This is a genomic window from Nocardioides sp. Z24_21 (assembly GCF_058134345.1).
Map to the genome: position 1 here is coordinate 559,050 of NZ_JBYTTH010000002.1, position 225,417 is coordinate 784,466.

Sequence of the window (225,417 nt, forward strand, 5' to 3'; positions counted from 1 at the left end):
GCGTCCGCTCGGCTTCCGCACGGTGGGCGAGGTGCGCGAGGAGATGCAGTCCCTCGGTCCGTGGGACGGCGCCCGCCCGGCGCTGGAGGCCGGCAAGGCCCCGCGTCCGGCCAAGCCGGTCCGCAAGGGCGAGACCTCGTTCGCGCTCGCGACCTGGAAGCAGCTCATCGACCTCGGCTCGCTGCAGGACGGCGAGGAGCACCTGCGCGCCACCGCCCGCAGGCCCGTGGCCCGCGTGAGCCGTGCGTCCTACGAGTCGGTGCTCGGCATGCTCGAGGCCCAGCCCGGCGGCGAGCAGCTCGTCACCGTCACCGGCGACCGGGGCAGCGTGACGCTGCCCGTCGAGGTCGCCGACCTGCCCGACGGCGTGGTCTGGGTCCCGGCCCGGTCCTTCGGCCGCGGCGTCCTCGCCGAGCTCGCCTCGCCCGGCAGCCCGGTCACCCTGAAGGGAGCCTCACGATGACGATGCTCGCTCCGCTGGCGGCGGACCTCCCGGACCCCGGCCTGGCCGCCTTCGGCCAGGACCCGTGGTGGGTGATCGCGCTCAAGGCCGTGCTCATCTTCCTGGTCCTGGTGCTGCTGACCCTGTTCAACATCTGGTTCGAGCGCCGGGTCGTGGCCCGGATGCAGCACCGCCCCGGGCCCAACGTCAACGGTCCCTTCGGCCTCCTGCAGTCGCTGGCCGACGGCGTCAAGCTCGCGCTCAAGGAGGACATCGTCCCCAAGGCGGCCGACAAGGTCGTCTTCCTGGTGGCGCCGATCATCGCGGTCGTGCCCGCCTTCGTGACCTGGGCGGTGATCCCGCTCGGGCCCGAGGTCAACTTCTTCGGCCACCGGACCCCGCTGCAGCTCACCGACATGCCCGTGGCGGTGCTCTTCATGCTCGCCATCGCCTCGATCGGCATCTACGGCATCGTCCTCGGCGGCTGGTCGTCCGGCTCGACCTACTCCCTGCTCGGCGGTCTGCGCTCGAGCGCGCAGATGATCTCCTACGAGGTCGCGATGGGCCTCGCGCTCGTGGCGGTGTTCCTCTACGCCGGGTCGATGTCGACCTCGGAGATCGTCGCCGCACAGGACCGGCTCTGGTTCGGCCTGATCCTGCTGCCGTCCTTCGTCATCTACGTCATCTCGATGGTCGGCGAGACCAACCGCGCGCCCTTCGACCTCCCTGAGGCCGAGGGCGAGCTGGTCGGCGGCTTCCACACCGAGTACTCCAGCCTCAAGTTCGCGCTGTTCTTCCTGGCCGAGTACATCAACCTCGCGACCGTGTCGGCCATCGCCACCACGCTCTTCCTCGGCGGCTGGGCCGCGCCGTGGGGCATCGAGCACGTGTGGGAGGGCGCCAACAGCGGCTACTGGCCCCTGCTGTGGTTCTTCGGCAAGGTCTTCTGCTTCATCTTCCTGTTCGTGTGGCTGCGCGGCTCGCTGCCCCGCATGCGCTACGACCAGTTCATGGCGCTGGGCTGGAAGGTGCTCATCCCGGTCTCGCTGGCCTGGATCGTTGCCGTCGCGACCATCCGCGTCATCTCGCTCGAGGGCAACATCAACCGCACCTACCTCGTGGCCGCGATCGCCGTGCTGCTGGTCCTCACCGTCGGGCTGATGTTCGTCGGGGACAAGACGCCCGAGGACGAGCCCGTCGAGGCGCGCGAGGAGCCGCACGACGCGTTCGCCGGCGGGTTCCCCGTGCCGCCGATGCCGACCGGCGGTGCCGTCCGCGGCGGCGCCCAGCCCCTCACGTTCGCCCAGAGCCGCACCACCGTCACCGCCGCAGCGGAGGAGAACCATGAGTGAGTCGTCTCAGTCCGGGCAGGGCTCCAAGGGGATCAAGGAGAGCCTCTGGGACCCGATCGCCGGGTTCGGCGTCACCTTCCGAACGATGTTCAAGAAGGTCGTCACCGAGCAGTACCCGTTCGAGAAGGTGCCGACCGCTCCGCGCTTCCACGGCCGGCACCAGCTCAACCGCTGGCCCGACGGGCTGGAGAAGTGCATCGGGTGCGAGCTGTGCGCCTGGGCCTGCCCGGCCGACGCGATCTACGTCGAGGGCGCGTCCAACGTCGACCTGCCCGACGGCTCCGGTCGCTTCAGCCCCGGCGAGCGCTACGGCCGCGTCTACCAGATCAACTACCTGCGCTGCATCCTGTGCGGGCTCTGCATCGAGGCGTGCCCGACCCGCGCGCTGACCATGACCAACGAGTATGAGCTCGCCGACGACAACCGGGCCGACCTCATCTACGAGAAGTCCGACCTGCTGGCCCCGCTCCTGCCGGGCATGGAGGAGCCGCCGCACGCGATGCGCCTCGGCGACGACGAGGGCGACTACTACCGGGGGGCGACCCGATGAACCACCCCACGCAGTTCTCGTCCTCCTCCGCTTCGCTCCTCCGTCCGACAACTCCGAGGGGACCCCGATGAACCACCCCACGGAGTTCTCGTCCTCCTCCGCTCCGCTCCTCCGTCCGACAACTCCGAGGGGACCCCGATGACCTTCTGGATCCTCGCCCCGATCATGGTCGCGGCCGCGCTGGGCATCCTGTTCGTCCGCAAGGCCGTGCACGCCGCGCTGCTGCTCGCCGTGGTGATGATCAGCCTGGCGTTCCTCTACGCCGTGCTCGACGCGCCGTTCCTCTTCGCGGTGCAGATCATCGTCTACACCGGCGCGATCTTGATGCTCTTCCTGTTCGTGATGATGCTCATCGGCGTCGACGCCACGGACTCCGTCGTGGAGACCATCCGCGGCCAGCGCGCGATGGCGATCGTGCTGGGCCTGATGTTCGGGATCGTGCTGGTCCTGGGCCTCAGCCAGGTCACCCTCGGCACGGTCGTCGGCCTCGACGAGGCCAACGCCGGGGGCAACGTGCCCGCGATCGCCAACATCCTGTTCTCCCGCTACGTCTTCGCCTTCGAGGCGACCAGCGCGCTGCTGATCACCGCAGCCCTCGGCGCGATGGTGCTCGCCCACCGCGAGCGCCTCACGCCCAGGGCGACGCAGGCCGACCTCGCCGCCCAGCGGCTGCGTGACTACGCCGAGCACGGCAAGCACCCCGGTCCGCTCCCCGCGCCCGGCGTCTACGCCCGCCACAACGCGGTCGACACCCCCGCGCTGCTGCCCGACGGCACGCCGGCCGAGTCGTCGGTCTCGCGCGTGCTCGTCGCCCGCGGCACGGTCCGCTCGGCCCCGGCGTTCGCCGACGACATCGTCGACGTGCGCCGCCAGATCGGCGACCCGAGCGCGATGCCGGAGACCTCGGGCAAGGCCGGCTCGCCCGCCACCACCGAGGAGGACGTCGTCAAGCACGCCGACAGCCACGCCGCCGGTGACCCCGTCGTCGGCACGGACAAGGACACGGACCAGTGACCCAGTACATCGTCCTCTCGGCGATCCTGTTCACCATCGGCTGCGTGGGCGTCCTGACGCGCCGCAACGCCATCGTGGTGTTCATGTGCGTCGAGCTGATGCTCAACGCCTGCAACCTGGCGTTCGTGGCCTTCGCCCGCCAGCACGGCAACCTCGACGGGCAGATCACCGCCTTCTTCGTGATGGTCGTGGCCGCTGCCGAGGTCGTGATCGGGCTCGCGATCATCATGACCATCTTCCGCACCCGACGCTCGGCCTCGGTCGACGACGCCAGCCTGCTGAAGTACTGAGGGAGCACTCGTGAACCTGTTGTCCCACTCGGTCCTCGCCGCAGGGCTGCCGATGGCCGAGGGCGCCAGCGCGCCGATCGTCGCGCCCGACACCGGTGCCGGTGGCGTCTTCGACCTGCTGTGGCTGGTCATCGCGCTGCCGCTGCTCGGCGCGGTCCTGCTGCTCGGCGTCGCGCCGTTCCTGCCCGCCTCGCTCAAGGCGGCCGTCGACAAGCACGGCCACCTCCTCGGCACCGCGACGACCGCGCTGTCGTTCGTGGTCAGCCTCGTGCTCTTCGTCGCGCTGCTCGGGCGCGAGGACGACGCCCGCCAGATGGGCCAGCACCTCTGGACGTGGTTCGAGACCGGCTCGCTGACGGTCGACATGGACCTGCTCTACGACCCGCTGTCCGCGCTGTTCCTGCTGCTCATCACCGGCGTCGGCTCGCTGATCCACGTCTACGCCATCGGCTACATGGAGCACGACCCGCGCCGCCGCCGCTTCTTCGGCTACCTCAACCTGTTCGTCGCCGCGATGCTCACGCTGATCCTCTCGGCCAACTTCGTGGGCCTGTTCCTGGGCTGGGAGGGAGTCGGCCTGGCGTCCTACCTGCTCATCGGCTTCTGGCAGCACAAGCCGTCGGCCGCGGCCGCGGCCAAGAAGGCCTTCGTCATCAACCGCGTGGGCGACATCGGGCTGTCGCTGGCGATCGCGCTGATGTTCGCCACCTTCGGCACCACCGACTTCGGCGCCGTCAGCGAGCTGGCCGGCGAGGCCGGACAGGGCACGCTCAACGCCCTGGGCCTGCTGCTCCTGCTCGCCGCGTGCGGCAAGTCCGCCCAGGTGCCGCTGCAGGCGTGGCTGCTCGACGCGATGGAGGGCCCGACCCCGGTCTCGGCCCTGATCCACGCCGCGACCATGGTCACCGCCGGCGTCTACCTCGTGGTGCGGTCCAACTTCATCTACGACCTCACGCCCGTCGCCCAGACCGCTGTGGTCATCGTCGCCACCGTCACGCTCCTGTGGGGCGCGATCCTCGGCTGCGCCAAGGACGACATCAAGAAGGCGCTCGCCGGCTCCACGATGAGCCAGATCGGCTACATGATGCTCGCCGCCGGCCTCGGCCCGGTGGGCTACCCGTTCGCGATCTTCCACCTGCTCACGCACGGGTTCTTCAAGGCCAACATGTTCCTCGGCGCGGGCTCGGTCATGCACGGCATGAACGACGACGTCGACATGCGCCACTACGGCGCGCTCAACAAGGCGATGCCGATCACCTTCGTGACCTTTGCGATGGGCTACCTCGCGATCATCGGGTTCCCCGGCTTCTCCGGCTTCTGGTCCAAGGACAAGATCATCGAGTCGGCCCTGGCCGACAACCTGCTGATCGGTCTCCTGGCGCTGCTCGGCGCCGGCATCACCGCCTTCTACATGACGCGCCTGATGCTGATGACCTTCTTCACCAGCAAGCGCTGGGCGCCCGACGTGCACCCGCACGAGTCGCCCAAGGTGATGACGGTGCCGCTCGTCGTGCTGGCCGCGCTCTCGGTCCTCGGCGGCGTCCTGCTGCTCGGCGACTGGATCGTCACGTGGCTCGAGCCCGTCACCGGGCACGCCGAGCACCACGAGCCCCCGCTGCCGGCCATCGTGATCACGCTGATCATCACCGCCGTCGTCGCGCTGGGCGTGGCCGCGGCATGGTTCCTGGTGGGCAAGCGGGAGGTCCCGCGCGAGGCGCCGCGGGACGTGTCGTTCGCGACGCGGGCGGCCCGGGCCGACCTCTACGGCGACGCCATCAACGACGCCGTCGTCGTGCGTCCCGCTGCCGAGCTCGTCGGCGGCCTGACGACGTTCGACCGGGTCGGCGTCGACGGGGTCATCGAGGGCGGCTCGGCGGCCGTCGGCGGCCTGTCCAGGACGCTGCGCCGCGTCCAGAACGGGTTCGTCCGCTCCTACGCCCTGTCGGTCCTCGGCGGTGCGCTCCTCCTCGTCCTCGCCCTCCTGGTGGTGAACCTCGGATGAGCACCCTCCAGAGCCCTCCGCCCTCCCCGCTCAGCTCCTCCGTCGAACACCCCTGCGAGGACCCCGCATGACTCTCACGATCCTGATCCTGCTGCCGCTGGTCGGCGCGCTCGTCACGGCCCTGGTGCCGCACGCGGTCGCCCGGCTGGTCGGCCTCGGCTTCGCCGCCGCGACCCTGGTCGCCGCGGTCGTCGCCGCGACGCAGTACGACGTGGACGGCGGCATGCAGCTCACCGAGACCCACACGTGGATCGAGTCGCTGGGCGTCCACTACGCGCTCGGCCTCGACGGCCTCGGCCTGCTGATGGTCCTGCTCACGGTCGCGCTCGTGCCGATCGTGATGCTGGCCGGCTGGAACGAGTCGGACGCGGCGGGCAACAGCGGGGCGAGGGCCTTCTTCGCCTGGACCCTCGGCCTCGAGGCCATGTCGCTGGCCGTCTTCACCGCCACCGACGTGCTGCTGTTCTACGTCGTGTTCGAGGCGACGCTGATCCCGGCCTACTTCCTGATCGGCGGCTTCGGCCGGGCCGGCCGCGGACGCGCCGCGACCAAGTTCCTGATCTACCAGCTCGCCGGCGGGCTCATCATGCTCGCCTCGGTGATCGGGCTCTACGTCGTCTCGGCCGACGCCGGCAACCCGAGCTTCCTGATCAGCGACCTGGCCGCCCTCGACATCGACGAGACCACGCAGCGCTGGCTGTTCGTCGGCTTCTTCATCGCCTTCGCGATCAAGGCGCCGATGTTCCCGGTGCACACCTGGCTCGCCGACACCACCGAGAGGGCCACCACCGGCACCTCCGTGCTGCTGGTCTGCATCCTCGACAAGATCGGCACCTTCGGGATGCTGCGGTTCTGCCTGGGGCTGCTGCCCGAGGCCTCGCAGTGGGCCACCCCGGCGGTCGTCGTGCTGGCGCTGATCTCGATCATCTACGGCGCCCTCGTCGCCATCGGCCAGGACGACGTCCTGCGCCTGATCGGCCTCACGTCGCTGTCGCACTTCGGCTTCATCGTGCTGGGCATCTTCGTCTTCAGCCCGACCGGCGGGTCCGGCGCGATCCTCTACATGGTCAACCACGGCATCGCGACGGCGCTGATGTTCCTCGCTGCCGGGTTCCTCATCCGGCGCACGGGCACCGCGTCGATCCGCGAGATGGGCGGGGTCGAGAAGGCCGCGCCGGTGCTGGCCGGCTTCTTCCTCGTCGGCGGCCTCGCCGCGGCGGGCCTCCCCGGCCTGTCGCCGTTCGTCTCCGAGATGCTCGTCATCATCGCCGCGTTCGACTACCACTGGGTGGTCGGTGCGGTCGCGGTGCTCGCGATCGTCCTGGCCGCGTTCTACGCGCTCTGGATGTACCAGCGCACGATGACCGGCCCCGGTCGCGTCGACACGGCCCCCGTGGCCGACCTCGACCGGCGTGAGACCGGCATCCTCGCCCCGCTGCTGCTCGCACTCGTGCTGTTCGGCTTCTACCCGATGCCGCTGCTCGACGTCATCAACCCGTTCGTCAACGACTCGCTCGCGAGCGTGGGCATCGGCCAGGAGGGTGGTCCCCAGTGACCGAGTTCGTGAAGCCCATCGTCGACTACTTCGAGCTCTGGCCGCTGCTGGTCGTCTTCGGTGTGGCCTGCCTCGGCGTGGTCGTCGAGGCGTTCCTGCCGCGCGGGATCCGCTATCCCGCGCAGGTCGTGCTGGCCCTCGGTGGTCTCGTGCTCGCCCTGGTGGGCGTCGTGCTCGTCGCCCAGGACGTCCCGACCTACGACGGCGACGCGGCGCGCGGCGTGCTCGCCATGGGCGGCACCATCGCGGTCGACGGGCCGAGCCTCTTCATCTGGGGCCTGGTCCTCGCGCTGGCGATCGCGGGCGTGCTGCTCTTCGCCGAGCGGCACCTCGACGGCGGGGTGTCGGCGTTCGCCGGCCAGGCCGCCGCGGTGCCGGGCACCGACGCCGAGACGGCCTCGATCGCGGCCAACCGCGAGCACACCGAGGTCTACCCGCTGATGATGTTCGCGGTCTTCGGCATGATGCTGTTCCCCGCGGCCAACGACCTGCTGACGATGTTCGTCGGCCTCGAGGTCCTCTCGCTGCCGCTCTACCTGCTGAGCGGACTGGCGCGCAGGCGTCGCCTGCTCAGCCAGGAGGCCGCGCTCAAGTACTTCCTGCTCGGCGCCTTCTCCTCCGGCTTCTTCCTCTACGGCGCCGCGCTGCTCTACGGCTTCGCCGGCTCGCTCGACTTCGCCGCCATCAACGAGGCCGTCCGCAACGACGTGGGCAACCAGAGCCTGCTGCTGATCGGCACCGGCCTGCTCGCCGTGGGTCTGCTGTTCAAGGTCGGCGCCGTGCCCTTCCAGGCATGGACGCCCGACGTCTACCAGGGCGCGCCCACCCCGGTCACCGCGTTCATGGCGGCCGGCACCAAGGTCGCGGCGTTCGGCGCGCTCATGCGGCTCTTCTACGTCGCCCTCGGCGCCGACCGCTGGTCGTGGCAGCCGATGCTGTGGGTCATCGCCATCCTCTCGATGTTCGTCGGCGCGGCGCTGGCCATCACGCAGAGCGACATCAAGCGCCTGCTGGCCTACTCCTCGATCGCGCACACCGGCTTCATCCTCACCGGCGTGGTGGGCCTGCAGGCCGCCGACCAGCTGGCCCCGGGCGAGATCACCTCGCTCCAGGCCGTGCTGTTCTACCTCGCGACCTACGGCTTCGCCACGATCGGTGCGTTCGCGGTCGTGAGTCTGGTCCGCGACGGTGGCGGCGAGACCACCGCGATCGACCGCTGGGCGGGCCTGGGCAAGGAGTCCCCGGTCGTCGCCGCGGTGTTCGCCCTCTTCCTGCTGGCGATGGCGGGCATCCCGCTCACCTCCGGCTTCGTGGGCAAGCTGGCGGTCTTCTCCGCGGCGCTCGCCGCGGGCGCGTGGCCGGTGGTCATCGCGGCCGTGATCGCGAGCATCATCGCCGCGTTCCTCTACGTCCGGGTCATCAAGGTCATGTACTTCGACGAGCCCGTCGGCGACGGTCCGAGCGTGGCCTACCCGTCGGTGCTCACCGCGGCGACCATCGCCGTCGGAGCCGCGGTGACCCTCGTCCTCGGCGTGGTGCCGGGGCCGGTGCTCGACCTGGCGGCGGTTGCGGGAGAATTCATCAGGTGACCGACTCGCCCCTCGCCATGCCCGTCGTCGACGCCGCCCTCGAACAGCGGCTGGTCGAGCGGATGACGCGCATCGAGGGCATGCTCGCCGACCACTGCCGCGGGCGTGCCCGGTTCGTCTCCGAGGCGGCGGCGCACCTGATGATGGCCGGCGGCAAGCGCTTCCGTCCGCTCCTGGTGCTGCTGGCCGCCGAGGCCGGCCCCGACCCGGATGCCGAGGCCGTCTACACCGCCGCGTGCGTGGTCGAGCTGACCCACGTCGCCTCGCTCTACCACGACGACGTGATGGACGAGGCGGCGCTGCGCCGCGGGGCGCACACCGCCAACGCGCGCTGGGACAACAACGTCGCGATCCTCACCGGCGACTTCCTCTTCGGCCGCTCCTCCGAGCTCACCGCGGCGCTCGGGCCGGAGGCCGTGCTGATCCAGGCGCGCACGTTCACGCGCCTCGTCGAGGGCCAGATCATGGAGACCGTGCCGCCGGGTCCGGGGGAGGACCCGCTCGCGCACTACCTCGACGTCGTGGCCGGCAAGACCGGCTCCCTCATCGCCACGTCGGCGCGCTACGGCGCGATGTTCAGCGGTGCGCGTCCCGAGGTCGTGGAGGCGCTCAGCTCCTACGGTGAGATCGTCGGCTCGGCGTTCCAGCTCACCGACGACATCCTCGACATCGCCTCGGAGTCCGACACGTCGGGCAAGACGCCGGGCACCGACCTGCGCGAGGGCGTGCCGACCCTGCCGGTGCTGATGGCGCAGGCCTCGACCGACCCGGCCGACGCCCGCCTGCTCAGCCTGCTCGGCCGCCCGCTCACCGACGACGCCGAGCACGCCGAGGCCCTCGAGCTGATGCGCCGCCACCCGGCCATGCAGCAGGCGCGCGACCACGTCCTCAGCGAGGCCGCCCGCGCGAAGAAGCTCCTCGAGGCCCTCGACCCCGGCCCGGTCCGCACCGCCCTGGAGTCCTTCGCCGACATCGTCGCCACGCGGACGTCCTGACCCACGCTCCTCCGACGTCACGTCCGCGCGAGGGCGGCGCGGATCAGCGAGGCGTTGTCGGGCGCTCGCGCGCCGTCGGGGAGCGTCAGGGTGTCCTCGAGCCCGATCCGGGTGTCGAGCCCGAGGCGGCGTGCGTGCACCAGCACCGGCCACGCGCTGCGGTCCTCACCGTGCAGCAGGACGGGGACGGCGTTCGCGGCGTCGTCGAGGATGGCGAGCATGCGGTCGGCCAGGTCGAGGCACCGTGCCGCGTCGGGCTCGTCGGGGAGCTCGAGCAGCACGCGCACGCACCGGTCCCGCGATGGCCACGCCAGCCAGGCCTGCAGGGCGGCCTCGGTCCACAGCCCCGCCTCGACGCCGACGCCTCGCCCCAGGAGGGCGTCGGCGACCTGCTCGGCGCCGTCCTCGTGCCAGTTGACGGAGGCGAAGTCGGGGAGCACCGTCCACGAGCCGATCGCGGCGAGGCGGTCCTCGACCCCCGGTGCGGCCCAGGCCCCGGTGGTGATGCCGACCGGCGTGCCGGGTGACGCTGCGCGGATCGCCTCGAGCGTCTGGGCGACCGCGTCGGCGCGGAACGTGTCGCGACCGGACGCGTCCTTCTGGTGCACGTGCACCATCTCGGCACCGGCTCCGGTCACGGCGACCGCGTCGTCCGCGAGCTGGGCGGGAGTCACCGGGAGGGCGGGGTGCTCGGTGGGCATCCGGGGACCGTTGAGGCAGGCCTTCAGCATGTCGGCAGGCTAGCGAGGTCAGCCGACGTCGAGCCACGCCCTGCGACGGTCCTGATCGCTGGTGCGGCGGCGTCCAGGGTCAGCCGCCGCCGGCTCCTCCGTCTCCTCCGCCCGCGACCTGGCTGCCGGTCCTGGTGGCCTTCACGGGACCGCGGCGGGCGTTCTCGACCACCAGAGCGATGAGTACGACGAGGAGGACCACGACGAGGTAGGTCATCTCGCGCGCCGCCTCGGCCGCGAGGAGTCGCACGGTGTCAGGCGCACAGGCATGGGGCCCCCAGGTGTCGGTGGGCCGGAGTCTGCCACCGCACCGGCTTCAGCGCGAGGGGCAGGCACGCCGCAGCGGATCGTTGCCTCGGGCGCCCGCCCGCGCTGGCTGTCGGCGCCGTCGCTGGTTCATCAAGGTATGCAGACGAACCGGCACTCCCCATGGCGAGCTGACCATGGGAAGTGCGGGTTCGACGACATACCTTGATGAAGCAGCGTCGTGGTCGGCCGGGGGCCTGGGGTGCCGGGTGGGGGGTGCACCACGGGAACACACTCCCCGCGGTCACCCGAGCAGCCCCACTAGGACCGCTTGAGCACGCCCGGGTCGGCCCGACCCCCGTGATGGGGGCGTCAAGGGGAACTCGGCTCGGGCCCGGCGTGGGGTTTGACCTGACAGCCACTCCCGGCCCGGGGAGCGCAGGCCTTCGTGGGCGGGTCCCTGCGGGCCACCCCGGTTTGCCGGATCCCCGCCGCTCGCCGGTTGCACGTGTCTCGGGCCATGGGCGTCCGACCCGGTCGAGGAGCAGTGGGAGTCCGAGGGTCGACGGAGGTGTACGCCGACCCGGCCCCGGATGCCTTCAGCGACCCCAACGTGGAGCTGCGCCGCCTCGCTCACACGGCGCTGGCCTCCGCCGCCAGGCGCAGCTGCCGGCGATGGTGCTTGATCGCCTCGACGGTGAAGATCGCGAGCGCGACCCAGACCATGCCGAAGCCGATCCAGCGGCTGGCGGGCATGTCCTCGCGGAACACGAGGATGCCGAGGGCGAACTGGAGGGTGGGTGCGAGGTACTGGAGCAGCCCGAGCGACACCATCGAGACCCGGTTGGCAGCTGCCCCGAAGAGCATGAGCGGGATGGCGGTGATCACGCCGGTGGTGGTGAAGAGGAGTGCGTGCCCGACGCCGTGGCCGCCGAAGGTGGACTGACCGGCCGCGACGAGCCAGGCGACGTACGCCGCCGCGAAGGGCGCGATGACCAGGGTCTCCAGCGTGATGCTCTCCACCGCGCCGGCGCCCGCCTGCTTCTTGAGCAGGCCGTAGGTGCCGAAGGAGAACGCGAGCAGCAGCGCCACCCACGGCGGCTCGCCGTAGTCGACGGTGAGCACGACGACGGCGAGGAGGGCGATCGCCATGGCGATCCACTGCAGGCGCCGCAGGCGCTCGCCGAGGAGCAGCACGCCCATCAGCACGGTGACGAGCGGGTTGATGAAGTAGCCGAGGGAGGTCTCGACCACGCGGTCGTTGTTGACGCCCCAGATGTAGGCGCCCCAGTTGACGGAGATGACGAGCGCCGCGCAGACGAGGAGGAGCAGCCGCCGCCGGTCGCGCAGCAGCGCCCGGAAGTGCCCGACGCGTCGCGCCAGCACCAGGATGACGAGCATCGTCAGCACCGACCAGACGATGCGGTGGGCCAGGATCTCGATGGCACCGGCCGGCTCCAGCAGGGTCCAGTAGAGCGGGAAGGTGCCCCAGAGCGTGTAGGCGAGCGCGCCGAAGACCACTCCGCGACGGCTATCTGGCACTCACGGAGTCTAGGGCGGCCCCGTCACCTACGATGGGCGCGGTCGGGGTCCGGGGACTCCGACCGCACCAGACAGTCACACCATCGAGGGGGAACTCACCATGCGGATCTTCCGCACCGTCCTGGCGGCGCTGGTCGCCGCCCTGCTCGTCGCCGGCGTGCTCAGCACGGGCGCAAGCGCCGGGTCGGCGCCCAAGCGGATCATCGAGGAGGTCCCGCCGCGCACCAAGCAGGTCTCCTACAACGCCTTCAAGCTCAAGGGCACGGTCATGGAGCCGCAGGCTGACGGCACCCTGCTGCCCTACGCCAACCAGAAGGTGAAGATCCTCAAGAAGAAGTGCGGCTCCTGCAAGTGGAAGACCGCCAAGAAGGTCAAGACCAACGACAAGGGCGTCTTCAAGACCCGCATCTACGCCCCGGAGCGCGGCCGCTGGAAGTGGCGCTCCAAGGTCGACCGCTCCAACGGCTTCGGCAACACCAAGGGCAACGTCTGGACGCTCTACTTCGACTGAGCGCCGCTCGCCCTCACCGGCCGACCACCACCTGGACGATCAGAGGATCGTCCAGGTGTCGCCACCGCCGATCAGCCCCGCCAGACGAGCGGTGCGGTCGGCGGTGTCGCCGTTGGTGGCCTCCTCGACGGCGGCGGTGACCTGCGCGCGGGCCTGGTCGTCGTAGGTCGGGCGCTCCACCTGGCGGAAGATCCCGATGGGCGCCTGGTGGAGGTAGTCGGCGGCGGTCAGCCGGCTGATGGCGAACGCCGTCGACGGGTCGGGGCTGTGGGCGTCGTGCACGAGCAGGGCGTCCTCGCCGACGTCGGCGACCAGGGCGACCTTGACGCCACCGGTCTCGGGGTCGCGGACGACGCCCTTGGCGCCGCGGCCGTCCTCGAGCGGGGCGCCGAAGCGGATCGGCTCGCCGTGGACGAGCGGGATGATCGCGTCGGCCTTGGTGTCGGGCGACTTGATGGCGTCGAACGCGCCGTCGTTGAAGATCGGGCAGTTCTGGTAGATCTCGACCAGCGACGTGCCGCGGTGGGCCGCGGCCGCGGCCAGCACCGAGGTGAGGTGCTTGCGGTCGGAGTCGATGGTGCGAGCCACGAACGTCGCCTCGGCGCCGAGTGCCAGCGACACCGGGTTGAACGGGTGGTCGACCGACCCCATCGGCGTCGACTTGGTGACCTTGCCGGCCTCCGAGGTGGGGGAGTACTGGCCCTTGGTGAGGCCGTAGATCCGGTTGTTGAACAGCAGGATCGTCATGTTGACGTTGCGGCGCAGGGCGTGGATCAGGTGGTTGCCGCCGATCGACAGCGCGTCGCCGTCACCGGTGACGACCCACACCGACAGGTCCTCACGTGCGGTGGCGATGCCGGTCGCGATCGACGGCGCCCGGCCGTGGATCGAGTGCATGCCGTAGGTGTCGAGGTAGTAGGGGAAGCGCGACGAGCAACCGATGCCGGAGACGAAGACGATGTTCTCGCGGCGCAGGCCGAGGTCGGGCAGGAACGACTGGACGGCCTTGAGCACGGCGTAGTCGCCGCAGCCGGGGCACCAGCGCACCTCCTGGTCGGAGGTGAAGTCCTTGCCGGTCTGCGGGCCCTCGCTCGCCGGCACCGACTCGGTGCCGGAGCGGAAGGCGGGCAGGCCGAGGTCGGTCTGGCTGGTCACTGGATGTGCTCCTTCTGGGTCGGCTCGCCCCACACGCCGAGGTCGATCTCGATGCCCTCGGCCTGGCCGACGAGCTCGCCGATCGCGTGGGCGAGCTCGGTGGCCTTGAGCGGCAGGCCGCGGACGTGGTTGTAGCCGACCGCGTCGACGAGGTACTTCGCACGCAGCAGCAACGAGAGCTGGCCGAGGTTCATCTCGGGGACCAGCACCTTGTCGTAGCCCCGGAGGACCTCGCCGAGGTTGCTGGGGAACGGGTTGAGGTGGCGCAGGTGTGCCTGCGCGACGTGGTAGCCGGCCTTGCGGACGCGGCGTACGCCGGCGCCGATCGGGCCGTAGGTCGAGCCCCACCCGAGGACGAGCACCTTCGCCTCGCCTGACGGGTCGTCGACCTCGACGAGCGGGATCGAGTCGGCGATCCGGTCGACCTTGGCCTGGCGGGTGCGGACCATGAAGTCGTGGTTGGCCGGGTCGTAGGAGATGTTGCCGTGGCCGTCGCCCTTCTCGAGGCCGCCGATGCGGTGCTCGAGACCTGGGGTGCCGGGGATCGCCCACGGGCGGGCGAGGGTGGCCTCGTCGCGCAGGTAGGGCCAGAACTCGGAGGTGACGGTGTCGTCGTCGTTGGTGACCGTGTAGTTCTTCTCGGTGGCGAAGTCCGGATCGATCACGGGCAGCTCGTCGACGGCCGGGACCCGCCACGGCTCGGAGCCGTTGGCGAGGTAGCCGTCGGAGAGCAGGAGCACCGGGGTGCGGTAGGTGACGGCGATCCGGGTGGCCTCGACCGCAGCGGCGAAGCAGTCGCCGGGGGACTGGGGTGCCACGATCGGCACGGGGGCCTCGCCGTTGCGCCCGAACATCGCCTGCAGCAGGTCGGCCTGCTCGGTCTTGGTCGGCAGGCCGGTCGAGGGGCCGCCGCGCTGCACGTCGACGACGACGAGCGGCAGCTCGGTCATCACCGCGAGGCCGATCGCCTCCGACTTCAGCGCCACACCGGGACCGGAGGTGGAGGTCACGCCGAGGTGGCCGGCATAGGACGCGCCGATGGCTGCGCCGACGCCGGCGATCTCGTCCTCGGCCTGGAACGTCGTCACGCCGAACGACTTGTGCTTCGACAGCTCGTGGAGGATGTCGGAGGCCGGCGTGATCGGGTAGGTGCCGAGGAACAGCGGGAGCCCGGACTGCACACCACCCGCGACCAGGCCGTAGGCCAGCGCGAGGTTGCCCGTGATGTTGCGGTAGGTGCCGGGCGGCATGGTGGCCGGCTTGATCTCGTACTGCACGGCGAACGTCTCGGTGGTCTCGCCGAAGTTCCACCCGGCCTTGAACGCCGCGAGGTTGGCGTCGCGGATGGCGGGCACCTTGGCGAAGCGCTTGGTCAGGAACGCCGTCGTCGGCTCGGTGGGGCGTCCGTACATCCACGACAGCAGGCCGAGGGCGAACATGTTCTTGGCGCGCGAGGCGTCCTTGCGCGAGAGGCCGAAGTCCTTGACCGCCTCGACCGTCATCCCGGTGAGGTCGACGGGGTGCACCGCGTAGGCGTCGAGGCTGTCGCCGTCGAGCGGGTTGGCGGTGTAGCCGGCCTTGGTGAGGTTGCGCGCGGTGAAGTCGTGCGTGTCGACGATGATCGTCGCGCCCTTGTGGAGGTCGCCGAGGTTGGCGCGCAGCGCCGCCGGGTTCATCGCGACCAGCACGTCGGGTGCGTCGCCCGCGGTGAGGATGTCGTGGTCGGCGAAGTGCACCTGGAACGACGAGACCCCCGGCAGGGTGCCCTGGGGCGCCCGGATCTCGGCCGGGAAGTTGGGCAGCGTGACCAGGTCGTTGCCGAATGCGGCGGTCTCCTGGGTGAACCGGTCACCGGTCAGCTGCATGCCGTCACCGGAGTCGCCCGCGAACCGGATGATGACGCGATCCAGCTGCTTGACCTGCTTGTCGGTGTGGGTCACCTCTTGCCCTGCTTCCTACGTGTCGGGGAGTCCTCGCCCAACTGCCCACAGTAGTCGCGGATCGGGCGTTTTCCCGCCGCTCCCCACGTGATGGACGCCTCGTCGCCCTCCCCTCCGACGGGGGTGGACGAGCGCGGCGACTCGCCCGATCCGTGGGCAATGTGAGGCAGGTCAATAAAGTCATGTATGTTTCTCGACATTGCACACCGATCGAGAAAGTCGAGCATCCCCCATGCAGATCCGTTCACGTACCGCTCTCGCGGCCGCAGTCGGGGCCACGTTGTCCGCACTGGCCCTGTCCGCCTGCGCCCCCGGTGGCGCCAGCAGCTCCGACGAGGATGCCGCTGAGACCATCCACATCGTCGGGTTCGCGGTCCCCGAGGCCGCCAACAAGGCCATCGCCGAGGAGTTCGCCAAGACGCCCGACGGCGAGGGCGTGGAGTTCCAGACCTCCTACGGTCCTTCGGGGGACCAGAGCCGCGCGGTCGCCGCCGGTCTCAAGGCCGACTACGTCCACATGTCGGTGCCCACCGACGTCACCCGCCTGGTCGACGAGGGCCTCGTGGCCGACGACTGGGACGCGGGCGACAACAAGGGCGTCGTGTCCACCTCGGTCGTCGCGTTCGGCGTGCGCGACGGCAACCCCAAGAACATCAAGACGTGGGCCGACCTGGTCAAGCCCGGCGTCGAGATCGTGACCGCCAACCCCGCCTCGTCGGGCGCCGCGCGCTGGAACGCCCTCGCCGCCTACGGCCAGGTCATCAGCGACGGCGGCACCGACGAGGAGGCCACCGCCTACGTCGACAAGTTCTTCAAGAACGTCGTCTCGCTCCCGGGCAGCGGCCGCGACGCCACCACGGCGTTCCTCGGCGGCACCGGTGACGTGCTCATGGCCTACGAGAACGAGGCCATCCTCGCCGCGCAGAACGACGAGGCCTTCGAGTACATCATCCCGGAGACCACGCTGAAGATCGAGAACGCCGGCGCGATCCTGAAGGACGCCTCCGAGCCGTCGCAGGCGTGGCTGGACTTCGTCCTCTCCGACGAGGGACAGAGGCAGTTCGCCCTGACCGGGTTCCGCCCGCTCCGCGACGACGTCGACTACGGCGGCACCGTCGAGGGTGCGACGGACCCGTCCAACCCGTTCCCCGAGGTGCCCACCCTGCTGACGGTCGACGAGGACTTCGGTGGCTGGGACGAGGTGTCGACGAAGTTCTTCGACGAGGAGAACGGCATCATCTTCGAGGCCATCCTCAACGCCGGTCTCTCCCTCGAGTGACACCCCGGTCACCCCATCACCTCCACCATGACCTCTCCTGAGATCGCAGCGGTCCGACCGGCGAGGGCTCCTCGCCGGTCGGGTCCGCGCTCCACGCTCACGCGGTCGTCGGGTCTCGGGCTCGGCATCGCCATGATCTGGTTCAGCGCGCTGGTCCTGATCCCCCTGGCGGCGGTCGTCGTCACCGCCGTCGACGGCGGCTGGGACGTCTTCTGGGCGACCATCACCAACGGCCAGACCGCCGCCGCCATCAAGCTCACCGTCTTCACCGCCCTCGGCGTCACGGCCGTCAACGTCGTGATGGGCCCGCTCATCGCCTGGGTGCTCGTGCGCGACCGGTTCTGGGGCAAGTCGGTGCTCGAGGTGATGATCGACATCCCCTTCGCGCTGCCGACCATCGTCGCCGGCCTGGTGCTGCTCTCGCTCTACGGCACCGACAGCCCGCTCGGCATCGACATCGCCAACCAGCGCCCGGCCGTCTTCCTCGCGTTCTTGTTCGTCACGCTGCCGTTCGTCGTGCGGATGGTGCAGCCGGTGCTCGAGGAGCTCGACCTCGACGTCGAGGAGGCCGCGGCGTCCCTCGGCGCGAGCCGGTTCACCACGTTCCGCCGCATCATCCTGCCCAGCCTGACGCCGGCCATCACCGCCGGCGCCGCCCTGTCCTTCGCCCGCGGCGTCAGCGAGTACGGCTCGCTGGTGCTGCTGTCGGGCAACCTCCCGTTCAAGACCGAGGTCACCTCCGTGCGCATCCTCAGCAGCATCGAGAACGACAACGTCCCGGCGGCCGCGGCCGTCGCCACGGTGCTGCTGGCGATCTCGCTCGCGGTGATCGTGCTCCTGGACCTGATCCAGAGGCGGGTGGCCGCACGTGGCTGACACCCTCGTCCACGACGTCGAGGCGGTCGTGCCGCCCGTCGAGGAGCGCCGCCGCCCCCCGCGCGTGCGCAAGACCCCGACGACCTACGTGCTGCGGCTCATCGTCACCGCCTACCTGTTCCTCCTGGTCGCCTGGCCGGTGTCGCTGGTCGTGACCCACACCTTCGCGAACGGGTGGGAGTCGATCGCCTCGCTGCTGTCCGACCCCGACATGGTGGTGGCGCTCCAGCTGAGCGCCTACGTCGCCGTGTGGTCGGTCGTGATCAACACGCTCTTCGGCGTGGGGATCTCGCTGCTGCTCGTGCGCCAGGAGTTCCCCGGCAAGCGACTGCTCAACTCGCTGCTCGACATCCCGCTCTCGGTGTCCCCGATCGTCGTCGGCCTCGCCCTCGTGCTGGTCTACGGCGGCCGCAACGGGTGGCTCGGGCCGACCCTCGCCGACTGGGGGTTCCAGGTCATCTTCTCGACGCCCGGCATCATCATGGCGACGACCTTCGTGGCGCTGCCGCTGATGATCCGCGAGCTCGTCCCGGTGCTCGAGGAGATCGGCACCGACCAGGAGCAGGCCGCCGAGAGCCTGGGGGCCAACGCCCTCCAGCGGTTCTGGCGGATCACCCTGCCGTCCATCAAGTGGGGCATCGTCTACGGCGTCGTGCTGACCCTGGCCCGCTCGCTCGGCGAGTTCGGTGCGGTCAAGGTCGTCTCGGGCAACGTCCTCGGGCAGACCCGCACGGCCACCCTCGCGGTGGAGGAGAAGTACCTCAACTTCGACCAGCAGGGCGCCTACGCGACCGCCTTCCTGCTCGCGATGGTGTCGGTGGCCTGCATCGTCGTCGTCGCGATCATCCGTCCCAAGAACCGCCACTGAGCCGACCCGGCGACCACGTCCCGGCCACCCCCGAGCCACCAGAAAGGCATCACCCCATGAGCATCGAAGTGTCAGGGCTGAACAAGAAGTTCGGCGACTTCGTCGCGCTCGACGACGTCAGCGTCACCATCCCGACCGGCCAGCTCACGGCGCTCCTCGGCCCCAGCGGCGGTGGCAAGTCGACCCTGCTGCGCATCATCGCCGGCCTGGAGAAGGCCGACACCGGCACGGTGAGCATCGCGGGCGTCGAGGCGACCCACCTGCCCGCCCAGAAGCGCAACGTGGGCTTCGTCTTCCAGCACTACGCGGTCTTCAAGCACATGACCGTGGCCAAGAACGTCGCCTTCGGTCTCGAGATCCGCAAGCGCCCGAAGGACGAGGTCGAGCACCGGGTGCGCGAGCTCCTCGAGCTGGTGCACCTCTCGCAGTTCTCGCACCGCCTCCCCTCGCAGCTCTCCGGCGGCCAGCGCCAGCGCATGGCCCTGGCCCGCGCCCTCGCGGTGGAGCCGTCGGTGCTGCTGCTCGACGAGCCGTTCGGCGCGCTCGACGCCAAGGTCCGCAAGGAGCTGCGCGACTGGCTGCGCCGTCTCCACGACGACGTGCACGTCACGACCGTCTTCGTCACCCACGACCAGGAGGAGGCGCTCGAGGTCGCCGACGAGATCGTGGTGATCAACGAGGGACGCGTCGAGCAGGTCGGCACCCCCGACCAGCTCTACGACGAGCCGGCCAACGACTTCGTGATGTCGTTCCTCGGCGAGGTCACCCACCTCGGCGGACTCTCGCTCCGGCCCCACGACATCGAGCTGGAGCGCACCCCGTCACTGGCCGGCAGCGTGGAGGGGACGATCCACCGCCTGGTGCGCATCGGCTTCGAGGTCCGGCTGACCGTGCTCACCGTCGACGGCGACGAGGTGTCGGTCGTCGTGACCCGCGCCCACGCCCGCGCCCACGGCCTCGAGGAGGGGAGCACCGTCTGGCTCACCCCTGCGGCGGGCGCGACCGTGGTGCCGCGGATGGCGGCGGCCGTCTGAGCGTGCGGCGGCGCGGCGGTGCCGGCGAAGCCGCGCGCGCCCGCTCGGCGGGTTAGCGTGCCCGGGTGGACCCCACGACGACCTCGGACGAGCTGTGGTCCGCCGTCGAGACCTTCGACGCCGAGGCCGCGGAGCTCGCGATCGCCCGGCTGCTCTGGGACGTGCCGCTCTCGGCCGCGGTGACCGGTGTCGTCCTCCCGTTCCTCGAGGAGGTCGGCGACCGGTGGGAGGCGGGCACCCTCTCGGTCGCCCACGAGCACTTCGTCAGCGACATGCTGCGACGCAAGCTCACCGCGCTCACCGCGGTGCCCCCGACGCCGGTGCTCCAGGACGCCTCCGCGGCCGCGCCGGTCGTCCTGCTCGCCTGCCCGCCGGGCGAGCGGCACGACATGGTGCTGCTGTGCGTCGCGCTGATGCTGCGCGAGCGGGGCGTACGCGCCAGGTTCCTCGGGGCGGACACGCCCGTGCCTGCCATCCGCACGGCGGCGCGTGCCGCGGGCGCCGACGCGGTCGTCCTCGCGGCGCGGCGCCCGACGACGTTCACCGCCCACGCGTCCGCGCTGCGCAGGCTCGCCGCCGACCACCCGGTCTACGCCGCCGGGCGCGGGGCCGACGCGCAGACCCTCGAGGAGATCGGCGCGCGACCCCTGCCCGCCGACCCGGTGCGCGCGGTCGTGGTGCTCGTCGGCGAGCTGTCCGAGCTCAGCGGTAGTTGGTGAACTGCACCGCGAAGTCGTAGTCCTGCGCCTTCACCAGCTGCTGCACGGCCTGGAGGTCGTCGCGCTTCTTCGACGACACGCGCAGCTCCTCGCCCTGCACCTGCGCCTTGACGCCCTTGGGGCCCTCGTCGCGGATCAGCTTGGAGATCTTCTTCGCGTCCTCGGAGGTGATGCCCTCCTTGAGCGCGATGTCGATCTTGGAGACCTGGCCCGACTGGCGCGGCTCGGAGGCGTCGAGGATCTTCAGGCTCTGGTTGCGCTTGATCAGCTTGTCCTGGAAGACGCTGAGCACCGCACTGGCCCGGTCGTCGGCGGAGGCGGTGATCTCGATGGCCTTCTCGCCCTTCCACTCGATGGAGGCGCCGGTGCCCTTGAAGTCGAACCGGGTGGCGATCTCGCGGGCCGCCTGGCTGAGCGCGTTGTCGACCTCCTGGCGGTCCAGCTTGCTCACGATGTCGAAGCTCGAGTCGGCCATTGAGTGCCTCCTTGGGGGGCTCGCGCCGGGTGCCCCGGCGATTCGTTGTCATGTCCGTGCCTTGCTATTGTTCCGCACGCCCCGGCAGGTTGCCCGAGCGGCCAAAGGGAGCTGACTGTAAATCAGCCGGCATTGCCTACAGAGGTTCGAATCCTCTACCTGCCACCGGACGGACTCCGTTCCGGTCGCGAGACCCCCGCACCGCGTGCGGGGGTCTCGTGCGTTCGTGGGCGGGCGCTGCTTGACTGCCCGGGTGAGCACCCCTCCCGACGACGCCTGGCTCGACGCGGAGTGCCGCCGCCTGATCGAGTTCGGCCGCCGCGCCGTGCACCCTGCCGGCGGCGCCGCGTGGCTCGACGACGAAGGGGCGCCCGACCTCGAGCGGCCCGTGCACACCTGGATCACCGCCCGCACCGTCCACGTCCAGTGCCTCGGCACGCTGCTCGGCGTCGAGGGCGCGGACGCCGTGGCGGCCGGTGCGCTCGCCGGGCTGCACGGGGTGCTGCGCGACGCCGACCACGGTGGCTGGCACGCCGCCGTCGGTCCCGACGGCAGGCCCGACGGCACCGGCAAGTCCTGCTATGCGCACGCCTTCGTGATGCTCGCCGCGTCGACCGCCGTCGTCGCTGGGCTGCCCGGGGCGGATCGGTTGCTCGACGAGGCGACCGGCGTCTTCGAGGAGCGCTTCTTCGACGACGACCTGGGCCGCGTGGTCGACGAGTGGGACCGCGCCTGGACCACCGTCGCGCCCTACCGCGGGCTCAACTCCACGATGCACGCGGTGGAGGCGATGCTCGCGGTCGGCGACGTCACCGGCGACGACGTGTGGCACCGGCGCGCGGCCCGGCTGGCCGGCCTGGTGCTCGACCTGGCGCCGGCGTACGACGGCCGGCTCCCGGAGCACTTCGGTGCCGACTGGTCGGTGGACCTCGAGCTCAACCGCGACCGGCCCGGCGACCCGTTCAAGCCCTACGGCGCGACCGTCGGCCACGGACTCGAGTGGTCGCGGCTGCTCCTCCACCTCGAGGCGACCCTGGGAGACGTCGCGCCGGCCGGTCTCCTCGACACCTCGCGGCTGCTCTTCGACCGGGCCGTCGCCGACGGCTGGCACGCCGACGGCGAGCCCGGCTTCGTCTACACCACCGACTGGGACGGGCGGCCGGTCGTGCGCGAGCGGATGCACTGGGTCGCGGCCGAGGCGATCGCGGCCGCCGCGGCGCTGCACCGGCGCACGGGGGAGGACGCCTACGCCCAGCGGTACGCCGAGTGGTGGGACTTCGTCGTCGCGCACGTGCGCGACGCCGGTCGGGGCTCGTGGCACCACGAGCTCGACGCCGCCAACCGTCCGCAGGCCAGCGTCTGGCCGGGCAAGCCCGACCTCTACCACGCCGTCCAGGCGACGCTCCTGCCCCGGCTGCCGCTCGCGCCCAGCCTCGCCAGCGCCCTCGCGACCGTGGGTCCGCACCGGGGATGAGCGACCGGCCAGCCCGCGGGCATGATGGGTGCATGAGCGACGTCCAGCCCCGCATCCTGGTCGTCGGCGAGGCGCTCGTCGACGTGGTGCCCGGGCCCGACGGGGCGCCCCGCGACCATCCCGGCGGCAGCCCCGCCAACGTGGCGCTCGCCCTCGGCCGGCTCGGGCGCGACGTACGGCTGGTGACCCTGCTGGGCGACGACGCGCGCGGCGCGGCCGTGCGGGCCTGGCTGGAGGCCGGCGGCGTCGAGGTCCTCGCCTCGCCCACCGGCTCGGGCCGCACGTCGAGCGCGGCGGTCACCCTGGACGACTCCGGCGCCGCCACCTACGACTTCGACCTCGACTGGGACCTTCGCGCGGTGCCCGACGTGCCGTGCGACGTGCTGCACGTCGGGTCGATCGCGACCGTCCTCGAGCCGGGTGCCGACACCGTGCTCGCGACGTTCCGCGCGCACCGCGGCCGGGCCCTGCTCTCCCTCGACCCCAACGCCCGCCCCGCGATCACCCCCGACCGCGCCGGGCCCGCGGCCCGGGTCGAGGAGCTCGTCGCCCTCGCCGACGTGGTCAAGGTGAGCGACGAGGACCTCGCGTGGCTCCAGCCCGGCGACGGTCCGGTCGCGACCGCCGCGCGCTGGGCGGCGGCCGGACCGGGCCTCGTCGTGGTCACCCGCGGCGGTGCCGGCGCGATCGCCGTACGCCCCGACGGGACGACGCTCGAGGTGCCCGGCGTGCCCGTCGCCGTGGCCGACACCGTCGGAGCCGGCGACACCTTCAGCGGCGTGCTTCTCGACGCGCTGGTCGCCCTCGGGGCGCACGGGCCCGGAGCCGGCGACGCGCTGCGCGCCCTCACCGACCGCGACCTCCTCGACGTCGTCACGACAGCGGCCGTCGGTGCGGCCATCAACGTCTCCCGGCCCGGTGCCGACCCGCCGACGCGGGCGGAGCTCTCCGCCGCGTTGGGCACCGACTGCGAAGCCGGGCGGGAGTGAGCGCGGAGCAGATCCACGAGATCGGGAGACGACGGGCCTGGGTGATCTGGCTGGTGGCGCTCGCCGTCTACGTGCTGGCGGTGTTCCACCGCAGCTCGCTCGGGGTCGCGGGGATCATCGCGTCCGACCGGTTCGACATCACCGCCACCGGCCTGGCCGCGTTCACCGTGCTGCAGCTCGTGGTCTACGCCGGGATGCAGGTGCCGGTGGGGGTCTTCCTCGACCGCTACGGCTCACGCACGATGCTGCTGGTCGGGCTCGCGCTGATGACGGCCGGCCAGCTCGCCTTCGCGTTCTCCACCTCGTTCGCCGGGGCGGTGGCGGCGCGCGCGGTGGTGGGGGCGGGCGACGCGATGGTCTTCGTGAGCGTGATCCGCCTCGTCACGATCTGGTTCCTGGTGCGGCAGGCGCCGATGGTCACCCAGGTCACCGGCCTGGCCGGGCAGCTGGGCGCGATCGCCGCGGCCGGCCCGCTGTCCTTCCTGCTCGACGAGCTCGGCTGGACCCGCACGTTCGCGATCACCTCCAGCGTCGGCCTCGTGCTGCTCGTCGCGGTGCTCGCGCTCGTCAAGGACTCGCCCTACCGCCGCAGCGAGGTCGTCGTGATCAAGCTGCGGGCTCTGGCGCAGTCGGTCCGCACGGTGTGGGGCAACCCCGGCACGCGGCTGGGGATGTGGTCGCACTTCGCCTCGCAGTTCTCCGCCACGGTCTTCACGCTGCTGTGGGGCTTCCCGTTCCTGGTGCAGGGACTCGGCTGGACCTCGCGCGCGGCCAGCACGCTGCTGATGGCGATGACGGCCTGGACGGTCGTCAGCGGCCTGGTGCTCGCCCGGCTGGTGGGCCGGCTGCCCTACTACCGCTCGTGGATCGTGGTCTCCGTCGTCCTGGCGATGGTGGTCCCGTGGACCGCCGTCCTGCTGTGGCCGGGAGTGGCGCCGACGTGGCTCGTGGTCGTGATGGCCTTCGCCACCGCGAGCGGTGGTCCGGCCGCGATGGTGGCCTTCGACCTCGCCCGCTCGTTCAGCCCGGCGCATGAGACCGGGCGCGCCAACGGGCTGGTCAACATCGGCGGCTTCACCGCCTCGCTGCTGACGATGGCCCTCATCGGCCTGGTGCTCGACCTGTCGGCGTCCGGCGGCATGGGGTCCTACACGCTCGGCGACTTCAAGCTGGCGATGGCCGTGCAGTACGCGTTCTGGACCCTCGGCATCGTGCAGACGCTGCGCTACCGCCGCCGCGGGCTCGACCACCTCGCGCGGGTGCACCCCGGCTCGGTCGAGCAGCTGCGGGCCGGCAAGCCCTTCGTGCATCCCGGCATCGGCACCGAGGGCGTCTAGCGAGCCCGACGTGCGCTCAGCCGATCTCGCCGTCCCCGTCGGAGTCGAGGTCGCCGGTCGGGTCCTCGGCCGTCGGGTCCTCGAGGAAGTCGCCGCCCACGGGGTGGCCCTGCCACGACACCAGCTCCCAGCCGGTGCGGGGGTCGCCGTCGAGCACGATCAGCGCGGTGTTGTGCAGCGGCTGGTGGGCCGGCGGGGCCTGCGGGCTGGGCGCCGTCCGGGTCGAGGCCCAGGTGCGCAGCGCGGCCCCGTGGCTGACGACGAGCACGGCCTCGTGGCCCGCCTCGGCGATGGTGCGTACGGCCGCGTCGTAGCGGGCGAGGAATTCCTCGCCCGTCTCGCCGCCGGGCATCCGGTGGTCGAGGTCGCCGTCGAGCCACGCCGCGACGGCTCCGATGTAGCCGGCGACGGCGTCGTGGTCGTTGCGCATCTCGAAGTCGCCCGCGGCGATCTCCTGCAGGCCGTCGAGCTGCACCGGCTCGAGGCCGCGCGCCTGCGCGGTGGGGGCGGCGGTCTGGTGGGTGCGCACCCGGCTGGAGACGTAGATCGCGTCGATCCGTTCGTCGGCGAGGGCCTTCGCGGCCGCCACGGCCTGGGCGCGGCCGAGGTCGGTGAGGTCGAGCCCGGGGTGGGCGGTGTCGAGCTCGCCGGAGACGTTGGCGTGCGTCTGGCCGTGGCGCATGAGCAGGAGTCGCAAGGGGGGGATCCTCGGGAGGCTAGGAGTTGAACGGGGACGTCTTGCTGGAGGCGAGCTCGCGCGCCTGCTCCAGGGGCACGTCCTCGAGCGCGGCCTCGATGTCGGAGCCGATGTGGCTCACCTCGGCGCCCCGCTCGATCAGCACCTGGGTGTGCACGAGGCGGTCGTCGTAGGCGTGGACCATCGTGAAGCCCTGGCCGGCGTCGACACCCGAGACGAAGCGGTCGACCGGTGCGGGGTCGAGGGTGTAGCAGCTGGCCGCCGTCACCGAGACCGGCACGCCGCCGAACGTCGACCACGTCGGCAGGTGCAGGTGACCGGCGAGGATGCCGCGCACGTCGGTGCCGGCGATCACGTCGGCCAGCGCCTGCTGGTCGTGCAGCTCGATCAGCTCGGCGGCGCGCACCATCGGCAGGGGCAGCGGCGGGTGGTGCATCGCCAGCAGCGTCCCGTGCTCGGCGGGGGTGGCGAGCACGTCGGCGAGCCACGCCAGCTGCTCGGGCAGCAGCTCGCCGTGGTGGTGGCCGGGCACGCTCGTGTCGAGGGCGACGATGCGCAGCCCGTCGACGTCGTGCACCCGGTCCTGGCACCCGGCGTCGTCGGAGTCGAACATGCCCCTGGCGAACGGCGCCCGCTCGTCGTGGTTGCCCATCGTCCACACCACCGTCGCGCCGATCCCGGCAGCGAACGGCTCCACGATCGAGCGGAGGGTGGCGTAGGCGTCGGGCTCGGCGCGGTCGGCCAGGTCGCCGGTGAAGACCAGCGCCCGGGGCGCGGGGCGCACCGCCGCGAGCCGCTCGAGCGCGCGGCGCAGGTTGGCGACGTTGTCGATGACGCCGTAGTGCAGCGCTCCGCCGCCGATCAGGTGCGGGTCGCTCAGGTGCGCGACGACGTGCCGCGGGGCGGCGTACTGACCGAGCTGCTTCACACCGAGCAGCCTAGGGCCGGGCCGGGAGGATGCGCCCGGTCACCTCGCCGAGGGTGATCCGGCCGCCCGCGGTGCCCGGCGCGGTGTAGCGCAGGGTCACCTCGTCGCCGTCCTCGAGGAACGTACGCTCGCGCCCGCCGGCGGTGAACGGCTCGGTGCCGCCCCAGCTCAGCTCGAGCAGGGAGCCGCGCTGGCCGGGCTCGGCGCCCGACACGGTGCCCGACCCCCACAGGTCGCCGGTGCGCACAGAGGCGCCGTTGACGGTGGTGTGGGCGAGCATCTGGGCCGGCGACCAGTACATGGTGCGGTAGGGCGGACGCGAGACCACCTCGCCGTCGAGCACCACCTCCACCTCGATGTCGAGCCCGGCAGGGCCCTCGACGCGGAGGTGGTCGAGCACCTCCGGGTCCTGTCCGGGCAGGTCGGTCCAGGCGGCGTCGAGCGCCGCGAGCGGGGTCACCCACGCGCTGATCGAGGTCGCGAACGACTTGCCGAGGAACGGGCCGAGGGGCACGTACTCCCACGCCTGGATGTCGCGCGCGGACCAGTCGTTGAGGCCGACGACGCCGAAGGTGTGCCGCGCGAAGTCGGCGGTGGCGACCCGCCCGCCCAGCGCGGACGGCACCCCGACCACGAAGCCCAGCTCGGCCTCGATGTCGAGACGCCGGGACGGGCCGAACGTCGGGCGCTCCTCCGTCGGCGCCTTGCGCTGCCCGCAGGGTCGTACGACGTCGGTGCCGGAGACCACGACCGTGCCCGAGCGGCCGTGGTAGCCGACGGGGAGGTGCTTCCAGTTGGGCAGCAGCGGCTCCTGGTCGGGGCGGAAGATCCGGCCGACGTTGGAGGCGTGGTGCTCGGAGGCGTAGAAGTCGACGTAGTCGCCGATCGTGAACGGCAGGAGCATCGTCACCGAGTCGACCGGCGCCAGGGCCGGCTCGACGAGGTCGCGCTCGGTCTGGTCGGTCAGCAGCCCCGTCACCCACGCGCGGGTCGACTCCCAGACGGCGGGCCCGGCCGCCATGAACGGGTTGAGCGTCGGCTGGTCGAACAGCTCGTGGGTGTCGACCATGTCGGCGGCCGCGACGACGCTGAGGTCGAGCACCTGGTCGCCGATGCGCACCGCGACCCGCGGGCGCTCGCCGGAGCGGGCGAAGACGCCGTAGGGGAGGTGGTCGACGTCGAACCCGGAGCCCGCGGCTCCCTCGACCCAGCTGCTGCGGCTCATGCGTTGTCCTCCACCAGTCCGAGGGCGATCAGGTCGTCGAGCGGCTCGGGGACCGAGCAGGAGCCGAAGGAGGTGAACCAGCGGCGGGCCGACGCCACGCCGCCACCGGCCAGCGCCGCCGTGAGCGCGGCGCCGTCGCGCACCTCCAGGGCGGCCGTCGCGTCGTCCACGGTGCCGCCGTCCCACAGCGCCCTCGTGGCCGCCAGCAGGTTGAGGAAGCCGTGCGCGCCGCCGCCCTGCGGCTCGTGGCGCACCGCCCGGTGCAGCCCGGCGGTGGCCTTGAACGGCGTCTCGCGGTCGAGCGCCGCGTCGACCCACCCGGCGACGGTCGCGGAGCCGGGGACGAGGTCGTGGTCGACGTGGCCGAGTCGGAGCTTGAGGCGGTGCCCGCACGCGGCGACCTCGTCGGCGGCGGCCAGCCAGGTCGGGGTCACCGGCCCGGGCAGCTCGACGTAGAGGGGGACGTCGTCGGCCCCGGCGGCGCGCAGTGCGGCGTCGATGCGGCGCACGTTGCCCACCGGGTCGTCGACGTCGCGGACGGCGATCTCCACGGCAGCGACGTGCAGCCCGAGGCGGCCGGCCGCGCCCAGCGGACCGGCGAGCTGGCCGGCGCCGCCGGTCACCACGACCGACAGCGGGCCGCCGAAGCCCCGGACGAGCGGCAGGTCGATGTCGCGGAGCACGAAGCTGCCGACCAGGTCGGCCCACCACTCCTCGCGGCGCGCGGTGTGGGCCGCGGTCGCCTCGTGGAGGGGCGCGTCGCCGGGAGGGAAGATCGCGGCGTCGTCGACGAGGCCGCGCCACTCCTCGGGCCAGACGGACGCTCGCCGGGTGGGTTCGGAGGGTGCAGGGCTGGGGGACACGGGGCTACTCTAGCCACCAGATAACGGACGCTGACGTCCGGTAATCGGATGAACGGAGCGCACTGATGGCCCACTACCGAGCACTCGGACGGCTGCCCCGCCAGCGGCACACCCAGCTGCGCGACGACGACGGCCACCTCTTCCGCGAGGAGCTGATGGGCGAGGAGGGATTCTCCTCCGACTCCTCGCTGCTCTACCGCCGGGGCGTGCCGAGCGCGATCACCGACAGTCGGGTGTGGGACCTCCCCGACCAGTCGCGGATCCCCAACCACCCGCTCAAGCCGCGGCACCTCCGGCTGCACGACCTGCAGACCGGCACCTGCCCGGTCGAGGGCCGGCGCCTGGTGCTGGGCAACAACGACGTGCGGATCGCCTACGTGCTCACGGGCACCGACCCGTCCCCGCTCTACCGCAACGCCATCGGCGACGAGTGCGTCTACGTCGAGTCCGGCAGCGGCACGGTCGAGACCCTCTTCGGGGTCGTGCCCTACCGCACCGGCGACTACGTCGTCATCCCGCGCGCGACCGACCACCGGTGGGTGCCCGCCGAGCCGTCGCGGCTCTACGCCGTCGAGGCCAACAGCCACATCCACCCGCCCAAGCGCTACCTGTCGCGGTTCGGCCAGCTGCTCGAGCACGCCCCCTACTGCGAGCGCGACCTCCACGGCCCGGCGGAGACCTTCGAGGTCGAGGGCACCGACGTCGAGGTGCTGGTCAAGCACCGCACCAGCGCCGGGATCGTCGGCACCCGCCTGACCTACGCCACGCACCCCTTCGACGTGGTGGGCTGGGACGGGTGCCTCTACCCCTACACGTTCAACGTCGAGGACTACATGCCGATCACCGGCAAGGTCCACCAGCCGCCGCCGGTGCACCAGGTCTTCGAGGGCTGGAACTTCGTGATCTGCAACTTCCTGCCCCGCAAGGTCGACTACCACGAGCTCGCGATCCCGGTGCCCTACTACCACTCCAACGTCGACTCCGACGAGGTGATGTTCTACGTCGGCGGCGACTACGAGGCCCGCAAGGGCTCGGGCATCGGCATCGGCTCGATCAGCCTGCACCCCGGCGGCCACGCACACGGCCCGCAGCCCAGCGCGATCGAGGCCTCGCTGGGCGTGCAGTACTTCGAGGAGTCGGCCGTCATGGTCGACACCTTCGCCCCCCTCGAGCTCGGCGAGGGCGGCGTCGCGGTGGAGGACCCGGCCTATGCCTGGACCTGGGCGGGCCGCGGCCCCGATGCTTCCGGCGAGGACGGCGGACCGGCGGTCTACAGCAACACGTGACGCTCCGGGCGGGCGCCCACTCCTTCGGGTGATCGTTAGCGTGGCGAGCATGACGACCGCCGACCTGCCGCCCTGCGTCCTCGTCCTCTTCGGCGCCAGCGGCGACCTCGCGTCGCGCAAGCTGTTCCCGGGTCTCTACCGCCTCGCCGCGGCGGGCCGGCTGCCCCGGGACTTCGCCGTCATCGGCAGCGGGCGCCACGCGCCCGACTCGGACGACGACTTCCGCGACGAGGTGCTCGACGGGCTCCGCGACTCGGTCGACGACCTCGACGACGACCTCGCGCGCGACCTCCTCGACCGCTTCTCGTTCCGGGCCTCCGACGCCGACGACGGCGCCGACCTCGCCGCGCGGGTGCGCGAGGTGGAGGAGGGCCTCGGCGACGACGTGCTGCGCCTGGTGTACCTCTCGGTCCCGCCCGCGGCGATGCCCGGCATGGTCGCGATGCTGGGACGCGAGGGCCTGGCCGACGGCGCCCGGCTGGTGATCGAGAAGCCCTTCGGCCTGGACCTGGCGTCGTTCGAGGAGCTCGACCGCGACGTCCACGAGGTCTTCGAGGAGGACCAGGTCTTCCGCATCGACCACTTCCTCGGCAAGGAGGCCGTGCAGAACCTGCTCGCGCTGCGCTTCGCCAACGCCCTCTTCGAGCCGGCGTGGAGCCGCGAGAGCATCGCCTCGGTGCAGGTCGACGTGCCCGAGACGCTGGCGATGGAGGGTCGCGGGTCGTTCTACGAGTCCACCGGCGCGCTGCGCGACATGGTCTCCACGCACCTGTTCCAGATCCTCGGCGCGGTCGCCCTGGAGGACCCGGGGGAGTGGTCGGCCGCGGCCGTACGACGTGCGCGCGCCGCGGTGCTCGCCGACGTACGCCCGCTCGACCCGGCCCGGGTCGTGCTCGGGCAGTACGACGGCTACCGCGACGAGGACGACGTCGACGACGACTCCGACGTCGAGACCTTCGTCGCGCTGGAGGCGTGGGTCGACAACGACCGCTGGCGCGGCGTCCCGTTCCTCCTGCGCACCGGCAAGGCGATGGCCGAGACGCGCCGCACGGTGACGCTCCGCTTCCGGGAGCCGGACTCGACGGTGTTCGGCGACGGCCTGGCCCCCGACGAGCTCGTCCTCGAGCTCACCGACGAGGCGCAGATCCACGTCGACCTGCTCGGCAAGCGCCCCGGCCCGGAGATGGAGCTCGCCCCGGCGGCCATGCGCCTCGACCTGGGGGAGGAGCTCCCGCACGACGAGCCGCTCGAGGCCTACGAGCGGCTGCTCCTCGACGTGCTCCACGGCGACCACACCCTCTTCGCGCACGCCGACGAGACGCGGCGGCTGTGGCAGGTGTGCCAGCCCGTGCTCGACGACCGGCCGGCGCCGCTGCCCTACGAGCAGGGCTCCTGGGGGCCGGACGCGGCGCTCGCCCTCCCCGAGCACGGCTGGCGCCTGGGCCGCGACGCCGATGGCGAGTGACGCCCGGGCCCCCGGCGGACCCGCCGCGCCCATCGCGGACCACGGTCTGATCGGCGACCTCCGCACCGCAGCCCTCGTCGCGACCGACGGCACGATCGACTGGTTCTGCCCTGGCCGGTTCGACGCGCCGAGCGTCTTCGCCTCGCTGCTCGACCCCGACGGCGGGTCGTGGCGGCTGGCACCCGACGACCCCGACGCGCGCAGCCAGCAGTACTACCACCCCGAGACCAACATCCTCGTCACCCGCTTCCTCACCGAGCGCGGGGTCGTGGAGGTCCAGGACTTCATGCCGGTGCTGCGCGCCCACGACCCCGACCACCGGCAGCGCCTGGTGCGCCGCGTGGTCGGGCTGCGGGGCTCGGTCGAGCTCACCATGGAGATGACGCCCCGTCCCGACTACGCGCGCACGGAGCCCGACCTGGATGTCGAGGACGGCGTCGTGCGCTTCGCCGACGGCGAGGTCGACCTGGCGCTGTCGAGCACCCTCGACCTCGACGTCGGAGCGAGCACCGCGTCGGCCCGGGTGGCGCTCGCGACCGGCGAGTCCGCCCTGTTCGTGCTCGAGGTGCTGACGCCCGGCGAGCCCGCCCGCGGCTGTGCCCCGTCGGACGTGTCCGAGCTCTTCGACGCCACGGCGGCCTACTGGCGCGGCTGGCTCTCGCAGTCGACCTACACCGGGCGGTGGCGCGAGTGGGTGGACCGCTCGGCGCTCACCCTCAAGCTGCTGTGCCACGAGCCCACGGGCGGGATCATCGCCGCGCCGACGACCAGCCTCCCCGAGAGCATCGGCGGGTCGCGCAACTGGGACTACCGCTACGTGTGGGTGCGCGACGCCGCGTTCAGCGTCTACGCCCTGCTGCGCCTGGGCTTCACCGAGGAGGCGGGCGCGTTCGTGCGCTTCCTCTCCGAGCGGCTCGGCGAGGCCGCCGGCGACGGCGCCGACGAGGACCTGGGCCCGCTCCGGGTGGTGTACGACCTCGACGGCGCCCTGCCCCACGAGAGCGAGCTCGACCACCTCGCCGGCTACCGCGACTCCCGCCCGGTGCGCATCGGCAACGCTGCGGTCGACCAGCTCCAGCTCGACGTCTACGGCGAGCTGATCGACTCGGTCTACCTCTTCGACAAGCACGGCCGCGGGATCAGCCACGACGCCTGGAGCGACCTGCGCCGGATCGTCTCGTGGCTGATGGACAACTGGGAGCGTCCCGACGCGGGGATGTGGGAGATCCGCTCGGAGCCGCGCACCCACACGACCTCGCTCGTGATGAGCTGGGTGGCCGTCGAGCGGATGATGCGCGTGGCCCGGCGCCGCGGCCTGCCCGGCGACCTCACCCGCCTGGCCGCGACCCGCGACGAGATCTACGAGCGGGTGATGACCGAGTGCTGGAACGACGACATCGGCGCCTTCACCGCCGTCGCCGGCGGCGACGTGCTCGACGCGGGTGCGCTGCTGATGCCGATGGTGAAGATGCTGGCGCCGGACGACCCGCGCTTCCTCTCCACGCTGGCCGCCATCGAGGAGCGGCTGGTCTCCGACAGCCTGGTGCTGCGCTACGAGCCCGAGGCCTTCGGTGACGGCGTCCCGGGCACCGACGGCACCGTCGACGCGGAGGGCACGTTCTCGCTGTGCTCCTTCTGGTACGTCGAGGCGCTGACCCGCGCCGGTCGCCTCGCCGAGGCCCGCCTGGCGCTGGAGAAGATGTTCACCTATGCCAACCACCTCGGCCAGTACGCCGAGCAGGTCGCGCTCAACGGCGAGCAGCTCGGCAACTTCCCGCAGGGCTTCACCCACCTCAGCCTGATCAGCGCCGTGATCAACCTCGACCGCAGCCTCGACGGCTGAGCCACCGGCCGGTCATCCGCGGTCGCCGCGCACCGGAGTGCTGCTGCGGCCCTGTGCGCGACCGGCGAGCTCTGCGTCCAGCGTCTCCTGGGCGACCCGCATGCTCTCCGCGTACGCCGGCTCGCGCAGGCGCTGCCACATCACGTCCTCCGGCACGTCCTCGACCTGGCTGACCACCCACCAGATGTTGCCGAACGGGTCACGGATCCGGCCGCCGCGCTGACCGAACGCGCTGTCGGCGAGCTCGGTCACGACCACCGCGCCCGCCGCCACTGCGCGCTCGAACGTGGCGTCCGCGTCCGGCACGAAGACCCGGAGCAGGCTGGGCATCGGCGGCCACTCCGGCCGGCGGTCGAAGGCCAGGACGACCGTGTCCCCGACCCGCACCTCGCCGTGGCCGATGGACCCGTCCTCGACGGCCACGCGGGCGAGCTCCTCGCCCCCGAGGACCGTGGTGGTGAAGTCCAGGAACGCCCCGGTGTCCTCGGTGACCACCCACGGGGCCACCGTCGTGTAGCCGGCCGGCGTCGTCGCGTCGTGCTCCATCGTCCGCCCTCCTCCTCGCTCGTCTGGTGCGCTCGGCACCACGCTAGGCAGGAATCAGGTCGGGTGCGGTCCTGATGCGAGCGGGCTCAGGAGGTCCAGGCGCGCCAGAGGGCGGCGTACTCCCCGTCGAGCTCGATGAGCTCGTCGTGGCTGCCGAGCTCGACGATGCGACCCTCGAGGACCACTGCGATGCGGTCGGCATCGTGGGCGGTGTGCAGGCGGTGCGCGATCGCCACGACCGTGCGGCCCGCGAGGAGGCTGTTCATCGAGCCCTCGAGGGTGCGCGCGGTGCGCGGGTCGATCAGCGAGGTCGCCTCGTCGAGCACGAGCGTGTGCGGGTCGGCGATGATCAGCCGCGCCAGGGCGACCTGCTGCGCCTGGGCCGGGGTGAGCGCGAAGCGCCCCGAGCCGATCATCGTGTCGAGCCCGTCGGGCAGGCGCTCGACCCACGACAGGCCACCGACGGCGGCCAGCGCCCGGCGCACGGCGTCGTCGGAGGAGTCCTCGCGCGCCAGCACGACGTTGTCGCGCACGGAGCCGATGAAGACGTGGTGCTCCTGGGTGACGAGCGCGACCTCGGTGCGCAGCACCTCGAGCGGCAGGTCGACCAGGTCCACCCCACCCACCCGGGCCGAGCCGGTGCGCGGGCGGTTGATCCCCGACAGCAGCCGCCCGAGCGTCGACTTGCCGGAGCCGCTCGGGCCGACGACCGCCAGTCGCTCGCCGGTGCGCAGGTGCAGGTCGACGCCGTGGAGCACGTCGTGGCCCTCGCGGTAGGCGAAGCGGAGGTCCGACCCGACGAGCTCGGCGCCCTCGGGCAGCTTGTCGCCGGGCTCGCGGTCGGGCGGCACCTCGGCGATGCCGAGCAGCCGGCTCGTCGACGCCGCGCCCACCTGGAGGCGGTCGACCTCGCCGATGACCGCGTCGAGCGGCTCGGCCAGCGCGACGACGTAGAGCAGCGCGGCGGTGATCTGCCCGAGGTCGACCCATCCGCGGCTGTAGCCGTAGGCGCCGACGACCAGCGTGACGACCTGCGGCACCTGGAACGCCGCGTTGAGGGCCGCGAACAGCACGTTGCGCAGCGTCATGCCGTAGCGCTCGGCCTGCCCCGACACCGCGATGTCGTCGGAGCCCGCCGCCACGCGAGCCCGCGAGAGCCCCAGTGCCTCGACGGTCCGCGACCCCTCGACGGTCTCGGTGAGCGTGGTGTTGATGCGCGAGTAGGTGGCGCCCTCGGTGATGTAGGCCTTGGGCGCGCGGCGCAGGTAGGTGCGCACGGCGGGGGCGCAGAGCGCGAAGACCACCAGCGCGGGCACCGCCAGCAGCAGCGAGTTGAGCAACATCGCAACGATCGAGAGCACGACCGTCATCAGCGAGATCAGCAGGCGCGGCACGCCCCACTGCACCGAGCGGGCCATCGTGCCGACGTCGCGGGTGACCCGGGTGACGAGGTCGCCGGTGCTGGCTCCCTCGACGCGGCCCACGGGCAGGCGCAGGATCGTGCGGACGACGTGCTCGCGGGCCGAGGCGAGCAGGTCCTGGCCGAAGTAGGTCGACGTGCGCTGCGCGCCGAAGGTGAGCAGCGCCTGGAGGACGACCACACCGACGACCGCCAGGGCGATGGTGTCGAGGCCGCCGGCGCCCACGCCCTGGGTGTCCACCCGGTTGACGAGCGAGCCGAGCAGGCGCGGCACCACGAGGGCGGAGCCCGCGGCCAGGGCGTTGAGCACGACCAGCAGCACGAAGGTGCGCTTGCGGCTGCGCACCAGGTCGACGAGGAACGCCAGCACCGCGCGGTTGCCCGACACCGGCCAGCCGCGCACCGGGTTGCGCGAGGCGTCGTAGACGTCCTCGGCGCGCTGGCGCCGCAGCTCGTGGCGCTGCCACAGGGCGCGGTTGCGCTCGCGCAGGCCGGCGTGCTCGGGCGGCAGCAGCTCGTCGGGGATCGCGGGCGGGTCGGCGGCCCGGTCGCGCCAGGTCTCGGCCGAGGTGGCGAGCAGGTCGGTGCTCATCGGACCGGCTCCTCCTCGTCCATCTGGGGGTCCAGCTGGGGGTCCATCTGGTCGTCCAGCTCGTCGTCCATCTCTCGCGCGACCACGCGCCGGTAGCCGTCGTGGCCGGCCAGCAGGTCGGCGTGGGTGCCCTCGGCGACGACGGTGCCGTCGTGCAGGAGCACGACGCGGTCGGCGTGGTGCAGCCACAGCGGCGAGACCGTGGTGACCACCGTCGTACGGCCGCGCCGGGTCTCCGCGACGCGCTCGGCGATGCGCGCCTCGGTGTGGGCGTCGACGGCGGAGGTCGGCTCCACCAGCACCAGGATCGGCGCGTCTGTGGCCAGCGCGCGCGCCAGCACCACCCGCTGGCGCTGCCCGCCGGACAGGCCGCGGCCGCGCTCGTCGAGCTGGCCCTGCCAGCCCTCGGGGAGCGCGTCGTAGACGTCCTCGGCGTTGGCGACGCGCAGCGCGTGCTCGGCCTGCTCACGGGTGAGCCGGCCGTGGGGGTCGACGGCGTCCTGGAGGGTCCCGGCGAAGAGCTGGCTGGTGGTGTCGCTGACCAGCACCTGGCGGCGTACGTCGTCGAGCGTGGCCCGCGAGAGGTCGACGCCGCCGAGGGTGACGCCCCACTCGCGGGTCGCCCGCTCCTCGTCGCGCGCCGCGATGCGGGCCCGCTCGGCTGCCCGCTCGGCCCGCGAGCGACGCGCGGCGCGGCCCTTGGTGCCCTCCTCCTCCACGGCCGGGACGGGCTCGGTGTCGGCGGGCAGGTAGCGGCCGAGGCGGTCGGCGAGGGCAGCGCTCTGCTCGGGCACCGCGCTCACGACGACGGTCAGCACGCCCGGCTCCACCGTCAGCCCGCTCGCGGTGTCGTGGAGCGCGGCGGTGCCGTCGAGCGCGACCGGCTTGGACGGCTCGCGCCACGGCGGGCGCTGGTCGAAGATCGCGGTGGCCTTGCGGGCGCTGACCAGGGAGCGCACGCCCTTCTGGGCGAACTCGAAGAAGGTGCGGATCGGCCCGACCATGAAGAGGCCGTAGCCGAGGAAGGTGATCAGCTCGCCCACGCTCAGCTCGCCGGCCCGGACCTGCCGGGTGCCGAGCCACACCAGGGCGACCAGGAAGATGCCGGAGAGCAGCACGCCGACCGCCTCGACCACGGCCTGCCAGATGCCGGCGGCCACGCCGGCCTGCCGGGCCGACTGGGACTGGCGGTCGTAGTTGGCCCCGAACGTCTGCTCCCCGCCGATGCCGCGGAGGATCCGCAGGCCGGCCACGATGTCGGTGGCCAGCGAGGTCAGGTCGGAGGTGCGCGAGCGCTCGAGCTGCTGGCGGCGGTGGAGCGGTCGCAGCAGGGGGAGGGCGGCGCCGACGAGGAGCGGTGCCGCGACCAGGGTGAGCAGGCCGAGCTGCCACGACATCGTGAGCACGATGAACGCGACGGTGAGGTAGGACGCGACCTGGCCCAGGGTGCGCGCCACGATCTCGGTCAGCGCGCCGAACTCGTCGGAGTCGCTCGACGCGACGCTCAGCACCTCGCCGGTCGGTGCCCGCCGGGGCAGCACGTGCCCCATCTGGGCCACCTTGCGGGTGACCATCTCGAGGGTCCCGTAGAGCGCGACGAGCCAGCTGCGCACGACCAGCGTGTGGGACACGATGCCGAACACGCCGCCCACGACGACGACGGCGAGCAGGAGGCCCGCCCAGCCGAGGAGCGCCGACTCCGAGCCGCCGACGATGCCCTGGTCGACCGCGCGACCGAAGATCCACGGCCCGAGCGTCATCGGGAGGAACCACAGCGCGTAGCAGAGCGCCGAGAGCGCGATCAGCGCCTTCTGCTGCCCCAGGACCCATCGCAGGAACGCCAGCGGCGACCGGGTGTCGGGGTCCGGCGTGGGTGCGTCGTCGGAGCCGGTGTAGAACGTCGCGATCCGGGGTGGGTAGTCCTGCATGTCGTGTCTGACACTAGGCGCCGGGAGTGCCCGGCGACGAACCCTTAAACCGTGACGGTGCCCACGCGGACCGGCCCCGTGCGCCGCTCGCGTCCCGAGGCGGGCCGAGTCCGAAGACCACCTGCGCCGGGTCCACCCCTACGGGTACCGTGGCGCACGATGACCGATGTCGAGGTGCTGGCACCGCGTGAGGTCCCGCTGGGAGGTCCCCGGGCCATGCGCGTACGCCGCACGCTGCCGCAGCGCCAGCGCTCGCTGATCGGCGCCTGGTGCTTCGTCGACCACTACGGCCCCGACGACGTCGACGAGACCGGCGGGATGGTGCTCCCCGCCCACCCGCACACCGGCCTGCAGACGGCGAGTTGGCTCTTCGGCGGCGAGCTCGAGCACCGCGACTCCGTCGGCAGCCTGGCCACCGTTCGACCCGGCGAGCTCAACCTGATGACCGCCGGCCGCGGGATCAGCCACACGGAGGTCTCGACCCCCGGCACGACCATGCTCCACGGCGCCCAGCTCTGGATCGCCCTGCCCGACGGCAGCCGCCACGTCGAGCCCCGCTTCGAGCACTTCGCTCCCGTGCCCGTCCGCGGGCCCGGCTGGGAGGCCCGGGTGTTCATCGGCTCGCTCCTCGGCGCGAGCTCGCCCGTCGAGGTGCACACCCCGCTCCTCGGCGCCGAGATCATGCTCGCCCCGGGCAGGTCCTTCGACGTCGAGGTCGACCCCACCTTCGAGCACGGCGTGCTGCTCGACGTGGGCTCGGTCGACGTCGACGGCCAGGAGCTCGCGCCGAGCGACCTCGGGCACGTCCCCGCGGGGCGCTCCACCATCACCCTCACCGCGGCCGAGGAGGCGCGCGTGCTCCTCCTCGGCGGCCCGCCCTTCGGGGAGTCGATCGTCATGTGGTGGAACTTCATCGGCCGCAGCCACGACGAGGTCGCCGGCTACCGCCAGGCGTGGCAGGACCAGGTCGTCGTCGGGGACGGCGTGGTGGCCGACGGTCGCGACGTGGCCCCGGGCCGGTTCGGCGTGGTCGACCTCGACCTGCAGCCCATCCCCGCGCCGCCGCTGCCCAACGTCCGGCTCAAGCAACGCGGCTGAGCCCGGCTGGGCCCGGTTGTCCCCGGCGTGCGCGAGGATGCCCGCATGGAGAGCGGAGTCGGTCCCGTGGTCGGCGCCGACGGGGTGGCGCGCTGCCCCTGGGGTGCCGGCGACCCGGTCAACCGCGACTACCACGACACCGAGTGGGGCCTGCGCGTCGACGGCGAGGCCGCGCACCTCGAGCGGCTCACCCTCGAGGCGTTCCAGTCGGGGCTGTCGTGGCGCACCATCCTCGACAAGCGCGAGCGCTTCCGCGCCGCGTTCGCCGGCTTCGACGCCGACACCGTCGCGGCCTTCGACGAGCGCGACGTCGAGCGGCTGATGGCCGACGCCGGCATCGTGCGCAACCGCCGCAAGGTCGAAGCGGCCGTCACCAACGCCCGCGCCACCGTCGCCCTGCGCGAGCACGGCGGGCTGGAGGCGTTCATCTGGTCCTTCCGGCCCGAGCCCGGCCCGGCGCCCCGCACCACCGCCGACGTCCCCACCACCTCGCCCGAGTCGGTCGCGCTGTCGGCGGCGCTGAAGAAGGCCGGCTTCGCCTTCGTCGGGCCGACGACGATGTACGCCCTGATGGAGGCGATCGGGCTCGTCGACGACCACCTCGCCGGGTGCCACCGGCGGGGGTGCGCCGGCTGACCTGGCACCGGAGAGCCTGTCGGCGGCACGACGCGCTGGCTAGTCTCACGCGCATGACAGCAGCCGGGCGCGTCCACGCGTTCACCCCCGACGACGCCCTCGCCGACCTCGACGCGACCGGCCTGGTCGAGGCGCTGCGCTCCGGCTCGGTCTCGGTGCCAGAGGTGGTCGAGGCCGCCATCGCCCGCACCGAGCGGGTCGACGCCGCGCTCGGTGCCGTGGCGTACGCCGCCTACGACCGGGCTCGCGAGGAGGCGCGCCACCCCCGCGGCGGCTGGTTCGCCGGGGTGCCCACCTTCGTCAAGGACAACGCCGACGTGGCCGGGATGCCGACCCAGCACGGGTCCGACGCGTTCACCGCCGAGCCGCAGGCCGCCGACGGCGACTTCGCCCGGATGTACCTCGCGACCGGGCTGATCCCGCTCGGCAAGACCCAGCTCTCGGAGTTCGGCTTCTCCGGGGCCGCCGACCACGTGCGGCTCGGCCCGGTGCGCTCTCCGTGGAGCACCGACCACTACGCAGGCGCCTCGTCCGCCGGCTCCGCCGCCCTCGTCGCGGCCGGGGCGGTGCCGATCGCCCACGCCAACGACGGGGGCGGGTCGATCCGGATCCCGGCCGCGGTCAACGGGCTGGTCGGCCTCAAGCCCACCCGCGGCCGCCTGGCCCAGGACCGGATGATGCGCGAGATGCCGGTGCAGATCGTCTCCGACGGCGTGCTCACCCGCAGCGTCCGCGACACCGCGGCGTTCTACCGCGAGGCCGAGAAGATCTGGCGCAACCCGCTCCTGCCGCCCGTGGGCGACGTCACCCGCCCGAGCCGCGCCCGGCTGCGGGTCGCGGTCGTCACCGAGGGCATCGGCCGTTCGTGCAGCCCCGAGGTGCGCGAGCTGACCCTCCGCACGGCCGCCCTGCTCGAGCAGCTGGGTCACCACGTCGAGGAGGTCGACAACCCGGTGCCGGCGAGCTTCCCCGACCACTTCGTGCGCTTCTGGGCGATGCTGGCGCTGGTCATCGCCCGACGGGGCAAGAAGGACTTCGGGCCCACCTGGGACCCGTCCCGGCTCGACAACCTCACCCTCGGCCTGGCCCGCCACGCCGCTCGCAACCTGCACAAGCAGCCGTTCTCGATCGCGGTGCTGCGCGGCTCGCAGCGCCTCGCCGCCCGGCACCGGGCGTCGTACGACATCACCCTGACACCGACCCTGGCGACCGAGACGCCCCGGGTCGGTCACCTGCGACCCGACCAGGACTACGACGAGATCATGGCCCGCCTGATGGACTGGGTGGCCTTCACGCCGCTGCAGAACGCCACCGGCGAGCCGGCCGTCTCCCTCCCGCTCGCCACGACCGCCGCCGGGCTCCCCCAGGGGATGATGCTGGGCGCCGGAGCCGGGCGCGAGGCACGCCTGCTCGGGCTGGCCCTCGAGCTCGAGGAGGCCGTCGGATGGCCGCGGATCCACGCCGCCTGAACGGGGTCCGGACTGGCCCGGGAAGGCTCCGCGGGAGCCGATTTCTCATCGTGGCGGGGCGTGTGTATCGTTCTCCGTCGTTGCCCCTTTAGCTCAGTCGGCAGAGCGTCTCCATGGTAAGGAGAAGGTCTACGGTTCGATTCCGTAAAGGGGCTCTGGGTCGGATCTCCTCCGGGAGCCCGGCCTCCGCGGCGGGGTAGCTCAGGTGGTTAGAGCACACGGCTCATAATCGTGGTGTCGCGGGTTCGAGTCCCGCCCCCGCTACCACCAGTGTCCAGCAGCTCCGCACCGCACCACCCGCAACCCAAGGATCTCCCATGGCCAGCAAGTCTTCTGACGTTCGCCCCAAGATCACGCTCGCGTGCACCGAGTGCAAGGAGCGCAACTACATCACGAAGAAGAACCGTCGCAACGACCCCGACCGCATCGAGCTGAAGAAGTTCTGCCCGCGCTGCCGGCAGCACACCGCTCACCGCGAGACCCGCTGAGGCCGTTCGCCGACGACCGTCCTTCGTCGCACCCCGACCCGTCCGAGCACTCGGACGGGTCGCTGTGCGTCCGGGCCCGGTCGCCGCGCCGGCAGGGTGTCCTAGGCTCGGGCCATGCCTGTCGACCCCTCGCTGGTGGGGCGCGAGTTCCCCGCGCCGGCGCCCCTGACCGTGACCTCCGAGAGGGTCGGCGCGTTCGCCGCCGCAGTCGGCCACCCGGGCGGGGCCGGTGAGCAGGTGCCGCCCACGTTCCCGATCGTGCTCGCCTTCGACGCCATGCAGGCCTTCCTCGACGCCGAGCGCATCGACCTGCACCGCATCGTCCACGGCGAGCAGCGCTTCGCCTACGTACGCCCCCTCGCGGTCGGCGACGAGCTCAGCGCGACGCTGAGGGTGACCGGGCTGCGCCAGATCGGCGGCGCCGACATCATCGCCACCGCCAGCGAGATCACCGACGCCACCGGCGCGGTCGTGTGCACCGGCAAGGCCACCCTCGTCCACTCCGCCGGCGCGGAGGCGGCGCAGTGACCGCCCGGCTGGAGGCCGGCGCCTCCCTCGAGCCCCGGACCTACACGATCACCCGGGCCGACCTCGTCGCCTACGCCGACGCCAGCGGCGACCACAACCCGATCCACCAGGACGAGGCGGTCGCGCGCAGCGTCGGCCTGCCCGGCGTGATCGCCCACGGGATGTACACCCTGGCCCTCGTCGGGCGGGCGGTCGCGGAGTGGACCGACGGCGCCGAGGTCGTCGACCTCGGCGCGAAGTTCACCAGCCCGGTCGTCGTCCCCGCTGAGGGCGGGGCCGAGGTCGTGGTGGGCGGCACCGTGAAGTCGGTGGCCGACGGCCTCGTCACCCTCGCGCTCGAGGTGACCTGCGAGGGCACCAAGGTGCTCGGCATGCCCAAGGCCGTGGTGCGCGGGGCCGGCGCCGGTGACTGACCTGCGCGACCACACCACCCTGCGGCTGGGCGGCCCCGCCCGGGAGTGGGTGCGTGCCGCCACCGAGGCCGAGCTCGTCGCGGCCGTGGCCGACGCCGACGCCGCCGGCACCCCGGTGCTGCTGCTGGCGGGCGGGTCCAACCTCGTCGTGGCCGACGCCGGCTTCGACGGGCGGGTCGTGCAGGTCGCCACGACCGGGGTCACGGCCGACACCGACACCTGCGACGTCGACGCGCTCGCCCAGTGCGGCGGCGTCGTGCTCACCGTGGCGGCCGGTGAGGACTGGGACGCGCTCGTGGGCCATGCCGTCGCGCAGGGGTGGGCGGGCGTCGAGGCCCTCTCCGGGATCCCCGGCGCGGTCGGCTCCACGCCGATCCAGAACGTCGGCGCCTACGGCCAGGACGTCTCCCAGACCATCTCCCGGGTCCGCACCTGGGACCGCGTCGACCGCACCCAGCGCACCTTCGCCGCCGCCGACTGCGGCTTCGGCTACCGCCACAGCCGGTTCAAGGCCGAGCCGGGGCGCTACGTCGTCCTCGAGGTGACCTTCCAGCTGCGCCAGGGCGAGCTGTCCGAGCCGATCGGCTACGCCGAGCTCGCCCGCACCCTCGGCGTCCAGCAGGGGGAGCGGGCCGCCCTGGCGGCCGTGCGCGACGCCGTGCTGGCGCTGCGCGGCGGCAAGGGGATGGTGCTCGACCCGGCCGACCACGACACCTGGAGCGCGGGGTCGTTCTTCACCAACCCGGTCCTGGCCCCCGAGCAGGCCGCCGCCCTGCCGGCCGACGCCCCCCGGTGGGAGCAGCCCGATGGGACCGTCAAGTCGAGCGCCGCGTGGCTGATCGAGCACGCCGGCTTCACCAAGGGCTACACCAGCGCGGCGGCGGGGGAGCGCGTACGACTGTCGACCAAGCACACCCTCGCCCTCACCAACCGCGGCGGCGCCACGACCGAGGAGCTGCTCACCCTGGCCCGCGAGGTGCGCGACGGGGTGCGCGAGCGGTTCGGCATCACCCTGGTCAACGAACCCGTGACGGTCGGCTGCTCCCTCTGACCCGCACCCGGGGCCGCGGGTCTCCTCACGCCAGCCAGGCCGCGATGTCGCGGCGCGCGGCGGCCACCACGTCGGACGGCGCCCGCGAGGCCTCGAACGACATCTCCGCCAGCCGCGCCAGCGTCGCGTCGTCGAGCTCGTGCGCGGCCCGCATGGTGGCGTACTGCCCGGCGAGCCGGGAGCCGAACAGGAGCGGGTCGTCGGCACCGAGGGCGACCGTCGCGCCCGCCGCCAGCAGCTGGGGCAGGGGCACCGACGTCAGGTCGGAGTAGACCCCCAGCGACACGTTGGAGACCGGGCACACCTCCAGCGCCACCCCCGACTCGACCACCCGGTCGAGCAGCGCCGGGTCCTCGACGGTGCGCACGCCGTGGCCGAGCCGCTGGGCGCCCAGGCTGTCGAGGCACGTACGCACGTGGGCCGGCCCGCGCAGCTCGCCGCCGTGCGGAACGAGCAGGAGCCCGGCGCGCTCGGCGATGCGGAAGGCGCCCTCGAACTCCTCGGTGCGCCCGCGGCGCTCGTCGTTGGACAGCCCGAAGCCGACCACGCCCCGCCCGGCGTACTGCGCGGCCAGCCGGGCCAGGGTGCGGGCGTCGAGCGGGTGCCGGGTGCGGTTGGCGGCGATGACCACGGCCATGCCCAGCCCGGTGCGCTCGGCGGCGTCGCGCACGCAGTCGAGGACGAGCTCGGTGAACGCGGTGATGCCACCGAACCGCGCGGCGTAGCCGCTGGGGTCGACCTGGATCTCCAGCCAGCGGCCCCCGTCGCGCACGTCGTCCTCGGCGGCCTCGCGCACCAGGCGGCGCACGTCGTCGGGCGTGCGCAGCACCGAGCGCGCCACGTCGTAGAGGCGCTGGAACCGGAACCAGCCCTTCTCGTCCGCCGCGCTCAGCTGCGGTGGCCAGTCCTCCACCAGCGAGTCGGGGAGCACGATCTGGTCGCGCTCGGCGAGCTCGAGCAGCGTGGCGTGCCGCATCGAGCCGGTGAAGTGGAGGTGCAGGTGGGCCTTGGGCAGCTGCGAGACGTCGCGCCGGGTCTCCCTACGCCCCGCCCCCGCAGCACCCGCCATCCCAGCATCGTAGGCGGACCCGGTGCCCGCTCCGCGCCCGGTGCGGCGCCTCGGTTCGACTGGGACTGGGCCCGCCCCGTATGCTTCCGGACTGGTGGTTTCGCCACATGCTTCGGCATGCCCCCAGCGATGGGGACGAGACCACCGGAGGGCACTAGCTCAACTGGCAGAGCATCGGTCTCCAAAACCGAAGGTTGGGGGTTCAAGTCCCTCGTGCCCTGCGAGGAACACTGCACAGCAACAACGAGAAGGTGGAGAACGTGGCCGACGGCAACGCGGTTCAGGACCGGCGCGACTCGCGCGGCGACGACCGTGGGCGCACCAGCCCCGTCACGTTCCTGCGCCAGGTGGTGGCCGAGCTCCGCAAGGTGGTCTGGCCCACCCAGCAGCAGCTCGTCACCTACTTCTTCGTGGTGCTGGTCTTCGTCATCGTGGTGATGGCGCTCGTGACCGTCCTCGACCTGGCTTTCGGAAAGCTGGTCTTCGAGGTCTTCACGGGCAACAGCGCCCAGTGACGAGGTGGGCAGTGACCACCGCTCGCAATCCCGCCGGGTGATCCCGGCCCCCGGTCCCGACCGGGGCCAGCAACGACCTACGGAGTGAGACGTGTCTGAGAACAATGACGTGGACCAGGTCGACGACCAGGTCGAGTCCGTCGACGAGGCGACCCCGGAGGACGCCGTCACGGACTCCGTCGCGGACACCGAGACCGGCGAGGTGAGCGACCAGGTGAACGACCAGGTGAGCGACGACGTGGCCGCCGAGGCCGCCGCCGAGGCGACCGACGCCGACGAGACCGACGAGACCGAGGCGGAGCCCGCCGAGGAGTCCGCCGAGGAGTCCGCCGACGACCCGCTCGAGGCGTTCCGCCGTGAGCTGTGGGCCAAGCCCGGCGACTGGTTCGTGGTGCACACCTACTCCGGCATGGAGAAGCGGGTCAAGCACAACCTCGAGAACCGCATCATCTCCCTCAACATGGAGGACTACATCCACGAGATCGTGGTCCCCACCGAGGAGGTCGCGGAGATCAAGAACGGCCAGCGCAAGATGGTCACCCGCACCGTGCTCCCCGGCTACGTCCTGGTCCGCATGGACCTCACCGACGAGTCCTGGTCGGCCGTGCGTCACACGCCGTCGGTCACCGGCTTCGTGGGCCACAGCCACCAGCCCGTGCCGCTGAGCATGAGCGAGGTCGAGGACATGCTCGCGCCGGCCGTCGTGGCCGTCGCCGAGGCCGAGGCCGCCGCGGCGGGCGAGAAGGGCGCGTCCACCACCCCGCGCAAGCCGGTCGAGGTGGCCGACTTCGACGTCTCCGACTCCGTGATGGTCGTCGACGGTCCGTTCGCCACGCTCCACGCGACGATCACCGAGATCAACGCCGAGTCGCAGCGCGTGAAGGCGCTCGTCGAGATCTTCGGCCGCGAGACCCCGGTCGAGCTCTCGTTCTCGCAGATCCAGAAGGTCTGACGATTTCGTCGGTCCGCCGTGCGGGCCCGACACTGAAGTAGCGACAACCCGTGGCAGGGGGCATCGGCCCTCGTCAGGACCACAAGAGAGAAAGAAGAAGGCAATGCCTCCCAAGAAGAAGATCGCCGCACTGGTCAAGGTGCAGCTGCAGGCCGGCTCGGCCACCCCGGCTCCGCCGGTCGGTACGGCGCTCGGCCCGCACGGCGTCAACATCATGGACTTCTGCAAGGCCTACAACGCCCAGACCGAGTCCATGCGCGGCAACGTGATCCCCGTCGAGATCACCATCTACGAGGACCGCTCGTTCGACTTCATCACCAAGACCCCGCCGGCCGCCGAGCTCATCAAGAAGGCCGCCGGCCTCTCGAAGGGCTCCGGCGTCCCGCACAAGGACAAGGTCGGCAAGCTCACCAAGGACCAGGTCCGCGAGATCGCCGCGACCAAGCTGCCCGACCTCAACGCCAACGACATCGACGCGGCCATGAAGATCGTCGAGGGCACCGCGCGCTCGATGGGCGTCACGACCGACTGATCGAGGTCGCGGGCAGCACTCCAGCTCCGACCGTGGGAGAGCCGCGCTGGCTCGCCTAAACCACATCCTTCGCACCACAGAAACGAGAAGACCATGCAGCGCAGCAAGACCTACCGCGCGGCCGCAGAGACGTTCGACAAGGACGAGCTCTACGCGCCGCTGGCCGCCATCAAGATCGCCAAGGGCGGCTCCAAGAAGAAGTTCGACGAGACGATCGACGTCGTCATGCGCCTGGGCGTCGACCCGCGCAAGGCCGACCAGATGGTCCGCGGCACCGTCAACCTCCCGCACGGCACCGGCAAGACCGCCCGCGTCCTCGTGTTCGCCAACGCCGACAAGGCCGAGGCCGCCCGTGAGGCCGGCGCCGAGTTCGTCGGTGGCGACGAGCTGATCGAGAAGGTCGCCGGCGGCTGGCTCGACTTCGACGCCGTGGTCGCCACCCCCGACATGATGGGCAAGGTCGGCCGCCTCGGTCGCGTGCTCGGCCCCCGCTCGCTCATGCCCAACCCGAAGACCGGCACGGTGACCCCCGACGTCGCCAAGGCCGTCACGGACATCAAGGGCGGCAAGATCGAGTTCCGCGTCGACCGCCACTCCAACCTGCACTTCATCATCGGCAAGGCCTCCTTCTCCGAGGTCGCGCTCGCGGAGAACTACGCCGCCGCGCTCGAGGAGGTGCTGCGTCTCAAGCCGGCCAGCTCCAAGGGCCGCTACATCAAGAAGATCACCGTCTCCACCACGATGGGTCCCGGCATCCAGGTCGACCCCAACCGCGTCAAGAACGTCGCGTCCGAGGACGAGGCCGCCCAGGCCTGACCCCGGTCCGACAGCCCGGCCCGGTCACCCCTCACGGGGTGACCGGGCCGTGCTGCGTCTTCGGCCGTGTCTTCGGCCGTGTCTCGGTGCTGGGGCGGGATGTTCGTTTGCCCGTGCGACCCTTGGGTAGAAGCCCCACGGCACCCGCCACCGGATCATCGTCCAACCCCGTCCCAGGAGACACACATGCGCGTCACGCCCCTTGCCCGCCGACTCGGCTCCGCCGCCCTGGTCCTGACCCTGGGGACCGGGCTCGCCGCGTGCAGCGACGACGCGGGCTCCTCCGACTCCCCGAGCTCGGCGACCGACGAGAGCACCGACGAGAGCACGGATGAGAGCACCGACGAGAGCACGGACGAGGGTGCCGGCGAGGCGTCCCTCACCGAGCTGTCGGCCGAGGAGTTCTACCCGTCGGTGATGGAGGCGATGCGCGAGGCCGAGACGTTCACCTTCGAGACCACCTCGGGGACCGCCGGCCAGACGCAGACCATGGCCGGCGAGGCCCGCTTCGGCGACGACGGCATGGAGATGAAGGCGTCGAGCACGGGCGCGCAGGCGATGGAGATGATCCTCATCGGCAAGGCGATGTACATGAAGTCGAAGGATCTCGGCACCGGCGACAAGTGGCTCAAGATCGACCTGAGCGACCCCAACTCGCTGTTCGGCATGCTCGGCAAGGCCACCGACCCCGAGGTGATGTTCAAGTCGATGGAGGCGCCGAAGAAGCTGGAGCTCATCGGCACCGAGGACGTCGACGGCGTCGAGGCCAACCACTACCGCATCACCCTCGACCCCACCCAGTACCTCGAGGCGATGGAGTTCCCGCCCGCGATGGCCGACATGCTCCCCGACGAGCTGGTGACCGAGATGTGGGTCGACGCCGACAACCTGCCGCGCAAGTTCAACCAGACGATCGAGATCCCGGCCGTCGGTGGCGGCAAGCCGACGACCTCGACCAGCGAGGGCACCTACGCCGACTTCGGCACCGACGTGGAGATCGAGGAGCCCCCGTCGAGCGAGGTCACCGAGCAGCCCGGAGTGTGAGCCCGGCGACGGGCGGGTCCGCCCGGGATCAGTCCCGGAAGACCCGCTCGTCGATCAGCTGCTCCTTGACCTCGGTGCCCTCGGGCTCGTAGCGGCCCTGGTCGAAGCGGGTGCGGAACTGCAGCACGGCCCCGTCGCGGCCGAACCGGTTCTTCTCCACCGTCAGCACGGCGTACTCGCGGAACCGATCGGCGTTGCCGAGGTCGTAGGTCAGGTGGTGGCGCGCGACGATGTCGAACTTGTTGTTGAGCACCAGCACGACGTCCGCCTCGTAGGCCAGGGCGCTCGACCCGCGCAGGTCGTTGGCGCGCATCCGCCTGCCGGAGCGCAGCGCGTTCTTCTCGGCCGCCGAGATGGCCAGCACCGGGGCGGAGATGTCGATGGCGAGGTCCTTGAGGCCCTCGACCACCTCGGTCGTGCTGTTCTCCTCGTCGGCGTGGCCGGACAGCACCTTCTGCAGGTAGTCCACGACGACGAGCGGGGTGGTGCCCGACAGCTCGCGCACCGCCTCGATGGCGGCCTGGATCGCGGCGAGGTCGGTGCGGGTGCCGGTGGAGCGGTGCACGAAGAGCAGCTCGGAGTAGTGCGCCACCCGCGCCAGCGCCTCGACGCCCGACGGCACCGACTCGAGGCGGTGCTCGAGCGAGCTCACCCACAGGTCGTCGAAGATCGAGCGAATGCTGTTGACCCGCACCTGGTCGGAGTCGTCGAGCTCGCCCGCCTCCATCGCGAGGAGCTTCTGCGTCAGGTCCTCGGCGTCGTGCTCGAAGGAGAAGTAGAGGACCGGTCGGCCGCTCGCGGCGTTGTTGCGGGCGATCTGGAGGGCGAAGGTGGACTTGCCGAGACCCTGCGGGCCGGCGAGCAGCACCAGTGAGCCGGCGCGCATCCCGCCGCCGATCAGGGGGTCGAGACCGCCGAAGCCGGTCTTCCAGAGGCGGCCGGCCGCGTTGCGCCCGGTGAGCATGCGTTCGTCGCTCCGGGCCAGTGAGGCCCCGACGGTCATGAGCTGGTGGTCCACGCGGCAATGGAAGCAGTGTTGGCGCCCCCTCGTGGGAGGATTGGGCGCTTTGGCTCCGGCTGCCCGCCGATTTGTCGCCCCCGTGCCCGGCGCGTACTGTGGCACTCGAAACCAGAGACCGCAGGTTGTCATGGGCTCCTCGCCCACGACTGAAGGTCCGCAGCAGCGGGCGGCCGGCGCAGGTGACAGAGCAGCGGCAGTCATGCCGCCCACGCCCTGAGCCTGTGCTCAGGGCGTTCGTCGTCTGTGGGACCGACGCCGGTGGTCAACCCCGGAAGGAGACCCATGGCGCGGCCAGAAAAGACTGCCGCCGTCGCAGAGATCGTTGAGTCCTTCAACGACTCCGCCGGCGCTGTGCTGACCGAGTACCGCGGGCTCACCGTGAAGCAGCTGCAGGACCTGCGGCGAGCCCTCGGCGAGAACGCCAACTACGCCGTGGTCAAGAACACGCTGGCCAAGATCGCCGCCACCGAGGTGGGCATCGACGGCTTCGACGACCTGCTGACCGGCCCCACCGCCATCGCCTTCATCAATGGAGACGTGGTCGAGGCCGCCAAGGGTCTGCGTGACTTTGCCAAGGCAAACCCCGCCCTCGTCATCAAGGGCGGAGTCCTCGACGGCAAGCCCCTCGACGCCTCCGAGATCGCCAAGCTGGCCGACCTCGAGTCGCGTGAGGTGCTGATGGGCAAGCTGGCGGGCGCGATGCTCGCCTCGCTGTCCCAGGCCGTCTACCTGCTCAACGCGCCGATCGCCCAGGCCGCCCGTCTCGCGGGTGCGCTGCAGGCCAAGGCCGAGCAGGACCCCTCGATCCTCGCAGGTGGTGCCGGCACGCCGGCTGCTCCCGCTGCCGAGGACGCTCCGGCCCAGGAGGCCCCCTCGTCCGAGGGTGCCGCCGACGCCGAGGCGAGCGACGAGTCGGCCGACGCGGCCGCCGAGTCCACCGACGCCTGACCAGGCCGACGTACACCACCTGAAACCCCGGAACGGCCGCACACCGCGACCGCACCACAGACGAAAGGTTTGCCATCATGGCGAAGCTCAGCACCGACGAGCTCCTTGACGCCTTCAAGGAGATGACCCTGATCGAGCTCTCCGAGTTCGTGAAGCAGTTCGAGGACACCTTCGGCGTGACCGCCGCCGCCCCCGTCGCCGTGGCCGCCCCCCCGGCCGCCGGTGGCGCTGCCGGTGGCGACGCCGCCGCCGAGGAGAAGACCGACTTCGAGGTCGTCCTCGAGGCCGCCGGCGACAAGAAGATCAACGTCATCAAGGAGGTGCGCGCCCTGACCTCCCTCGGTCTGAAGGAGGCCAAGGACCTCGTCGAGGCCGCCCCCAAGACGATCCTCGAGAACGTCGACAAGGCCGCCGCGGACAAGGCCAAGGAGGCCCTCGAGGCCGCCGGCGCCACCGTCACCGTCAAGTGACGATCCGCGTCTGACACCTCGCTGCTCCGCAGCAACCGTCGAAGGGCGGTCACCCCGGGTCCGGGGTGGCCGCCCTTCGTCATCCCCCGCAGGCGTCCTCCTCCACGACCAGGTCCACGACCGGTCCGCCTCGCCGCTCCCGGTCCCATCCGAACGGACCGGATCGGCGCGTTCTGCTTGACCACGGGCCCTCCGGCGTTCATAGTCATGGCCAACGCGTGGCATGACCCGATGGGAAATCGTCCCCGCGTTTGTGGCATGCCCACAGTTGCGCTATCGTGTGTTGTTGCGCCTGCCCTCAGATGCCCGACGCCTTCCGGACGGCCGTCGTGGTGGTCGGCAAGCGCCGATCACTTGCTCATCTGTGAGGACACCTCTTGGCCGCGCGCAGCTCTGCTGGTAACCACCGTCGCACCTCTTTCGCAAAGATCACCGAACCTCTCGAGGTTCCCCCCCTCATCTCGCTCCAGACGAGCAGCTTCGACTGGCTGGTCGGCGGCGAGCGCTGGGAGGCGGAGGTGGCCGCCCGTCGGGCTGCCGGTGAGGACGTCTCCGAGAAGACCGGTCTGCAGGAGATCTTCGAGGAGATCTCCCCGATCGAGGACTTCTCCGAGACGATGATGCTCTCCTTCGACAATCCCGTCTTCCTCGACGAGAAGTACACCGAGGAGGAGTGCAAGGAGAAGGACTTCACCTACTCCCGCCCGCTCTACGTCTCGGCCGAGTTCATGAACCACGAGACCGGCGAGATCAAGGGCCAGACGGTCTTCATGGGCGACTTCCCCATGATGACCCGCAAGGGCACCTTCATCATCAACGGCACCGAGCGCGTCGTGGTCTCGCAGCTGGTCCGCTCGCCGGGCGTCTACTTCGAGTCCAGCCCCGACAAGACGTCCGACAAGGACATCTTCACCGCCAAGCTCATCCCGAGCCGCGGTGCCTGGCTGGAGTTCGAGATCGACAAGCGCGACCTGGTCGGCGTCCGCCTCGACCGCAAGCGCAAGCAGAACGTCACCGTGCTGCTCAAGGCCCTCGGCTGGACCACCGAGCAGATCCGCGAGGAGTTCGGCCAGTACGAGTCGATGATGCTGACGCTCGAGAAGGACAGCGTCCGCTACGAGACCGTCTACGACGAGCTGCAGAAGAAGGCGCGGGGCGAGGCCCCCACCGCCGAGCAGGTCAACGACGAGGTCACCCGCCTCGCGCTGCTCGACATCTACCGCAAGCTCCGCCCGGGCGAGCCGCCGACGGCCGAGGCCGCGCAGACGCTGCTCAACAACTACTACTTCAACCCCAAGCGCTACGACCTGGCGAAGGTCGGGCGCTACAAGATCAACAAGAAGCTCGGCCTCCAGGAGGCGTTCGACCAGCAGACGCTGACCATCGACGACGTCGTGGCCGCCATCCGCTACGTCGTGCAGCTGCACGACGCGGGTGTCCAGGCCGAGGCGCCCGACCTGCTCGACGCCGCCGGCAACGTCGTCGAGGGCCCCGACGGTGCCCCCGTCAAGGTCCAGGCCGACGACATCGACCACTTCGGCAACCGCCGCATGCGCACCGTGGGCGAGCTCATCCAGAACCAGCTCCGCACGGGCCTGGCCCGCATGGAGCGCGTGGTCCGCGAGCGGATGACGACCCAGGACGTCGAGGCCATCACGCCGCAGTCCCTGATCAACATCCGTCCCGTGGTCGCTGCGCTGAAGGAGTTCTTCGGCACCTCGCAGCTCTCGCAGTTCATGGACCAGACCAACCCGATCGCCGGCCTGACGCACAAGCGTCGCCTCTCGGCCCTCGGTCCCGGTGGTCTGTCCCGTGACCGCGCCGGCATGGAGGTCCGTGACGTCCACCCGTCGCACTACGGCCGCATGTGCCCGATCGAGACCCCGGAAGGCCCCAACATCGGCCTGATCGGGTCACTGGCCTCCTACGGCCGGATCAACCCGTTCGGCTTCGTCGAGACCCCCTACCGCCGCGTGGTGAAGGGTGTCGTCACCGACGAGATCGACTACCTGACGGCCGACGACGAGGACCGCTACGTCATCGCCCAGGCCAACGCCCCCCTCGACTCGAAGATGAAGTTCGTCGAGGAGCGCGTGCTGGTCCGCCAGAAGAACGGCGAGGTCGACGCCATCCTGGCCGAGGAGGTCGACTACATGGACGTCTCGCCGCGCCAGATGGTGTCGGTCGCGACGGCCCTGATCCCCTTCCTCGAGCACGACGACGCCAACCGCGCGCTCATGGGCGCCAACATGCAGCGCCAGGCCGTGCCGCTGATCACCAGCGACAGCCCGCTGGTCGGCACCGGCATGGAGTACCGCGCCGCCGTCGACGCCGGTGACGTGGTCGTCGCCGACAACGCCGGTGTGGTCAAGGAGGTGTCCGCCGACGCCATCGAGACGATGAACGACGACGGCACCTACCAGACCTACCGTCTGGCCAAGTTCCGTCGCTCCAACCAGGGCACCTGCATCAACCAGCGTCCGCTGGTCAAGGCAGGTGACCGCCTCGAGGTCGGCACGCCGATCGCCGACGGTCCCTGCACCGACGACGCCGAGATGGCGCTGGGCACCAACCTGCTCGTCGCCTTCATGCCGTGGCAGGGCCACAACTACGAGGACGCGATCATCCTCAGCCAGCGCCTGGTGCAGGAGGACGTCCTCACCTCGATCCACATCGAGGAGCACGAGGTCGACGCCCGCGACACCAAGCTCGGGCCCGAGGAGATCACGCGCGACATCCCCAACGTCTCCGAGGAGGGCCTGGCCGACCTCGACGAGCGGGGCATCATCCGCATCGGCGCCGAGGTCACCACCGGTGACATCCTGGTCGGCAAGGTCACGCCCAAGGGCGAGACCGAGCTCACGCCCGAGGAGCGCCTGCTCCGCGCGATCTTCGGCGAGAAGGCGCGCGAGGTGCGCGACACCTCGATGAAGGTGCCCCACGGCGAGTCCGGCACGGTCATCGGCGTGCGCGTCTTCGACCGCGAGGACGGCGACGACCTGCCTCCGGGCGTCAACCAGCTGGTGCGCGTCTACGTCGCGCAGAAGCGCAAGATCTCGGTCGGCGACAAGCTCGCCGGGCGCCACGGCAACAAGGGCGTCATCGCCAAGATCCTGCCGATCGAGGACATGCCGTTCATGGAGGACGGCACGCCGGTCGACGTCGTGCTCAACCCGCTGGGTGTGCCGCGACGCATGAACATCGGCCAGATCCTCGAGCTGCACCTGGGCTGGCTGGCCAAGCAGGGCTGGGACCTCAACCTCTCCGGCGAGAAGGGTGAGTCCGACTGGAAGAAGCGCCTCATCTCGATCGGCGCCGACCAGGCCGCGCCCAACACCAAGGTCGCGACCCCGGTGTTCGACGGTGCCCGTGAGGACGAGATCACCGGTCTGCTCGGCTCCACGCTCCCCAACCGCGACGGTGAGCGGATGGTCAAGGAGGACGGCAAGGCCAACCTCTTCGACGGTCGCTCGGGTGAGCCGTTCCCGGCGCCGGTGGCGGTCGGCTACATGTACATCCTCAAGCTGCACCACCTCGTCGACGACAAGATCCACGCTCGCTCGACCGGCCCCTACTCGATGATCACGCAGCAGCCCCTGGGCGGTAAGGCCCAGTTCGGCGGCCAGCGGTTCGGCGAGATGGAGGTCTGGGCGATGGAGGCCTACGGCGCCGCCTACGCCCTGCAGGAGCTGCTGACGATCAAGTCCGACGACGTGCCGGGCCGCGTGAAGGTCTACGAGGCCATCGTGAAGGGCGAGAACATCCCCGACTCCGGCATCCCCGAGTCGTTCAAGGTGCTCGTCAAGGAGATGCAGTCGCTCTGCCTCAACGTGGAGGTGCTGTCGCAGGACGGCTCCACCATCGAGATGAAGGACGCCGAGGAAGACGTCTTCCGGGCTGCCGAGGAGCTCGGCATCGACCTGTCCCGCCGCGAGCCCAGCTCCGTCGAAGAAGTCTGAGTCACCGGTGCGCCGGCCCCGGCCGGCGCACCGCCCTCAGTCCCACGCTCCACTTTCCACGTACTAACGAAGGACTGCAGCCATCGTGCTCGACGTTAACTTCTTCGACCAGCTTCAGATCGGCCTGGCCACCGCGGACGACATCCGCACGTGGAGCCACGGTGAGGTCAAGAAGCCGGAGACCATCAACTACCGCACGCTCAAGCCCGAGCGTGACGGCCTCTTCTGCGAGAAGATCTTCGGTCCCACCCGGGACTGGGAGTGCTACTGCGGCAAGTACAAGCGCGTGCGCTTCAAGGGCATCATCTGCGAGCGCTGCGGCGTCGAGGTGACCCGTTCGAAGGTGCGCCGCGAGCGGATGGGCCCCATCGAGCTCGCCGCTCCCGTGACCCACATCTGGTACTTCAAGGGCGTCCCCTCGCGCCTGGGCTACCTGCTCGACCTGGCGCCGAAGGACCTCGAGAAGGTCATCTACTTCGCCGCCTACATGATCACCTCGGTCGACGAGGACGCGCGTCACCGCGACATGGACTCCCTCGAGAACAAGGTGGGCCTGGAGCGCGAGCGCCTCGAGAAGCGTCGCGACGCCTCCGTGGAGGACCGCGCCAAGAAGCTCGAGGAGGACCTCGCCACCCTCGAGGCCGAGGGTGCCAAGGCCGACGCCAAGCGCAAGGTGCGCGACGGTGCCGACCGCGAGATGAACCAGCTCCGCGACCGCGCCAACCGTGAGATCGCGCGCCTCGAGGAGGTCTGGGACACCTTCAAGAGCCTCAAGGTCCAGGACCTGCTCGGCGACGAGCTGCTCTACCGCGAGATGAAGACCTGGTTCGGCAAGTACTTCGAGGGCCACATGGGCGCCACGGCGATCCAGAAGCGCCTCCAGGACTTCGACATCGAGGCCGAGGTGGAGTCGCTGCGCGACACCATCGCCAACGGCAAGGGCCAGCGCAAGGTCCGCGCCCTCAAGCGGCTCAAGGTCGTCGACGCCTTCCGCAAGACCGGCAACCAGCCCATCGGGATGGTGCTCGACGCCGTCCCGGTGATCCCGCCGGACCTGCGCCCGATGGTCCAGCTCGACGGTGGCCGCTTCGCCACCTCCGACCTCAACGACCTCTACCGCCGCGTCATCAACCGCAACAACCGCCTCAAGCGGCTGCTCGACCTCGGTGCCCCCGAGATCATCGTCAACAACGAGAAGCGGATGCTGCAGGAGGCCGTCGACAGCCTCTTCGACAACGGTCGTCGCGGTCGTCCGGTCACCGGCCCGGGCAACCGGCCGCTGAAGTCGCTGTCCGACATGCTCAAGGGCAAGCAGGGTCGCTTCCGTCAGAACCTGCTCGGCAAGCGCGTCGACTACTCCGGTCGTTCGGTCATCGTCTCGGGCCCGCAGCTCAAGCTCCACCAGTGCGGCCTGCCCAAGCAGATGGCGCTCGAGCTCTTCAAGCCGTTCGTGATGAAGCGCCTCGTCGACCTCTCGCACGCGCAGAACATCAAGTCGGCCAAGCGCATGGTCGAGCGCGCCCGCCCGGTCGTGTGGGACGTCCTCGAAGAGGTCATCACCGAGCACCCCGTGCTGCTCAACCGTGCGCCCACCCTGCACCGCCTCGGCATCCAGGCCTTCGAGCCGCAGCTGATCGAGGGCAAGGCCATCCAGATCCACCCGCTCGTGTGCGGCGCGTTCAACGCCGACTTCGACGGTGACCAGATGGCCGTGCACCTCCCGCTGTCCGCGGAGGCGCAGGCCGAGGCCCGCATCCTGATGCTCTCGACCAACAACATCCTCAAGCCCTCGGACGGCCGTCCGGTGACCATGCCCTCGCAGGACATGATCATCGGCCTGTTCTGGCTGACCACGGACCGCGAGGGCGAGCCCGGCGAGGGTCGCGTCTTCTCGTCGCCGGCCGAGGCGATCATGGCCTTCGACCGCCGTGAGATCTCGCTGCAGAGCAAGATCAGCATCCGCCTCACCGACGTGGTGCCCCCGCTCGACCTCGAGGTCGGCTCGGACTGGGAGGAGCGCACCGCGCTCCGGCTCGAGACCACCCTGGGCCGGGTCTACTTCAACGACACCCTCCCGGCGGACTACCCCTTCGTCAACGAGGAGGTCGGCAAGAAGCGCCTCGGCTCGATCGTCAACGACCTCGCCGAGCGCTACACCAAGGTGCAGGTCGCGGCCTCGCTCGACGCCCTCAAGGACGCCGGCTTCCACTGGGCCACGCGCTCGGGTGTGACCGTCTCGATCGACGACGTCACCACGCCCGACAACAAGGCCGAGATCCTGGGCCGCTACGAGGCGCAGGCCGAGAAGGTCCAGAAGAACTACGAGCGCGGTGTGATGACCGACGACGAGCGTCGTCAGGAGCTCATCGAGCTGTGGACCCAGGCTGCGGCCGAGGTCGGTCGCGCGATGGAGGCCAACTTCGACCGCGCCAACCCGATCTACATGATGGTCGACTCGGGTGCCTCCGGAAACATGAACCAGATCCGGCAGGTCGCGGCCATGCGTGGACTGGTGGCCAACCCGAAGGGCGAGATCATCCCGCGCCCGATCAAGGCCAACTTCCGCGAGGGCCTGACGGTGCTCGAGTACTTCATCGCCACCCACGGCGCCCGCAAGGGCCTCGCCGACACCGCGCTCCGCACCGCCGACTCGGGCTACCTGACCCGTCGTCTGGTGGACGTCTCGCAGGACGTCATCATCCGTGAGGACGACTGCGGCACCGAGCGCGGCCTGCCCAAGCGGATCGACGACGAGCACGTGGAGACCTCGGCCTACGCCCGGTCCGCGGCCGTCGAGATCACCCACCCGGAGACGGGCGAGGTGCTCGCCGCCGCCGGTGAGGACCTCGGCGACGTCAAGATCGGCGAGCTCGTGGCCGCCGGCATCACCGAGGTCAAGGTCCGCTCCGTGCTGACCTGCGACGCCCGCACCGGCACCTGTGCCAAGTGCTACGGCCGCTCGCTGGCCACCGGCAAGCTCGTCGACATCGGCGAGGCGGTCGGCATCATCGCCGCCCAGTCGATCGGTGAGCCCGGCACGCAGCTGACGATGCGTACCTTCCACACCGGTGGTGTGGCCTCGGCCGACGACATCACGCAGGGTCTGCCCCGTGTGGTCGAGCTCTTCGAGGCCCGCTCGCCCAAGGGTCGTACGCCGATCGCGGAGTCCGCGGGACGCGTGAAGATCGAGGAGACCGACAAGGCCCGCGTCGTCGTGGTCACCCCCGACGACGGCTCCGAGGTCCAGGAGATCCCGGTGTCGAAGCGCTCGCGCCTCAACGTCGAGGACGGCGACCACATCGACGTGGGTCACCACATCACCTCCGGTACGCCCGACCCGCAGGACGTCCTGCGCATCCTGGGTGTCCGCAAGGCCCAGGAGCACCTGGTCGACGAGGTCCAGGAGGTCTACCGCTCGCAGGGCGTGGCGATCCACGACAAGCACATCGAGATCATCGTGCGGCAGATGCTGCGGCGCGTGACGGTCATCGAGTCCGGTGACACCAACCTGCTCCCGTCCGACCTGGTCGACCGGGTGCGGTTCGAGGAGGAGAACCGGCGCGTGGTCTCCGAGGGCGGCAAGCCGGCCTCGGGTCGTCCGGTGCTCATGGGCATCACCAAGGCCTCGCTCGCGACCGAGTCGTGGCTCTCGGCGGCCTCCTTCCAGGAGACCACCCGGGTGCTCACCGACGCCGCGATCAACGGCCGCTCCGACAGCCTGCGAGGGCTGAAGGAGAACGTGATCATCGGCAAGCTCATCCCGGCCGGCACCGGCCTCGAGCGCTACCGCAACATCCGGGTGGAGCCGACCGAGGAGGCCCGCGCCGCGGCCTACTCGGTCACCGGCTACGACTCCTACGACTACGACTTCGGTCCGTCGTCGCAGGCCGTCGCACTCGACGACTTCGACTTCGGTTCCTACCAGAACTGAGGCGGTCGACGCAGGCCCCGGCTCCTCACGGAGCCGGGGCCTGCGCCCATTTCTGCCCCGCTCGGTGCGCCTGAGAGAATCCCGTCGTGACACCCCCCTCCTCCCGCCCCACCTCGGCCGACGTGCTCGTCGTCGGCGCCGGTCCCGCCGGGTCCGCCGCCGCTGCGTGGGCCGCCCGTGCCGGGCTCGACGTCGTGCTGGCCGACGCCGCCACCTTCCCCCGCGACAAGACCTGCGGTGACGGACTGACTCCTCGTGCCATCGGGGAGATGCAGCGGCTCGGGCTCGAGGACTGGCTGCGCGCCCACACCGTCAACCAGGGCCTGCGCGCCCACGGCTTCGGCCAGACGCTGCTGCTGCCGTGGCCGGGCGGCTCGCTGCCCGACTGGGGCTCTGCGGTCGCGCGCACCGAGCTCGACGACCACCTGCGCACCGTCGCGATCAAGAGCGGCGCCCGCGCCGTCGACGGCGCCCGCGCGGTCGGGGTGCGCCGCGAGGGCGACCGGGTCGCTGCCGTGGAGCTCCGCGACGCCGAGGGCACCTACGAGGTCGCCTGCCAGTGGCTCGTGGTCGCCGACGGCGTCCGCTCGCCGCTCGGCAAGCTGCTGGGCCGCGAGTGGCACCGCGACACCGTCTACGCCGTCGCCGGCCGCGCCTACGTCGACTCCGAGCTCTCCGACGACCCGTGGATCAGCTCCCACCTCGAGCTGCGCGACGAGGAGGGCGCGCTGGTCTCGGGCTACGGGTGGATCTTCCCGCTGGGCGACGGCACGGTCAACCTCGGCGCCGGCACCCTGGCGACGAGCAGGCGTCCCGCCGAGGTGGCCATCAAGCCGCTGATGCAGACCTACGCCGACACGATCGGCGCCGACTTCGGGCTCTCGGGCGAGCTCCGGATGCCGACGTCGGCGCTGCTGCCGATGGGCGGCGCGGTCAGCAACGTCGCCGGGCCCAACTGGGCGCTGATCGGTGACGCCGCGGCGTGCGTCAACCCGCTCAACGGCGAGGGCATCGACTACGGCCTGGAGACGGGCCGTCTCGTCGCCGAGCACCTCGCCAGCGGCACCGGGCTCGATGAGGCCTGGCGATCGACCCTCGTCGAGCACTACGGCGAGGCGTTCTCGATCGCCCGCCGCCTCGCCGGGATCGCGACCCAGCCGAAGGTCGTCTCCACCCTCGGCCCGGCCGGGATGCGCTCGGACTGGCTGATGACGCTCGCGCTGCGCTGGATGGGCAACCTCGTCGACGACGCCGACCGCGACCGCGCGGCCCGGGTCTGGCGCTGGGCCGGTCGTCGCTCGATGGCGCGCGACGCGCGACCGCCGTTCGCGTGAGCCGCGAGCGCACCTACCGGGCCGCCGTCGCGCTCGGGAGGGTGGGGATGCGCGCCCTGCGGATGCAGGTGACCGGGTTCGGGGCGGAGCACGTGCCCCGCCGCGGGCCGGTGCTGCTGGCTTGCCACCCACGTGTCCTACCCCGACTTCGTGTTCGTCCAGGAGGGGGTCCACTCGTCGGGGCGCCACGTCCGGTTCATGACCCGCCACGACGTGTGGCAGGTGCCGGGGGTGGGGCGGGCGATGAGCGCCATGCGGCACATCCCCGTCGACCGCGCCGCGCCTGCCGGGGCGTACCTCACGGCGCGCAGGCTGCTCCGCGAGGGCGAGGCGGTCTGCGCGTTCCCCGAGGCGGGGATCAGCTACTCCTACACGGTCCGCTCGCTGATGCGGGGGGTGGCCAGCCTGGCCCGGGAGACCGGCGTGCCCGTGGTGCCGGTCGCGCTGTGGGGCGCGCAGCGCGTCTACTCCGTGGGGGTGCCGGACGAGCGCGGCCGCGAGCCGCGTCCCGACCTCACCCGCGGCCGCCGCATCGACGTGTCCTTCGGTCCGCCGTTGACGATCGGCCCCGACGAGGACCTCACCGAGTGGACCTGCCGGCTGGGGGAGGTGCTCACCGAGCAGCTCGAGGAGCTGCAGCGGCTGCCCCACCACCGTCCGCGCCCGGGCGAGCACGCGCCGTGGTACCCCGCCCACCTCGGCGGTCACGCCCCGACGCGGGACGAGGCGGCCCACCTCGACATCGTGCCGCGCGCGGCGATCAGGCCGACGTGGGGGCCGACTCACGAGACCGGCGACGCGACCCCAGCCAGCCGAGCGGGTTGGTGAACGGCTCGAGCACCCGCCGCACGGGCGGCAGGGCGAGCAGGAGCGCGAGCCCCACCGCGCCGATCACCGTCACGACGAGCCCGGTCACCGGGTAGGAGTCGGTGACCTCCGGCCAGCCGAGGGCCTTGACCGTCTTGATGACGAAGCCGTGGAACAGGTAGACCACCATGGTCGCGGTGCCCATCGTGGTGAGCCAGCCGAGGTTGCGACGCGGCACCAGCGCCATCGCCGAGAAGGCGCCGACCAGGCCGACCACCATCACGGTGAGCCGGGTCTGGAACACGATCTCGTTGTCGATCGGGATCTCCGCGTAGCCGGTGTCGTACCAGAGCAGCGCCGTCTCGGCCCAGGAGTCGGTGTAGAGGGCCATCACGCCGATCCCGACCAGCATCGGGACGGCGGCCACCCGCACCCAGACGTCGTCGAGGTGCGCGAGGTGGCGCGGCTTGAGGTGCAGGCCGAGCACGAAGAACGGCAACAGGCCCAGGAAGCGGGGGATCATCAACGAGTCGTCGTTCCAGAGCCCGCCCAGCAGGCTGACGATCACCGACAGCGGCAGGAACAGCCAGTGCCGCTTGAGGATCGGGGTGCACAGCCGCCACATCAGCAGCACGATGAGGTACCACATCGTCCAGTGGGGGATGAGCCACAGCGGCCCCTCCACGCCCTCGTCGGCGACCTCGCGGCGGTAGTAGAACAGCGCCGGCTCGAACAGGAGGTAGGGGATGAGGAGGGTGTGGACGAGGCTCTTCAACCTGCGCCGGTCCCACTCGAACGACTTCGAGAGGTAGCCGCTGATGAACACGAAGGCCGGGATGTGCCACAGGTAGATGAAGTCGTAGAGCCAGTGGCTGCCCGCGCTCGCCTCGACGAGTCCGATCGAGTGCCCGACGACGACGAGCGTGACCAGCACCATCTTCACGTTGTCGAGCCACGGATCGCGAGACGGGTGGGACACGGCGCACACCGTACTTCACTAGGTTGGGGGCCATGGGAGCTCTGCCGAGGCGTCAGCGGGTGGCGGCCTACGCCGTCATCCTCCGCGTGCGCGGTGGGCGGGTCGAGATCCTGCTCAGCCGCCTGGCGCCACGGGTGTCGCGCTCCGAGCTGTGGACGCTGCCCGGCGGCGGCGTCGACCACGGGGAGGACCCCCGGGACGCCCTGATCCGCGAGGTGGAGGAGGAGACCGGGCTCGCCGCGACGGTCGGCGACCGGGCCCGGGTCTACAGCGCCCACATGCCCCGCTCCCCCCGGGACGGCGCGCTCGTCGACGCCCACGCCATCCGGCTGGTCTATGAGGGCTGGGTGCCCCCGGACTCGCCCGTGCCGCGGGTCGTGGAGGTGGACGGGTCCACTGTCGAGGCGGCCTGGAAGCCGCTCGACGACGTCACCTCGGGCGCCGTCCCGGTGTCGTCGGTGGTGGCCGAGGCCCTCGTCGACCACCAGCCGTTCCGCATGCAGCGGGTCGCGGCGTACGCACTCGTCACACGCCGCCGCGACGGCGACGAGCAGGTGCTCCTGACCCACCTCTCCCGCACCGCCGCGCACCCCGGGAAGTGGACGCTGCCGGGCGGCGGCGTCGACCACGGCGAGCACCCGGCGGTCGCGCTGGCCCGTGAGGTCGAGGAGGAGTGCGGGCTCGCGTGCGAGGTCGGTGCGCTGCTGGGGGTGCACGACACCCACTTCTCGGGCACCGCGCCGTCGGGGCGGATCGAGGACTTCCACGGCGTGCACCTGCTCTACCGCGCTACCGTCGCCGACGGTGACCCGCGGGTCGTCGAGGTCGACGGCACCACCGACGCCGTGGCGTGGGTGCCCACGGCCGCCATCAGGTCCGGCGAGGTCGAGGTGCTGGACGTCGTCAACCATGCGTTGGGAGCCGAGAGTGACTGAGAGCGTCTTCACCTACGCCGCGCCCGGGCTGAAGTTCGGCCGCGGAGCCAGCGACGAGCTGGGCTGGGACGTCCAGCAGCTGTGCCGCGACGTTCCGGGCGACGGGACCCGCCGGGTCCTGCTCGTCACCGACCGCGGGGTCGCCGCCACCGGACACCCCGACCGGATCGCCGACGGCATGCGCTCGCGCGGGCTCGAGGTCGTGGTCTACGCCGACGCGCGCGTCGAGCCCACCGACGCCTCCCTCGAGGCGGCCGTCGCCGCGGCCCGGGGGTCGGGTCCGTTCCACGCGGTGGTCGCGGTGGGCGGCGGCTCGTCGATCGACACCGCCAAGGCCGTCGACCTGATGCTGACCAACCCGGGTGACCTCCTCGACTACGTCAACGCGCCGGTCGGCGGCGGCCGCGCCCCCGAGCGCCGGCTCCTCCCGCTCGTCGCCGTGCCCACGACCACCGGCACCGGCGCGGAGTCGACCACCATCTGCGTGCTCGACGTGCTCGCCCTCAAGGTCAAGACCGGGATCTCCCACGCCCGCCTGCGGCCCACCCTCGCCATCGTCGACCCCGACCTGACGATGACCCAGCCCGCGATGGTCACCGCCTCGGCGGGCATGGACATCCTGTGCCACGCGCTGGAGAGCTGGACGGCCCGGTGGTTCGCCGACTTCGAGGCCAAGCGGCCCGAGCAGCGCGTCCCCTACTGCGGCGCCAACCCCATCGCCGACATGTGGGCCGAGAAGTCGCTGTCGCTCCTCGCCGGCTCGTTCCGCACCGCCGTCCGCGACGGCACCGACCGGGAGGCGCGCGAGCAGATGGCGCTCGCCGCCACGTTCGCCGGCCTCGGCTTCGGCAACGCGGGCGTGCACGTGCCGCACGCGTGCGCCTACCCGATCGCCGGTCGGGTCCGCGACTACCGCCCCGAGGGCTACCCGGCCGACGAGCCGATCGTGCCCCACGGCATGGCGGTGGTGATGACGGCGCCGGCCGCCTTCGCCCTCCTGCACGACGCCGCCCCGGAGCGGCACCGTCGGGCGGCCGAGCTGCTCGGGGGCGAGGGCGAGCCCCTGCCCGACGTGCTGCGGGCGCTGATGCGCGACGTCGGGCTCCCGAGCGGCCTCGCCGAGCTCGGCTACGGCGCCGCCGACGTCGACGACCTGGTCGAGGGAGCGCTCAAGCAGCAGCGCCTGCTGGCCACCGCCCCGATCGAGGTGACCTCCGACGACCTGGCCACCGTGTTCCGCGACTCCCTCGAGCACTGGTGACCGCCGGCCCGCCCGGGGGCGAGTCGGCGCATCCTGACGGTCACAGACCCTCGAGTCGGCGCATCCTGACGCAGGCGAGGGTCGAGTCGGCTCATCCTGACGGTCAGGACGCGCCGCCTCGACGGTGTTTGGGGGTCAGGACACGCCGCCTCGACGGCGTTTGGGGGTCAGGCGGCGGCGAATGAGCGGCTGACCCCTCCGTCACTAGGATGAGGGCATGAACCCCCGCCACCGCCGACTCGTGATCCCGGTGGCACTGGGGGCGCTGATCCTCATCGTCGTCCTCGCCTCGATCCTGTGAGCGACGAGCTCGCCACCGTCCGCGCGGCGATCCTGGACGCCGACGGGCTGGTCCGGGCGCTGGCGAGCGGACGCCGCAAGGGTCGTCCGGCTCCGGTCGTGGGCGGTCGAGAGGTGCGTCGGGTCGAGGTGCGTGCGGTCGACCTCAAGGCGGGCCGCCACCTCCAGGTGACGTCCTACGACGACACCCAGGCGCACGCCACCAACCACCGTGTGGGCGAGGCGGCCGAGGCGGCGGTGGACGCGCTGCTGGCGGAGCCGTTCGCCCACTGGCACGTCGACACCGCCACCGCGACCCACCAGCTGCGAGTCACCAAGAAGGGCGTGCCGCTGCTCCACACCGCGAGCCGGTCCGAGGCGGTGGCGCCCTCACGTGACCACGACCGGCTCAAGGACCGACTGCTCCCCGAGGACCACCCGGTGCTGGTCGCGCTGGGGATCAGCGACTCGCAGGGCCGCATCAAGCCGACCCGGCAGGCGAAGTACCGCCAGGTCGAGGAGCTCGTCCGGCTGCTCGACGCCAGCCTCACCGAGGCCATCGCCCAGGGACACGTGCGCACCCCGACCCCGGACGACCCGCTCCGGGTGGTCGACCTCGGCTGCGGCAACGCCTACCTCACCTTCGCCGCGCACGCCTACCTCGCCGACCGGCTCCCGGTGCGGATGACCGGCGTCGACGTGAAGCAGCAGTCCGCCGACCACAACTCGCGGGTCGCCGCCGAGCTGGGCATCGAGGCCGACTTCGTCGTCGGGTCGATCGCCGAGGCCCGCCTGCCCCGGCCGCCCGACGTGGTGCTCGCCCTCCACGCCTGCGACACCGCCACCGACGACGCGCTCGCCCGGGCGGTGGAGTGGCAGGCGCCGCTGGTGCTCGCCGCCCCGTGCTGCCACCACGACATCGCCGCCCAGCTGAGGGCGACGGAGCCGCCGGCGCCCTACGCCATGCTCACCCGTCACGGCATCCTCCGCGAGCGCTTCGCCGACACCCTCACCGACGCCCTGCGCGCCTCGCTGCTGCGCCGCGAGGGCTACCGCGTCGACGTGGTCGAGTTCGTCGAGAGCGCCCACACCCCGCGCAACACGTTGCTGCGCGCGGTCCGCACCGGAGCCGACGGCACCGAGGCCGCCCGCGAGTACGACGAGCTGCTGGCCGCGTGGGGCGTACGACCCCGCCTCGGCGACCTGCTGGACCCACGGCCCGTCGATGCATGACCTGCGTCGTCTCGCGATCGGGCTCGCGGTGGCGGCGCCCTTCCTGCTCGGCGCCGCCACCGGCACCGACGACACCGACCGCTCCCGCGCCGCCTTCCGCTTCGCCGACCCCGAGGTCGTCGAGTCCAGCGGGCTGGTGGTCCTGCCCGCCGGCCGCGGCTCGCTCGCGGTCACCACCAACGACTCGGGCGACTCCGGACGCGTCTTCGCCGTCGATCCCGCGACCGGCGAGACCGTCGGCGTCACGTCGTGGGACCGCGACCCGACCGACGTCGAGGCCCTCGCGCCGGCCGGGCCCGGGCACGTCTGGGTCGCCGACATCGGCGACAACCGCCGCGCCCGCGACCACGTCGAGATCCTCCGGGTGCCGGTCGGGCCCGGGGACGTCGAGGCCGAGCCGGTGGCCCACCGCCTGGTCTACGCCGACGGCGCCCAGGACGCCGAGGCGCTGGTCCGGCACCCGCTGTCGGGCCGGCTGTTCGTGATCAGCAAGGGCGTGTTCTCCGGCACGGTCCGCGCCGCGCCGCGCCGCCTGCGGGCCGACCGGTCCCACCGCCTCACGGCGGTCGCCGACGCCCCCGGGCTGGTCACCGACGCGGTGTTCCTGCCGGGCGGCGGCGGGGTGGTGGCGCGCACCTACACCCACGCGCACCTGATGGCCTACCCCTCGTGGCAGGTCGTCGCGTCATGGCCGCTGCCGGTCCAGGACCAGGGCGAGGGCATCTCGATCGACGGCCGCGAGCTGCTCCTCAGCACCGAGGGCGCGGGCTCGGAGGTGCTGGCGGTCGCGCTGCCGCGGGTCGCCGACGCCGTCGAGCTGCACGCCCCGGTGTGGACCGGCCTGCGGCTGCTCGCGACGGCGTACGCCCTGCCGCTCTAGCCCTCTGTGTCGGCCTCGGTGTCGGTGAGGGCGGCGTCGAGCGCGGCCTGGACGTGCAGCGTGGTGCAGGGGAAGACGGGGAGCTCGACGTCGGCCTGCGAGACCAGCAGCTCGAGCTCGGTGCAGCCCAGCAGCACGCCGCCCGCGCCGGCGTCCCACAGCTCCTCGATGATCGAGACCACCCGGCTGCGCGTGCGCGGCAGCACGACGCCGTGCACGAGCTCCTCGTAGATCGCGTCGTTGAGGAAGTCGTGGTGCGAGGCGTCGGGCACCACGACCGACAGGCCGTGGCTGGCGAGCCGGTCGACGAAGAACGTCTCGTCCATCGCGACCTTGGTGCCGATCAGGCCGACCTTGTCGATGCCCGCGGCGCGCACCGCCTCGGCGACGACGTCGGCGAGGTGCAGCACCGGGATGTCCACGGCCGCCTCCACCTGGTCGGCGACCTTGTGGAACGTCGTGGTGCACAGCAGCAGGAAGTCGGCGCCCGCGCGCTCGACGCCACGCGCGGCGTCGGCGAGGAGCGTGCCGACCTGGTCCCAGCGCTCGTCGTCCTCGAGGTCGGTGACCTCGGCGAAGTCGACGGTCGTGAGGGCGAGCCTGGGCGAGGACAACCCGCCCACCCGCTCCCTCATTCCGAGGTTGAGGTCGCGGTAGTAGACCGCGCTGCTCTCCCAGCTCATGCCGCCGACGAGTCCGATGGTCTTCACGCGCGGAAGTCTCCCATGCCTCAGGACCGGTGCACCTTGTGTGCCGCTGCTTGGGCGCGCGGCTTGATCACCAGCTCGTCGATGTCGACGTGGGACGGCCGGGTGGCCACCCAGGCGATGGCGTCGGCGACGTCCTCGGCGAGCAGCGGCTGGTCGACCCCGGCGTAGACCGCGTCGGCACGCTCGCGGTCGCCGCCGAAGCGCACCAGCGAGAACTCGTCGGTGCGGACCATGCCGGGGGCGACCTCGCTGATCCGGATCGGCTCGCCGTTGAGCTCGAGGCGCAGCGTCTCGGTGACCACCTTCACGCCGTGCTTGGCAGCGGTGTAGCCGCCGCCCCCCTCGTAGGCCCAGCGCCCGGCGGTCGAGCCGACGTTGACGATCACCGCGTCACCGCTGGCGCGCAGGGCCGGGAGCAGCGCCCTGGTCACCCGGACCAGGCCGAGCACGTTGACGTCGTACATCCACGCCCACGCGTCGACGTCGGCGCTGTCGACCCGGTCGGTGCCGAGCGCACCGCCGGCGTTGTTGACCAACACGTGGCACGTCGGGACCGTCGCGGCGAGCGCGTCGACCGACGCCTGGTCGGTGACGTCGCAGGTGACAGCCCTGCCCCCGATCTCCGCGGCGAGCTCCTCGATGCGATCGGTGCGGCGCGCGGCGCAGACCACCTGGAAGCCCTGGGCGGCCAGGGCGCGCGCGGTGGCGGCGCCGATGCCGCTGGAGGCGCCGGTGACGACGGCGGTGCGGGGCTGGGTGCTGTTCTCGGTCATGGGCCCATCCTGCCAAGATGTGCCGGTGATCATCGCGGCGGCCGACGGTTCGGCACTCGGCAACCCCGGTCCCGCCGGATGGGCGTGGTACGTCGACGACGGGTGCTGGGCGTCCGGCGGCTGGCCGCACGGCACCAACAACATGGGTGAGCTGATGGCCGTGCTCGACCTGCTCCAGCAGACCGCCCACCTCGACGAGGAGCTGCGGGTCTACTGCGACAGCACCTACGTCATCAACGCGATCACCAAGTGGATGAAGGGCTGGAAGCGCAAGGGCTGGAAGAAGGGCGACGGCAAGCCCGTCATGAACGTCGAGCTGATGAAGGCCCTCGACGCCGCCATGGAGGGCCGCGACGTCGACTTCGTGTGGGTCAAGGGCCACGCCGGCCACGAGCTCAACGAGGCCGCCGACCAGCGGGCCAACGCCGCCGCGATGGCCTACCGCGACGGGCGGGTGCCCGACCCCGGTCCCGGCATGCCCGACAGCTCGACGGCGCACCCGGCCGCGGCCGTCGGGCAGGTCGAGCCCGAGCCCGACCTGTTCTCCGGCCTCGCCGCCGACGACCTCGACGCCGCGCCCTCCGACGAGGAGCACGTCGTGGCGATGGAACGCGCCCTGCTCGGCGACGAGGTGCGCTCCGACCGGGCCGCGGTCGCGGCGCTGCTCCACCCCGACTGGCAGGAGATCGGCTCCTCCGGCCGGCTGTGGGACCGCGCCGAGATGCTGGCCGAGATCGGCCCGCTCTCCCGTCCGGTCACCCTCGACGTCCTCACCGTCTCGCGGGTGGCCCCCGACGCGATCCTGCTGGTCTGGCGGGCGTCCGGCGACGACGGCAGCCGGCTGCGCAGCTCGCTGTGGGTGCGCACCGGCGGGCAGTGGCAGCAACGCTTCCACCAGGGCACTCCTGAGGCCTGAGGCCCGCGCCTCAATGTCTCGTCAAGCGACTGCGGGGACGTGGTCGCTCGGATGGGATGTGCCAGTGCGATACCTCCCTTCCAGCGCCCGCGGGCTCCTCGCCGCCACGCTGATGTCCCCGATCCTCGTCGCCCTGGGCCTGTCAGCCCCGGCCTTGGCCGCGACGTCCACCTTCGCCAACACCAGCGCGATCTCGATCCCCAGCCTGGGAGTGGCCAGCCCTTACCCGTCGACCGTGACCGTCAGCGGCATGGCGAGCAGGGTGAAGTCCGTCGAGCTGACCCTGACCCGGTTCACCCACGGGTACTCCTACGACGCGCACGTGATGCTCGTCAGCCCGTCGGGCCGCAACCTGACCGTCATGTCCGACATCTATTCACTCAGTGGCGAACGCACCTTCACCTTCGCCGACGGCGCCCCCACCCTCGCCAATGGCTCGCCGTCCGGACGCTACGCCCCGACCGACGCGGACGAGGCCAACATCTTCCCGGCGCCTGCTCCCGCCCGGACCGGGGTGGCGACCTTCGCCGATGCGTTCGGTGGGACCGACCCCAACGGCGCCTGGCAGCTGTTCGTCTACGACGACATCGCCGTCGGCGCAGGCAGCATCGCGTCGTGGAGCCTGACGATCGACGCGGGCATCCCGCAGGTGGTCACCTTCAGCACGACCGCACCCGCCCCGGCCCGCGTGGGTGAGACCTACACGCCGGTGGCGACGTCCGACGCCGGATTCCCGGTCACGTACGCCGTCGACCCGGCCACCACCAACGAGGCGTGCCGACTCGCCGACGACGACCAGACGCTGTTCTTCCAGCACAGCGGCACCTGTGTCCTCGCCGCGACCGCGCCGGGCGACGTCGACCACGACCCCGGTCGCGCCACCCAGACCATCGCCGTACGCGCCGCGAGGTCCGACCTGGCCACGCTGGCGATCAGCCCGCAGGGTGCCTCGACCACCGCCGGTGACACCGTGCCCTACAGCGTGCAGGGCACCGACTCCCACGGTCTCCCCGTCCCCGACCAGCAGGCGACCATCTCCTACGCCCCGGCCGGCGGGGGCGCCTCCACCATCTGCGCCGACGCCGCCTGCGCCCCGAAGCAGGCCGGCACCTACACGGTGACCGCCTCGGCGCCCGGTGCCGACGGTCCGGTCACCGCGAGCACCACCCTCACCGTCCTCGCCGACGACGTCGCGGCCCTGCAGATCAGCCCCGAGGGCGCGACGACCACCGCCGGCACGCCGCTGCAGTTCACGGTCGGCGGCACCGACCGGTTCGGCAACGCCATGCCCGACCAGACGGCAGCGAGCGACGTCGTCGCCACGCCCGTCGGTGGTGGCGCGCCCGTCGCGTGCGCGGCAGGCCGGTGCGACCTGACCGTCGCCGGCGTCTACTCCGTCAGCGCCGCCCAGACCGGCGCCGACGCGCCGGCCGGCGACGCGACCACCCTCACCGTGACCCCCGCCGGACTCGACCGCGTCGAGCTGGCGGGCGACGACACGACCGCCGCCGGCACCCCGGTCGTCTTCACCGTCACCGGCTACGACGCCTTCGACAACGTGCGCACCGACGGCACGCCGACCGTCACGGCGACGCGTGGCAGCACGACGACCACCTGCCCCAACGGCGTCTGCTCGCCCACGACGGCCGGGACGTGGACTGTCGAGGGCGCGATCGGCGGTGAGACCGACACGGCCTCGCTCGAGGTCACCCCCGGACCGTTGGCCTCCCTCGCCGTCACCCCCGACGTCACCACCGTGACCCCTAGCACGGACGTCGCCTACACCGCCATGGGCGCCGACACCTACGGAAACGCCCTCGGCGACCGTACGGCCCAGAGCACCTTCACCATCCAGCGCGGACCTGCGCCGGCGGTGGCCTGCGCCGCCGCGGTCTGCACCCCGTCCGCCACGGGCAACCACCGCGTCACCGCGACCGTCGGGTCCGTCTCCGGCGCCGCCACCCTCGTCTCGGCGCTGCCGTCGGTGACGGTCGAGTTCGGGGTCCTGCCGGACGCGACCTACGGTGACGGCGTCCCGCTGTCGGCCACCGTCGCCAGCCCCGACGGGACGCCGACCGGCACCGTGCAGTTCAGCCTCGACGGTGAGCCGGTCGGCGCACCGGTCCCGGTCGACGGCGACGGCACCGCCTCTGCCCCCGCCCTCGCGGGCGTCCGGGCCGGCGTGCACCGGATCGGCGCCACCTTCGCAGCCGTCCCGGTCGGCGCGTACGACGGTGCCACCGCGGTGCAGAAGGTGGTCGTGGCCAAGGCCCCGACGACGACGACCCTCGAGGTCGGCGCCACCCTGACGGCGAGCGTGGCGTCGGCCGCCGGCACGCCCGACGGCTCGGTGACCTTCGCCGTGGACGGCGCCGACCGCGCCACCGTCGCGCTGAGCGGCGGCACGGCCACGTGGGCCGGTGACCACACCGGCGGCGCGGACTCCGTCGTCACCGCGACCTACTCCGGCAACGCCGACCTCCTCGCGTCGGCCGCTTCCACCGCACGACAGGACCCGAAGGTCGTCGCGACGGTCGGGGGCGGCGCACGCAACGGCTGGCACGCGTCGCCGGTCACCGTCACCTTCACCTGCACGCCGGGCTCCGGCGCCGTGACGTGCCCGGCTCCGGTCACGCTCGGCGCCGACGGTGCCGGCCAGACGGTCTCGCGCACCGTCGTCGCCGCCGACGGCGGCGTCGCCGTGGTGACCAGCGCGCCGGTGTCGATCGACCGGACCGCGCCGACTGCGCGCGTCACCGGGGTTCGCGCCGGCCGCGTCTACAACGGCACCGTGCCCGAGGCGGCCTGCGCCGCCGCCGACGCCCTGTCCGGCCTGGAGAGCTGCACGGTCAGCACCAGCGGTCGGCTGGGTGACGCATCGGCCACGGTGACGGCCACCGACCTGGCCGGCAACACCACGACGACCACGATCGCCTACGTCGTGCGCGACCTCTGGGTGACGCGCAGCACCCAGGTCAAGGGTGCCTGGACGGTGCCGATCGGCAGCCGCCGGACGATCCAGCTCGTCAGCAGCGGCATGCCGACCGTCACGGGGGGCAAGGGCCTCGTCGTGCGGACCTTCCGCTTCGCCGGTCGCGCGGACGGCGTGGGCCACTGGACCACGCGCGTCCGGGTGCCGCTGGGCGTCCGGCCGGGCCGGGTCGCGACCCTGCGGATCACGCACGGCGACGGAACCCGCGAGCGGGTGAGGATCCGCGCGGTCCGCGGGCGCTGACCGGCGCTCCGCACCACACCGCACCACACCCCACCGGCCCACCGGGTCGCAGTGACCGACGGCAGCCCGGTGGGCCGTGGCACACTCGTCCGGTGCCTCCCGCCAAGATCTCCGCCTCGCTCGCCCTCCTGGGCGGCATGCTCTGGGTCGTGCGCGCGGTGCTCGGTGGCGGCGACGACCCGTTCCTGGGCACCCTCCACTTCGTCGGCCTGGCCTGCCTGCTGGTCGCCTCGGCGATCTTCGGCACCACGCTGGTCAGGAGCGACGCCGTGGCCATGCGCGCCGTCGTCGGCCTCGCCTCGGGCCTGCTCACGCTGTCGCTCATCGAGGCGTTCCGCCCGGCCGGCACGCCCTGGTACGACGGGTTCTGGGGGATCGTGGCCGCCCTGATCGGCGCGATCGCCCTCGTGCGCGGTCGCGGTCGCAGCACCGGGCGCTCCACGCGCGGCGCCCACGCCGGCTGACCCCCGACCGACCCCGACCGACGCCCGAACGACGCTCGGCCGACGCAGACAGGCGCCCGCGGGAATCCCTCGGCGCCCGCCGCGGTTGTGCCGGAGGTGCCCTGACCGGGGCGCGCGAGCAGGGACGTCCCTCGAGGAGGCAACGTGGGCGAGCGGGTGGCGATGATCAGCCTGCACACCTCACCGCTGGACCAGCCCGGCACGGGCGACGCCGGGGGGATGAACGTCTACGTGATCGAGCTGTCGCGCCGCCTGGCCGCGCAGGGGATCGCCGTCGACGTCTTCACCCGCGCCACGTCCTCGACGCTGCCGCAGGTCGTCGAGGCGGCCGACGGGGTGCTGGTGCGCCACGTCGCCGCGGGACCGTTCGAGGGGCTCACCAAGGCCGAGCTGCCCGGCCAGCTGTGCACGTTCGCCCGCGAGGTGCTCCGCACCGAGGCGATGCAGCCGCCGGGCCACTACGACGCGGTCCACTCCCACTACTGGCTCTCCGGGCAGGTCGGCGCACTGGCGCGCGACCGCTGGAACGTCCCGCTCGTGCACTCGATGCACACCATGGCGAAGGTCAAGAACGAGGCGCTCGCCGACGGTGACACCCCCGAGCCGCTCTCCCGCGTCATCGGCGAGGAACAGGTCGTCGCGGCCGCCGACCTGCTCGTCGCCAACACCGACACCGAGGCCCGCCAGCTCGTCGACCTCTACGGGGCGAGCCCCGACTCCGTCGAGGTGATCCATCCCGGCGTGGACCTGACGGTGTTCGCTCCGCAGGGGCGCGAGCCGGCCCGCCGCGAGCTCGACCTGCCGCTGGACGCCGTCGTGCTGCTGTTCGCCGGCCGGATCCAGCCGCTCAAGGCGCCCGACGTGCTGCTGCGGGCGGTCGGCGTGCTGCTCGATCAGGACCCGTCGCTGCGACACCGGCTCGTCGTGCCCGTCGTGGGCGGGCCGTCCGGCTCCGGGCTCGAGCACCCGACCGCCCTCGCCGACCTGGCCGCCGACCTCGGGATCAGCGACGTGGTGCGGTTCGTCCCACCGGTGAGCCAGCGCGAGCTCGCGATGTGGACCTCCGCGGCCACCGCGGTCGCCGTGCCGTCCTACAACGAGTCGTTCGGGCTGGTCGCCGTCGAGGCGCAGGCCACCGGCACGCCGGTCGTGGCGGCCTCGGTCGGCGGCCTCACCACGGTGGTGCGCGACGGCGTGAGCGGCCTGCTCGTCGACACCCACGAGCCCCGCGACTGGGCGGCCACCCTGCGCCGGCTGATCGACGACCCCGCGCTGGCCGAGCGCCTCGGGCGCGGCGCCGTGGCCCACGCGCAGGACTTCTCGTGGGAGCGCACCGCGGCGCGGACCCTGGCGGCCTATGAGCGTGCGGCCGGCCGCATGCGTGCTGAGATGGCCTCGTGAGCACCGCCGACGCCCAGCCCGACAACCGACCAGACACCCCACCCGACGCGCGGCCCGACACCCCGGCCGACGCGGCCGCCGCCGTCGTGCGCGCCTACCTCGCCGCCAACGGGATCGAGCACACCGAGACGACCCGCGAGGGCATCGCCGGCGCCCGCTTCTCCTTGACGCTGCCGGGGGAGAAGAAGCTCCAGACCCCGGTCCGGCTCGACGTCGGCGCCCACGCGCTGGGCGTGCACGCCTTCGTGTGCCGCAACCCCGACGAGAACCACCCTCGCGTCCACCGCTGGCTCCTCGAGCGCAACCTGCGGATGTACGCCGTCTCGTTCGCCGTCGACCGCCACGGTGACATCTACCTCGAGGCGCGCCTGCCCCTGGCGTCGGTCGAGCCCGACGAGCTCGACCGCATCCTGGGCTCGGTGCTCGCCAACGCCGACGAGTCCTTCAACGCGATCCTCGAGCTCGGCTTCGCCTCCTCCATCCGCAAGGAGTGGGAGTGGCGCCTCTCGCGGGGCGAGTCGACGCGCAACCTCGAGGCCTTCCGCGGCTGGCTCGAGGCCGGCTCCGACTAGGGCGTCGGCCGCGGCTTGCGCCGCGTCATCAGCACGCCCGTGATGGCCAGCGCGCCACCGACGAAGGTCAGGGCCGGCGGCACCTCGTCGATGGTCAGCCAGGCGATCAGCGTCGCGATCCCGGGGACCAGGAACGTGGTGAGCGACAGCGCCCCGGCGTCGGTGTGGGTCAGCGCGTAGGCCCAGGTGGTGAACGCGACGGCGGTCGGGAAGACGCCCAGGTAGACGATCCACCACAGCTCGGCGCCTCCGCCGGCGACGATCGACGGCAGGTCGCCGGAGAACGGCAGGCAGATCAGTGCCCCCGTCAGGAACGAGACGAACACGACCTGCACCGGCGGCAGGCGGCGCAGCAGCACCTTCTGGGTGAGCACGCCGACGGCGTACATCACCGCGGCGACCAGGACGAGGCCCACGCCGAGGAGGCTGGCGTCGGTGTCGCCCGACGAGCCCTTCGCGATGACGGCCACGCCGGCGAACCCGACGACCATCCCGCCGAGCAGCCAGGCGTGCAGCCGCTCGCCGAAGAGCGGCACCGCGAGCAGCGCGACGATCACCGGGCCGATCTGGATGATCATCGCGGCGGTGCCGGCGTCGACGTGGCGCTCGCCGGCGTTGAGCGCGAGGTTGTAGACGCCGAACCACCCGACGCCCCCCGCGGCCAGCAGCGCCCACTCGCGCCGGGTGGGACGCACCCAGCCGCGGCGCAGCACCAGTGGGAGCACCACGAGGGCGGCCACGAGGAGACGGCCCGACCCGAGGGCGCCGGGGCTGATGTCGTGGGCGACGTGGCGGATCACCACGAACGCCGAGGCCCACATCACGAGGGTGACCGCACCGGCGGCGACGGGCAGCCAGGGCGCCGGGGCGAGGGGCGCGGTCGGCTGGCTCGAGGCGGTGCTGGTGGTCGTCACGAGTCAAGGCTAGGTACGGTCATGACGTCCCACCAGCGCATTTCGGACGTCGCACGCCGACATCCCGCCGCATCACAGGTCGAGCTTGTAGCCCAGGCCGCGGACGGTGACGAGGTACCTCGGCTCGCCCGGGTCTGGCTCGAGCTTGGCGCGCAGCCGCTTGACGTGCACGTCGAGGGTCTTGGTGTCGCCGACGTAGTCGGAGCCCCAGACGCGGTCGATCAGCTGTCCGCGGGTGAGCACCCGACCGGGGTTGCGCAGGAACATCTCCAGCAGCTCGAACTCCTTGAGCGGCAGTCGCTGCTCGGTGCCGTCGACCGTCACGACGTGCCTCTCGACGTCCATCCGGACCGGCCCCGCCTCGAGGGTGTCGGGCATGAGCTCGGGCTCGTGGCCCCGGCGCAGCACGGCCCGGATGCGGGCCACCAGCTCGCGAGGGGAGTAGGGCTTGGTGACGTAGTCGTCGGCGCCGAGCTCGAGGCCCACGACCTTGTCGACCTCGTCGTCCTTGGCGCTCACCATGATCACCGGCACCGACGACGACTGGCGGATCTGGCGGCAGACCTCCGTGCCGGGGAGGCCGGGCAGCATCAGGTCGAGCAGCACGATGTCGGGACCGAAGCGGTCGAACTCGGTCAGCGCGGCCCGGCCGTCGGCGGCGATCGCCACCTCGTAGCCCTCCTTGCGGAGCATGTAGGCCAGCGCGTCGCTGTAGCTCTCCTCGTCCTCGACGACCAGGACGCGGGTCATGCGGCGGTGCTCATCTGGTGGTCTCCTGCTGTGCTCTGCGTGCTGGGGGATCTGCGGGATCTGCGGGATCGGGGGTGGCATCGGGGGCACTCGCGGGTCGCGCCGGGGCGACGACCTCGACCGGGGTGGTGGTGCGGCCGGTGCCCGGCTCGGGGCCGCGGGGGAGGGTCAGGGTGAAGGTGGACCCCTGCCCCTGCACCGACCACACGGCGATGTCGCCGCCGTGGGTGGCAGCGACGTGCTTGACGATGGCGAGGCCGAGGCCGGTGCCGCCCGTGGAGCGGTGCCGGGCCGGGTCGACGCGGTAGAACCGCTCGAAGATGCGCTCGATCTCCCCGGCGGGGATGCCGATGCCCTGGTCGACGACCGAGATCTGCACCTGCTCGCCCACGGAGCGGCTGGTCACGACGACGCGCGAGCCCTCGTTGGAGTAGGCGACGGCGTTGGCGACGAGGTTGCTGACGGCCGCGCCGATCTGCTCCTGCGAGCCGAAGACCGCCAGGCCGGGCTCGCCGCGCGACTCGACGGTGATCTGCTTGGCGGCGGCCTCGGTGGCGCTGGTGTCGACGGCGGTGGCCACAGCGGCGTCGAGGTCGACCATGACCGGGGTCTCCAGCGGGTCGTGGCCCTGGAGGCGGGACAGCTCGATGATCTGCTGGACGAGCCGGGAGAGCCGGTCGCTCTCGGTGAGCATCCGGCCGGCGAAGCGCTGCACGGCCTCGGGGTCGTCGGAGGCGTCGGCGACGGCCTCGGCGAGCAGCCGGATCGCCCCCACCGGGGTCTTGAGCTCGTGGCTGACGTTGGCGACGAAGTCGCGGCGCACCTCCTCCACCCGGCGCTCGCGCGTGCGGTCCTCGACCAGGGCCAGCACCAGCCGGGCGCCGAGCGGCGCGACGCGGGCGGTCAGCGTCCGGGTGACCCGGCCGTCGGGGGCCGCGATGTCGAGGTCGCTCTCGCGGATCTGGCCGTCGCGGCGCACCTGCGCGACCAGGTCGAGCAGCTCGGGGACCACCACCGTGTCGCCGCGCACCAGTCCGAAGGCGTAGGCCGGGGCCGAGGCCTTGACGACGTGGTCGGACTCGTCGACGACGACCGCGCTGGAGCGCAGGATGCTGAGCACGGCGGCGACGCCCGCCTGGACGACCGGCTCCTCGGTCTCGGGCGGGGTGCGGCGCTGCCGATCGCTGATGTGCCAGGCGAGCACGGCGCCGCCCGCCATGATGGCTCCCGCGAGCGCGGCCAGGGCAGCCTGCGTCGTCGGGTCCACGCCCGCCATCGTACGCAGCGCGAGGTGGCCGCGGACCCGATGGACAGGGGGCCACGGAGTGTTCATCCCGCGTTCACCGCGCACGCCCGTCTGTTCGCTTGGGGTGCCTACCGTGCGCGGCATGCGTGAGGCATTCCATGACCAGCTCGACGGCATCTTCGCCGACCTGTCCGACATCTGCGGGCAGGTCGAGGTCGCCGTACGCGAGGCCACCAAGGCGCTGATGACCGGCGACGTGCACACCGCCGACCAGGTGATCGGCAACGACCGGGCGGTCGACGCCGCGCGCGAGCGGGTCGACGACACGGCGTTCGCCCTGCTCTCGCTGCAGCAGCCGGTCGCGGGCGACCTGCGGATGATCGTGTCCGCCCTGCGGATGGTCAGCGAGCTCGAGCGGATGGGGGACCTGTCGGTGCACGTCGCCAAGATCGCCCGGCTACGGGTGCCGGCCGTCGCCGTGCCCGACGAGCTGCGGCCCACGATGGAGCGGATGGCGCTGACGGCCGAGGACATGGTGCGGCGGGTGCGGAGCATCATCGTCGACCGCGACGTGGAGGCCGCGATCGAGCTCGGGCGCGACGACGAGGTGATGGACCAGCTGCGCCGGCGCAGCTTCACCGAGCTGCTGTCGACCGACTGGCGCCACGGCGTCGAGGCGGCGGTGGACGTCGCCCTGCTGGGTCGCTACTACGAGCGCATCGCCGACCACGCCGTCTCGGTCGCCAACCGGGTGGTCTTCGTCGTCACCGGCGACCTGCCGGCGCGCGCCTGACCCACGCCTGCGGCGGACCGGGGTGCGAAGGGTTCAGCGACCCTGGTTGGCGACGGCCGCGGCCGCGGCGGCGGCAGCCTCGGGGTCGAGGTACTCCCCGCCCGCGACGGTGGGGCGCATCTGCTCGTCGAGGCGGTAGACCAGCGGCATCCCGGTGGGGATGTTGAGCCCGGCGATGTCGGCGTCGCTGATCTGGTCGAGGTGCTTGACGAGCGCGCGGAGGCTGTTGCCGTGCGCGGCCACGAGGACGGTGCGGCCGGCCTGCAGGTCGGGCACGATCTCGGCGTCCCAGTAGGGCAGGAAGCGCGCGATGACGTCCTTGAGGCACTCGGTGCGGGGCAGCTCCTCGCCGAGGCCGGCGTAGCGCGGGTCGTCGGCCTGGGAGAACTCCGAGGAGTCGTCGATCGGGGGCGGCGGGGTGTCGAAGGAGCGGCGCCAGAGCATGAACTGCTCCTCGCCGTACTCCTCGAGCGTCTGCTTCTTGTCCTTGCCCTGGAGTGCACCGTAGTGGCGCTCGTTGAGCCGCCACGAGCGCTTCACCGGGATCCAGTGGCGGTCGGCCGCGTCGAGCGCGAGGCAGGCGGTGCTGATCGCGCGACGCTGCAGCGAGGTGTGGACGATGTCGGGCAGGACGTCGGCCTCGCGCATCAGCTCGCCCCCGCGGACCGCCTCGCCCCGGCCCTTGTCGGTGAGGGGCACGTCGACCCAGCCCGTGAACAGGTTCTTGGCGTTCCACTCGCTCTCGCCGTGGCGGAGCAGGACGAGCGTGTGCGTCATGAGACGTCGAGGCCTTCCCAGTAGGCGTCGTCGTTGTCGGGGACGACGGGGACGTTGAGGGAGATGCGCTCCCCGTTGCCGAAGTCGACCGACAGCGGCAGGAAGTCGCCGGCCTCGAAGTCGCCGGTCAGCACGATCGCGGCGGGGGGCTCGGCGAGGTTGACGAACCCGCCCGGTGCGACGGCGACGGGGTCGAAGTCGGCGGGCTCGACAGGCGCGCCCTCGGCGCCGGAGACCCCGGTGAGGGTCTGCTCGTCGCTCAGGTCGTTGTTGGAGAGCGACGCGATGAACGTGCCCGACCCGGGGTTGCCGGAGACCACGACCGCCGAGAGCACGTCGACCGTGCCCTCCCGGTTCTCGGCCGCACCGTTGACGTCGTACTCGCGCTCGGTCGCGGCGTCGAAGCCACAGGAGGACAGCGGCGCGGCGAGCGCGAAGACCGCGGCAGCGGTCGCGAGAGGTCGAAGTCGCATGGCCCACAGCCTAGCGCTGGCTCAGGCCAGCCCTGCGGTCCGCCCTGCGATCAGGACGCCGACGACCACCAGGGCGGTCCAGGCCCCCGCCAGGAGGAGCAGGCGTGGGGTGCCGGTGCGCAGCGCGAGCAGCATGGGCAGGGACCTGTCGCCCTCCAGGTGGTCGTGCACCAGGCCCGGCAGCGCCACCAGCACGTGCACGCCCAGTCCGAGCGCGGCGGCCAGCACGACCATCGCCGGCGTCGGCGGCGTCGGGGAGCCGACCCCGCCCCAGCCGCCGTAGGCCAGGAACGCGGGGTAGAGCGCGAAGCTCGCCATCCACGGGGCGAAGGACAGCGGTCGGTCGTGCAGCAGTCGGTCGCCGAGCGCCGAGAGCGCCAGCAGCGCCAGGTAGGTCGCCGCGGCCCGGCGACCGTTGGCGACGGCGAGGGGCACGACCAGCAGCACCGCGCAGGAGAGCGCGAACCACACCGTGCCGGCGTCGAGGCGACCGCCGGCAAGCGGCTTGCCGGGCCGGTGCCGGGCGTCGCGCTCGCGGTCGGCGAGGTCGTCCGCCCAGCCCAGGAGCGACTGCCCCACCAGCACCGTGGCGCCGACCAGTGCGACCTCGCGAGGCGCACGGCCCGCCACGGCCGCCGCAGCCGCCAGCGCGGCGGCGGTGAGCAGCGCCTGGCGTGGGTGCGCCGCCCGGACGAGCAGCAGCGACGGGGTCGTCGAGAGTGCCCGGAGCATGCTCCGCAGTATGCCCAGCGCCGCGCCCCGAGCGGGGCCGCACCACAGCGCGGGCCGTTCTGTCAAGCCCGGATAGGGCCTCTGACCTGCGCAAACGCGACAAGAGCTGCTTCGGACCCGTGTTAGAATGCTCACCTAGGAAGGGGAACTGAACATATGACTTTCACCGTTGGCGAAACGGTCGTCTATCCCAATCACGGGGCCGCGGTCATCGAGGACATCGAGATGCGGACGATCAAGGGAGAGGACCGGCAGTACCTCGTCCTCAGGATCGTCGCACAACAGGACCTGGTCGTGCGCGTCCCGGCCTGCAACCTCGACCTCGTCGGCGTCCGCGACGTCGTCGACAAGGAGGGCCTCGACCGCGTCTTCGACGTGCTGCGTGCGGCCCACGTGGAGGAGCCGACCAACTGGTCGCGGCGCTACAAGGCCAACCTCGAGAAGCTGCACTCCGGCGACGTGATGAAGGTGTCGGAGGTCGTGCGCGACCTGTGGCGCCGTGAGCGTGACCGTGGCCTGTCCGCCGGTGAGAAGCGGATGCTGGCCAAGGCCCGGCAGATCCTGGTCTCCGAGCTCGCGCTCGCCGAGAAGACCAATGAGGACAAGGCCGAGGCGATGCTCGACGAGGTGCTCGCCTCCTGAGCGTGGACGACGCTGACCGAGGCCCCTGGGACGACGTTCCCAGGGGCCTCGGCGTCGTTCTGGACGAGGACCGCGGGGCCCTGCCCTACGAGCTGATCCACGGCGAGGCACTGGTGGCGTGCGCCGCCTGGGGCCTCGGCGACGCCGGCGTCGACCTCGTCGACGGCGGTGTCTCGTGGGCCGAGGTGGTGGAGTCCGGGCGCGACGTCGTCCTCCACGACGCCCTGTGCCCGATGACCCCGCCCGACTTCATCGACGCCTGCCTCCAGCGGGCGCGCGAGAGCGGTCACCCGGTGGTGGGCACCCGCCCGGTGACCGACACGGTGAAGGTGGTCTCCGACGGGGTCGTGGGGCAGACCCTCGACCGCGACTCGCTCGTGGCCGTCGCCTCGCCGCTGGTGATCCCCGCCGCCGTGCTGGCCTCCCTGCCGCGGCGCCCGGCCAGCGACCTCGCCCGTGCCGTGGCCGACCTCGAGGCCGCGGGCCACCCGGTCGAGACCCTGCAGGCGCCGCCCGAGGGCCGCCGCGTGTCCTCGCCCGACGACGTACGCCTGCTGGCTGCCCTCACCCAGCGCCCGGCGTGAGCTCCGAGGCGAGCGCCACGTCCTCGGGGAAGGTGACCTTGAGGTTGAGGGCGCTGCCCTCGACGGCCGCGACGACGATGTCGGTGTAGGCCGAGACGCAGGCCGAGGTGTCGGTGCCCTCGAAGCCGTCCGCGTCGGCCCCGCGGTAGGCCGCCAGCACCGCGTCGGCGCGGAACGCCTGCGGGGTCTGCACGCCGCCGACCTGCTGCGCGACGACCGTCCGGTCCGGTCCGAGCAGCTGGGTCACCGGCACCACGGGGATCGCGCCGCCCACCTCGCGGGCGGCGGAGACCACGGCCGCCCACAGCCCACGCCCCGCCAGCGGCCGCGCGCCGTCGTGGACCACGACCACGTCGACCTCGCCGGACTCGATGTCGGCGGCCAGCACCCGCAGGGCGGCCCACTCCGAGGCGTGCCGGGTGGCCCCGCCGTCGACGAGCAGCACCTCCCGGTCGCCGAGGTGGGGCGCGATCGCCGCCGCGACCGGGGGACGCTCCTCGGGGCGCACGACCAGCACGAGGCGGCGTACGTCGGGCAGCGCGAGGGCGTCGCGCACCGACCACGCCAGCACCGGGACGTCGCGCAGCGGCAGCAGCACCTTGTTGACCTCGGCCCCGACCCGGCTGCCCGAGCCGGCGGCGAGGATGACGACAGCGATGGACACCGGCGCCTCAGCGGGTGAGCAGCGCGGTGGCGATCGCCGCCACGCCCTCGCCGCGGCCCGTGAGACCGAGGCCGTCGGTGGTGGTGGCCGACAGGCTCACCGGCGCTCCGAGCGCGTCCGACAGGGCTACCTCGCCCTCGCCGCGCCGCGGGCCGAGTCGCGGGACGTTGCCGATGACCTGCACCGCGACGTTGCCGATCTCCCAACCCTCGTCGCGCACCCGTCGGGCGGTCTCCGCGAGCAGCGCGGCCCCCGCGGCTCCGGCCCACTCGGGGGACGAGGTGCCGAAGTTGCTGCCCAGGTCGCCGAGCCCGGCCGCCGAGAGCAGGGCGTCACAGGCGGCGTGGGCGGCGACGTCGGCGTCGGAGTGGCCCTCGAGCCCGGCCGGCTCGTCGGGCCAGGCCAGGCCGGCGAGGTGCATTGGCACACCGGCGACGAGGCGGTGCACGTCGGTGCCGATGCCGATGCGCGGGGCGGGATGGGAGGAGGTCACGTCGGCATCATGCCGGACGCCCGTCACAATGGACCGCGTGACCGCTCGCCGTCCGCACTGGATGCTCGCCGGAGTCGTCGCGGGCCTGGCCGGCCTCGCGACCAGCTACGCGACCGCGATGGTGCTCACCATCCGCGAGGCGCCGCTCGTGGCCGTGGCCGAGCTGGTCATCCGGCTCACCCCCGGCCCGATGGTGGAGGCGGCCATCTCCGTGCTGGGCCAGTTCGACAAGACGTTCCTGGTCCTCGTGATCCTGCTCCTGCTGCTCGTCTGCTTCGCCGTGGCCGGGCTGCTGGCCCGCGGCGGCTGGTACCGGCCCCTGCTGGTCTGGCTCCCGCTGGCCGCTGTCGGCCTGGCCGCCGTCCTGACCCAACGCCAGGCGAGCGCCGTCGACACGCTCCCCGTGGCGGTCGGCCTGCTCACCTGGGTCACGCTCCACTCCGCGCTCACCGACGCCCTCGAGCGCGGCCGGCGCCGCCCCGACCTGGAGTCGCGCGAGCGGCGCGTCTTCCTCATGGTCGCCGGAGCCGTGTCGGTGGCGGCACTCGGCATCGCCGTCGCCGGCCGGGTCGTCGGCGCCGGGCGCCGCAAGGTCGAGGCCAGCCGCCGGCTGCTCCGCATCCCCGGCGTCACGCGGCGCGAGGCGCCGGCAGACACCTCAGTGGGCCTGGCCGGCATCGCGCCGTGGCAGACGCCCAACGAGGACTTCTACCTGATCGACACGACCATCGCGAAGCCGGTCATCGAGCCGGAGGAGTGGTCGCTGCGCATCCACGGGCTCGTCGAGCGCGAGCTCACCCTCGACTTCAGCTCCCTCGTCGCGCGCCGGATGACCGAGTCGTGGATCACGCTGTCCTGCGTGAGCAACGAGATCGGCGGCGGCCTCGTCGGCAACGCCCGGTGGAGCGGTGTGCGCATCGCCGACCTGCTCGACGGCCTGGGCGTCTCGCCCGAGGCCGACTGCGTGCTCCAGACCTCCCACGACGGCTGGACCTGCGCGACGCCGCTCGAGGCGCTCACCGACTACCGCGACGCCCTGCTGGCCGTCGCGATGAACGGTCGCCCGCTGCCGATCGAGCACGGCTTCCCCGTGCGTACGATCGTCCCGGGCTTGTACGGCTATGTCTCGGCCACCAAGTGGGTCGTCGACCTCGAGGTGAGCACCTTCGCCCGCTCGACCGGCTACTGGACCACCAAGGGCTGGTCGTCCGAGGGGCCGGTCAAGATCGCCTCGCGCATCGACGTGCCGCGGGCGGGCGCCGAGGTGGAGGCCGGCCCGGTGTCCTTCGGCGGTGTCGCCTGGCACCAGCACACCGGGATCGAGTCGGTCGAGGTGCAGGTCGACGGCGGCCCGTGGACCCCCGCCGAGCTCGGCCGGGTGCCGTCGGCGGACACCTGGGTGCAGTGGGCGCTCACGATCGACGTCCCCGAGGGCGACCACGAGGTGCGGGTCCGCGCCACCGGCAAGGACGGCCAGACCCAGACCAGCGTCGTACGCTCGCCCGACCCCGACGGCGCCACCGGCTGGCACACCGTCGACTTCCGCGCCGTCTGAGGCGCTGACAGAGGCGCTGACAGAGGCGCGAATGGTCGAGTGGGCGCGTTCTGACGCCTGACGGGGGTCGAGTGGGCGCGTTCTGACGCCTGACGGGGGTCGAGTGGGCGCGTTCTGACACCCGACGGGGGTCGAGTGGGCGCGTTCTGACACCTGACGGGGGTCGAGTGGGCGCGTTCTGACACCTGACGGGGGTCGAGTGGGCGCGTTCTGACACCTGACGGAGGTCCAGTCGGCGCGTCCTAACCGACGAGCGTCAGGATGCGCCGACTCGACGTCGTCTGAGGGTCAGGACGAGCCGACTCGACGGGGTCTGAGCGTCAGGATGCGCCGACTCGACGTCGTTTGAGGGTCAGGACGCGCCGACTCGACACGAGCTCGGGGGGTCCGCTCAGCCGTTGCGGATGACGTACGCCGTCCCGCCGGAGGCCGCGATCCACAGTTGCTCGAACTGGGCGCGGTCGTAGACGCGGCGCACCTCGGCGTTGGTCGCGCCGGCGGGGTCGTTGACCACGACGTCGCCGTCGGCCTCGAAGCCGACGATCACCAGCAGGTGGCCGTTGCTCGCCGAGATCGGGGCGCCGGCGAGCTGGTTGCGGCCGAAGGCGATCGACACCACCAGCGGCACGCCGGCGACGATCTGGTCCTCGGCCTCGCGCAGGTCGCGCATCCGGGTGACATAGGAGTCGCCGGCGACGAGGGTGGCGGCGTAGGCGGTGTTGAACGCCCAGTTGCCGGTGCCGCGGTAGCCGTGGTCGTAGACCATCTTGGCGGTGTGGTCGACCACGGCGTCGGCGTGGCCCGGCGTGATCCCGGCGGGCGCGGGGGAGATGCCGTAGTAGGCGAGGACCATCGCGGTCGAGGTGGGCGAGCACCACGCCTCGCCGCCGCCGCCCCAGGCGGGGTAGTGGCCGCTGTGCACCATCTGGGAGTAGGTGGGCACGGGCAGCACGGTGCCCGCAGCGCGACCGGGCTGGGAGGTCGGACGCGGCGCCGAGGCGTCGGCGGAGGCGACCGCGCCGATGCGCTCGAGGCTGACCGCCTTGGCCGAGCCCTTCGGCCGCAGGAGCGTGACGCGGACCTGCCACGACGTCACGGCGCCCGCGGCGTACCAGGTGTCGGCGCTGACCCGGCCCAGGTCGTCGGCCTGGCCGGAGTAGGTCGCCCGCTTCACCGGACGGTTGCCGCGCGCCCAGTCGGCCACGGTGTCCCACGACCCGGTGCGCCCGCTCGCGTCGCGGGCCCGCAGCTCGACCCGCACCATCGTCCGGCCGGGCGTGGTGGCCTCCCACGAGGGGATGACGGCGCTCGCGCCGAAGCCGGGCGTCGCCCACGGCGACGTCCAGGTGCCGGCCTCGTAGGCCTTGCCGGCGACCGTGCGCGGCGTGGCGCGCAGCATCGAGACCTGCCCCCGGCCGAGCTTGAGACCGCGGCGCTTGCCGGCCTTGAAGTCGGCATAGCTGCTCCACGACGTCAGCTGCACCTGCGCCGTGGCGCGCGTGCGCGCGTCGGAGCCGTCGGAGCCGCCGGAGCCGTCGGAGCCGTCGGAGCCGTCGGCCGCGACGGCAGCGGGGACCAGCGAGGCGGCCACCAGCAGGGGCAGGGCGAGGGTCGCGAGACGTCGGAGCACCGTTCGACGATAACCCGAGAAGTCCCACGCGTCTCAGGAGTCACAGGAGCCCGCGGTATGCGGTGGCCGGCGAAGCCAGCGGATCGCCCCGCTCGCCCTAGACTTGCCCGGTGACTCTCAGGCTCCACGACACCGCGACGCGCGAGACCCGCGACTTCGTCCCGCTGACCCCGGGCAAGGTCGGCATCTACGTGTGTGGGCTGACCGTGCAGTCGGAGCCGCACGTCGGCCACGTCCGGTCCGCGGTCAACTTCGACGTGCTCCGCCGCTGGCTCGAGGCCACCGGCCACGAGGTCGACTTCATCCGCAACGTCACCGACATCGACGACAAGATCCTCGCCAAGTCCGCCGAGCTCGGCATCCACTGGTACGCCCTCGCGTCGGCGATGAAGCGCGAGCTCGACGCGGCGCTGGCGGCCATCAACGTGCTGCCGCCGACCTACGAGCCGGGCGCCACCGGCCACGTCCCGGAGATCGTGGAGCTGATCGAGGAGCTGATCGCCCGAGGGCACGCCTACGCCGCCGACGACGGCAGCGGCGACGTCTACTTCGACGTCCGCAGCTGGCCGGCCTACGGCGAGCTGACCCGCCAGGGGGTGGACGACATGGAGCCCGCCGGCGACGCCGACCCCCGCGGCAAGCGCGACCCCCGCGACTTCGCCCTCTGGAAGGGCTGGAAGGCCGACTCCGAGCCGCGCACCGCGTCGTGGCCCTCGCCGTGGGGCCGCGGGCGACCGGGCTGGCACATCGAGTGCTCGGCGATGGCCGGCAAGTACCTCGGCCCCGCCTTCGACATCCACGGCGGCGGCGTCGACCTCCGCTTCCCGCACCACGAGAACGAGCAGGCGCAGTCCCGGGCGGCCGGGCGCCCGTTCGCGTCCTACTGGCTGCACAACGCCTGGATCACCACCGCCGGCGAGAAGATGAGCAAGTCGCTCGGCAACTCGATGCTCATCCCGTCGGTGCTCGAGCGGGTGCGCGGCGTCGAGCTGCGCTACTACATGGTCTCGGCCCACTACCGCTCCCACGTCGAGTTCAGCTTCGAGGCCCTCGAGGAGTCGGCGCGCGCGTTCCGCCGCATCGAGGACTTCCTCGAGCGCGCCTCGGGCGTGGTCGGCACCTGGTTCGCCTCGGTGCCCGACGCGTTCACCGCGGCGATGGACGACGACCTCGGCACCCCCGCCGCCGTCGCGGTGATCCACGAGTCCGTCCGCGAGGGCAACCGGCTCCTGGCCGCGGGGCCGTCGGAGGAGCTGGGGCAGCGCTTCGGCGAGGTGGTCGCCATGCTCGACGTGCTCGGCCTCAACCCCGCCGATCCCGTCTGGGCGTCGACGGGCGGCTCCGACGAGACGCTCACCGGCGTCGTGGACGCGCTGGTGCGGGGACTGCTTGAGGAGCGGACGGCGGCGCGCGAGGCGAAGGACTGGGCCCGCGCCGACGCCATCCGGGACCGGATCAAGTCGGCCGGCTTGGAGATCGAGGACACCTCGACCGGCCCACGGTGGACGATCGTTATGGGGAGTGTGTGACGTGGCTGGCAACTCGCAGCGCAAGGGCGCCATCAAGAAGACCGGCAAGGGCAACCCCACTGCGGGGTCCGGCGGTCGCGTGCGGCGCGGCCTCGAGGGCCGCGGACCCACGCCCAAGGCCAAGGACCGGCCCTACCACCAGGCGCACAAGGCGGCCAAGCGCGCCGAGCGCGACAAGGGCACCCGCCCCAAGCGGCGCACCGGCTCCGAGGCCGAGTGGGCCGCCGGGCGCAACTCCGTCGTCGAGCTGCTGCAGGCAGGCGTGCCGGTCGCGGCCGTCTACGTCGCCGAGGGCGCCGAGCGCGACGGCCGGATGCGCGAGGCGTTCAAGCTCGCCGCCGAGCAGGGGCTCAACCTGCTCGAGGTCACCCGCAACGAGATGGACCGGATGACCGGCGGTGCCGTCCACCAGGGACTCGCGGCGCGGCTCCCGGCCTACGAGTACGCCCACGTCGACGACCTGCTCGAGCGTGCCGCGGAGGCCAAGGAGCCGGCGCTCGTCGTCGCCCTCGACTCCGTCACCGACCCCCGCAACCTCGGTGCGGTGATCCGCTCGGCGGCCGGGTTCGGCGCGCACGGCGTGCTGATCCCCGAGCGCCGTGCCGCGGGGATGACCGCCTCGGCGTGGAAGACCAGCGCCGGTGCCGCGGCCCGGCTGCCGGTCGCGCAGACGGTCAACCTGACCCGCCAGCTCAAGGCCTACCAGGACGCCGGCTGCATGGTCGTCGGCCTGGCCGCCGACGGCGACATCTCGCTGCCCGAGCTGGTCGCCCCCGGCGGCCTCGCGGAGGGCCCGCTCGTGGTCGTCGTCGGCTCCGAGGGCAAGGGCCTGGGCCGGCTGGTCGCCGAGACGTGCGACCAGATCGTGTCGATCCCGATGTCCGGCCAGCTCGAGTCGCTCAACGCCGGGGTCGCCGCCTCGGTGGCGCTCTACGCGATCTCGCAGGCCCGCGCCGAGCGATGACCCCCACCCAGCGCCGGCTGCTGGTCGGCGTCACGCTGGCCGCGCTGAGCCTGGCGCTGGGGCTCGCGGTCGCGGTCTCGCTGTTCCTCACCAGCAGCCGCACCGTGGTGCTCGTCGGCCACGACACCGTCGTACGCCCCACGCTGACCCCCGACGCGGTGGTGCAGACCGGGCCGCTGCTGCCCGACCTCCGCTTCCGCGACGTCGGCCCGCTCGGTGTCACGCTCGCGCTCGGCAAGACCGAGGTCGGCTCGATTGAGGAGCTGGTCGAGCGCTACGCGCTGATCGCGGCCGACCCCACCGCACCGATCGACAAGGTCCAGGACGTCGTCGTCGACATGGCCGTCTCCGCGGCGCTGCGCGGGCTGGCGGTCGGCCTGTTGCCCGGCGTCGTCTTCCTGCTGCTGGGTCAGCGACGTCGCGGGGAGCTGGTGCGCGGGCTCCGCACCAGGCAGGGCGTGCTCGCACTCGTCCTGGTGCTCGCCCTGGTGCTGCTGCTGTGGCAGCCGTGGGAGCGCGAGGAGCAGACCCAGGAGGACGGCGCCGACTGGCAGACGCTGGCCGAGCTCGTCGGCCCGGACGTGCGACTGCCGGCGGAGGTCCGCGACATCGAGGTGCGCGCCGGCCCGGTCGCCACCCAGAGCAAGCGGCTGGTGCTCAGCGCGGTGGACACCTACGACAAGAGCAAGGAGTTCTACTCCACGGCCGCCGAGGCGGCGGCGGGCCTCGTCGAGGAGGGCCTGCGCACGCCCGGGGACGACGAGACGGTCGCGCTGCTGGTCAGCGACCGCCACGACAACATCGGCATGGACCGGGTCGCGCGCGCCATCGGTGAGGCGGCCGGCGCGAGCGTCGTGCTCGACGCCGGCGACGACACCTCGACCGGGCAGCCGTGGGAGGCGTTCAGCCTCGACTCCCTCGACGGGACGTTCGAGGACTGGGAGCGCTTCGGCGTCGCGGGCAACCACGACCACGGCGACTTCGTCGGCGCCTACCTCGCCGACCTGGGCTGGACCATGCTCGACGGCGAGGTCGTCGACGCCCCCTGGGGCGGGACCCTGCTCGGCGTCGACGACCCACGCAGCAGCGGCCTGGGCAGCTGGCGCGACGAGTCCGGGCTGAGCTTCGCCGAGGTGGGCGTCCGGCTCGCCGACGAGGCCTGCGCCGCCGCCGAGGACGGCGAGCGGGTCAGCACCGTGCTGGTCCACGACGCCAACCTCGGTCGCGAGGCGCTCGCCCGGGGCTGCGTCGACCTGGTGCTCGGCGGGCACACGCACGTGCAGTCCGGCCCGGACGCAGTGGAGGGCGAGGACGGCGGCACGGGCTACGCGTGGACCAACGGCACGACCGGCGGGGCGGCGTACGCCATCGCGCTGGGCAGCAAGCCGCGCCGCGACGCCGAGGTCAGCCTGGTCACCTACGCGGAGGGGCGCCCGATCGGGCTGCAGTGGGTGCGGCTGCGCACCGACGGCACCTGGCAGGTCGGCGAGTGGGCGCCGATCACTCCGGCCGCCGCGGTCACACCTGACCCGTGATCGCCTCGTCGGGCTTGGTCGTGAGGAAGCGGTCGATGTAGTCGCGAGCCGTCGCGTGGATGTCGACCTCGTCGCCGGCCTGCTCCGAGAGGTACCAGCGGTGCTCGAGGATCTCGTGGAAGACCTCCGCCGGTTCGAGCTTGCCGGTCGCGTCGGGCGGGATCATCGCCATGATCGGCTCGAAGATCTCGTGCATCCAGCGGCTCGCCACGACGTGGCGGTCCTCGCGGCCGAGGTCGTTGTGGGCGGTGTAGGACGCCAGGTCGTTGAGAAGCCGGCGGGCCTGGTTGTCCTCCACGGTCATGCCGGTCAGGTCGCGCAGCTCGCGGGTGTGGTGGCCGAGGTCGACGACCTTGGGCTGGATGCGGATGGTGTCGCCGCCGAGGTCGGTGACGATGTCGAGCTCGTCGACGTCGAAGCCGAGGTCGTTGAGCCGCTCGACCCGCCGCTCGATGCGCCACATCTCGTCGCCGCCGAACTCCTCGAGGTCGGTCAGCTCGCGCCACAGCGCCTCGTAGCGGGTGCGCAGGTGCTCGACGATCGCGAACCCGTCGATGGGTCGCTTCACGGCGCCGCTCGCGCTCAGGTCCATCAGCTCGGCGAAGATGTTCTCGCAGCCCACGGTGATGTCGTACTCCCGCAGCCGGTCGTTGACGGACTCGTGGAGCTCGCCGGTCTCGGCGTCGACCAGGTAGGCGGCGAGGGCGCCGGCGTCGCGGCGGAACAGCACGTTGGACAGCGACACGTCGCCCCAGTAGAAGCCGGCCAGGTGCAGGCGGACCAGCAGCACGACGATCGCGTCGATGAGCGTCGGGACGTGCTCGGCGTCCATGCCCCGGCCGAAGAGGGTGCGGTAGGGCAGTGAGAAGCGCAGGTGCTGGGTGACCAGCGCGGCGGGCAGCTCCTCGCGCTCACGCGTCGCGCGTCCCGTGACGACGCCCTGAGGCACCACGGACGGCATGCCGAGCCGCTGGAGGTCGCGCAGCATCCGATACTCGCGGAAGGCGATGTCGCCCGTGGTCTCCTTGACCGCGTAGACGCGGGTGCCGAGCCGCACGATGCGCACGACGTGGCGCGACAGGCCGCGGGGCAGGGGCACGACCACGTCGTCGGGCCACTCCTCCAGTGGGAGGTGCCAGGGCAGGCGGAGGATGGCCGGGTCCGGCCGGTTGGCGACGATGCGCATGGCCATACGGGCACGCTACTCGCTGACGAGGTCCCCCACGTCGACGCGGGGGCCGGCTCCGGGCCGAGCCGGTGAGCCGTCGTGGTGCGGGAGGTGGAGGAGGCTCACGCGCGCCGTTCTGCCTCGCCTAGGATTGCCGCGCGCTCACGGGCGCACGCCGGTGTAGCTCAGTTGGTAGAGCGCATTACTTGTAATAATGATGTCGCGGGTTCGATTCCTGTCACCGGCTCCAGTCCAGCCCGGCCCAGTCCGGCCGTCACCGGCTCGACGCCGCTCGACGGCTCAGCGGAGCTGCTCGACCTCGAACTCGCAGGCTGGGTCGGCGATGGCGTCCTGGGCGTCGATGAGCCGCAGCTCGCGGTCGCCGGAGTCGAGGGTCTGCCGGAGGATCGCGAAGACCGAGGAGGCCGTGCGCGCCAGCGCGTCGGCGGGCGAGCCGGTGGTGCGCAGGTGCGCGGTGAAGAGCGCCGCGGTGATGTCGCCCGACCCGTTGGCCTTCATCGGCAGCCGCGGCGTGGTGACGAGCCAGGCGCCCTCGCCGGTCACGGCGATCATCTCGATCACGTCGTCCGGCGCACCGTGGCGATGGACCGAGGTGACCAGGACGGTCTCGGGCCCGAGGCCCCGGACCTCCTCGACGGCGGACAGGATGTCGTCGAGCGAGGACGGCCCGCTCAGCGCGTCGCGCCCGGTGATGAAGCCGAGCTCGAACTGGTTGGGCGTCAGCACGTCGGCCAACGGGATGACGGTGGAGCGGTACTTGGGCGGGATCGCCGGGTTGACGAAGCACCCGGAGGTGGCGTTGCCCATGACCGGGTCGCAGGTGTAGGTCGCGGCGGGGTTGGCGGCCTTGACCCGGGCCACGGCGTCGACGATGACGTCGGCGATCTCCGGTGAGCCTTGGTAGCCGGACAGGATCGCGTCGCAGGTCTCGAACGCGCCCCTCTCCTCGATGCCGGCGATCACGTCGGCGACGTCCTGGGCCGGGATCATCGGCCCCCGCCACGAGCCGTACCCGGTGTGGTTGGAGAAGTTGACCGTCAGCACCGGCCACACCTCGTGCCCGAGGCGCTGCAGGGGGAAGACGGCCGCAGAGTTGCCGACGTGGCCGTAGGCGACGTGGGACTGGATCGAGAGGACGCGCACGAGCCGAGACTAGTTCAGACGCCTCAGGCGACCTGGAGCGACCGCTTGGACAGGCCCATCCAGTAGCCGTCGATGACCTGGATGCCGGGCCGGTCGGCCGTCGTCGCCGCGCCCAGCGTCACGAACAGGGGTGTGTAGTGCTCGACGGTGGGGTGGGCGTAGGGCATGCCCGGGGCCTTGGCCCGGTAGTCCGACAGGGTGTCGACGTCGCCACGCGTCAAGGCGTCGGCGGCCCAGAGGTCGAAGTCCACCGACCAGCCCGGGGCCGGCGCGTCGATGCGGAACTCCTCGAGGAACGGCAGGCCGTGGGTGAGGAAGCCGGAGCCGATGATCAGCACGCCCTCCTCGCGCAGCGGGCGCAGTCGCTCGCCGAGCGCCATGAGGCGCTGGGGGTCGTCGGTCGGCAGCGACATCTGCAGCACCGGGATGTCGGCCTCGGGGTACATGATCCTCAGGGGCACCCAGGCGCCGTGGTCGAGTCCGCGCGAGGTGTGCTGGTGCACGGGCTCGCCGCTCGGCATCATCGCCGCGACGCGCTGGGCCAGCGCAGTGGCGTCCGGCGTCTCGTAGGTCATCCGGTAGTACTTCGGCGCGAAGCCACCGAAGTCGTAGACCAGCGGCGCGCCGCTGGCGCTGAGGCTGACCGGCGCGGACTCCCAGTGGGCGCTGACGATCAGGATCGCCGTGGGACGGGGGAGGTCGCCCGCCCACGCCGCGAGCTGGCTCGACCAGGTCGGGTCGTCGAGCAGGGGCGGCGCACCGTGGCCGATGTACAGGGCAGGCATGGGAGTGGTCATGACATCCTCAATAGTACGGGATTCAACTATATTCCGGAAGCCGCCAGTCGACCGGCTCCGCCCCCTGCTGCTCGAGCAGTCGGTTGACGGTGCTGAAGGGCTTCGAGCCGAAGAAGCCGCGCCGCGCGCTGAGCGGTGAGGGGTGGGGCGACTCCACGCACGGCACCTCGCCGAGGAGCGGACGCAGCGACTGGGCGTGCCGTCCCCACAGGATCGCCGCGCACGGACCGCCGCGCTCGGCGAGGGCGGTGATCGCCCGCTCGGTGATCGGCTCCCAGCCCTTGCCCCGGTGGCTGTTGGAGTCGCCCGGCCGCACGGTGAGCGTGCGGTTGAGCAGCATGACGCCCTGGTCGGCCCACGCCGACAGGTCGCCGTGACGCGGGGGCACGATCCCGAGGTCGTCGCGCAGCTCGACGTAGATGTTGACCAGGCTGGGCGGCAGCGGCCACACGTGCCGCTCGACGGCGAAGCTCAGCCCGATCGGGTGCGCGGGGTTGGGGTAGGGGTCCTGCCCCACCACCAGGACGCGGACGTCGGCGAGCGGGCGCTGGAACGCACGGAGGACCAGGTCGCCCGCCGGCTGGTAGCCGCGCCCGGCGGCCACCTCCTCGCGCAGGAACCGACCCATCGCCGCGATCCGGTCATCGACCGGGGCCAACGCCTCCGCCCAGTCGGGCGCCACCAGCCCCTTCTCGACCAGCCCCGCGAGCGCGCTCATCCGCTCACCCCGCGCACCGGGCGCTGGAGCCGGTCGAGGAACGCCACCAGCAGCGCCTCGCGCATCGACGGGGAGGCGACGTCGAGCATCGCGTTGACCTCGGCCATCCGGACGGGCAACTCGAGCTCCCCGGCCGCCGACCCACCCACCAGCCCGGACGCGGCGAGGAGGCCGTCGAAGTCGTCGTCGCCCAGGGAGGAGGGGTCGAGCGCCTCGATGAACGCCACCACCCCGGCGTCGACCGTGACCGGCCCGGCCTCGCGGGCCGCCGCGACCGACGCCGACAGCGCGCCGGCGAAGTCGGCCACGTGCGCGAGCGTGCCGGCGCTCACCGACAAGTGGATGCTCGCACCGTCGTCGCCGTGGGAGAGCTGCGGCTGGACGTACCAGCCCCGCGAGACGAGCTCGTCGGTCAGGGTGAACGGGTCGCAGGAGTCGTCGGTGGCCAGGGCGACCAGCGTCGAGTCGGGGTCTGCCACGAGCCGCAGCGCGGGCTGCGCCTCGATGCTCGCGACGATCGCGTCGACGGCCGACAGCGCGCGGTCGGCGAGGGCGAGGTAGCCCTCGTCCCCGAGGTGCTGCACCACCGCCCAGGTGCCGGCCACGGGCCCGCCCGAGCGCGTCGACTGCGTCGTGGCGTTGAGCATCGTGTAGCCCGGCCACGCGGCCGAGGCGAAGTACTGCGGCCGGCGCAACGGCGCGTCGCGGTGCAGCAGGAGCGAGGTGCCCTTGGGGGCATAGGCGTACTTGTGGGTGTCCACCGAGATCGACGTGACGCCGTCGACAGCGAAGGTCCACGGCGCGACCGCGCGGCCGAGCCGGGCGGCGTACGGGAGCACCCAACCGCCGATGCACGCGTCGACGTGGCAGCGGACGCCGCGGGCGGCTGCGGCGGCGGCGATCTCGGTGACCGGGTCGACGACCCCGTGGGCGTACGACGGCGCGCTGGCCACGACGAGCACCGTGTCGTCGCCGATCGCCTCGGCCATCGCCCGCGCGTCGGCCCGGTGGCCGGGACCGGCCGGCACGAGCACGGCCTCCACCCCGAAGTAGTGCGCGGCCTTGTGGAACGCCGCGTGCGCGGTGGTGGGCACCACCATCCGCGGCCGGACCACGTCGGGGCGGCTGTCGCGGGCTCCCTGGACGGCCAGCAGGATCGACTCGGTGCCGCCCGAGGTCACCGTCCCGACCGCCGACTCCGGTGCGTCGAGCAGGCCGCACGCGAAGCCGACCAGCTCGTTCTCCATCTGGAGCAGGGAGGGGAACGCCGTGGGGTCGAGCGCGTTGGACGCGGCGTAGGCGGCCACCGCCTGCCGGGCGACCCGATCTACCTCGGGCTCGCCCGAGTCGTAGACGTAGGCCAGCGTGCGGCCGCCGTGGACGGGCAGGTCGCGGGCCTGGAGGGCCGCGAGCCTCTGCATCGGGTCACTCACGCAGCACTCCCGGGGGCTCCTTGGGCGGCCGCCACGTCGGCGGGCTCGAGGTCGTACTGCCGCAGCCAGTGCAGGCTGGCGAGAGTCAGCGCCGCCGGCACGAGCGAGAACCCCAGCGCGATGGCGGTCAGGGCCGAGTCGGGCTGGCTGAGGTCGCGGCCCTCGCTCGAGAGGTAGCCGCCGAGCGCGAGCATCAGGGCGAAGACAGCCGTCCCGAGCGCGAGCCCCAGCGTCTCGCCGGCCGTCCAGACGCCGGTGTAGACGCCGGCACGGTTCTCGCCGGTGCGGGCCGCGTCCACGGCCGCGACGTCGGGCAGCATCGCCATCGGGAAGACCTGGCAGCCCGCGTATCCCACCCCGACCAGCCCGGTCGCCACGAACGTCCAGAGGTCGTTGCCGCCACGCGACAGCACCGCCAGCGTGGCACCCGTCGCGAGCACCACCGATGCGGCGGCGTAGCCCTGCTTCTTGCCCACCCGCTCGCCCCAGTGCGCCCACAGCGGGGTCAGCAGCAGCGCCGGGCCGACGAAGCAGACGAAGAGGATCGTGGCCGCGCCGCTGCGGCCGAGCAGGTCCTCGGCGACGTAGGCGACGCCCGCCAGCATGCAGCCCGTCGCCAGCGCCTGCAGCACGAACGTCGTCAGCAGCACCCGGAAGTCGCGGGCGCGCGCCACGATCCGCAGCTGCTCGCCCAGCGACCCGCCCCCGGCGACGACGGCGCCGATCGGCGCCCGGCGGGTGCCCCACCACGCCCCGAGGACGCCGGCCAGGATGACCACCGACATGACCACGCCCATCACCCGGTAGCCGTCGCGGCCGCCGACCGCGTCGCGGATCACCGGTGCGCTCGCCCCGGCGAGCATGATCGTCAGGGCCAGGATGGCCACGCGCCAAGTCATCAGCCGGGTGCGCTCGTCGTAGGACGAGGTGATCTCCGCCGGCATCGCGACGTAGGGCACCTGGAAGAACGCGTAGGCCGACGCCGCGAGCACGAAGAACAGCAGCACCCAGCCCGCCTCGAGCCACCTCCCGTCCAGGTCGGGAGCCGCGAAGATCAGCGCGAACGCCCCCGCCAGCATCAGCCCGGCGCGCAGCAGCCAGGGCCGCCGGGGACCGTCGGGATCGACCGTGCGGTCGCTGATCCGGCCGGCGACCGGGTTGAGCACCACGTCCCAGGCCTTGGGCAGGAACACGATCACGCCGGCCCAGATCGCCGCGATGCCGAGCTCGTCGGTGAGGTAGGGCAGGAGCATCAGCCCGGGGACCGTGCCGAAGGCGCCGGTCGCGACCGAGCCGCTGCCGTAGCCGATGCGGACGGCGCGCGACAGTGCGGTGGCGCCGACCGGGTCGCTCATCGTCCACCCAGCGCGCGGGAGCCCGCCGAGCCGTAGCGGCGCGTCGGGTTGGAGCCGATCGCGCCGGCCGCGGGGGCGGAGCCGGCGGCCTTCTTCGTGGCCTTCTTCGTGGCCTTCTTCGTGGCCTTCTTCGTGGTGTTCCTCGTGGCCTTCCTCGCGGGCTTCGCAGCGGTCTTCTTGGCCGTCTTCGTGGCAGCCGCCTTCTTCGCTGCCGCCTTGGTGGCCGGCGTCCTCGTGCCGGCCTTCTTGTTCGCGGCCTTCTTCGCAGCCGCTGCGCTGCTCGTGCTCCGGGGGGCCGGCTTCGTGGTGGCCCGGGCGCTCGGTGCCGGCGGGGCGGTCGCGGGGAGCGGTCCGCGCGACCACCGCGAGACCCACTCGTCGATCGCGGTCCAGGTCGTCGCTCGAGCCGCCCGGCCGGTGAGCATGCCGAGGTGGCCGCCGGGGACGACCTCGAAGCGCACCTCGGGCGAGCCGGTCAGCAGCGGCACCACGGCGCGCACGGCCGGGAGCGGCGCGATGCCGTCGGTGTTGCCCGCGAAGACGAGCGTCGGCACCGAGATCTCGGCGAGGTCGACCTCGCGGTCGCCGACCGGCATCCGGCCCGTCGCGAGCGCGTTGCCCTTGACGAAGCGGTGGTAGAGCTGGCCGAAGGTCCGGCCGGGGTAGGCGGTCATGGTGGACGTGAATCGCGTGACCGCCTCCTTCTGGGCGAGGTAGTCGGTGTCGTCGAGGTGCGTCAGCACCGCCAGCGGCTTGGTGAGGACCTTCTGCGCCGAGACGGCGGTGAACGCCCAGTTGACGAGCGGGGTCGGCACGCCGCCGAGCGCCCGGTAGGCCAGGGTGACGAGCCCCCTGCCCTGCGTCAGGTTGAGCAGCGGGCGCACCGGCGCCACGAGCGGCACCTTGGTCACGTCGACCGGGGAGCCCACGATCGTGATCGAGGCGATCGGCAGGTCCTTCCGGTCGGCCGCGACGAGGAGGGTGAAGATGCCGCCGAGGCTCCATCCGACGAGGTGCACGCCGCGGCCGCCGGAGTGCTGGTGGACGGCCTCGATCGCGGCCGGCAGCACCTCGTCGACCCAGTGCTCCACGCCGAGGGACCGGTTGCGGAACGAGACCTGCCCGTACTCCACGAGGTAGGTCGGGCGCCCCTGCGTGACCAGGTGCTCCACCAGCGAGCAGTCGCGGCGCAGGTCGTAGCAGAGCGCCGGTGCGGCCAGTGGGGTCACCAGCAGCACGGGGTCGCCGGTCTGGGGGACGTCCTCGGCGGGTCGGTAGTGGTAGACCTCGCGCAGCTCCCCGTCGTCGATCAGCGTCCGCGGCATCGGTCGCAGGTCTGCCAGCCCGCCGTAGAGCAGCGTCTGCGCGACATTTCCGGCCGCGGCGACCACCTGGTCGGGCTTGGGGATGAGGTCCATGGAAGAAATCTACGCAGGAGGTGCATCCGGTGGCGGGGTTCGTGCGGAGAAGGGTGCGACGGGCGCCAACGGGCGCCCCTGACGGAAGGACCCAGCTCATGTTGCGACGCGTTCCCGCCATCCTCGCCACGTCGGCCCTCGCCCTCGGTGCGATGGGGGCCACCGCGCCCGCCGCCAGCGCGAAGCCCGCGGGCGAGGACAGCCTCGCCGCCCTCCTCACCTCCGACGGCAACAAGTTCGACAAGAACAACAAGGACTTCGACATCCTCACCGAGGCCGCCCTGGCCGTCATCGGCGCCAAGCCCGACTCCCCGGTCGCGCTGCTCGCCGACGGCTCCAAGCGCCTCACCGCCTTCGCCCCGACCGACGAGGCCTTCCGCCAGCTGGCCAAGGACCTGTCCGGCAAGACGATCAAGAGCGAGAAGAAGGTCTTCGACGCGCTCGTCGAGCTCGCCGGTGTCGACACCATCGAGACCGTCCTGCTCTACCACGTCGTGCCGGGCGCGACGCTCACCAGCAGCAAGGTGCTCAAGTCCAACGGCGCCAAGCTGACGACCGCCCAGGGCGGCAAGGTCACCGTCAAGGTCAAGACCAAGCCGCGGGTGAGCATCACGCTCAAGGACGGCGACCCCAACGACCGCGACCCCAAGGTCGTGCTGAAGGCCCTCGACCTCAACAAGGGCAACAAGCAGATCGCCCACGGGATCGACCGGGTGCTCCGCCCGATCGACCTCTGACGACCGCTCCAGCGGCGACGGACGACCGAGCACGACACGAGGCAGCCAGACGGGCGGGGGGCGACGATGACCATCATCCCGTTCCCCGCCCGCGGGCCTCGCCGGTACGGTGACCCGGTGGTGACCGGGACGATGTCGTTCGACGACGAGCAGGACGAGGACGTCCTGACGCTCGCCGCGCGGCTCGTCGCCGGCGACGAGGGTGCCCTCGAGGAGATCTACGACCGCTGGTCGGCCCTGGTGCACACGTTCGCGCTCCGTGCCCTCCGCGACGTCCACGACGCCGAGGACGTCACCCAGCAGGTCTTCGTCGCCGCCTGGCGCAGCCGCCACACCCTGACCCCGAGCCCTGCCGCACTGCCGGCCTGGCTCGTCGGGATCGCCCGGCACAAGGTCTCCGACCTGCGGGCGTCCCGCGCTCGCGACGCCGACCGGCTCGCCGCCGTGGTGTCGCTCCCGGGCGCCCGCGACGACGCCGTGCAGTCGGCCGACGACGAGGTCGCCGAGCGGCTGGTCGTGCGCCAGGCCGTCGAGGACCTACCCGACCCGCGCCGGACGATCCTGCTCCTCGCCTTCTGGGAGGACCACAGCCACGCCGAGATCGCCGAGAAGATCGGCCTCCCGCTCGGCACCGTGAAGAGCCACGTGCGACGTGGCCTGATGAAGCTCCACCAGCAGCTGGAGGGGGTGCGCCATGAGTCACGTTGATGCCGAGCAGCTGGCCGGGCTCGCGCTCGACCCCCGCGACGGGCCGCCCGACGTGCGCGAGCACGTCGCGACGTGCCCCGAGTGCGCGGGAGTGGTCGCGGCGTTCACCGGCGCCCGCCGCCGCACGGGTGCCGACGCGCTCGTCGCGCCGCCCTCGCGGCTGCGCGAGCGGGTGCTGGCCGAGGTGCGTGCCGGCGACGGATCGGACCCGATCCCGGGGGCCCCGTCCCACCCCGACCAGCCGGGGACGTCGGAGCAGCGGCCGGGCCGGCGCGACCGGTCCGGTCAGCCCGACCGGGCGTCCGGACGCCGCGGCGTGCCGATGTGGCTCGCCGGGATCGCCGCCGCCCTCGCGCTCCTCGCGGGCGTCGGGCTCGGACGCATCGGCACGGCCGAGGAGACCCCCGAGGCCGTCGAGCCGCCCGGCGACGGCACCGTCGTCGCGGCCGCGTCCCTCACCGCCCTCGACAGCGACGCCCAGCGCGGCGAGGCCAGCGCCGTGCGCCACGACGACATGTTCACCATCCGGGTCTCCGCGAGCGAGCTCGGCGACGATCCGGGCGTGCGCGAGGTGTGGCTGATCAACGTCGACGGCAAGCGGATGATCTCGATCGGCCTGCTCGCCGCGGGCGACGAGGGCGAGTTCGCCGTACCGATGCGACTCATCGACGAGGGCTACCGCATCGTCGACATCTCGATCGAGCCCGACGACGGCGACCCCACGCACTCCGGGGTGAGCCTCGCCCGCGGCGAGCTCGCCTGATTCCCCTCCATCGGGACGGGCCGTCCTCGACAACGCGCCGCCGGACGGCTAGGAACGAGGCATGAAGTGGAGGCACGCGATCCTCGGCGGCACCGTGGCGGCGGCGGCCGCCACGACGGTGCACGACCTCGTCCAGACCAAGCACGCGATCATCCGCAACTTCCCGGTCGTCGGGCACGCCCGCTTCTTCCTGGAGAGGTTCGGGCCCGAGCTGCGCCAGTACATCGTCACCAGCAACGACGAGGAGCGCCCCTTCAGCCGTGACCAGCGACGCTGGGTCTACGCCAGCGCGAAGCTGGAGAACAACTACTTCGGCTTCGGCACCGACAACGACGTCGAGCGCGTCGAGGGCTACCCGATCATCAAGCACCGCACGTTCGCCGGCCCGGGCGCGGCGACCACGCCGCACGCGCAGGAGGAGATCGTGCTGCCGTGCGCCAAGGTGATGGGTGCAGCGCTGGGGCGTACGCACGCCTTCCGCCCGTCGTCGGTCGTCAACATCTCCGGCATGAGCTTCGGCTCGCTCTCGGGCAAGGCCGTGGAGGCGCTCAACCGGGGCGCGGCGATGGCCGGATGCCTGCAGAACACCGGCGAGGGGGCGCTCTCGCCCCACCACCGCCACGGCGGAGACATCGTCTTCCAGATCGGCACGTCCTACTTCGGCTGCCGCGACGAGCGCGGCCGCTTCGACCTCGACCGGCTGGTCGACGTCGTGCAGTCGGCGCCGGTGCGTGCGATCGAGGTCAAGCTGAGCCAAGGGGCCAAGCCCGGCCTCGGCGGCATGCTGCCGGGGGAGAAGGTCAGCAGGGAGATCGCGGAGATCCGCGGTATCGAGGAGGGCAAGGACTGTGCCTCGCCGAGTCGCCACTCGGTCTTCCACGACATCGACTCGCTGCTCGACTTCGTGGAGTCCGTCGCCCAGGCGACCGGCCTGCCGGTCGGCATCAAGTCGGCCGTCGGCAACCTCACCATGTGGGAGGAGCTGGTCGAGGCGATGGCGTCGGGCAGCGGCTCGGCGCGGCGCGGCGTCGACTTCGTCAACATCGACGGCGGCGAGGGCGGCACCGGTGCGGCGCCGATGATCTTCGCCGACTCCGTGGCCTACCCGTTCCGCATCGCCTTCAGCCAGGTGTGGCGGCGCTTCGCCGCGGCCGGGCTCAGCGACGACGTGGTGTTCATCGGGGCCGGAAAGCTGGGTGTGCCGGAGAACGCGGTGGTCGCCTTCGCGCTCGGCGCCGACATGGTCAACGTCGGTCGCGAGGCGATGATGTCCATCGGCTGCATCCAGGCCCAGAAGTGCCACACCGACCACTGCCCGGTCGGCATCGCGACGCAGAGCCCGCGCTACACGCGCGGCCTGGACGTGAGCCTCAAGAGCGTCCGCGCCGCCAACTACATCCGCTCGCTGCGCCGCGACCTGCTCAAGGTCTCCGAGGCGGTGGGCGTCGTGCACCCGGGGCTGATCGGCCCGGGCGACATCGACATCGTCGACGGCACCCGCACCGCGGTGGGGCTGGCGGAGGTCTACGGCTACGACCCGGCGTGGCCGCGGCTGGGCGCCGACCTGGTGCGCGGGATCGAGGAGATCATGGTGGCCCAGGACGAGACGACGCCGTCGCGGCGCGCCCCGGCCTGAGCGCCCCCGGGGTCGGCGTCGACGGGAGCCCGTGGGGGCTAGCGGGCGCTGGAGCCCCGCACCGTCTTGTCGTGGTGGTCGGGCAGCTCCTCGAGCTCGCGCAGGAAGTCGGCGGCCCACTTGGCCACGTCGTGCTGGACGACCGTCTTGCGCAGGGCGCGCATCCGGCGTGAGGTCTCCTTGCTGCCCGCGGCGTACGCGTCGAGCAGGGCCGCCTTCATGCCGTCGATGTCGTAGGGGTTGACCAGCCACGCCTGGCGCAGCTCCTGGGCGGCCCCGGCGAACTCCGAGAGCACGAGCGCCCCGTCGTCGTCGAAGCGGCACGCGACGTACTCCTTGGCGACCAGGTTCATCCCGTCGCGCAGCGGGGTCACGACCATGATGTCGGCGGCGCGGTAGAGCGCGGCCATCTCCTCGCGCGGGTAGGACGAGTGCATGTAGGAGATCGCTGGACGGCCGATCCGCCCGTGGTCGCCGTTGATCCGCCCCACCAGGAGCTCGATGTCGTCGCGCAGGATGCGGTACTGCTCGACGCGCTCGCGCGAGGGCGTGGCCACCTGGACGAAGACGGCGTCCTCGACGTCGATCTGGCCGTCGCGGACGAGCTCGCCGAAGGCGCGCAGGCGGGAGTGGATGCCCTTGGTGTAGTCGAGCCGGTCGACGCCGAGGAAGATCCGGCGGGGGTTGCCGAGCGCCTCGCGGATCTCGGCCGCCCGCTCCGCCACGCCCTCGGACCGGGCGAGCTCCTCGAAGCCGGCGGTGTCGATCGAGATCGGGAAGGCCGTCGCCCGCACCGGGCGGCCGTCGGGCAGGTAGATGGTGTCGCGGTGGGTCTTGTGGCCGACGCGGCTGCGCACCAGGCGGACGAAGTTGGCCGCGGCTCCCGGCAGCTGGAAGCCGATGAGGTCGGCACCGAGCAGCCCCTCCAGGATCTGTCGGCGCCAGGGCAGCTGGGAGAACAGCTCGGCCGGCGGGAACGGGATGTGGAGGTAGAACCCGATCCGCAGGTCGGGGCGCTGGGCGCGCAGCATCTGCGGGACGAGCTGCAGCTGGTAGTCCTGCACCCACACGGTGGCGCCCTCGGCCGCGACCTCGGCGGCCCGGTCGGCGAAGCGCTGGTTGACCGTGACGTAGGAGTCCCACCACTCACGGTGGAACTCCGGCTTGGCGACCACGTCGTGGTAGAGCGGCCACAGCGTGCCGTTGGAGAAGCCCTCGTAGAAGTCCTCGACCTCGCGCGCGGTCATCGACACCGGCACCAGCGAGAGGCCGTCCTCCACGAACGGCTCGAAGTCGTCGTCGTCCGCCGATCCCGGCCAGCCGATCCAGGCGCCGTCGTTGGAGCGCAGCACGGGCTCGAGGGCCGTCACCAGCCCGCCGGGGGAGCGGCGCCACGAGTCCGTCCCGTCGGGGAGGCGTACGCGGTCCACGGGAAGCCGGTTGGCCACGATCACGAGGTCTGCCTGCGGGGCTTGGCTCACGGCGCAACCCTAGCGACGAACCCGAGGCGCGCAGACCACCCCGCGGTGTCGTGCCGCCACGGTGGCGGCGGGGCGCGCGAGAGCCGCGGAGGTTTTGTCCAGACGACTCGCCGCATGCGAATGACATGGTTGTCGTTCGTCGCCTAGACTCGTGCTCGTCCGCCCGGTCACGGGCGACGTGGGGTCGAGGAGGGGATGGCAATGGACGCCGCCAAGCACATCGCAGCCGAGCAGGAGACTGCGGCGGGGCTGAGCCAGCGCGACCGCGACATCCTCGAGTTCGAGCGGCACTGGTGGAAGTACGCCGGCGCCAAGGAGCAGGCTGTCCGCGAGAAGTTCGACATGTCCTCGACCCGCTACTACCAGGTGCTCAACGCCCTCATCGACCGCCCCGAGGCGCTCGAGGCCGACCCGCTCCTCGTGCGCCGGCTGCGCCGCCTGCGCGCCTCCCGACAGCGCCAGCGCTCCGCGCGGCGGCTCGGGTTCGAAGTCTGACGCCGCACCCGCCCACTCACGATTGGTCACCTTCCCCATGACCTCCTTCCCCAGCTTCCCCAGCTTCCCCAGCCCCGGCCGCACCCCGACGCGACGTCGTGACGAGCGCGGCGTCGCCTTCCCGTCGCCGCTCGTCATGCTCTCGGTCCTCGCCGTCGCGATGGCCTCGATCACCTTCGTCGCCACCCGCGACCAGGCGCCGACCGAGCGCCGCGTCGACACCGCCACGATCGCCAGCTCGACCACGGCGCCGTCGGCCGAGCCGGCCCCGACGCCGTCGGAGAAGCCGAAGCCCAAGCCCAAGCCACAGGTCGAGCGCGGCGAGGTCTACGTCGAGGTCTACAACAACTCCGGCATCCGCGGCCTCGCCGCGGCGACCGCCGCGACGGCCACGGGGGTCGGCTGGGCCGTGGTCGGCGAGGACAACTGGCAGGGCCTGATCCCCACCAGCACGGTCTACTACCCGCCGCGGCTCAAGGCTGCGGGCAAGCAGCTCGCGCTCGACCTCGGCATCACGCGCACGGCGCCCGCCGTCGGCGTGATGAAGCGCGACCGGCTCACCGTGATCCTCACCGCCGACGCCCCGCGCTGACCCGGCCCGGCGCGCCGCTCCCCACACCCCGGGGCGGCCGGCTGCCGCGCGCGAGCGGACCACATGGTTGGGTTGCCCCATGGAGTTCACCTCCGCCGACGCGCGCAGGCACTACGACGCCGTGCGCGAGGTCCTCGCCGGCACGGTCGTCGGCCTCGACTTCGACGGGACGCTGTCGCCGGTCGTCGACGACCCCGAGGCGGCCCGGCTGCACGCCGGGGCGCCGGGAGTGCTGCTCGACCTCGCCGAGGCGGTGCGCGCCGTCGCGGTGATCACCGGCCGGCCGGCGCGCCAGGCCATCGCCATGGGCGACCTCGACGCGCTGGGCGACGCCATGCTCGACCGCGGTGCCGAGCTCTTCGTCTTCGGCCAGTACGGCAACGAGCGGTGGTCGGCCAGCGAGCCGCGGATCAGGTCGCCCCGCCCGCCCGCCGGCCTGGCGAGCTTCGAGCGCGAGCTGCCCGGGGTGCTGCGGCGCGCCGGGGCCGCCGACGCCTACGTGGAGGAGAAGGGCCTCGCCGTCGCCGTGCACACCCGCCGGATGGACGACCCGACCGGTGCCTTCGAGCGCCTGGTCGAGCCGATCACCGCCCTCGCCCGGCGCCACCGGCTCGGCATCGAGCCCGGCCGCAACGTGATCGAGGTCCGCTCGGCCGAGATGCACAAGGGCCAGGCGCTGCGCACGTTCGTGGCCCAGCAGGAGGCCGCCGGGGTCGTCTTCGCCGGCGACGACCTGGGCGACGTGGAGGCGTTCGAGGCCGTCCGCGCGCTGCGCTCCGGCGGGCTGCCCGGCCTGGTGGTGTGCTCGGCCTCGAGCGAGCAGCCGGCCCTGGTGCGGTTGGCCGACGTGGTCGTGGACGGTCCCGACGGTGTCGTCGAGCTGCTGTCCTCCCTGGCGTCGCCCTCGCTGGCCTGACGGCCCCACAGACGGCTGTCCGCATCGTGGACACGATGTGCACATCGTGAGACAGCCTGCCTAGGCTGAGCCTGCTCATCACGAGGGACTGAGGGAACGGCCCGACGAAGTCCCGGCAACCACCCGTGTGCCTCCTGTCCGGACACCCCTCCGGCAGTCACGGGAGCAGGTGCCAAATCCGACCCCAGCGAGAGTCGCGGGGACAGATGAGAAGGAGGACTTCATGAGCACCCTGCTGGACGAAAGCACCACCGAGTCGCCCCGGTTCCGCGAGCGCGCCTTCGGCAACGCCCGCGCCCTTGCCTGCCGCGAGTGCGGCCACGAGGTCGTCCTGGGCCCGTCGTACGCCTGTCCGGAGTGCTTCGGGCCGCTCGAGGTGGCCTACGACTTCCCGGCCGTGACCCGCGAGGAGATCGCGGCCGGCCCGCCCAACATCTGGCGCTACAAGGCGCTGCTGCCGGTGCCGTCCGACATCGAGCAGAGCCCCAACACCGAGCCGGGCTTCACCCGCCTGCTGCAGGCGAACAACCTGGCCCGCGAGCTCGGCCTGGAGAAGCTGTGGGTCAAGGACGACTCGACCAACCCGACCAACTCCTTCAAGGACCGGGTCGTCGCCTGCGCGCTCAGCGCCGCGCGTGAGCTCGGCGCCAAGGTCTTCGCCTGCCCGTCGACCGGCAACCTGGCCAACGCCGTCGCCGCCGCGGGCGCCCGCGCCGGCATCAGGACCGTCGTCTTCATCCCGAGCGACCTCGAGAAGCCCAAGCAGGTCAACTCGGCCGTCTACACCGACCGGCTGGTGGCCGTCGACGGCAACTACGACGACGTCAACAAGCTCGCCTCGGAGATCGCCGGCGAGGAGGAGGGCTGGGCGTTCGTCAACGTCAACGTGCGGCCGTTCTACGCCGAGGGCTCCAAGACGCTGGGCTACGAGATCGCCGAGCAGCTCGGCTGGCGGCTCCCCGACCAGGTCGTCATCCCGGTGGCGTCCGGCTCGCAGCTCACCAAGGTCGACAAGGCGTTCCGCGAGCTGGTCGCGCTCGGCCTCGTCGAGGACAAGCCCTACAAGATCTTCGGCGCCCAGGCGACCGGCTGCTCGCCGGTGTCGGTGGCCTACAAGGCCGGCACCGACGCCATCCGCCCGGTCAAGCCCGACACCATCGCCAAGAGCCTCGCCATCGGCAACCCGGCCGACGGGATCTACGTGCTCGACATCTGCCGCCGCAGCGGCGGCGCCGTCGAGGACATCACCGACGACGAGGTGCGCGAGGGCATCCTGCTGCTGGCCCGCACCGAGGGCATCTTCACCGAGACGGCGGGCGGCACCACGGTGGGCGTGCTCAAGAAGCTCGTCGAGACCGGGCAGCTCGACACCTCGCTGGAGACCGTCGTGATCAACACCGGGATGGGCCTCAAGACCCTCGACGCCGTCGCCGACCGGGTCGGACCCGCCGCCACCATCGCACCGTCCTACGACGCCTTCGTGGCGTCCGGCGTGCTCTGAGAGGAAGATCAGCACATGAGCGAGCGCAGCGAGCGGACCATCCCCGACAGTGAGACACGTGCCTCGTGCGCGCACGGAGCGAAGGGGGTGCGCGCATGAGCGTGTCCGTCCGCATCCCGACGATCCTGCGCACCTACACCGGCGGTGAGTCGGAGGTGAGCGCCGAGGGCGACACCCTCGCGGCCGTCCTCGACGACCTCGACGCGAGCTACGCCGGCATCAAGGGCCGCATCGTCGACGAGGCCGGTCACCTGCGCCGGTTCGTCAACGTCTACGTCGGCAACGACGACGTGCGCTTCCTCGACGACCTCGACACCGCGACCCCCGACGGGGTGCAGATCTCGGTGATCCCGGCGGTCGCGGGGGGCTGAGCCCGACGACCGCCCGCGGACGTCAGGGCGCTCGTACGTCGACGACGGTGGCGTTGCCGCGGGAGTCGATGCGCAGCTCGGCGAGCGCGCCGTCGCGCAGCTGGTCCTCGACCTCCCGCGCGCGGTCCTGCGGCAGGAACCAGCTCTCGATCCCGCAGCGGACCTGCCACGACCGGTCGTCGCACGCGAGGTAGGGCCCCTGCGCGGGCCGGGTGCGCGTCCACCGGTCGCCGACCCACACGCCGTCCTCCTCGACGAGGGCGAGGTAGGCGTCGCCGGACTCGCCGTCGTCCGGCGCGTCGAGGCGCAGGTCGGGGTAGTCGAGGGCGACGTAGGCGCCGCGGAACGGATCGATCGGATCGAGCGGCGCCACCCGCACCACGTAGCTGTCGCCCGCCACCCGGGCGGAGAGCTGGGGCGCCACGGCCGCACCGACCAGCGCCAGCTGGCACGCGGCCACCACCGCGACGGTCAGGGCGGGGGGCAGGTTGCGGGTCATCGGTCCGTCTCCTTCGGGGTGGTCGGTAGGGGGCCGGCCGCGTCGAGGGCCTGGGCGAGCTCGCGACGGGCCCGGTCGAACAGGAAGCCGGTGCCGAGGATGACGGTGCCGAGCACCACGAACAGCCAGGCGCCGGTGACGATGGGGGCGAAGACCGCGAAGCTCTGGGAGGTCGTGAACACGACCAGCCCCAGCATCGCCATCCAGGTGAGCGTCGGGTGGTCGCGCACGGTCCCGACGGTGACGACGGCGACGGCCAGCACGGCGTAGGCGAGGATCGAGATCGCGGCCCGCGCCCAGTCGGCTCCGTCGACGCCGGAGGTGTCGGCGCCGGTGTCCCAGAGACTGAGCGCCCCGGCCACCAGCAGCACCGCGAGGGCGCCGACCGGCTCCAGGACCGGCGCCCCGCGCCGGAGGACGCCGGCGGCAACCGTGGCCACCGCGGCAAGGGCGAGGGCCATCACCAGCCAGGTCGACCAGGCCGGTCCGTCGCCGCCGGAGCCGGGGATCGCGGCGACGAACAGCGCCAGCAGGGCCGCGCCGCCGGCGACGGTGCGCCAGGTCCACGCGAAGGCGTCGACCCAGCCGTCGTGCAGGACCGCCAGTGCGGCGGCGAGCACCGCGCCCCCGCCGAGCAGCACGACGACGGTCGTGCCGTCCTGGGCGTCCCACAAGGGCTGCATGAACCACCAGGTGACGCCCGTGGCGACGCCGACCAGGAACGGCGCGTGGGCCCGGGTCGTATAGGCGTGGAGGAGGGCTGCGACGGACCACAGTCCGACGAGGCGCGGCTCGTAGGCCGGGACCTGCAGGGACTGTGCGGCCTGGAAGACGAGCGCACCGGCGCCGAGCGCGGCGAGGAGCCGCAGCGCGCCGACGAGCGGCGGTGAGGCGCGCCGCGCGGCCAGCGCCTCGCCGCCCACGAGGAACGCGAGCCACAGCGCCGCCACGGTGGCGAAGCGGGCCGCGGGGGAGAGCTGGTCGAGGTTGGCGGCGACGAGCCAGACGAGTCCGACGCCGACGAATCCGGCGCCGAGGTGGAGCAGCACGCGGCCGACGCCGACGCGGGCGTGGGGCTCGGCGCGATAGCGCGAGGACAGGAGCGCCGCCTGCTCCTCGGTGAGGATCCCCTCCGCGGTCCAAGTGGCGATCTCGCCGCGGAGCCAGGCGTGCTGGCGCGGCGCGACCGCTCGAAGGGCGGGAGGCGGTGCCGTTGCAGGGGACGCGGTGTCGGTCATGGCCCTACCGTGGCGTGGACCGGTCGGGTTGTCCTGAGTACATCGACCCATCTCGCCCTGCCGTTCGGTCACGGACCTCCCCCGGAGCCGTCGTACGCCCGGTGGACCGGGGCACGCGGTGTGGGGGATCACGTCCGGAGCCGCAGGTCAGGCTAGGGTCTGCGGGTGCGCACCACTGCCCGACGAGCCAGCCAGGCCGTCAAGAAGGCGGCCCAGAAGGCAGGCCGGATGCAGGCATCGCCCGTGCCTGCCCAGCCCGAGCCGCCCGACCCCAGGGCCGAGCGCCGTCGCCGGCTGCTGGCGAGCAACCTGACCGAGCTGGCCATCGAGTTCCGCACCGACAAGTGGGGCGTGCACCGCTACACCCCCCACTACGAGCGCCACCTCCAGCACCTGCGGGGCGAGTCGTTCACGCTGCTCGAGCTCGGGATCGGCGGCTACAAGAAGCGCCGCAAGAGCGGTGCGTCGATGAAGATGTGGCGCTGGTTCTTCCCCAAGGCCCGCATCGTCGGCCTCGACATCGAGGACAAGTCGTGGCTCACCCGGGGCCACATCCACACCTACCTCGGCGACCAGACCGACCCGGAGGTCCTCCAGCGGATCATCGACGAGCAGGGGGCTCCGCTGGTCGTCATCGACGACGGCAGCCACATCCCGGCCCACGTCCGCGAGTCGTTCCGCATCCTGTTCCCGCTGCTGCCCGACGGGGCCATCTACTGCATCGAGGACACCCAGACGTCCTACTGGCCGGCATGGGGCGGCCAGCTCGACCCGCGGGCGCCGGGCACGTCGATGGACCTGGTCAAGGACCTCATCGACGGGCTCAACCACGAGGAGTTCCTGCTCGAGGGCTACCAGCCCACCTACACCGACCAGTGGGTCCGGGCCGTGCACTGCTACCACAACCTCGTGATCATCGAGAAGGGCGACAACCGCGAGGGCACCAACCGCGACCGGGTCGCCCACGAGCTCTACGGCGCCTCCGAGCTGCCCGAGGACCCCGACCCTGCATGAACGTCCTGCTCGCCACCAGCGGTGACCTGCCGCAGGGGGAGCCCGGCGCGGCCGTCCTCGACGCGGTCCTGCGCGAGCGCGGGCTGGACGCCGCCTGGGCGCGGTGGGACGACCCAGCGGTCGACTGGGACGCGGCCGAGCTGGTCGCCGTCCGCTCGACCTGGGACTACGTCACCCGGCACCGCGAGTTCCTCGCCTGGGCGGCCTCGCTCGACCAGTCGCGCCTGCTCAACGGCGCCGACGTGTTCGCGTGGAACCACGACAAGCGCTACCTGACCGAGCTCGGCGACCTGCCGGTCGTGCCCACCCTGCTCGCCGACGACCGGGCCGCGCTCGCCGAGGGCGTACGCCGCTTCGGCGCGGCGGTCGTCAAGCCGCGGGTGGGAGCCGGGGGAGCGGGCCTGCTGGTGGTCACCGACCCCGACGACCCGCGCCTGGGCCGGCCGGTGCGCAGCCAGCCCGACTCCCCCGAGGTCGACGGCCCGTGGGTCGTCCAGCCGCTCGTGGAGTCGATCCGCACCGACGGCGAGGCGTCGGTCCACGTCCTCCACGGCCGTGTCGGCCAGCGCTTCGACAAGCGGCCCGGCGGGGGCGACGTCCGGGTCAACGAGGAGTTCGGCGGCAGCGTGCGCCCCGTCGAGACCGGCGACGTCGCCGACCTGGTGGAGCGGGCGTACGACGCCATGGCTGCGCGCTTCGGCCGCCCGATCGACTACCTCCGGGTCGACCTGCTGCGCTGGGACGGCGAGTGGGTGGTGAGCGAGCTCGAGCTGATCGAGCCCGGCCTCTACCTCGACGTCTCGCCCGCCAACGCCGCGCCGTTCGCCGACCTCGTGGTGGACCGCCTGCGGCGCTGACGGACGCGCTGGAGCGACCCGGGGTCAGGAAATGGCCCGAACGGGCTATACGAACGGCCTCATCGGGGGGCGCGCCGACCACGCGCCCGCCCCGAGGATGAGCCCATCCTGCGCGCGGTGTCTCAGCCGACGATGCGAGCGGCAGGCCGAGAGCCGTCGCGCCTGCGGGCGTACGGCAGGGTGTGGAGGAACGACGTGGGACTGCCGCGCAACAGCGCACGCGGAGAACGAGGCGCCGCTGCCGTCGAGTTCGCCCTCGTCGTGCCCCTGCTCATCGCGCTCGTGTTCGGGATCGTCGACTTCGGATGGGCGATCAACCGCTACTCCGCGGTGGGCAACGCCGCCCGTGAGGGCGCCCGCGTGGCGAGCCTGGGTGCCACCAGTGCCGAGGTGTCCTCGGCCGTCAACGCCGCGATGAGCGGGATGGGTGGAGGCGGGACCGCCACGGTAGCCGTGACCTGCGCCAAGCCGACCGGCGTGAGCTGCGCGTATGCAAGTGCCGCTCCAGGTGACACCGCCATCGTGACCATCAGCTACCGAGCGGACTGGTTGACCCCGATGGGGTCGGCCTTCGCGAGCAAGATGTCAATGTCCAAGGAGAGCCGGATGAGGATCGAATGACGATGAAACGACGACCCCGCAACGAGCGCGGGGCGACAGCGATCCTCGTGGCCCTTCTTGCCGTGGTCCTGTTCGGCGCCGCCGCGCTGGGCGTCGACTACTCGAGCCTGGTGATGGAGCGGCAGAAGCTGCACGACCACATCGACTCCGCTGCACACTCCGGCGCGTTCGAGCTGCCGAGCAACGGCTTGCAGGCCAAGAGCGCCGCACGGAGCATCGCCCTCGAACAGGACAGTGCCATCAACCCGGCGGTCAACCTGTTCTGCGTCGTCGCGTCGACCGGTAGCTCTCCGTACCTGCCGAGCACGGCGCAGATCCCGAGCACCTGCTATCCGGGACCGAGCCCGTACAACTACGTCAAGTATCCCGCCATGCGGTGCAACGCGGCGATCTGCGCGATCCCGTGCCCCGACACCGGGGTAGGCATCACGTGCAACACGGTGCAGGTGAGCGACAACAAGACCGTCGACTTCAAGTTCGCGCCGGTCATGGGCATCGACTCGGGCCGGACGGGAAGCGTCGCCTCGGCTGCGTGCAAGGGGTCGTGCGGTGCGGAGTCGCCCAACCCGATGGACATCGTGGTGCTGGCCGACCGGACCCTCTCCATGAGTGAGTCCAACCGGCGAGCCATGGTGACCGGCATCGAGGACGCGCTCAAGACGATGAATCCTCAGATGCACTACGTCGCGCTCGGCGCGCTGCACAAGTCGGTGGGGACGGACAACAACTGCTTGACCCAGCCGTGGCCAGCCCCCCGGGCGAAGAAGTCCTCCGAGACGAACAGCCAGTACCAGGCCTTCGTCCAGGGGGAGATCGTCAAGGGCAAGTGGGTGGCGACCCCGTTCAGCAACAACTACCTGACCGCGTCGGCGACGCCCACGCTCAACACCGCCAGCCCGCTCGTGAAGGCTGTGAAGTGCATCAGCAACACCTCTTCGCCGGTCGAGTACCGCACCCATCTCGCCAGTGCGTTGAAGGGTGCAGCGCGGTACCTCCTCGGCAAGGACCCCAACAACCTGGGTTCGCTGCCATCCACCCGCGAGGGGACGGTCAAGAAGGTCATCCTCTTCGAGACCGATGGCAAGCCGCAGGAAGTCCTCAACGCCCACTCGGGCGGGCTGTCGCTCAACACCGCCGGCGACATGGGCGTGGGCGGCGAGTCCGCCAGCCAGCTGCGGCAGGCATGCAAGAACGCCACCGACGTCGCCACTCAGGCGAAGGCGGAGAAGGCACTCATCATCACCGTGGGTTTCGGTGAGGCCAACACGGCGAGCTGTGGGTCGAGCACCGTCACCCCCTACGTCCGCGATGCCCTGGCCGCGGCGGCCTCGCCCCACCCCGCCACTGGCCTGCCCTCGCAGGCCAACAGCGACTGCAGCACCCCCGCCGAGCGCACGACGGAGAACTCGGACGGCGACTTCTACTACTGCGCTGTGTCGGGATCCGAGCTCGGGCCGATCTTCTCGACCGCGATCAGCTCGCTGGCCAACGGCATCAAGCTCATCAGGATGCCGTAGCCGACCCTCACACCTGCCAGCGCCACCCGGCAACCGCCGGGTGGCGTTTGCACTCTCGGTGGGCGAGTGCTAAACATGAGGTTGGCACTCTCGTCACGAGAGTGACAACGACCTGGGTGACGCTGAGGTCCGCAGAAGCCGGCGTGAATGGATCGCCGGCGGAGCGGATCGTCCGTCGCGGGCAGCCCGCCCGGCGTCGACACACAGACTCATGTCGATAGGAATCGCACGCGATATGGCCAAGCTGATTGCTTTCAACGAGGAGGCCCGCCGCGGCCTCGAGCGAGGAATGAACACCCTCGCCGACGCGGTCAAGGTCACCCTCGGCCCCAAGGGCCGCAACGTCGTCCTGGAGAAGAAGTGGGGCGCCCCCACGATCACCAACGACGGTGTCTCGATCGCCAAGGAGATCGAGCTGGAGGACCCCTACGAGAAGATCGGCGCCGAGCTGGTCAAGGAGGTCGCCAAGAAGACCGACGACGTCGCCGGTGACGGCACGACGACGGCCACCGTCCTGGCCCAGGCCATGGTCCGCGAGGGCCTGCGCAACGTCGCGGCCGGCGCCAACCCGATGGGCCTCAAGCGGGGCATCGAGGCCGCCGTCGCCGCCGTGTCCGAGCAGCTGCTCGCCATGGCCAAGGACGTCGAGACCAAGGAGCAGATCGCCTCGACCGCCTCGATCTCCGCCGCCGACACCACCGTCGGCGAGATCATCGCCGAGGCGATGGACAAGGTCGGCAAGGAAGGCGTCATCACCGTCGAGGAGTCCAACACCTTCGGGCTGGACCTCGAGCTGACCGAGGGCATGCGCTTCGACAAGGGCTACATCTCGGCCTACTTCGCGACCGACCTCGAGCGCATGGAGGCCGTGCTGGAGGACCCCTACATCCTCATCGCCAACTCCAAGGTGTCGACGGTCAAGGACCTGCTGCCGCTGCTGGAGAAGGTCATGCAGTCCGGCAAGCCGCTGCTGATCATCGCCGAGGACGTCGACGGCGAGGCCCTCTCGACCCTGGTGGTCAACAAGATCAAGGGCACCTTCCGCTCCGTGGCCGTCAAGGCCCCGGGCTTCGGTGACCGCCGCAAGGCCATGCTGCAGGACATCGCCATCCTCACCGGTGGCCAGGTCATCTCCGAGGAGGTCGGCCTCAAGCTCGAGTCCGCCGGCCTGGAGCTGCTCGGCCAGGCGCGCAAGGTCGTCATCACCAAGGACGAGACCACCATCGTCGAGGGTGCCGGCGACCAGGGCCAGATCGAGGGCCGGGTCAACCAGATCCGCGCCGAGATCGAGAAGTCCGACTCCGACTACGACCGCGAGAAGCTCCAGGAGCGCCTCGCCAAGCTGGCCGGCGGCGTGGCCGTCATCAAGGTCGGCGCGGCCACCGAGGTCGAGCTCAAGGAGCGCAAGCACCGCATCGAGGACGCCGTTCGCAACGCGAAGGCCGCCGTCGAGGAGGGCATCGTCGCCGGCGGTGGCGTGGCGCTCGTCCAGGCCGCCGACATCGCGTTCGGCAAGCTCGAGCTCACCGGCGACGAGGCGACCGGTGCCGAGATCGTCCGCAAGGCGACCGAGGCCCCGCTCAAGCAGATCGCCGTCAACGCCGGTCTCGAGGGTGGCGTCGTCGCCGAGAAGGTGCGCAACCTCGAGGCGGGTCACGGCCTCAACGCCGCGACCGGTGACTACGTCGACATGATCGCCGAGGGCATCATCGACCCGGCCAAGGTCACCCGCTCGGCGCTGCAGAACGCCGCGTCGATCGCCGCGCTGTTCCTCACCACCGAGGCCGTCGTGGCCGACAAGCCCGAGAAGACGCCGGCCATGCCCGGCGGCGACATGGGCGGCATGGGCGGCATGGACTTCTGATCGACTGATCAGGTCCACCAGCTCCACCAGCCAGAACCAGCAGGGCCCCCGCTCCGGCGGGGGCCCTGCTGCTGCCATCTCCGGTCGTGTCGGCGCAGGTGGCACCCTCTGTGAGCCCCGCCGGGGAACCCGGCCACCCGCCACCACGTCGGACCGGAGAACGGGAGGCCCGCGCCGCCCGTACGACGAAAGGGATGCCCGCCATGAGCCGACACACCACCCGACGCCACCCGGCCCACCTGCTCCCCGCAGGGGCCGCGGGCCTCGTCCTCGCCCTCACGCTCGCCGGCTGCGGCGCGGAGGACGACGACGCGCCCACGTCCGAGCCGACCGCGAGCGAGTCCACGAGCCAGACCGAGACCCCGACCGAGACCTCGACGGAGCCGCTGGTCCTCACCGCCGACGGCTCGAGCGCCGGCAAGTGCGCCATGCCCTCCGCGGAGGTCCTCGCGACGTTCGACACGGCGTTCGAGGGCACCGTCACCTCCCTGGCCGACGGGACGGCGACGCTCGAGGTGGAGCAGTGGTACGCCGGCGCCGAGACGCCCACCGTCGTCGTCGAGGCACCCAGCAAGGCGCTGGGGGACCTGCTGATGGCCGTCGACTTCCAGGAGGGGCGCACCTACCTCGTCAGCGCCGACGACGACCGGGTCACGCTCTGCGGCTTCACCGCGGAGGCCTCCCCGGAGCTCGAGGCGCTCTACGACCAGGCCTTCGACGCCGCTCAGTGAGGGGCCCTGGGAAGGGCACCGGCCCCGAGTGAATCGCCGAGTCGGCGCATCCTGACACCCATTGCGTGCAGGATGCGCCGACTCGGCGGCGTCTCGGAGTCAGGATGCGCCGCCTGAACCGTTGGGGGACCGGGCCGATCGGCCCGGGGCGCAGCCGCGTCAGGGGCGGGTCAGGGGCCCATCCGGCCCCGGCAGTCGGCCCCTAGCGAGCCTGATCGCGGCGCGCGTAACTTCGTGAGCACATCGCACAGGGCCCGAGCTGTTCGGTGGGTTTGGGTTGGTTCCTCGACCACCAGGAGCACACGATGAGCGCCACGACCGCACCCCGGAGCCCGGGCAACCCGTGGGTGATGCTGGCCCTGGCCACGATCGGGTTCGCGGTCAACTTCTGGGCCTGGGCGCTGATCAGCCCGCTCGGCCCGCTCTTCCTCAAGCAGGGCGCCGACAGCCCGCTCGGCCAGCTCAGCCAGTCCGAGGTGTCGCTGATGGTCGCCGTCCCCGTGGTGGTCGGCTCGCTGGGCCGCATCGTGGTGGGCGCGCTGACCGATCGCTACGGCGGGCGGCTGATGTTCCCGATCGTGTCCGGTGTGTCCATCGTGCCGGTGCTGTTCCTGGCCTACTTCGCCCTCGACTCCTACCCGCTGGTGCTCCTCGGCGGCTTCTTCCTCGGCATCGCCGGCACAGCGTTCGCCGTCGGTGTCCCCTTCGTCAACGCATGGTTCCCGCCGGAGAAGCGGGGCCTGGCGGTCGGCATCTTCGGGGCGGGCATGGGCGGCACCGCGATCAGCGCCCTGACGACCGTCCCGCTCTGGGAGAACCTCGGGCGGACCGCCCCCTTCCTCATCACCGCGGGGGTCCTGGCGGTCTACGCGGTGGTCGCCTGGGTGGTCATGCGGGACGCACCCGGCCGGGTCCCGCCCAGCACCAGCCTCGGCGCGCGGGTGTCGGCCGACGCCCGCCTGCCGATCACCTGGCAGGCCAGCGTGCTCTACGCGGTCGCCTTCGGGGGCTACGTCGCCTTCTCGGTGTTCCTGCCGACCTACCTCAAGACCGCCCACGGGCTCGAGCCGGCCGACGCGGCCAACCGGATGGCGGGCTTCGTGGTGGTCGCGGTCGTGATGCGGCCCGTCGGCGGCTGGCTGTCGGACCGGCTCGGCTCCATCCCCGTGCTCGCCGCCGGCTTCGCCGTGGTGGCCGTCTGCGCCGCGGTCGCCGCGCCCAACCCGCCCGTGACTGCGGCCGACGGGAGCTACCTCACCCTCGGCACCGCCACCTTCCTGCTGATGGCCGCGGCCCTCGGCTCCGGCTCCGGCGCGACCTTCGCCCTGATCGCGCAGGCCACGCAACCCGCCCGCGTCGGTGGCGTGACCGGGCTGGTGGGCGCGGCCGGCGGGCTCGGTGGCTTCGTGCCGCCCCTCCTCATGGGGTGGATCTACGGCCAGACGGAGTCCTACGCCATCGGGCTGTGGCTGCTCGCCGTGACCTCCGCGCTGACCCTGGTGCTGACCGTGACCCTCGTCCGCCGCACCGCGGCGGAGTCGGCCGCCGCCGCCGGCGTCGCCGCTTGAGCGGATCGACCTCACGAAAGGGCCCGACGTGACCGACCTCGAGAACCAGCTGCAGAAGGCGCTCATCGGCGGGCGCCGCTTCTTCACCAAGGCGCAGGTGAGCGAGGACGACCGCGTCCTCTACGCGCAGGGCGGTCGTGAGGGCGACGTGTTCTACCGCGACCGCTGGAGCCACGACAAGGTGGTGCGGTCGACGCACGGGGTCAACTGCACCGGGTCGTGCTCGTGGAAGGTCTACGTCAAGGACGGGATCATCACCTGGGAGGCGCAGCAGACCGACTACCCCAGCGCCGGGCCCGACCGCCCGGAGTACGAGCCCCGCGGCTGCCCGCGAGGGGCGGCGTTCAGCTGGTACACCTACAGCCCCACCCGGGTGCGCTACCCCTACGTCCGCGGCGTGCTGCTCGAGATGTTCCGCGCCGCCAAGCAGCAGTACGGCGACCCGGTGGTCGCCTGGGGATCGATCGTCCAGGACGAGGAGCAGGCTCGGGCCTACAAGTCGGCGCGCGGCAAGGGCGGCCTGGTGCGGGCGTCCTGGGACGAGGTCACCGAGATCGTGGCGGCCGCCCACGTCTACACGGTCAAGCGGTGGGGCCCCGACCGCATCGCCGGCTTCTCGCCGATCCCCGCGATGTCGCCGGTGTCCTACGCCTCCGGAGCGCGGTTCCTCGAGCTCGTCGGGGCTCCCATGCTGTCGTTCTACGACTGGTATGCCGACCTGCCCAACGCCTCGCCCCAGATGTTCGGCGACCAGACCGACGTCCCGGAGTCCGGCGACTGGTGGGACGCCGGCTACCTGATGATGTGGGGCTCCAACGTCCCGCTCACCCGCACCCCCGACGCCCACTGGATGACCGAGGCGCGCTACCGCGGCCAGAAGGTGGTCGCGATCGCGCCCGACTACGCCGAGAGCGTGAAGTTCGCCGACGAGTGGGTGAGCCCGGCGCCGGGCACCGACGGTGCACTGGCGATGGCGATGGGCCACGTCGTGCTCAAGGAGTTCTTCGCCGAGAGCAGCACGCCGTTCTTCGAGGCCTACACCAAGCAGTTCACCGACCTCCCGCACCTCGTGTGCCTCGAGCCCGCGGCAGGCGGCGGCTACCGCCCCGGCAAGTTCCTCGTCGAGGGCGACCTCGGGGGGACCAGCGAGAACGCCATGTGGAAGCCCGCCGTGGTCGACGCCACGACCGGCGACGTCCGCATCCCGCACGGCTCCATCGGCGACCGCTTCGGCGAGGCCGGCGTCGGGAGGTGGAACCTCGAGCTCGGCGACCTCGACCCGGCGCTGAGCATGTACCGCGACCACCAGGGCGGGACCCGCGAGTCCGTCGAGGTCGAGCTGCCGCGCTTCGACGCCGCCGACGGCAAGGTCGTGCGCGAGCGCCGGGGCGTGCCGGTGGCGCGGGTGGGCGATCGCGTCGTCACCACTGTGCTCGACCTCCTGCTCGCCCAGTACGGCGTCGCCCGGCCCGGCCTGCCGGGCACCTGGCCGCGCACGAGCGAGTCCGACGCGCGCGGCTACGACGACCCGGCCGTGCCGGCCACCCCGGCCTGGCAGGAGCAGCACACCGGGGTCCCGGCCGCCCAGGTCGTCCGGCTGGCGCGCGAGTGGGCGCGCAACGCGGTCGACACCGAGGGCCGCGGGATGATCCTGCTCGGTGCGGGCGTCAACCACTGGTTCCACTCCGACCAGATCTACCGCGCCATCCTGGTGCTCACCACGATCACGGGTGCCCAGGGCCGCAACGGCGGCGGCTGGGCGCACTACGTCGGCCAGGAGAAGATGCGCCCGCTCATGGGCTTCCAGCACATGGCGTTCGCGCTGGACTGGCACCGCCCGCCGCGCCACATGAACCAGACGGCGTACTGGTACGTCAACACCTCGCAGTACCGCTATGACACCTTCACCGCCGACGACCTCGACTGCGGCACGGGCATCTTCGCCGGCCGCACGGTGATGGACCTGCTGGCCCAGTCCGTGCGGCTGGGGTGGTCGCCCTCCTACCCCACCTTCGACCGCAGCAGCCTCCAGCTCGCCGACGACGCGGAGGCGGCGGGGATGGAGGCGCCGGCGTACGTCGCCCGGGAGCTCAAGGAGGGCCGCCTGCGCTTCGCGGTCGAGGACCCCGAGCACGAGGACAACCATCCCCGGCTGCTGTCGCTGTGGCGCTCCAACCTGCTGGGGTCCTCGGCCAAGGGCAACGAGTACTTCCTGCGCCACCTGCTCGGGACCGACTCGTCCGCCACTGCCGTCGAGGCGCCGCCGGACAAGAGGCCGCGGGACGTCGTCTGGGCGGACCGCGCGGCCGAGGGTCGGCTCGACCTGCTCCTGACGATCGACTTCCGGATGACGTCGTCGACGATCCTCAGCGACGTCGTCCTGCCGGCGGCGACCTGGTACGAGAAGCACGACCTCTCGACCACCGACATGCACCCCTACATCCACTCGTTCAACCCCGCGATCGCGCCGCCGTGGCAGACCAGGTCGGACTGGGACGCGTGGAAGACGATCGCGAAGAGGTTCTCCGAGCTCGCCGTCGACCACCTCGGCACGCGTCGCGACGTGGTGGCCAAGCCGCTGTGGCACGACACCCCGGAGGCGATGGCGTCCGAGCACGGCGTGGTGCGGGACTGGAGGATCGGTGAGGTGGAGCCGGTGCCCGGCAGGACGATGCCGGTGATCGCCGTGGCCGAGCGTGACTACACGGCGGTCTTCGACAAGATGACCACGATCGGCCCGCTCCTGGAGAAGGCCGGGATGGTGACCAAGGGGGTCTCGTACGACCCGGCGCGCGCGGTGGAGGCCCTGCGCCAGCGCAACGGCGTCGTCCACGGCGGGGTCGGCGACGGCCAGCCGCGTCTGGAGACCGACGTGCAGATGGCCGACGCCATGCTCCACCTCTCCGGCGTCTCCAACGGGCACCTCGCCACGGAGGGCTTCCGCTTCCTCGAGAAGCGCACGGGCACGGGGCTCGCCGACCTCGCGGCGGAGCACGAGGGGAAGCAGATCACGTTCGCCGACACCCAGGTGGCGCCGGTCCCGGTGATCACCTCGCCGGAGTGGTCGGGCTCGGAGTCGGGCGGGCGGCGCTACAGCCCGTTCACGATCAACATCGAGCGCAAGAAGCCCTTCCACACCCTGACCGGGCGCCAGCAGTTCTACCTCGACCACGACTGGTTCCTCGGGATGGGCGAGATGCTGCCGGTCTACCGCCCGCCGCTCAACATGACCGAGCTGTTCGGTGAGGTGCCGGTCGGGGAGCAGACCGAGCTCGGCGTCTCGGTGCGCTACCTCACCCCGCACAACAAGTGGGCGATCCACTCCGAGTACCAGGACAACCTGTTCATGCTCTCGCTCTCGCGGGGTGGCCAGTCGGTGTGGATCTCCGACCGCGACGCGGCGAAGGTGGGGATCGGCGACAACGACTGGATCGAGATGGTCAACCGCAACGGCGTCGTCGCGGCCCGCGCGATCGTGAGCCACCGGATGCCCGAGGGCACCGTCTACATGCACCACGCCCAGGACCGGCTGATCGACGTGCCGTTGACCGAGCGCGACGGCAAGCGCGGCGGCATCCACAACAGCCTCACCCGGGTCCTGCTCAAGCCCAACCACATCGTCGGCGGCTACGCCCAGCTGGCCTACTTCTTCAACTACATCGGCCCGATCGGCAACAACCGCGACGAGGTCACGATGATCCGCAAGCGGACCGCGCCGGTGGCGTACTGAGCGGGACGGGAGACGACTGACATGCGCGTGATGGCACAGATGGCCATGGTGATGAACCTCGACAAGTGCATCGGGTGCCACACCTGCTCGGTGACCTGCAAGCAGGCGTGGACCAACCGGGCCGGCACGGAGTACGTCTGGTTCAACAACGTCGAGACCCGCCCCGGGTTGGGCTACCCCCGGACCTACGAGGACCAGGAGGAGTGGCAGGGCGGCTGGGTCCGCAAGCGCGACGGCCGGCTGGCGCTCCGGGCGGGCGGGCGGATGAAGAAGCTGCTCACCATCTTCTCCAACCCCAAGCTGCCCTCGATCGAGGACTACTACGAGCCCTGGACCTACGACTACGAGACGCTGACCAGCTCACCGCAGTCCGACACGTTCCCTGTCGCCCGCCCCCGCAGCCTCATCTCCGGCGAGCACATGAACGTGGAGTGGTCGGCCAACTGGGACGACGACCTCGGCGGCTCGCATGAGCATGCGGCCCGCGACGTGATGCTCAAGGGCATCGAGGACAAGGTGCGCCTGGAGTTCGAGCAGACCTTCATGTTCTACCTCCCGCGCATCTGCGAGCACTGCCTCAACCCGTCGTGCGCCGCGTCGTGCCCCAGCGGCGCGATCTACAAGCGTGAGGAGGACGGCATCGTCCTGGTCGACCAGGACCGCTGCCGCGGCTGGCGCATGTGCGTGTCCGGGTGCCCCTACAAGAAGGTCTACTTCAACCACAAGACCGGCAAGGCCGAGAAGTGCACGTTCTGCTACCCCCGGGTCGAGGTCGGCATCCCGACCGTGTGCTCGGAGACGTGCGTGGGCCGGCTGCGCTACATCGGCCTGATGCTCTACGACGCCGACAAGGTGCTCGAGGCGGCGAGCATCGAGGACGAGCACGAGCTCTACGACGCCCAGCGCGCGTGCTTCCTCGACCCGCACGACCCCGAGGTCCGGCGGGCAGCGGAGCGGGCCGGCATCCCGGGCGACTGGGTCGACGCCGCCGGGCGCTCGCCGGTGTGGGCACTGATCAACACCTACGAGGTCGCCCTGCCCCTGCACCCGGAGTACCGCACGATGCCGATGGTCTGGTACATCCCGCCGCTGTCGCCGGTCGTCGACGTCGTACGCGAGACGGGGGAGGACGCCGAGGACCGGGGCAACCTGTTCGCGGCCATCGACACCCTCCGCATCCCCGTGGAGTACCTCGCCAACCTGTTCACCGCCGGCGACCCCGCGCCCGTGGACCGGGTGCTGAAGAAGCTCGCCGCGATGCGGTCCTACATGCGCGACATCAACCTCGGCCGCGACCCCGACGAGTCGATCCCGGCCGCGGTCGGCATGACCGGCGAGCGGATGTACGAGATGTTCCGGCTGCTCGCCATCGCCAAGTACTCCGAGCGCTACGTGATCCCGCCGGCCCACGCCGAGCAGGCGCACGCGCTCGAGGAGCTGGCCACCGACTGCCCGGTCAACGACTACGGCGGCGGACAGCAGGACCTGTTCGGCGAGGGATCGGGCTACCCGACGCCGGTCGCAGTCGACAACTTCCGGATGCTGCAGGACCGCCAGACCTCCGACACGCTCGCCGCACCCGACGACAAGGGCACGCGCGTCAACCTGCTCAACTGGGACGGCAAGGGCACCCCGGCCGGGATGTTCCCGCCGCGCGACGGCGAGGCCGGGTCGTGATGCTCCGGCGCCGGTCGCGCCGACCCGACCCGCGGGCCGTCCGGGTCTGGGCGGTCTGCTCGGCCCTGCTCGACTACCCCACGACCGACCTGGTCGACTCGCTCGACGACCTCGAGGCGCTGGTGCCCGGGCACGCGCAGCTGGTCCCGCTCATCGAGCACGCCCGGCGCACCCCGCTCGACCGGCTGCAGCAGGACTACGTCGCCACCTTCGACCACACGCGCAAGTGCGCGCTCTACCTCACCTACTTCGCCTACGGCGACACCCGCCGGCGCGGGGCCGCGCTCCTGGGCTTCAAGGACGCCTACCGCCGGGCCGGCGTGGAGTGGGACGACGCGCTCGGCGAGCTGCCCGACCACCTGTGCGCGGTGCTGCAGCTCGGGGCGACCGTCGACGCCGAGGTCGCCCGGACGCTGCTCCTGGAGCACCGCGCCGGCGTGGAGATGCTGCGCCTGGCGCTGACGGGCTGGCGCAACGACGACGGCTCGACGGGGTCGCCCTGGGCGGCGGCGCTGGTGGCCCTCTGCGACACCCTCCCCGAGCTCGCCGGCACCGAGGCCGACGCCGTACGCCGTCTCGTCGAGCAGGGCCCGCCGGCCGAGGAGGTCGGGCTCGCCGGCTACGCCGCCGACCCGGCCCTCACCGGAGGACCCGCCCTCATCTCGTCCGCCACCATCCCCGTAGGAGCCCCCCGATGAGCGTCTTCCTGTGGGTCATCGTCCCCTACCTGTGCCTGGCGGTCTTCGTCGTCGGCCACGTGTGGCGCTACCGCTACGACAAGTTCGGCTGGACCACCCGCTCCTCGCAGCTCTACGAGGAGCGGCTGCTCAGGCTGGGCTCGCCGCTGTTCCACTTCGGCATGCTCGGCGTGGTCGCCGGCCACATCATCGGCCTGCTCGTCCCGCGGTCGTGGACCGAGGCGGTCGGCATCGACGACGAGCTCTACCACTACATCGCAGTGATCGGCGGGCTGATCGCCGGACTGATGGCGCTGACGGGCATGGTCATCCTGATCTACCGCCGCCGGACCGTGGGCCCGGTCTTCTCCGCCACCACCGGGATGGACAAGGTGATGTACGCCTTCCTCGGCGCGGCCATCGTGCTGGGCATGTGGAACACCATCGCCGGCTCGATCTTCAGCCTGGGCGGTGAGTACAACTACCGGGAGGGCGTCTCGGTCTGGTATCGGTCCTTTCTCGCCTTCCAGCCCGACGCCGACCTGATGGCCGACGCGCCGATCGGCTTCCAGCTCCACGCCCTGGTCGCCTTCGGCCTGTTCGCGCTGTGGCCCTTCACCCGGCTCGTGCACGTGTTCTCCGCGCCCGTCGGCTACCTGACGAGGCCCTACATCGTCTACCGCTCGCGCGACGACATCCCGCTGGGGACCGCAGCGCCGCCCCGCGGCTGGGACCGGGTGGGCTGAGCCGTGTGCCACTACTGCGGCTGCCGCCAGATCCCGCTGATCCGCGACTTCATCGCCGAGCACGAGCTGGTGCTCGAGCTCGGCATGCGGGCCCTCGAGCAGGCCGGGCACGGCGCGTTCGAGCAGGCGGGCTCCACCGTCGAGGCGATGCGCGCCGAGCTGCGCAGCCACTGGCAGGGGGAGGAGGAGGGGATCTTCGCCCTGATGCGCACCGACGAGCTCTACCGCCAGCACATCGACCCGCTGGTCGACGAGCACCGCGAGCTCGGCGCGCTGCTCGCCGGCCTCGACCTGGGGCGTGCGGACGACCGCGACCTCCTGCACCACCAGATGACCGAGCTGCGGATCCACATCTCCAAGGAGGAGGACGGGATCTTCCCCGTCACCCTGGTGGAGTTCAGCGGCCCGGAGTGGGACGCTGCGATCGCCGCGTGGGAACGCGCGCACCCGGGCAGGACCGTCTCGACCCGCTGACGCCCCAGGAGGATCCATGCAGATCACGTCGTTGACCGCGCTCGCCGTCCAGCAGCTGGAGACGGCCCGCACGGCGAGCGCCGGCCGCTCGGCCGTGACCGTGCACGGCGGGCGCGAGCACGACCTGCGTCAGACGGTGATCGCGATGACGGCCGGCACGCGTCTCGGCGAGCACGAGTCGCCGGGCGAGGCCACCCTGCAGGTGCTGGAGGGCGAGGTGAGCCTCCACGCGGGCGAGGACACCCACGAGCTGCGTGGCGGCGACCACGGGGTGATCCCGCCCGTGCGCCACGACCTGGTCGCGCGCACTGACGCCGTGGTGCTGCTGACGGTGGCCACCCGCGCCTGAGCGGCCGTCCGGGCCCTACGGTGGGCCCATGACCGCCGGCCTGCTCCTCGCCGCGGGCGCCGGGCGGCGCTTCGGCGGCCCCAAGGCGCTGGCCCGGGACGAGGACGGCACCTCGTGGCTGCTGCGCTCGCTGCAGGCGCTGCGGCCCTGCGCGGAGATCGTCGTCGTGCTGGGCGCCGAGGCCGAGCGCGCCGCGGCGCTGCTGCCCATGTCGGTCGCCCGGATCCGGGCCGACGACTGGGCAGAGGGGATGGGCGCCTCGCTGCGCGCCGGCCTGGAGGCGCTCACCCCCACCGGGCACGAGTCCGTGCTCGTCTCGCTCGTCGACCTGCCCGACGTCGACGGTGCGGTCGTCGCCCGCCTCCTCGGCGCCTCGCGCGGGCCCGCCGACCTCGCGCGGGCGGCGTACGACGGGGTGCCGGGGCACCCGGTGCTCCTCGGCCGCGACCACTGGCCGGGCGTGGTGGCCTCCGCGCGTGGTGACCGCGGGGCGCGCGACTACCTGGCCGCCCACGACGTCGCGATGGTCGAGTGCGGCGACCTGGCGACCGGCGCCGACGTGGACCGCCGCTGAGAGGCGTCCGTGACCTGACCGCGTTCCAACGTCGAGCCAACGTGCCGGGTCGTAGCCTGACCCGCATGGTGCATGGGATCGACTCCGCCGCCGACGTCGCCGCCCGGCTGGGCGCGACCGGCTACCTCTGCGACGACGAGCTGGCGACCGTCGTGTTCCTCGCCGCGCGGATGCAGCGCCCGCTGCTGCTCGAGGGCGAGCCGGGCACCGGCAAGACCGCCCTGGCCGAGGCGCTCGCCGAGAGCCTCGACCTGCCCCTCGTCCGGCTGCAGTGCTACGAGGGCATCGACGCCAGCCAGGCGCTCTACGACTGGGACTTCCCCCGCCAGATCCTGCACCTGCGGGCGCTGGAGGCCGGCGGCGAGGTCGATCCCGACGAGGCCGAGAAGAGCCTGTACGACGAGCGCTTCCTGCTCGCGCGCCCCGTCCTCGCCGCACTGCGCCAGGCCCCGGCGGTGCTGCTGGTCGACGAGGTGGACCGCGCCGACGACGAGTTCGAGGCGTTCCTGCTCGAGGTGCTCTCCACGTGGCAGGTGACGATCCCGGAGTTCGGCACGGTCACCGCCCCCGAGCCGCCGCTGGTGGTGCTCACCTCCAACCGCACCCGCGAGCTGCACGACGCGCTCAAGCGCCGGTGCCTCTACCACTGGATCGACCACCCCGGGCTGGCGCGCGAGGTGGAGATCGTCCGCTCGCGCGCCCCCGAGGTCGGCGAGGAGCTCGCCCGGCAGGTCGTCGGCGTGGTCCAGGAGCTGCGTGGTCGCGACGACCTGCTCAAGCCGCCGGGCGTCGCCGAGACGCTCGACTGGGCGCGCGCACTGACCCACCTCGGCGCGACCGACGTCGACCTCGCGTCCGCGGCCACCACGCTCGGCGCGCTGCTGAAGTATCGCGAGGACGCCGACCGGGTGCGGGCCGCGCTCGACCGGATGCTGTCGAGATGAGCGAGATGAGCGAGGTGCGCCACGCCGCCGACGAGGTGCTGCTCGCCTTCACCCGCGCGCTGCGCGCCTCCGGCGTGCCGGTCACCCAGGACCGCGCGCACGGCTTCCTCGCCGCGGTCGCCGCGGTCGGCGCCGACGACCGGCAGGCCACCTACTGGGCCGGGCGCGCGACGCTGTGCGGCTCGCCCGACGACCTCGCCCGTTTCGAGGCGGTCTTCGCCGCGTGGTTCGACCCGCGCGACGGCCTGCCACGCGCCCACCCCCGCGAGGCGTCGCGACCCTCCACTGCCCACCTGCTCCCCGAGGCGGAGGGGCCGGGCGGGTCGGGGGAGTCGGAGGAGGACGTGGTGCGGGCCATGGCGTCGGAGGCCGAGGTGCTCAAGCACCGCGACGTGGCGACGCTCGACGCCGCGGAGAGGCGGCGGCTGGCCGCGATGTTCGTCCGGCTGTCGCTGCACCCGCCGGTGCGGCGCACCGCCCGCCACCGCCGCTGGCGCCGCGGACGCCTCGACGCCTCGCGCACCCTGCGCAACTCGCTGCGCCACCTCGGCGAGCCCGGTGAGATCGCCTGGCGCAGGCGGGGCACGCGCCCGCGCCGCGTGGTGCTGCTCGTCGACGTCAGCGGCTCGATGAGCGCGTACGCCGACGCGCTGCTGCGGCTGGCCCACCGGCTGACCCGCTCGGCGCGGGCGGAGGGGGGCACCGTGGAGACCTTCACCGTCGGCACCCGGCTCACCCACGTCACCCGCGCCCTGGGCACGCCCGACGCCGACCGCGCGATCGTGGCGGCGGGTGAGGTCGTGCCCGACTGGTCCGGCGGCACCCGGCTGGGGGAGACCCTGCGGGTCTTCCTCGACCGTTGGGGGCAGCGCGGGATGGCCCGCGGCGCCGTCGTGGTCGTCTTCAGCGACGGCTGGGAGCGCGGCGACGCGGGCCTCCTCGGCGAGCAGATGGCACGCCTGCGGCGCGTCGCGCACCGCGTGGTCTGGGTCAACCCGCACCGCGGCAAGGCGGGCTACGAGCCGCTCCAGGGCGGGGTGGTGGCGGCGCTTCCGCACTGCGACGACTTCCTCGCCGGGCACTCCCTGGCGACCTTCGCCGACCTCACGGAGGTGATCGCCCGTGCGTGACGTGCTGGCCGAGCTGCTGCAGTGGTGGGAGGCCGGCGAGACGGTCGGGGTCGGCACCGTGGTGGCGACCTTCCGCTCCGCGCCGCGCCCGCCGGGTGCCTCGATGCTGGTGGGCCCCGACGACACGGCCGTCGGATCGGTGTCGGGCGGCTGCGTCGAGGGCGCGGTCTACGAGCTCGCCCAGTCGGTCGTGGCGAGCGGCGCGCCCGTGCTCGAGCGCTACGGCGTCTCCGACGACGACGCCTTCGCCGTCGGCCTGACCTGCGGGGGCATCCTCGACGTCTTCGTCGAGCCGGTCTCGCGCGAGAGGTTCCCCCAGCTCGGCGAGGTGGCGGCCGACATCGATGCCGGGCGCCCCGTGGCCCTCGCGACCGTGATCGAGCACCCCGACCCCGACCGGGTCGGGCGGCGCCTGGTGGTGCGGCCGGAGGGCCCGGCGCAGGGCAGCCTCGGGTCCTCGCGCGCAGACGCCGCGGTCCACGACGACGCCCTCGGCCTGCTCGCAGCGGGCAGCAACGCGACCCTGACGTACGGCCCCGACGGGGAGCGGCGCGGCGAGGGGATGCGGGTGTTCGTGTGGGGGTTCGCCCCCAAGCCCCGGATGCTGGTGTTCGGGGCCATCGACTTCGCGGCCGCCGTGGCCAAGGTCGGCTCGTTCCTCGGCTACCACGTCACCGTCTGCGATGCCCGTCCCGTGTTCGCGACGACCTCGCGCTTCCCGGGCGCCGACGAGGTCGTCGTGGACTGGCCCCACCGCTACCTGCGGGCCGAGGTCGACGCCGGCCGCGTCGACCGGCGCACCGTGCTGGCGGTGCTGACCCACGACCCGAAGTTCGACGTGCCGCTGCTCGAGATCGCGCTCCGCCTCGACGACGACGTGCGCCCCGCCTTCATCGGCGCCATGGGCTCGCGGCGCACCCACGAGGAGCGACTGGCTCGCCTCGTGGAGGCCGGTCTCGGCGACGCCGAGCTGTCGCTGCTGTCGTCCCCGATCGGGCTCGACCTCGGCGCGCGCACACCCGAGGAGACGGCCGTGTCGATCGCGGCGGAGATCGTGGCGCGCCAGTGGGGCGGCTCGGGCGAGCGGCTCGCGTCCACCCGGGGCCGGATCCACCACGACGACTGACCGGACCCGGCGCCCGGCCGCGCCGATTGGTCGCCCACGCGCGCCTCGCCTACTCTCGACGGGATGTTTTTGCTGCCCCCGCTCCACCACGTCCTCGTCCGCCTGAGTGCCCTGGCCGCCACCGTCGTCCTGCTGGTCGCCGGGTCGATGATCGCCGGCTCCCCGGCGCAGGCACTCGAGGAGGCACGGCCACAGGCCGCCGACCGGGTCCCGGCCGGCCGCTTCAGCATGGCCACGCTCAACCTGAAGAAGGGCATGAAGGTCCGTGGCATGCGCCACGACATCGGCCGGGTGCTGCAGAGCGGCGCCTCCGTGATCGGGTTCCAGGAGCGCCTCGCCAGCCGCCCCGCGCTGCGGGCGAGCCTGCCGAAGTCGTGGACGTTGCTCATGCCCAGCGGACCCACGGGCACCGACGACAACCCGATCGCCTTCGACAAGGACGTCTGGAAGCTGCAGCGCACCCGGTCCGCCCTCCTGACCGGCACCACCTGGCGGCGCCCGCAGACCGGGCGGACGGCGCACGACCAGTACGGCGTCGTGGCGGTGCTCCGCCACCGCGTCAACGGCCACGTCGTCCGTGCCGTGAGCTTCCACCTGCCCAACCACCTCCACAACCGCCGCACCGGCGGGCCCAACTACGCCAACCGCGCCGGCGTCGAGGCCATGTGGCGGATGGCGGCGCGGGTCCGCGAGCTGAAGCAGGACGCGCCCGAGCCGCACCAGTTCGTGGCGCTGTGCGACTGCAACGTCACCGAGAACCGCGACACCACCGACGACCTCGTCAAGGGGCGGATCACCAGGCCGCTGCGCCTCGAGACCAACTACAGCGCCACCGGCCGCACGGGGTCGGGCATCGACTACGTGATGGCCGAGCGCAGGGCGGACTTCCGGATCGACTCCTCCCGGACCTACCGTCACCTGGTCACCGACCACCCGGGCATCGTCGCCACCTTCACGCGCGCGCGCTGAGGCCCGTCGGCGCGGGGCGTCGCACGACGACTACGGGCCGACGCCCACTCCGGCCTCCACCACCCCCTCGACGTAGCCGGCCGGACGGCCAGGCGACCTGCTCGTCGACCCGGCGACCGAGCGCCAGCGCCGCCTCCACGTGTCGCGGCTGGTCGCCGGACAGCGACGTGATCGACGCTCGGGAGACGCTCGCCGACGGCGCGTGCCAGCCGAACGCCCTCCGGGGACAGGTGCGGGCCGGTCTCCGTGGTCCGGTGCCACTGCGGGTGAGGGAGTGTCGCGGGACGATCAGGGACTTCATCCAGTCGGACTGTACGGCGTCGGAGCGGTCGCGCAGGCGGTCGTCCAGCGAGCACGGCACGGAGGTCGTTCGGTGCGCTGACTGGGTGTGTCCCTCGCTCAGGCGCCGCTGGGACCCGTATGCCGTAGCCCTACATCATGCTGATCACATCACCGGCGACCGCGATGTCCAGACCGTGTGAGTCCTCGCCAGAGGGTGTGGCTTTGTCCGCACCCGATGGACTCTCCGCAGCAAAGTACGCACCATCCGGGTAGTCCCCGAGGTACTTCGGGTGGGAGGCATCATCGTCGCTGCTACGCACTGACCCATCTCACCTCGGCACGGCTTCCGGATCTCGGCTGATACGCGCACTGCGCGCGGCGGCACCCGCGGCCGCTTCGATGGATCGAGCGTCGTTGAGAGGTGTCCGAGCGCTATGGTCGCCGCGTGGTTGCCCCTGCATCCCAGCACCAGACACTTCCCTCACTGTCGACAGATCGTCTCGTGCTTCGACCCGTCGAACTCGGGGATCTGGATCTGATGGTCGCCCTGAACTCCGATCCAGCAGTCATGACCTACATTCGAGGGCGCGGCGCGACCCCAGATGAAACCGCCGCAGAGTGGCGGAAGCGCCTTGACCACCAAAGCGATGCAGCGCGCGGACTCGGATACTGGGCCGGGTTCCATGCTGGCGTCTTCGTGGGATGGTGGTCGGCGTCGTCATTCGAAGGACGTCCCGAGATCTCTGGCATCGGCTACCGACTGCGAGCCTCGGGCTGGGGCCGCGGACTTGCCTCGGAGGGCGCCACCGTAATGATCCGACAGGCGTTCGCGTGCCGCGACATTGACCGGGTGTTCGCCTCCACCATGGCAGCGAATGCCGGGTCGCGCCGCGTGCTGGAGAAGTTGGGGATGACGAAGTACGCGTCGGGTGCGGTGTCTCAGGACAGGCAAGAGATACCTGGCTGGGAGCACGGCGAGGTGGCCTACGAACTTACCCGCGCCAAGTGGTCGCGTCCCACACTGGATAGGAACTAATCGTCCGTTGTCGCACGGCCTGTCATCGGCATGGCGGACGCACGAGTCGCGGCAGATCCGGGCGAGCATAGCCGCCCTCAAGGCGGCAGATCCGGGCGAGCATAGCCGCCCTCAAGGCGGCCTGTGCGGGACGCCCCTCGACGTCGTGCCTGTCAATCGCCTTGTGCCCAAGCGGCGACCGGCAAGGACAGGTACACCCCAACCTCTTTCGTCCCGCTGGCTTTGACCACCGCGTCGCAGAGCCGGTCACACCGCTCCTGACGTGTCTCGGCACGACTTGCGAACCACTTCGACCCAACCTCGATGACGATGTCCAGCCCGCCGGAATCGAAGGGGCCTCGTTGGCGGAATCGGACGTCCACATCACCTGGCTGCAGCATGCCGTCGTACGGCTCCTCAGGACAATCAACAGCGAGTGAGACCGCGTGCGGGAGAGCCTCGGCGAGGGCCCGCAACTGTGCGGTGGCGATCAAAGGGTCGTGGGTGACCTCGACGATGGGCATGGGGTGACGCTAGTTCCCCACATGGACGGGTGCGTCCTCTCGCGGCAGTTCCCGCGCACTATCAGCGGCAGATGAGTGCGTTGCCGTCTCGTCACAAGAGACGACGCGCGTGAGGCTGACCTACTGCCCGACTCGGCCGTCGATGCACTCGCGCAGCAGGTCGGCGTGCCCGCAGTGCCGGGCGTACTCCTCGATCCGGTGGACCCACAACTCACGCACCGCGATACCACGTTCGCCGATCCGCTCAGCCGGGTCCGGATGTTCGGCCAACGCTAGGTCAGTAGCGGCCTGCTCCCGAGCAAGATCGTCGAGGGCGCCGTCGACCGTCGTCTGCTCGCCGACGGCTTGTTCGAAGTCGGCATCACACTCGCCGTACATCTTCGGCGCGGGCTCCCCCGGCACGATCCAGTTGCGCCAGTCCCGTTCCGCCTCGGCCAGGTGACGCAGGAGTCCAAGCAACGACATGGTCGACGGCGGCACCGAGCGGCGCGCCAACTGCTCGGGACTCAACCCCTCGCACTTCATCAACAGGGTCAAGCGATAACTGCTCAGGTAGTCCTGCACCGTCGCCAACTCGCCATCCGGGCTGACGCCGTCACTGTAGCGGGGATCATCCGCCGGATCTGCCCACATGTCGGGGTAGACGCTCGCCTGACTCCAGCGTTCGGGTACGTCCTTCATCCGCCATGGTGTTGGCCAGGAGCGCGCGCCGCAAGCGATCCAACCTTCCGCACAGCGGCAGATCCGGGTATCCCGATTCTGGACTTCTACAGGCGGCTGCGCATGTCAGGACAGGGGTACTGAGGACACGTCTTGCACTCGTGACACGAGTGCTCAACCAGACCGACACCCACAACCAACAGGCGGGTCGTCGGCCACCTTCGGCGACCACGTGCAGGAGATCACACAATGGCCACTGTTCACGGCGGCGATGCCGTCAAGGGCCTCGCCATCCAGGCAGCTGGTTGGATATTGGTCCTGCTGGGACTGGCCGCGCTGGTACTTCCCGGGCCGGGTCTGCTCGCGCTCTTTGCCGGGATGGCACTCCTTGCGACGCAATACCGGTGGGCCGAACGCCGACTCTCCCCGGTGAAGAATGCCGCGCTGAGAACGGCGGCCGACAGCGTCGCCTCATGGCCACGCATCTGCGCGTCACTCGTCGGCGTGGTCGCTCTCGTCGCCACTGGCATCGTCTGGGGGTTGCGACCACCCGTTCCGGGCTGGTGGCCGATAGCCGACCGCTGGTGGCTCCTCGGCGGATGGGGCGCCGGCTCCACCCTCATCTTCTCCGGACTCGTCGCCGGGGCCATGGTCGTGTACTCCTACCTGAACTTCCGTGGGAGCGGACAGGATGGAGCCTCTAAGGACCAGCTTGGCCCGTGATCCCGGGTTCACCTTCACGACCTTGTGACACCAGAGACGCCGAGGGCGCGGGAGGTGCGCCGCGCCCATCGGCAGATCTGCGCATCGCGGCAGATGAGTGCGTTCGGCGGACCGCTGCTGCGTCGCGGGACGTCCAAAACCGACATGCCACCAAGACGGTGCACCCCTACCCTTGCGTCATGGAGTTCCTGACGGTGCCGAAGGCTAAACCGGGTGACAAGGTCGCGATCGTGTCGCCGTCGTTCGCTGCGCCCGCGGTGGCTCCCGCGATCCACGAGCAAGCCATGGAACGCCTGCGGACCGTGACCGGGCTTGAGCCCGTGGAGTACCCGACGACTCGCAGACTCGGCGCGACTCCGAGCGATCGCGCGGCGGACATCAATGCGGCGTTCGCGGACCCCAGCATCAGGGCCATCCTCTCGACCCTCGGAGGCGACGACCAGATCACCGTGGTTCCGCACCTGCGTCCCGACCTGGCCATCGCCGACCCCAAGCCGTTCTTGGGTTACAGCGACAACACCAACATCCTGAACTGGCTGTGGACCCACGGCGTACCCGGCTTCCACGGTGGGTCAACACAGGTGCACCTCGGTCCTGGTGCCGGGGTCGACCCCGTTCACGAGCAGTCGTTGCGCGCGGCGTTGCTGACAGGCGAACAACTGGAGATCGTCGAGCCGGGCGAATCTGAGGACATGGGCATCGACTGGGACGACCCGCGCTCACTCCGCGAGAACGGGGTGCGGGAACCGACCGAACCATGGACTTGGGCTGGGCCGCAGCAGACGGTGACCGGTCGCACCTGGGGCGGATGCGTCGAAGTCCTCCAATGGCTCCTTACCGCCGGGCGCTTCCCTGCCGACTCGACCGTCCTCGACGGCGGCGTGCTGCTCCTAGAGACTTCTGAGGAACTCATCTCTGCGAGGCAGTTCGGGTGGGTCCTGCGTTCACTTGGCGAGCGCGGAGTCTTGGAGACCGTGCGCGCGGTGGTGGTCGCGCGCCCGCCGACGATGAACTTCGACGTTCAGCCCCCCGCCGACGAACGACAGAAGATGCGAGACGAGCAGCGGGTCGCGGCCGTCAGCATCGTCGGGCGATACAACTCTAAAGCGTGCATCGTTGTCGGTCCCCCGTTCGGTCACACGCGACCCCAATGGATCCTGCCCTACGGCGGCACCGTCACGATCGATGGCCACCGCCAGGCGATTCTTGCCGACTACCGCTGATAACCAGTAGAACGGCGGGGCGATCTCGAGCGCCTCATCAGCAGGCCGAGCCGTCATCGTGCGTGGCTCGCTCATCGGCAGATGAGTGCACTGGCCGCGGCATGTCCGGGCGTTCAGAGGTCGTCGTCAGACCAGTCAGCGAGTCGGCTGATGACGTTGCCTTCTCGGTCAGTGACGACCCATTGCCCGCCGGGCTCTGGAGTGAAGTCGTCGGGCGGCAGATCCCTGGTGGCGGAGGCGATCAACTCGACGCCTGAGTCGCACACGAGGTACGGCGTGTTGGCGGGGAGAGCGAGTAACCGCCTTCTGAGGCGGTCAGGCGACTCGATCCCGATGACCTCGGCAAGTTCGTCCCAGTCGTTGGGGCTCATGACGATCTCAACGGTGCGACTCGTGCCTGAATCGTCCACGTAGGAGACCTCGATGCCCCCGGGCCCCCCCGCGGGGACGCCCACGTCTCCAGCGACGCCAGTAGTCGGTCCCACGCGGGCACGTAGTTCATTTCCTCAGCATCTCAAGCCGAACCGAGTCACCTGTGCTCTTGCCCCCAGCAGGTGCGAGGCGGACATCCCAGCATCGGTGCGCTTTCAGGCGGTTAGAGCTGCGCCGGCAGGTGGCGGAGTGACGTGTGGTCGATCCCTCAGGCCGGGTGCTCGCTGTCCGCTGCGGTCGCCTCCCAGGCATGCCCGTCCGGGTCGGTAACGACGGCTGTGTATCCCCAGGGTCTGGCTTCGGGGGCTGAGATAGATGTTGCCCCGACAGCGACCGCCGTTCGGTGCCAGGAATCGACGTCGGAACGGTCTGTCAGCTCGAGACTGAGAATGCACTCACTCGCGGTAGGTGGGCTGATTGGCCGACCGTTGAGGACGTAGCGAAAGCCGTCAGTCGGAACCAGAATGACAGCGAATCCCTGGACGTCGATGACCAGCGGCTCGGGCACCCCATCGTCGGCTGTTGTGCCGGGAGTGTCCAGGCCGAGGTCACGGTAGAACCGGTACGACCGCTCGCGGTCGGCGATGGGTAGAGCGATTGACTTCATGGCATGAGTGTGGCTGAGCACCCGCGCGTCCGACTAGCGCCGGAGTGACGCACTCGTCGCGGCAGATCCGGGCGAGCGTAGCCGCCCTCATCGCGGCAGATCCGGATGTGTGAATGTGAGTCGCCCAAAGGCAGGACCACGGCGTGGGTGCCGTTCAGCGGCGGGCGCCCCGTCGCAGGATCGGGCGGTGCATGAAGCCGTGCACTCTCGACGAGAAGCCTGCCGCAAGCGAGGCGAATCCAAGTGCAGCGAACCCCGCGCCAACCAGTGGTTCCCCACTCTCTACGCTCCACATACCGAGCGCGAGCCATCCAGCGCCGAAGAACAGGTCCAGGGCCTGCGGTCGCGTCATGGCGAGACAGTCCCACACCTGACTCCCCACGCCAAGCGTCGCTCCGCAGCCGCGACAATGCCCGCACCCTCACATCGGCAGATCCGGTAACTGGCGTCGCCAATAGGGACACACCCAGTGAGACGTGCCGGTGGCCCCGCTACCGGGTGGATGGCGGGGTGTGGGGCGGGGTCATGGTCGGCGGGGGTGGGGGATGCCGGGCGGGTGGGGGTCGTCGACGATCCTCGTGGTGCCGGTGGGGTCGCGGCGGTAGCGGTGGCCGTGGGGGCTGGTCCACTCGAACGTGCCTGGGCGCGGTGGTCTCGTAGCGCCAGGCGGTGTGGGTCTTGAGCCGGTGGTGGGATCGGCACAGGGCGGCGAGATTCTGCGTAGCCGTCGGCCCGGGCTGGGGCCGGCCGTCTGCTGCGGCGTCGTGGTCGAACTCGGTGACGTGGTCGATGTCGCAGCCGCGGGCGGGGCGGGTGCACCACGGGAACACGCAGGTGCGGTCCCTCAGAACGACTTGCTCGCGGATCCGGTCGGGGATCGCGTAGCCGGGCGCGGTGAGGTGGGCATTGAGGTCGATGACCGGCCTGATCGTGACCTTCGTGCGCGAGTCGGCGCACCAGTCCTTGACCTGGTCGAGCAGGACGAGCCGCTGGCCCTCCTCCAACCGGCCGGTCGGACCGAACACGGTGGTGTCGCAGATCGTGGCGTCGACGTGAGCGTGGAGCACGACCTCCCGCGCGACCGGCAGGCCGTCATCGGTCCGCGTCGCTGTGGTGGTCCGGGTGCCCTGGTGGTGGAGGTCGAGGGCGGTCTGGGTGCGGGCGAGGTCACCGAGGGCTGCGGCCCGTCGCGCGTCGAGCGGCTCGGGTGAGCCGAGCGCGGCCAGGGTCGCGGCGCCGTGCGCGAGCGCGCGGTCGAGGTCGAGGGCGTCGGCGAGGTCGAGCTCGGCCTCGAACCGCATCGTGCCGGCGAAGTGCACGTGCTGGTCGTGGAGCGTCGCGTGACGCGGGTCGACGTCGAGGTAGCCGTCCTCGGGGTCGGAGGCCGGGTCGGGGGCGGCGAGGTCGTAGCGCTTGATGGTCTCGGCGACGAGCCGGTCGAGCTGGGCCGGCCCGATGCGGCCGGCGACGGCGGCGACCTGCGCGTCCACGTACGCCGCCGCCTGAACCGTCAGCGACGGTGTCGCGTGGATCGTGGCCTCGGCGACCGCCCGTGCCCGCCACGCCGGCACCCTGCCGGCGTGGACCTGCGCCCACAACCGCGGCAGCCGGTGGCGCAGCTCGAGGGCGTGGCCGATGAGCCGCTTCGCCGACACCGTCGAGACGCCAAGCACCGAGCCGAGCTCGGCGACGCAGAACTCCGCGACCAGCGGCGTGCCCTCGCCCGCGATGGGCTCCTCGTGCTCACAGCCGGGCACGGTGAACGACGCGGCGTGGTGGATCGACTCCGGCGGGTGCAGGTCGGCCCACTGGGCGGCGAGCACGAGCTGGTCGGCCGCGGCCCGCTCCTCGACGAGGCGACGCTCGCGGATCGCACGCAGCACACCGGCGGCGGTGAGCTCCTCGACCCCACCCGCGTGCGGCGCTGCCAGCGTCTCGATCATGTGTTCGATTATACACTCCGTTGCCGACGATGACCATGCCGCGCGCTCGACCCGTTGATGTCCGACCGACACGGCGGTCCGGCCCCCTGTGATCGCGATCACGCGGGGGCTAGGTTGGCCGCGACCACCGGGAGCCGCCATGACCAGCGATGACCTCCACGCCCGACGCGTGGACGCCGTGCGCGCCTGGACCCGCTTCGTCGAGGCCGGCGACACCGATGCGGTCCGGCCGGAGATCCTGCGCAGCTGGGAGCTGTCGGGCGTCGTGTCTCCCGACGTGACGCAGGCGCCGCTCGACGACGAGGGCGACACCGCCGAGCTCTGGAACGCCTCCCCGCTGCAGACCGCCGTCACCCGCGTGCAGGACGAGCTGCGGCGCACCGCCGAGGACGGCGACCTCGTCATCGCGATCACCGACGACCAGACCCGGATCCTGTGGACCTACGGCGGCCGGGTGATGCGCCGCAAGGCCGAGACCGTCAACTTCGTGCCCGGCGGGCGCTGGGACGAGCGCAGCGTCGGCACCAACGCGCTCGCGATCGCGGGTCGCACGGCCGCGCCCGCGATGGTCTTCAGCGCCGAGCACTACGCGGAGGTCGTGCACAACTGGGTCTGCTGGGCCGCGCCGGTGTTCGACCCCGCCACGGGGCGGCCGCTGGGCGTGATCGACCTGTCGACGACGTGGGACCGCAGCCACCCCATCGGCCTCGCGACGGCACGGGTGATGGCCCGGCTCATCGAGGGCGCGCTGCCCGCCGACCGGCGTACGACGCTCGCCGGGGACGCGGCGCCGGCCGAGCCCGGCCTCACCCTCACCCTCCTCGGCACCGCGCAGGTGTGGCTCGACGGCCAGCGCCTGCTGCTCAACCGGCGCCAGACCGAGATCCTGGCGCTGCTCGCCCTGCACCCGTCTGGCCTGTCGGTCGAGCACCTCCACGCGCTCCTCTACGGCGACGCCTCGGTGACCACCTCGACGCTCAAGGCCGAGGTCTCCCACCTGCGTGCCGCCCTGTCGGGCCAGCTCTCCTCGCGCCCCTACCGGCTCACGATGCCGGTGGCCACCGATGTCGAGGAGGTGCAACGGCTGCTGCGTCGCGGCGAGGTGCGTGCCGCGGTCCGGGCCTACGGCGGCGACCTCCTGCCCGGCACCGACTCGCCCGCGCTGGTGCAGATGGGCGACTACCTCGCCGTCAGCGTGCGCGAGGCGCTGCTGGCCACCCCCGACCCCGACGCGGTCCTGCGCTACAGCGAGCTCGCGCCGTACGACACCGCCGTGGTCGAGGCCTGCCTCGCCGCGCTCCCGGTGCACCACCCCGTCGCCCCGCTGCTCAAGGGCCGGCTCGCCAGCGCCCGCTGAGACCAGCCCCACGTCGAGGCGGTGCCCACCGACGTCGAGGTCGGCAAGGGCGGGTGGCTCTCCGTCACCCTCCTGGCCGGTGGGCCCGAGGACGGCAGCACCGGCGCCCCGGGGCCGGCTGGTCCACACCGACCAACCGGGTGCCAACCCGGCCCGACCTAGCGTCGGCGCCGAGTGACCCACCTCACACGCACGGAGGCGCCGCATGACCAGGATCCAACTCACCGTGGACGGAGCGGCGGTCTCCGACGACGTCGAGCCCAGGATGCTGCTGGTGCAGTACCTGCGCGAGCGGCTCGGCAAGACCGGCACCGTGATCGGGTGCGACACCTCCAACTGCGGGGCGTGCACCGTCCACCTCGACGGCACGAGCGTGAAGTCGTGCAACGTGCTCGCCGTGCAGGCGGCCGGGCGCACCGTCACCACGATCGAGGGGCTCGCCGACGCGGCCGAGGGCGACCTGCACCCGGTGCAGGAGGCCTTCCGGGAGTGCCACGGCCTCCAGTGCGGCTTCTGCACGCCGGGGATGATCATGCAGGCCGTCGACCTGCTCGCCGAGAACCCGCAGCCCACCGAGGAGGAGGTGCGGCTCGGCATGGAGGGCAACCTCTGTCGCTGCACCGGCTACCACAACATCGTCCGCAGCGTCCTCCACGCCGCCGGCCAGACGGCGGCGGGTGAGCCCGCATGAGCACCACGCAGGACCGCCCCGCGGCCGAGATCGGCAGGGACCGGCGCCGCAAGGAGGACCAGCGGCTGATCACCGGTCGCACCCGCTGGACCGACAACATCACGCTGCCGGGGATGCTCCACCTCGCGATGGTGCGCAGCCCCTTCGCCCACGCGCGGATCGTCTCCGTCGACGTCGAGGCCGCCAAGGCCTCGCCCAACGTGGTCACCGTGCTGAGCGGCAAGGACTTCGGTGAGGAGCTCGGCACCTGCATCAACGCCTGGCCGATCACCCCCGACCAGAAGACGCCGGCCCACTCGCCGATGCCCGCCGACCGCGTGGCGTTCGCCGGCGAGGTGGTCGCGGTCGTGGTCGCCCGCAGCGCCGCCGAGGCGCGCGACGCCGCGGAGCTCGTCGACGTGGAGTACGACGAGCTGCCCGCCGTCGTCGGCATCAAGAAGGCATTGGCGGACGAGGTCCTCGCCCACCCCGACCTCGGCACCAACAAGTCGGCCCTGTGGGTCTTCGACTCCCAGGAGGCCGGGACCGGCAGCGACGTCGAGGCGGCCATCGCCGAGGCCCGCACCAGCGGCATCGTCATCGAGCGCGAGTACCGCCAGCAGCGGCTGATCCCCGCCTTCATGGAGCCGCGCAGCGTCGTCGTCGACCCCACGGGCGAGCAGCTCACCATGTGGTCCGCGACGCAGATCCCGCACATCCTGCGGTTCGCCCTGGCCGCCACCACCGGCGTGCCCGAGTCGAAGATCCGGGTCATCGCCCCCGACGTCGGGGGTGGCTTCGGCGGCAAGCTGCAGACCACGCCCGAGGAGTGGATCGCCTGGGCCGTGGCGCGACGGCTGGCCAAGCCGGTCAAGTACACCGAGACCCGCAGCGAGAGCCTGATGGCGGCCCACCACGGCCGCGACCAGGTGCAGACCCTGACCCTGGCCGCGGACCGCGACGGCCGGGTCACCGGCCTGAAGGTGCACCTCGACGCCGACCTCGGCGCCTACGTCGCGATCGTCGGCGGCGGCGTGCCGGTGCTCGGCGCGTTCATGTACAACGCGATCTACAAGTTCCCCGCCTACCGGTTCGAGTGCCAGACGGTCCTGACCAACACCACGTTCACCGACGCCTACCGCGGCGCGGGCCGACCCGAGGCGACCTACGCGGTCGAGCGGCTGATGGACGAGCTCGCCGCGGAGGTCGGCGTCGACCCGCTCGAGATCCGCGAGCGCAACTGGATCACCCACGAGGAGTTCCCGTTCACCACCGTGGCCGGGCTCGAGTACGACAGCGGCAACTACGAGGCCGCCACCGCCAAGGCCCGGGAGTCGTTCGGCTACGACGCCCTCCGCGCGGAGCAGCGCGAGCGCCGCGAGCGCGGCGACCGGGTGCAGCTCGGCATCGGCGTGTCGACCTTCACCGAGATGTGCGGACTCGCCCCGAGCCGGGTGCTCGGCAGCCTCGACTACGGCGCCGGCGGCTGGGAGCACGCGAGCGTGCGGATGCTCGCCACCGGCACGGTCGAGATCGTCACCGGAGCCAGCGCCCACGGCCAGGGCCACGAGACGGCGTTCAGCCAGATCGTCGCCGACCGCCTGGGGGTCCCGTTCGAGGACGTCGAGGTGCTGCACGGCGACACCCAGATCGCCCACAAGGGCCTCGACACCTACGGCTCGCGCTCGCTCGTCGTCGGCGGCGAGGCGCTGGTGCGCGCCGTCGACAAGGTCGTGGAGAAGGCCAAGCACCTCGCGGCACACCTGCTCGAGGCCAGCGCGGACGACCTCGACTACGCCGGCGGCCGCTTCTCCGTGCGCGGCACCGACCAGGGGGTGTCGATCCAGGAGCTCGCGACCGCGGCCTTCGCGGCGCACGACTACCCCGAGGACATGGAGCCGAGCCTCGACGCCGACGCGACCTTCGACCCGGTCAACTTCAACTACCCGCACGGCACCCACCTGTGCGCGATGGAGGTCGACACCGAGACCGGTGCGGTGAGGATGCGCAAGTACACCTGCTGCGACGACATCGGCACGATCATCAACCCGCTGATCGTCGCCGGGCAGGTGCACGGCGGCCTGGTGCAGGGGATCGCGCAGGCGCTGTGGGAGGAGGCCGTCCACGACGAGTCGGGGACGCTGGTGAGCGGGTCGTTCGTCGACTACCTGCTGCCGACGTCGGCCGACACGATCTCCTTCGACGTCGTGCACACCGACGAGCCCAGCGTGTGCACCACCAACTCGCTCGGCACGAAGGGCGTCGGCGAGGCCGGGACCATCGCGTCCACGCCGGCGGTCGTCAACGCCGTCGTCGACGCCGTTCGACACCTCGGCGTCGCCGACGTCCAGATGCCGTGCACGCCCGAGCGCGTATGGCGCGCGATCCAGGACAGCAGGGAGGGCGGGGCCACCGAGACGCCCCCCGACGCGATGCCCCACTTCCAGGAGGGCGCGCTCAACCAGGACCCCACCTCCGGGGAAGGAGCAGCCCAGTGATCCCGGTGCAGTTCGACTACCTCGCCCCGACCTCGGTCGAGGAGGCGCTGGCCGCGCTCGGCCGGCACGGCGACGACGCCAAGATCCTGGCCGGCGGGCAGAGCCTGCTGCCGGTCCTGCGGATGCGGCTCAACGCCCCGGAGGTCGTCATCGACCTCGGCGGCATCTCCTCGCTGCGGGGCATCCGCGACGACGGCGACGCCATCGTGATCGGCGCGATGACCACCCACCACGGCGTGCGCGACCATGCCCTGGTCAAGGAGCACGCCCTGCTGCTGTCGAAGGCGGCGGCCGAGGTGGCCGACTCGCAGATCCGGCACCGCGGCACCTTCGGCGGGGCGCTGGCGCACGCCGACCCTGCCGGCGACCTCGGCGCGCCGGCGCTCGCGCTGGGCGCCCGGTTCGTCATCGCCGGCCCCGGCGGCACCCGCACGGTCGAGGCCGACGACTTCTTCGTCGACCTCTTCGAGACCGCGATCGGCGAGGACGAGATCCTCACCGAGGTGCGGATCCCCAAGCACACCGGTTGGGGCGCCCACTACGAGAAGTTCGTCCGGGTCGCCCACCAGTGGCCGATCGTGGCGGTCGCCGCGACGGTCCGCGGGTCGATCGACGAGGCGAAGGTCGGCCTGACCAACATGGGCTCCACCCCGCTGCGCGCCCGCGCCACCGAGGCGGCGCTGGCGGGCGCGACCGCCACCGAGGACGGCGTACGCGAGGCGGCGCAGCTCGCGTCGGAGGGCACCAGCCCACCGTCGGACCTCAACGGCGCGGCCGACTACCGGCAGCACCTCGCCCGTGTGCTCACCGGCCGGGCGGTGCTCACGGCGGCGGGGTCGTAGGCGTGGAGCTCAGCCACCGCTTCACCGTCCCGATCGGCGTCGAGGAGACCTGGGCGCACTTCAACGACATCGCCTCGGTCGCCGAGTGCTTCCCGGGCGCGCAGGTCACCGAGGCCGACGAGGAGTCGTTCGCCGGCTCGGTGAAGGTCAAGCTCGGCCCGATCGCCCTGCTCTACAACGGCAGCGGCACCTTCGTGGAGAAGGACCCCGCGGCCCACCGCTTCGTCGTCGAGGCCAAGGGCAAGGACAAGCGGGGCAACGGCACCGCCGGCGCGACCGTGACGGTCTCGATGGACGACGCCGGGGGGTCCACCGACGTCTCGGTCGCGACCGACCTGTCGATCACCGGCAAGCCGGCGCAGTTCGGGCGCGGGGTGATGCAGGACGTCTCCGACAAGCTGCTCGGCCAGTTCGTCGCCTGCCTGGAGCAGCGGCTCGCCGAGCCGGAGGTGGCCGAGCCGGCACCAGAGGCGGCGGCCGAGCCGGCTCCCCAGCCGGCGGTGGTGCCACCCGTGCCCCAGGAGCCGGAGCCGGAGCCGGAACCCGAGCCGGAACCCGAGGCGCTCGACCTCGGCAGCACGGTGCTCCCGGTGCTCGCCAGGTCCTACTGGAAGCAGGCGCTCGCGGTGGTCGTCGGCCTGCTGGTGCTGCGCCGGCTGCTCGGCCGGCTGCTCGGGAGGTAGGGGCTCAGAACACGTTGAGCGGGCGGTACTGGACCGAGATCCGCGGCCCGGCGTGGGCGACCTTGGGCACCGCGTGCTCCCACGTGCGCTGGCACGAGCCGCCCATCACCACGAGGTCGCCGTGGCCCATGGTGAGGGCGATCGACGCGCCACCGCCCCGCGGGCGCAGCAGCAGGCGCCGCGGGTCGCCGACGCTGACGATCGCGACCATGGTGTCGGCCGCGCGGCCGCGGCCGATCGTGTCACCGTGCCACGCGACGGAGTCGCGGCCGTCGCGGTAGTAGCAGCAGCCGGCGCTCACGAACGGCTCGCCGAGCTCGGGCAGGTAGTGCTCGCTCAGCTCGGCGCGGGCCTGCGCGAGCGCCGGGTGGGGCAGGGGGTCGGCGGCGAGGTAGGTGTGGACCAGCCGTGGCACGTCGACCACCGCGTCGTACATCTCGCGCCGCTCGGCGCGCCAGGGCACCCGCTCGACGAGGGCGCTGAAGACGTCGTCGGGCGCGGTGAGCCAGTTGCGCTGGACGTCGACCCAAGCGCCGCGGGAGAGCTGGCGGCGCTGGGGGGCGAGCCCCGCGTGCTCGGCGGGGGCGTCGGCGAAGAGGGACGTCTGGAAGTCCACGAGCACGACGATACCCCATGGATCGAACACGCGTTCGAACATCAAGAAATCGTCAAGGCTTCACCGTGGTCTGGCGCAAAGGGGAGACGCCGATCCGGCCCAGTCCTAGCCTGAGACGCATGGATCAAGTGGACCTGGCAGTCCCGCGTCAGCGGGCGCTGAAGCACGTCCAGGTCCGCGAGCACGTGCGGGGCCTGATCGAGGCCCAGCCCCCCGGCTCGGCAGCACCGTCCGAGCGCGAGCTCGTGGCCCGCTTCGGCGTCGCTCGGATGACCGTGCGCCAGGCGCTCGACGCGCTCGTCGCCGAGGGCCTGCTCGAGCGCATCCCGGGACGCGGCACCTTCGTCGCCCAGCCACCCAAGCCCGCGGGGCGGCTCACGTCCTTCACCGAGGAGATCCGCCGACGCGGGATGCTGCCGGAGTCGCAGACGCTGCTCGCCCGCGTGGAGCAGGCCGGGCCCGGCGTGGCCCGCGCCCTCGACATCTCACCCGGCGACCCCGTGCTCCACTGGCGCCGCCTGCGCCGCGCCGACCAGGCCATCGTGTGCGTCGAGGACGCCTACCTCAACGAGGTGCTGCTTCCCGGCTTCCTCCAGCACGGCACCCCGACCAGCCTCTACGAGGCGCTCGCCGCCCGCGGCCTGCGTCCGACCGAGGTCGAGGACTCGATCAGCGCCGACCGGGCCAGTGCCGAGGAGGCGGCGGTCCTCGAGATCACCGAGGGCGACCCGGTGCTGCGCCACGCCCGCCGCGCGGTCTCCGAGGGCCGCATCGTGGAGGTCTCGCGCACCTGCTACCGCCACGACCGGTTCACGGTCTACCTGCAGCTCACCGACCGCTGAGACCGGCGAGCTCCCGCTCCAGGTTGGCCCGGGCGGCGTCCTCCCACAGCTCGCGCGCCTGCGGCGTGGCGAAGAGGTGCGCGCGCCCGACGAGGTCGCGCAGCACCGCCGCCCGGCCGGCGCGGAAGTCGTCGTCGCCGACGTGCGCGAAGTCGGCCCGCACGCCCGCCGCGTAGGAGTCGTAGCGCGCCCGCGGGGCGGCCAGGATGCCCAGGTCGGCGTCGCTGAGCGCCGCGCCGGCACCGTCGCCGGGCCGGGGCCTGTGGTGCACGGTCAGGCGCACCAGCCGGGCCACCTCCCCGGCGTGGGCGGCGGGCAGGGCGCGCTCGGCCCACGCGGCGGAGCGCTCCTCGTCGTCGGGGGCGCCGTCGTAGACCGCGTCGTGGAACCACGCGGCGAGCCGGGTCGTGACGGGGTCGAAGGTGGCGCCCGCCCCGGCGAGGCGGTCGAGCCGGTCGAGCACCTCGTCGAGGTGCAGCAGGTCGTGGTAGCCCGGGCGGTCCCACGCCGCGAGCAGCTCGTCGCGCAGCGCCTCGTGGTGGGGCAGGGGCCAGCGCGCCGCGAGGCTCACCGCGCCGTCGCCGCCTGCAGCTCCCGGGCCTCGGCGTGGCCCGAGGCCATCGCCCACCGGATGGCGCGGGTGGCCGCGGCGCCCAGCACCCGGTTGGTGACGGGCGGCACCGGCGGGAGGCGCAGCTCGCGGCGGGCGTCCGCGGGCAGGAGCCCGATCGCGGCCGTGGCGAGCGAGAGGTAGCCCGGCCGCGCGGCCAGGGGCAGGTCGGGGTGGAGCAGCAGGAAGCGGATCGCCTCCTGGGCGGCCGGGGTGCCGCGGAGCTCGGGACCGTAGGCCGCCAGCGTCGCGCGCAGGTCGTCCTCCGACCGCGGGGCGTCGACGACGCCGAGGTGCTCGGCCGCGACGGCGGCCTGGGCGACGTACAGGTCGCGCTCGGCGCCGACGAGGCGACGGTGGCCGTAGCGGTCGTGCGCGACGAGGAAGCTGTCGATCTCCGCGGCGTGCACCCAGCCGAGCAGGTGGGGGTCGGAGGCGGCGTAGGGCGTGCCGTCGGGCAGGGTGCCGGTCACCGACTCGTGCGCGCGCTGGACGGCGCGGATCATCTGCAGGGCGTCCTGCTCGGCGCCGAACGTCGTCATCGCGATGTAGGTCGACACCTGCGCGAGCCGCCCCCACATGTCGCCGCGGTAGCCCGAGTGGTCGGCCACGCCCTGCATGGCGGCCGGGTGAAGCGACTGCAGCATGATCGCGCGGATGCCGCCGACGAACATCGAGGCGTCGCCGTGGACGCGGCCGATCGGGGAGCCGGGCTCGAACCAGCGCGGTCCGGGCGTGCCGTGCACGCGCCGCCGGTTGCGTGGGCCGTCAGGCCCGGCCACCTTGCGGAAGAGCTCGGCACCGAGGCGGTCGCGAAGGGTCACCCCGCCGAATCTAGCCACGGCCGCGAAAAGCCGGGCCGTCGTCAGGCGTCGGCCGGGAGGTCGCCGGCGTCGACGATCCGGTAGGCGTAGCCCTGCTCGGCGAGGAACCGCTGGCGGTTCTGCGCGAAGTCGGCGTCGACCGTGTCGCGGGACACGATCGTGTAGAAGTGGGCGCTGCGCCCCTCGGTCTTGGGCCGCAGCAGCCGGCCGAGGCGCTGGGCCTCCTCCTGCCGCGAGCCGAACGACCCGCTCACCTGGATCGCCACCTCGGCCGAGGGCAGGTCGATCGAGAAGTTGGCGACCTTGCTCACGACGAGCAGCCCGATCTCACCGGAGCGGAACGCGTTGAAGAGCCGCTGTCGCTCCTTGACCGGCGTCTCGCCCTTGATCACGGGGGCGTCGAGCATCTCGGCGAGCTCGTCGAGCTGGTCGATGTACTGCCCGATCACCAGGGTCGGCTGGCCCGCGTGCTGGTGCACCAGGCGGCGTACGACGTCGAGCTTGGCGTGGGTGCACGAGGCGAGGCGGTAGCGGGTGTCGGGGTCGCTCGTCGCGTAGGCCAGCCGCTCGCCGTCGGGGAGGCTGACCCGCACCTCGACGCAGTCGGCCGGCGCGATCCAGCCCTGCGCCTCGATGTCCTTCCAGGGGGCGTCGTAGCGCTTGGGCCCGATGAGCGAGAAGACCTCGCCCTCGCGGCCGTCCTCGCGCACCAGCGTCGCGGTGAGGCCGAGGCGGCGACGCGCCTGCAGGTCGGCGGTCATCCGGAAGATCGGCGCCGGCAGCAGGTGCACCTCGTCGTAGACGATGAGGCCCCAGTCGCGGGCGTCCAGCAGCTCGAGGTGCGGGTAGACGCCCTTCCGCCTGGTGGTCAGGACCTGGTAGGTCGCGATGGTGACCGGGCGGACCTCCTTCACCGAGCCGGAGTACTCGCCGATCTCGTCGGCGGTGAGCGAGGTGCGCGCGACGAGCTCGTCCTTCCACTGCCGCGCGCTGACGGTGTTGGTGACGAGGATGAGCGTGGTCGCCCGCGCCTGCGCCATCGAGGCCGCGCCGACGATGGTCTTGCCCGCGCCGCAGGGCAGCACGACGACGCCGGAGCCGCCGTCCCAGAACGACTCGGCCGCCTCGCGCTGGTAGGGCCGCAGGGTCCAGCCGTCCTCGGCGAGGTCGATGTCGTGCGCCTCGCCGTCGACGTAGCCGGCGAAGTCCTCGGCCGGCCAGCCGAGCTTGAGCAGCGCCTGCTTGAGGTTGCCGCGCTCGCTGGGGTGGACCGCGACGCTGTCGTCGTCGATCCGGGCGCCGATCATCCCGGCGACCTTCTTGGCGCGCAGCACCTCCTCCAGCACGGGCCGGTCGGTGGACGACAGCACCAGGCCGTGGACGGGGTGCTTCTCCAGGCGGAGCCGGCCGTAGCGGCCCATCGTCTCGGCCACGTCGACCAGGAGCGCGTGCGGCACGGCGTAGCGCGACCAGGTCAGCAGGGCGTCGACGACCTGCTCGGCGTCGTGACCGGCGGCGCGCGCGTTCCAGAGCCCGAGCGGGGTGAGCCGGTAGGTGTGGATGTGCTCGGGGGAGCGCTCGAGCTCGGCGAAGGGCGCGATCGCCTTGCGCGCCTCGGCGGCCGACGGGTGGTCGACCTCGAGCAGCAGCGTCTTGTCGGACTGGACGATGAGGGGACCGTCGTTCATCGGTGGCCTCGCGACCGGCTCATCCGGCGGCGGCCTTCTGGCGGGCGCGGAACGCGGCGACGTTGGCCCGCGACGAGCACCGGTCCGAGCAGTAGCGGCGCGACTGGTTGGGCGAGGTGTCGACGTAGACGTGGTCGCAGCGGGGCTCCGAGCAGGTGCCGAGCCGGGTCGCGCCCAGGTCGCAGACCAAGGTGGCCAGGCCCATCAGCGCCTCGCCGATGAGCAGCTCGGCGACCGACGCGGCACGGTTGGCGACGTGCATGTGGAGGTTGCCGGGGTCGTGGTCGGAGATCATCGGCGTCACCGGGTGCTGGGCGAGCAGGGCGTTGAGCGAGCTCACCACCAGCCGCACGTCGTCGACGTCGGAGGCCTCGAAGACCGGGCGCAGCTCGGCCTGGAACGCCTGCACGGACTCCACGTCGCCGGCGACCAGCGAGCGGTGCAGCCACGAGCGGTCGGCCAGGTGCTCGCGCAGCGCCTCCTCGTCGGGCAGCTCGGCGTTGACGAGCGCGGCAGCACGCTCGGCGTACCGGATGAAGTCCATGGTCCCAGTCTACGGACGCGATCACGCGGTGCGGACGCGTGTGATGCGGTGCACGGCGAACTCCCGCACGTCGTCGGCGCGGTGGTCGTAGGCCGAGAGCCGGCCGCCGTCGAGGCGTCGCGGGTCGACGACCCGCTCGCCGGTGGCGCCGTGGCTGTCGACGTAGCCGATGACGACCGTGCTGCCCGACTCGATCGCCTCGCGGAGCGCCGCCAGCGCCCCCGACGGCGTCGTCGTCGCCTCGGCGCTGCGCGGCCGGGACGACTCGGCCCGGTCGCCGGCACGGATGGCGGTCGCGACGGCCTGGACCTGCGCGGCCTGGCGCGCCTCGACCGCACCGGCGGGACGACGCCCGCGGCGCGCGCGGGCGCGCTGCAGGTCGGGTCGGCTCACCCGCACGGTGCCGTCGGCGGCCTCCACGACGGGCGCGGCGCCGAGCTCGCGCAGCCGCGGCAGGAGGACGTCGAGGGGGGACGTGGCGATCGCGACCGTCGGCGCGAGCAGGCGCAGGCCCAGGCTCCGCCCGCGCGGGTCGTGCACGAGTGCGGCCAGCGCCGCCTCGTCGTCGGCGCGCAGGAACGCCTCCGCGTGGCCGACGCGCACGCTGCCGAAGGTGCGCGCGACGTCGTCGACGAGGAACTCCAGTGGCTGCGGCACGGACGTCTGCGACACCGAGGTCAGGAAGTCGCGCACCTCCGCGCTGGACCACCCGGCATCGAAGCCGCGCCGCAGCGAGCCGGGGCTGAAGCGGTAGACGGTGGCGCCTCCCCGGGACTCGACGTCGGCGAGCAGGTGCAGCCGGCGGGCGACCTCGGTCTCGAGCGGGCCGGGCGCGACCGCGGTGAGGTCGGCCTGCAGCAGCACGTGGTCGACGGGCCGGGGCAGGTGGGGGTCGATCGCCGCGGCGGCCGCGGGAAGGTCGCCGGCCGCCACGTGCCGCCCGCTGGGCGGCAGCCCGCCCGCGCCGCTCACCCCGAGCGCGGCCGCCTCGGCCAGGGCGGCGGCGACCAGGTCGGAGAAGATCGTGGGCCGGCGCGGGCGCAGCCAGCCGATGCGCTGCACGAGCGAGGCGACGCCGGTGCCGACCGCCAGCACCTCGCCCTCGGGCACCTCGGCCAGCACCCGCAGGGCGAGCCGGCGCGCCTCCTCGGCGAGCCCGCTGGAGAGCTCGGGCGCGAGCGCGTTCCAGGCCTTGCCCGCCGCGTCGCGCGATCCCACGAGCGACGGCATCCGGCTGCTGGCCAGCCAGCCGCCGACCAGTCGGGCCCACCGCTCCGGCATCGGCAGGCCGGACCAGACGTCGAACTCGTCGGTCGGCAGCCACGCGGGGGTGCCGTCGCGGTCGGCCGCCTCGGCGACCAGGCCGGCCGCCAGGGCGACCTCGACGATCAGCGCGGCCCCGGCCTCGTCGACGTGGAGCTCACGCGCCACTGACTTGAGGTCGCGGACCGCCAGCCCGCCGCTGCGCAGGACGCTCGGCGGCTGCACGCCCCAGTGGTCGAGCAGCAGCTCGACGCGGCGGACGACGTCGAACGCCGCGCCGGCCGCGGTCCGTGCCACCAGGGCAGGGTCGCGGGGCGAGGTGGCGAGCACCGGCACGTCGTCCACCGGCTCGCGGGTGGTCCTGCCCCCGCGCAGCGCCAGGCCGACCTCGCCCGGCAGCACGACCGCGGCGCCCTCGCGGGGCACGAGCAGGCGCCGGCTCAGGAGCTCCTCGGCCGGCGAGCGGGCGTCGGCGGGGGAGGCGGTGCGGCGCGCCGAGCCGGTCGTGGCCTCACCTCCGTGCTCGTCGACGTGGTGCAGCAGCGCCGTCGCGGCCGGGGACAGCTCGGCGATCCGGGCGGCCACCTCGGCGGGGCTCGCCGGGTCGGGGCTCGAGGGCCGCAGGCCGCTGACCAGGCCGGGCATCCCGCGCATCGCGTCGGCCACGCCGGTGAGGGCGCGCACGCCGCCCGGTCCCTCCCAGGCCAGCGCCAGGTCGAGCAGTCGCTGCAGCGCCGCCGCCGTGCGCGCCTCGTCGGCGTTGACGATCGAGATCACGTCCGCCGAAGTGGTTTGACCTGCAACCAGAAGGGCATCAAGGACGAACAGCTCGAGTCGGTCCAGGCCGTCGAGGGCGCGGTGGATCGACGAACGAGTGGCAGCTCGCGAGGCCAGCTGCGAGGAATCCTGAGGGGCGGGTGTGGCGAGATCCGGACGGGCCCTGAGCAGCGCCACGAGACGCTCGTCGGGCCAGCTGCGCAGCTGGTCGGCGAGGGTACGTGCGGGTGTCGCCCGCTCTGAGCTGGACATCCCTTCTACGCTACTCGCCGGGTCGGCACCGCGGCCCCACATCTCGAGACGGGGCGAAGAGGGCCGACATGCTGGACGTTGATCTGCACCACGGGGCGTCGACGGACGTCGGGCGGGTGCGCAAGGTCAACGAGGACTCCTACCTCGTCGCGCCGCCCGTCTTCGTCGTCGCCGACGGCATGGGCGGCCACGCGGGCGGTGACGTCGCGAGCCAGATCGTGGTCGAGGAGTTCCAGAGGCTGGCCGAGGCCTACGACCCGCGCCGCGGCGCCGAGCTCGTGTCCGCGGCCTTCGCGCGGGCCCAGTCGCGGATCGTCGACTACGGCGACGCGCACCGCGCGCTCCACCCCGGCTGGCACGCCGGCACCACCGCCGTCGTGGCCGTGCTCGTCGACGACGCCGGGGTCACCAAGTGGCTCCTGGCCAACCTCGGCGACTCCCGGATCTACCGCATCGTCGACGGTCGCCTCGACCAGGTCAGCGTCGACCACTCGGTGGTGCAGGAGCTCATCGACGCCGGGCACATCACCGCCGAGCAGGCCTCGGTCCATCCCGAGCGACACGTCATCACCCGGGCGCTGGGCAGCCCCGAGGGGATCCGGCCCGACTTCTTCCTCCTGCCCCTCGGCTCGGTCGAGCGTCTCCTGCTGTGCAGCGACGGGGTGACCGGGATGATCGAGGACACGGAGATCGAGGGGATCCTCGACTCCGTCGACGACCCACGCGACGCCGCCGACACGCTGGTGCGGGCAGCCGTGGCGGCCGGGGGTCGCGACAACGCCACGGCGGTCGTCGTCGATGTGGTGGGATTGGTCAAGGACGCGACCTACGACTCCCAGCGCCAGCTGCAGAGTCTTGAATCCAAGCTGGGGGGACGACAGTGAGCACTGAGGCCAGGTTCGCACCGGGGGACTGGTACGCCGTGGTGGGAGACCGGGTGACGGTCCTGCTGCCGGGCAGCCAGCGCGGGCGCGTGGCCGGGCTGTGGGACCTCGCAGACTCCGGGGCCGGCGCCGACGCGCTGCTCGACGAGCTGCTCGCCGCCGGGCTCTCCTCGCTCGACCACTTCGCCCTCGTCGCCCACAGCGACGACGCGACGCGCCTGATCGTGCGCGGCGCGCCCACCGCGACGGTCGCCTCGGCCGGCGAGGACGAGATCGTGACGGCCGCACCCGGCGCCACCTGGGCCGAGCGGGTGCTCCCCGGGATCACCAGCGTGCGGGTCACCCTCACCGGCGAGGGCTCCGCCGACCACCCCCTCACCGCCGGGCTGGCCCGCGTGTCGGTGGTCGAGTTCGGTGCGCCGTCACCCGCCGAGGAGCCGGTCGCCGCCCCCGCACAGGAGCCCGACGTCGAGCAGCCTGCGCCCCTCGCCCCTGAGCTCCCCGTCCAGCCCGAGCCTCCCGCCGAGCAACCGGTCGAGCCCGCGGCGCCCGCCGAGCAACCGGTCGAGCCCGCGGCGCCCGCCGAGCCCCGTGTCGAGCCCGCCGCTCCCGCCGCTCCCGCCGGTGACCTCCTCGCGTCTCCCGCCGCCGGGGCGCCGATGGAGTTCGGCGCTCCGGGCGACGACCCGACGCCCACCGGCGAGACCCCCGTCGTGGCCGACGACTGGTCCGACCGCGACGGCCAGACGCAGGCCGGGGACCGGGTCGCCGACTTCGACCGTCCGCCCGTCCCGGGCCAGGAGATGGCTCCCGACGTCGTCGCACAGCCCGTCGCCTCGCTGGTCTTCTCCACCGGCGACGTCGTGGCCGTCGACCGCACCGTGCTGGTGGGCCGCGCCCCCGAGGCGCGGCGCTTTCCCTCCCACGAGCTGCCGCACGTCGTCACCGTGCCCAGCCCCCACCAGGAGATCTCCTCGACCCACCTCGAGATCCGCCCGGGTGCGGGGGCCGACCACGGCTCCGCGATCGCGACCGACCTGGGCTCCACCAACGGCACCGTCCTCGCCCAGCCCGGTCTCGACCCCGAGGACCTCAAGCCCGGCATCGCCGTCAGCCTGATCCCCGGCGCCGTCCTCGACCTCGGCGACGGTGTCACCATCCAGGTGACGAACCCCTGAGCAGCGCCCCGTGACCCACCACCCCCACTCCCTGACCTACCCCGTCGCCGAGCTCGACCGACGCTTCGTCGCGTTCGCGATCGACCGGCTCCTCGCCTGGGGCCTCATCGCCGCCGTCGGCGTCGTGACCGCGCTCGTGGTCTCCGACGACCCGTGGACGGTGGTGGGCGCGGTCGCCGGCGCGACCGCGCTGCTGTGGCTCGTCCAGGCGGTGGTGCTCGGCGTCAGCGGCACCTCGCCCGGCAAGGCGCTCACCGGGCTCCGGGTGGTGCACCACGGCACCGGCACCCCGATCGGCGTCGGGCCGGCCCTCCTGCGCCAGCTCGTGCTGGGGGCGGCCGGGCTCCCGACGTTCGGCATCGGCGTGGCCACCCTGGCCTGGACGGCCGTGGAGGACCGCGGCCGGCAGCGCCGTGGCTGGCACGACCACCTGGCGCACACCGTGGTGGTCGACGTACGCCCGGCCGACGAGGCCGACGACGCGTCGGTCCAGGAGGCCCCGCGCCACATCGTCAACCTCACCGCGATGCGACTGGTGCCGGCTCCGCCGGTGGAGCCGGTGCGCACGCCGGAGCGACCCGAGCACTCGACGCGCCGCCCTGCGCTCCCCGCCGACCCGACCGCCCTCGCCCCCGCCCACCGGTCCCAGTCCCAGCCGCAGCAGCCCCAGCCGGTGCAGCAGGCGCGGTCCGCGCCGCCGCAGTGGGCGCCGGCCCCGGGCCAGCCCGCCCAGCAGCCGGTCCCGGTGCCGCCCCGGCCGCCCGCCGCCGCGGCGATGCCGCCGGCCCCCGCGCGCTGGCGGGTGCACTTCGACAACGGCGAGAGCTTCGTGATCGCCGGGCTCGCGCTGGTCGGGCGTCGTCCCGAGCCGCGAGCGGGCGAGCAGGTGGCCCACCTGGTCCCGCTGTCCTCGGCCGACATGTCGGTCTCCAAGACGCACGCCCAGTTCGGCCCGGCATCCGACGGCACGCTCGTCGTCATGGACCGGGGGTCCACCAACGGCACGGTGCTCGTGCGCCAGGGTGTCTCGCGCCAGCTCGCCCCGGGCAAGCCCGCCGCGCTCGTCGACGGCGACAAGGTCGTCTACGGCGACCGCGAGATGGTCGTCTCCCGGGAGGGCTGAGCCCGTCCCCGCCGTCGTCGCCGCAGGCGGTGCGTCAGCGGGTCAGGGCGACCGGCACGCGGGTCACGCCCCCACGGGCGCCGCGCCACACGAGCATGCCGTCGTCGAGCTGGCCCGGCGTGACCGGCCCGGTGACGGTGACGGTGAAGTCGGCCGACTCGCCGGGGGCGAGGCGTACGGCGAGCGGCTGCACGCGCACGCGGTGGGAGGAGAAGCCGCGGGCCGTCACCGAGAAGTACTCCGGGCGGGTGCCGATGTTGGTCACCGTGCGCACCGCGCGCTGGCGACGCGCCGGCATCAGCACCGAGCTGGTGTTGAGCCGCGCGAGCAGGTGGCGGCGCAGCGCACGACGCCACTCCTGCGGTGCGACGTCGAGGGCGAGGTGGGCGGTCGGCGCCTGGCTGGGGAGGGCGCCGGTGCCCTGCGCGAGCGGGGAGGCGCCCGGGACGGGACGGGCCGACGTCACGAGCAGCGACCGGACGACCGCTGCCGACCGCTCGGGGTGCCGGGCCCGCACCAGCGCCGCGAGGCCGGCGGCGTGCGCGGTGGCGGCGGAGCTGCCGCTGAAGACGCCCCAGCTGCGGCCGGTGGACTCCGGCAGCGCGCCCAGCACGGCATCGCCGTCGGCGACGGCGTCGGGCTTGAGGGTGACGCCGCGCGGGTCACCCGAGGCGCTCCACCGGGCTGTGCGGCGGGTGCCGGGCCGTCCGGCGTCGCGCGCCATGCTCACCCGGGCGTCGGGGTGCCGGGCCACCCACCGGCTGAACGAGCGCCCCGCCCGCGCGGGGAGGTGGACGGTCGGCACGGCATGGAGGTCGGCGGTGATCGCGCCGGGACGCCGGTTGACGAGCACCATCGCCCGACCTCCGGCCTGCGCGACCGACTCGGACTTGTCGATGCGGCCGATGGCGCCGCGCTCGCACACCACGATCCGGTCGGCCACGAGGCGTGAGTCGAGGGCGCCGAGGCGGCACTGGGCGGCCGCCCGGCGCGACACGTCCGGGGCTGCCGCGCGCCGCGCGAGGACGGCGCGCGCGCTCACCCGGGAGGGCCGGCCGCCGCCGGTCCAGGAGCGGCCGTCGGGCAGCGTGACCCGGCCGCGGGACATCCGGCCCACCGCGGAGCCGACCGTCGTCACCCACGGCCCTGCGTGGGCGGCGTAGGCCGAGCCGCCGGTGTTGCCGGAGGCGCCGACGACCACGATGTCGGCCTCGGCGGCGCCCAGGAGCGCGAGCTGGAGGATGTCGATGCCCTCCCCGCCGGACAGGGCGAGGCTGAGCACGTCGACGCCGTCGGCCACGGCGGCGTCGACCGCGGAGACCACGTCGGCGGTGGAGCAGCCGTCGTCGGCGGGGTCGGGCGCGCCCCAGCAGGCCTTGTAGGCGGCGATCCGCGCCTGCGGGGCGACCCCGCCGAAGAAGCCGGCGTCCCGCTGGTCGACCCGGACGCTGACGCCGGCGTTGCCGGCCGCGACGGAGGAGACCTGCGTGCCGTGACCGAGGGTGTCGAGGGCCGAGAGCGACTCAGAGGTGCGCACCCGGTCGGCGCCGAAGCCGTCGACGTACCACCGCGCGCCGACGATCTTGCGGGTGCAGTCGTCGGCGCTCCAGCCCTGGCCCTCGACGCACGCGCCGGCGAAGGCCTCGGGGTCGGCGCCGAGCCCGGGGACCTCGGCGAAGGCGGGTGACTGCGGTGCGATGCCCGAGTCGACGACACCCACCACGACACCGGCCCCGCCGCGCAGGCGCGGGCTGGCGGCAGCGGCGCGGACGGCGGCCAGCGACGTGCGCCCGGCCATCGGCCGGATCGTGTCGGGCTCGACCGACGCCACCGCGGGCTGGTCGTCGAGAGCGGTCAGCTGCTGCTCCGTCAGCCGCACGGCGAACCCGTTGAGGGCCGTGGTCCAGCGGTAGACCGGTGCGCCTGCCCCGACGGCGGCGAGGACGGCGTCCTGCTCGGCGAGGAGGTCCGGCGCCTCGGCCCGGCCGGCGGACGTGCCGGCGCCCGCCAGGGTGACGAGCGTGAGCTCGCCGGTGGTGGAGGTGGCGGCGGTGGCGTCGTCGGCGAGGGCGGTGCCGTGGGCGGCGATCCCGGCGCCGAGCGCGAGCACGGCGCAGCCGATGATCCGTCCTGCCCGTCGTGCCCGCACGTGTCCTCCCGCTCCGCGACGTGGCCCCCGCCCCCAGCGCGGTGAGCCCCCGAGCGTCCCATGGTTCCAGCAGACATGTCACCAGATCACAGGCCCCCCGACAACCAGGTGGGCGCGACTCGTCGCCGCCCCCTATCCTGTGCCGGGCCGCGTGGCACCACGTGGCTCCGGACGTCGAGCTGAGTGGGGTGGACCGTGCCGACTGGCAAGGTGAAGTGGTACGACGCGGAGAAGGGCTTCGGCTTCCTGTCGCAGGAGAGCGGCCCGGACGTCTACGTCCACGCCGACGCCCTGCCCGAGGGCACCACCTCCCTCAAGGCGGGCACCAAGGTCGAGTTCGGCATCGCCCAGGGTCGCCGCGGCGACCAGGCCCTGCAGGTGCGGGTGCTCGACGCACCCGCCTCCGTCGCGCGCAACCAGCGCAACGCCCAGCGCAAGCGGCCCGAGGACATGGTCACCATCGTCGAGGACCTCATCAAGATGCTCGAGGGCGTCGAGGAGACCTACCGCCGCGGTCGGCACCCCGAGCGCGCGGCCGCCCGCGGCACCGCCAAGGTGCTCCGGGCCCTCGCCGACGAGCTCGACGCCTGACCGGGCACCGACCCCCGCCCCGGGGGTCCGCTCAGGCGCGGGCCGGCTCGGTGCGTGCGGGCCGGCTGAGCAGCACGAACGTCGCCCACGCCCCCAGCACGCCGGCCGCGATGCCCAGGCCGAGCTGCGGCATCAGCGGCATGGCGATGCCGACGAAGCCGCCGATCACCCACGCCAGCTGCAGCGTGGTGTCGGAGCGCGCGAACGCGCTCGCCTGGATGCGGCTGGGGATGTCGCGCTGGATGGTCGAGTCGAGCGACAGCTTGGCCAGCGACTGGGCGAGGCCCGCGGTCAGCCCGAGCAGCACCAGCGTCACCACCCCGTAGAACAGCGCGGCCAGCGTGGCCACCACGGCGTCGGCCAGCAGGGCGAGCACCACGGTCATCGCCGGGTTGAGGCGGCGCAGCAGCGACCCGATCGTGATGCCGAGCGTGTTGCCGAGGCCGGCCCCGCCGATCACCAGGGCGAGCAGGACCTCCGGTCTCCACTCGCCGATCGGGTTGTCGCGCAGCAGGAACGCCATGAACATCGTGAGGAACCCCGAGAGCCACCGGGGCCCGCAGTTGGCCCGCAGCGCGAACGCCACGGCGGCCGGGATGCGGGTGCGCGGCCGGTGCCCCGTGTGGTCCTCGTCGGCGGAGCCGGTGAGCACCATCTCGCCCTCGCCGTGGCTGGCGTCGACCTTCTCGGGCAGCCGGATGGCCCAGATCGTGGCGAGGACGAAGATCACGAAGCCGTAGCGCAGCGACCACTCCGGGCCGAAGGTGGAGGCGAGGATCGCCAGCGGTGCCGACACGCCGGCGCCGACCACGCCGGCGAGGGAGACCCGGGCGTTGGCCTTGACCAGCGTCAGGTCGGGGGGCAGCAGCCGCGGGACGGCGGCCGCCCGGGTCACGCCGTAGGCCTTGGACGCGACGAGGCAGCCGAGCGCGGCCGGGAACAGCCACGCCGACTCGGTGACGACCGCGGTCGCGAGCACCCAGCAGAGGAAGCCGCGGATGGCCATCGTCGCGCCGACCGCCCACCGGCGGCCGTGGCTGAAGCGGTCCAGGAACGGGCCGATGAGCGGCGCGACGATGGCGAAGGGCAGCATCGTCAGGCCGAGGAACAGCGCGACCTGGCCGCGTGCCTCGCCGGTGGGCACCTGGAAGAACAGCGTGCCGGCGAGCGAGATCGCCACCGCTGCATCGCCGGCGGCGTTGAACGCGTGCAGCTCGATGAGGCGGGAGAGCCCCGAGTCGCCGGCGCCCTCGGCGCGGGCGGCGCGCCGCGCCTGGGCGACCGCGAAGTGGCCGGCGCTGCCTGCGCCCCGCCCGACGACGCGGGCGCCGTGGCCGACGGCCCGCACGCCCCGGGCAGCGCCGGTGAGCGAGCGGCGCACGGTCCCGCGGCGGGCCGGGCCCGAAGCGTCCGCGGTCCGCGGTCCCGTGGCGGGGTCGGGGCGCTCGGACGTCACGGGACCATCTTGGCCTACCCGTCCGACGCCCGTGCCCGACATCCCGGTCCTGTCCCAGCGCACGTCCCGACGGGACAGGACAGCCGATCGTTTGCGATGATGCACCGGTGATCGCTCTCCCCACCCGCGCCGGCAAGGCCGACTCGGTCCTCGCCAAGGCCGTCGAGCTCGCCCGCAGCGTCGTCCTCGAGGTCGCCGACCCGACCGACGTGGGCGACCACCTCGGCGCGCGCGCCGAGGGGGAGCGCGTGGTCACCCACCACTTCGCCTGCCTGCGCGCCGGCTACCCCGGCTGGTACTGGTCGGTCACCCTCACCCGTGCCAAGCGCGGCAAGGACATCACCGTCAACGAGGTCGTGCTGCTGCCCGGCGACGACGCCATCGTGGCGCCGCCGTGGGTGCCCTACAAGGAGCGCCTCCAGCCCGGCGACCTGTCCCCGGGCGACCTGCTGCCCGTCGAGGACGAGGACGCCCGCCTGGTCCCGACCTACCTGGTGGGCGACGACCCGCTCGACGCCGACGACCGCGCGCAGGTGCGCCGGGTGGCCGACGACCTCGGCCTCGGGCGGGTGCGCACCCTGAGCCGTGAGGGCATCGACATGGCCGCCGAGCGCTGGTACGCCGGCCCGGGTGGTCCCGACTCGCCGCTGGCGAAGGGCGCCCCGGAGACCTGCTGGTCGTGCGGCTTCCTGGTGCGGCTCAGCGGCTCGCTGGCCGACCGGTTCGGCGTGTGCGCCAACGGCAACGCCAACGACGACGGCCGGGTCGTGACCTTCGACCACGGCTGCGGCGCCCACTCCGAGGTCAAGCTCGCGCGCAAGCAGCAGCCGATCCCGATGCCCGACCACGTCTTCGACACGCTGCTCGACGACGACCTCGAGCCGATCTGACCGGTCGGGCTCAGGCCCTGGCCAGCACCCACACCGCGTAGTCGTCGACCGGCTCGTGCAGCTCGTAGCTGCCGAAGCGGTGCACCACCCGCAGCCCCGCCGCCTCGGCGTCGGCGACGAACTCGTCTGCCGGGTAGGTGCGGCTCCCGGCCTTGACCGCCTCGAGGTGGAAGCCGACGAGCGCCCGCCCGGTGAGGGCGAGCAGGTCGCGGACCCGCTCGAGCACGCTGCGCTCGGTGCCCTCGGCGAGGAAGATCATCACGTTGCCGACGAGCACGGCGAGGTCGAACGTGCCGAGCTCGGCCGGGTCGAGCGCCAGCGCGTCGTGGGGGAGGACCTCGAGGTCGGCGTACGTCGCCCGTGACTGCTCGCGCAGCGCGGCGTCGGGCTCCGTCGCGACGACGTGGTGGCCCCGCGCGGCGAGCGCGGCCGCCACCCGGCCCATGCCCGAGCCGATGTCGATGATCCTGGCCTCGCGCGCGACGAGGGCGTCGGCCAGCCTGGCCTCGCCCTCCACGTCGGCGCCGCGGGCCACGATGTCGGCGAAGTGGCGGCCGTAGCCGCGGTTGTCCTCGCCGGCGAGCTCCCAGCGGGTCGGGGGCAGCGTCACGCCCGGTCCTGCCTCGAGGCGCGCTCCCTGCGCCGGCGCCGGCAGTACTCCAGCCCGCACAGTCCCAGCCCGAAGCCGGCCAGGCAGGTCCACAGCCACCAGGTGCGCCCGCTGTCCTCGAGGGCACCCCAGAAGGGCAGCAGGCCCAGGAACCCGAGCAGCCACAGGACCGTGCCGACCTCCGTCGTGCGGACGCCGTCGACGTCGAGCGGCTCGACCGGCGCGACGACGTAGGTCCGCCTGCCGATCTCGTGCCGCATCGGCTGCTCGTCACCCAGGTCCACGCCTCCACGCTACACGCGGCGGACACTCCCCCCGAGGGCGGCGCAGACGTGCCACACTGCGGTTTCGTGAGCGAGAAGACGCAGACAGCACCGCGGCGGCCGCAGGGCTCCGGCCTCGACGGGTTCTTCCAGATCACCGAGCGCGGATCCACTGTCGGTCGCGAGGTCCGCGGCGGTGTCGTGACCTTCTTGACGATGGCCTACATCATCGTGCTCAACCCGCTCATCCTCGGCTACGCGCCCGACTCGACCGGCGCCTTCCTCGGCGGCGGCGCCGAGCCGGGCAGCGGCATCGCGGCCATCGCGGCCGGCACCGCGCTGGTCGCCGGCGTGCTCACCATCGCGATGGGCGGGTTCGCCAACTTCCCGCTCGCTCTCGCGACCGGCCTGGGGCTCAACGCGTTCGTGGCCAACACGATCGCCCGCGAGACCACCTGGGGTGCGGCGATGGGCCTGGTCGTTCTCGAGGGCATCGTGATCCTGGCGCTGGTGCTCACCGGCTTCCGCAAGGCGGTCTTCCACGCCGTGCCTCAGCAGCTCAAGGTGGCGATCTCGGTCGGGATCGGCCTGTTCATCGCGCTCATCGGGTTCGTCGACGCCCGCGTCGTGACCCGCGTCCCCGATGCCTTCAACACGAGCGTGCCGGTCCAGCTCGGTCCGGACGGCCACCTCGGCGGCTGGCCGGTGCTGGTCTTCTGCCTGGGGCTGGCCCTGATGGTCGCGCTGTGGGTGCGCAAGGTGCGCGGGGCCATCCTGATCTCGATCGTCCTCACGAGCGTGGTCGCGGTCGTGGTCGAGGCGATCGGCGACCTGGGTAAAGTCTCGGCGGGAAACCCGAAGGGCTGGGCGCTCAGCGTGCCCACGCTGAGCGGCGACGTGGTGGCGCTGCCGTCCTTCGACACCCTCGGCGAGGTCGACCTCTTCGGAGCCTTCGACGACACCGGCACGGGGATCCTGGCCGCGCTGCTCCTGATCTTCTCCCTGATGCTGGCCGACTTCTTCGACACGATGGGCACGATGACCGCCATCGGCGCCGAGGCCGGCCTCAATGACGAGCACGGCACGCCGCCGCACGCGCAGCGCATCCTGGTCGTCGACTCGGTAGCCGCGATCGCCGGCGGTGCCGCCGGGGTCTCGTCCAACACCTCCTACATCGAGAGCGCCTCGGGCGTCGGCGAGGGCGCCCGCACCGGCCTGGCCGCCGTCGTCACCGGCGCGCTCTTCCTGCTCGCCACCTTCTTCACCCCCCTCGTCTCGGCCATCCCGTCCGAGGCCGCCGTCCCGGCGCTGGTGCTGGTGGGCTTCTTGATGATGCAGCAGGTCTCCGAGATCGACTGGCGCGACCTCGAGGTGGCGATCCCCGCGTTCCTCACCGTCGTCCTGATGCCCTTCACCTACTCGATCTCGGTCGGCATCGGCGCGGGCTTCGTGGCCTACGTGTTCATCAAGGTGGTCCTCGGCAAGGCGCGGGCCGTCCACCCGCTCATGTGGCTCGTCGCCGGGCTCTTCGTCGTCTACTTCGCCTACACGCCGATCGACCGCCTGCTGTCCTGACCCGAGTCCCGGGACTCCCCGCCCTCCGGGGAGGGGTGTGACCGACCCGACGCGGTCGTCACGGAATGGTTAGCAGAGGTAATGACTTATGCTAACGATATGCCGTCCCCCGACCTGCGCTCCGACGCCGGGCTCGCCTCCGAGCTCCGTGCCGGGGTCATGCGCCTGCGCCGTCGCCTCGCCGCCGAGCGCCACCCGGACAACGACCTGAGCATCCCGCAGATGGTCGTGCTCGGCCTGCTCGTGCGGATGGGCGACCAGACCGTCGGCGACCTGGCCCGCGCGGAGCGCGTCCAGCCGCCGTCGATGACCCGCACGGTCAACTGCCTCGAGGGCGACGGCTACGTCGAGCGCCGCCCCCACGACACCGACGGGCGCCAGGTCGTCGTGTCGATCACGGACGCCGGGCGCGCGGCCGTGCTGGCCGACCGCCAACGGCGCGACGCGTGGCTCGCCCAGCGCCTGGCCGGTCTGACCCGCGAGGAGCGTGCCGCGCTCCGCGACGCCGCGCCGATCCTGATGCGGCTCGCCGCCGCCGACTGACCACCTGACCGATGCACGACTGAGGAGTTCCCACGAGCCCCACGTTCCGTTCCCTCTCCAACGCCAACTACCGCCGCTACGCAGCCGGCGGGGTGGTGTCCAACACCGGCACCTGGATGCAGCGCGTCGCCCAGGACTGGCTGGTGCTCGAGCTCGCCGTCGGGTCGGGCGGCACCGCCCTCGGCATCACGACCGGGCTCCAGTTCCTGCCCGTCCTGCTGCTGACCCCGTTCGCGGGCCTGATCGCCGACCGGATGCCCAAGCACCGCCTGCTGCAGCTGACCAACCTCGGCATGGCGCTGCCCGCGGCCGTCCTCGGCCTCCTCGCCGTCACCGGCGTCGCCGAGGTGTGGCACGTCTACGTGCTGGCCTTCGTGCTCGGCTCGGCCTCGGCGTTCGACGGCCCGGCCCGCCAGTCGTTCGTCTCCGAGCTGGTCGATCCCGGCGACCTCACCAACGCCGTGGGCCTCAACTCGGCGAGCTTCAACGCCGCCCGGCTCGTCGGCCCCGGCCTGGCCGGCGTGCTCATCGCGGCGTTCGGTGGGGGAGCGGTCGCCACCGGCTGGGTGATCCTGCTCAACGCGGTGTCGTACGCCGCTCCGATCTGGTCGCTGCGCCACCTCGACACCAGCCGGATCGCCGCCGCAGCACCGGCCGACCGCGGCCCGGGCGCCCTCCGCGAGGGCGTGGCCTACGTCCGTGCCCGGCCCGACCTGATGCTCGTGCTCGGCCTGGTGTTCTTCGCGGGCACCTTCGGGCTCAACTTCCAGATCACGTCCGCGCTCATGGCGACCGAGGTCTTCGGCAAGGGCCCCCAGGAGTTCGGCCTGCTGGGCACCTTCCTGGCCGTCGGCTCCCTCACCGGTGCGCTGCTGGCCGCCCGGCGCAACCAGGTCCGCCACCGCCTCGTCGTCGGCGCCGCCCTCGCCTTCGGCGCGACCGTGATGCTGGCCGGGCTGATGCCCTCCTACCTCACCTTCGCCCTGCTCGCACCCGTCACCGGCCTCGCCGCGCTCACCTTCATCACCAGCGCCAACACCTACATGCAGCTGCACACCGATGCCGGGGTGCGCGGGCGCGTGATGGCGCTCTACCTGATGATCTTCATGGGCGGCACGCCCGTGGGCGCCCCCATCATCGGCTGGATCGGCCAGGAGTACGGTGCCCGGTGGACATTGCTGGGCGGCGGGCTGCTGACCATCGCCGGGGCGGCCCTCTGCGCGGCCCTCTACCTCCGGTCCCAGCGGGCGCGACGCGCGCACACCCCCCAGGCGAGCCGCCCGGACGCCCACGCGGCATTTTGACCCTGCCGTGAGGCCCGAGTAGCCTCAATCCTCGTGTCTGGCCCGTCCAGACCCATGCCCATGCTCGGAACTCGCGGCGTCCACTGCCGCGGCCCCGGCTGGCCACGGTATTCGCAACAGGCACACGCAACAGCGCAACACACCCGAGCCCGGCAACGCGCCGAGCCGTGAAGAGCAGACAGAGAGAGGGAACCACCCGGTGCCCACCATCAACCAGCTGGTCCGCAAGGGCCGCCAGGACAAGGTGTCCAAGAGCAAGACGCCTGCCCTGAAGGGATCCCCGCAGCGCCGAGGCGTCTGCACCCGCGTCTACACGACCACCCCGAAGAAGCCGAACTCCGCCCTCCGCAAGGTCGCCCGCGTGCGCCTGAGCAGCGGCGTCGAGGTCACGGCCTACATCCCGGGCGTCGGTCACAACCTGCAGGAGCACTCGATCGTGCTCGTCCGCGGCGGCCGTGTGAAGGACCTTCCCGGCGTCCGCTACAAGATCATCCGCGGCTCGCTCGACACCCAGGGTGTCAAGAACCGCAAGCAGGCCCGCAGCCGCTACGGCGCGAAGAAGGAGAAGTAATGCCTCGCAAGGGTCCCGCTCCCAAGCGCCCCCTCGTCGTCGACCCCGTCTACGGCTCCCAGCTGGTGACCCAGCTCGTGAGCAAGGTCCTGCAGGACGGCAAGAAGGCCGTGGCGCAGCGCATCGTCTACACCGCCCTCGAGGGCTGCCGCGAGAAGACCGGCACCGACCCGGTCGTCACGCTCAAGCGCGCGATGGACAACGTCAAGCCGGCCATCGAGGTCAAGTCCCGCCGCGTCGGCGGCGCGACCTACCAGGTCCCGGTCGAGGTCAAGGCCAACCGCTCCACCACGCTCGCGCTGCGCTGGCTCGTGGGCTACGCGGCCGACCGCCGCGAGAAGACCATGTCCGAGCGCCTGATGAACGAGATCCTCGACGCGAGCAACGGCCTCGGCGCCGCTGTGAAGAAGCGCGAGGACACCCACAAGATGGCCGAGTCCAACAAGGCCTTCGCCCACTACCGCTGGTGACGGCGAGGGGCCGCACCCGCTCCCCGCGGCGTACGGCCCCTCTCCCCACGAGCTCCCACCAACTTCCGAGGGACTGAGACACAACAGTGGCTGTCGACATCACCACCGACCTCAACAAGGTCCGCAACATCGGCATCATGGCGCACATCGACGCCGGCAAGACGACCACCACCGAGCGCATCCTGTTCTACACCGGCATCACCTACAAGATCGGTGAGGTCCACGAGGGTGGCGCCACGATGGACTGGATGGAGCAGGAGCAGGAGCGCGGCATCACCATCACGTCCGCCGCGACGACCTGCTGGTGGAAGAACCACCAGATCAACATCATCGACACCCCCGGCCACGTGGACTTCACCGCCGAGGTCGAGCGCTCGCTGCGCGTCCTCGACGGCGCCGTGGCGGTCTTCGACGGTGTCGCCGGTGTCGAGCCGCAGACCATGACGGTGTGGCGCCAGGCCAACAAGTACTCGGTCCCCCGCATGTGCTTCGTCAACAAGCTCGACCGCACCGGCGCGGACTTCTTCCGCTGCGTCGACATGATGGTCGAGCGCCTCAACTCCACCCCGCTCGTGCTCCAGCTGCCCATCGGCGCGGAGTCCGACTTCCTCGGTGTCGTCGACCTGGTCGGCATGCGTGCCCTCACTTGGCGCGGCGAGACCAAGATGGGTGAGGACTACGAGGTCGAGGAGATCCCGGCCGCCCTCGCCGAGCAGGCCGCGGAGTACCGCGAGAAGCTCATCGAGACCCTCGCCGAGGCCGACGACGAGATTATGGAGAAGTACCTCGGGGAGGGTGACGACGGCTTCGCCGTCGAGGAGCTCGAGGCAGCCATCCGTCGCGCGACCCTGTCCGACAAGGTCAACCCGGTCCTGTGCGGCACCGCGTTCAAGAACAAGGGCGTCCAGCCCCTGCTCGACGCGGTCGTGAAGTACCTCCCCTCGCCGCTCGACATCGACGCCATCGTCGGTCACTCGCCGCGTGACGAGGAGGAGTCGATCTCCCGCAAGCCGTCCGACGACGAGCCGTTCGCCGGCCTGGCCTACAAGATCGCCTCCGACCCGCACCTCGGCAAGCTGATCTACGTCCGCGTCTACTCGGGCAAGCTCGAGGCCGGCTCGACCGTGGTCAACTCGGTCAACGGCAAGAAGGAGCGGATCGGCAAGGTCTACCAGATGCACGCCAACAAGCGTGAGGAGATCGCGTCGGTCGGCGCCGGGCAGATCGTGGCCGTCATGGGCCTCAAGGACACCAAGACCGGCCACACGCTGTGCGACCCGAACAACCAGGTCGTGCTCGAGTCGATGACGTTCCCGGCCCCGGTGATCGAGGTCGCGATCGAGCCCAAGACGAAGAGCGACCAGGAGAAGCTCGGCACCGCGATCCAGCGCCTGTCCGACGAGGACCCGACCTTCACGGTCAAGACCGACGAGGAGACCGGCCAGACGATCATCGCCGGCATGGGCGAGCTCCACCTCGAGATCCTCGTCGACCGCATGAAGCGCGAGTTCCGCGTCGAGGCGACCGTCGGCAAGCCGCAGGTGGCCTACCGCGAGACCATCCGCAACAAGGTGGCCAACCACAGCTACACCCACAAGAAGCAGACCGGTGGTTCGGGCCAGTTCGCGAAGGTCGTCATCTCGCTCGAGCCCAACATCGACCCGGAGACGGGCACCGGTGCGGGCTACGAGTTCGTCAACAACGTCACCGGCGGTCGCGTGCCGAAGGAGTACATCCCCTCGGTCGACCAGGGTGGCCAGGAGGCCATGGAGTTCGGCGTCCTCGCCGGCTACCCGATGGTCGACGTGAAGTTCTCGCTCGAGGACGGCGCCTACCACGACGTCGACTCGTCCGAGCTCGCGTTCAAGATCGCCGGCAACCAGGCCTTCAAGGAGGCCGCACGCAAGGCCAAGCCGGTGCTGCTCGAGCCGATGTTCGCCGTGGAGGTGACCACCCCGGACACGTTCCTGGGCACCGTCATCGGCGACATCAACTCGCGCCGCGGCCAGATCCAGGCACAGGAGGAGCGTCACGGCGACATGGTCGTCAACGCCCTTGTGCCGTTGTCCGAGATGTTCGGGTACGTTGGCGACCTGAGGTCCAAGACCTCCGGTCAGGCGTCGTACTCGATGGAGTTCGACTCGTACGCCGAGGTTCCCACGAACATCGCCGACGAGATCGTCAAGAAGGTCCGCGGCGAGTAATCGCGCCGGATCCTCGGCATCAGCACCACCCCACACCCACGAGTCAAGTAACAACAACCAGGAGGAGCCCCAGTGGCTAAGGCGAAGTTCGAGCGGACCAAGCCGCACGTCAACATCGGCACCATCGGTCACATCGACCACGGCAAGACGACGCTGACCGCGGCGATCACCAAGGTGCTGCACGACAAGTACCCGGACCTCAACGAGGCTTCGGCGTTCGACCAGATCGACAAGGCTCCCGAGGAGCGGCAGCGCGGCATCACGATCTCGATCGCGCACGTCGAGTACCAGACCGAGGCGCGCCACTACGCGCACGTCGACTGCCCCGGTCACGCCGACTACATCAAGAACATGATCACCGGCGCGGCGCAGATGGACGGCGCGATCCTCGTGGTCGCCGCCACCGACGGCCCCATGCCGCAGACCCGCGAGCACGTGCTGCTCGCGCGCCAGGTCGGCGTGCCTGCCCTGGTGGTCGCGCTCAACAAGTGCGACATGGTCGACGACGAGGAGCTCATCGAGCTCGTCGAGATGGAGGTGCGCGAGCTCCTCTCCGAGTACGAGTTCCCGGGCGACGACATCCCCGTCGTGCGCGTGGCGGCCTTCCCGGCGCTGCAGGGCGACGCCAAGTGGGGCGACTCGATCGCCGAGCTCATGCAGGCCGTGGACGACTACATCCCGACCCCCGAGCGCGACACCGACAAGCCCTTCCTCATGCCCGTCGAGGACGTCTTCACGATCACCGGTCGTGGCACCGTCATCACCGGTCGCATCGAGCGCGGCATCGTCAAGGTCAACGAGGAGGTCGAGATCATCGGCATCCGCGAGGGCTCGCAGAAGAGCACCGTCACCGGTGTCGAGATGTTCCGCAAGCTCCTCGACGAGGGCCAGGCCGGTGAGAACGTCGGTCTGCTGCTCCGTGGCACCAAGCGCGAGGACGTCGAGCGCGGCATGGTCGTGATCAAGCCGGGCACGACCACCCCGCACACCAACTTCGACGCCTCGGTCTACATCCTGGGCAAGGACGAGGGCGGCCGCCACACGCCGTTCTTCAACAACTACCGCCCGCAGTTCTACTTCCGCACCACGGACGTGACGGGCGTCGTGACCCTGCCCGAGGGCACCGAGATGGTCATGCCGGGCGACAACACCGAGATGTCGGTCGAGCTCATCCAGCCCATCGCCATGGACGAGGGCCTGCGCTTCGCCATCCGCGAGGGTGGCCGCACCGTCGGCGCCGGCCGCGTCACCAAGATCACCAAGTGATCCCCGCCGGTCGCTGACCGGCACCCGCACCACCCGAGACCCCGTCTCCCGTCAGGGAGGCGGGGTCTCGTGCATCTTCTCGCCGTCGGTGCTGGCCGCTAGCGTCGGCGCCATGACTCTGACCCTGGGCATGATCACGATGGACACCACCGACGCCCTGTCACTCGCCTCCTGGTGGGCCGAGCAGACCGGTGCCACGGTGGGCGAGACCAACGACGGCCACTACGTCCTGGTGAGCGGCGGCGGACTGCCAGGCCTGCTCGCCTTCCAGAAGGTCGACGACCCGACCCCCGGCAAGAACCGGATCCACCTCGACCTCACCGCGCACGACCTGGACGCCGAGGTCGACCGCCTGGTGGCCGCAGGCGCGACGCTGATCGAGCGCCGGGGGGACGACAGCTTCCGCTGGGTGACGCTGGCCGACCCCGACGGCAACCAGTTCTGCGTGGCGGCCGCTTCGGACGCATCGGGGCTCGACCCGTCCTGAGCCGCAGCGCAGGGCAGGATGGGCGCCATGGGGTTCACCAAGGCAGAGCTGGAGGCGTTCCGCGACGTCGAGGTGCCCGACCTGCTCCCGGACGCCGACCAGCCGCTGCGGCTGCTGTTCGTCGGCATCAACCCCGGCCTGTGGACCGCCGCCACGCAGTCGCACTTCGCCCGCCCCGGCAACCGGTTCTACCCCGCCCTGCTGCGGGCCGGGATCATCCCGTGGCCCATCGCCCCGGCGGCCGGCATGAGCGACGAGGACCGCGACGAGCTGCGCCGGCGCGGCATCGCCATCACCAACGTGGTGCCGCGGGCCACGGCCCGGGCCGACGAGCTGACCCCGGTCGAGCTGAAGGAGGGCGGGCGGCGGCTCCGCGAGCTCGTCGCGGAGCGGCGCCCCACCGTCGTGGCTGTCGCCGGCATCACCGCCTACCGCACCGCGTTCGGCGAGGCCGGTGCCCGGGTCGGTGAGCAGCCCGGGCGCTGGGGCGTGTCGCGGGTGTTCGTGGTGCCCAACCCGTCCGGCCTCAACGCCCACGAGACCGTGGAGACGCTCGCCAGGGCGTACGCCGAGGCGGCCCTGGCCGCGGGGGTCGTCGAGCACCTCCCGCGGCACTGAGCCGCACGCGCGGGCCCAATCAGCCCATGTCGACGCCCTCGAAGTCCTCGGGCGTGTAGTCGCGCTGCTCGACCAGGACCATCCAGTTGCCCGAGTTGTCGCGCATCAGGGCCTCGACGCCGTAGGGCCGCTCCTGGGGCTCCTGGAGGAACTCCACGCCCTTGGCGCGCAGGCTGTCGTAGGTGGCACGGCAGTCGTCGACGGTCAGCCCGACGCCGGGGAGGCCGCCCTCGTCCTGGGCCCGGTTCATGGCCTCGATGAGGTAGTCGGGGAGCGGACCGCCCGGCGTCGTGAGGTGGAGGTTGACCTCGGGCTGGCTCGGGTGCACCACGGTGGTCCAGCGGAAGTCGGGTCCGAGCTGGAGGTCGTCGCCGACCTCGAAGCCCAGGACGTCGGTGTAGAAGGCGAGCGACTCGTCGATGTCCTTCACCCAGACGGACACGAGGGAGATGTTGGTGATCATGCGGCGAGCCTAGGGACGCGGGTCGTCGTCGCGCTTCTCCTGCGTTGCGGTGCTGCTACCGCGCTCGACGAGCCTCGCCATGAACACGTAGCAGCCGGGAATGCGGGGGTTGCCCTGCGCTGCGTAACGCTCCTGGAACTCGCGCGGGCTCTCTCCGACGATCTCGCGGAACCTCGAGCTGAACGAGCCGAGGCTGCTGTAGCCCACGGCGTGGCACACCTCGGTGACCGTCAGGTTCGCCGACCGCAGCAGGTCCTGCGCCCGCTCGACCCGGCGCTCGGCGAGGTACGCCCCGGGCGTCACGCCGTAGGTCATGGCGAAGGACCGGATGAAGTGGTAGCGGCTCATCCCGGCGATCGAGCCGAGGCGGCCGAGGTCGAAGGGCTCCGCGAAGTGCCGGTCGAGGTGGTCGCGCGCCCGACGCAGGTGGACCAGGACGTCGCCGGGCACGCGGCGCTGTTCGCTCACCTGACCGGCGGCGACCGTCATCGGCGCCTCACAGGGCGCTGCCGACGTACTTGGTCTCGAGGTACTCCTCGATGCCCTCGAAGCCGCCCTCACGACCGAACCCCGAGTGCTTGACGCCGCCGAACGGTGCCGCGGGGTTGGACACGATGCCCGTGTTGACCCCGACCATGCCGAAGTCCAGCGCCTCGCTGACGCGCAGCACCCGGGCGTGGTCGCGGGTGAACACGTAGGCCACCAGGCCGTACTCGGTGTCGTTGGCGCGCCGCACGGCCTCGGCCTCGTCGGCGAACGTGGCGACCGGCGCGACGGGACCGAAGATCTCCTCGCGGAGCACCCGGGCGCCCGGGGGGACGTCGACGAGCACGGTCGGCGGGTAGAAGTGGCCCGCCCCCTCGGGGACCTCGCCGCCGACCAGGGCGCGGGCGCCGGACGAGACGGCGTCGTGGACGAGCTCGTGGACACCCGCCCGCGCCTTCTCGGTGATCAACGGGCCCACGTCGACCCCCTCGCGGGTGCCGTCGCCGACCGTCAGGGCACCCATGCGCTCGGCGAACCGGCGGGCGAACTCCTCGGCCACCGACTCGTGCACCAGGAACCGGTTGGCCGACGTGCAGGCCTCGCCGATGTTGCGCATCTTGGCGAGCATCGCGCCCTCCACCGCCGCGTCGAGGTCGGCGTCGTCGAAGACGAGGAACGGGGCGTTGCCGCCCAGCTCCATCGACACCCGCAGCAGCTGGTCGGCGGCCTGGGCGACGAGGACCTTGCCGACGGCCGTCGACCCGGTGAAGGTCAGCTTGCGCAGCCGGGAGTCCTTGATGATCGGCTCGCACAGCGCGCCGGAGTCGGAGGTGGTCACCACGTTGAGCACTCCGGGCGGCAGGCCGACCTCCTCGAGCAGCGCCGCCAGGGCGAGCATGGTGAGGGGCGTCTCCGCGGCGGGCTTGACGACCATCGTGCAGCCGGCGGCGACGGCGGGTCCGATCTTGCGGGTGCCCATCGCCAGCGGGAAGTTCCACGGGGTGATCATCAGCGTCGGTCCGACGGGGCCCTTCATGGTGATCAGGCGGGTGTTGCCGCTCGGCGCGGGGGAGTAGCGGCCGTGGATCCGCACCGCCTCCTCGGCGAACCAGCGGAAGAACTCGGCGCCGTAGGCCACCTCGCCCCTCGCCTCGGCGAGCGTCTTGCCCATCTCGAGGGTCATCAGCCGGGCGAAGTGGTCGGCCCGCTCGGTGAGCAGCTCGAAGGCGCTGCGCAGGATCTCCCCGCGCACCCGGGGCTCGGTGGCGCGCCACTCGGCCTGGGCCTCGGCCGCGGCCGCGAGGGCCCGCTCGCCGTCGGCCGGCGTGGCGTCGGCGACGCGCGCCAGCACCTGCTCGTCGGCGGGGTTGCGCACCTCGAGGGTGCCACCGCCCTCGGCGTCCACCCACGCCCCGCCGATGAGGAGCTGGGTGGGAACGGTCTCGATCACGGGGGCGGTCATGGGGTCCTTCAGGGGGTCGGTCACGGCCATCACCCCACCCTGCCACCGACCGCGTCGTCGAAGGCGTCCTCGAAGATGTCGAGCCCCTCGGCGAGCAGGTCGTCGTCGATCGCGAGCGGCGGCAGGAACCGGAAGACGTTGCCGTAGGTGCCGCAGGTCAGGGTCACCAGCCCGCGAGCCGAGCAGGTGCGGTGGACGGCCGCCGCGAGCGCCGGGTCGGGCGTACGCCCGGGGCCGTCGGCGACCAGCTCGACCGCGAGCATCGCTCCCCGGCCCCGGATGTCGCCCACCCGGTCGGGGTGCCGCTCGGCGAGGGCACGCAGCCGCGGCACGAACGCCGCCTCGACCTGGCGCGCCCGGCCCGGGAGGTCCTCGGCCTCCATCGTCTCGATCGCGGCGAGGGCCGCCGCGCAGGCGACCGGGTTGCCACCGTAGGTGCCTCCCAGGCCGCCGACGTGGACCGAGTCCATCACGTCCGCCCGCCCGGTCACCGCGGCCAGCGGCAGCCCTCCCGCGATGCCCTTCGCGGTCGTCACCAGGTCGGGCACGACGCCCTCGTGGTCGCAGGCGAACCAGTCGCCCGTGCGGGCGAAGCCGGTCTGGATCTCGTCGGCGATGAGCAGGATGCCGTGCTCGCGGCACCACTCCGCGACGCGGGCGAGCCAGCCGGGCGGCGGGACGATGAAGCCGCCCTCGCCCTGGATCGGCTCGATCAGCACGGCGGCGCAGCTGTCCTCGCCGACCTGCGTGTGGACCGTGGCCACGAAGGCGTCGAACGCCTCCTCGGCACAGGCCTCCGCGCCGCCCGGCCAGCGGTAGGGGTAGGCCATCGGAGCGCGGTAGACCTCGCCGGCGAACGGCCCGAAGCGGTGCTTGTAGGGCATGGTCTTGGCCGTCAGGGCCATCGTGAGGTTGGTGCGGCCGTGGTAGGCGTGGTCGAACACCACGATCGCGTCGCGGCCGGTGTGGTGGCGCGCGACCTTCACGGCGTTCTCCACGGCCTCGGCACCGGAGTTGAACAACGCCGAGCGCTTCTCGTGCTCACCGGGCGTGAGCTCGGCCAGCTTCTCGCAGACCGCGACGTACTCCTCGTAGGGCGTGACCATGAAGCAGGTGTGGGTGAAGTCGGCGACCTGGCGCTGCACGGCCTCGACGACGCGGGGCGCGGCGTTGCCGACGCTCGTGACGGCGATGCCCGAGCCGAAGTCGATGAGCTGGTTGCCGTCGACGTCACGCAGGATGCCCCCGCCCGCCTGCTCGACGTAGACGGGCAGCGTGGTGCCGACCCCGGCGGAGACGGAGGCGAGCTTGCGGGCGTGCAGCGCCTGCGAGCGCGGGCCGGGGATCTCGGTGGCGAGGATCCGTTGCTGGGAGAGCGGGGTGCGGGTGTCACGGGGCGTGGTCACGAACGGTCCTCCAGGTGCCAGGGAGAGCCGTAGCCCTCCGGTCTCGGTGCGGCGAGCAGGTCGAGGAACGGCTTCGGCGCCATGGCCTCGGGGCCGAGGACCCCGCTGCCCGACCAGGTCCCGTCGGCCAGCAGCTCGAGGGCGACCACCGGGTTGATCGCGGTCTGCCAGACCACGCACTGCGCGCCGTAGTCGCGCATCGAGTCGGCGTTGTCGACGACGTGGTAGAGGTAGGTCGAGCGCGGTCGGCCGTCCTTGCCTGTGCCGCTCACCCAGACGCCGGCGCAGGTCTTGCCCTCCATCCGCGGCCCGATGGTCGCCGGGTCGGGCAGGCAGGCCGCGACCACGTCACGGGGGGAGACCTCCACGCCCTTGACGGTGACCGGCTCGGTCGAGTCGAGGCCGAGGGTGTGCAGGGTGCGCAGGATGCCGATCATCTCCTCGCCCAGGCCGTACTTGAAGGTCACCCGGTCGGCCTCGATCCAGCGGGGCATGAGGAGCACCTCCTCGTGCTCGACGTGCACGCACTCGACCGGCCCGATCCCCTCCGGGAAGTCGAAGACCTCCGGCTCCGAGAAGGGCGGCAGCGTGGAGAACCCCGACTCCAGGTCGCCGCCGCCCCTCTCGCGCTCCCAGACCACGGGAGGGTTGAGGCACTCCTCGATGATCGTCCACATCGAGAAGCCGGGGGCGAACACCTCGTTGCCGTCGTCGTCGCGGATGACGAGGTTGGCGCCGTCGCGGGTGCCGATCTCGTCGATGTGGTCGAACAGCTCGTCGGCGGCGTAGCGCGCCAGGACGTCGGAGAGGCCGGGCTCGACGCCGATGCCGAGCAGGGCGAGCCGCCCGGCCGCCTCCCACTCGGCGGCCCGGGCGAACTGCTCGTCGCCGAGCTTGACGCCGACCTTCTCGTGGGGTGCGTCGGGGTGGGGCACGGACAGGCTCATCGCCATGTCGAGGTAGTCGGCCCCGGCGGCGAGTGCCCCGGTGAAGATCGGCATCACGAACCGCGGGTCCACGGCGTTGAACACGTGGGTGGCGCCCACCCGGCGGGCGAGCGCCGCCACGGCGTCGGTGTCGGAGGCGTCGACCTGGGCGGCGCTGAGGCGCTCGTCGCCCGGGCGACGTCCGCGCGCCGCGGCGACGGTGCGCTCGGCCCGCGCGAGGTCGTGGTCGGCCACCACCCAGGCCTCGAAGAAGTCGCGCTCGACGGCGATCCGGGCGGCGGCGTCGCCGACGCCACCTGCCCCCACCATCAGCACCCGCATCGGTTGGGCCACGTCGTCGTCTCCTCGGTCTCGGGGTGGGGATCAGCTCGTGTGCTTCGACGAGCGCAGCGAGCTCACGACCTGTGCGCCCACCACGAGCAGGACGGCCAGCACGAACATCGAGAAGCCGATGACGTTGGCCTCGGCCGGGATGCCGCGCCGCGAGGCGACGTAGACGAACTTGGGGAACGTCGACTCGTTGCCGGAGACGAAGTTGGTGATGATGAAGTCGTCGAACGACAGCGAGAAGGCCAGCATCGCCGCGCCGAGGATGCCCGGCAGGATCAGCGGGAAGGTGACCTTCCAGAAGGTCTGCAGCGGGCTGGCGTAGAGGTCCTGCGCGGCCTCCTCGATGCGGGGGTCGAGCGACTGGATGCGCGCCCTGACGGTCACGACCACGAAGCTCAGGCAGAACATGATGTGGGCGAAGACGATCGTGCCGAAGCCCAGGCTGATCCCGACGTTGGCGAAGCCCTGCACGAAGATCGTGAGCAGTGCCGCGCCCATCACGATCTCGGGCGTCGCCATCGGCACGAAGATCAAGATGTTGCTGGCCTGCTTGCCGCGGAAGCGGTAGCGCACCATCGCCAGGGCCATCATCGTGCCCAGCACGGTGGCGACGAGGGTGGAGATGGCGCCCACCTGCAACGAGGTCACCAGCGACTCGCAGGCCCCCGGGACGCCGCACGGGTCCTTCCAGTGCTCCCAGGTGAACCCCTGCCACACGATGTTGGTCTTGCCGTGGTCGTTGAAGGAGAACGCGAAGGTGTAGGCCACCGGCAGGAAGAGGTAGACCAGCACCAGGATCGCCGCCAGGACGGCGAAGTGGTTGGCCAGCCACAGCTGCGCCCGCTTGGCGGCCGAGGGCCGGTAGGGCGCGGAGGGCGCGGCGCTCTCCTGCGCCGGCGCCGGGGGTCGTGTCGTGGTGGCCATGTCAGACCAGCTCCTCGGTGCCGAAGCGGCGGACGTAGAGGAACACCATCGCCAAGATGGCGGCCATCAGCGTGAACGAGAGGGCGGCGGCGACGGGATAGCCGCCGGGGATCGCGAGGAACTGGTCGTTGATGACGTTGCCGACCATCTTCCCGCGCTGGGGGCCGAGGAGCTCCATGTTGACGAAGTCACCGGCCGCGGGGATGAACGTCAGCAGGGTGCCGGCCATGACGCCCGGCATCGACATCGGCAGGGTCACCGTGCGGAAGGTGGTCAGGCCGTTGGCGTAGAGGTCGCCCCCGGCCTCGATGACGCGTGGGTCGGCCCGCTCGAGCGAGGCGTAGATGGGCAGCACCATGAACGGCAGGAAGTTGTAGGTGAGGCCGGCGACCACCGCGACGGGGGTGTTGATGATGGCCCCGCCGGGCAGCACGTGCAGGAAGTTGAGCACGGTGGCGACCGGGCCCTCGTCGGCGAGGATCTGCGACCACGCGAACGTGCGGAGGATGAAGGAGGTGAAGAACGGCGCGACGACGCAGATCATCATCAGGCTGCGCCACCGCCCGGCCTTGAACGCCATCGCGTAGGCGAGCGGGTAGGCGATCACGAACGCCAGCAGCGTGGCGAGCCCGGCGTAGAGGAACGAGCGCGCGAAGTGCGGCGCGTAGTCGGTCAGCGCGCTCGCGTAGTTGGCGAAGTTGAGGTCGCGGTAGTAGTAGCCGGGGAAGCCGGCGTAGCGGCTCTGCAGGCTGACCGAGGCCAGCTGCACCAGCGGCAGGATGAAGAAGACGCCGAGCCACAGCACGCCCGGGAGCAGCAGGAGGTAGGCCGTCCAGCCGCGCTTCCTGGTCTCCGGGGCCGCCGGGGCCGGGGCGATCGACGTGTCGCCCGCCGCCACGTGGGCGAGCCCGCTCATGGGGTCGCCACGGGGACGCCGAACGCGTGACCGGGGTTCCAGGTCAGCCAGACCTCGTCGCCCGGGCGCAGGTCGAGCGGCTCGACGTCGAGGTTCTGCTCGTAGCAGCTCCACGTCGTCCCGCTGGGCATGTCGACGAGGTAGCTGGTCGCCACGCCGAGGAACGACACGTCGCGCACCACGCCCTTGACGTCGTTGCCCACGCCGTCGGGCTGCGTGCGCGACACCGTCACCTTCTCCGGGCGCACGCCGAACACGACCTGGCCGTCGTGCACCTGCGAGCGGTTGCGGAGGATCTTGACCTTGGTGCCGACGACGTCGGCGACGAGGTGGTCGCCGTCGGTGCCCTCGACGGTCGCCACACCGGTGTTGGCCTGGCCGACGAAGTTGGCCACGAACTGGGTGCGGGGGAGGTCGTAGAGCTCCTCGGGCGGGCCCAGCTGCTCGATCCGGCCCCTGTTCATCACCGCGACCGTGTCGGCCATCGTCATGGCCTCCTCCTGGTCGTGGGTGACGTGGATGAAGGTCAGCCCGACCTCGGTCTGGATGCGCTTGAGCTCGACCTGCATCTCCCGGCGCAGCTTGAGGTCGAGCGCGCCCAGCGGCTCGTCGAGCAGCAGCACCTCGGGGTGGTTGACCAGGGCCCGCGCGAGCGCGACCCGCTGCTGCTGCCCGCCGGAGAGCTGGGCGGGCTTGCGGCCGGCGAACTGGCTCATCTGCACCAGCTCGAGCGCCTCGTCGGCCCGCTGTGCGGCGTCCTTGTCCTTGCGGCGCTTGGGGCCGAACTCGACGTTGTCGCGGATCGTCAGGTGCGGGAACAGCGCGTAGGACTGGAACACCGTGTTGACCGGCCGCTCGTAGGGCCGCGACCCGGTGAGGTCGGTGTCGCCGATCATCACCCGGCCGGCGGTCGGCTGCTCCAGCCCGGCGACCATGCGCAGGGTCGTGGTCTTGCCGCAGCCCGAGGGGCCGAGCAGGGCGAAGAACGAGCCCCGGGGGACGGTGAGGTCGATGTCGTCGACGGCGGTGAAGTCGCCGAACGTCTTGGTCACGCTCTCGAGCCTGAGGTCGCCGCGCGCCTCGCGGAATCCAGCCATGTCAGTTCCCCATCACCTTCGTGGACCACAGGTCGGCGAACTCGATGTCCTCGTCGGCGTCGAGCGCGCGGAACTGCTGGATGTTGCTCTCGGAGATGAAGTCCGCCGAGGGGAAGATCCACGGGCTCTCGGCCAGCTCGGGGTCGAGCTTCTCCATCTCGGCCTGCGCACCCTCGACCGGGCACACGTAGTTGACCCACGCGGCGACCTGGGCGGCCACGGCCGGGTCGTAGTAGTAGTCCATGAGCTTCTGGGCGTTGCTGCGGTGCGTGGAGGTGATCGGCACCATCAGGTTGTCCGACCAGAGGGTGCCGCCGGACTCGGGGATGGTGAACGTCCAGCTCGGGTCGTCGGTGTCGTAGGCGAGGACGAAGATGTCGCCGCTCCACGTGATGCCGGCGACGGCGTTGCCGCTGGTGAGGTCCTCCATGTAGGAGTTGCCCTTCACCTTGCGGATGTAGCCCTCCTCGATCTTCTGCTCGATGAAGTCCAGCGCCTTCTCGAACTCCGCGCGGCCCCAGTCGCTGTCGATGTCGACGCCCTGCGACTGCATCACCAGCCCGGCGGTGTCGCGGAACTCCGACAGCACCACGACACGGCCCTTCAGGTCGTCGGTCCACAGGTCGTCGAGCGACTTGAGCTCGCGGCCGACCTTGTCGCGGTTGTAGCCGATGCCGGCGAAGCCGCTCTGCCAGGTGACGGAGTAGTTGCGGCCGGGGTCGAACGAGACGTCCTTGAGCGGCTGGAGCAGGTTGTTGACGACCCGGGGCATCTGGATCAGCTGCAGCGGCTGGCACAGCTGGTCGCGGATGACCCGCCCGGCCATCCAGTCGGTGAGGGTGAAGATGTCGCGGTCGATGCTCTGGCCGGCGCGCAGCTGCGGGGCGACCTTGGCGTAGTAGGAGTCGTTGTCGTCGACGTCCTCGGTGTAGCTGACCCGGATCCCGGTCTGCTCCATGAACGCCTCGAGCGTCGGTGAGCGGGTCTCCTTGCCGTTCATGTCGAGGTAGGCCGTCCAGTTGGCCCAGTTGAGGATCTTCTCGGTCTCCGAGACGTCGGTGGGCAGGTCGAGGCTGGTCAGCCCGCCGGACGCCGGCGGCGCGGGCGGGGCGCAGCCGGTCAGCGCCACGCCGGCGCCGGCGGCGACCCCGGTGCCCAGCAGTGCCCGTCGGCTCAGGCCGCCGCCGGCCGCCGCCGTGAGCGCGGCGGCGGGCGGTGAGAGGGGGCGCCGGGAGCGCCGGGTGATCGGTGCCATCAAGAAGTCCTCCGCTCGTCCCCCGAGTGGTCTGGTGTGGTGCTGCTGGTGGTGCCGGCCCGCATGCGGTTCACGACTCGATCACGACTCGATCACGACTCGATGTTGGCCATGACGTGCTTGACGCGGGTGTAGTCCTCGAAGCCGTACATCGACAGATCCTTGCCGTAGCCCGACTTCTTGTAGCCACCGTGCGGCATCTCGGCGACGAGCGGGATGTGGGTGTTGATCCACACGCAGCCGAAGTCGAGGGCCTTCGACATCCGCATCGCCCGACCGAAGTCCCTGGTCCACACCGAGGAGGCGAGGCCGTAGTCGACGCCGTTGGCCCACCGGATCGCCTCGTCCTCGTCGGCGAAGCGCTGCACGGTGATCACCGGCCCGAAGATCTCGTTCTGGATCGCGTCGTCGTCCTGGCGCAGCCCCGACAGGACCGTGGGCTCGAGGAAGTAGCCGTCGCCGAGGTCGGTGCGTCGGTTGCCCCCGGCCGCGACCGTGGCGTGCGAGGGCAGGTCCTCGACGAACCGGCTGACCCGCGCCAGCTGGGTGGCGTTGTTGACCGGGCCGAAGAGGGCGTCGGCGTCGTCGGGCAGGCCCACCGGCGCCGAGGACCGGGCGTAGTCGGCGAGCGCGGCGACGAAGTCGTCGTGGATGCCGGGGGCGACGAGCACGCGGGTCGCGGCCGTGCAGTCCTGCCCGGCGTTGAAGTAGCCCGCGATCGCGATGCCCTCGACCGCCGCCTCGATGTCGGCGTCGTCGAACACCACGACCGGCGCCTTGCCGCCGAGCTCGAGGTGCACGCGCTTGACCTGCGGCGCGGCGCTGGCGGCCACCTCGGCGCCGGCCCGGACCGACCCGGTGATCGCGACCATGGCCGGGGTCGGGTGCTCGACCAGCAGGCGACCCGTCTCCCGGTCGCCGGTGACCACGTTGAGGGTGCCGGCCGGCAGGTGCTCCGCGGCGAGCTCGGCCAGGCGGAGCGTGCTCGTCGGCGTGGTGTCGCTCGGCTTGAGGACCACGGTGTTGCCGGCCGCGAGCGCCGGGCCGATCTTCCACACCGCCATCAGGAGCGGATAGTTCCAGGGCGTCACCTGGCCCACCACGCCGATCGGCTCGCGCCGGATCCACGACGTGTGCCCGGCGAGGTACTCCCCGGCCGCCCGGCCCTCGAGCACCCGGGCCGCGCCGGCGAAGAACCGGAGCTGGTCGACCATCGGCGGGATCTCCTCGGTGGCGGTCAGCGCCTTGATCTTGCCGGTGTTCTCCGACTCCAGGGCGATCAGCTCCTCGGCGTGCTCCTCCACGGCGTCGGCGATCGCGAGGAGGGCCTGCTGGCGCTCGCTGGGCGTCGTACGCCCCCACTCGCCGAAGGCGCGCTCGGCGGACGCGTAGGCGGCGTCGACCTCCTCGGCCCCGCTGACCGGCGCGTGCGCCACGACCTGGCCGGTGGTCGGGTCGACGACGTCGCTCGTCGCGCCGGCGCTGCCGTCGACGTAGGTGCCACCGATGAAGTTGCGCAGGGTGCGTGGGCTGGTCACGAGTGTCCTCCCGGGTCGGGTTCGGTGAAGGGAGGGTAGGACCTGGCAGCGAGCCATCGCCACAGTTCTCACCGACGAATGTGTGGGAAACGCAGAATTAACGGCCTCGACACACGGATTCCGCGCTGTCCGACTTGCGGACGACGGGCCGCCACCCCCACCATTGCGCCATGAGCGAGCCAGGGGAGCACGTGCATGGGTGAGGGACAGGTCCGCCTCGACGACACCGCCAAGCGCATCATCGAGCTGCTCCAGGAGGACGGCCGGATCTCCTACGCCGCCATCGCGAAGGCGGTGGGGCTGTCCGAGGCCGCCGCCCGCTCGCGGGTGCAGAAGCTCCTCGACGCCGAGGTGATGCAGGTCGTCGCCGTCACCGACCCGACGCAGGTCGGGTTCGCCCGGCAGGCGATGATCGGCGTCCGCACCGAGGGCGACCCCCTGCAGGTGGGGGACCGGCTCGCCCAGCTCAGCGAGGTCGACTACGTCGTCACGACCGCCGGCAGCTTCGACCTCCTCGTCGAGGTGGTGTGCGAGGACGACCCGCACCTGCTCGACGTGATCCGTCAGGTCCGTGAGCTCGAGGGCGTGGTCTCCTCCGAGACCTTCGTCTACCTCAAGCTCAACAAGCAGCACTACAACTGGGGAACGAGATGAGCCTGCACCCGTACGACGAGTCCTTCGACCACCAGGCCGCCGGACGCGACCACCTCTGGCTGCACTTCACGCGGCACTCGACCTACGAGGACGGCGGGGAGATGCCGCTGATCGTCAAGGGCGAGGGGCACAAGATCTGGGACAGCCACGGCCGCGAGTACATCGACGGCCTCGCCGGCCTCTTCGTGGTCCAGGTCGGCCACGGCCGCGAGGAGCTGGCCGAGGCCGCGGCCCGGCAGGCCAGGGAGCTGGCCTTCTTCCCGCTGTGGTCGTTCGCGCACCCCCGCGCGGTCGAGCTGGCCGACCGGATCGCCGCGATGGCGCCCGGCGACCTCAACCGGGTCTTCTTCACCACCGGCGGCGGCGAGGCGGTGGAGTCGGCCTGGAAGCTCGCCAAGCAGTACTTCAAGCTCACCGGCAAGCCCGGCAAGCACAAGGTCATCTCGCGCGCCGTCGCCTACCACGGCACCCCGCAGGGCGCGCTCTCGATCACCGGCATCCCGCCGCTGAAGGAGATGTTCGAGCCGCTGGTGCCCGGCGCCCACAAGGTGCCCAACACCAACTTCTACCGCCGCCCCGAGCACGTCGGCGACGACGAGAAGGCGTTCGGCCGCTGGGCAGCCGACCGCATCGCCGAGGCCATCGAGTTCGAGGGCCCCGACACGGTCGCCGCGGTGTTCCTCGAGCCCGTGCAGAACGCCGGCGGCTGCTTCCCGCCGCCGCCCGGCTACTTCGAGCGGGTCCGCGAGATCTGCGACGAGTACGACGTGCTGCTGGTCTCCGACGAGGTCATCTGCGCCTTCGGCCGGGTCGGCCAGATGTTCGGCGCCACCGAGTTCGGCTACCAGCCCGACATCATCACCTGCGCCAAGGGCATGACCTCCGGCTACTCGCCCATCGGCGCGATGATCGCCAGCGAGCGGCTCTTCGAGCCCTTCAAGAAGGGCACGACCGCCTACGCGCACGGCTACACGTTCGGCGGCCACCCGGTCTCCTCCGCGGTGGCGATGGCCAACCTCGACATCTTCGAGCGGGAGGGGCTCACCGACCACGTGCAGCAGAACGCCCCGGCGTTCCGCGCCACCCTCGAGAAGCTGCTCGACATCCCGATCGTCGGCGACGTGCGCGGGCACGGCTACTTCTACGGCATCGAGCTGGTCAAGGACCGCGAGACCAAGGAGACGTTCGACGACGCGGAGTCCGAGCGGCTGCTGCGCGGCTACCTGTCCGGCGCGCTGTGGGAGGCCGGGCTCTACTGCCGCGCCGACGACCGCGGCGACCCGGTCATCCAGCTCGCGCCGCCGCTCATCATCGGCCAGCCCGAGTTCGACGACATCGAGCAGCGGCTGCGCTCGGTGCTCACGGGCGCGCTCGCGCACCTCTGAGGACTGCCTCCCGGCCGGCCGAGGCTGATGTGCGTCCGGCCGGGGGGAGCGGGGAGGATGGGGGCGTGAACGACGTCGTACGCCCTGCCCGCCCGCACCGCAAGCTCACCGAGGACGGGCGCCGGATGCGCGAGGTGCTCACCTACTCGCGCCGCGGCAGCCGCTTCACCCCGCGCCAGGCCGAGTCCTGGGCGGCCCACCACGCCGACTGGGTGATCCCGGAGGACGCGATCGACCGCCCCGGCTTCTCGCTCACCGAGTGGTTCGGTCGCGACGCCCCGTTGATCGTCGAGATCGGCTCGGGCATCGGTGAGGCCACCTCGGTGCTCGCCGCCGCGCGCCCCGAGCACAACGTCCTCGCGCTGGAGGTGTGGCTGCCCGGCATCGCCGACTCGCTCTGGCGGGTCGCCGAGGCGGGCGCCGACAACGTGCGCTTCTGCGCCGTCGACGCCGTCTGGTCGCTGGAGAACCTGCTCGGCCCGGGCAGCGTGGAGGAGCTGTGGACCTTCTTCCCCGACCCCTGGCGCAAGACCAAGCACCGCAAGCGGCGCCTGGTCAATCCCGCCAACGCCGCGCTCGCCTCGTCGCGGCTCGTGCCCGGCGGCGCCTGGCGGCTGGCCACCGACTGGGCCGACTACGCCGTGCAGATGCGCGAGGTGCTCGACGCGGAGCCGACCCTCGAGGGCGGGCCCGTCGAGCGCTGGGCCGAGCGCCCGGTCACCAGGTTCGAGCGCAAGGGCCGCGACGTCGGACGTGACATCGTCGACCTCTGCTACCGGAGGTCCGTGCGGGACTGATCGAGCACGAGGCCGGCCTCCCGGAGCAGGTGCTCGAGCCGCAGTCGCTCGGCGTCGCGCTCGGTGCCCTCGGGCAGCTCGCTCATCAGGTCGGGCACCTCGAGGGTCCGCGCCGCCTGGGCGAGCAGGTCGTCGTAGGCCGCCAGGATGCCGCGCCGTCGCGCCATCGGGGTGCCCGGGGCCGGGGCCAGCGCCACGCGGCGCACCCGCCGCACGTCGGCGGCCAGCTCCTCGATCGCCGGCGCGGACGCGACGGACGGCGACGACGGGGGAGGGGGCGGGGCGAGGCGCCGCCGCAGCCGCCGCACGGCCCGGTCGAGCTCGGCGGGACACACGGCGGCGCCCATGACGCCGGCCAGCGCCACCGTGCAGAGGACGAACACGACCATGGCGGTCATGTCTCGACGGTAGGTCGGGCCCGCGGGACGGGCAAGAGTCGCTGCGGACCGCGATCCCGCGTAGACTGGACACTGCTTCCGGCACCGCTCGCGCGGCGTCGGGGAGCCCCCGGAGCCGGACCTCGTCGGACCCGTCGCCTGCGATTTGGCGTGGGTGTGCGGAGTCTGTCAAGATGTTCCGGTTGCTCCGGCGGGTCGCCGGGGTGCGGCACCACTTGACTTCTGAATCGCGTCTCCTTGATCGAGCCAGTCGTCTGCGTGCGCCGCACCAGGTCACATGGTGATCGGAGACCCGACCAGATCCGACAACCGTCGGGTGCCACCCAGAGCAGCACCGATCCCCAGGGGTCGTGTCACGAAGCCCGATGTTTTCAGTCGGGGGTGCGACACGCCCGACCGCGGGGGTCGGAGGGTGGAGGAGAGACAGGCGGCGCTCGCCCACCAGGGGCGAGGGACCGAAACCAGACCAGGCGTACGAGATCGAAGAGGACAGGGACCTATGGCGGGACAGAAGATCCGCATCAGGCTCAAGGCCTATGACCACGAGGTGATCGACACCTCGGCGCGGAAGATCGTGGACACCGTCACCCGTACGGGTGCGAAGGTCGCCGGCCCTGTGCCGCTGCCGACCGAGAAGAACGTGTACTGCGTCATCCGTTCGCCCCACAAGTACAAGGACTCCCGCGAGCACTTCGAGATGCGCACCCACAAGCGCCTGATCGACATCATCGACCCGACGCCGAAGACCGTCGACTCGCTGATGCGTCTCGACCTGCCTGCCGGTGTCGACATCGAGATCAAGCTCTGAGGCGCGACATGGCTAAGACTTTCGAACGCAACGTCAAGGGACTGCTGGGCACCAAGCTCGGCATGACCCAGCTCTGGGACGAGAACAACCGCGTCGTCCCCGTGACCGTCATCGCCGCGAGCACCAACGTGGTGACCCAGGTCCGCCAGCCCGAGGTGGACGGCTACAACGCCATCCAGGTCGGCTTCGGCGAGATCGAGGCCCGCAAGGTGAACTCGCCCGAGACGGGCCACTTCACCAAGGCCGGCGTCACCCCCCGCCGCCACGTCGCGGAGATCCGCACCGCCGACGCCGCCTCCTACACCGTGGGTCAGGAGCTCGGGGTCGACACCTTCGCCGCGGGCGACGAGATCGACGTCACCGGCACCAGCAAGGGCAAGGGCTTCGCCGGCACGATGAAGCGTCACGGCTTCTCCGGCGTCTCGGCCTCCCACGGTGCCCACCGCAACCACCGCAAGCCCGGCTCCATCGGCGCCTGCGCCACCCCGGGTCGCGTGTTCAAGGGCACCCGCATGTCGGGCCGCATGGGCAACGACACGGTCACCACCCAGAACCTGACGGTGCACGCCGTCGACGCCGACAAGGGCCTGATCCTGCTCAAGGGCGCCGTTCCCGGCCCCCGCGGCGGACTCGTGGTCCTGCGCTCGGCGGCCAAGAAGACGCAGGAGGCCTGAGCATGGCTGTCAAGACCGTCAAGGTCGACCTCCCCGCCGAGATCTTCGACGTCGAGGTCAACATCCCCCTGATCCACCAGGTCGTCGTGGCCCAGCAGGCCGCTGCGCGCCAGGGCTCGCACTCCACCAAGACCCGCGGCGAGGTCCGCGGCGGTGGCCGCAAGCCCTACAAGCAGAAGGGCACCGGCCGCGCCCGCCAGGGGTCGACCCGCGCCCCGCAGTTCGCCGGCGGTGGCACGGTCCACGGCCCGCAGCCGCGCAGCTACGACCAGCGCACCCCCAAGAAGATGAAGGCCGCCGCCCTGCGCGGTGCCCTCTCCGACCGGGCCCGCAACGACCGCGTCCACGTGGTCGACGGCCTGGTGTCGGGCGACAAGCCCTCCACCAAGGACGCGCTGGCCGCGCTGACCTCGCTGACCGACCGCGTGGGCTACCTCGTGGTGCTCGAGCGTTCCGACGCGATCACCTGGCTCTCGCTGCGCAACGCGCCCGAGGTCCACATCGTCGCCGTCGACCAGCTCAACACCTACGACGTGCTGGCCGCTGACGACGTGGTCTTCACCAAGGGTGCCTACGACGTCTTCGTGGGTGGCGCCTCCGCTGCTCCGGCCACGAAGTCCGAGAAGACCGAGCAGGCCGCGCCCGCCGCGACCGAGCAGGCCGCCGACGAGCCGGCCCTGCCGGCCGGCGCGAAGGCTCCGCTCAAGAGCGGCAAGAACCCCAAGGGCTATGAGGTCCAGGGCCTGCAGTCCGGCAGCTACCTCGTCGAGGGCGACGCCGGCTACGACGTCTCGGGCGGCGACTTCTGGTTCAAGTCCGTCGAGGACGCCGAGGCCGCTGGTCTGACCCGCGCCGAGGAGAAGGAGAGCGACAAGTGAGCACCCTGCACAAGGACCACCGCGACGTCCTGATCGCCCCGGTCGTGTCGGAGAAGAGCTACGGCCTGCTCGACGCCAACAAGTACACCTTCATCGTCCACCCGGACGCCAACAAGACCGAGATCAAGATCGCGGTCGAGAAGGTCTTCGACGTCAAGGTCACCTCGGTCAACACGATCAACCGCCAGGGCAAGACCCGTCGCACCCGCTACGGCCTGGGCAAGCGGCCCAACACCAAGCGTGCGATCGTCAGCCTCGCCGAGGGTCACCGCATCGACATCTTCGGAGGTCCGGTCTCCTGACCGGGCTCCTGACTAGGAACTGATATGGCTATCCGCAAGTACAAGCCGACCACCCCGGGCCGTCGTGGCTCGTCGGTGGCCGACTTCGTCGAGATCACCCGGTCCACGCCCGAGAAGTCGCTGACGCGCCCGCTGCCCAAGAACGGTGGTCGCAACAACCAGGGTCGCATCACCACCCGGCACAAGGGTGGCGGCCACAAGCGCGCCTACCGCATCATCGACTTCCGTCGCTACGACAAGGACGGCGTCCCGGCCAAGGTCGCTCACATCGAGTACGACCCCAACCGCACCGCGCGCATCGCGCTGCTGCACTACGCCGACGGCGAGAAGCGCTACATCGTCGCGCCGCGCGGCCTGACGCAGGGCACGCCCGTGGAGTCCGGCCCCAACGCCGACATCAAGCCCGGCAACAACCTGCCGCTGCGCAACATCCCGGTCGGCACGACCATCCACTGCGTGGAGCTGCGTCCGGGCGGCGGCGCGAAGATCGCCCGCTCGGCCGGCAACTCCGCCCAGCTGGTCGCCCGTGAGGGCAGCCGCGCCACGCTGCGCATGCCCTCGGGAGAGATGCGCTTCGTCGACGTGCGCTGCCGCGCCACGATCGGCGAGGTCGGCAACGCCGAGCAGTCCAACATCAACTGGGGCAAGGCCGGCCGCATGCGGTGGAAGGGCGTTCGCCCGACCGTCCGCGGTGTCGTCATGAACCCGGTGGACCACCCGCACGGTGGTGGTGAGGGCAAGACGTCCGGTGGACGCCACCCCGTCTCCCCCTGGGGCAAGCCCGAGGGCCGCACGCGCAAGCGCAAGGCCAGCGACTCCCAGATCATCCGTCGTCGCAAGTCCGGCAAGGGTAGGAAGTAACCGACATGCCTCGCAGCCTCAAGAAGGGCCCCTTCGTCGACGACCACCTTCAGAAGAAGGTGGACGCCGAGAACGAGAAGGGCAGCCACAACGTCATCAAGACCTGGTCGCGCCGGTCGATGATCGTGCCCGACATGATCGGTCACACCATCGCTGTGCACGACGGTCGCAAGCACGTCCCCGTCTTCGTGACCGACTCCATGGTCGGCCACAAGCTCGGGGAGTTCGCCCCCACCCGCACCTACCGCGGGCACGTCAAGGAAGACCGGAAGGGACGCCGTCGATGAGCACCACCGAGCGCAGCCGCACCAGCGCGCGCCGCGAGTCGCTGCTCGGCGACCAGCCGGGCGCGTACGCCAGCGCCCGCTACGTGCGGATCACCCCGATGAAGGCCCGCCGTGTCGTCGACATGGTCCGCGGCCTCCCGGTCGACGAGGCACTGACCCTGCTGCAGTTCGCGCCGCAGGCCGCCTCCGAGACCGTCTACAAGGTGCTCGAGAGCGCCGTCGCCAACGCGGAGACCACCGAGGGCCTCAACCGGGCCGACCTCGTGCTCTCCGTCGCCATGGTCGACGAGGGCCCGACGATGAAGCGTTGGCGTCCCCGTGCCCAGGGCCGGGCCACGCGCATCAACAAGCGCACCAGCCACATCACCCTCGCGGTGCAGCCGGCCGACGTGCTGGCCACGAAGAACGGCCGCGCCAACAAGAACGGAAGGGGTGCCTGATGGGTCAGAAGATCAACCCCAACGGCTTCCGCCTGGGCATCTCCACCGACCACAAGAGCCGTTGGTACGCCGACAAGCTCTACAAGTCCTACGTCGGTGAGGACGTCGCCATCCGCAAGCTGCTCTCCAAGGGCATGGAGCGGGCCGGCATCTCCAAGGTCGAGATCGAGCGCACCCGTGACCGCGTGCGCGTCGACATCCACACCGCCCGCCCGGGCATCGTCATCGGTCGCCGCGGCGCCGAGGCCGACCGCATCCGCGGCGAGCTCGAGAAGCTCACCGGCAAGCAGGTGCAGCTCAACATCCTCGAGGTCAAGAACCCCGAGGTCGACGCGCAGCTGGTCGCCCAGGGCGTCGCGGAGCAGCTCTCGGGCCGGGTGCAGTTCCGTCGTGCCATGCGCAAGGCGATGCAGACCTCGATGCGCTCGGGTGCCAAGGGCATCCGGATCCAGTGCTCGGGTCGCCTCAACGGCGCCGAGATGTCCCGCACGGAGTTCTACCGCGAGGGCCGCGTGCCCCTGCACACGCTCCGCGCCGACATCGACTACGGCTTCTACGAGGCCCGCACCACCTTCGGCCGCATCGGCGTGAAGGTGTGGATCTACAAGGGCGAGGTCGCCGGCACCCGTGCCGAGCGCCAGGCCCAGCAGGCCGCCCGCGCCGGTGCCCCCGGCCGCGGTGGCCGTCCCAACACCCGTGGCGGCGACCGTCCGAGCCGTGGCTCGCGCGGCGACCGCGCCCCTCGTGCCGAGGCCCCCGCCGAGACGTCTGCGGCCCCGGCCGCCGAGGCGGCACCGAGCACCGGACAGGAGGCCTGACCTCATGCTGATGCCCCGTCGCGTCAAGCACCGCAAGCAGCACCACCCCAAGCGTCGTGGCGCCGCGAAGGGCGGCACCACGCTGGCCTTCGGTGACTTCGGCATCCAGGCGATCGAGGGTCACTACGTGACCAACCGGCAGATCGAGTCGGCCCGTATCGCCATGACCCGCCACATCAAGCGAGGCGGAAAGGTCTGGATCAACATCTACCCGGACCGTCCGCTGACCAAGAAGCCGGCCGAGACCCGCATGGGCTCCGGCAAGGGCTCCCCCGAGTGGTGGGTGGCCAACGTCAAGCCCGGCCGCGTCATGTTCGAACTCTCCGGCGTCGACGAGACCGTTGCCCGCGAGGCCATGCGCCGCGCGATGCACAAGCTCCCGATGAAGTGCCGGTTCATCTCCCGTGAGGCCGGTGAATTCTGATGGCTACCAAGCTGAACGCCCACGAGCTCGACGAGCTCGACGCAACCGCCCTCGAGGCCAAGCTGCGCGAGGCCAAGGAGGAGCTGTTCAACCTGCGGTTCCAGGCCGCGACCGGCCAGCTGGAGAGCAACGGCCGGCTGCGCGTGGTCAAGAAGGACATCGCCCGCATCTACACCGTGGTGCGTGAGCGCGAGCTCGGCATCCGCACCACCCCGGGCACCAACGAAGAGGCGAAGGCATGAGCGAGAACACTGCCACCCAGTCCGCTGAGCGCAAGCAGCGCAAGGTCCGCGAGGGCCTCGTCGTGAGCGACAAGATGGACAAGACCATCGTCGTCGCCGTCGAGGACCGCGTGAAGCACGCCCTCTACGGCAAGGTGCTGCGCAAGACCTCGCGTCTCAAGGCGCACGACGAGACCAACCAGTGCGGCATCGGCGACCGGGTCCTGATCATGGAGACCCGCCCGCTCTCGGCCACCAAGCGCTGGCGCCTCGTCGAGGTCCTCGAGAAGGCCAAGTGACCTGAGGCCCCGGCCTCGAGCTCCACATCTTCCACACATCAGTTCGGCCAGGCTCGCTCCCCGCTGAGGGGGCGAGAACCAGCTCGACAACCAGGAGAAATCAATGATCCAGCAGGAGTCGCGACTCAAGGTCGCCGACAACACCGGTGCGAAGGAGATCCTCTGCATCCGTGTTCTCGGTGGCTCTGGGCGTCGCTACGCCGGCATCGGTGACGTCATCGTCGCCACCGTCAAGGACGCGATCCCCGGTGGCAACGTCAAGAAGGGCGACGTCGTCAAGGCCGTGGTCGTGCGCACCGTCAAGGAGCGTCGCCGCGCCGACGGTTCCTACATCCGTTTCGACGAGAACGCCGCCGTCATCCTCAAGAACGACGGTGAGCCGCGCGGCACGCGCATCTTCGGTCCCGTCGGCCGCGAGCTGCGCGAGAAGCGCTTCATGAAGATCATCTCGCTCGCCCCGGAGGTGTTGTGAGAGATGGGTAAGCACATGAACATCAAGAAGGGCGACACCGTCAAGGTGATCGCCGGCAAGGACAAGGGTGCCCAGGGCAAGGTCATCTCGGTGCTCCGCGAGGAGGACCGCGTGATCGTCGAGGGTGTCAACCTCGTCAAGCGCCACACCAAGTCCGTCCAGCAGACCAACACCACCGGCGGCATCATCACGCGCGAGGCGCCCATCCACGTCTCCAACGTGATGCTCGTCGAGGGCGACGGCGTCACCCGGGTCGGCTTCCGCCGCGACGAGGTCACCAAGCGTCGTCCGGACGGCTCGACCTACGCCGCGTCGCGCTCGGTCCGCGTGTCCCGCAAGAGCGGCAAGGAGATCTGAGATGGCCGAGACCCAGACCACTGAGATTCCCCGTCTCAAGGCGCGCTACCGCGAGGAGATCGTCCCCGCGCTGCGCTCGGAGTTCGAGATCGCCAACATCATGCAGGTGCCCGGCCTGACCAAGATCGTGGTCAACATGGGCGTCGGCGAGGCGGCTCGCGACTCCAAGCTGATCGAGGGCGCGATCCGCGACCTCACCGCGATCACCGGCCAGAAGCCGGCCGTGACCAAGGCCCGCAAGTCGATCGCCCAGTTCAAGCTGCGCGAGGGCATGCCGATCGGCGCCCACGTGACGCTGCGCGGCGACCGCATGTGGGAGTTCCTCGACCGCCTGCTGTCCCTGGCGCTGCCCCGCATCCGCGACTTCCGCGGCCTCTCGCCCAAGCAGTTCGACGGGCGCGGCAACTACACCTTCGGTCTCACCGAGCAGGTCATGTTCCACGAGATCAACCAGGACAGGATCGACCGGTCCCGCGGCATGGACATCACCGTCGTGACCACCGCCACCAACGACGACGAGGGCCGCGCGCTGCTCAAGCAGCTCGGCTTCCCGTTCAAGGAGAACTGACATGGCGAAGACTGCGCTCAAGGTCAAGGCCGCCCGCAAGCCGAAGTTCGCTGTCCGCGGCTACACCCGCTGCCAGCGCTGCGGCCGCCCGAAGGCCGTCTACCGCAAGTTCGGCCTGTGCCGGATCTGCCTGCGGGAGATGGCCCACCGCGGCGAGCTCCCCGGCGTCACCAAGTCCTCCTGGTAATTCACTCACACACGTTGAAGGTCCCGAGGCCGCGAGCCGCGGGAAACCACGACGAGAAAGAACCCCATCATGACGATGACTGACCCGATCGCAGACATGCTCACGCGTCTGCGCAACGCCAACCAGGCGTACCACGACGTGGTGTCGATGCCCTACAGCAAGATGAAGGCCGGCCTCGCCGAGATCCTCAAGCAGGAGGGCTACATCACCTCCTACGACGTCGCGGACAACGTGAGCGCCGAGGGCGAGCCCGCCGTGGGCAAGACGCTGACCGTGACCCTCAAGTACGGCCGCAACCGGGAGCGCTCCATCGCGGGCGTGCGCCGCATCAGCAAGCCCGGCCTGCGCGTCTACGCCAAGAGCACCAACCTGCCCAAGGTCCTCGGGGGCCTCGGTGTCGCGATCATCTCGACGTCGCAGGGACTGCTGACCGACCGCCAGGCGAACCAGAAGGGCGTGGGCGGCGAAGTCCTCGCCTACGTCTGGTGACCCGGACCATCTGAGACCAGGAAGAGAGAGAAGCATGTCGCGCATTGGCAAGCTCCCCATCGCGGTCCCGTCCGGTGTCGACGTCGCGATCGACGACTCGCTGGTGACCGTCAAGGGCCCCAAGGGCACCCTGTCGCACACCATCGCGTCGCCGATCACGGTCGCCAAGGGCGAGGACGGCATCCTCGAGGTGCAGCGTCCCGACGACGAGCGCAACAGCCGCTCGCTCCACGGCCTCACCCGCACGCTGATCCACAACATGGTCGTGGGCGTGACCGACGGCTACGAGAAGAAGCTCGAGATCGTGGGCGTGGGCTACCGCGTCCTGCCCAAGGGGCCGACGCAGCTCGAGTTCCAGCTCGGCTACTCGCACCCGATCATCTTCGACGCCCCTGAGGGCATCACCTTCACCGTCGAGGGCCCGACCAAGCTCGGTGTCGTCGGCATCGACAAGCAGCTCGTCGGAGAGGTTGCGGCCAAGATCCGCAAGCTCCGCAAGCCCGAGCCCTACAAGGGCAAGGGCGTGCGCTACGCCGGCGAGCACATCCGCCGCAAGGTCGGAAAGGCCGGTAAGTGACATGGCGATCTCGCTGTCCAACAACAAGCACACCGCTCCGCGCGTTCGTGCCCGTCTGCGCCGCCAGGCGCGCGGGCGCAAGCGGATCCACGGCACGACCGAGCGTCCGCGCCTGGTCGTGACCCGCTCGGCGCGTCACATCACCGTGCAGGTCGTCGACGACCTCGCCGGTGCGACGCTGGCCTACGCCTCGTCGATGGAGGCCGACGTCCGCAACGCGGGCGGCGACAAGACCGACCAGGCCAAGAAGGTCGGCGCGCTGGTGGCCGACCGGGCGAAGGCGGCAGGCATCGACGACGTGGTCTTCGACCGCGCCGGCAACAAGTACCACGGCCGCATCGCGGCCCTGGCCGACGCCGCCCGTGAGGGCGGCCTCCAGTTCTGATCGCCCGACACCCAAGAATGACGATTAAGGAGCAAGTCTCATGAGCGGAGCCCAGCGCGGACAGCGCGGTGGCGAGCGCCAGTCTGGTGACCGTCGCGGACGCGACAACGGTCGCAACCAGGCTGACAAGACCGCCTACATCGAGCGCGTCGTGGCGATCAACCGAGTCGCCAAGGTCGTGAAGGGTGGTCGTCGCTTCAGCTTCACCGCCCTCGTGATCGTCGGCGACGGTGAAGGTCTGGTCGGCGTCGGCTACGGCAAGGCGAAGGAAGTCCCCGCGGCGATCGCCAAGGGTGTCGAGGAGGCCAAGAAGCACTTCTTCAAGGTCCCCCGCATCCAGGGCACGATCCCGCACCCGGTGCAGGGCGAGAAGGCTGCGGGCGTCGTCCTGCTGCGTCCCGCCGCCCCCGGTACCGGCGTCATCGCCGGTGGCCCGGTGCGTGCGGTCCTCGAGTGCGCCGGCATCCACGACGTGCTGAGCAAGTCGCTCGGCTCGTCCAACCAGATCAACATCGTCCACGCGACCGTCGAGGCGCTGCGGATGCTCGAGGAGCCCGAGGCCGTGGCTGCTCGCCGCGGCATGCGGGTCGAGGACGTCACCCCGGCCGCGCTGCTCAAGGCGCGCGCCGAGGGCGCTGCGGAGGTGTCGGCCTGATGGCACAGCTCAAGGTCCAGCAGAAGCGCGGGCTGGTCGGCCTCAAGGCCAACCAGCGCGAGACGCTGCGCTCGCTCGGTCTCAAGCGGATCGGCGACGTCGTCGTGAAGGAAGACCGCCCGGAGATCCGGGGCATGATCAACACTGTCCGTCACCTGGTGACGTTCGAGGAGGTGGAGTGACATGACGCTCAAGCTGCACCACTTGCGTCCCGCTCCGGGCGCCAAGACCGCCAAGACCCGTGTGGGTCGCGGTGAGGGCTCCAAGGGAAAGACCGCGGGCCGCGGCACCAAGGGCACCAAGGCGCGCTACCAGGTGCCGTCCGCCTTCGAGGGTGGCCAGATGCCGATCCACATGCGCCTGCCCAAGCTGAAGGGCTTCAAGAACCCCTTCCGCGTGGAGTTCCAGGTCGTCAACCTCGACCGCCTCGGCGAGCTGTTCCCCGACGGCGGCACCGTGACCGTCGAGGACCTGGTCGCCAAGGGCGCCGTTCGCAAGAACCAGCCCGTCAAGGTCCTGGGCCAGGGCGACATCTCCGTCGCCGTCCAGGTCAGCGCCGACGCGTTCTCGAGCTCCGCCAAGGAGAAGATCGAGGCCGCCGGCGGCTCCGTGACCGTGGCCTGAGGTCACGATCTCGCTCATCCGGTGAAGGCCTGGCCGCACAGTGGGAACTGTCGGCCGGGCCTTCGTCGTTGAGCGGGGAAGCGGGTCCCACCCCGGCTGTTAGGCTTCCCCGGGCCCTCCGCCGTACGACGGCGAGGGTGTCTCGTCCGCCCGCCGACCCCGGTCGGGCACCCATACGAAAGAGGAACCAGTGCTAGGCGCGTTCGCCAACGCTTTCCGGACTCCGGACCTGCGGCGCAAGCTGCTCTTCGTCCTGCTGGTCATCACGATCTTCCGGCTCGGCTCCCAGGTGCCCACCCCCGGTGTGCACGTCGCCAACGTGCAGGCGTGCATCAGCCAGCTGGAGGAGGGCGGCCTCTACAGCCTGATCAACCTCTTCTCGGGCGGTGCGCTGCTCCAGCTCACCATCTTCGCGCTGGGGATCATGCCGTACATCACGGCCTCCATCATCCTGCAGCTGCTCGTCGTGGTGATCCCACGGCTCGAGGCGCTGAAGAAGGAGGGACAGGCCGGGCAGACGAAGATCACCCAGTACACGCGCTACCTCACCCTGGGCCTCGCCGTCCTCCAGGCGACCGGCATCGTCGCCCTCGCGCGCAACGGCGCCCTGCTGCAGGGCTGCACGCGCGACCTGCTCCACGACGACGGCACCGCCACGTTCCTCGTCATGGTCATCACCATGACCGCCGGCACCGCCGTGATCATGTGGCTCGGCGAGCTCATCACCGACCGCGGCATCGGCAACGGCATGTCGATCCTCATCTTCACCCAGGTCGTCGCGACCTTCCCGGCCGCGCTGTGGGGCGTGCAGACCTCGCAGGGCTGGGTCACGTTCGCCATCGTCATGGTCATCGGCCTCGTGCTGGTCGCGGGCGTCATCTTCATCGAGCAGGCCCAGCGCCGCATCCCGGTGCAGTACGCCCGCCGGATGGTCGGGCGCAAGATGTTCGGCGGCAACTCGACCTACATCCCGCTCAAGGTCAACCAGGCCGGCATCATCCCGGTCATCTTCGCCTCCTCGCTGCTCTACCTGCCGGCGATGGCGGTGCAGTTCAACCCCGAGAGCCAGAACCCCGTGCTCGACTTCATCGGGACCTACTTCGTCAACGGCGACCACCCGCTCTACATGGCGACCTACTTCCTGCTGATCATCTTCTTCACGTACTTCTACGTCTCGATCACCTTCAACCCTGTCGAGGTGGCGGACAACATGAAGAAGTACGGCGGCTTCATCCCCGGGATCCGGGCGGGCAAGCCGACCGAGGACTACCTGTCCTACGTCCTGTCCCGCATCACGTTCCCTGGAGCGCTCTACCTCGGCCTGATCTCGTTGGTCCCGCTCGTCGCGTTCGCGATGATCCAGGCCAACCAGAACTTCCCGTTCGGCGGCACGTCGATCCTGATCATGGTCGGTGTCGCGCTCGACACCGTGAAGCAGATCGAGAGCCAGCTCCAGCAGCGCAACTACGAAGGATTCCTGAAGTAGATGAGACTCATCCTGATGGGCCCCCCGGGAGCCGGAAAAGGCACGCAGGCCCGCTTCGTGGCCGACCACTTCGGCATCCCGGCGATCTCGACCGGCGACATCTTCCGGGCCAACGTCACGCAGGGCACGCCCCTCGGCGTCGAGGCCAAGCGCTACATGGACGCCGGCGAGTACGTCCCCGACGAGGTCACCAACCTGATGGTGCGCAACCGCATCGGCGAGGACGACGCCGCGCCGGGCTTCCTGCTCGACGGCTACCCCCGCACCCTGGCCCAGGTGGGCGAGCTCGACGAGATGATCGCCTTCACCGGTCACCGGCTCGACGCGGTCGTGGTGCTGACGGTCGACGCGGAGGAGCTCGTCCAGCGGCTCCTCAACCGCGCGGTGACCGACGGTCGCACCGACGACACCGAGGACGTCATCCGGCGCCGCCAGGAGCTCTATGCCGAGCAGACCGAGCCGCTGATCGAGGTCTACCGCGAGCGCGGCCTCCTGGTCGAGGTCGACGGGATGGGCGAGGTCGACGAGGTCACCGAGCGCATCTTCGGTGCCCTCGACGTCGTCCCGCAGAGCTGACGGTCGGGCGCACCCATGGGCTTCCGCGATCGCGGGATCGAGATCAAGACCCCTGAGCAGATCGACCTCATGCGGGTCGCCGGGCTGCTGGTGGGGGAGACGCTCGAGCTGCTGCGCTCGGCGGTCCGGCCCGGGGTGACGACGCTCGAGCTCGACACCCTCGCCGAGGCCCACATCCGCGACCACGGCGGCGTGCCGTCGTTCAAGGGCTACAGCCACCCGCCCTTCCCGGCGACGATCTGCGCGTCCGTCAACGACGAGGTCGTGCACGGCATCCCCGGGCCGCGCACGCTCGCCGACGGCGACGTGATCTCGATCGACTGCGGGGCGATCGTCGCCGGCTGGCACGGCGACGCCGCCGTCACGGTCCCCGTGGGCGAGGTGGCCGACGACGTGGCCGAGCTGCTGCGCGTGACCGAGGAGTCGCTCTGGCGCGGGATGGCCGCCGCGCGGCTCGGCGGGCGGGTCTCCGACATCAGCCACGCCGTCGAGTCCTACGTGCGCGCCCAGGGCCGCTACGGCATCCTCGAGGACTACACCGGCCACGGCATCGGCACCGAGATGCACATGGCGCCCAACGTGCCCAACGTCGGGCGCCGCGGCCGCGGTCCGTCGATCGTGGAGGGCCTGGCGCTCGCGGTCGAGCCGATGGTGACCCTCGGCAGCAAGCACACCGACCTCCACGAGGACGAGTGGACCGTCTCGACGGTCGACGGCTCCTACGCCGCCCACTTCGAGCACACGTTCACCGTGACCCCCGAGGGGGCCTGGGTGCTCACCGCGGTCGACGGGGGCCGCGAGCGGCTCGCGGCGCTCGGCGTCCCATTCGGCGGACGCTGACCCCTGGGGTTCGTGCCCACCGTGACGGGCGTGACAGACTGACGCGGTTGGAGGGGAGTATTCCCTGGTAGTGGTGTCGTCAGTACGGCGTCCGCGCGAGCGGCGCCCGGTGCCACTGGTCCGCCCGGTCGGGCGGGCGGAAGAGACCTCTGGCGTCCGTGCCGTGCGCGGACCCCGATCTCGCCTCATCCCTAGGAGCAAGCAGCGTGGACGTACCCACCTGGGTCTGGATCGCCACTGGCGTGGTGACCCTCGCGATCTTCACCTTCGACCTCGCCGTGGTCGGCCGCCGGCCGCACGAGCCGAGCATGAAGGAGTGCGCGACCTACCTGTCGATCTACGTCGGCCTGGCCATCCTCTTCGGCCTCGGCGTCTGGTACACATCAGGCGGCACGCCGGCCCTCGAGTTCTACTCCGGCTGGCTGGTGGAGTACTCGCTCTCCATCGACAACCTCTTCATCTTCATCATCATCATGGCCAAGTTCGCGGTGCCGCGTGAGCTCCAGCAGTACGCCCTGATGATCGGCATCGTGATGGCCCTGGCCATGCGGGCGGTCTTCATCGCCGTCGGCGCCGCGGCCATCAACAACTTCAGCTGGGTCTTCTACCTCTTCGGCCTCTTCCTGGTCTACACGGCGGTCAAGCTGGCCAAGGAGGGCTCGGAGGACGAGGACGACGAGTTCGAGGAGAACAAGCTCGTCGCGTTCGTCGAGCGTCGCTTCCCCGCGACCTCGGAGTGGCACGGCCGGAAGCTGGTCGTGAGCGGGGAGGGCGCGAAGAAGATGATCACGCCGATGCTCATCGTGATCATCACCCTCGGCACGACCGACCTGCTGTTCGCGCTCGACTCGATCCCGGCCATCTTCGGCATCACCAAGGAGCCCTACCTGGTGCTCACGGCCAACATCTTCGCGCTGATGGGCCTGCGCCAGCTCTACTTCCTGATCGGCGGCCTGCTCCAGCGCCTGATCTACCTGTCCTACGGCCTGGCGTTCCTGCTGGCCTTCATCGGCGTGAAGCTGTTCTTCCACGCGCTCCACGAGAACGAGCTGCCGTTCATCAACGGTGGCGAGCACCTCGACTACGCCTGGCTGGAGATCCCGATCTGGCTCTCCCTGGTGGTCATCGTGGCCACGCTGGCGATCACCGCGGTCGTGTCGCTGTGGGCCTCGAGCCGGATGTCGGCCCAGGAGCAGGACGCGGCCACCGGCCCGCGCCGCGACTGGGAGGACGACTGACCGCGGCCTGACGGCGCGACCCGCGGGTCAGGACACGCAGGCGCTCGCACTGGGCGAGTTGTCCGACCCGCGGGTCATCCGCACGTCGAGGCACACCGGGTCGTCGGTGCGGACCAGCAGCCGCCTGCGGGTGGTGGTGCCGTACTCGTCGGTGTCGTCGCGGTGCCAGCCGAACGAGTCGCCCGGCTCCACCGGCACCGGCGGGCGCCACTCGAACAGCACGCCGCGAGGTGTGCGGGTGCCGTTGAGGGTGACGGCCTCGGTGATCACGTCGGGCACCACGTCGGCGGGCGTCTGTGACGCGGTCGGCACCACCACCCCGGGGTCCTCCCCACGGTCGTCGCCTCCGAACACGAGGAGGGCGAGCACCACCGCGAGGACCGCCGCTCCGGCGCCGGCCCACACCAGTGCGGGCACGCGGCCGCGCTGCTCGTCCTCGTCGTCGCTCACGGGCGCGGGGACCTGCGCGGCGATGCGCCGCGGGCCGCTCGCCGAGATCACGGTGACCGGCTTCATCGCCGTGGCGTCGTCGGTGTCCCCGGCGTAGGCGGTGGCCCCGACGGCCGGTGCGGTGCTCACGGACGAGTCCGGGCGGTCGCCCTCGACGGCCACAGGCGTGCGGGGCCAGCCGGCGGCCGCCTCGATCCGCTGCAGGGCCCGGGCGAGCTCGAGCGCACTTGAGGGCCGGTGGTCGGGGCGCTTGGCCAGGCACTGCTGCAGGAGCCGGTCGAGCGCCGGCGGGACGTCGGGGCGCTGGGTGGCCGGCGCGGGGGCGTGCAGGATGCGGGCGCTGAGCGCCCGCGTGGAGTTGTCGCCCGACGGGATCGAGAACGGCGAGCGTCCCACCAGCAGGTGCCAGATGGTGGCGCCGAGCGAGTAGACGTCGGAGGCGACCGAGCCGTTGGAGCGCCCGTCGAGCAGCTCCGGCGGGGACCAGGGATAGGAGATGCGGACGTCGTTGTCGCCCTCGACGTCGGCGATGTGCCCGGCGATGCCGAAGTCGGTCAGGGCCGGCTCGTGATAGCTGGTGACCAGCACGTTGCTCGGCTTGATGTCGCGGTGCAGGATGCCCGAGCGGTGGGCGGTCTCGATGGCACTCGCCAGCTTGATCCCGGTGGAGACGGCGTCGACGGGCGCCATCGGGTTGGCGCGCACCCGCACGCCCAGGTCGGGCGGCGGGCAGTAGCGCATCACCAGGAACGGACGGCCGCCCTCGGCCGTCACCCCGGCGGTGATCACCGAGACGATGTAGGGGTGGTCGGCCAGGCGCGCCATCGCGTTGGCCTCGGCGGTGAAGAGGTACTTCTCCCGGTCGGTCAGCGGCACGTCGGGGCGCACCACCTTGACCGCGACCCGCTGCCGCGGCCACTGCTGCTCGTAGAGGAAGACGTCGGCGAATCCGCCGCTGCCCAGGTGCTCGACGAACGCGAACCCCGGGATGGTGGGGGCGCTCACCGGGCGACCGCCCCCGACTCGAAGCGCACGCTGTAGACGTGCGCCAGGTCGAGGACGCTGCCGGGCTCGAGGACGTAGGCGTCGCCGGGACGCATCCGCTCGGGGTCGCGGCCCGGCAGCGCGACGGTGGTGCCCCCGCGGCTCTCGAGGTCGCGGGCGACGACGTCCCAGCCGTCGAGCTCGATCTGCAGGTGGCGGCGCGAGACGAAGGAGTGGTCGGAGGGCAGATGGACGAGGTGGGGCCAGTCGGTGCTGCCCTCGGGCGGCGCGGGCTTGCGGCCCAGGATCACGCCGCGGTCGAGCGGCACCACCTCGCCGGTCGGGAGCCGCAGCCCGCCCAGCGGCGGGCGGTCGACGCGACGGGGCTCCTGCGGGGCGACGCGCTGGTGGCAGACCCGGCACTGCGGCGCGGCCGGCGGAGTGAGGTGGCCCAGCGGGCAGCTCACCGCCAGCACGGTCGGGACCGTGCCGTGCGCCAGGTGCGAGGGGCGCAGCGTCGTCGACCCGTCGTGGTCGTCGGACGCCCCGGCGGGGCCGGGCGCGGGCCGGATCGTGGTGTGCGCGCCCTCCTCGATCCGCTGCATGACGAGGGGATCGGGCTCGGAGGTGTCGGCCAGGGAGCCGGTGTCCTCGACGGGGCGGCGTACGCGGGTGCGCGGCGGCGGTCCGTCGGGTCCCTTGGCGGCGAGGATGTCGGCGGGGATCCCGTCGATGAGGGCCTCGGCCGCGGCCGGCGGGTCGCCCACGTCGGCACGCGGCGCGGGAGCGGTGCGGGTCGAGACCGGCGTGAGCTCGACGCGGTCGGCGGCCACGACCCCGCCCACGAGGCGTCGGGTGGGCGCGAGGCCGTCGGGATCGGCGCCTCGGTCGATGCCCAGCACGCGGGAGGGGCCGGCGAGGCGTACGTGGCCGGAGCCGCGCGACAGGGTGCTCGAGGCACCCGAGGTGAAGTCGGCGAGGGCCAGGGCGGGCGGGTCGCCCGCGAAGGCCCTCTCCGCGATGGCCAGCACCCGCTCCGCGACGCTCGCGCCCGATGGTGCGGTCGGCGACAGCGCGTCCCAGATGTCCTGGAGCACCTGCTCGTCACCGGGGTCGGTGAGCAGCACCCAGTGCGCCCCCCGCCCGACGAGCACGCCGGTCCCACTGGCGTACCGCGCTTCCACGATCAACCTCGGCTCCCCTCGCGCACCCCCACGGCGCCATCATCACCCATCACGCCAGTCCCGCGCACATGGTCTGGACTTCTCGTAAACTTGTCGAACCCCGAGGGCATACTTACCCTCCTCTGGGGGATCGCGGCGGGCGCACCTCCGATTCGTGGGGCCGAGGGGGGACCGACGTGGCACGTGGGGGCGCTCTGCGTCGACACCGGGCGGGCATCGCCTCAGGTGTCGCTCTGGCGATCACCGTCACCGCCGTCGTCGTCTACGCCGTGACCGCCGACGGCTACAAGGCGCACGAGGCCGAGCTCAACGACGGCGGCGTGTGGGTCGTCAACGGCAAGCTGGGCTGGTCGGGTCGGCTCAACAAGCCGATCAACCAGCTCGACGGCGTCGTGCCCGGCGACAACGGCAAGGCCCGCCTCGACGTGGTGCAGGACGGCGCCGCGGTCGTCACCCTGGATGCCGGCACCAGTCGCGGCCAGGCGATCGAGACCAGCAGGCTGGAGGCCCAGGACGGCGGCTCCGCCGCGGTGCCCGCGACGGGCGACGTCGCGATGGCGGGCGGCACCCTGGCCACCGTCGACGCCGAGACCGGCGAGGTGTGGGCCGTGCGCTACGACGACCACCTCGGCAAGCCGCTGGTGAGCGCCGTCGACCGGCAGGCCGAGCCGGTGGCCGAGACCGGGGAGGGCGCCGCCCTGGCCGTCAGCCAGGCCGGCACGGTGGTGGTGACCTCGACCGAGGAGGGCACCCTCACGGCCCTGTCGCCCACCGACGCGACCTTCCGCAAGCCCCGCACCACCGACCTCCCCGGCGATGCCGGCCAGGTGTCGGAGGTCACCACCGTGGGCGAGCGCGTCGTGACCCTCGACGCCGACGCCGGGGTCCTCAGCGTCATCGGCGGTGCCACCGTGCCCGTCCCGCCGGGCAGCCGGCTGCAGCAGGCCGGTCCTGCCCACGGCACGGTGCTGGTGGGCGCGCCCGAGGGACTGCTGAGCGTCGACCTCGACTCCGGGGACGTCACCACGGTCTCGGGCAGGTCGGGAGCCCCCGCCGAGCCGGTCCGCCTCGGCGCGTGCGTCTACGGCGCCTGGTCCGGCGGCCTCGGCGCCCTCGCGGTCCAGTGCGGCTCCGCCGAGGTCAAGGAGGACGACCTCGGTGGCAACGCCACCAGCCTGGCGTTCCGGGTCAACCGGGGCGAGATCGTGCTCAACGATGCCAACAGCGGCACGGTGTGGGACGTCCAGCAGGACAAGCCGATCCGCATCGACAACTGGGAGGCGTTCACCTCCAAGAAGAAGAACAAGGACGACGACGAGGAGAACGAGAACCAGGCCGAGGCCGACCGGCGCCCCCCGCGCGCCAAGCCGGACTCCTACGGCGTGCGCGCCGGGCGCACCACCGTGCTGCACCCGCTCGACAACGACTCCGCGCCCGCCGGACGGCTGCTGAGCATCGTCGACGTCGACCAGCCCTCCGGCGGCGCTCGCGTCGAGATCAGCCCGGACGGCCAGACCCTCGTGCTGCAGATGCCCGAGGACGCCCGGCCGGCGCGGTTCGACTACTTCATCGACGACGGCCGCAACGGCCTGTCCGCACACGCCACCGTCGACATCGAGGTGCGCGGCGCCCAGCAGAACGAGCCGCCGGCCGTGCGCGCGGGGTGGACCAAGCCGACCTACAAGGTGCCGCACGGCGGCGAGCTCGCGGTCCCGGTCGTCGCCGACTGGCGTGACGACCGCGACGGCGACACGTTGCTCCTCGACTCGGCGCGGGCGGTCGGCGGGGACCAGTCCGGAGCGGCCGCGCGCACCACGGCCGACGGCCGGATCCGCTTCACGGCCCCGAGCGGCCCCGCGGATGGCCCACAGCTGGTGCGGGTGGAGTTCGCGGTCACCGACGGGCGCTCCGCCCCGGTCAGGAAGTCGATGAGCTTCCAGGTGCAGGCGCCGAAGGACCAGAAGTCCTATGCGCCGCAGGCCGAGCCCGACGTCGTACGCGGCGAGGTCGGCAAGCCGATCAAGATCAGGCCGCTGCTCAACGACCTGCCCGGATCCGACCCCAACGCCCCCGACGCCGAGCTCTCGCTCGGCGGCAAGGTGCCGCAGCAGCCCAACGCCAAGATCGTCTCCGACCTCGACGCCGGCCAGCTGACGTTCACCGGCGAGCGCGCCGGCACCTACTTCCTCAGCTATGACGCCGGCTTCGGCAACGCGCCGCTCGACCAGGGCATGATCCGCGTCGACGTCAAGGCGCGCCCCAAGCGCTCGGCCGACCCGGTGGCGATGCCGGACACCCTCACCGTCTACGGCCAGGCCCCCGGCATCGTCGACGTGCTGGCCAACGACCTCGACCCGGGCGGCGGCCTGCTCGTGGTGCAGCGCGCCACCGCCGACCTCGACGAACAGCTCGACGTGGCGATCATCGACGGACGCTGGCTGCGGATCTCCGCGGTGCAGCCGGTGCTCGCCCCGACCACCCAGACCGTCTCCTACACGATCAGCAACGGTGCCAGCTCGGGCGTGCGCGGCGAAGTGGTGCTCACCCAGCGTCCCGCCCCGGCGGACAACACGCCGATCACCGTCAGCGACAAGGTCGTGGTGCGTGCCGGTGCGGCCGTCGCGGTGCCCGTGCTCGACAACGACGTCTCGCCCGCCGGCGACCGGCTGACCCTGCTCAACGACCTCGCGAGCACCGGCACCCCCGGCGAGCTCGCCGTCGTCGCGCCCATCGACGTCACGGGCGACGTGGGGCGCGCGTTCGTGTCGGGCCGGGTCGTGCGCTACGTCGCGCCGGAGACGGTCGAGGAGCGCGACACCTACAGCGTCACCTACGTGGCACAGAACCTGGAGGGCAAGCGCGCCGACGGGGTGCTGAAGGTGACCGTCGTGCCCGCGGACGAGGCCAACGACGCGCCGGAGCCCCCGACCCTGGAGGGCCGCGTCGTCTCCGGCGACGTGGTCAAGGTCCGCGTGCCCGGCGTCGGGGTCGACCGCAACGGGGACCCCGTCACGGTCACCGGCATCACGTCGGCCCCGCGGCTGGGTCGGATCGAGGGCGTGGGCGGCAACTTCCTGGAGTATCAGGCCTACCCGCGCACGGTCGGCACCGACGAGTTCACCTACTCCGTCGTCGACTCCCAGGGCGCCTTCGCGACCGGGACGGTCCGGGTGGCCGTGGTCGAGCCCGGTCAGCCCCAGCCGCCGCTCGCCGTCGAGGACCGGCTCACCGTCGAGCCCGGCCGCACGGCGACGTTCGACCCGCTGGCCAACGACTTCATCGCCTCGGGCGACTCCGTGGAGATCGAGATCCTCGACGGTCCCCAGGGCGCACGCCTGGACCCGGACACCAACCTGGTGACGGTGCCCGCGCCCGGCTCGGCGACCGCGCCGCCGACGGTGCTCGTCTACCGGGTCACCAACGGCATCGACGAGTCGCGCTCGACGATGACCCTGAACACTGCCGACGACTACGACAACCCGCCGGTCGTCTACGACGCGTTCGGGCGCGCCGACGAGAGCGAGAGCGTCGTGGTCGACGTCCTCGAGGGCGCCTACGACCCCGACGGGTCGGTCGACGACCTCGAGCTCGTCGACGTCACCGGCGACCCCTCGGCGCGCGTGATCGACGGGGTGCAGGTGCGCGCCGACCGGGGCCCGGCGCCCAAGGTGCTGCCCTTCCAGGTGCGGGACGCCGACGGCGCGGTCGCGGCCGCGGCCGTCTACATCCCGCCCACCGGCGACCAACTTCCCTACGTCCTGCCCGACGCCCTCATCGAGCTCGATTCGGGTGAGAGCACGACGGGCCGGATCTCCGACTACATCGCGGCGCCCGACGGCAGGCAGGTGCGGCTCGCGTCCGGCCGGCGCTCCTACTCCGCCTCGCCCAGTGCCCTGAGTGTCGGACCCGACGGCGACAACCGCTTCACCCTGTCGGCGCCGGCCGGCTTCCGCGGGCCGGGCTCGGTCCTCGTGGAGGTCACCACGGCCACCGGCGCCGGCGGCAACGAGGACACGTCCACGACCCAGGACGGGGTCACGGCCGTGCTGTCCATCCCGGTGCTCGTCGGCGACGACACCCCCTCGCTCGAGTGCCCGACGAGCGCGATCCCGATGTCGGCCGGTCAGCGCTACGATCTCGACATCGCGAGCTACTGCAAGGTCTTCACCGTCGATCCGCGAGACGCCGCCTCCCTCGAGTTCAGTGCGGAGTGGAGCCAGGGACTCGACGGGGTGGAGGTCGCCAGCCCCCAGGGGTCGATCGTCGCGGTCACCGCCTCCGATGCGGCCACCGAGGGTGGCGATGCCGTCCTGGCCGTGCGTGCCGGCGACAGCAACGTCCAGGAGGTGCGCTTCCGGCTGGCCCAGGCGCCGCCGCCGCGGCTGCTGCCCATCCGGGTCGAGACCATGGAGGCCGGCCAGACCCGCACCTACGACATCGGCTCCTACCTCGAGGCGGGGGTGGCCGACCCCCAGCCGCAGGTCGTGTCGGTGCGGAGCACGGGCAACTCCGCGGTGAAGGCCAGCGTCGACGGCAGTCGCCTGACGTTGCGCGCCGCGCAGGACGCCCGGGGCGCCGATGCGGCCTTCGACCTCGTGGTGAGCGACGTCGCCACGTCCGACCCGCCGGCGAACCGCCGGGCGCAGGGACGCATCCAGTTCAAGGTCGTCGGCGTGCCCGAGGCACCCGGTGAGCCGCGGCCCTACCCGCTGTCCGACGAGGTGGGCACCATCAAGATGGGATGGGCCCCTCCGGGCGACGACGGCGGGGCGCCGATCCTCCACTACTGGGTGCGCGAGGAGAAGACGGGCACCCGGCAGCGGTGCGACACCAACGAGTGCGTCTTCCGCAAGCTCAAGACCGGCGGCAACTACAGCTTCCGTGCCCAGGCGGTCAACCGGGTGGGGTCGAGCGAGTGGAGCGACGTGTCGCGCTCGGCGCGGGCCGACACCCAGCCGGGCCGGGTCCGGAACATCCGGATGGCGAGCCGTGGCGACGGCCAGATCACGGTGGCGTGGGACAAGCCGGCCACCGACACCTCCCGGATCCTCGACTACACCATCACCTGGCGCGGCGGACAGGACGTCGTACCGGGCAGCAGGACGTCCTACACCGCCGTCGGGCTCGACAACAACCAGCGCTACGACTTCACCATCAAGGCCCAGAACCAGGTGGGCTACTCCCTCCCGCGCACGTCGGGCGAGATGCAGTCCCTCGGCACGCCGGCCGCACCACCCGCTCCCTCGGTGGCCGACCTGGAGTCGGGCACCAACCAGACGTCCATCCGCATCTCCTGGCAGGCGGTGCTGCCGGAGGGGCCCGGGCCGACCGTCTACACCGTCAACTACACCGACGGGCAGAGTTCCGGCGCCGTCCCCGGCTGTCAGCGGACCGCGTCGCTCGTCTGCACGCACACCGGCGTGCCCTACGACGGCCTCACGTACACCTACACGGTGGTGGCGGCCAACCAGCCGGGCGACGAGCCGGGCAATCGCTCGCAGGCGAGCGCCGGCACGTCCATCCAGGCCGTCGGCCGCCCGGCGGCGTGGGGCTCCTTCCAGGCGGTGGCGACGGGGGCCAACCAGGAGGTCCAGCTGCAGTACACCGTGCCGGACTCACGCGGCAGCACCAGCAAGGTCGAGATCCTCGTCGCCGGTGGGGTCGCCCGGACGTTCAACCAGCAGACCGGCGCGGTCACCACCCGTGTCCAGCTGCCCGGCAACGAGCAGCCCTATCCGGTGCAGCTGCGCGTGTGCAACGAGGACGCTCCGGCCGGCTGCACGGTGAGCGGGCAGGTGAACGTGCAGAGCTTCGGACCGCTGCAGGCCGACAACATCGCCTCGATCCAGCCGGTGCCCGACGGCCAGCGGCTCTCCTGGGTGGTGACCGGGACGTCCAACGGTCGCCCGGCCACGTTGACGGTGTCCTCCGCCGACCGCAACCAGACCTTCCAGGTGCCTGCCGGGCAGTGGTCGGTCCAGACGCAGAACCTGGACGTGGGCTTCCGGCACGGCGAGAGGGTCACCGTCACGCTCGCCGACGGCGCCAACGGCCGCGGCCCGGTCTCCCGCAGCGCCGACGGTTCGACGGCCGCGCCCCCCGAGCCCGAGATCGTCATCTTCCGTGGAGACAAGTGCTCGACCCGCGCCGACCGACCCGCCGACGTCCCGGACTGCGGCTCGCGCGGCTGGACCGGGGACACCTGCGAGGACGACAACTGCGCGTTCATCAACTTCAGCGTCCGCGGGTTCCTCTCCCGCTACACCTGCACCATCCAGCGCCGGTTCCGCTCCGACATCTCGTTCGCCGTCGACCCCGCGGAGGCGCGCGGAGGCAACGCCTACCACTACGGCGCGCTCGTCGCCGGGCAGGTAGCCCTCAACTGCACGACGCCCGACTACCGCCCCGACCAGGGCAACTACCAAGCGGGTGGTTCGGGCTGGAAGGACTGGTGACCGCTCACCGGCACCGCCCCCGACCCCTGCACGCCTGACCCACCGCCCCGACACCCGCCGCTCCGACACCCGCCGCAAGGAACCCGCATGACGATCAGCCACGAACAGGCCGAGTGGTTCAAGTCGACCTTCGACCAGCTCACCGACAACATGGAGAAGGCAGTCCTCGGCAAGCGCCACGTCGTGCGACTGGCATTGACCTGCCTGCTCTCCGAGGGGCACATCCTGCTCGAGGACTTCCCGGGCACCGGCAAGACCATGCTCGCGCGCGCCCTCGCCAACACCGTGCAGGGCAGCCACGCCCGCATCCAGTTCACCCCCGACCTGCTGCCCTCCGACGTCACCGGCGTCACGGTCTACGACCAGCACAAGGGCACCTTCGAGTTCCACCCCGGGCCGATCTTCCACACGATCGTGCTGGCCGACGAGATCAACCGGGCCTCGCCCAAGACGCAGTCGGCGCTCCTGGAGGTGATGGAGGAGGGGCGCGTGACAGTCGACGGCGTCGCGCACCCGGTCGGCCAGCCGTTCCTGGTGATCGCCACCCAGAACCCCATCGAGCAGGCCGGCACCTACCGCCTGCCCGAGGCCCAGCTCGACCGCTTCCTGATGAAGACCTCGGTCGGCTATCCCGACCGCCAGGCGACCGTCGAGCTGCTCAACAACGCCGCCGTGCGCGACCGCGCCGCCCTCGTCACCCCGGTGATCACCGCCGCCACGATCGCGCAGATGAGCGGCCTGGCCGACGAGGTCTACGTCGACCCGGCCGTCGTGGGCTACGTGGCCGAGCTCGCGGAGGAGTCGCGCCGCCAGCCGCACGTCAAGCTCGGTCTGTCCCCGCGCGGGTGCCTGGCGTTCGTGCGGGTCGCCAAGACGTGGGCCGCCGCCGACGGTCGCGACCACGTGGTGCCCGACGACGTCAAGGACCTGGCCGAGCCGGTGCTCTCGCACCGCCTGCTGCTCGACGCGGAGGCGCAGTTCAGCGGCGTCGACGTGCAGACGGTCGTCTCGCGCCTGCTCGACGCCGTGGCCCCGCCGACCGACCGCGTGGGGGTCTGAGCCCTCGATGAGGCAACGGTTGAACGACGCGCTCGAGGTCCTCAAGCCGATCGGCTGGCTGGTCCTCGGCCTGGGCCTGGGCGCGCTCCTGGTCGCCGCGTTCACGCAGTGGCGTGAGCTGGCGGTCCTCGGCGTGGGCTGCCTGCTGCTCGTCGTCCTCGCGCTGCCGTTCCTGCTCGGTCGCACGTCGGTGTCGGTCGACCTCCGGCTCCAGCCCGAGCGCGTCGCCGCGGGGGAGTCGGTCGCGGCGGGTGTGCTGGTGGTCAACCGGGCGTCCTCGCGGCTGGTCCCGACCACCCTCGAGGTCCCGGTCGGGTCGGCGGTGCACCGCTACGGCATCCGCTCGCTGGCGCCGGGTGCCGCCCACGAGGAGTCGTTCACGATCCGCACCGAGCGCCGTGGGGTGATCGCGGTCGGTCCCGCGATGACCCGGCGCGGCGACCCGATCGGCATCTTCTCCCGCGACGTGGTCTGGACGCCGGTGCGCGAGGTGCTGGTCCGTCCGCCGCTCGTGCCGATGGAGTCGCTCGGCGCCGGCCTGCTGCGCGACCTCGAGGGCGTCTCCACCGACGCGGTCAGCCAGAGCGACCTCGCCTTCCACGCCCTGCGCGAGTACGTCCCCGGCGACGACCTGCGCCACATCCACTGGCGCTCCTCGGCCAAGGTGATGGCCTCGACCGGCGAGTCGGCCCTGCTGGTGCGCCAGTACCTCGACACCCGGCGCAGCCACGCCACGATCGTCGTCGACGACCGGCTCGACTCCTGGTCGGACCCGGACGACTTCGAGACCGCGATGAGCGTCGCGGCGTCGATCGCCGTGCGGGCCGTGCTCGACGAGTTCGACGTGTCGTTCGTGTGCGGCAGCCGCGCCTCGTCGGGGTCCGACGGCCACCTCGCGCTCGACGCCGTCTGCCGCGCCGACCTCGGCGAGCGCGGCATCGTCGAGTCGGGGCGGCAGGCCAGCATGCTGGCGCCCGACACCAGCCTCGCGTTCCTCGTCGGCGGCAGCGAGTCGCCGTTCACCGACCTGGTGCGCGCCTCCGCCGCCTTCCCGCCGGAGGTGCGCCGCTTCGGCATCGTGATCGACCCCCGGGGCAACAGCCGCGTGACCGAGACCCTCGGGCTGCCCGTGCTCCACCTCGCCGCCAAGGAGGACCTCGGCGGCCTGCTGAGGTGGAGCGTGCGATGAGCCCCGAGAGCACCACGACCGGCACCCGCACCCGCGTGCGGCCCCACGCGCTCGTGCCCGACCTCCACTCGTGGGTCGACATCGCCTTCACCCTCGCGCTCGCCGCGGTGGCGCTGCTCGCGTTCGGCACCTCCTTCACCGGCGCGACCTACCTGGTCGTCGGGATGCTGGGTGCCGTCATCGCGGTCGTCGTCACGCACCTGACCCGGGCGGCCGGCTGGCCGGTCGTCTCGGCCGTCGTCATCTGCCTCGTGCTGTTCCTCGTGCTGGGCGGGCCGCTCGGCCTGCGCTCCCTCGGCGACACCTACACGCTGCCGGGGCCCACGACGCTGGCCCGGGTCGTCGACCAGGCGGTCTTCGGGTGGAAGGACCTGCTGACCACGCTCCCGCCGGTCGACGGCGACGGCCCGCTGCTGGTGCTGCCCTGGCTGTCCGGGATGGTCGCCGGACTGGTCGGCCTCGCCCTCGCGCAGCGGCGGCCGCGGCGGCCCTGGCTGGCCGCGCTCCTGCCCGTCGCGGGGATGACGGTGGTGCTCGCCGCCGTGATCCTGCTCGGCGTGCGCCGTCCCCAGTCCCTCCTGCTTCAGGGCTGCGTCTTCACCGCCCTCGCCCTCGCCTGGCTCGCCCTGCGCGCCCGCCGGGCGAGCGCGACCGTCCACGGCGGCACCACGTCGTACGTCCGCGGCATGGGCGCGGTGGCGATGCTCGCGCTCGCGGCAGCGCTCGCCCAGCCCGTCAGCGCGATCGTCGTCGGCGACGACTCCCGGCGGGCGGTGGCCCGCAACTGGGTCGAGCCCCCCTTCGACATCGGCCGCTACCCCTCCCCGCTGGCCGGATTCCGCAAGTACGTCGACCTCAAGGGCCGCGCCGACCCCGCCAACGTCTACGACAAGACGCTGCTCGACATCGAGGGCGTCCCCGCCGGGACCCGGGTCAGGTTCGCCGCGATGGACCGCTACGACGGGATGGTGTGGGGCGCCACCGACGACGCGCTGCCCGGCCCGGCCGACGACTCCTTCCAGCGGGTCTCGTCCACCATCGACAACCCCGTCGAGGGCGAGCCGGTCGCCGCGACGGTGACGCTGGGGGAGGGGTGGACCGGGGTGTGGATGCCCACGGTCGGCGCGCTGCGGTCGGTGTCGTTCGAGACCGGCGACGCTCGCGCCACGGCCGAGGTGTTCCGCTACAACCTCGCCACCTCGACCGCGGTGGTCCCCACGGGCCTCCAGAGCGGTGACCGCTACTCCTTCACCGCGGTGAGCCCCGACGACGAGCTCACCGACCAGACCGTGGGCTCGGCCGAGGTCGCCCCGCTCCCGGCCGGCGCGGCGTTCATCCAGGGCCCGAGCGAGAAGTGGACCGAGGGTGCGGGCAACGACCCGATGGACCGGGTGCTCGCCGCGGCCGAGCACCTGCGCACGGACGGCAGGTACTCCGACGGCATCGGCCGCACCGAGCGCATCTACGTGGCCGGCCACAGCACCTGGCGGCTGTCCGACGAGTTCGTCAACGCCCCGCAGATCGTCGGCAACGACGAGCAGTACGCCGCCACGATGGCGCTGATCGCCAACCACATCGGCGTGCCGGCGCGGGTCGTGCTCGGCGCGGTCGTGCCCGCCGGCGGCCGGGTCACCGGCAAGGACGTCTCGGCCTGGGTCGAGCTGCGCGCCGCCGACGGGTCGTGGCGGACGCTGCCCACCGAGGCCTTCATGTCCACCACCCCGCCGGCCGACCAGGTGCCCGAGACCGACACGCCGATGTCCGGCACCGTCATCCCGCCGCCCAACCCGATCCCGCCGCCGTCCGACGCGGGCGAGCAGAGCGACGCCGACCTCAAGGAGCGCAAGGCCACGCGCAAGAAGAAGGCCGACGAGGAGGAGGACGCCCTCATCCCCGGCCTCCCGGCGTGGGTCGGGCGGGTCGTGACCTATGTCGGGCTGCCGCTGCTCGCGATCGCGCTGCTGCTGGGCGCCGTCGTCGGGGTGAAGGCGCTGCGCCGGCACCGCCGCCGCAGCGCGGCCTCCCCGTCGGCCCGGTTCGTGGGTGCCTGGCGCGAGCTCGTCGACCACGCCCGCGACCTCGGGCAGCCGGTCCCGCTGGGGCCGACGGTCACCCGTCGTGAGCAGTCGGCCGGCATCGTCTCCGCGCAGGCAGCGGTCCTCGCCCGCCGGGCCGATGGCTTCGTCTTCGGTCCGAGCGCGCCCGAGGTCGCGGCGGCGACGACCTACTGGGAGTCCGTCGACGCCGAGCGCCGCGCCATGTCGTACGAGGTGACCCGGTGGCAGCGGCTGCGCGCCGCGGTCAGCCTCCGCTCGCTGCGGCGTACGACGTCGTCGCGCGACGGCGACGTCGGGGGTGCCGCACCGGGTCCGCCCCCCGCGCCCGGGCGTGTCACGGCGCTGGCCCGGCGGGTGCGCGGCCTCACTGATTGGCGTTCTCGCCGCGCGCCTGACTAAACTGGTGCGTCGGCCCAACGTGGGCTGTGTTCGTGGCGCCTCGCGGCTGCCCGGGACTTCGTGTGATCGTCGCTGACGCTCGCGCGTGCTCCGGGAAGAGGCACCCCCGGACCGCCTCACGAGGTCCACCGGCCACCTGCTCGCAGGTGCCGGGCGGTTCCCGGGCCACGGTAGACAACGAGACGACAGATTGTGGAGGACATGCCGAAGAAAGAAGGCGTGATCGAGATCGAGGGCACCGTCGTGGAGGCCCTTCCCAATGCCATGTTCCGCGTGGAGCTGGCCAACGGGCACAAGGTGCTCGCCCACATCAGCGGCAAGATGCGCCAGCACTACATCCGGATCCTCCCCGAGGACCGGGTCGTGGTGGAGCTCTCGCCCTACGACCTCACCCGGGGTCGGATCGTCTACCGCTACAAGTAAGTGATCGAGCCTGCGAGACCACCGATCTGCGCAGGCGCCAGCCGAGCAGCAAGGAAGTTGTTGACATGAAGGTCAACCCGAGCGTCAAGCCCATCTGTGACAAGTGCAAGGTCATCCGCCGTCACGGGCGGGTCATGGTCATCTGCGAGAACCCGCGTCACAAGCAGCGCCAGGGCTGAGCGATTCGCCCCGATCCGCCGGAGCCGGAGCGGGACGAGCAGCGCGAGCCGCGCAGCCGCTTGCGGCAAGCGGGCTTGAAGCCCAGCACGACAGCAACACCCCACAACGTGATCGCTAGGTCGGGCACCACCTGACCGAAGTCACCTCCGGAGCACTGGCCGGAGCCCACCCGAGGCGGGATGGGACGCGTCACGACCAGAAACCAGCGCAAGAACAGACAAGGAACAGCCACATGGCACGCCTCGTTGGTGTTGACCTCCCGCGCGACAAGCGCATCGAGGTCGCTCTCACCTACATCTACGGCATCGGCCGTACCCGCGCCCAGCAGCTCCTGGCCGCCACCGGCGTCGACCCGAACGCCCGGGTCCACACGCTCGGTGACGAGGAGCTGGTCAAGCTTCGCGACGAGATCGAAGCCAACTTCAAGATCGAGGGTGACCTCCGCCGTGAGGTCCAGGCGGACATCCGCCGCAAGATCGAGATCGGCAGCTACCAGGGTCGCCGCCACCGCATGGGCCTCCCGGTCCGCGGTCAGCGCACCAAGACCAACGCGCGCACCCGCAAGGGTCCCAAGCGCACCGTCGCCGGCAAGAAGAAGGCGAAGTGATCTGCTCCCCTCACCGGGCGCAGCGCTGATCACCTCAGTCCCCACGCAAGCTTCAAGACCAGACCTCATCAGGAGTTAGTGAATGCCTCCCAAGAGCCGCGCGACCAAGGTCCGCCGCAAGGAGAAGAAGAACGTCGCTCAGGGCGAAGCCCACATCAAGAGCACGTTCAACAACACCATCGTCACGATCACCGACCCGACCGGTGCGGTGATCTCGTGGGCCTCTGCCGGCACCGTCGGCTTCAAGGGCTCGCGCAAGTCCACCCCCTTCGCCGCCCAGATGGCTGCCGAGGCCGCCGGCCGTCGCGCCATGGACCACGGCATGAAGAAGATCGACGTCTTCGTCAAGGGCCCGGGCTCGGGTCGTGAGACCGCCATCCGGTCGCTGGGTGCCATCGGCCTCGAGGTCGGCACCATCCAGGACGTCACGCCCACCCCGCACAACGGATGCCGGCCGCCCAAGCGCCGCCGCGTCTGAGCCCGAGACTGAGAAAGAGAGACTGACACATGGCCCGCTACACCGGTCCCATGACCCGCAAGTCGCGCCGTCTCGGTGTCGACCTGGTCGGCGGCGACGCTGCCTTCGAGAAGCGTCCCTACGCGCCCGGCCAGCACGGCCGCGGCCGCATCAAGGAGTCCGAGTACCTGCTGCAGCTTCGTGAGAAGCAGAAGGCTCGCTTCACCTACGGCGTGATGGAGAAGCAGTTCGTCCGCTACTACAAGGAGGCCAGCCGTCGCCAGGGCAAGACCGGCGACAACCTCCTGCAGCTCCTCGAGTGCCGCCTCGACAACGTGGTCTACCGCGCCGGGTTCGCCCGGACGCGCCGTCAGGCCCGCCAGCTCGTCGTGCACGGCCACTTCCTGGTCAACGGCAAGAAGGTCGACATCCCGTCCTACCAGGTCACCGACCACGACATCATCGACGTGCGCGAGAAGTCGCTCGAGGCGACCCCGCTCATCGTCGCCCGCGAGACCCACGGCGAGCGCGTCGTCCCCGCGTGGATGGAGGTCATCCCGTCGCGGATGCGCATCCTCATCCACCAGGTCCCGGTCCGCGCGCAGATCGACGTGCCGGTCCAGGAGCAGCTGATCGTGGAGTTCTACTCCAAGAAGTGATCCACCGCCGGTGGCCGCCTCCGGGCGGCCACCGGCGCAGCTCGTCCCATTCCTTCTTCTCCGCCAACCTCATCAGGTTCGGATCCGTCAAATAGTGGGTGGATCCGGAAAGGAAAAACTCCGTGCTTATCGCTCAGCGCCCGACCCTCACGGAAGAGACCGTCGACGAGTTCCGCTCGCGTTTCGTCATCGAGCCCCTCGAGCCCGGCTTCGGCTACACCCTCGGCAACTCGCTTCGTCGTACGCTCCTCAGCTCCATCCCGGGTGCCTCGGTCACCAGCATCAAGGTCGACTCCGTCCTCCACGAGTTCTCGACGATCGAGGGCGTCACCGAGGACATGACCGAGATCATCCTCAACCTCAAGGGCATCGTCGTCTCCTCCGAGCACGACGAGCCGGTCGTGATGTACCTGCGCAAGTCCGGCGCCGGTGACGTCACCGCCGCCGACATCACCCCGCCCGCCGGCGTCGAGGTGCACAACCCCGAGCTCAAGATCGCCACGCTGTCCGACAAGGGCAAGCTGGAGATGGAGCTCGTCGTCGAGCGCGGTCGCGGCTACGTCTCCGCCGTGCAGAACAAGGGCGCCGACAACGAGATCGGCCGCATGCCCGTCGACTCGATCTACAGCCCGGTGCTCAAGGTGACCTACAAGGTCGAGGCCACCCGTGTCGAGCAGCGCACCGACTTCGACAAGCTCGTCATCGACGTCGAGACCAAGCCGTCGATCCGTCCCCGCGACGCGATCGCCTCGGCCGGCAAGACCCTGGTGGAGCTCTTCGGCCTGGCCCGCGAGCTCAACGTCGAGGCCGAGGGCATCGACATCGGCCCGTCGCCGGTCGACGAGCAGCTCGCCGCCGACCTGGCCCTGCCGGTCGAGGACCTGCAGCTCACGGTCCGCAGCTACAACTGCCTCAAGCGCGAGGGCATCCACACCGTGGGTGAGCTCATCTCCCGCTCGGAGCAGGACCTGCTCGACATCCGCAACTTCGGTGCGAAGTCGATCGACGAGGTGAAGGCCAAGCTCGTCGAGATGGGTCTCTCGCTCAAGGACAGCGCGCCCGGCTTCGACCCGCACGCCGCCCTCGCCGCCTACGGCGACGACGACGACGATGCCTTCATCGAGGACGAGCAGCTCTGACCTGCGGCCCCGGGCTCCCGGGGCCACCCATCAAAACCGACCGGCGCGCGCCGGTCGTCTACCCGGGTACCTGACACGGCCCGAGAGAAGGAAGGCACCACATGCCCAAGCCCAAGAAGGGCCCCCGCCTCGGCGGCAGCCCGGCCCACCAGCGCCTCATGCTCTCCAACCTGGCCACCGCCCTGTTCGAGCACGGCCGGATCACCACCACCGAGACCCGTGCGCGCCTGCTGCGCCCGGTCGCGGAGAAGCTGATCACCAAGGCCAAGCGGGGCGACCTGCACAACCGTCGCGAGGTCCTCAAGACCATCCGTGACAAGTCGGTCGTGCACACCCTGTTCACCGAGATCGCGCCGACCTTCGCCGAGCGTCCCGGTGGCTACACCCGGATCACCAAGATCGGCCCCCGCAAGGGCGACAACGCTCCCATGGCGGTCATCGAGCTGGTGACCGAGGCCTACAGCCCCAAGGCTCCCTCGACCAAGAAGACCGAGGCTGCTGCCGCGCCGGCGCCCGCCGCCGACGCCGCTCCTGCCGAGGTCGAGGCCGAGGACGTCGACGGTCAGACCGAGGTCGTGGAGACCGAGGCTGCCGACGCCGAGACCGCCGAGGCGCAGGCCCAGGGCGACGCTGCGGAGGTCGAGGCCGACGAGGTCCCGGCCGACGACGCCAAGGCCTGATCCACCGCTGATCGCGAGGCCCGCCACCCCACCGGGGTGGCGGGCCTTCGCGCGTTCGCGTGCCCGTGGGTCAGAGGCGGACGAGGACCTCGGCGGCGTCCAGGCTGCGCGGCTCGCCACCGGTGGCGACCAGGTGCCGGGTCGCGGCGACCACCGACTCGTTGACGGGGGTCGGCAGCCCCAGGAGGCGTCCCTGGAGCACGATCTCGCCGGCGAGGTAGTCGATCTCGGAGTCGCCGGTGCTGCGGGCCAGGCTCTGCCAGGTGGACCCGCCGCGCCGCTCGAGGTCGGGTCGGCGCTGCAGGATCGTCCCGCGCCGCTGCCGGTCCTCCTCGGCGGAGGTGACGCTGAGCCCGGCCGCCTCGAGGACGCGCTCGCCCTCCGCCTGGGCCAGCTCGGCGAGCTCGTCGGCCGCCTCGCCCTCGGCGAACGACGCGTCGACACCGTTGCCGAGGTTCATCACCAGCTTGCGGCGCTTCCTCGCCATGATGTCGTCGCGCTCCTCCGACTCGATGCGCGCGGCGCGGAGGTCGGCGGCCACGGCGGCGGTGGTGGCGTCGGCGCCGCCCGGGAAGCGGCCGATGTCGAGGATCGCCGGGGTCGGGTGGCACGCCGCGACCACGACACCGGGCTCGAGGTGGGTGGCGGGCAGCATCACGCAGACGGCGTACGTCCGGGCGAACAGTCGCAGGGCGGCGGTCTCGGTCGCGACGCCGTTGGTCGCGCAGACGACCGGGACGTCCTCGGGCGCGTGGGCGCGCAGGTCGGCGAGCGCGGTCGCGGCCTGGTGCGACTTCACCGCCAGCAGCACGACCGTGTCGTCGGTCCACACGACGTCGGCGGCCGTGTCGGTGGCCGGGGCGTCGACGCGATGGCGGCCGTCGCCGGCGTCGAGGACGAGCCCGTCGCGGCGGATCGCCGCCAAATGCTCTCCCCGGGCCACCAGGGTGACGTCACGCCCGGCCAGGCGGAGGTAGGCCCCGACGACCCCGCCGACGGCGCCCGCGCCGTACACCACGTATCGCATGCCCCGACCCTACGGAGGCCCGCACAGCGCCGCATCCGGTCAGCGGCGCAGGCGGTACCGGAGGTGGAGCACGCGGTCGCCCCGGACGACGACCTCCGGGTCGTCGAGGAGGGGGCCCGGATCGTCGAGGAGGTCGGCGATGAACCCGTCCACCGAGACCACGTCGTTCATCAGCACGGTGGTCACGGGGTGCCTCCGTGGCGGGGGCGCCACCCAGGATCGCGACCGACGAAGCCCATCAGCTGGTCGACGACGGGTGCGTCGTCGGCCACCGGGACCGCGGGGCCGTACTGGCCGGAGTCGCGCAGGAGCTGCTCGATCGGCCGCATCCCTGCCAGCAGGCGCGCCGCGAAGTCCTCGTCGAGCCGGGCCTCCTGGCCGCTCGCGCGGGCGAGGTCCCACGAGTGCATGAAGACGTCGGCGGTGTAGAACTGGTCGGTCGCGTCGGCGAGCCGGTGGCTGCCTGCCCGCGGATGGCTGAAGGGCTCGTCGCCACGCTCGTCGAGCAGCGCCTGGACGGCCGCGGCGTGGTGCTCCCACGCGGCGACCGGGTCGTCGGCGACCGAGGGGCCGGCGGGCAGCTCGACGCCGCCGCCGGCCAGGAAGTGGGGGAACCACTCCACGAGGTGGCCCACGACGTCGCGGGCGGTCCAGCCGTCCACCGGCGCGGGCGCGGACCAGTCGGAGGTCTGCGCCACCAGCCGGCCGAAGCCGTCGGCGACCGCAGCGTGGCGCCCGCCCGGGGCGTCGGGGAGTGCCATCAGAGCGCGCCCTCGGCGAGCATCCGGTCGATGGCGGCGTAGCCGTCGTTGACGCCGACCTCCATGCCGCTGCGCAGCCAGCCGTCGCGGGCCTCGAAGGAGTCGCACAGGCTGAACGCGTGCAGCCGGGTGCGTCCGTCGCCGAGGTCCTCGAAGGTCATCGTCTCGAGGGAGACAGCGTCGGGCATCCCCTCCCAGGTGAACGTCTGCACGATCCGGTCCTCGCGCACGGTGTGGAAGCACCCGCGGAACGAGGTCTCGAAGTCCTCGCGGCCGTCGCTGCCGCGCGCGGTGTAGCTCCAGCCGCCGCCGTTGCGGGCGTCCCAGTGGGTGATGTCGGCACCGACGCCGTCGGGGCCGATCCACTGCGCGTAGAGGACGGGGTCGGTGTGCGCGCGGAACAGCTGGGCGGGGGTGGCGTCGAAGTCGCGCCAGACGTGTATGGCGGGCACCTCGCTGTCGGGCTCGATGGCGGCCTCGGGGTAGCGGGTGGAGGCGTCGGTCTGCGTGCTGGTCATGATGTGGTTCCTTCCTGCGGGGTGGCGGTGGTGCCGGGTGCGGAGCCGTCGTCGTCCTGCATGCGGGCGAGCACGGCGTCGAGGCGCGAGAAGCGCTCCTCGGCCCGGCGTCGGTAGCGCTCGATCCACTTCGTCATGAGGTCGAACACCTCGGCTTCCAGGTGCACGGGGCGTCGCTGCGCCTCCCGGGTCCGCGTCACCAGGCCGGCGTCCTCGAGCACCTTCACGTGCTTGGAGACGGCCTGCAGGCTCACGTCGTAGGGCGCGGCCAGGTCGTTGACGGTGTGGTCGCCCTCGGTGAGGCGGGCCACCATGTCACGGCGGGTCGGGTCGGCCAGGGCGGCGAAGACCCGGGAGAGCTGGTCGGTCACGAGCACCTTCCTCAACTGATTGGTTGAATAGAACGTACGACGGCGCTGCCGGACTTGTCAACCATGTGGTTGAACAAAGGTGGGCGGCGCGAGTGGGCGGGCGGACGGCGCCTAGGATCGCTCCCGTGCGCCTGCGGATCGACTGTGCCTACGACGGGGCGGACTTCTCCGGCTGGGCGGCCCAGCCGGAGCGCCGCACGGTCCAGGGCACCCTCGAGGCGGCGCTCGCCACCGCGCTGCGGGTGCCGGAGGTGCGGGTGACGGTGGCCGGCCGCACCGATGCGGGCGTGCACGCGCGCGGGCAGGTGGCCCATGTCGACGTCGACGCCGACGTGCTGGCCGCCTCGGCGGGCCGCTCGAGCGACCCGCCGCCGACCGCCCTCGCGCGCCGCGTCGACGGCATCCTGCCCCCCGACCTGCGCGTGCGCCGGATCAGCGAGGCGCCGGCCGGCTTCGACGCGCGGTTCTCCGCGACCTGGCGCCGCTACGCCTACCGCATCGCCGACGCGCAGGAGCTCGCCGACCCGCTGGTGCGCGGCCACGTCCTGGACTGGGGCCGGCGTCTCGACCTCGACGCGATGAACGAGGCCTCCCGGCCGCTGGTGGGGCTGCACGACTTCGCCTCCTTCTGCAAGCAGCGCGAGGGAGCGACGACCGTGCGCACGCTGCTCGACCTCGACTGGCGGCGCGACGAGGCCGGCCGGGCGGTCGGCACGGTCCGCGCCGACGCGTTCTGCCACAACATGGTCCGCGCCCTCGTCGGCTGCCTGATCGCCGTCGGCGAGGGCCGCATGCCGACCGGCTGGCCGGCCGAGGTGATGGCCGGGCGGCGCCGCGACCAGGGCGTACGCGTGGTGCACGCCCACGGCCTCACGCTGGAGGAGGTCGGCTACCCCGACGACGACGAGCTGGCCGCGCAGGCCGAGCGAGCCCGAGCCCGACGAGAGGCGATCGATGCCTGAGCACTACTTCTCCGCCGACCCCAGCGTCCCCTTCGAGCGGGAGAGCTTCACCGCCGAGCTGTGGGGCAGCACGCTGACCTTCGACACCGGGTCGGGGGTGTTCAGCAAGGGTCACCTCGACCACGCCACGGCCGTGCTCTTCAAGGAGCTCGCGCCGCCGGTGCAGGGGCAGTTCCTCGACCTGGGATGCGGCTACGGCGTCATCGGGCTGGCGATCGCCAAGGCGGTGCCGCTGGCCAACGTGACCGGCGTCGACGTCAACGAGCGGGCCCTGCTGCTGGCCAACGACAACGCACGTGCCGCCGGCCTCGACTCCCGCTTCGTCGCCTGCCTGCCCGAGCAGGTGCCCGGCAACCAGGTCTTCGACGAGATCTGGTCCAACCCGCCGATCCGCATCGGCAAGGAGGCCCTGCACGAGCTGCTGCTGACGTGGCTGCCGCGCCTGGCCCCGGGCGGTCGGATGGTGATGGTGGTGGGCAAGAACCTCGGCGCCGACTCGCTCCAGCGGTGGCTCACCGAGCGCGGCTGGCCGACCGAGCGCCTGGCGAGCAGCAAGGGCTTCCGGGTGCTGGAGACGCGCCGCGCCTAGGGCCTCGCGTCGAGGAACATCTTGAGCCGGGTGCGGGTGCTGCCGGGGTCCTGCGGCAGCGCCCCGTTGATCGCGCGGCACACCCAGCCCAGGCGCATCGCCAGCGCCGCCGCGTCGCGGAGGTCGGTCCGGCCGTAGTGCTCCTCGTAGGGACGCAGGTAGGCCGCCAGGTGGGGCTCGAGGTCCTCGGAGCCCGCCTCGTCGTCGACGCCCCAGGCGATGACGCCCTCCAGCGTCACCGACAGCGTGAAGAACGGGTGCGAGACGCAGGCGTCACCCCAGTCGAGCACCTGGTGCACGCCGTCGCCGAGGAACACCTGGCCGTCGTGGAGGTCGTCGTGCTGCACCGTCTCGCGGATGCCGTGGGCCGCGAGTCGGTCGCAGAGCTCGGCGATCAGCGAGGCGTCCGGCAGGCGAGGGTCGGCACCGTCGAGCCCGGCCAGCAGGTCGGCGTACGCCGCGGGCAGCGTGTGGAGCCGCCGGTCGGGCAGGCCCAGGGCGAGCAGGGTGTCGACCTCGTCCTCGCAGGCGAGCTGGACCCGGGCGTAGGCGTCGAGCACGTCGTGCCAGCGGTCGAGGGACCGCTCCAGGGGCACCACCTCGCGCAACCGCGGGCCTGCGTCGGCCAGCAGCATCCAGCCCGTGCCGGGGTCGCTCGCGAGCGGGGCCGGCACCCGGCCCGCGGATCGCGCCGCGACGACGCCGGTGACGGCGGCCTCGTGCCGCATCGTGTCGTCGTTGGCCTTGAACCACACCTGCCCCGCGCCGGTCGTGACCCGCAGGACCGTCGACCAGTCGGTGACGTGGGTCTGCTCGATGCCCACGACCGGCGCGGTCGTGTCGAGCTGCTCGTGGATCCACGCGTGGGCGGCGTCGAGGAAGGCGGGGTCGCGCCACCGGTCGGCGAGCTGGCTCATGCCCGGCATTCCACCGCGCGGCGGCGCATCGGGCAACGGGATGAGGCGGCCGTCAGGCCGGCCGGGTCGCGACCAGCACGCCGATCTTGTCGATGCGGTGCTCGGGGTTGTCGAACTCGTCGGCCCAGTAGTTGCCCGCGGCGTGGTCCTCGGGCGTCGCGCAGGTGGACAGGGTGAGCATCGGCTGCGTCGCCGCCTCGCCCGGCCGCCCGGGCACCTCGGCACGCTGCGCGCGGAGGGACGCGGGCTGGCGGAACGACGTCCAGCGGGTCCGGCGCACCTCGTAGACGAAGACGGTGTCGCCGGTGCGCACCAGGATCCGGTCGCCCCTCCTGAGCGACGGCGAGTCGCGCAGGGGAGCGGCGCCGGTGAGCCGGTGCCCGGTGACGAGGTAGTTGCCGACCTCGCCGGGACCGGTGCCGCCGCGCGGCCCGCGCGGGGAGGCCATCTCGCCGGCGTTCTGCAGCGCGGTGCCGGGGCCGTCGTCGGGGGTGCCCCGGTAGCGCACGACGGGGAAGTCGCGCAGGCCGATGGCCGGGATCGTGACGAAGGAGCGACGCGGCTCCGGCACCGACTCCTCGACCTCCGGCTCAGCGGTGGGCTCGGTGGTGGGCTCGGTGGTGGGCGCCGGCCCCGGCGCGCTCGTCGCGGGCCGCTGCGCCGGCGCCTCGGCCGGCCCGCCGCCGCGGCGCGGGCCCTCGGCGGCGCATCCCGAGACCGTCGCGACGAGGGCGGCGGCGAGGAGGGCGAGGCGGCATCCCGGCACCCGTCCACCGTACGCAGCGGGTGGTCGGCCTCACCCGAGGCGGACCGGCAGCTCCTCCACCCCGTGGACGATGGCGAGCTCGCTGAACCGCAGGTCACGCGGGTCGCAGGCCAGCGCGAGGTCGGGGAAGCGCCTCGCCAGCGCGACCAGGGCGGTGCGCAGCTCGATGCGCGCCAGCTCCGCACCGACGCAGCGGTGCACGCCGTGGCCGAACGCGAGGGTGCCGGCCGCGGCGGTGGTGGGGTCGAAGCGGGCGGGGTCGACGTGCCGCGCCGGGTCGCGGCCGGCGCCGGTCAGCGAGACGATGACGATGTCGCCGGCTCGCACGACCTGCTCGCCGACCCGCACCTCGTGCCGGGCCACCCGCGGGAACGCGACCTGCACCGGGCACACGAAGCGGAGCAGCTCCTCCACGACGCGGTCGACCTCGCCGCGCTCGCCGCGCTGCAGCGTCGCCCAGGCGTCCGGGTGCTGGAGCAGCACCCACGTGCCGAGGGACAGCATGCTCGCGCTGGTCTCGTAGCCGCCGAGGAACACCCCGTCGGCCAGCCCGCCCAGCTCGACGTCGTCGAAGTCGGCGCCGTGGTCGGCGACCATCCGGGCGAGGAGGCCGTCGGGCACGTGGGGCGAGCGGCGCTCGGCGGCGACCAGGTCGATGAGGAACTGCCGGGTGCCCGCGGCGGTGTCGAAGATCCCGGCGCCGCCGTCTCGGAGGTCGAAGCGCGCGGCGCCGCGGTGGCGGAACTCGTCGCGGTCCACCTCCGGCATCCCGAGCAGGTCGCAGATGACGCCGAAGGGGACCGCGAAGCCGAAGCGGGCGACCAGGTCGACCTCGGGGCCGTGGGCGGCCATGTCGTCGAGCGCGGCCTCGACGACCCGGTCGACGTCGTCCTGGAGGTCGGCGAGGCGGCGCCGGGTGAAGTAGGGCGTCAGCACGTGCCGCAGGCGCTCGTGGTCGGGGGAGTCGGTCATGCCGAGCCCGCCGATGCGCTCGGCGGGGGCGTCGCGGTCCTGGCGGCCGATGAGTCCGCGCACGTCGTTGGCGAACGTCACGGAGTCGGCCAGCACCTCCCGCGCGACGTCGTAGCCCGTGACCAGCCAGACGCGCGTGCCGAGCAGGCTGGCCAGGCGGACGACGTCGCCGCGCGCCCGGCTCTCCTCGAGCCGCGGGACCGGTTGGACGCCGTGCCGCTCCAGGGGGAAGCGCACCCGGGCGGGCACCCGGCGGGCCGACGACAGCGCGAACCGGAGGGCGGTGGTGCGCAGCCGGGGAGCCGGCCGGGGCGGTGACAACGAGGGGGCCATGGGTCCAGTCCACACTGTTTGGCGCTCCACTGCCATCCGGCATGTCCCCGAGGCGTCCCGGGGCACCCCCGGGTGACCGCACCGGGCAGGATGGGGCCATGGCCTACGACGCAGCCCCCGAGCGGTACGACGGCACGACCGGGATGCACTACCGGGCGACGGGACGCAGCGGACTCAAGCTGCCGGCCCTCTCGGTGGGGCTGTGGCAGAACTTCGGCACCGACCGCCCCGAGGAGACGCAGCGGGCGATCCTGCGGCGGGCGTTCGACCGAGGGGTCACCCACTTCGACCTGGCCAACAACTACGGTCCGCCCTACGGTCGCGCGGAGGAGAACGTCGGCCGCTACCTCGCCGACGACTTCGCGCCCTACCGCGACGAGCTGATCGTCTCGACGAAGGCCGGCTACGACATGTGGCCCGGTCCCTACGGCCAGGGCGGCGGCTCGCGGAAGTACCTCCTGGCCTCCCTCGACCAGTCGCTGGGCAGGCTCGGGATCGACTACGTCGACATCTTCTACAGCCACCGCTTCGACCCCGAGACGCCGGTCGAGGAGACGATGATGGCGCTCGACGCGGCGGTGCGCTCGGGGCGCGCGCTCTACGTCGGCATCTCGTCCTACTCCGCGGCCCGCACGCGCGAGGCGGCGGCGGTCGCCCGCGAGCTCGGCACGCCGCTGCTGATCCACCAGCCGTCCTACTCGATGCTCAACCGCTGGATCGAGCAGCCGCGCGACGGCGATCGGAGCCTGCTCGACGAGCTCGAGGAGCAGGGGATGGGGTGCATCGTGTTCACCGCGCTGGCGCAGGGCCTGCTCACCGACCGCTACCTCGACGGCGTCCCCGACGACTCGCGTGCCGCCCGGTCCGAGTCCACGATCGCCGGCCTCGACGAGGAGACGCTCGGCCGGGTCCGATCGCTCCACGCGATCGCCGAGGGCCGCGGCCAGGAGCTCGCCCAGCTGGCGCTGCAGTGGGTGCTGCGCGACCAGCGCGTGACGAGCGCCGTGATCGGCGCCTCCAGCGTCGAGCAGCTCGACACCAACCTCGACGCGCTCGACGGCCCGCCGCTGACCGACGAGGAGCTGGCCGAGATCGACCGCCACGCCGTCGACTCGGGTGTCAACCTCTGGGCCGGGCAGACCGAGCAGTGAGCGGGGCCGAGCGCCGCGTCGTGGTCGTGGGCGCCGACGGGGCCGGGATGTCGGCGGCGCACCAGGCGCTCCGCACCGCCGCCCGGCACGGGGAGCGGCTCGCCGTCACGGTGCTCGACCGGGGCCACCACACCTCCTACAGCGCCTGCGGCATCCCCTACTGGATGTCGGGCGACGTGCCGACCCAGCAGGACCTGGTCGCCCGCACCGCCGCGGAGCACCGCGAGGCGGGCATCGACCTGCGGCTCGGCGTCGAGGTGGTCGGCGCCGACCTGGCGGCCCGCACCGTCACGACCGCCGACGGCGACGAGCTCGGCTACGACGAGCTGGTCGTGGCCACCGGCGCCCCTGCCGTCGTGCCCGACTGGGCGGTGCGCCCCGACGGCACGGCGTACGACGGGGTGGGCGTGGTGAAGACGCTCGACGACGGGGCCGCCTGGGTCGAGCGCTTCGCGGCCGCCGGCGCTGGTGCGCACGTGGTCGTGGTCGGCGCGGGCTACGTCGGCGTGGAGGTCGCCGAGGCCGCGCTCGCCCGGGGCTTCGGCGTCACCGTGCTCACCCGCACGCGCGGCATGTCGATGCTGGAGGAGGAGTTGTCCGACCGCGTCAACGCCGCCCTCGTCGACGCGGGGGTCGAGCTCGTCCTGGGAGCCGAGGTGACCGGCCTCGAGGTCGACGGCGACCGGGTGAGCGGGGTGCGCTGGGAGGGCGGGCGCGGCGACGCCGACCTCGTGGTGGTGGCGATCGGCGTCCGGCCCGCCACGGACTTCCTGGCCGGCAACGGCCTCGAGCTGTCGGAGGGCGGGGCGCTGCGCCCCGACCCCCACGGCCGCGTCGCCGACCACGTGTGGGCGGCCGGCGACTGCTGCGAGGTGCGCCGCCGGATCGACGACCAGTGGGTGTTCCGCCCGCTCGGCACCCACGCCGCCAAGATGGGACGCGCGCTCGGCGACAGCCTGGCCGGAGGCGGGCTGACCTTCGACGGCATGGTCGACACCTCGATCACCCGCTTCTCCGCGGGCGACGTGCACGTGGAGATCGCCCGCACCGGGCTGTCGCGGGCCGACGCCGCGGCTGCCGGGCACGACGCGGTGGCCCTGGTCACCGAGGGCACCACGGCCACCGGCTACATGCCGGAGGCCGAGCCGATCGCGATCTGGGTGATGGCCGACCGGGTGACCCGGCGGCTGCTGGGCGTGCAGGTCGTCGGCGGCCACGGCGCCGGCAAGCGCATCGACACCTCCGCCGCCGTGCTGTGGGCGGGCGGATCGGTCGACGACCTGGCCTGGATGGACCTGGCCTACGCGCCGCCGTTCGCCACCACCTGGGAGGTGCTGCAGATCGCGGCGCGTCGGGTGGCCGAGCGGCTCTGAGCAACCCGGGCGCGGTCTCGCGCCCGGGTGGGCGAGGATGCCGTCATGCACCTCGAGTTCGTCACCCTCGCCGAGCGCCCCGGTCTCATGGAGACCTTCTGGGACATGGAGACCTCCTGGCCGGAGTTCATGAAGCACGACCCCATCGGCAACGCCTACTACGCCGCGCTCGAGGAGTTCGCCGACTACGTGCTGGTGGTCCTCGACGACACCGGGCGGATGGTCGCCAAGGCGCACTCGGTGCCGTTCCGGCTGGACGAGGGCGAGCTGCCCGACGCCGGCTGGGACCACGCGATCCGCAGCGGCCTGCTGACGAGGCTGCGCGGCGAGGAGCCCGATGCCGTCTCCGCGATCGAGATCGCGATCGAGCCGGGCCTGCAGAGCACCGGGCTCTCCGGCCGGATCGTGGCCGCGCTGCGCGACAACGCCCGGCGGCTGGGCTATCCCGAGCTGCTCGCCCCGGTGCGGCCCAACGGCAAGACCGACGTCCACGAGCCGATGGCCGACTACGCCTTCCGCACCCGCGACGACGGCCTGCCCGTCGACCCGTGGCTGCGCGTCCACGTGCGCGCCGGCGGTCGCATCGACCGGGTCGCCCCCCGCTCGATGGTCATCCCCGGCACGGTCGGGGAGTGGCGCGAGTGGACCGGCCTGCCGTTCGACACCACCGGCCCGGTCGTCGTCCCGGGCGCGCTGGCCCCGGTGATGTGCGACGCCGAGCACGGCACGGCGACCTACGTCGAGCCCAACGTGTGGGTCAGGCACCCGACGGGCGCCTGAGGGGCCTCACGCCCCGTCGACGGCCTTGCGGACCTCGTTGACGCACAGGGCGATGAATGCCAGTGCGCACAGGGCCAT

At 72.0% G+C, this 225,417-nt stretch carries 221 protein-coding genes, 5 tRNA genes, 2 pseudogenes and 1 riboswitch (2 of these 229 running past the window's edge); of the genes and pseudogenes, 154 read left to right on the plus strand and 74 right to left on the minus strand.

Annotated elements, in window-relative coordinates; translation table 11 throughout:
- The 9 genes from AC3X7Z_RS09075 to AC3X7Z_RS09115 form a co-directional block, all read left to right on the plus strand.
- Positions 1–463, plus strand: the end of a protein-coding gene (locus AC3X7Z_RS09075; RefSeq protein ID WP_489975713.1) for an NADH-quinone oxidoreductase subunit G. Its footprint begins 1,988 nt before the window's first position; the window shows 463 of its 2,451 coding nt (coding positions 1,989–2,451); its start codon lies off the left edge, out of view; its stop codon occupies positions 461–463.
- A gap of 2 nt (positions 464–465) precedes the next feature.
- Positions 466–1,794: an NADH-quinone oxidoreductase subunit NuoH gene (gene nuoH / locus AC3X7Z_RS09080; RefSeq protein ID WP_489976009.1), complete on the plus strand. Its 1,329-nt coding sequence runs from the start codon at positions 466–468 to the stop codon at positions 1,792–1,794.
- Complete coding sequence (gene nuoI, locus AC3X7Z_RS09085) at positions 1,787–2,344, plus strand: NADH-quinone oxidoreductase subunit NuoI (protein ID WP_206054495.1); 558 nt, start codon at positions 1,787–1,789, stop codon at positions 2,342–2,344. Before nuoH ends, nuoI begins: the two co-directional genes overlap by 8 nt.
- Before the next feature lie 138 nt (positions 2,345–2,482).
- On the plus strand, positions 2,483–3,358 hold the full coding sequence (locus AC3X7Z_RS09090; protein WP_186340178.1) for an NADH-quinone oxidoreductase subunit J: 876 nt from the start codon (positions 2,483–2,485) through the stop codon (positions 3,356–3,358).
- Positions 3,355–3,648 carry an NADH-quinone oxidoreductase subunit NuoK gene (gene nuoK / locus AC3X7Z_RS09095; protein WP_129456153.1) on the plus strand — a complete coding sequence of 98 codons (294 nt, stop codon included), beginning with the start codon at positions 3,355–3,357 and terminating at the stop codon, positions 3,646–3,648. Before AC3X7Z_RS09090 ends, nuoK begins: the two co-directional genes overlap by 4 nt.
- A gap of 52 nt (positions 3,649–3,700) precedes the next feature.
- Positions 3,701–5,650, plus strand: coding sequence for an NADH-quinone oxidoreductase subunit L (gene nuoL / locus AC3X7Z_RS09100; RefSeq protein ID WP_489976010.1), 1,950 nt, complete (start codon positions 3,701–3,703; stop codon positions 5,648–5,650).
- Between the two features lie 67 nt (positions 5,651–5,717).
- Entirely contained in the window at positions 5,718–7,205 is a 1,488-nt protein-coding gene (locus AC3X7Z_RS09105; RefSeq protein ID WP_489975714.1) for an NADH-quinone oxidoreductase subunit M, read from the plus strand.
- Positions 7,202–8,794 carry an NADH-quinone oxidoreductase subunit NuoN gene (gene nuoN / locus AC3X7Z_RS09110; RefSeq protein ID WP_489975715.1) on the plus strand — a complete coding sequence of 531 codons (1,593 nt, stop codon included), beginning with the start codon at positions 7,202–7,204 and terminating at the stop codon, positions 8,792–8,794. Before AC3X7Z_RS09105 ends, nuoN begins: the two co-directional genes overlap by 4 nt.
- 17 nt (positions 8,795–8,811) lie before the next feature.
- The gene (locus AC3X7Z_RS09115; RefSeq protein ID WP_186340425.1) at positions 8,812–9,789 is read left to right on the plus strand and encodes a polyprenyl synthetase family protein; all 978 of its coding nucleotides are present in this window, start codon (positions 8,812–8,814) and stop codon (positions 9,787–9,789) included.
- A 17-nt stretch (positions 9,790–9,806) separates the two neighbouring features.
- Here the strand turns inward: AC3X7Z_RS09115 and AC3X7Z_RS09120 are convergent, their stop codons facing one another.
- The 3 genes from AC3X7Z_RS09120 to rarD all read right to left on the minus strand — a co-directional run bounded on the left by AC3X7Z_RS09120 (position 9,807) and on the right by rarD (position 12,308).
- Positions 9,807–10,520, minus strand: coding sequence for a 3-keto-5-aminohexanoate cleavage protein (locus AC3X7Z_RS09120; protein ID WP_489975716.1), 714 nt, complete (start codon positions 10,518–10,520; stop codon positions 9,807–9,809).
- 79 nt (positions 10,521–10,599) lie between these two features.
- On the minus strand, positions 10,600–10,770 hold the full coding sequence (locus AC3X7Z_RS09125; protein ID WP_489975717.1) for a hypothetical protein: 171 nt from the start codon (positions 10,768–10,770) through the stop codon (positions 10,600–10,602).
- 629 nt (positions 10,771–11,399) lie between these two features.
- Positions 11,400–12,308: an EamA family transporter RarD gene (rarD, locus tag AC3X7Z_RS09130; RefSeq protein ID WP_489975718.1), complete on the minus strand. Its 909-nt coding sequence runs from the start codon at positions 12,306–12,308 to the stop codon at positions 11,400–11,402.
- A gap of 100 nt (positions 12,309–12,408) precedes the next feature.
- Between rarD and AC3X7Z_RS09135 the strand changes: the two genes are divergently transcribed.
- Entirely contained in the window at positions 12,409–12,819 is a 411-nt protein-coding gene (locus AC3X7Z_RS09135; RefSeq protein ID WP_186340184.1) for a hypothetical protein, read from the plus strand.
- A 39-nt stretch (positions 12,820–12,858) separates the two neighbouring features.
- Here AC3X7Z_RS09135 and AC3X7Z_RS09140 read toward each other — a convergent pair whose 3' ends face one another.
- The gene (locus AC3X7Z_RS09140) at positions 12,859–13,974 is read right to left on the minus strand and encodes a 2-oxoacid:ferredoxin oxidoreductase subunit beta (RefSeq protein ID WP_489975719.1); all 1,116 of its coding nucleotides are present in this window, start codon (positions 13,972–13,974) and stop codon (positions 12,859–12,861) included.
- Positions 13,971–15,914, minus strand: coding sequence for a 2-oxoacid:acceptor oxidoreductase subunit alpha (locus tag AC3X7Z_RS09145; protein WP_206054496.1), 1,944 nt, complete (start codon positions 15,912–15,914; stop codon positions 13,971–13,973). Before AC3X7Z_RS09145 ends, AC3X7Z_RS09140 begins: the two co-directional genes overlap by 4 nt.
- Positions 15,915–16,146: 232 nt before the next feature.
- Between AC3X7Z_RS09145 and AC3X7Z_RS09150 the strand changes: the two genes are divergently transcribed.
- The 5 genes from AC3X7Z_RS09150 (at position 16,147) to AC3X7Z_RS09170 (ending at position 20,690) form a co-directional block, all read left to right on the plus strand.
- On the plus strand, positions 16,147–17,193 hold the full coding sequence (locus AC3X7Z_RS09150; protein WP_186340186.1) for a sulfate ABC transporter substrate-binding protein: 1,047 nt from the start codon (positions 16,147–16,149) through the stop codon (positions 17,191–17,193).
- A gap of 27 nt (positions 17,194–17,220) precedes the next feature.
- Positions 17,221–18,069, plus strand: coding sequence for a sulfate ABC transporter permease subunit CysT (gene cysT, locus AC3X7Z_RS09155; RefSeq protein WP_186340187.1), 849 nt, complete (start codon positions 17,221–17,223; stop codon positions 18,067–18,069).
- Positions 18,062–18,937, plus strand: coding sequence for a sulfate ABC transporter permease (locus tag AC3X7Z_RS09160; RefSeq protein ID WP_186340188.1), 876 nt, complete (start codon positions 18,062–18,064; stop codon positions 18,935–18,937). Before cysT ends, AC3X7Z_RS09160 begins: the two co-directional genes overlap by 8 nt.
- 56 nt (positions 18,938–18,993) lie before the next feature.
- Entirely contained in the window at positions 18,994–19,971 is a 978-nt protein-coding gene (locus AC3X7Z_RS09165; protein ID WP_186340189.1) for a sulfate/molybdate ABC transporter ATP-binding protein, read from the plus strand.
- A gap of 65 nt (positions 19,972–20,036) precedes the next feature.
- Positions 20,037–20,690, plus strand: coding sequence for a cobalamin B12-binding domain-containing protein (locus AC3X7Z_RS09170; protein WP_489975720.1), 654 nt, complete (start codon positions 20,037–20,039; stop codon positions 20,688–20,690).
- Here AC3X7Z_RS09170 and AC3X7Z_RS09175 read toward each other — a convergent pair.
- Positions 20,674–21,165, minus strand: coding sequence for a YajQ family cyclic di-GMP-binding protein (locus tag AC3X7Z_RS09175; RefSeq protein WP_186340191.1), 492 nt, complete (start codon positions 21,163–21,165; stop codon positions 20,674–20,676). The two genes, AC3X7Z_RS09170 and AC3X7Z_RS09175, sit on opposite strands and share 17 nt — an antisense overlap.
- An 83-nt stretch (positions 21,166–21,248) precedes the next feature.
- Here AC3X7Z_RS09175 and AC3X7Z_RS09180 point away from each other — a divergent pair.
- From AC3X7Z_RS09180 to AC3X7Z_RS09195, 4 genes are all read left to right on the plus strand, one after another.
- Positions 21,249–21,330 (plus strand) — tRNA-Tyr (locus AC3X7Z_RS09180).
- A gap of 88 nt (positions 21,331–21,418) precedes the next feature.
- A complete protein-coding gene (locus tag AC3X7Z_RS09185; RefSeq protein WP_489975721.1) occupies positions 21,419–22,639 on the plus strand; it encodes an AGE family epimerase/isomerase in 1,221 nt (406 codons plus the stop codon).
- Between the two features lie 32 nt (positions 22,640–22,671).
- Positions 22,672–23,628, plus strand: a complete 957-nt coding sequence (locus tag AC3X7Z_RS09190; protein ID WP_489975722.1) for a carbohydrate kinase family protein — start codon at positions 22,672–22,674, stop codon at positions 23,626–23,628.
- The gene (locus tag AC3X7Z_RS09195; RefSeq protein ID WP_186340194.1) at positions 23,625–24,965 is read left to right on the plus strand and encodes an MFS transporter; all 1,341 of its coding nucleotides are present in this window, start codon (positions 23,625–23,627) and stop codon (positions 24,963–24,965) included. The genes AC3X7Z_RS09190 and AC3X7Z_RS09195 overlap by 4 nt, the downstream gene beginning before the upstream one ends.
- Positions 24,966–24,981: 16 nt before the next feature.
- Here AC3X7Z_RS09195 and AC3X7Z_RS09200 read toward each other — a convergent pair whose 3' ends face one another.
- The 4 genes from AC3X7Z_RS09200 to AC3X7Z_RS09215 are packed head-to-tail and all read right to left on the minus strand — an operon-like array spanning position 24,982 to position 28,678.
- The gene (locus tag AC3X7Z_RS09200) at positions 24,982–25,662 is read right to left on the minus strand and encodes a histidine phosphatase family protein (RefSeq protein ID WP_186340195.1); all 681 of its coding nucleotides are present in this window, start codon (positions 25,660–25,662) and stop codon (positions 24,982–24,984) included.
- A gap of 19 nt (positions 25,663–25,681) precedes the next feature.
- Positions 25,682–26,590, minus strand: coding sequence for a phosphodiesterase (locus AC3X7Z_RS09205; protein ID WP_489975723.1), 909 nt, complete (start codon positions 26,588–26,590; stop codon positions 25,682–25,684).
- A gap of 10 nt (positions 26,591–26,600) precedes the next feature.
- Positions 26,601–27,815: a fumarylacetoacetase gene (gene fahA / locus AC3X7Z_RS09210; RefSeq protein WP_489975724.1), complete on the minus strand. Its 1,215-nt coding sequence runs from the start codon at positions 27,813–27,815 to the stop codon at positions 26,601–26,603.
- Positions 27,812–28,678: a hypothetical protein gene (locus AC3X7Z_RS09215; protein ID WP_489975725.1), complete on the minus strand. Its 867-nt coding sequence runs from the start codon at positions 28,676–28,678 to the stop codon at positions 27,812–27,814. Before AC3X7Z_RS09215 ends, fahA begins: the two co-directional genes overlap by 4 nt.
- Positions 28,679–28,743: 65 nt before the next feature.
- Between AC3X7Z_RS09215 and AC3X7Z_RS09220 the strand changes: the two genes are divergently transcribed.
- From AC3X7Z_RS09220 to AC3X7Z_RS09230, 3 genes are read left to right on the plus strand one after another with little or no spacing between them, the layout of a single operon-like run.
- Positions 28,744–29,964: a homogentisate 1,2-dioxygenase gene (locus AC3X7Z_RS09220; protein WP_489975726.1), complete on the plus strand. Its 1,221-nt coding sequence runs from the start codon at positions 28,744–28,746 to the stop codon at positions 29,962–29,964.
- 49 nt (positions 29,965–30,013) lie between these two features.
- Complete coding sequence (zwf, locus tag AC3X7Z_RS09225) at positions 30,014–31,429, plus strand: glucose-6-phosphate dehydrogenase (RefSeq protein WP_489975727.1); 1,416 nt, start codon at positions 30,014–30,016, stop codon at positions 31,427–31,429.
- Complete coding sequence (locus AC3X7Z_RS09230; protein WP_489975728.1) at positions 31,419–33,272, plus strand: glycoside hydrolase family 15 protein; 1,854 nt, start codon at positions 31,419–31,421, stop codon at positions 33,270–33,272. Before zwf ends, AC3X7Z_RS09230 begins: the two co-directional genes overlap by 11 nt.
- 12 nt (positions 33,273–33,284) lie before the next feature.
- Here AC3X7Z_RS09230 and AC3X7Z_RS09235 read toward each other — a convergent pair whose 3' ends face one another.
- From AC3X7Z_RS09235 to AC3X7Z_RS09245, 3 genes are all read right to left on the minus strand, one after another.
- Entirely contained in the window at positions 33,285–33,818 is a 534-nt protein-coding gene (locus AC3X7Z_RS09235; protein WP_489975729.1) for a VOC family protein, read from the minus strand.
- 86 nt (positions 33,819–33,904) lie between these two features.
- Positions 33,905–35,830 (minus strand): ABC transporter ATP-binding protein, encoded by a 1,926-nt coding sequence (locus tag AC3X7Z_RS09240; RefSeq protein ID WP_489975730.1) that lies wholly within the window; start codon positions 35,828–35,830, stop codon positions 33,905–33,907.
- Positions 35,827–37,758, minus strand: a complete 1,932-nt coding sequence (locus tag AC3X7Z_RS09245) for an ABC transporter ATP-binding protein (protein ID WP_489975731.1) — start codon at positions 37,756–37,758, stop codon at positions 35,827–35,829. Before AC3X7Z_RS09245 ends, AC3X7Z_RS09240 begins: the two co-directional genes overlap by 4 nt.
- Positions 37,759–37,917: 159 nt before the next feature.
- Here AC3X7Z_RS09245 and AC3X7Z_RS09250 point away from each other — a divergent pair, with 159 nt between their 5' ends.
- From AC3X7Z_RS09250 to AC3X7Z_RS09290, 9 genes are all read left to right on the plus strand, one after another.
- Entirely contained in the window at positions 37,918–38,856 is a 939-nt protein-coding gene (locus AC3X7Z_RS09250) for a pirin family protein (protein WP_489975732.1), read from the plus strand.
- Between the two features lie 45 nt (positions 38,857–38,901).
- Positions 38,902–39,492 carry a DNA-3-methyladenine glycosylase I gene (locus AC3X7Z_RS09255; RefSeq protein WP_186340206.1) on the plus strand — a complete coding sequence of 197 codons (591 nt, stop codon included), beginning with the start codon at positions 38,902–38,904 and terminating at the stop codon, positions 39,490–39,492.
- Between the two features lie 53 nt (positions 39,493–39,545).
- On the plus strand, positions 39,546–40,961 hold the full coding sequence (locus tag AC3X7Z_RS09260; RefSeq protein WP_186340207.1) for an amidase: 1,416 nt from the start codon (positions 39,546–39,548) through the stop codon (positions 40,959–40,961).
- Positions 40,962–41,043: 82 nt separating this feature from the next.
- Positions 41,044–41,116 (plus strand) — tRNA-Thr (locus tag AC3X7Z_RS09265).
- A 35-nt stretch (positions 41,117–41,151) separates the two neighbouring features.
- A tRNA-Met gene (locus AC3X7Z_RS09270) sits at positions 41,152–41,228 on the plus strand.
- Positions 41,229–41,278: 50 nt separating this feature from the next.
- Complete coding sequence (gene rpmG / locus AC3X7Z_RS09275) at positions 41,279–41,449, plus strand: 50S ribosomal protein L33 (RefSeq protein ID WP_186340208.1); 171 nt, start codon at positions 41,279–41,281, stop codon at positions 41,447–41,449.
- Positions 41,450–41,563: 114 nt separating this feature from the next.
- Positions 41,564–41,977, plus strand: a complete 414-nt coding sequence (locus AC3X7Z_RS09280) for an FAS1-like dehydratase domain-containing protein (protein WP_186340209.1) — start codon at positions 41,564–41,566, stop codon at positions 41,975–41,977.
- Positions 41,974–42,390: a MaoC/PaaZ C-terminal domain-containing protein gene (locus AC3X7Z_RS09285; RefSeq protein WP_241005312.1), complete on the plus strand. Its 417-nt coding sequence runs from the start codon at positions 41,974–41,976 to the stop codon at positions 42,388–42,390. Before AC3X7Z_RS09280 ends, AC3X7Z_RS09285 begins: the two co-directional genes overlap by 4 nt.
- Positions 42,383–43,441: a UDP-N-acetylmuramate dehydrogenase gene (locus AC3X7Z_RS09290; protein ID WP_489975733.1), complete on the plus strand. Its 1,059-nt coding sequence runs from the start codon at positions 42,383–42,385 to the stop codon at positions 43,439–43,441. The genes AC3X7Z_RS09285 and AC3X7Z_RS09290 overlap by 8 nt, the downstream gene beginning before the upstream one ends.
- A 25-nt stretch (positions 43,442–43,466) precedes the next feature.
- Here AC3X7Z_RS09290 and AC3X7Z_RS09295 read toward each other — a convergent pair whose 3' ends face one another.
- Positions 43,467–44,510 carry an adenosine deaminase gene (locus AC3X7Z_RS09295; protein WP_489975734.1) on the minus strand — a complete coding sequence of 348 codons (1,044 nt, stop codon included), beginning with the start codon at positions 44,508–44,510 and terminating at the stop codon, positions 43,467–43,469.
- A 148-nt stretch (positions 44,511–44,658) separates the two neighbouring features.
- On the opposite strand from AC3X7Z_RS09295, the gene AC3X7Z_RS09300 reads away from it, so the two are divergent.
- The 6 genes from AC3X7Z_RS09300 (at position 44,659) to AC3X7Z_RS09325 (ending at position 48,369) form a co-directional block, all read left to right on the plus strand.
- Positions 44,659–44,731: transfer RNA gene (locus tag AC3X7Z_RS09300), tRNA-Trp, on the plus strand.
- A 39-nt stretch (positions 44,732–44,770) separates the two neighbouring features.
- Positions 44,771–45,025: a preprotein translocase subunit SecE gene (gene secE / locus AC3X7Z_RS09305; RefSeq protein ID WP_186340212.1), complete on the plus strand. Its 255-nt coding sequence runs from the start codon at positions 44,771–44,773 to the stop codon at positions 45,023–45,025.
- Between the two features lie 91 nt (positions 45,026–45,116).
- Positions 45,117–45,977, plus strand: coding sequence for a transcription termination/antitermination protein NusG (nusG, locus tag AC3X7Z_RS09310; protein WP_489975735.1), 861 nt, complete (start codon positions 45,117–45,119; stop codon positions 45,975–45,977).
- Positions 45,978–46,080: 103 nt separating this feature from the next.
- Entirely contained in the window at positions 46,081–46,509 is a 429-nt protein-coding gene (gene rplK / locus AC3X7Z_RS09315; RefSeq protein ID WP_186340213.1) for a 50S ribosomal protein L11, read from the plus strand.
- Positions 46,510–46,602: 93 nt separating this feature from the next.
- Positions 46,603–47,325, plus strand: a complete 723-nt coding sequence (rplA, locus tag AC3X7Z_RS09320; protein ID WP_186340214.1) for a 50S ribosomal protein L1 — start codon at positions 46,603–46,605, stop codon at positions 47,323–47,325.
- A 186-nt stretch (positions 47,326–47,511) separates the two neighbouring features.
- Positions 47,512–48,369, plus strand: a complete 858-nt coding sequence (locus AC3X7Z_RS09325) for an SCO4651 family lipoprotein (protein WP_186340215.1) — start codon at positions 47,512–47,514, stop codon at positions 48,367–48,369.
- A 28-nt stretch (positions 48,370–48,397) separates the two neighbouring features.
- Here the strand turns inward: AC3X7Z_RS09325 and AC3X7Z_RS09330 are convergent, their stop codons facing one another.
- Positions 48,398–49,387, minus strand: coding sequence for a DnaB-like helicase C-terminal domain-containing protein (locus AC3X7Z_RS09330; protein ID WP_489975736.1), 990 nt, complete (start codon positions 49,385–49,387; stop codon positions 48,398–48,400).
- A 285-nt stretch (positions 49,388–49,672) separates the two neighbouring features.
- Here AC3X7Z_RS09330 and rplJ point away from each other — a divergent pair, with 285 nt between their 5' ends.
- From rplJ to AC3X7Z_RS09360, 6 genes and pseudogenes are all read left to right on the plus strand, one after another.
- Positions 49,673–50,338: a 50S ribosomal protein L10 gene (gene rplJ, locus AC3X7Z_RS09335; protein ID WP_186340217.1), complete on the plus strand. Its 666-nt coding sequence runs from the start codon at positions 49,673–49,675 to the stop codon at positions 50,336–50,338.
- A 77-nt stretch (positions 50,339–50,415) separates the two neighbouring features.
- On the plus strand, positions 50,416–50,808 hold the full coding sequence (rplL, locus tag AC3X7Z_RS09340; protein ID WP_489975737.1) for a 50S ribosomal protein L7/L12: 393 nt from the start codon (positions 50,416–50,418) through the stop codon (positions 50,806–50,808).
- A 377-nt stretch (positions 50,809–51,185) separates the two neighbouring features.
- Positions 51,186–54,767: a DNA-directed RNA polymerase subunit beta gene (rpoB, locus tag AC3X7Z_RS09345; RefSeq protein WP_489975738.1), complete on the plus strand. Its 3,582-nt coding sequence runs from the start codon at positions 51,186–51,188 to the stop codon at positions 54,765–54,767.
- A gap of 85 nt (positions 54,768–54,852) precedes the next feature.
- A complete protein-coding gene (locus tag AC3X7Z_RS09350) occupies positions 54,853–58,698 on the plus strand; it encodes a DNA-directed RNA polymerase subunit beta' (protein ID WP_489975739.1) in 3,846 nt (1,281 codons plus the stop codon).
- An 86-nt stretch (positions 58,699–58,784) separates the two neighbouring features.
- On the plus strand, positions 58,785–60,032 hold the full coding sequence (locus tag AC3X7Z_RS09355; protein WP_489975740.1) for a geranylgeranyl reductase family protein: 1,248 nt from the start codon (positions 58,785–58,787) through the stop codon (positions 60,030–60,032).
- Positions 60,033–60,128: 96 nt separating this feature from the next.
- Positions 60,129–60,860 (plus strand): annotated as a pseudogene (locus AC3X7Z_RS09360) (lysophospholipid acyltransferase family protein); the annotation flags it as partial.
- Here the strand turns inward: AC3X7Z_RS09360 and AC3X7Z_RS09365 are convergent.
- Positions 60,793–61,818 carry an acyltransferase family protein gene (locus AC3X7Z_RS09365; RefSeq protein WP_489975741.1) on the minus strand — a complete coding sequence of 342 codons (1,026 nt, stop codon included), beginning with the start codon at positions 61,816–61,818 and terminating at the stop codon, positions 60,793–60,795. The pseudogene AC3X7Z_RS09360 and the gene AC3X7Z_RS09365 overlap by 68 nt on opposite strands.
- Before the next feature lie 32 nt (positions 61,819–61,850).
- Between AC3X7Z_RS09365 and AC3X7Z_RS09370 the strand changes: the two genes are divergently transcribed.
- From AC3X7Z_RS09370 to AC3X7Z_RS09385, 4 genes are all read left to right on the plus strand, one after another.
- On the plus strand, positions 61,851–62,753 hold the full coding sequence (locus AC3X7Z_RS09370; protein ID WP_489975742.1) for an NUDIX domain-containing protein: 903 nt from the start codon (positions 61,851–61,853) through the stop codon (positions 62,751–62,753).
- A complete protein-coding gene (locus tag AC3X7Z_RS09375; protein ID WP_489975743.1) occupies positions 62,746–64,014 on the plus strand; it encodes a hydroxyacid-oxoacid transhydrogenase in 1,269 nt (422 codons plus the stop codon). Before AC3X7Z_RS09370 ends, AC3X7Z_RS09375 begins: the two co-directional genes overlap by 8 nt.
- Before the next feature lie 297 nt (positions 64,015–64,311).
- Complete coding sequence (locus AC3X7Z_RS09380; protein ID WP_489975744.1) at positions 64,312–65,526, plus strand: class I SAM-dependent methyltransferase; 1,215 nt, start codon at positions 64,312–64,314, stop codon at positions 65,524–65,526.
- On the plus strand, positions 65,519–66,406 hold the full coding sequence (locus tag AC3X7Z_RS09385; protein ID WP_489975745.1) for a hypothetical protein: 888 nt from the start codon (positions 65,519–65,521) through the stop codon (positions 66,404–66,406). Before AC3X7Z_RS09380 ends, AC3X7Z_RS09385 begins: the two co-directional genes overlap by 8 nt.
- On the opposite strand, the gene AC3X7Z_RS09390 is transcribed toward AC3X7Z_RS09385, so the two are convergent.
- Positions 66,403–67,116, minus strand: a complete 714-nt coding sequence (locus AC3X7Z_RS09390; protein WP_186340228.1) for an aspartate/glutamate racemase family protein — start codon at positions 67,114–67,116, stop codon at positions 66,403–66,405. The two genes, AC3X7Z_RS09385 and AC3X7Z_RS09390, sit on opposite strands and share 4 nt — an antisense overlap.
- Positions 67,117–67,136: 20 nt before the next feature.
- Positions 67,137–67,889 carry an SDR family NAD(P)-dependent oxidoreductase gene (locus AC3X7Z_RS09395; protein ID WP_186340229.1) on the minus strand — a complete coding sequence of 251 codons (753 nt, stop codon included), beginning with the start codon at positions 67,887–67,889 and terminating at the stop codon, positions 67,137–67,139.
- A 25-nt stretch (positions 67,890–67,914) separates the two neighbouring features.
- Between AC3X7Z_RS09395 and AC3X7Z_RS09400 the strand changes: the two genes are divergently transcribed.
- The 5 genes from AC3X7Z_RS09400 to AC3X7Z_RS09420 all read left to right on the plus strand — a co-directional run bounded on the left by AC3X7Z_RS09400 (position 67,915) and on the right by AC3X7Z_RS09420 (position 74,477).
- The gene (locus tag AC3X7Z_RS09400) at positions 67,915–68,805 is read left to right on the plus strand and encodes an RNase H family protein (RefSeq protein ID WP_489975746.1); all 891 of its coding nucleotides are present in this window, start codon (positions 67,915–67,917) and stop codon (positions 68,803–68,805) included.
- A 64-nt stretch (positions 68,806–68,869) separates the two neighbouring features.
- Positions 68,870–72,040 (plus strand): Ig-like domain repeat protein, encoded by a 3,171-nt coding sequence (locus tag AC3X7Z_RS09405; protein WP_489975747.1) that lies wholly within the window; start codon positions 68,870–68,872, stop codon positions 72,038–72,040.
- Between the two features lie 92 nt (positions 72,041–72,132).
- Positions 72,133–72,504, plus strand: a complete 372-nt coding sequence (locus AC3X7Z_RS09410; RefSeq protein WP_489975748.1) for a hypothetical protein — start codon at positions 72,133–72,135, stop codon at positions 72,502–72,504.
- A gap of 144 nt (positions 72,505–72,648) precedes the next feature.
- Positions 72,649–73,905, plus strand: a complete 1,257-nt coding sequence (mshA, locus tag AC3X7Z_RS09415; RefSeq protein WP_489975749.1) for a D-inositol-3-phosphate glycosyltransferase — start codon at positions 72,649–72,651, stop codon at positions 73,903–73,905.
- Complete coding sequence (locus tag AC3X7Z_RS09420) at positions 73,902–74,477, plus strand: type III secretion system chaperone family protein (protein WP_397180019.1); 576 nt, start codon at positions 73,902–73,904, stop codon at positions 74,475–74,477. The genes mshA and AC3X7Z_RS09420 overlap by 4 nt, the downstream gene beginning before the upstream one ends.
- Here the strand turns inward: AC3X7Z_RS09420 and AC3X7Z_RS09425 are convergent.
- The 3 genes from AC3X7Z_RS09425 to AC3X7Z_RS09435 all read right to left on the minus strand — a co-directional run bounded on the left by AC3X7Z_RS09425 (position 74,474) and on the right by AC3X7Z_RS09435 (position 77,408).
- Complete coding sequence (locus tag AC3X7Z_RS09425) at positions 74,474–75,391, minus strand: DMT family transporter (RefSeq protein WP_241005315.1); 918 nt, start codon at positions 75,389–75,391, stop codon at positions 74,474–74,476. The genes AC3X7Z_RS09420 and AC3X7Z_RS09425 overlap by 4 nt on opposite strands.
- Positions 75,392–75,463: 72 nt before the next feature.
- Positions 75,464–76,141, minus strand: a complete 678-nt coding sequence (locus AC3X7Z_RS09430) for a response regulator (protein WP_489975750.1) — start codon at positions 76,139–76,141, stop codon at positions 75,464–75,466.
- A 10-nt stretch (positions 76,142–76,151) separates the two neighbouring features.
- The gene (locus AC3X7Z_RS09435) at positions 76,152–77,408 is read right to left on the minus strand and encodes a sensor histidine kinase (RefSeq protein WP_186340233.1); all 1,257 of its coding nucleotides are present in this window, start codon (positions 77,406–77,408) and stop codon (positions 76,152–76,154) included.
- A gap of 121 nt (positions 77,409–77,529) precedes the next feature.
- Here AC3X7Z_RS09435 and phoU point away from each other — a divergent pair, with 121 nt between their 5' ends.
- Positions 77,530–78,180: a phosphate signaling complex protein PhoU gene (phoU, locus tag AC3X7Z_RS09440; RefSeq protein WP_186340234.1), complete on the plus strand. Its 651-nt coding sequence runs from the start codon at positions 77,530–77,532 to the stop codon at positions 78,178–78,180.
- A gap of 33 nt (positions 78,181–78,213) precedes the next feature.
- On the opposite strand, the gene AC3X7Z_RS09445 is transcribed toward phoU, so the two are convergent.
- From AC3X7Z_RS09445 to AC3X7Z_RS09455, 3 genes are read right to left on the minus strand one after another with little or no spacing between them, the layout of a single operon-like run.
- Positions 78,214–78,957, minus strand: coding sequence for a phosphoglyceromutase (locus AC3X7Z_RS09445; protein ID WP_489975751.1), 744 nt, complete (start codon positions 78,955–78,957; stop codon positions 78,214–78,216).
- A complete protein-coding gene (locus AC3X7Z_RS09450) occupies positions 78,954–79,430 on the minus strand; it encodes a hypothetical protein (protein ID WP_186340236.1) in 477 nt (158 codons plus the stop codon). Before AC3X7Z_RS09450 ends, AC3X7Z_RS09445 begins: the two co-directional genes overlap by 4 nt.
- A 21-nt stretch (positions 79,431–79,451) precedes the next feature.
- Complete coding sequence (locus AC3X7Z_RS09455) at positions 79,452–80,162, minus strand: UbiA family prenyltransferase (RefSeq protein ID WP_186340237.1); 711 nt, start codon at positions 80,160–80,162, stop codon at positions 79,452–79,454.
- 156 nt (positions 80,163–80,318) lie between these two features.
- On the opposite strand from AC3X7Z_RS09455, the gene AC3X7Z_RS09460 reads away from it, so the two are divergent.
- On the plus strand, positions 80,319–80,804 hold the full coding sequence (locus tag AC3X7Z_RS09460; protein WP_056602200.1) for a CarD family transcriptional regulator: 486 nt from the start codon (positions 80,319–80,321) through the stop codon (positions 80,802–80,804).
- Between the two features lie 2 nt (positions 80,805–80,806).
- Positions 80,807–81,388, plus strand: coding sequence for a 2-C-methyl-D-erythritol 4-phosphate cytidylyltransferase (locus AC3X7Z_RS09465; protein WP_489975752.1), 582 nt, complete (start codon positions 80,807–80,809; stop codon positions 81,386–81,388).
- Here AC3X7Z_RS09465 and AC3X7Z_RS09470 read toward each other — a convergent pair.
- Together AC3X7Z_RS09470 and ispF are read right to left on the minus strand one after the other, a co-directional pair.
- On the minus strand, positions 81,369–82,052 hold the full coding sequence (locus AC3X7Z_RS09470) for an IspD/TarI family cytidylyltransferase (protein ID WP_489975753.1): 684 nt from the start codon (positions 82,050–82,052) through the stop codon (positions 81,369–81,371). The two genes, AC3X7Z_RS09465 and AC3X7Z_RS09470, sit on opposite strands and share 20 nt — an antisense overlap.
- Positions 82,053–82,059: 7 nt before the next feature.
- Positions 82,060–82,545 (minus strand): 2-C-methyl-D-erythritol 2,4-cyclodiphosphate synthase, encoded by a 486-nt coding sequence (gene ispF / locus AC3X7Z_RS09475; RefSeq protein WP_186340240.1) that lies wholly within the window; start codon positions 82,543–82,545, stop codon positions 82,060–82,062.
- A 37-nt stretch (positions 82,546–82,582) separates the two neighbouring features.
- Between ispF and AC3X7Z_RS09480 the strand changes: the two genes are divergently transcribed.
- Positions 82,583–84,100: a molybdopterin-dependent oxidoreductase gene (locus AC3X7Z_RS09480; protein WP_489975754.1), complete on the plus strand. Its 1,518-nt coding sequence runs from the start codon at positions 82,583–82,585 to the stop codon at positions 84,098–84,100.
- 391 nt (positions 84,101–84,491) lie between these two features.
- On the opposite strand, the gene AC3X7Z_RS09485 is transcribed toward AC3X7Z_RS09480, so the two are convergent.
- On the minus strand, positions 84,492–85,730 hold the full coding sequence (locus tag AC3X7Z_RS09485; RefSeq protein ID WP_489975755.1) for a C39 family peptidase: 1,239 nt from the start codon (positions 85,728–85,730) through the stop codon (positions 84,492–84,494).
- A gap of 110 nt (positions 85,731–85,840) precedes the next feature.
- On the opposite strand from AC3X7Z_RS09485, the gene cysS reads away from it, so the two are divergent.
- The 3 genes from cysS to AC3X7Z_RS09500 are packed head-to-tail and all read left to right on the plus strand — an operon-like array spanning position 85,841 to position 89,758.
- On the plus strand, positions 85,841–87,259 hold the full coding sequence (cysS, locus tag AC3X7Z_RS09490; protein WP_186340243.1) for a cysteine--tRNA ligase: 1,419 nt from the start codon (positions 85,841–85,843) through the stop codon (positions 87,257–87,259).
- Between the two features lies 1 nt (position 87,260).
- Positions 87,261–88,223 (plus strand): 23S rRNA (guanosine(2251)-2'-O)-methyltransferase RlmB, encoded by a 963-nt coding sequence (gene rlmB, locus AC3X7Z_RS09495; RefSeq protein WP_489975756.1) that lies wholly within the window; start codon positions 87,261–87,263, stop codon positions 88,221–88,223.
- The gene (locus AC3X7Z_RS09500) at positions 88,220–89,758 is read left to right on the plus strand and encodes a metallophosphoesterase (protein WP_489975757.1); all 1,539 of its coding nucleotides are present in this window, start codon (positions 88,220–88,222) and stop codon (positions 89,756–89,758) included. Before rlmB ends, AC3X7Z_RS09500 begins: the two co-directional genes overlap by 4 nt.
- Here AC3X7Z_RS09500 and AC3X7Z_RS09505 read toward each other — a convergent pair.
- Entirely contained in the window at positions 89,742–90,950 is a 1,209-nt protein-coding gene (locus AC3X7Z_RS09505; RefSeq protein WP_489975758.1) for a DUF4032 domain-containing protein, read from the minus strand. The two genes, AC3X7Z_RS09500 and AC3X7Z_RS09505, sit on opposite strands and share 17 nt — an antisense overlap.
- Positions 90,951–91,100: 150 nt before the next feature.
- On the opposite strand from AC3X7Z_RS09505, the gene AC3X7Z_RS09510 reads away from it, so the two are divergent.
- Positions 91,101–91,176: transfer RNA gene (locus AC3X7Z_RS09510), tRNA-Thr, on the plus strand.
- A gap of 50 nt (positions 91,177–91,226) precedes the next feature.
- Here the strand turns inward: AC3X7Z_RS09510 and pdxY are convergent.
- From pdxY to AC3X7Z_RS09540, 6 genes are read right to left on the minus strand one after another with little or no spacing between them, the layout of a single operon-like run.
- A complete protein-coding gene (pdxY, locus tag AC3X7Z_RS09515; protein WP_489975759.1) occupies positions 91,227–92,090 on the minus strand; it encodes a pyridoxal kinase PdxY in 864 nt (287 codons plus the stop codon).
- 23 nt (positions 92,091–92,113) lie between these two features.
- Positions 92,114–92,887, minus strand: a complete 774-nt coding sequence (locus AC3X7Z_RS09520) for a dioxygenase family protein (protein ID WP_186340248.1) — start codon at positions 92,885–92,887, stop codon at positions 92,114–92,116.
- Between the two features lie 22 nt (positions 92,888–92,909).
- Positions 92,910–93,605, minus strand: coding sequence for a uracil-DNA glycosylase (locus AC3X7Z_RS09525; RefSeq protein ID WP_186340249.1), 696 nt, complete (start codon positions 93,603–93,605; stop codon positions 92,910–92,912).
- Positions 93,602–95,038: a pyridoxal phosphate-dependent decarboxylase family protein gene (locus AC3X7Z_RS09530; RefSeq protein ID WP_489975760.1), complete on the minus strand. Its 1,437-nt coding sequence runs from the start codon at positions 95,036–95,038 to the stop codon at positions 93,602–93,604. The genes AC3X7Z_RS09525 and AC3X7Z_RS09530 overlap by 4 nt, the downstream gene beginning before the upstream one ends.
- On the minus strand, positions 95,035–96,393 hold the full coding sequence (locus tag AC3X7Z_RS09535) for an MFS transporter (RefSeq protein ID WP_489975761.1): 1,359 nt from the start codon (positions 96,391–96,393) through the stop codon (positions 95,035–95,037). The genes AC3X7Z_RS09530 and AC3X7Z_RS09535 overlap by 4 nt, the downstream gene beginning before the upstream one ends.
- Positions 96,390–97,811 carry an alpha/beta fold hydrolase gene (locus tag AC3X7Z_RS09540; RefSeq protein WP_489975762.1) on the minus strand — a complete coding sequence of 474 codons (1,422 nt, stop codon included), beginning with the start codon at positions 97,809–97,811 and terminating at the stop codon, positions 96,390–96,392. Before AC3X7Z_RS09540 ends, AC3X7Z_RS09535 begins: the two co-directional genes overlap by 4 nt.
- A 98-nt stretch (positions 97,812–97,909) precedes the next feature.
- On the opposite strand from AC3X7Z_RS09540, the gene AC3X7Z_RS09545 reads away from it, so the two are divergent.
- The 4 genes from AC3X7Z_RS09545 to AC3X7Z_RS09560 all read left to right on the plus strand — a co-directional run bounded on the left by AC3X7Z_RS09545 (position 97,910) and on the right by AC3X7Z_RS09560 (position 101,655).
- The gene (locus AC3X7Z_RS09545) at positions 97,910–98,548 is read left to right on the plus strand and encodes a fasciclin domain-containing protein (RefSeq protein WP_186340252.1); all 639 of its coding nucleotides are present in this window, start codon (positions 97,910–97,912) and stop codon (positions 98,546–98,548) included.
- 117 nt (positions 98,549–98,665) lie between these two features.
- Positions 98,666–99,256 carry an RNA polymerase sigma factor gene (locus AC3X7Z_RS09550; protein WP_206054502.1) on the plus strand — a complete coding sequence of 197 codons (591 nt, stop codon included), beginning with the start codon at positions 98,666–98,668 and terminating at the stop codon, positions 99,254–99,256.
- Positions 99,243–100,019, plus strand: coding sequence for an anti-sigma factor (locus tag AC3X7Z_RS09555; protein WP_489975763.1), 777 nt, complete (start codon positions 99,243–99,245; stop codon positions 100,017–100,019). The genes AC3X7Z_RS09550 and AC3X7Z_RS09555 overlap by 14 nt, the downstream gene beginning before the upstream one ends.
- Before the next feature lie 61 nt (positions 100,020–100,080).
- Positions 100,081–101,655 (plus strand): glutamate synthase-related protein, encoded by a 1,575-nt coding sequence (locus AC3X7Z_RS09560; protein ID WP_489975764.1) that lies wholly within the window; start codon positions 100,081–100,083, stop codon positions 101,653–101,655.
- Between the two features lie 38 nt (positions 101,656–101,693).
- Here AC3X7Z_RS09560 and AC3X7Z_RS09565 read toward each other — a convergent pair whose 3' ends face one another.
- Positions 101,694–103,136: an alpha,alpha-trehalose-phosphate synthase (UDP-forming) gene (locus AC3X7Z_RS09565; RefSeq protein WP_186340255.1), complete on the minus strand. Its 1,443-nt coding sequence runs from the start codon at positions 103,134–103,136 to the stop codon at positions 101,694–101,696.
- 201 nt (positions 103,137–103,337) lie between these two features.
- Here AC3X7Z_RS09565 and napA point away from each other — a divergent pair, with 201 nt between their 5' ends.
- From napA to AC3X7Z_RS09590, 5 genes are all read left to right on the plus strand, one after another.
- Positions 103,338–103,631, plus strand: coding sequence for a nucleoid-associated protein NapA (napA, locus tag AC3X7Z_RS09570; protein WP_186340256.1), 294 nt, complete (start codon positions 103,338–103,340; stop codon positions 103,629–103,631).
- A 37-nt stretch (positions 103,632–103,668) separates the two neighbouring features.
- On the plus strand, positions 103,669–104,223 hold the full coding sequence (locus tag AC3X7Z_RS09575; protein ID WP_489975765.1) for a LytR C-terminal domain-containing protein: 555 nt from the start codon (positions 103,669–103,671) through the stop codon (positions 104,221–104,223).
- A 79-nt stretch (positions 104,224–104,302) separates the two neighbouring features.
- The gene (otsB, locus tag AC3X7Z_RS09580; RefSeq protein WP_186340258.1) at positions 104,303–105,139 is read left to right on the plus strand and encodes a trehalose-phosphatase; all 837 of its coding nucleotides are present in this window, start codon (positions 104,303–104,305) and stop codon (positions 105,137–105,139) included.
- A 72-nt stretch (positions 105,140–105,211) separates the two neighbouring features.
- A riboswitch (SAM riboswitch) is annotated at positions 105,212–105,352 on the plus strand.
- A gap of 10 nt (positions 105,353–105,362) precedes the next feature.
- Entirely contained in the window at positions 105,363–106,640 is a 1,278-nt protein-coding gene (thrC, locus tag AC3X7Z_RS09585) for a threonine synthase (RefSeq protein WP_489975766.1), read from the plus strand.
- A gap of 95 nt (positions 106,641–106,735) precedes the next feature.
- Positions 106,736–107,011 (plus strand): MoaD/ThiS family protein, encoded by a 276-nt coding sequence (locus tag AC3X7Z_RS09590; RefSeq protein WP_186340260.1) that lies wholly within the window; start codon positions 106,736–106,738, stop codon positions 107,009–107,011.
- A gap of 22 nt (positions 107,012–107,033) precedes the next feature.
- Here the strand turns inward: AC3X7Z_RS09590 and AC3X7Z_RS09595 are convergent, their stop codons facing one another.
- Positions 107,034–107,510, minus strand: a complete 477-nt coding sequence (locus tag AC3X7Z_RS09595) for a GDYXXLXY domain-containing protein (protein WP_489975767.1) — start codon at positions 107,508–107,510, stop codon at positions 107,034–107,036.
- Positions 107,507–108,748, minus strand: a complete 1,242-nt coding sequence (locus AC3X7Z_RS09600; protein ID WP_489975768.1) for a DUF2157 domain-containing protein — start codon at positions 108,746–108,748, stop codon at positions 107,507–107,509. The genes AC3X7Z_RS09595 and AC3X7Z_RS09600 overlap by 4 nt, the downstream gene beginning before the upstream one ends.
- A gap of 165 nt (positions 108,749–108,913) precedes the next feature.
- Here AC3X7Z_RS09600 and AC3X7Z_RS09605 point away from each other — a divergent pair, with 165 nt between their 5' ends.
- The 19 genes from AC3X7Z_RS09605 (at position 108,914) to AC3X7Z_RS09695 (ending at position 130,634) form a co-directional block, all read left to right on the plus strand.
- Positions 108,914–109,762, plus strand: coding sequence for a hypothetical protein (locus tag AC3X7Z_RS09605; RefSeq protein WP_489975769.1), 849 nt, complete (start codon positions 108,914–108,916; stop codon positions 109,760–109,762).
- The gene (locus tag AC3X7Z_RS09610; protein ID WP_489975770.1) at positions 109,759–110,619 is read left to right on the plus strand and encodes an ATP-grasp domain-containing protein; all 861 of its coding nucleotides are present in this window, start codon (positions 109,759–109,761) and stop codon (positions 110,617–110,619) included. Before AC3X7Z_RS09605 ends, AC3X7Z_RS09610 begins: the two co-directional genes overlap by 4 nt.
- Before the next feature lie 195 nt (positions 110,620–110,814).
- Positions 110,815–111,240, plus strand: coding sequence for a TadE/TadG family type IV pilus assembly protein (locus AC3X7Z_RS09615; protein ID WP_489975771.1), 426 nt, complete (start codon positions 110,815–110,817; stop codon positions 111,238–111,240).
- A gap of 2 nt (positions 111,241–111,242) precedes the next feature.
- A complete protein-coding gene (locus AC3X7Z_RS09620; protein ID WP_489975772.1) occupies positions 111,243–112,757 on the plus strand; it encodes a TadE/TadG family type IV pilus assembly protein in 1,515 nt (504 codons plus the stop codon).
- Between the two features lie 235 nt (positions 112,758–112,992).
- Positions 112,993–114,621: a chaperonin GroEL gene (gene groL / locus AC3X7Z_RS09625; RefSeq protein WP_186340267.1), complete on the plus strand. Its 1,629-nt coding sequence runs from the start codon at positions 112,993–112,995 to the stop codon at positions 114,619–114,621.
- Between the two features lie 203 nt (positions 114,622–114,824).
- Positions 114,825–115,352 carry a hypothetical protein gene (locus tag AC3X7Z_RS09630; RefSeq protein ID WP_489975773.1) on the plus strand — a complete coding sequence of 176 codons (528 nt, stop codon included), beginning with the start codon at positions 114,825–114,827 and terminating at the stop codon, positions 115,350–115,352.
- Positions 115,353–115,657: 305 nt separating this feature from the next.
- On the plus strand, positions 115,658–116,920 hold the full coding sequence (locus AC3X7Z_RS09635; protein ID WP_206054504.1) for an MFS transporter: 1,263 nt from the start codon (positions 115,658–115,660) through the stop codon (positions 116,918–116,920).
- Positions 116,921–116,948: 28 nt separating this feature from the next.
- Positions 116,949–120,650 carry a nitrate reductase subunit alpha gene (locus AC3X7Z_RS09640; RefSeq protein ID WP_489975774.1) on the plus strand — a complete coding sequence of 1,234 codons (3,702 nt, stop codon included), beginning with the start codon at positions 116,949–116,951 and terminating at the stop codon, positions 120,648–120,650.
- A gap of 21 nt (positions 120,651–120,671) precedes the next feature.
- Positions 120,672–122,327 carry a nitrate reductase subunit beta gene (narH, locus tag AC3X7Z_RS09645; RefSeq protein WP_489975775.1) on the plus strand — a complete coding sequence of 552 codons (1,656 nt, stop codon included), beginning with the start codon at positions 120,672–120,674 and terminating at the stop codon, positions 122,325–122,327.
- Positions 122,327–123,025 (plus strand): nitrate reductase molybdenum cofactor assembly chaperone, encoded by a 699-nt coding sequence (gene narJ / locus AC3X7Z_RS09650; RefSeq protein ID WP_489975776.1) that lies wholly within the window; start codon positions 122,327–122,329, stop codon positions 123,023–123,025. The genes narH and narJ overlap by 1 nt, the downstream gene beginning before the upstream one ends.
- Positions 123,022–123,750: a respiratory nitrate reductase subunit gamma gene (gene narI / locus AC3X7Z_RS09655; protein WP_186340271.1), complete on the plus strand. Its 729-nt coding sequence runs from the start codon at positions 123,022–123,024 to the stop codon at positions 123,748–123,750. The genes narJ and narI overlap by 4 nt, the downstream gene beginning before the upstream one ends.
- Positions 123,751–123,753: 3 nt before the next feature.
- Positions 123,754–124,224, plus strand: a complete 471-nt coding sequence (locus AC3X7Z_RS09660) for a hemerythrin domain-containing protein (RefSeq protein ID WP_186340272.1) — start codon at positions 123,754–123,756, stop codon at positions 124,222–124,224.
- Between the two features lie 16 nt (positions 124,225–124,240).
- Positions 124,241–124,573 (plus strand): cupin domain-containing protein, encoded by a 333-nt coding sequence (locus AC3X7Z_RS09665; RefSeq protein WP_186340273.1) that lies wholly within the window; start codon positions 124,241–124,243, stop codon positions 124,571–124,573.
- A 28-nt stretch (positions 124,574–124,601) separates the two neighbouring features.
- Positions 124,602–125,147, plus strand: coding sequence for a nucleotidyltransferase family protein (locus AC3X7Z_RS09670; protein ID WP_489975777.1), 546 nt, complete (start codon positions 124,602–124,604; stop codon positions 125,145–125,147).
- Positions 125,148–125,212: 65 nt separating this feature from the next.
- Positions 125,213–126,091: an AAA family ATPase gene (locus tag AC3X7Z_RS09675; protein WP_489975778.1), complete on the plus strand. Its 879-nt coding sequence runs from the start codon at positions 125,213–125,215 to the stop codon at positions 126,089–126,091.
- Complete coding sequence (locus AC3X7Z_RS09680) at positions 126,088–127,221, plus strand: vWA domain-containing protein (RefSeq protein WP_489975779.1); 1,134 nt, start codon at positions 126,088–126,090, stop codon at positions 127,219–127,221. Before AC3X7Z_RS09675 ends, AC3X7Z_RS09680 begins: the two co-directional genes overlap by 4 nt.
- Entirely contained in the window at positions 127,214–128,347 is a 1,134-nt protein-coding gene (locus AC3X7Z_RS09685; protein ID WP_489975780.1) for an XdhC family protein, read from the plus strand. The genes AC3X7Z_RS09680 and AC3X7Z_RS09685 overlap by 8 nt, the downstream gene beginning before the upstream one ends.
- A 63-nt stretch (positions 128,348–128,410) precedes the next feature.
- On the plus strand, positions 128,411–129,316 hold the full coding sequence (locus AC3X7Z_RS09690) for an exonuclease/endonuclease/phosphatase family protein (RefSeq protein ID WP_489975781.1): 906 nt from the start codon (positions 128,411–128,413) through the stop codon (positions 129,314–129,316).
- A 784-nt stretch (positions 129,317–130,100) separates the two neighbouring features.
- On the plus strand, positions 130,101–130,634 hold the full coding sequence (locus AC3X7Z_RS09695) for a GNAT family N-acetyltransferase (RefSeq protein ID WP_489976011.1): 534 nt from the start codon (positions 130,101–130,103) through the stop codon (positions 130,632–130,634).
- 152 nt (positions 130,635–130,786) lie between these two features.
- On the opposite strand, the gene AC3X7Z_RS09700 is transcribed toward AC3X7Z_RS09695, so the two are convergent.
- Together AC3X7Z_RS09700 and AC3X7Z_RS09705 are read right to left on the minus strand one after the other, a co-directional pair.
- Positions 130,787–131,137, minus strand: a complete 351-nt coding sequence (locus AC3X7Z_RS09700) for a hypothetical protein (protein WP_489975782.1) — start codon at positions 131,135–131,137, stop codon at positions 130,787–130,789.
- 120 nt (positions 131,138–131,257) lie between these two features.
- Positions 131,258–131,818, minus strand: coding sequence for a DinB family protein (locus AC3X7Z_RS09705; protein ID WP_489975783.1), 561 nt, complete (start codon positions 131,816–131,818; stop codon positions 131,258–131,260).
- 228 nt (positions 131,819–132,046) lie between these two features.
- Here AC3X7Z_RS09705 and AC3X7Z_RS09710 point away from each other — a divergent pair, with 228 nt between their 5' ends.
- Positions 132,047–132,520 (plus strand): PGPGW domain-containing protein, encoded by a 474-nt coding sequence (locus AC3X7Z_RS09710; RefSeq protein WP_489975784.1) that lies wholly within the window; start codon positions 132,047–132,049, stop codon positions 132,518–132,520.
- 179 nt (positions 132,521–132,699) lie between these two features.
- On the plus strand, positions 132,700–133,743 hold the full coding sequence (locus AC3X7Z_RS09715) for a S66 family peptidase (protein ID WP_489975785.1): 1,044 nt from the start codon (positions 132,700–132,702) through the stop codon (positions 133,741–133,743).
- A 113-nt stretch (positions 133,744–133,856) separates the two neighbouring features.
- Here the strand turns inward: AC3X7Z_RS09715 and AC3X7Z_RS09720 are convergent, their stop codons facing one another.
- The 3 genes from AC3X7Z_RS09720 to AC3X7Z_RS09730 all read right to left on the minus strand — a co-directional run bounded on the left by AC3X7Z_RS09720 (position 133,857) and on the right by AC3X7Z_RS09730 (position 136,725).
- Positions 133,857–134,114, minus strand: a complete 258-nt coding sequence (locus tag AC3X7Z_RS09720) for a hypothetical protein (RefSeq protein WP_489975786.1) — start codon at positions 134,112–134,114, stop codon at positions 133,857–133,859.
- 269 nt (positions 134,115–134,383) lie between these two features.
- Positions 134,384–134,782 (minus strand): VOC family protein, encoded by a 399-nt coding sequence (locus tag AC3X7Z_RS09725; protein WP_489975787.1) that lies wholly within the window; start codon positions 134,780–134,782, stop codon positions 134,384–134,386.
- Between the two features lie 491 nt (positions 134,783–135,273).
- A complete protein-coding gene (locus AC3X7Z_RS09730; protein ID WP_489975788.1) occupies positions 135,274–136,725 on the minus strand; it encodes an HNH endonuclease signature motif containing protein in 1,452 nt (483 codons plus the stop codon).
- A 139-nt stretch (positions 136,726–136,864) separates the two neighbouring features.
- Between AC3X7Z_RS09730 and AC3X7Z_RS09735 the strand changes: the two genes are divergently transcribed.
- The 5 genes from AC3X7Z_RS09735 to AC3X7Z_RS09755 all read left to right on the plus strand — a co-directional run bounded on the left by AC3X7Z_RS09735 (position 136,865) and on the right by AC3X7Z_RS09755 (position 142,775).
- Positions 136,865–138,082: an AfsR/SARP family transcriptional regulator gene (locus tag AC3X7Z_RS09735; protein ID WP_489975789.1), complete on the plus strand. Its 1,218-nt coding sequence runs from the start codon at positions 136,865–136,867 to the stop codon at positions 138,080–138,082.
- Positions 138,083–138,287: 205 nt separating this feature from the next.
- A complete protein-coding gene (locus AC3X7Z_RS09740; RefSeq protein ID WP_186342504.1) occupies positions 138,288–138,773 on the plus strand; it encodes a (2Fe-2S)-binding protein in 486 nt (161 codons plus the stop codon).
- Complete coding sequence (locus tag AC3X7Z_RS09745) at positions 138,770–141,250, plus strand: xanthine dehydrogenase family protein molybdopterin-binding subunit (protein ID WP_489975790.1); 2,481 nt, start codon at positions 138,770–138,772, stop codon at positions 141,248–141,250. Before AC3X7Z_RS09740 ends, AC3X7Z_RS09745 begins: the two co-directional genes overlap by 4 nt.
- Positions 141,247–142,092: an FAD binding domain-containing protein gene (locus tag AC3X7Z_RS09750; RefSeq protein WP_489975791.1), complete on the plus strand. Its 846-nt coding sequence runs from the start codon at positions 141,247–141,249 to the stop codon at positions 142,090–142,092. The genes AC3X7Z_RS09745 and AC3X7Z_RS09750 overlap by 4 nt, the downstream gene beginning before the upstream one ends.
- A 2-nt stretch (positions 142,093–142,094) precedes the next feature.
- Positions 142,095–142,775: an SRPBCC family protein gene (locus tag AC3X7Z_RS09755; RefSeq protein ID WP_489975792.1), complete on the plus strand. Its 681-nt coding sequence runs from the start codon at positions 142,095–142,097 to the stop codon at positions 142,773–142,775.
- A 4-nt stretch (positions 142,776–142,779) separates the two neighbouring features.
- Here the strand turns inward: AC3X7Z_RS09755 and AC3X7Z_RS09760 are convergent, their stop codons facing one another.
- A complete protein-coding gene (locus AC3X7Z_RS09760; RefSeq protein WP_489975793.1) occupies positions 142,780–143,391 on the minus strand; it encodes an alpha-ketoglutarate-dependent dioxygenase AlkB in 612 nt (203 codons plus the stop codon).
- Positions 143,392–143,510: 119 nt separating this feature from the next.
- Between AC3X7Z_RS09760 and AC3X7Z_RS09765 the strand changes: the two genes are divergently transcribed.
- The gene (locus AC3X7Z_RS09765; protein ID WP_489975794.1) at positions 143,511–144,233 is read left to right on the plus strand and encodes a GntR family transcriptional regulator; all 723 of its coding nucleotides are present in this window, start codon (positions 143,511–143,513) and stop codon (positions 144,231–144,233) included.
- On the opposite strand, the gene AC3X7Z_RS09770 is transcribed toward AC3X7Z_RS09765, so the two are convergent.
- Genes AC3X7Z_RS09770 through AC3X7Z_RS09790 form a run of 5 tightly spaced genes read right to left on the minus strand, consistent with a single transcriptional unit; the run spans position 144,220 to position 149,939 of the window.
- Entirely contained in the window at positions 144,220–144,804 is a 585-nt protein-coding gene (locus AC3X7Z_RS09770) for an HD domain-containing protein (RefSeq protein WP_489975795.1), read from the minus strand. The genes AC3X7Z_RS09765 and AC3X7Z_RS09770 overlap by 14 nt on opposite strands.
- Positions 144,801–145,667, minus strand: a complete 867-nt coding sequence (locus AC3X7Z_RS09775) for an oxygenase MpaB family protein (RefSeq protein WP_206054508.1) — start codon at positions 145,665–145,667, stop codon at positions 144,801–144,803. Before AC3X7Z_RS09775 ends, AC3X7Z_RS09770 begins: the two co-directional genes overlap by 4 nt.
- Positions 145,668–145,708: 41 nt before the next feature.
- Positions 145,709–147,355, minus strand: coding sequence for a DNA repair helicase XPB (locus AC3X7Z_RS09780; RefSeq protein WP_186342496.1), 1,647 nt, complete (start codon positions 147,353–147,355; stop codon positions 145,709–145,711).
- A 19-nt stretch (positions 147,356–147,374) separates the two neighbouring features.
- Positions 147,375–147,899 carry a CGNR zinc finger domain-containing protein gene (locus AC3X7Z_RS09785; protein WP_489975796.1) on the minus strand — a complete coding sequence of 175 codons (525 nt, stop codon included), beginning with the start codon at positions 147,897–147,899 and terminating at the stop codon, positions 147,375–147,377.
- Positions 147,900–147,920: 21 nt separating this feature from the next.
- Positions 147,921–149,939: a helicase-associated domain-containing protein gene (locus AC3X7Z_RS09790; protein WP_489975797.1), complete on the minus strand. Its 2,019-nt coding sequence runs from the start codon at positions 149,937–149,939 to the stop codon at positions 147,921–147,923.
- Between the two features lie 320 nt (positions 149,940–150,259).
- Here AC3X7Z_RS09790 and AC3X7Z_RS09795 point away from each other — a divergent pair, with 320 nt between their 5' ends.
- Genes AC3X7Z_RS09795 through AC3X7Z_RS09805 form a run of 3 tightly spaced genes read left to right on the plus strand, consistent with a single transcriptional unit; the run spans position 150,260 to position 153,376 of the window.
- Positions 150,260–151,075, plus strand: coding sequence for a PP2C family protein-serine/threonine phosphatase (locus AC3X7Z_RS09795; RefSeq protein WP_186342493.1), 816 nt, complete (start codon positions 150,260–150,262; stop codon positions 151,073–151,075).
- Positions 151,072–152,253 (plus strand): FHA domain-containing protein, encoded by a 1,182-nt coding sequence (locus tag AC3X7Z_RS09800; protein WP_489975798.1) that lies wholly within the window; start codon positions 151,072–151,074, stop codon positions 152,251–152,253. Before AC3X7Z_RS09795 ends, AC3X7Z_RS09800 begins: the two co-directional genes overlap by 4 nt.
- 10 nt (positions 152,254–152,263) lie before the next feature.
- Positions 152,264–153,376, plus strand: coding sequence for an RDD family protein (locus AC3X7Z_RS09805; RefSeq protein ID WP_489975799.1), 1,113 nt, complete (start codon positions 152,264–152,266; stop codon positions 153,374–153,376).
- A 34-nt stretch (positions 153,377–153,410) separates the two neighbouring features.
- Here AC3X7Z_RS09805 and AC3X7Z_RS09810 read toward each other — a convergent pair whose 3' ends face one another.
- Positions 153,411–155,525: a S8 family serine peptidase gene (locus tag AC3X7Z_RS09810; RefSeq protein WP_489975800.1), complete on the minus strand. Its 2,115-nt coding sequence runs from the start codon at positions 155,523–155,525 to the stop codon at positions 153,411–153,413.
- A 195-nt stretch (positions 155,526–155,720) separates the two neighbouring features.
- Here AC3X7Z_RS09810 and AC3X7Z_RS09815 point away from each other — a divergent pair, with 195 nt between their 5' ends.
- Positions 155,721–156,116, plus strand: a complete 396-nt coding sequence (locus AC3X7Z_RS09815; RefSeq protein WP_186342489.1) for a cold-shock protein — start codon at positions 155,721–155,723, stop codon at positions 156,114–156,116.
- Positions 156,117–156,147: 31 nt separating this feature from the next.
- Here the strand turns inward: AC3X7Z_RS09815 and AC3X7Z_RS09820 are convergent, their stop codons facing one another.
- A complete protein-coding gene (locus AC3X7Z_RS09820; RefSeq protein WP_241005320.1) occupies positions 156,148–157,572 on the minus strand; it encodes an MFS transporter in 1,425 nt (474 codons plus the stop codon).
- 107 nt (positions 157,573–157,679) lie between these two features.
- Here AC3X7Z_RS09820 and AC3X7Z_RS09825 point away from each other — a divergent pair, with 107 nt between their 5' ends.
- Complete coding sequence (locus AC3X7Z_RS09825) at positions 157,680–158,462, plus strand: DUF3027 domain-containing protein (protein ID WP_186342487.1); 783 nt, start codon at positions 157,680–157,682, stop codon at positions 158,460–158,462.
- A gap of 10 nt (positions 158,463–158,472) precedes the next feature.
- Here AC3X7Z_RS09825 and AC3X7Z_RS09830 read toward each other — a convergent pair whose 3' ends face one another.
- Together AC3X7Z_RS09830 and AC3X7Z_RS09835 are read right to left on the minus strand one after the other, a co-directional pair.
- On the minus strand, positions 158,473–159,072 hold the full coding sequence (locus tag AC3X7Z_RS09830) for a class I SAM-dependent methyltransferase (protein WP_489975801.1): 600 nt from the start codon (positions 159,070–159,072) through the stop codon (positions 158,473–158,475).
- Positions 159,069–159,356, minus strand: a complete 288-nt coding sequence (locus AC3X7Z_RS09835; RefSeq protein ID WP_241005321.1) for a DUF2530 domain-containing protein — start codon at positions 159,354–159,356, stop codon at positions 159,069–159,071. Before AC3X7Z_RS09835 ends, AC3X7Z_RS09830 begins: the two co-directional genes overlap by 4 nt.
- 66 nt (positions 159,357–159,422) lie before the next feature.
- Between AC3X7Z_RS09835 and AC3X7Z_RS09840 the strand changes: the two genes are divergently transcribed.
- The 9 genes and pseudogenes from AC3X7Z_RS09840 (at position 159,423) to AC3X7Z_RS09880 (ending at position 168,373) form a co-directional block, all read left to right on the plus strand.
- Positions 159,423–160,910: an NCS2 family permease gene (locus AC3X7Z_RS09840; protein WP_489975802.1), complete on the plus strand. Its 1,488-nt coding sequence runs from the start codon at positions 159,423–159,425 to the stop codon at positions 160,908–160,910.
- A gap of 99 nt (positions 160,911–161,009) precedes the next feature.
- Positions 161,010–161,453 carry a MarR family transcriptional regulator gene (locus AC3X7Z_RS09845; protein ID WP_241005322.1) on the plus strand — a complete coding sequence of 148 codons (444 nt, stop codon included), beginning with the start codon at positions 161,010–161,012 and terminating at the stop codon, positions 161,451–161,453.
- Positions 161,454–161,509: 56 nt separating this feature from the next.
- A pseudogene (locus tag AC3X7Z_RS09850) lies at positions 161,510–162,757 on the plus strand (MFS transporter); the annotation flags it as partial.
- Between the two features lie 199 nt (positions 162,758–162,956).
- A complete protein-coding gene (gene rpsL / locus AC3X7Z_RS09855) occupies positions 162,957–163,328 on the plus strand; it encodes a 30S ribosomal protein S12 (RefSeq protein ID WP_135266726.1) in 372 nt (123 codons plus the stop codon).
- A complete protein-coding gene (gene rpsG / locus AC3X7Z_RS09860) occupies positions 163,328–163,798 on the plus strand; it encodes a 30S ribosomal protein S7 (RefSeq protein WP_186342483.1) in 471 nt (156 codons plus the stop codon). Before rpsL ends, rpsG begins: the two co-directional genes overlap by 1 nt.
- A gap of 86 nt (positions 163,799–163,884) precedes the next feature.
- Positions 163,885–166,002 (plus strand): elongation factor G, encoded by a 2,118-nt coding sequence (gene fusA, locus AC3X7Z_RS09865; RefSeq protein ID WP_186342482.1) that lies wholly within the window; start codon positions 163,885–163,887, stop codon positions 166,000–166,002.
- A 72-nt stretch (positions 166,003–166,074) separates the two neighbouring features.
- Positions 166,075–167,268: an elongation factor Tu gene (gene tuf, locus AC3X7Z_RS09870; protein ID WP_489975803.1), complete on the plus strand. Its 1,194-nt coding sequence runs from the start codon at positions 166,075–166,077 to the stop codon at positions 167,266–167,268.
- 112 nt (positions 167,269–167,380) lie between these two features.
- Positions 167,381–167,755 (plus strand): VOC family protein, encoded by a 375-nt coding sequence (locus AC3X7Z_RS09875; RefSeq protein WP_186342480.1) that lies wholly within the window; start codon positions 167,381–167,383, stop codon positions 167,753–167,755.
- A gap of 27 nt (positions 167,756–167,782) precedes the next feature.
- Entirely contained in the window at positions 167,783–168,373 is a 591-nt protein-coding gene (locus tag AC3X7Z_RS09880; protein WP_489975804.1) for a mismatch-specific DNA-glycosylase, read from the plus strand.
- 19 nt (positions 168,374–168,392) lie between these two features.
- On the opposite strand, the gene AC3X7Z_RS09885 is transcribed toward AC3X7Z_RS09880, so the two are convergent.
- The 10 genes from AC3X7Z_RS09885 to AC3X7Z_RS09930 form a co-directional block, all read right to left on the minus strand.
- Positions 168,393–168,836, minus strand: coding sequence for a VOC family protein (locus AC3X7Z_RS09885; RefSeq protein ID WP_489975805.1), 444 nt, complete (start codon positions 168,834–168,836; stop codon positions 168,393–168,395).
- Positions 168,837–168,845: 9 nt separating this feature from the next.
- The gene (locus AC3X7Z_RS09890) at positions 168,846–169,325 is read right to left on the minus strand and encodes a helix-turn-helix domain-containing protein (protein ID WP_489975806.1); all 480 of its coding nucleotides are present in this window, start codon (positions 169,323–169,325) and stop codon (positions 168,846–168,848) included.
- A 7-nt stretch (positions 169,326–169,332) separates the two neighbouring features.
- Positions 169,333–170,784: an NAD-dependent succinate-semialdehyde dehydrogenase gene (locus AC3X7Z_RS09895; RefSeq protein ID WP_489976012.1), complete on the minus strand. Its 1,452-nt coding sequence runs from the start codon at positions 170,782–170,784 to the stop codon at positions 169,333–169,335.
- 29 nt (positions 170,785–170,813) lie between these two features.
- Entirely contained in the window at positions 170,814–172,190 is a 1,377-nt protein-coding gene (gene gabT / locus AC3X7Z_RS09900) for a 4-aminobutyrate--2-oxoglutarate transaminase (protein WP_489975807.1), read from the minus strand.
- Positions 172,187–173,470, minus strand: coding sequence for a saccharopine dehydrogenase family protein (locus AC3X7Z_RS09905; protein ID WP_241005324.1), 1,284 nt, complete (start codon positions 173,468–173,470; stop codon positions 172,187–172,189). The genes gabT and AC3X7Z_RS09905 overlap by 4 nt, the downstream gene beginning before the upstream one ends.
- 30 nt (positions 173,471–173,500) lie before the next feature.
- Entirely contained in the window at positions 173,501–174,391 is an 891-nt protein-coding gene (locus AC3X7Z_RS09910) for an ABC transporter permease (RefSeq protein WP_489975808.1), read from the minus strand.
- Position 174,392: 1 nt separating this feature from the next.
- Complete coding sequence (locus AC3X7Z_RS09915; RefSeq protein WP_186342474.1) at positions 174,393–175,307, minus strand: ABC transporter permease; 915 nt, start codon at positions 175,305–175,307, stop codon at positions 174,393–174,395.
- The gene (locus AC3X7Z_RS09920) at positions 175,304–176,404 is read right to left on the minus strand and encodes an ABC transporter ATP-binding protein (RefSeq protein ID WP_186342473.1); all 1,101 of its coding nucleotides are present in this window, start codon (positions 176,402–176,404) and stop codon (positions 175,304–175,306) included. The genes AC3X7Z_RS09915 and AC3X7Z_RS09920 overlap by 4 nt, the downstream gene beginning before the upstream one ends.
- Before the next feature lies 1 nt (position 176,405).
- On the minus strand, positions 176,406–177,659 hold the full coding sequence (locus tag AC3X7Z_RS09925; protein WP_186342472.1) for an ABC transporter substrate-binding protein: 1,254 nt from the start codon (positions 177,657–177,659) through the stop codon (positions 176,406–176,408).
- Positions 177,660–177,751: 92 nt separating this feature from the next.
- Positions 177,752–179,197, minus strand: coding sequence for a gamma-aminobutyraldehyde dehydrogenase (locus tag AC3X7Z_RS09930; RefSeq protein ID WP_241005325.1), 1,446 nt, complete (start codon positions 179,195–179,197; stop codon positions 177,752–177,754).
- A gap of 195 nt (positions 179,198–179,392) precedes the next feature.
- Here AC3X7Z_RS09930 and AC3X7Z_RS09935 point away from each other — a divergent pair, with 195 nt between their 5' ends.
- The 3 genes from AC3X7Z_RS09935 to trmB all read left to right on the plus strand — a co-directional run bounded on the left by AC3X7Z_RS09935 (position 179,393) and on the right by trmB (position 182,033).
- Positions 179,393–179,851 (plus strand): Lrp/AsnC family transcriptional regulator, encoded by a 459-nt coding sequence (locus AC3X7Z_RS09935; RefSeq protein WP_186342470.1) that lies wholly within the window; start codon positions 179,393–179,395, stop codon positions 179,849–179,851.
- Positions 179,848–181,236: an aspartate aminotransferase family protein gene (locus AC3X7Z_RS09940; protein WP_186342469.1), complete on the plus strand. Its 1,389-nt coding sequence runs from the start codon at positions 179,848–179,850 to the stop codon at positions 181,234–181,236. The genes AC3X7Z_RS09935 and AC3X7Z_RS09940 overlap by 4 nt, the downstream gene beginning before the upstream one ends.
- Positions 181,237–181,301: 65 nt before the next feature.
- Positions 181,302–182,033, plus strand: coding sequence for a tRNA (guanine(46)-N(7))-methyltransferase TrmB (trmB, locus tag AC3X7Z_RS09945; protein ID WP_489975809.1), 732 nt, complete (start codon positions 181,302–181,304; stop codon positions 182,031–182,033).
- On the opposite strand, the gene AC3X7Z_RS09950 is transcribed toward trmB, so the two are convergent.
- Complete coding sequence (locus AC3X7Z_RS09950; RefSeq protein ID WP_186342468.1) at positions 182,009–182,431, minus strand: hypothetical protein; 423 nt, start codon at positions 182,429–182,431, stop codon at positions 182,009–182,011. The two genes, trmB and AC3X7Z_RS09950, sit on opposite strands and share 25 nt — an antisense overlap.
- Before the next feature lie 499 nt (positions 182,432–182,930).
- Between AC3X7Z_RS09950 and rpsJ the strand changes: the two genes are divergently transcribed.
- The 25 genes from rpsJ to AC3X7Z_RS10075 all read left to right on the plus strand — a co-directional run bounded on the left by rpsJ (position 182,931) and on the right by AC3X7Z_RS10075 (position 196,897).
- Positions 182,931–183,239: a 30S ribosomal protein S10 gene (gene rpsJ, locus AC3X7Z_RS09955; RefSeq protein WP_008360994.1), complete on the plus strand. Its 309-nt coding sequence runs from the start codon at positions 182,931–182,933 to the stop codon at positions 183,237–183,239.
- 8 nt (positions 183,240–183,247) lie between these two features.
- Positions 183,248–183,913 (plus strand): 50S ribosomal protein L3, encoded by a 666-nt coding sequence (rplC, locus tag AC3X7Z_RS09960; RefSeq protein ID WP_186342467.1) that lies wholly within the window; start codon positions 183,248–183,250, stop codon positions 183,911–183,913.
- A 2-nt stretch (positions 183,914–183,915) separates the two neighbouring features.
- The gene (gene rplD, locus AC3X7Z_RS09965; protein ID WP_186342466.1) at positions 183,916–184,791 is read left to right on the plus strand and encodes a 50S ribosomal protein L4, sunset domain variant; all 876 of its coding nucleotides are present in this window, start codon (positions 183,916–183,918) and stop codon (positions 184,789–184,791) included.
- Positions 184,788–185,093, plus strand: coding sequence for a 50S ribosomal protein L23 (gene rplW, locus AC3X7Z_RS09970; protein WP_186342465.1), 306 nt, complete (start codon positions 184,788–184,790; stop codon positions 185,091–185,093). Before rplD ends, rplW begins: the two co-directional genes overlap by 4 nt.
- Before the next feature lie 24 nt (positions 185,094–185,117).
- Entirely contained in the window at positions 185,118–185,954 is an 837-nt protein-coding gene (rplB, locus tag AC3X7Z_RS09975) for a 50S ribosomal protein L2 (RefSeq protein ID WP_489975810.1), read from the plus strand.
- Positions 185,955–185,959: 5 nt separating this feature from the next.
- Entirely contained in the window at positions 185,960–186,241 is a 282-nt protein-coding gene (rpsS, locus tag AC3X7Z_RS09980; RefSeq protein WP_090969263.1) for a 30S ribosomal protein S19, read from the plus strand.
- Positions 186,238–186,681 carry a 50S ribosomal protein L22 gene (rplV, locus tag AC3X7Z_RS09985; protein WP_186342463.1) on the plus strand — a complete coding sequence of 148 codons (444 nt, stop codon included), beginning with the start codon at positions 186,238–186,240 and terminating at the stop codon, positions 186,679–186,681. The genes rpsS and rplV overlap by 4 nt, the downstream gene beginning before the upstream one ends.
- Positions 186,681–187,499, plus strand: a complete 819-nt coding sequence (gene rpsC / locus AC3X7Z_RS09990; protein WP_186342462.1) for a 30S ribosomal protein S3 — start codon at positions 186,681–186,683, stop codon at positions 187,497–187,499. Before rplV ends, rpsC begins: the two co-directional genes overlap by 1 nt.
- 4 nt (positions 187,500–187,503) lie before the next feature.
- Positions 187,504–187,923, plus strand: coding sequence for a 50S ribosomal protein L16 (gene rplP / locus AC3X7Z_RS09995; protein WP_186342461.1), 420 nt, complete (start codon positions 187,504–187,506; stop codon positions 187,921–187,923).
- Positions 187,923–188,165, plus strand: a complete 243-nt coding sequence (rpmC, locus tag AC3X7Z_RS10000) for a 50S ribosomal protein L29 (protein WP_206054509.1) — start codon at positions 187,923–187,925, stop codon at positions 188,163–188,165. Before rplP ends, rpmC begins: the two co-directional genes overlap by 1 nt.
- Complete coding sequence (gene rpsQ, locus AC3X7Z_RS10005) at positions 188,162–188,443, plus strand: 30S ribosomal protein S17 (protein WP_186342460.1); 282 nt, start codon at positions 188,162–188,164, stop codon at positions 188,441–188,443. The genes rpmC and rpsQ overlap by 4 nt, the downstream gene beginning before the upstream one ends.
- Positions 188,444–188,546: 103 nt before the next feature.
- Complete coding sequence (gene rplN, locus AC3X7Z_RS10010) at positions 188,547–188,915, plus strand: 50S ribosomal protein L14 (protein WP_056599693.1); 369 nt, start codon at positions 188,547–188,549, stop codon at positions 188,913–188,915.
- Positions 188,916–188,918: 3 nt separating this feature from the next.
- A complete protein-coding gene (gene rplX, locus AC3X7Z_RS10015) occupies positions 188,919–189,272 on the plus strand; it encodes a 50S ribosomal protein L24 (protein ID WP_222129775.1) in 354 nt (117 codons plus the stop codon).
- Between the two features lies 1 nt (position 189,273).
- Positions 189,274–189,840 carry a 50S ribosomal protein L5 gene (gene rplE / locus AC3X7Z_RS10020; RefSeq protein ID WP_186342458.1) on the plus strand — a complete coding sequence of 189 codons (567 nt, stop codon included), beginning with the start codon at positions 189,274–189,276 and terminating at the stop codon, positions 189,838–189,840.
- 1 nt (position 189,841) lies between these two features.
- The gene (locus AC3X7Z_RS10025) at positions 189,842–190,027 is read left to right on the plus strand and encodes a type Z 30S ribosomal protein S14 (RefSeq protein WP_011757321.1); all 186 of its coding nucleotides are present in this window, start codon (positions 189,842–189,844) and stop codon (positions 190,025–190,027) included.
- Positions 190,028–190,096: 69 nt separating this feature from the next.
- Positions 190,097–190,516, plus strand: a complete 420-nt coding sequence (gene rpsH / locus AC3X7Z_RS10030) for a 30S ribosomal protein S8 (RefSeq protein ID WP_135838853.1) — start codon at positions 190,097–190,099, stop codon at positions 190,514–190,516.
- A gap of 34 nt (positions 190,517–190,550) precedes the next feature.
- On the plus strand, positions 190,551–191,093 hold the full coding sequence (rplF, locus tag AC3X7Z_RS10035; protein WP_186342457.1) for a 50S ribosomal protein L6: 543 nt from the start codon (positions 190,551–190,553) through the stop codon (positions 191,091–191,093).
- A gap of 1 nt (position 191,094) precedes the next feature.
- Complete coding sequence (rplR, locus tag AC3X7Z_RS10040; RefSeq protein WP_186342456.1) at positions 191,095–191,478, plus strand: 50S ribosomal protein L18; 384 nt, start codon at positions 191,095–191,097, stop codon at positions 191,476–191,478.
- A gap of 40 nt (positions 191,479–191,518) precedes the next feature.
- Positions 191,519–192,133 (plus strand): 30S ribosomal protein S5, encoded by a 615-nt coding sequence (rpsE, locus tag AC3X7Z_RS10045; RefSeq protein WP_186342455.1) that lies wholly within the window; start codon positions 191,519–191,521, stop codon positions 192,131–192,133.
- The gene (rpmD, locus tag AC3X7Z_RS10050) at positions 192,133–192,315 is read left to right on the plus strand and encodes a 50S ribosomal protein L30 (protein WP_056599717.1); all 183 of its coding nucleotides are present in this window, start codon (positions 192,133–192,135) and stop codon (positions 192,313–192,315) included. Before rpsE ends, rpmD begins: the two co-directional genes overlap by 1 nt.
- Position 192,316: 1 nt before the next feature.
- A complete protein-coding gene (gene rplO / locus AC3X7Z_RS10055) occupies positions 192,317–192,757 on the plus strand; it encodes a 50S ribosomal protein L15 (RefSeq protein WP_186342454.1) in 441 nt (146 codons plus the stop codon).
- Positions 192,758–192,947: 190 nt separating this feature from the next.
- Positions 192,948–194,243, plus strand: a complete 1,296-nt coding sequence (secY, locus tag AC3X7Z_RS10060; protein ID WP_186342453.1) for a preprotein translocase subunit SecY — start codon at positions 192,948–192,950, stop codon at positions 194,241–194,243.
- Entirely contained in the window at positions 194,244–194,819 is a 576-nt protein-coding gene (locus tag AC3X7Z_RS10065; protein ID WP_186342452.1) for an adenylate kinase, read from the plus strand.
- Positions 194,820–194,834: 15 nt separating this feature from the next.
- Positions 194,835–195,659 carry a type I methionyl aminopeptidase gene (gene map, locus AC3X7Z_RS10070; protein ID WP_489975811.1) on the plus strand — a complete coding sequence of 275 codons (825 nt, stop codon included), beginning with the start codon at positions 194,835–194,837 and terminating at the stop codon, positions 195,657–195,659.
- Between the two features lie 206 nt (positions 195,660–195,865).
- On the plus strand, positions 195,866–196,897 hold the full coding sequence (locus tag AC3X7Z_RS10075; protein ID WP_186342450.1) for a TerC family protein: 1,032 nt from the start codon (positions 195,866–195,868) through the stop codon (positions 196,895–196,897).
- A gap of 27 nt (positions 196,898–196,924) precedes the next feature.
- Here AC3X7Z_RS10075 and AC3X7Z_RS10080 read toward each other — a convergent pair whose 3' ends face one another.
- Positions 196,925–198,352, minus strand: coding sequence for a serine/threonine-protein kinase (locus AC3X7Z_RS10080; RefSeq protein WP_489975812.1), 1,428 nt, complete (start codon positions 198,350–198,352; stop codon positions 196,925–196,927).
- Positions 198,349–199,515, minus strand: coding sequence for an FHA domain-containing protein (locus tag AC3X7Z_RS10085; protein ID WP_489975813.1), 1,167 nt, complete (start codon positions 199,513–199,515; stop codon positions 198,349–198,351). Before AC3X7Z_RS10085 ends, AC3X7Z_RS10080 begins: the two co-directional genes overlap by 4 nt.
- A gap of 176 nt (positions 199,516–199,691) precedes the next feature.
- Here AC3X7Z_RS10085 and AC3X7Z_RS10090 point away from each other — a divergent pair, with 176 nt between their 5' ends.
- From AC3X7Z_RS10090 to rplQ, 11 genes are all read left to right on the plus strand, one after another.
- Positions 199,692–205,970, plus strand: a complete 6,279-nt coding sequence (locus tag AC3X7Z_RS10090; protein ID WP_489975814.1) for an Ig-like domain-containing protein — start codon at positions 199,692–199,694, stop codon at positions 205,968–205,970.
- Between the two features lie 87 nt (positions 205,971–206,057).
- Positions 206,058–207,029: an AAA family ATPase gene (locus AC3X7Z_RS10095; RefSeq protein ID WP_489975815.1), complete on the plus strand. Its 972-nt coding sequence runs from the start codon at positions 206,058–206,060 to the stop codon at positions 207,027–207,029.
- Between the two features lie 19 nt (positions 207,030–207,048).
- Entirely contained in the window at positions 207,049–208,218 is a 1,170-nt protein-coding gene (locus AC3X7Z_RS10100; RefSeq protein ID WP_186342445.1) for a DUF58 domain-containing protein, read from the plus strand.
- Positions 208,215–210,674, plus strand: coding sequence for a transglutaminase-like domain-containing protein (locus tag AC3X7Z_RS10105; protein ID WP_489975816.1), 2,460 nt, complete (start codon positions 208,215–208,217; stop codon positions 210,672–210,674). Before AC3X7Z_RS10100 ends, AC3X7Z_RS10105 begins: the two co-directional genes overlap by 4 nt.
- Before the next feature lie 201 nt (positions 210,675–210,875).
- The gene (infA, locus tag AC3X7Z_RS10110) at positions 210,876–211,097 is read left to right on the plus strand and encodes a translation initiation factor IF-1 (protein WP_056599768.1); all 222 of its coding nucleotides are present in this window, start codon (positions 210,876–210,878) and stop codon (positions 211,095–211,097) included.
- Between the two features lie 65 nt (positions 211,098–211,162).
- Positions 211,163–211,276: a 50S ribosomal protein L36 gene (rpmJ, locus tag AC3X7Z_RS10115; protein ID WP_004008316.1), complete on the plus strand. Its 114-nt coding sequence runs from the start codon at positions 211,163–211,165 to the stop codon at positions 211,274–211,276.
- A 233-nt stretch (positions 211,277–211,509) separates the two neighbouring features.
- A complete protein-coding gene (gene rpsM, locus AC3X7Z_RS10120) occupies positions 211,510–211,884 on the plus strand; it encodes a 30S ribosomal protein S13 (RefSeq protein WP_116570804.1) in 375 nt (124 codons plus the stop codon).
- 82 nt (positions 211,885–211,966) lie between these two features.
- The gene (rpsK, locus tag AC3X7Z_RS10125; RefSeq protein WP_056906616.1) at positions 211,967–212,362 is read left to right on the plus strand and encodes a 30S ribosomal protein S11; all 396 of its coding nucleotides are present in this window, start codon (positions 211,967–211,969) and stop codon (positions 212,360–212,362) included.
- Positions 212,363–212,391: 29 nt separating this feature from the next.
- The gene (rpsD, locus tag AC3X7Z_RS10130; RefSeq protein ID WP_186342443.1) at positions 212,392–213,000 is read left to right on the plus strand and encodes a 30S ribosomal protein S4; all 609 of its coding nucleotides are present in this window, start codon (positions 212,392–212,394) and stop codon (positions 212,998–213,000) included.
- A gap of 122 nt (positions 213,001–213,122) precedes the next feature.
- Positions 213,123–214,139 carry a DNA-directed RNA polymerase subunit alpha gene (locus tag AC3X7Z_RS10135; protein ID WP_056599781.1) on the plus strand — a complete coding sequence of 339 codons (1,017 nt, stop codon included), beginning with the start codon at positions 213,123–213,125 and terminating at the stop codon, positions 214,137–214,139.
- Between the two features lie 101 nt (positions 214,140–214,240).
- Positions 214,241–214,819 carry a 50S ribosomal protein L17 gene (rplQ, locus tag AC3X7Z_RS10140; protein WP_186342442.1) on the plus strand — a complete coding sequence of 193 codons (579 nt, stop codon included), beginning with the start codon at positions 214,241–214,243 and terminating at the stop codon, positions 214,817–214,819.
- Positions 214,820–214,889: 70 nt separating this feature from the next.
- Here the strand turns inward: rplQ and AC3X7Z_RS10145 are convergent, their stop codons facing one another.
- From AC3X7Z_RS10145 to AC3X7Z_RS10165, 5 genes are read right to left on the minus strand one after another with little or no spacing between them, the layout of a single operon-like run.
- A complete protein-coding gene (locus AC3X7Z_RS10145; protein WP_489975817.1) occupies positions 214,890–215,846 on the minus strand; it encodes a ketopantoate reductase family protein in 957 nt (318 codons plus the stop codon).
- 39 nt (positions 215,847–215,885) lie between these two features.
- Positions 215,886–216,032: a hypothetical protein gene (locus AC3X7Z_RS10150; RefSeq protein ID WP_489975818.1), complete on the minus strand. Its 147-nt coding sequence runs from the start codon at positions 216,030–216,032 to the stop codon at positions 215,886–215,888.
- Positions 216,029–216,607, minus strand: a complete 579-nt coding sequence (locus AC3X7Z_RS10155; RefSeq protein WP_489975819.1) for a maleylpyruvate isomerase family mycothiol-dependent enzyme — start codon at positions 216,605–216,607, stop codon at positions 216,029–216,031. The genes AC3X7Z_RS10150 and AC3X7Z_RS10155 overlap by 4 nt, the downstream gene beginning before the upstream one ends.
- On the minus strand, positions 216,607–217,125 hold the full coding sequence (locus AC3X7Z_RS10160; protein ID WP_489975820.1) for an SRPBCC domain-containing protein: 519 nt from the start codon (positions 217,123–217,125) through the stop codon (positions 216,607–216,609). The genes AC3X7Z_RS10155 and AC3X7Z_RS10160 overlap by 1 nt, the downstream gene beginning before the upstream one ends.
- Positions 217,122–217,496: an ArsR/SmtB family transcription factor gene (locus AC3X7Z_RS10165; RefSeq protein ID WP_489975821.1), complete on the minus strand. Its 375-nt coding sequence runs from the start codon at positions 217,494–217,496 to the stop codon at positions 217,122–217,124. Before AC3X7Z_RS10165 ends, AC3X7Z_RS10160 begins: the two co-directional genes overlap by 4 nt.
- A 125-nt stretch (positions 217,497–217,621) precedes the next feature.
- On the opposite strand from AC3X7Z_RS10165, the gene truA reads away from it, so the two are divergent.
- Together truA and AC3X7Z_RS10175 are read left to right on the plus strand one after the other, a co-directional pair.
- Positions 217,622–218,458, plus strand: coding sequence for a tRNA pseudouridine(38-40) synthase TruA (truA, locus tag AC3X7Z_RS10170; RefSeq protein ID WP_489975822.1), 837 nt, complete (start codon positions 217,622–217,624; stop codon positions 218,456–218,458).
- On the plus strand, positions 218,451–219,047 hold the full coding sequence (locus AC3X7Z_RS10175) for a class I SAM-dependent methyltransferase (protein ID WP_186342436.1): 597 nt from the start codon (positions 218,451–218,453) through the stop codon (positions 219,045–219,047). The genes truA and AC3X7Z_RS10175 overlap by 8 nt, the downstream gene beginning before the upstream one ends.
- Here the strand turns inward: AC3X7Z_RS10175 and AC3X7Z_RS10180 are convergent.
- The 3 genes from AC3X7Z_RS10180 to AC3X7Z_RS10190 are packed head-to-tail and all read right to left on the minus strand — an operon-like array spanning position 219,044 to position 222,035.
- Positions 219,044–219,964: an aminoglycoside phosphotransferase family protein gene (locus AC3X7Z_RS10180; RefSeq protein WP_186342435.1), complete on the minus strand. Its 921-nt coding sequence runs from the start codon at positions 219,962–219,964 to the stop codon at positions 219,044–219,046. The genes AC3X7Z_RS10175 and AC3X7Z_RS10180 overlap by 4 nt on opposite strands.
- A gap of 52 nt (positions 219,965–220,016) precedes the next feature.
- On the minus strand, positions 220,017–220,730 hold the full coding sequence (locus AC3X7Z_RS10185; RefSeq protein ID WP_186342434.1) for a sortase domain-containing protein: 714 nt from the start codon (positions 220,728–220,730) through the stop codon (positions 220,017–220,019).
- Between the two features lie 30 nt (positions 220,731–220,760).
- Positions 220,761–222,035, minus strand: coding sequence for a cytochrome P450 (locus AC3X7Z_RS10190; RefSeq protein WP_186342433.1), 1,275 nt, complete (start codon positions 222,033–222,035; stop codon positions 220,761–220,763).
- A 98-nt stretch (positions 222,036–222,133) separates the two neighbouring features.
- On the opposite strand from AC3X7Z_RS10190, the gene mgrA reads away from it, so the two are divergent.
- The 3 genes from mgrA to AC3X7Z_RS10205 are packed head-to-tail and all read left to right on the plus strand — an operon-like array spanning position 222,134 to position 225,339.
- A complete protein-coding gene (gene mgrA, locus AC3X7Z_RS10195; RefSeq protein WP_489975823.1) occupies positions 222,134–223,186 on the plus strand; it encodes an L-glyceraldehyde 3-phosphate reductase in 1,053 nt (350 codons plus the stop codon).
- Positions 223,183–224,559, plus strand: coding sequence for an FAD-dependent oxidoreductase (locus tag AC3X7Z_RS10200; protein ID WP_186342431.1), 1,377 nt, complete (start codon positions 223,183–223,185; stop codon positions 224,557–224,559). The genes mgrA and AC3X7Z_RS10200 overlap by 4 nt, the downstream gene beginning before the upstream one ends.
- Positions 224,560–224,604: 45 nt before the next feature.
- Positions 224,605–225,339 (plus strand): N-acetyltransferase, encoded by a 735-nt coding sequence (locus AC3X7Z_RS10205; protein WP_489975824.1) that lies wholly within the window; start codon positions 224,605–224,607, stop codon positions 225,337–225,339.
- 6 nt (positions 225,340–225,345) lie between these two features.
- Here AC3X7Z_RS10205 and AC3X7Z_RS10210 read toward each other — a convergent pair whose 3' ends face one another.
- Positions 225,346–225,417: the 3' portion of an Nramp family divalent metal transporter gene (locus AC3X7Z_RS10210; protein ID WP_489975825.1), read on the minus strand. Its footprint extends 1,191 nt past the window's final position; 72 of the gene's 1,263 nt are visible here — the last part of the coding sequence; its start codon lies off the right edge, out of view; it ends in the stop codon at positions 225,346–225,348.

Coding starts and splice junctions, on each gene's coding strand:
- rpsQ (WP_186342460.1), top strand. CDS start 188,162: ATGAGCGAGAACACTGCCACCCAGTCCGCTGAGCGCAAGCAGCGCAAG.
- AC3X7Z_RS09630 (WP_489975773.1), top strand. CDS start 114,825: ATGAGCCGACACACCACCCGACGCCACCCGGCCCACCTGCTCCCCGCA.
- AC3X7Z_RS09700 (WP_489975782.1), bottom strand. CDS start 131,137: ATGCCCATCGTCGAGGTCACCCACGACCCTTTGATCGCCACCGCACAG.
- AC3X7Z_RS10105 (WP_489975816.1), top strand. CDS start 208,215: ATGAGCCCCGAGAGCACCACGACCGGCACCCGCACCCGCGTGCGGCCC.
- zwf (WP_489975727.1), top strand. CDS start 30,014: ATGACGACCGCCGACCTGCCGCCCTGCGTCCTCGTCCTCTTCGGCGCC.
- AC3X7Z_RS09165 (WP_186340189.1), top strand. CDS start 18,994: ATGAGCATCGAAGTGTCAGGGCTGAACAAGAAGTTCGGCGACTTCGTC.
- rplN (WP_056599693.1), top strand. CDS start 188,547: ATGATCCAGCAGGAGTCGCGACTCAAGGTCGCCGACAACACCGGTGCG.
- rpmJ (WP_004008316.1), top strand. CDS start 211,163: ATGAAGGTCAACCCGAGCGTCAAGCCCATCTGTGACAAGTGCAAGGTC.
- AC3X7Z_RS09665 (WP_186340273.1), top strand. CDS start 124,241: ATGCAGATCACGTCGTTGACCGCGCTCGCCGTCCAGCAGCTGGAGACG.
- AC3X7Z_RS09635 (WP_206054504.1), top strand. CDS start 115,658: ATGAGCGCCACGACCGCACCCCGGAGCCCGGGCAACCCGTGGGTGATG.
- AC3X7Z_RS09255 (WP_186340206.1), top strand. CDS start 38,902: ATGGAGAGCGGAGTCGGTCCCGTGGTCGGCGCCGACGGGGTGGCGCGC.
- AC3X7Z_RS09455 (WP_186340237.1), bottom strand. CDS start 80,162: ATGCTCCGGGCACTCTCGACGACCCCGTCGCTGCTGCTCGTCCGGGCG.
- AC3X7Z_RS10205 (WP_489975824.1), top strand. CDS start 224,605: ATGCACCTCGAGTTCGTCACCCTCGCCGAGCGCCCCGGTCTCATGGAG.
- AC3X7Z_RS10180 (WP_186342435.1), bottom strand. CDS start 219,964: ATGAGCCAGCTCGCCGACCGGTGGCGCGACCCCGCCTTCCTCGACGCC.
- AC3X7Z_RS09940 (WP_186342469.1), top strand. CDS start 179,848: ATGAGCCTGCACCCGTACGACGAGTCCTTCGACCACCAGGCCGCCGGA.
- AC3X7Z_RS09105 (WP_489975714.1), top strand. CDS start 5,718: ATGACTCTCACGATCCTGATCCTGCTGCCGCTGGTCGGCGCGCTCGTC.
- AC3X7Z_RS09890 (WP_489975806.1), bottom strand. CDS start 169,325: ATGACGGTCGCCGCCGGTCAGGTGAGCGAACAGCGCCGCGTGCCCGGC.
- narJ (WP_489975776.1), top strand. CDS start 122,327: ATGCTCCGGCGCCGGTCGCGCCGACCCGACCCGCGGGCCGTCCGGGTC.
- AC3X7Z_RS09445 (WP_489975751.1), bottom strand. CDS start 78,957: ATGACGCACACGCTCGTCCTGCTCCGCCACGGCGAGAGCGAGTGGAAC.
- AC3X7Z_RS09675 (WP_489975778.1), top strand. CDS start 125,213: ATGGTGCATGGGATCGACTCCGCCGCCGACGTCGCCGCCCGGCTGGGC.
- nuoH (WP_489976009.1), top strand. CDS start 466: ATGCTCGCTCCGCTGGCGGCGGACCTCCCGGACCCCGGCCTGGCCGCC.
- AC3X7Z_RS10175 (WP_186342436.1), top strand. CDS start 218,451: ATGCCTGAGCACTACTTCTCCGCCGACCCCAGCGTCCCCTTCGAGCGG.
- rplE (WP_186342458.1), top strand. CDS start 189,274: ATGGCCGAGACCCAGACCACTGAGATTCCCCGTCTCAAGGCGCGCTAC.
- AC3X7Z_RS09600 (WP_489975768.1), bottom strand. CDS start 108,748: ATGACCGACACCGCGTCCCCTGCAACGGCACCGCCTCCCGCCCTTCGA.
- cysT (WP_186340187.1), top strand. CDS start 17,221: ATGACCTCTCCTGAGATCGCAGCGGTCCGACCGGCGAGGGCTCCTCGC.
- AC3X7Z_RS10160 (WP_489975820.1), bottom strand. CDS start 217,125: ATGACCAGCACGCAGACCGACGCCTCCACCCGCTACCCCGAGGCCGCC.
- AC3X7Z_RS09690 (WP_489975781.1), top strand. CDS start 128,411: ATGTTTTTGCTGCCCCCGCTCCACCACGTCCTCGTCCGCCTGAGTGCC.
- AC3X7Z_RS09370 (WP_489975742.1), top strand. CDS start 61,851: ATGGGAGCTCTGCCGAGGCGTCAGCGGGTGGCGGCCTACGCCGTCATC.
- AC3X7Z_RS09925 (WP_186342472.1), bottom strand. CDS start 177,659: ATGGCACCGATCACCCGGCGCTCCCGGCGCCCCCTCTCACCGCCCGCC.
- rpsM (WP_116570804.1), top strand. CDS start 211,510: ATGGCACGCCTCGTTGGTGTTGACCTCCCGCGCGACAAGCGCATCGAG.
- AC3X7Z_RS09560 (WP_489975764.1), top strand. CDS start 100,081: ATGAAGTGGAGGCACGCGATCCTCGGCGGCACCGTGGCGGCGGCGGCC.
- AC3X7Z_RS09575 (WP_489975765.1), top strand. CDS start 103,669: ATGACCTCCTTCCCCAGCTTCCCCAGCTTCCCCAGCCCCGGCCGCACC.
- AC3X7Z_RS09785 (WP_489975796.1), bottom strand. CDS start 147,899: ATGGACTTCATCCGGTACGCCGAGCGTGCTGCCGCGCTCGTCAACGCC.
- AC3X7Z_RS09240 (WP_489975730.1), bottom strand. CDS start 35,830: ATGAGCACCGACCTGCTCGCCACCTCGGCCGAGACCTGGCGCGACCGG.
- AC3X7Z_RS09670 (WP_489975777.1), top strand. CDS start 124,602: ATGACCGCCGGCCTGCTCCTCGCCGCGGGCGCCGGGCGGCGCTTCGGC.
- AC3X7Z_RS09795 (WP_186342493.1), top strand. CDS start 150,260: ATGCTGGACGTTGATCTGCACCACGGGGCGTCGACGGACGTCGGGCGG.
- rplB (WP_489975810.1), top strand. CDS start 185,118: ATGGCTATCCGCAAGTACAAGCCGACCACCCCGGGCCGTCGTGGCTCG.
- rpmG (WP_186340208.1), top strand. CDS start 41,279: ATGGCCAGCAAGTCTTCTGACGTTCGCCCCAAGATCACGCTCGCGTGC.
- AC3X7Z_RS09915 (WP_186342474.1), bottom strand. CDS start 175,307: ATGAGCGGGCTCGCCCACGTGGCGGCGGGCGACACGTCGATCGCCCCG.
- AC3X7Z_RS10095 (WP_489975815.1), top strand. CDS start 206,058: ATGACGATCAGCCACGAACAGGCCGAGTGGTTCAAGTCGACCTTCGAC.
- rpsH (WP_135838853.1), top strand. CDS start 190,097: ATGACGATGACTGACCCGATCGCAGACATGCTCACGCGTCTGCGCAAC.
- AC3X7Z_RS09590 (WP_186340260.1), top strand. CDS start 106,736: ATGAGCGTGTCCGTCCGCATCCCGACGATCCTGCGCACCTACACCGGC.
- AC3X7Z_RS10145 (WP_489975817.1), bottom strand. CDS start 215,846: ATGCGATACGTGGTGTACGGCGCGGGCGCCGTCGGCGGGGTCGTCGGG.
- infA (WP_056599768.1), top strand. CDS start 210,876: ATGCCGAAGAAAGAAGGCGTGATCGAGATCGAGGGCACCGTCGTGGAG.
- rpmC (WP_206054509.1), top strand. CDS start 187,923: ATGGCTACCAAGCTGAACGCCCACGAGCTCGACGAGCTCGACGCAACC.
- AC3X7Z_RS09715 (WP_489975785.1), top strand. CDS start 132,700: ATGGAGTTCCTGACGGTGCCGAAGGCTAAACCGGGTGACAAGGTCGCG.
- AC3X7Z_RS10065 (WP_186342452.1), top strand. CDS start 194,244: ATGAGACTCATCCTGATGGGCCCCCCGGGAGCCGGAAAAGGCACGCAG.
- AC3X7Z_RS09175 (WP_186340191.1), bottom strand. CDS start 21,165: ATGGCCGACTCGAGCTTCGACATCGTGAGCAAGCTGGACCGCCAGGAG.
- AC3X7Z_RS09520 (WP_186340248.1), bottom strand. CDS start 92,887: ATGACCACTCCCATGCCTGCCCTGTACATCGGCCACGGTGCGCCGCCC.
- AC3X7Z_RS09920 (WP_186342473.1), bottom strand. CDS start 176,404: ATGGCTGGATTCCGCGAGGCGCGCGGCGACCTCAGGCTCGAGAGCGTG.
- rpsS (WP_090969263.1), top strand. CDS start 185,960: ATGCCTCGCAGCCTCAAGAAGGGCCCCTTCGTCGACGACCACCTTCAG.
- AC3X7Z_RS09880 (WP_489975804.1), top strand. CDS start 167,783: ATGGGGTTCACCAAGGCAGAGCTGGAGGCGTTCCGCGACGTCGAGGTG.
- mgrA (WP_489975823.1), top strand. CDS start 222,134: ATGGCCTACGACGCAGCCCCCGAGCGGTACGACGGCACGACCGGGATG.
- AC3X7Z_RS10155 (WP_489975819.1), bottom strand. CDS start 216,607: ATGGCACTCCCCGACGCCCCGGGCGGGCGCCACGCTGCGGTCGCCGAC.
- rpsE (WP_186342455.1), top strand. CDS start 191,519: ATGAGCGGAGCCCAGCGCGGACAGCGCGGTGGCGAGCGCCAGTCTGGT.
- rplX (WP_222129775.1), top strand. CDS start 188,919: ATGGGTAAGCACATGAACATCAAGAAGGGCGACACCGTCAAGGTGATC.
- narH (WP_489975775.1), top strand. CDS start 120,672: ATGCGCGTGATGGCACAGATGGCCATGGTGATGAACCTCGACAAGTGC.
- AC3X7Z_RS09535 (WP_489975761.1), bottom strand. CDS start 96,393: ATGAGCGACCCGGTCGGCGCCACCGCACTGTCGCGCGCCGTCCGCATC.
- AC3X7Z_RS09090 (WP_186340178.1), top strand. CDS start 2,483: ATGACCTTCTGGATCCTCGCCCCGATCATGGTCGCGGCCGCGCTGGGC.
- AC3X7Z_RS09895 (WP_489976012.1), bottom strand. CDS start 170,784: ATGACCGCCCCCGTGATCGAGACCGTTCCCACCCAGCTCCTCATCGGC.
- rplR (WP_186342456.1), top strand. CDS start 191,095: ATGGCGATCTCGCTGTCCAACAACAAGCACACCGCTCCGCGCGTTCGT.
- AC3X7Z_RS09610 (WP_489975770.1), top strand. CDS start 109,759: ATGAACGTCCTGCTCGCCACCAGCGGTGACCTGCCGCAGGGGGAGCCC.
- AC3X7Z_RS09460 (WP_056602200.1), top strand. CDS start 80,319: ATGACTTTCACCGTTGGCGAAACGGTCGTCTATCCCAATCACGGGGCC.
- AC3X7Z_RS09735 (WP_489975789.1), top strand. CDS start 136,865: ATGACCAGCGATGACCTCCACGCCCGACGCGTGGACGCCGTGCGCGCC.
- AC3X7Z_RS09710 (WP_489975784.1), top strand. CDS start 132,047: ATGGCCACTGTTCACGGCGGCGATGCCGTCAAGGGCCTCGCCATCCAG.
- groL (WP_186340267.1), top strand. CDS start 112,993: ATGGCCAAGCTGATTGCTTTCAACGAGGAGGCCCGCCGCGGCCTCGAG.
- AC3X7Z_RS09725 (WP_489975787.1), bottom strand. CDS start 134,782: ATGAAGTCAATCGCTCTACCCATCGCCGACCGCGAGCGGTCGTACCGG.
- AC3X7Z_RS09385 (WP_489975745.1), top strand. CDS start 65,519: ATGCATGACCTGCGTCGTCTCGCGATCGGGCTCGCGGTGGCGGCGCCC.
- AC3X7Z_RS09545 (WP_186340252.1), top strand. CDS start 97,910: ATGTTGCGACGCGTTCCCGCCATCCTCGCCACGTCGGCCCTCGCCCTC.
- AC3X7Z_RS09250 (WP_489975732.1), top strand. CDS start 37,918: ATGACCGATGTCGAGGTGCTGGCACCGCGTGAGGTCCCGCTGGGAGGT.
- rpsJ (WP_008360994.1), top strand. CDS start 182,931: ATGGCGGGACAGAAGATCCGCATCAGGCTCAAGGCCTATGACCACGAG.
- rpsC (WP_186342462.1), top strand. CDS start 186,681: ATGGGTCAGAAGATCAACCCCAACGGCTTCCGCCTGGGCATCTCCACC.
- rplD (WP_186342466.1), top strand. CDS start 183,916: ATGGCTGTCAAGACCGTCAAGGTCGACCTCCCCGCCGAGATCTTCGAC.
- AC3X7Z_RS09765 (WP_489975794.1), top strand. CDS start 143,511: ATGGATCAAGTGGACCTGGCAGTCCCGCGTCAGCGGGCGCTGAAGCAC.
- AC3X7Z_RS09885 (WP_489975805.1), bottom strand. CDS start 168,836: ATGATCACCAACATCTCCCTCGTGTCCGTCTGGGTGAAGGACATCGAC.
- AC3X7Z_RS09595 (WP_489975767.1), bottom strand. CDS start 107,510: ATGACCCGCAACCTGCCCCCCGCCCTGACCGTCGCGGTGGTGGCCGCG.
- AC3X7Z_RS09220 (WP_489975726.1), top strand. CDS start 28,744: ATGGCCCACTACCGAGCACTCGGACGGCTGCCCCGCCAGCGGCACACC.
- AC3X7Z_RS09245 (WP_489975731.1), bottom strand. CDS start 37,758: ATGCAGGACTACCCACCCCGGATCGCGACGTTCTACACCGGCTCCGAC.
- AC3X7Z_RS09540 (WP_489975762.1), bottom strand. CDS start 97,811: ATGGACCTCATCCCCAAGCCCGACCAGGTGGTCGCCGCGGCCGGAAAT.
- AC3X7Z_RS09295 (WP_489975734.1), bottom strand. CDS start 44,510: ATGGCGGGTGCTGCGGGGGCGGGGCGTAGGGAGACCCGGCGCGACGTC.
- rplL (WP_489975737.1), top strand. CDS start 50,416: ATGGCGAAGCTCAGCACCGACGAGCTCCTTGACGCCTTCAAGGAGATG.
- fahA (WP_489975724.1), bottom strand. CDS start 27,815: ATGAGCCGCAGCAGCTGGGTCGAGGGAGCCGCGGGCTCCGGGTTCGAC.
- rplF (WP_186342457.1), top strand. CDS start 190,551: ATGTCGCGCATTGGCAAGCTCCCCATCGCGGTCCCGTCCGGTGTCGAC.
- otsB (WP_186340258.1), top strand. CDS start 104,303: ATGGAGTTCACCTCCGCCGACGCGCGCAGGCACTACGACGCCGTGCGC.
- AC3X7Z_RS09620 (WP_489975772.1), top strand. CDS start 111,243: ATGAAACGACGACCCCGCAACGAGCGCGGGGCGACAGCGATCCTCGTG.
- AC3X7Z_RS09780 (WP_186342496.1), bottom strand. CDS start 147,355: ATGAACGACGGTCCCCTCATCGTCCAGTCCGACAAGACGCTGCTGCTC.
- AC3X7Z_RS09190 (WP_489975722.1), top strand. CDS start 22,672: ATGAGCGACGTCCAGCCCCGCATCCTGGTCGTCGGCGAGGCGCTCGTC.
- rpsD (WP_186342443.1), top strand. CDS start 212,392: ATGGCCCGCTACACCGGTCCCATGACCCGCAAGTCGCGCCGTCTCGGT.
- rplP (WP_186342461.1), top strand. CDS start 187,504: ATGCTGATGCCCCGTCGCGTCAAGCACCGCAAGCAGCACCACCCCAAG.
- rpsK (WP_056906616.1), top strand. CDS start 211,967: ATGCCTCCCAAGAGCCGCGCGACCAAGGTCCGCCGCAAGGAGAAGAAG.
- rplQ (WP_186342442.1), top strand. CDS start 214,241: ATGCCCAAGCCCAAGAAGGGCCCCCGCCTCGGCGGCAGCCCGGCCCAC.
- AC3X7Z_RS09150 (WP_186340186.1), top strand. CDS start 16,147: ATGCAGATCCGTTCACGTACCGCTCTCGCGGCCGCAGTCGGGGCCACG.
- AC3X7Z_RS09875 (WP_186342480.1), top strand. CDS start 167,381: ATGACTCTGACCCTGGGCATGATCACGATGGACACCACCGACGCCCTG.
- rplC (WP_186342467.1), top strand. CDS start 183,248: ATGGCTAAGACTTTCGAACGCAACGTCAAGGGACTGCTGGGCACCAAG.
- AC3X7Z_RS09135 (WP_186340184.1), top strand. CDS start 12,409: ATGCGGATCTTCCGCACCGTCCTGGCGGCGCTGGTCGCCGCCCTGCTC.
- AC3X7Z_RS09950 (WP_186342468.1), bottom strand. CDS start 182,431: ATGACCGCCATGGTCGTGTTCGTCCTCTGCACGGTGGCGCTGGCCGGC.
- phoU (WP_186340234.1), top strand. CDS start 77,530: ATGCGTGAGGCATTCCATGACCAGCTCGACGGCATCTTCGCCGACCTG.
- AC3X7Z_RS09910 (WP_489975808.1), bottom strand. CDS start 174,391: ATGGCCACCACGACACGACCCCCGGCGCCGGCGCAGGAGAGCGCCGCG.
- AC3X7Z_RS09120 (WP_489975716.1), bottom strand. CDS start 10,520: ATGCTGAAGGCCTGCCTCAACGGTCCCCGGATGCCCACCGAGCACCCC.
- rplO (WP_186342454.1), top strand. CDS start 192,317: ATGACGCTCAAGCTGCACCACTTGCGTCCCGCTCCGGGCGCCAAGACC.
- map (WP_489975811.1), top strand. CDS start 194,835: ATGGGCTTCCGCGATCGCGGGATCGAGATCAAGACCCCTGAGCAGATC.
- rpsG (WP_186342483.1), top strand. CDS start 163,328: ATGCCTCGCAAGGGTCCCGCTCCCAAGCGCCCCCTCGTCGTCGACCCC.
- AC3X7Z_RS09280 (WP_186340209.1), top strand. CDS start 41,564: ATGCCTGTCGACCCCTCGCTGGTGGGGCGCGAGTTCCCCGCGCCGGCG.
- AC3X7Z_RS09730 (WP_489975788.1), bottom strand. CDS start 136,725: ATGATCGAGACGCTGGCAGCGCCGCACGCGGGTGGGGTCGAGGAGCTC.
- AC3X7Z_RS09395 (WP_186340229.1), bottom strand. CDS start 67,889: ATGACCGAGAACAGCACCCAGCCCCGCACCGCCGTCGTCACCGGCGCC.
- AC3X7Z_RS09740 (WP_186342504.1), top strand. CDS start 138,288: ATGACCAGGATCCAACTCACCGTGGACGGAGCGGCGGTCTCCGACGAC.
- AC3X7Z_RS09505 (WP_489975758.1), bottom strand. CDS start 90,950: ATGGCCATGCGCATCGTCGCCAACCGGCCGGACCCGGCCATCCTCCGC.
- AC3X7Z_RS09680 (WP_489975779.1), top strand. CDS start 126,088: ATGAGCGAGATGAGCGAGGTGCGCCACGCCGCCGACGAGGTGCTGCTC.
- AC3X7Z_RS09525 (WP_186340249.1), bottom strand. CDS start 93,605: ATGAGCGCGCTCGCGGGGCTGGTCGAGAAGGGGCTGGTGGCGCCCGAC.
- AC3X7Z_RS09555 (WP_489975763.1), top strand. CDS start 99,243: ATGAGTCACGTTGATGCCGAGCAGCTGGCCGGGCTCGCGCTCGACCCC.
- AC3X7Z_RS09745 (WP_489975790.1), top strand. CDS start 138,770: ATGAGCACCACGCAGGACCGCCCCGCGGCCGAGATCGGCAGGGACCGG.
- AC3X7Z_RS09705 (WP_489975783.1), bottom strand. CDS start 131,818: ATGAAGGACGTACCCGAACGCTGGAGTCAGGCGAGCGTCTACCCCGAC.
- AC3X7Z_RS09260 (WP_186340207.1), top strand. CDS start 39,546: ATGACAGCAGCCGGGCGCGTCCACGCGTTCACCCCCGACGACGCCCTC.
- AC3X7Z_RS09430 (WP_489975750.1), bottom strand. CDS start 76,141: ATGACCCGCGTCCTGGTCGTCGAGGACGAGGAGAGCTACAGCGACGCG.
- AC3X7Z_RS09845 (WP_241005322.1), top strand. CDS start 161,010: ATGCCGTCCCCCGACCTGCGCTCCGACGCCGGGCTCGCCTCCGAGCTC.
- AC3X7Z_RS09450 (WP_186340236.1), bottom strand. CDS start 79,430: ATGCGACTTCGACCTCTCGCGACCGCTGCCGCGGTCTTCGCGCTCGCC.
- rplV (WP_186342463.1), top strand. CDS start 186,238: ATGAGCACCACCGAGCGCAGCCGCACCAGCGCGCGCCGCGAGTCGCTG.
- AC3X7Z_RS09935 (WP_186342470.1), top strand. CDS start 179,393: ATGGGTGAGGGACAGGTCCGCCTCGACGACACCGCCAAGCGCATCATC.
- rplK (WP_186340213.1), top strand. CDS start 46,081: ATGCCTCCCAAGAAGAAGATCGCCGCACTGGTCAAGGTGCAGCTGCAG.
- rplA (WP_186340214.1), top strand. CDS start 46,603: ATGCAGCGCAGCAAGACCTACCGCGCGGCCGCAGAGACGTTCGACAAG.
- AC3X7Z_RS09720 (WP_489975786.1), bottom strand. CDS start 134,114: ATGAGCCCCAACGACTGGGACGAACTTGCCGAGGTCATCGGGATCGAG.
- rpmD (WP_056599717.1), top strand. CDS start 192,133: ATGGCACAGCTCAAGGTCCAGCAGAAGCGCGGGCTGGTCGGCCTCAAG.
- narI (WP_186340271.1), top strand. CDS start 123,022: ATGAGCGTCTTCCTGTGGGTCATCGTCCCCTACCTGTGCCTGGCGGTC.
- nuoL (WP_489976010.1), top strand. CDS start 3,701: ATGGCCGAGGGCGCCAGCGCGCCGATCGTCGCGCCCGACACCGGTGCC.
- AC3X7Z_RS09115 (WP_186340425.1), top strand. CDS start 8,812: ATGCCCGTCGTCGACGCCGCCCTCGAACAGCGGCTGGTCGAGCGGATG.
- AC3X7Z_RS10025 (WP_011757321.1), top strand. CDS start 189,842: ATGGCGAAGACTGCGCTCAAGGTCAAGGCCGCCCGCAAGCCGAAGTTC.
- AC3X7Z_RS09230 (WP_489975728.1), top strand. CDS start 31,419: ATGGCGAGTGACGCCCGGGCCCCCGGCGGACCCGCCGCGCCCATCGCG.
- nuoI (WP_206054495.1), top strand. CDS start 1,787: ATGAGTGAGTCGTCTCAGTCCGGGCAGGGCTCCAAGGGGATCAAGGAG.
- AC3X7Z_RS10190 (WP_186342433.1), bottom strand. CDS start 222,035: ATGGCCCCCTCGTTGTCACCGCCCCGGCCGGCTCCCCGGCTGCGCACC.
- AC3X7Z_RS09325 (WP_186340215.1), top strand. CDS start 47,512: ATGCGCGTCACGCCCCTTGCCCGCCGACTCGGCTCCGCCGCCCTGGTC.
- AC3X7Z_RS09500 (WP_489975757.1), top strand. CDS start 88,220: ATGACCCCCACCCAGCGCCGGCTGCTGGTCGGCGTCACGCTGGCCGCG.
- napA (WP_186340256.1), top strand. CDS start 103,338: ATGGACGCCGCCAAGCACATCGCAGCCGAGCAGGAGACTGCGGCGGGG.
- thrC (WP_489975766.1), top strand. CDS start 105,363: ATGAGCACCCTGCTGGACGAAAGCACCACCGAGTCGCCCCGGTTCCGC.
- AC3X7Z_RS09235 (WP_489975729.1), bottom strand. CDS start 33,818: ATGGAGCACGACGCGACGACGCCGGCCGGCTACACGACGGTGGCCCCG.
- rplJ (WP_186340217.1), top strand. CDS start 49,673: ATGGCGCGGCCAGAAAAGACTGCCGCCGTCGCAGAGATCGTTGAGTCC.